Source organism: Paenibacillus sp. GP183 (genome assembly GCF_900104695.1).
In the GTDB taxonomy this organism is placed as follows: Bacteria; Bacillota; Bacilli; order Paenibacillales; family NBRC-103111; genus Paenibacillus_AI.
In genome coordinates, this window is the sequence record NZ_FNSW01000001.1 from 1,845,489 (window position 1) to 2,076,174 (window position 230,686).

Sequence of the window (230,686 nt, forward strand, 5' to 3'; positions counted from 1 at the left end):
CTTTTCATCGAATAACGAAACAAATAGCACGTCGTCTTTGACTTCAACCACAACTACTCTCGATCCTGCATCAATGGCGGCTCCCTGAAATCCGGCAGCTACTTGATTAGTAAAGCCCGGTCCAGCTTTGATTATCACTTCACCATAACCAATTCGAGGAATCGCCACGGTCACTTCGCCAATATGGCCTGCAAGCTCTCTCATCGAAAAACCGCTGGAGATTTCACTCCGACTCATCGGTTTGACATAAAAAAGCCAAATCAGCATGGAAAGCAGGATGGCTGCAAATGCCGCCAACAGCAAATCAATCGCTGCACTTAGCGGTGAATAATGCAGAAGCAAGATTCCCAATCCGCCAAAGGTGGTCAATCCTCCTACCCAGACGACAGGCTGCAAAAAGGCAATCGGATGTCCCGCTAGCGAATCTGCCCATCCACTGAGCACTTCTCCAAATAAAAGGGAAGCAAGCGTAAAAATGATGCCAGTCAGGAAACAACCCCAAAAGAGAGTCTCCATCTCATTCCTCCCATGTAAAAATTTTGCTGTTCGTTTCTGTATGTTCTATACGTCATGATGCTGAAATTAGTTTCAGGCGAAGATGAAAGGAGTATATTACAAAACAATCACGGCAAAAATGGTGAAGTTATTTCTCAAAAAAATAAGCCCGAATTCTGAAATTACCTCTTGTAAAACCTTACATAATGTGTTATATTAAAAGTGCATAAAATCAACATTTCTCCTTTATTTGCACCCTAATTAATGGATAGGTTCGATGTTTGTAAGCGGTACAAATCGATTTAAGAGGAGTGATCGAACATGAATTCATCTTTGCACTTTCCGCAAGGTGAAGAACTCATTCGTGTAGAAATGACGGTTAAAGAAGCCCTCGCCTTATCCGGTGCGAAATTTCCACTTAACCACAAGCTGGAAACCGAAGCGATCCGGAAATTGAAGCAATCGATAGAAAACAAAATCTTATCGCCAAAGCATTAACTTAAAATGTTTTTCACCCTATGGACGATCCCAATCGCTCATGGGGTTTTATTTGTTTAGACGGATTGGAAATTACGATTAACTCCATAATATCTATGTACGCCTTATATCCCAGGTATCTCACCACTATCGCTAAGGAAGTGAAAAACAATTATGTCTGACAAACAGCAAGGACATGCAAACCAGAACACAACTACGCGAACCTCTGATAAAAACAGCAAAAAGGGTAAAAAGTAATGCATTCGTGGAGGAATAAATATGTTGGAGCATCTAGAAAGTAATTATGACTGCGCCAATGCCGGCGCAGATCTTAACAGTCTGCTGGAAGAACTGAAAGCACTCAAAAGCGATGGAGAAGCTTCTAAAGAAACAGAAATGCAAATAAACCGTATTGAAAACCAGATCCGCTTTATCGAAAATAAATGCTCCATTCGTCCGCAGCATGAATTGCAAGGATAACGGCTAAGCCGTCCTAAATGATGCGAAGCAAGTATAAGTTTAGAAAAACTTATACTTTCATATCAACTGAAAAAAGCTCTACCTGCCGGGGGAAACCCGTCAGGTAGAGCTTTTAATTTGCGGATGCGGTTATTCGATGATAACCGCATATACCTTGCCGGGACCATGGATCCCGATGGTCAAGTCGTTTTCGATATCGGCACTGCGGCTCGGGCCGGTGATCATGTTGAGCGACGACGGCAAGGTCACCGGGTCGGGGTGGTCTTCTCTCACCCGCTGGAACATCTCCCCCATGCGGGTGACCAGCTGGTTCGCGCGGAATACAGCGAACAGGATATCGGGCAGGAGGCTCACCGACCTGCCCTTTCCGCCTTGCGCCAGCAGCGTCAGCGTACTGGTATTCGCGATGGCGTAGTCCGGCCAGACGATGCCGATTTGGCATCGCTCGGCCGCCCGCAGAAGGGCGCTGCGCTGCGCCCACTTCGCGGTTTGCGCCGCTTGCGGCTGCTCCGCAGCTGCGCCTGGCGCGTCCGTGCCAAGCTTGCCGCCGTCTGCGGCAAGCTCGCGCCACGGCACAAGGGCTACACCTGCTTGGGCCAAGCCCGGTTCGAGCCCGAGCGCCGCCAGCGGCTCGTGGTCCCACATCGTGGCGCGGCTCACGCCGAGCTCGCGGCACACCTCTTGCAGGTAAGCCGATATGGCGGGGCCGGCTTCCTCTCCCTTCACCACCAGAACCTTGCCGCTTAATGCGGTCCAGTTCTGGATGAACAGATCCACCTTCTCCTCCTGCGTCAGGGAGATGGCTTTGTAGTGCTCCGGAACGCCGTGTTCGCGGCGTTCCGGAGCTGTGGCCAAGGGCTGCGGGCGGCCCAGGCGGCTCGCGATGTTTTGCATGAACGCCTCGCGGCCGTGCATGGTGCCCCGTTCTCCGCGTTGCCCGCTTCCTTGCAGTGGGCTGTTTCCGCTCCCTTCTTCTCCGCGTTGCTCGCTTCCCAGCAGTCCGCTGTGCACGCTTCCTGGCTTTTCGCCTGGGTTACTCATCCGCTCCACCCCGTTCTTCCGCTGCCTTTTTATAAGCGGAACGCTCCGCACTCAGCTCCTCCCCCGAAACAGCGCTCGATCGAGCAGGATGGCTGTTCGCATTTGTTTCCATCTTGTTGTCCTGTTTAATGGTCTGCCCCACATCGATTTTCGCCTTCTGCTTCATTTCCAATTGCAAGGCCTCCCACTTGTCTCGGAAAGACTGCTTCGGCTTCATCGGCAGGAAGCGTGACTGTGTCCAGCCGGCTAACGGTCCGAAGCCCTTTTTAATTTTGCCTTCCTGAAGCAGTGGCTTTTGCATATAATAGGCCGATTTGATCGCCATTTTATACAGCGTCACATGACCGAATGCGGTCTGGAAGGTGCGGAAAGCGATTCTTTCCGCCATTGGCGTCAGCTTCATTTTCACCTTGCGGTGACGAAGCTGGACGAGCATGTCATGCAGCGGGATTTTAACCGGACATGCTTCATAGCAAGCCCCGCAAAGGCTGGAGGCATAGGAAAGCTGTCCAGCCTCCTTCATATCCTGCTGAATTAACGGCGTGAGCACTGCTCCGATCGGTCCGCTGTATACACTGCCATAAGCGTGCCCGCCAATGTGCCGGTACACTGGGCAAACATTGAGACAAGCCGCGCAGCGAATACAATTAAGAACTTCCTGAAACACGGGATCACCCAGCTGGGAAGATCGTCCGTTATCGAGGATAATGACATGGAGCTCTTCGGGTCCATCCAGATCTTCCGGTCTGCGAGGTCCCGTAATTAAAGAGGTATACGTAGTAAGCTTTTGTCCAGTTGCACTGCGTGCAAGCATGTTGAGCATGACTTCCAGATCTTCAAAGGTTGGGATCAGACGCTCCATGCCCATCACAACAACGTGGGTTTTAGGTAAGGTGGAAACCATGCGGCCATTGCCTTCGTTGGATACAAGCGTAATCGATCCCGATTCGGCTACGCCAAAATTGCAGCCTGTGAGGCCAATATCCGCCTCCAAAAAGTAATTGCGCAGCTTTTGCTTGGCATAATCGGCCAATACCTTCGTCTCCGGCATTAATTCCTTTCCGGAAGCTTCGGTAAATAAATCAGCAATTTGCTGTTTATTTTTATGAATAGCCGGGATGATCAGATGGGAAGGCGTCTCCTTGGCCAGCTGCAGAATGTACTCGCCCAGGTCAGTCTCAATAGCTTCAATACCGATTTCCTCGAGATGATGGTTGAGGTGTATTTCTTCGGACACCATCGATTTACCCTTCGCAACAAGCCTCGCTTTCTTCATTTCGGCAATTTCTATGAACTGCTTGACTGCATCATCAGCCGTTTTGCAAAAATAAACATGACCGCCGCTGTTCACCACATTATCGGAAAATTGAGTCAAATAATAATCCAGATGGCAGATGGTATGCGTGCGGATGTTGCTGGCACGATCACGCCATAATTCCCAATTTCCGATATCGGCCATCGCGTTGAGTCTTCCGTTTTTTAGCTTATCTGTTGTAAAGGCAACCGCTTTGCGTAGAAATTCATCTCCGAGCGCAAGCTCTGTACGCTTCTTCAAGCCGCTGCCAATAAGCTCCAGCTCCGGATCATGGGAACTGCTTGTTTGTACGCTGCTCACTTTCCATTACCCCTTTCTCCAAAAGCTCTGCCAAATGCATCACACGAATCGGCTTGCCTTCTTTATTCAACCGGCCGTCGATATTCATCAGGCAGCCCATATCCGTTCCAACCAAAACCGTTGCTCCGGTTTCCACAACATGCTTCGTTTTCTCGCAAACCATTGCTTCCGACATATCGGCCATTTTCACGGCAAATGTACCCCCGAATCCGCAGCAATCCTCTTTATGGGAAAGCTCAATAAATTCTGCGCCTTTTACGTTCTCAAGCAGTTGCATTGGCTCTTCTTTGACACCAAGCAGCCGCATGGCATGGCAAGATGGGTGATACGTAACTTTTTCCTCGAAAATGGCACCCATATCCGATACACCTAGAACCTTTACCAAAAACCGCGAGAACTCATACGTTTTCTCCACCAACGCTTCTGCTTTAGCTTTCCATTCCGGTTCATTTTCGAATAAATAGGGATAATAATGATGAATCATCCCGGAACATGATCCGGAAGGAGAAACCACATAGTCACTTTGCTCAAAAGCACGAATCATGCCTCTGGCTACCTCTCTGGCTTCATCCTGATAGCCGCTGTTAAAAGCAGGCTGACCGCAGCAGGTCTGCATTTGGGGGAAATCGACCTCACATCCAAAACGGCTCAAAAGCCGCACTACGCTTTCTCCAACCTGGGGATACATCACATCCGCCAAGCAAGTAACAAACAAAGATACCCGCATGAATACACCTCTTATTCCATGATCACTTCATACTTATCAGGTTATCAGATAAGTTGGATTTTGAAAAGCAGTTTTGGGAGTAATTCCCCTCAAATCCGCTGACTGCTTCCTTTTTCCGTTGCAAGGTTACTTCAAAAAAGGCATCAGCATTCGCTCTACATGGAAAAGGTGCTGCCGCATTTTATTTTGCGCTTCTTCCGGATTGCTTGTATGAATGGCCTCATATATTTCTTGATGTTCTTTATACAGCTGGATCAGCACCGATTTATTGGAATACACCTGCAGTCTGCGGGTTTCACGAATTGCCAGCTCCATCTGGCCGGATATGGTTTCAAGGAGTCTCATCATGATCGAATTATGCGTCGCTCCGGCTAAAGTAAGGTGAAAGAGGATATCTTCCTTTTCCCCCTCTGCCTCATTATCCAAACTGTTCTGCATCCGCTCCAAGATCTGCTTAAACGCTCGGAGATCCTCTTCCGTACGCTTTTCAGCCGCTAACCCAGCATTGGAAACCTCAAGTGATTTACGTGCCTCCAGAAGCTCCAGGATCGTTGTCCTGCTCATAATCAGAGCGTCCAACTGCGGCATCTCGAGGTCAGACGGATCAATTTTTCGTACATAGCTGCCTTCACCTTGATGTATTTCCACGAGACCCATGGCCTTGAGCGCACTTAATGCCTCACGAACGGTTGATCGGCCTACTTGAAAAGACTCCGACAGCTCACGGGTTGAAGGAAGTTTGTCACCTGGGAGCAGCTTGCCATTCACAATTTGATCTTTGATTTGCGAAGCGATTTGCTCATAAATTTTCCTTGAAGCAATTTTCGTAATTTCCACGCTATCACTCTTTCTCATCGGTCTGTCTCTATTTTAACATAATAAATGGATTTGACATTCTTTTGATGATGTCGTATATTATACCTTGTAATTAACTTAGTAGATAAGATATTTACTTATTAAGAAGTTTACTAATTAAGGAAGGAGGAGAATCAAGTGTCTTCCGACAACAGCAGCAATGAACCAAGAAAACAAGAAATCATTCAGGAAATACAGGGATTAATTGAGCGTATCGCTTTTAAATTCAAGCAAAGAATGAATCATCCTCAATCGGATTATCAGTTGGCGGGCGGTCAGATCTTTGTCATTATGATGCTGAACAAGATGGGAAGTTGTAATGCTTCCGATATCGCAAATAAACTCGGAGTTACGTCGGGAGCTGTAACAGGACTTACCGACAAGCTGGTAAATTTGGGACTGATGAACCGCATTCGTTCGGAAGAGGATCGCAGAGTGGTTCATTTTTCGCTTACGGAAAAAGGTATGGAGCTGTCCAAACAAATTTTTCAGGAGCGCATGAATAAAATGATGAACGTATTCTCCGAGCTTAAAGAAGAAGATTTAGAGAAGATGATGGACGTATTCACCAAATTGGATGCAGTCCTCAATTAACCCAAACAAGGAGTGGAATGAATGTCTACCATATCACAAACTGCAACAGAAACAGCTCCAACACCCAAACAAATAAAATGGATTGTCACCGGGCTTATGCTGGGACTTCTGCTTTCATCCCTGGATCAAACGATCGTATCCACAGCGATGCCAACCGTAATCTCCGACCTGCATGGATTGGCGCTTTACAGTTGGGTATTCTCCATCTACATGCTGACTTCAACCGCAGCTGTTCCGATTTTCGGAAAACTGGCTGACTTGTATGGCCGAAGATTGATTTACTTAATCGGCATGGGCTTTTTCCTGGCTGGTTCTGCGCTGTGCGGCCTCTCGCATAACATGACGGAATTGATTATTTTTCGTGCTATTCAAGGAATTGGCGCCGGCGCATTAATGCCAATTGCGATGACGATCATCGGCGATATCTTTCCTCCGGATCGACGCGGTAAAATGCAAGGCATATTCGGCGCAGTATTCGGCTTATCCAGTGTGCTCGGGCCTGCTGTCGGCGGATTTTTGGTTGATAACGTGAACTGGCAGTGGATATTTTATGTGAATCTGCCATTCGGTATTCTGGGTGCCATCGTTCTTGGAACAGTTCTCAAGGAATCCAAAGGGACTGAGAAGAAATCCATTGACTGGGGCGGTGCCATTGTCTTGACAGGCGCAGTCGTCACCCTCCTGTTGGCGCTTGTACTTGGCGGAGGCGGTGCGAACGATCCGGGTACGCATTTTCCATGGGGTTCGTTCCAGATTATTGGTTTATTTGCTGCAAGTGTTGTTTTAATCGTGCTGTTCATTTTCATTGAATCGCGCGCCAAAGAGCCAATTATTCCACTTTACCTGTTCAAAAACCGTGCCATTACCGTATCCAGCATCGTTGGATTTTTTATGGGAATCGGGATGTTCGGCGCCATCACATACATTCCATTGTTTGTGCAAGGTGTCATCGGATCATCAGCCACACAAGCCGGCTATATCTTGACTCCCTTGATGCTGTCGCTGATCGCATCGAGCATTATCGGGGGACGAATTATCAGCAAGGTCTCCTATCGGGTGATAATCGTCGTTTCCATGCTGATCATGACAATAGGCTTTCTCCTGATGTCGCAGATGACGCTAAATACTCCAAATTCAACGGTTGTAATCTATATGATCATAACCGGCCTAGGTATGGGTGCTTTGATGCCAGTATTGACCATTGCCGTTCAAAGCGCAGTGTCCCGGGAACAGCGCGGTGTCGCAACGTCTTCTTCCCAGTTTTTCCGCTCCATCGGTGCTACTTTGGGAGTAAGCGTAATGGGAGCCTTAATGACTAACAAAATGAATGCAGGCCTAAGTGATCTCGGGAAATCTTTACCCAATATTCCCGCGGAAACCCTCAGCAAGTTTGCGAATCCGCAGATGCTGTTGAATCCTCAGGCAAGAGCTTCAATGCCGCCTGCTCTTCTTGAAGGCGTGCGAGGAGTTCTAGCTCACTCCATAACTCTTGTATTCGCCAGCGGTGTTATTTTCGTCCTTATCGGGCTTCTCGCCGGTTTCTTCATGGGCAAAGAAAGACTTAAGAAATCCGAAGAAGGAACAGCCTCTAAAGCGGAAGTGCTGGAAGCTTTGTAAGCAGCGGCTAAATAGAATCGCCCAGATCACGGTTTCATCAAGACCGGGTCTGGGCGATTTTGTTTATTCATTTATCATGAGTCAAGCGACCGTGAGCTTATACGATCCGCTTTCTGGTTAAAATGCAAGGCACGCCATTGCCCACAGCACCCGGCTCTGACATTTTGGCCAAATATCTGAGGCCCCTTGCGCATTGCTGTTTGCATACTGCACATGTGTTTGACTCCACTAATTTCATCGTATATTGAGCTCTGTTTGAGGCAAATTCAGTTTTCTTTTTGATTTTTTTCGCTTTTGCATTAGCTGCCATGGCTGCTGATCCTCCTGCCGGCTTTCCACTGGGAAAGCGTGTTTTTCGCGCAAGAGTGCTTTTTACAGCGTCCATTATGAAAGACTCTTACGCTTAATCAGTATATGTGGGCGGCCCAAATCTGTTCATACACACGGTCAAGCCTTCAAGCAAAATATCGGCCACCTCTTCATAAAGCTGAGGCAGCAGATCAGGCGGCAATGGATTCGTTCCCCATCCGACCTCAACCGTAAATCCTGGCCTGCCAAATTCTTGGATGAACCAGTCCTTATAGCCGGCATCACTATCGGTGAGTTTTACAGCTTTATAACCACTGACTTGCGCGAATCTATAAGCAATGGCTTCTGAACCAGGCGGCTCCAAATCACGGTAATTCCAGTAAATTTCTCTCCCTTGCGTATGCAGAGCCATAACAAGCTGAAAATCATGCAAAGAGGTAAAGCGGGCTAATGCGACAGCTTCAGGCTCCGTCAATGGAGCTTCACCTCCATAATCTCTTTCCCCGGGCAGCTGCACAGTTCTGCGAGCACGTTCTTCTTCCCAGTGCGCCGGAAATTGATCATTGAGGTCGACTCCTCGCAGGTTCGCCTTCCAATTCTCAAAATGGCAAGGAGCTGTGTGTACCAAATCTACCCCATCCGGGTTAACCATGGGTACGGCCCAGAGGCTCGTTTCTGAAAAAATCTGCCGCATATCCTTCCCTCGATAACAGCTTCCCTGCATAAAAGCGCACGCAGCCTCCTCCAGGAAACGCATCAACAAGGGTGCAGTGATCCACTCATTCGCATGCATGGCCGCATTGTAATGAATCTCATTGGGTCCAGTACCTAAGCGTACAACAGGAATTCCCCTTCCCGCGACACTATGTCCAATTGTTTCAACATACAAGAAAGGAAATTGCTCGCATAGCCTCGCAAGATCCTCTTTCATCCTCTGATAGCTGTATCCTTCTTCCATGACCAACCCTCCCGCAGCCCATAAAATGCTAATATACATCCAGATTTATACTTCCAAATAGGCCAAAAAAGACCTCCAAGGTTAGAGGTCTTTGCCATTAGTGCCTTATCTGATAGTAGGCACCTGCCAAACGACAGGAGTGATGGAGATTTCTTCCTTCAGCCAGTTTTGGGCGATTTGTTTAAACAGCCCCGGCTCTCCGCTGCAATAAAATTGATGAAAAGGAACCATTCCCGTTGGGGACAGCATTTCATGATGGTGAAGGATCGCACTGATCTCGCGGGCTGTTTCATCCGCTGAAGAAATAAGCTTGACCTCGGAGCCCATGACTTCAGAAATCGCACGGGTTAGAAACGGATAATGGGTGCACCCCAGAATCAGGCAATCCATTGGGCTTGAACGAAGCACCGACAGAGATGCTTCCACCGCTTGAATGGTTTCATCGGAGTCAAAAAGACCTTTTTCAACCAATGGAGCGAGGTCTGGGCATGCTTGGCTGAAAACTTGTATATTCGGCGAGATGGATGTTAATGCCTGCTCGTAGGCTTTGCTGCGGATTGTTCCTTCTGTTCCGATGACGCCAACCCTTGCGTTAAACGATGACTTGATCGCGGCGCGAACGCCAGGTGAAATGACACCCAGGACTGGAATAGATACTTTGGACCGGATAAGATCCATGGCTGCTGCTGTTGCCGTATTGCAAGCGATGACAATCATTTTTGGGTTGAATTGAATTAAATAATCCACAATTTGAGCCGTGAACGCCTGAACCTCTTCAGCGGGTCTCGGACCATAGGGACTGCGGGCTGTATCCCCGAAATAAATAATCTTTTCGAGTGGAAGCTGCCGCATGACTTCCTTGACAACGGTTAATCCTCCGACTCCGGAGTCTAGTATGGCAATAGCCTGCTGCACGAATATACGCTTCCTTTGTCGCTTGATGGATGATTGCAACTCATGCATAGGATATGAATGTACAAGTCAGAAAGTACCTGGATAAATGTCCTAGTTTGGCGATAATTCGTTCACGGTCCCAAACTCGTAACCAGCTTTTTTGACGGCTTTGATGATGCGGTCGAGAGCCTGCATATTCTCTTTGGAGCCTTGGTGCATCAAAATGATATTCCCGTCATGCAGATTATTCATGATATCATTATACGGATCGTCGGCCCCATTTTTGCGTGGCTCCCAATCTTTCATCGCAGTTGACCAGAAAACTGACGTATAACCCATGCTGGAAATCAAGCTTAGATCATGCATCGAATATTTGCCATAAGGAAAGCGGAAATATTTCTCCACCTCTTTGCCTGTAATTTCTTTATACATTTTTTCGAAATCCGTTATTTCGCTCTTCACTTGGTCATCTGTCAGCAGCGTCAAATCCTTGTGTGTCATCGTGTGATTCGCGATAAAATGACCGTCATTGACCAATCGCTTCAAATAATCCGGATTCTGCTTGATGTTATAGCCCGCAATAAAAAAGTTGGCTTTCACATCGTTGTCCTTCAATGCTTTCAGCATCATATCGACTTCAATAAGCGGTCCGCCTGCATCGATGGTGAGATATACCTTCTTGCCTTTACCTATCCAAACTGCTTTTTGGCCGCTGGTGAAGCTCTTGGTCTCTTTCGGGAAATCGGGGACTTGTCCCGTTTTCTTCTTCAAGTAGTACCATGATAAAGCTGCTTTCTCGCTTGTTCCAGATTTAGCTGCAGCCACGGGTTTGACAGCGGTTGACTGAACCGGAGCCGCTGAGGGAGAAGCCGATGGGATATCATTTGGAGTTTGTGTTGGAGTGATTGATTGTGATGGTGTAACAACCGGTTTTATCGTGCTTGTTGGTGATGGAGCGGCGGTTTCCTTCACATTAACTGAGACTTTTTGAGTAGAAGCAGATGCAGTATCCTGTGTGGAATTGGAGCATCCTGCCAAGGCAGTGCTCAGTAAAGTGACTAGCAGCAGATTCCAAGTTGACTTTTTCAATCGTGCACCTCTTTATTAGTATCGATCTGGATTCCAACATTATATTTCGACATCTCGTGCCAAATGTATTCATTTAATTAGACTCATGATGCTGCATAAAAGTTGCAAAAAAAAGCATCCGGATCGTGATCCGAATGCTTCATTTTTTATCTAGTATAGGAAGGCAGCCAATCTCCGTGCGCTTCAATTAAATCATCGCAAAGCGATACGATATCATCCAGCGAAAGTTCAGCCGCTGTATGCGGATCCAACATCGCCGCGTGATATATATGTTCTCTTTTGCGTGTGATGGCCGCTTCTATAGTCAGCAGCTGGGTATTGATGTTGGTTCGGTTTAAAGCAGCCAATTGCGGGGGCAGATCTCCAACATAAGTCGGTGTAACGCCGCTGGCATCCACGAGGCAGGGGACCTCCACGCAGGCTTCCTTCGGAAGATTCGTGATGAGACCTGTATTCATGACATTTCCGCCAATTTTATATGGAATGTTAGTCTCCATTGCTTCAAAGATGTAGGATGCATACTCATGCGACCGATGATGCTCAAGATTCTGGTTGTTTACCAGCTCCTCCCGCATCTTCTTCCAACGCTCGATTTGATTTACACACCGGCGCGGGTATTCATCCAGCGGGATATTGAAGCGTTCGATCAGCTCCGGGTAATTTTGTTTGATAAAATATGGATGATACTCGGCTGTATGCTCGGAGGACTCTGTATTATAATACCCAAACCGGAACATCATCTCATAACGCACCATGTCACCATGCTTTTCCTTCTGCTTTTCAGCGGCCCTGCGCTTAATTTCCGGATATATATCAACACCGTCTTTCGTAACCTCAAGCAGCCAGGCCATATGGTTGATACCGGCAATTTTAGTTTGAACCCCTGCGCTGTCAAGTCCCAAGCTTTTAAACAATTCAGGCATGCAGGCCTGCACGCTATGGCAAAGTCCGACAGTTTGCACTCCACCGTAAGTATTCATTACATTCGTCAAAACAGCCATTGGATTTGAATAGTTCAGGAACAAGGCCTCAGGACACATCTCTTGAATATCTGATGCAAAGTCAAGCATCACCGGAATCGTTCTCAGGTTACGGAAAATGCCGCCTATCCCAATCGTATCGGCAATCGTTTGACGGAGGCCGTATTTCTTGGGTACCTCAAAATCCGTGATCGTACAAGGATCATATCCGCCTACCTGAATCGCATTAACGATAAATTTTGCACCGCTCAGCGCTTCTTTCCTATTGGTATATGCCTTTACTACACAGCTGCTTTTCGCTGCCCTTTTGAGATTGTTCAGCATATTTTCCGAATCTTTCAACCGCTGATGATCAATATCAAATAAAGCCAATTCAAAACCTTGAAGTGCAGGCGTTAACATGCAATCTCCGAGTACGTTCTTGGCAAAAACCGTACTGCCCGCTCCTAAAAAAGTGATCTTGGACATGGATGATTTCCTCCTGTATGATAAAAAGTGAGATGCTCTTATATCGAATATACGCCTTCTATCAGCGAATTCATATGGAGACATCCCACTTCTATATGGAGATATGTAGTTATCTGTAAACTGAATGGCGTGCAGCCTTCCAAGTCATGAACTGCATCACCGCGATCAGCAGAAAAGCGGTCCCGGCAAGCATGGGAATCGTTATAAATCCCAGCCAGCGGATGTAATCCACATTGCAAGGTACTGGGCCGCATGAGGTTGCGGCTTCCTGAAACCATGAAGTCTCCTGCATCAAGATATGATAGATAGAGATGCATGCTCCCCAGAACGCCATGGGTATAACATAGACGGTTAACTGGTAATCCTTACGTACAGAGGCTATGCCCAGTATGAGCACTAAAGGATACATCAATATCCGTTGGTACCAACAAAGTTTGCAAGGTAAATAATGCAGAATTTCCGAAAAATATAAGCTTCCCAGCGTGGCAATTAACGCAACCATCCAAGAGAGATGCATACCGTTTTCCTTCATAAAACGTTTCCTGCCTATCGTGATCTCCCCCTTTGCCCTATATTATGGAAAATACGGCTGGACAAGTCAATGAAAGAAAGGAGAAGTTTTCGTGAAGATGCCCACCTATTCGTTTGCAATGAATCCTTTCCCAGGAAAAGGAGAGCTTACCGTGTTATTCGCAGGCAGCTCCCAGACAGAGCCGCAGCATCAAGCAGGACCGCAGGTGCTAGACTATTATCTCGTCCATATGGTCATTTCCGGCAAAGGCAGCTTTCGCTCGATGGGCAAAGATTATGAGCTCGGTAAAGGCGATCACTTCTTCATCTTCCCCGGCGAGCTTGTAAGCTATATATCCGATCGGGACGATCCTTGGTGCTATCGCTGGATCGCTTGTAAAGGAACTCATATTGTTCAGCTGCTCAGTCAGCTCGGCATCTCGCCTTATAAACCGATTGTGCATACAAAGCAGAGCCGTAAAACCACAGCCTTATTTTATCAGGTTGAACAAATATTGCGTGAAGGACATGCCTCCTGCGATATTCAGGCAGAGGGTTATTTGCGGCTCTTGCTGGGCGAATATGCGAAGCAGGCACTTGTTCCTGTGCCGCGGCAAACATCCATCTCTCCCCAGCAGCAGCAAATGGAACAGGCCATACTGTGGCTTACGCTGCAGTACAATAAACCGATATCCATCGAGCAGATGGCTTATGATCTAGGATATCATCGTACTTATCTCTCCAAAATTTTCAAAGCGTACACCGGACTCGCACCCATGCATTATTTGCTCAAGCTGCGTATGGAGCGTGCAAAGCTGCTTTTACAGGAGCAGCTTACTATTGAACAGGTAGCTTCCTCAGTCGGCTTTACCGATGCGCTGTACTTCTCGAAGCAGTTTAAAAAATGGTCAGGCTTCTCGCCAAGCGAATACCGGCTCGGCAAACCTATATCCGCTTACGATTGCTCCCGGTAATATTTGCAACTACACCCAAGAAAGGAATACAATTATGTCATCTAAATATCAGTTGCAGCCGCAATATCCAGGGAACCGAATTTATTTACGGCAGTGGCAGCCTCAGGATGCAGCCGCGCTTTTGGAGTATCGCCTGGAAAACCGCAGTTTTCTGCAGCCATTTGAACCCGCTCAGCCGAGCGACCATTTTACCTCCCAGTTTGCGGAGCAAAAAATCGAACAGTGGATCGACGAATCTGTAAGTGATATCGGCTATGCTTTTGGCATTTTCCTGATAGAGTCGGATTTACTCGTGGGTACCCTCCACCTCAATAGAGTGATTCGCGGGCCTCTCTTCAATTGCTTGGTCGGGTATTCGATGGCCCAGCGCTTTAATGGCCAAGGTCTGATGACCGAAGCTGTCGGTATCAGTCTTTCCATCGCGTTTGGATCTCTGGCGCTGCATCGGGTGGAAGCTGGTGTGATGCCGCGTAACATTGGTTCCAAGCGCACTTTGGAGAAAAACGGGTTCAGGCAGGAAGGCCTTTTTCGAAAATATTTAAGAATTAACGGTGAATGGGAAGATCATGCGGTGTTTGCTATATTGGCGGATGAGTGGGTTTAACTATTTCAATTTCTCACATGTTCAATTTAGAGCGTTTACAATAGATAGCACAAGGAGGGATGCCTTATGAAACAGTCTGATGGATTTGGTAAATTCCTGGAGCAATTAAGAGGCAAAATGTCTTTGCGTGACGCAGCCTATAAAAGCGGGTTGTCTCATGCTTATATCCGTGATCTCGAATTAGAGCGAAACCGCTCAACTAATGATAAGATAAAGCCTTCACCCGATACGCTCAAAAAACTTTCTGATGCTTACAACATTTCTTACACGGAGCTCATGATTAAGGCTGGTTATCTGGATAATCAAGAAACACAGGCAGCCCTTCCGGAAATTGATTTGAAAGAGGTCATGTTCATCGAACTCGGGGCCAAAGAAATTACCTACCACCAGCAAGATTCCAAAATGGTTAGAAATATGAACTCTCTCGTTGATTTCAGCGGTTTTTTGGACAAACTGGATGAACACATGTTCAAAAAAGTAGATAATGATTTATTCGTGAATCTGCACCATCTGCGAAAGTATATGGAAAAGGAAGGCAAGCTTTTCTTCGATGATCAAGGTCAAGGCAAGTATGTCACCATGTCAGCGCTGCGCCAGAAGAAGTATCATGACCTTATCTTAAGATCCGTTGCAGCCAATACCGGTAACAGCCTGGAGTACAATTTTGGACGTAAAACCGGGAAATCAGCTTCCATTATCTCCATAAAGTGAGACTAAAGAACGTGATTAACTATCAAGATTCAAGTACGATTTGTACTTGATTCTTTTTTTTTGTGATGAAAGCACTAATGAACGTGTCTATATTTGTAGAAAAATTATTTCCTCTCTGGAGTTGAGCCCATGACACCTAAGCTACCTGTTCCTCGCAACAGAAAAAAAGGGGCAGAAATTCTGCTTATCGACTCCCAAGAGTCAGTGACGATTTGGGAAAATCGTGTGATGAAACCTATTTCCAGTACGGTTAAAGAACTGCCGGGAAGACCCTGGTTTGAGGAGCAGCTAAAACAATCGCTTCTTGAAGCAGACGCTTCCGGGACAAAGGCAGCAGTCTTCTTTATCGACCTGGATCGATTTAAGCTGATCAATAATACATTTGGACATAGAACCGGAGACAAGCTGTTGTCTTACATAGGACATAAGCTGCTCCATACATACATAAAAGGTAAAAAAACTGCGGCCCGCTTCGGTGGCGACGAATTCATGCTGCTCTTGACAGATATTACTCACCAGGATGAAGTTAACGCTTTTGCGAAATACCTGCTGGCTTATACAAGCGAACCTATTCTGTTTGAGGATTTTGAGCTGCAGCTGACTGCAAGTATCGGTATCAGCCTGTACCCCGACAATGGGAATGATGCCCAATCCCTGATTCAACGTGCGGATATTGCCATGTATAAAGCCAAGGAGATTGGCGGGAATACCTTTACCCTTTTTGATCCGGACATGAATCGGCAATCCTTGCAGAGATTGCATCTGGAAATGGATCTTCGAAAAGCAATGGCACTGAGTGAACTCATGGTGTATTATCAGCCTCTGGTTGATCTGCAAAGCGGGCATATTTTTGGAATGGAAGCACTGATTCGCTGGAAGCATCCGAAATGGGGTATGGTCCCTCCCTCCGATTTCATCCCCTTGGCGGAAGCAACAGGACTTATTATTCCTTTGGGAAGCTGGGTGCTGGAGCAAGCTTGCAGGCAAAATCAATTATGGAGCAGTTTGGGACAGACGCCGCTAACTGTGGCAGTGAACATTTCAGTGCATCAAATCATGCAGCCCGGATTTGTTTCTTTCGTAGAAAACATCCTGTGCAAATCAGGTCTTTCTGCCAATCGGTTATGTCTGGAAATCACCGAAACTATCTCACTGAAAAACACTGCATTTATATTGGAATCGCTCAAAAAGCTGAGCCAGCTTGGAGCCCAGATTTCTATTGATGATTTTGGGACAGGCTACTCTTCTCTCTCATATCTCAAAAGTTATCGCGTAAATACACTAAAGATCGATCAGTCTTTCATTCGTGACATCACTTCCGATATTGATAGTGCTGCTATTGTGACCGCGCTGATTAACTTATCCAAACAGTTGAAAATCAAATGCCTGGCCGAAGGTGTAGAAACGCAGGAACAGTTGGATTTTCTCATCGAAAATGAGTGCGATGAAATTCAAGGCTACCTATTTAGCCAGCCTCTTCCCTCCGATCAATTTGAACAGCTGTTGAAATCAAAAAATAATTTATTTAATTAGGACAAAAGAGTGTAGAAAAGTCTGGGAAACATGAAACTTTTCACTCTTTTTTTTCGTTTAATAAACATATGCATTTTTATTGAGAGGAATGAAGAGCAAGCTATGGCAATCAAGCCAGTACCTGATCTGCCAACTGTAATTACGACTCCGAGCGGACAGAAGCCGGGGAAACGCAACAATTCATTATGGCTGCAGCTCATCAGCTATACTCTATTGATTGGTGTGCTGCTTATGATTTTGTTTACTTGTTGGTTTTATCTCACAGCATCCGGATCCAAAATCCGCTATGTGTTGGCGGACACCTTGATTACTACGCAGCATCGTGATTGGGCGAAGTATTTGATAGGCTCGGACCAACTAAATGAGCGTGTGAAAAATTATTGGGCGAGTTTCGAGCAGATGGGCGAGGTTAGAGACAAAGGTTTGGTCAAGTTGGAACCACAACCCGTAACTGAAACTGCAGTGGTAAAACCACCACCCGTAGAGTTGGTAAAGGTTGAAGCCATTTCGGGACCCAATTTCAAAGGATTTCTAATGACGATCTCTGATCCGAAAAAACTGAAAATTGTTGTTCCTAACAAAGTCGGCATGGGTGAGAAGGTTTCCTCCATGGTAAAACGAACTGGTGCCATTGCCGGGGTAAACGGCGGAGGCTTCATCGACCCTGAATGGAAGGGTAATGGGTTTCAACCCGAAGGCATTGTCATTTCAGGAGGCCAAATTTATTACAATGATGGAACCCTCGAATCCACCCAGCAGGTAGTCGGGATCGACAAGGACGGCCGCATGGTGGCAGGCAAATACAAAGTTTCCGAGCTTCTGAAAATGGGCGTGCAGGAAGCTGTGTCCTTCAGCCCTCGCTTCATCGTAAATGGTGAAGGCTTGGTCAAAAGCCAGGCAGACGGCTGGGGCATAGCGCCTCGCACGGCAATGGCGCAAACCAAAGACGGTTCCATCCTGTTCGCGATTGTTGACGGCAGGCAAAAACACAGTATTGGCGCCACTTTGTACGATATTCAGGAGATCTTCCTGTCTCATGGTGCAATCACTGCAGCTAATTTGGACGGCGGCGCATCGAGTGTGCTTGTTCACAACAATGAAATCGTCAACAAGCCTTCAAGCCAATATGGGGAACGTTATTTACCCACAGCATGGCTCGCTTTCGACAATCCGCAGGATGTACATGTGGCTAACATCTGGGCAGGCCTCGACATTAACAAAATTGATCCTTCCAAGTGGATGAAATGAACAAGAAGCATCCTATGCCGCATGATGAAGCGGTGTAGGATGCTTCTTTTTTTGATGGCGCCGGATACGTTTACTTCAAGCTCATTTGGAGTTCCTTTGGAGCTGGAAGATCATCTAGTAATTCAAAATCGGCTGTATGCCCTTCATCTGTAGGTTCATCACTGTTTTCCCGCCATGAACGGACATTCTCGATCACATCTTTAGCCGCTACTTGAACCTTCTCTACCCACTCGGAGGTTTTATCGCTGACTGCGTTAACCGCTTGCTGTGTCTTTTCACTTACTGTGTTTACTTGCTCCTTGATATCGCTTCTAAGCTCTCTGCCGGATTTGGGCGCTGCTAATAATGCGGTTAACGCACCAATGACGCCTCCAACGATCACTCCAAGCAAAAGATCCTTGCTTCTTTGCCCATTAGCCATGACCAAACACTCCTTTTTATATAGACGAATGCCTATGAAATATTACATTATAAGTAGGCGCATGGCTTTTTGACACAGATTTTTCTGAAGGATTATGTTAAAATTTATTCCAAGGCATTTTTTTGGAGGCATTTATGAACCAGCAGCAGGGTTTAAAAGAAATCAATGCAACTCGAATCATCGCTATTCTTAGAGGTGTGGAGGATAAGCATATCACAGCCGTTGCCAAAGCGCTGTACCAAGGCGGGATCACCGTCATGGAGGTCACGCTGAATACGCCGGGAGCCCTGGCCATGATCAAAAAGCTGCAACAGCAATTTGGAGAAACTATGTATATAGGCGCAGGAACCGTGCTTGATCTGGAAGACGCCCGTAAGGCGGTGGAAGCCGGAGCAGCCTTCTTGGTAACACCCAATTTGGATATTGAAGTCATCCACTATGCCTCAGAGACGGGAGTCCCCATCTTCCCTGGTGCAATGACACCGACGGAAATCGTAAAGGCTTGGAAAGCCGGGGCTACAGCGATAAAAATATTTCCAAGCGCCAGCATGGGCATCGCCTATTTCAAGGAGCTTATGGGACCGCTGAATCACATTCCGCTCATCGCTGTAGGCGGTGTGAACGAAGCCAATATTAGAGAATTCCTGAGCATTGGATGCTATGGGCTGGGTATAGGCGGATCTTTGATCAATCTGAAAGAAATCGAAGCCGGCAATTACGGGTGGATTACGGAAAAAGCTGCAGACTTGCTGAAAGCGTCCCGAGCATCATAAATAAGTAAGCAAAAGGAGCTGATCTTCAGCCATTTCATGGCTAAAAGCAGCTCCTTTTTCATTAACCTCATAGGTTGGTTGCATTGCGCTCGATCATGTAAGTGCATTTGGCTCCGCCCTTGGCGAGACATTCGGTGCGTTCCACTTTTACACCCAACAATCTTTGAAACAAGGAAAGCTCGCATTGGCATGCCTGCTGATACCGGTTAGCAACTTGCGTAATTGGGCAATTGTGCTCGCTTAACTCAAATTCCCCATCGCCGTGCTGATTCCATTTGGCCATATATCCGTTCTCATTCTGGATTCTCGCCAGCTCCGAGACACGTTCTCCAAGGCTCTTCGCCTGCATTCTCGACTGATATTTCGCCACCAACTTATCTTCTCTTTTTTTAAAGAGGTTGTCGATTTTTTCCTCGCCCTCATCCTCCAGCAGCTCTTCCAGCAAATCCAGAGTCAGGTGATGATAATTCTTTGGAAATAAATCATCGGCTTGCTTGGTCAACAAGTACAGATGAGTCGGTCTGCCCATGGCTTGGCGCACAAGCTTGGTTTCCAATAGTCCGTCGCGTTCCAATGTATTTAAATGACGTCTTACTGCCATTTCTGTGATACGGAGCTGATTTGACATCTCTCCGACACTTAGTTGGCCCTGCGTCTTTAGCATAGTAAGAATCACTTTGCGTGTAGAAGTTTCGTTTTCCTGGTTCATTAGATCACCTGCCCTTGGAAACTTGAATAGCCTTATTTTACAGCATCCGCGGGTATAAGTAAATTAAGAAACTAAAAAGTATAGTAACTTAGGCAAGCTCTTTTTCCATAAAAACACGTACATTCACCGCAAATTCCGTCAAAGCTTTTGGTAATCGGTTCAAAAGCGGGTGCAAGGCTCCACGATCCCATTGAACAAAATCCTGGGTTAGCGCTTTTCTTAGCTTCACAAGCTCAAGGAGAAAGGCGGCAAGGTCCTCACTAAAAGCACCTTCTCCAGATAAAATGTCCACGATATCCTCGTAGCTGCTGGCATCGCGCAAAATAAAAGCATCAATAAGCAGACTGCCCACATCGGTTACCGATTCAATCGCAAGATGAAGGACCCTTTCCTGGGAAAACTGCAACTGGAGTGAAGCCTCGCCCTTTCCCCACTGACCTAATACCTGTTCACACGCCTCCGCAATGACCTGGAGGAAACGGAGCCTTTGCTCGATTTGATCGTGGTTGACAAAATACATTGCGGCTATCTCCGTCCTCTTTTTCTCCATTTGGTCCAAGCCAGCATGCCTATGAATGTACATATGACCAAAAACAGCAGCAGGATCGCCTGCATGACATACTCCAATTTCACTTCTCATCATCCTCATAATATTTATTGCTTGTTCCTAGGCTAAGTTCAGTTTATCGTGACAGCTTATTTATTTCAACCTAGCAAGCCATGCCCATCGGCGCTGTTGTCTGCGGCTGTAACGCGGTAATCCCCTGTAAATTACCAGCGTTTCCCGGAACGCCTGTTTCGCATCCTCAGTGCGTCCAAGCTGCTGATACAATTGTCCAAGCCGGTAGTATGCCTCACAGGAGGAAGTATGCAGCTCGCGAAATTGCTCCAGATTAGCTACGGCCTTTGCCGGGTTAACACCAGCCAACGCCTCGCCTAATCGCAAATAGGGCTCGCCATATTTGACTCTTGGATTGAGCTCGATCGCTCTCAGCATCAAGCTTTCTCCCTTGGCCAGATCGCCAAGCTTCAGATAGCACAGGCCAAGCTCGTAATGAACATCGGCGGAATCCTCCATAACCGACATCGTTTGCTCCAGAACCGGCAGAGCCTCCTGATATTTCTTCCGTTCGATCAAATTTCTGGCCAGATCCAGCTTCACTGAAGTATTGTGCGGATTGGCCCCAAGATCCTGCTTTAATCGTTTCGCTCTGCTGCCAAGCTGAAGCGGCCGGAATATATTCGGCATGATACCCACGTACCGGCGGTCCAGCACATAAAAGACAATAAGCAAAATAAGTATGGCCAAGAATGGGTTTCCGGTAAGGTACCAGAGAAAGGAAAAAGCCAATATTTTCGTCAACGAGTTAGGACCTCCCTTGGAAATCTGCATTCCCATTCTACCATATATTCTCATACAGCGGGAATCGACTGCTTTGTACGATTTTCGCCCATGGACATTGGTTATTTATATCCTGGATTGTGCTATAATTTGAGAAAATCCAAACCTGCTGGAAGTTAGGTAAAAGGAGTTGCTTGGTAATGAAGGAAACAGAGCAAAGAAAATGGCACAAAACTCGCCAAATGGGAAAGTCCAAGTACTTATTGATTTATGGGGTGCTGCTGTGGAGCTTATCCCTTACTGTGCTCTTTGGAGCCATCGAATATCTCTCACAAGGTGAAGTTTACAAAAGTTGGATCCCGATTCGGCTCGTCCTGTTTGCTACTCTTGGTTTTTTTATATCCAACTCCAGATGGCAGTCCAAGGAGAAGCGTTATGAAGCAGCCTCGGTACAAGGATCACAAGAACAAAGCAAGGGATAAGTACCTGTACCTGCTGCTTAAATACTCGCCACCTCTACAGTCGGTGCAAACCAGATTTTGCTGAAATCGACCCAGCCGAGCTCGTTCAAGGTCACCCCTTTGACCGACGAATGGTAAGACGTTTGATAGGAACGATGAATCAGAAAGAGGAATGCAAATTCTTGACCCAGCAGATCGATTAACTCGGAAACTCGTTTCTGCCGTCCAGCTTCATTTTTGTCAGCCAAAATTTCCGAGATTTTAACATCCGCAACAGCTGCCATATCGTCGCTTAAATGAACACCTAGATAGCTGTTGGTTTGTTTGATCATTTGGATGATGTGCAAATCGTAATCGTTTTCCATGACAACCCCGTAAATAATCATGTCTGCTTCGAGAATCTTCTCCACCCGCATCATATCGCTGTCTGTCTTGACCTTGATCACAAGGGGAATTCCTACTATGGCGCATTGGGTTTGAAGCCATTTAGAATCTTCCAGGTGAATTTCATAAATATAGAGCAGGACAGGCTCGCCTTCATAATTCATCTCTTTTAAGAGCTTCCGCGCAAGAATCAAGTCCAATGGTGCAATCTGATCCGCTTGAAATCTATCAGGCAAAAAGCTGGAGGACGGAGAAAACCGATTTCCACCCATTTCACGAATAAGCTGCTCACGGCCAAATATCAAATCCACTGCACGTCGAAAGTTAATGTGCTGCTGCGGACCCTGCTTCTTTAAATTAAAGGTAAGCAAGCTGGAGCCCGAGCTGACTTTCTCAATCTGCAGCCATTCCTCCTCCTTGGTGGATAAGCCTGGCAGACTCATTTTACCGTAATGATCCGAGATCACCTGTCCCCAATCCTCTTGCTGATTGGATTCCTTCAATTCCTCCGGCAAAAACCAAATCTCCACTTGGTCCAAATGCGGCCGCACACGAAAATAATCGTCAAAAGCCTTCAGTCTGCAAATAAATTCATCGTTTCGCTCGACACGAAATGGACCGGTCCCAATCGGAATACGGCTAAACAGCTGCTTGTTTTCCTTATAAATATCTTCAGGAATTATGCCGGCGACGCAAATTGAGGTGTACTTGAGAAACAGCACGTTGGATCTTTTTAATTTGATATGAACTGTAGTTCGATTGCTGACCATAATGTCCTCAATATCTTCAACCAACCAAGTGTTGCTCGAATTGACCTCAGGATCCTGCAATCGTAAAAAGGTGAATTTAACATCTTGAGCAGTGACTTCTCTTCCGTGATGAAACCGGATCCCTTTTCGCAAATAAAAGGTCCAAAGCGTATGGTCTTCATTTACCTCCCAAAAATGAGCGAGGTGCGGCTCTATCGCACCATTTTGATGATTGAAGCGAACCAAAGTGTCAAACACTTGGGTAATGATGTTGAAATCCGCACAATAAAGGGCTTGTGCCGGGTCGAGTGTATAAATGTTTTTGAAAAGTGGAAAGCGAAGCGTATCTGTGCATCGTTCCTCTTTGACAATGGAATTATGTCCAAAATAACTGAACAACCAGTCGGAAAATGACTCCTGCAAGCCCTCTCCTTCCTTTAATTGATGAATGAGGCCGATTGCCCCCTGAAAGTCTCCCTTTTGGGCAAGCTGCATGGCTTCTTTGGAAATGATCTCTTCCGTGGAAATGAGAAAAGTGAGCTCGGACGCATTGCCGCGCCCGCGCCCCGGGGTCCATTTAATCCAGTTTTGCTCTGCCATTCTTTTGAGCAAAAGCTTTACATTTCGGGTTGTGCAGTACAGCATGGAGCCCAATTCTTCCAGGGTGACTTTAACTGGTTTATTCTCGATATTCGAATCAAAGCTGCATCTCAAATCCATGTAATAATTCATAAGCTGCATAGCCGTAATCCTCCGATCCGGATAAAAGGGGAAATTAATAAATATAATTATACTCTTTTTATTCCCCTATTATAAAGGTAAGCTGTGTCTATAAGCAACAGGAAAAGAGGTGAGTGGAATGCAGCCCAGTATTTATTCAATAGAACGTTTAGTGGAGTTTCAACAAGTGGAGTCAGAAAGAGAAGCCCGAGAGCTGTGGATGTGGCGAACAAAAGTAAAATGCCGATCGTCCTTGTTAATGATGTTGATCAAATTGATCGTTTAAAAGTAAGGAGGAACCAACCGACTGCAAGCAGGATACCAATAGTGTCAACCGCTACATCGATTGCATGTCCGGTTCTTCCGGGAACAAATGTCTGATGCCATTCATCGGAGGCCGCATAAAGGATGGAAAACATGGTTGTGTATACGAGGACTTTTGATCTTTTCAGGGGTTTAGCCAGCAGTGAATACCCTAATAGCAAGGCTAAGATTGTGTATTCACTGACATGTCCTGCTTTGCGGATAAAAAATTCAAGCATCCCATAGGGATCGTGCCAAGTCACCACGGTACCATCATACAAAAAAGTAATATGTGGCAGCCACTTGGATAAAGAAGATGCGGAGAATTCACTGGAAAACAGCGGTATTAAGTTTTGCTGCTGATAAGTCTGCGAGGACTTATAAAAAATAAAAGCCATCCATAGGAAAGCGGCGGTAAGCAGCAGCCTGTAACGACGAGGAGATGAAGCAGCCATGTTTAGGTTACCTTTCTATGAATTGGAGTTTTGACGAATACTGATGAGTGCGAAAAACTCAAGCACCGCCACATTCACGCATGCAATCGCATCAAAAACCACTCCAAAAATAATCCGGAATGAATCCACATTCGCGTAATACCACCACAACACTCCTGCACCCGTCAGAATGATATTCACAACCGTCGAAACCCAAAAGGAATATTGCAGCCTGTTTGTTCTTCTCATCAGCCAAACACCGAGAACGAAAGGCACTGTACAAGCGATACCTAAGTATATCCAATAGATCAAATTATTCGACACGTAAAAGGTCACTCCTACAACATTTAGTCATGTATTAGGTTAGCATGAAAATGTCGATTAAACAACGTTACCCCGGCCTTGAGCCCTTATGCGAATGAGAGGGCTTTTAAGCTTGCCTACAATTAAATTATCGTGTATAATTCGAAAAGTCGACGTTATTTCTTGGGGCCTTAGCTCAGCTGGGAGAGCGCATCGCTGGCAGCGATGAGGTCAGGGGTTCGATCCCCCTAGGCTCCATATAGTACAGAACTGAAAAAGCCTTGTATATCAAGGCTTTTTTCTATGCAACAGCTGGCGATTTACTACTATAACAGCTTACACTATCGGGCGTTGATGTAAAATTGATGTAAAAACAAAAAAATAAAAAAAGTGACGCTGTTGAGGTAACCGCAGCGTCACTTTTTTTATTTATGCTTATGCATTCATATTAAATATAGTTTCAAACTTATCGGCAGCGGCTTGGTCTGCAGATTGCAGAGCATGACCATATATGTTCATTTTGTTCTGATGTCGGCATGGCCAAGCCTTGCCGCTATCGTTTTTGCATGTACACCCTGGTTAATGAGCAATGTCGCTGAAGTATGTCTGAGATCATGGAACCGGATTGAAGGCAGGCTTTTCCGCTTAATGAATCGTCTAAACCAGGTACCTGGTACAGTGTGATATAGCGGCTTCCCTTTCGTTGCTGAAAAAACAAAGAAGTGATCACCGCCTTCCCAAGCGTCAAGTAACTTGCGTTTCTCCTCTTCACATTGGAGCAAATATAGCTTTAATTCGGAAACAACGGAGGATGGAAGAGATACACGCCGGAAAGAAGATTTCGTTTTGGGTTCCTTTATTATAGGCTTTCCGTTCGCATAGCTTAGTGATTGCCTCACATCCAGTGTACCGTTTTCCAGATCAACATGCTTCCACTCTAAGGCCAAAAGCTCTCCTCGACGCAAACCAGCCGTGAGTGCAAGAGTAATCATGATACGCCACATATCAGGCTCCCGCTGTAAAGCTATAAATACTTGCGCAGCCTGTTGCTCATCCAAAACACTTGTTTCCTTCTTAGCTACTTTGGGCCGTTTCACAGGATCAATCGCTTTCGATATCTGGTCATACAAAAAGCTGTCGACTGACTCTTGATTTCGTTTGAACAAACCCAGTGTGTTTTCCTTCACTTCGAAATCAACCAATGCTTTTTCAGCGTTAATTTCCAAAAAGGTCGGTTTGTACTTGTCCAATAAGTTTTGGCGAATCTCTTCAATCTTTTCGTACTTGCTCTTTGTGAACAACGCGTGTTTAGCTACTTCAGCAAATCTACTTTCATCAAACCTTTCCGCAGCAGGAGTGATAGATTTATTCAGCAGCGATATATACACCAGTAAACGTTTCAGTTCTTCCAGATTTTCAAGTTGAAAAAGCCCCAATTGAAATTTCATTTAAGTTCATTAATTTGGTCGCCACATGTTTAGAGATCTGTGCTACTTCTAAGCTGTGTGTTAACCTTGTTCTAAAATAGTCACCTGTTCCTGCTCCAAATATTTGGGACTTACCTTGTAAACGTCTAAAAGCAGGCGAATGTATCAATCTTGCATAATCGCGTTCAAACTCGGTTCTTACATCCCCCTCTCTAGCGTGATTCTCCGTAATTCTAATATTTCTCATTGTAAGTGCATCGGAACGACTTATACTTTCACCTCTAATGTTTTTTCAACCCTACCATTTACCAAGAATACCCTTTTTTCGATCCCTATTCTCGTTTATTCTTGAAATTTCAAAAATAATTGTATCCGTTGTTTTCCTCTTCTTAACGAACAAAAATTAAGGATTGGAAAAAAATAGGTTGTTTGTGTTACTTCGACAAGAAATGAGATTCTCCTTCATATTAATTTCTTTATGTCATTACGAATGATTGATTCTAGGCTGAGAATTGCCACCGAAAAAGTTTATTTCCCATACTCAGCTCTCGATTACTTATATAGCGTCATCCAACGTTTGCCGCGTTATAATCTCGTGTGGATCTGCTAGCACATTATGGATGGATATATGTGGGTATATGGCATCCTCAAATTAGGGTCAAAATAAACTGTCGTTTCAAAAACGATGTATATGGAACAATATTTTCCTTTGGTTTTTGGCAGCTAAATACCGCTCATTCATACTATGCATCATTATCCGTTTCAAAATCATAGTTACGTAAACGTACGTCTTTATGATACAATAATATCAATAACACCAAATGGAGGCGTTAAATATGAGAATCGGTTATGGAGAAGGCAAGTGGAGCTAAGGATGATCGGGTCCAGTTGCAGCAAGCAATTGATGCTTTACGACCTGGTGATGACTTCATCGTTTATAAGCTTGATCGACTGGCGCGGTCTACGATAAAGCTGATATCGACGTTAGATGAGATTAAAAAGCGCGGATCTGAGTTCGTCAGCCTTAACGATAGCATCGATACTTCTACAGCTGCTGGTAAAGCATTCTTCGGTATGCTGGCTGTATTCGCGGAGTTTGAGCGGAATGTAATCGTTGAACGCACTAATGCCGGCCTAGCAGCATCTAGGGCAAGGGGAAGAAATGGAGGACGACCGAAGACGGATCGGCGTAAGGTGGAGAAGGCGCTGAAGCTATATGACAGCCGGACACATTCTGTAGCAGAAATAACGGAGGCGACCAGTGTAACGAAGGCAACATTATATCGGGCGATAAAAGATCGGGAGACGAGTCCATTCCAAAGGATTAACGACGACAATGGCTCTTAGCAAGCTTTTGGAACAATTGATTTTGTTTAAATTAAAATAATAAACCCCCATATACTGGAAAACAACTCCGAATCCTATAGCAATACATATAGTTGAGGAGATGAAAATGAACATGAAGAAAACAATTACCTTACTAGCAGCCGCAGGCATTCTAATAACGTCCGGACTCATAACTAATACCGTAGAAGCGAAGTCTCACCAGGGAGAGAAGGAAGGTCTCCAAAATGCCCTGGAGCATGTGGAGAATGAGCACGCTCATGATGCACTACACCGAACCATGGAATGGAAAGCAGATCGAGAAGTTGACAACGAGGATTCGGACGAGGATTTCAACGAGCATCAAATGACAAGCCAGCAGCTCGTGGAGAAGGATAAAGCTGCATTGGCTATTGATTATGGCGGCAGCGACACGGCGGGTAGCGTTACCGTCTCCTTCGATTCACTGCCAAGTCGTGGAGCTAATGGCTCTTCCATAACCTGGAAGTCTAGCAATACCGCCATCATTTCCGATGACGGCAAAGTAGTGCAGCAGCCAACAACAGGCTCGACGGATTATTATGTTACTATGACGGCGACTTTGAAGTATGGTGATGCAGTTGCAACTAAGGCTTTTGAGCTCACGGTGAAAAGCGCCATGACAGCTGCTCAGAAAGTAGCTGCCGATAAGACCGCTTTGGCCGTCGGCTTCAGCCAAGGGGATTCTGCAGAAAGTGTAACCCTGCCTCTGGTGCTTGATATTACCGGCAAGTATGGCTCTTCTATCTCATGGATTAGTGGATCACCCACTATTATTTCCAATGACGGCAAAACCGTCAACCGCCCCTCGATAGGCTCCGGCGATGCAGTTGTCGTATTGACTGCCATTATTTCCAACAGCGGTATATCTGTGGTCAAGACATTCCAAGTCACCGTTAAATCGCAATTGGCGGATCTTCAAAAGGTCGCGGCAGACAAAGCAGCTCTAGCGATCGGGTTTCAAACTGGCGACAGCGCAAGCAGCGTTACCCATGCGTTGACTTTGCCTACGATAGGCGCCAACGGCTCTAGCATTACTTGGATGTCAAGCAATCCAACCTTGATCTCTATAGATGGAAAGACAGTCAACCGTCCAGTGAACGGCACTGGTGACGGTACCGTCGTATTAACAGCCATTATTAACAGCAATGGCGTTAGCGATGCCAAAACCTTCACAGTTATCGTGAAGCAGCAGCTGACAGACTCCCAGAAAGTAGCAGCCGATAAAGAAGCACTAGCCATTGGTTTCAGCGAAAGCGACACGCAATACAGCGTCACAAACGCACTATCCTTGCCAACCATCGGTTGGAATGGCTCCTCCATCGTGTGGATCTCCGGAAACAAACCCATCATTTCTGACGATGGCAAAACCGTGGTAAGGCCAACTGGCACCACTGACATTCAAGTAACTATAACGGCTATCATCATGAGCAACGGCTCTGTGGATACCAAGGGTTTTACTGTTACTGTCAAGCACCAATAAGAATCGCAGAAAGCGCCCCTTAAGCCGGGGCGTTTTTTTGCGTTTGAGGTTGATATTAAGTGGCCTTAAACAATTTAATGAGTGACAACCTTTATGAGAAGAGTCATAATCATTCTTGGGATCACAACGAAATGATGCATAACCCCATTTAAATGGAACACGGTGCTAACTTAAATTTCATTTAGCCATATTTCGATTTCAGAAATCATTTCTGCGTAACGTCTGATGGCGGTTATAATTCCTAATACTTGTACAGTCCCAGTTTGCTGTTCTTTTTCATCCGTACAAATACATAATGACCGTTTTAAACTATATTCCAGCCAGTCTAACTTCCCCAAAAATCCAAATGTTAATATCATTCTCCAATCTGCTTGTAGTGTTCCGTGTGACTTTTTATAGCCCCCTATAAAAGCAAAGAATTTGTCTTTATCAATTTTTCCCAGCTCATTTTCAGACCAATAAATAGCTGTTTCAATTAAGTCTTGCATAGGATTTCTATAGCCAGCTGATTCCCAATCAATAAGGATGGGATTATCTTGATTCCACATAACATTTTTAGGGTCTAAATCGCCATGACTAATGACCATGTCCGAAGTAAGCAGTTTTGCCGATTTGATTGCATTAGTATTCCAAACATGTAGATTTTCGATGTTTTCAAACAGTATGTTAGCCCATTCCGAGTTACTTTCTTGTCCTTTTTTTAAATAGTAGTTCCAGTCAGTTGACAGTCTATTATCTGACCAATTATTCACTATACCTAACTCTGAAAAATCGGTCATATGTATACCCGAAAGAATACCGCCTATTCTTTCGCAGTGGACCGTATTTATCTCATTTAGTTTCAGAATTTTGCCATCTATCCAATCAAAAAGGAGAAATAATTGGTCCCCTTCTTTTTGAATAGCACTCCCATTAAACTTTATTGCCGGAATTGCAGGCACATAGTTCGCTGCAAAATTGGCAATTCGTTCTGATGTGATAAAGTTTTGCATGGCCGTTGGTCTGGACATGATTTCTGGGTTTAATGCTTTGACTATATATCTCCCTGAAGTTGTTTTCAACGCATACATACGGTGCAATAACCCCCCTGATAACGCTACAGGTACATCTACTACCTCTCCAAGCATTAAGTCGTTGCATAACTTTTCAAATCGTAGTAGGTCCCTTTTTTCAGTCACCTTTACCGGCTCCTCTTATCTTTTGTAGGCACTTTAACCCCATTATCTTCCATTGTATACACTCCTTAAATTTTTCTAAATTTCAATTACGTTATCCTGCTAGATAGCTTAACGAGACTGCCCATCGTTGCGGTAGCCTCGTCGTGTAGTTTAGCTCTATTATCCGATAGGGAAAGCGAAAATCGTATGGCACATAAACGGTTTTAATCCTATTTAAAATGGCATCTTCAGACAGAGATGTGTCGTAAATTTCCTTTCCAAATGTGGATTTATGATAAACTAACGACGTGGTATATTCATCTTCATGATTCTTAAAGCTTATATCCCTATTGACATCAATCACGTATCGGCTGAAATTAGCCGATACGCATACTGCCGTTACTTTAACAAACAAAAAAGGAGTCTTGACGAATCAATCCAATATACCTTCTGGATACAACTGCTTTTGTTTTACTACAAAATAGAGGTTGTCTGCTCTCGCCTTCTAAACAATTATTACGCGCATCCAGAGCATATTAACAATGATAATGCTTTGTCAAAAGGTACTCCTTTCTTAATAAAGCATTCAATTTGCTCATAACTGAATACCGTCAGCGTAAGGAAGGTCGCTCAGCAAGACGCGGGGTTGCGATATCTACTGCATGCTATGGAACACGGTGTATCGTTCATCGTTCGCAAGATCAGTCTTTTTACGTTTCTTTTGTTTTACTAATGAAATAATAACCGCTAGTATAGCTAAAAATGACAAGATGATCGACAAGTATACCAGCAGTAGTATGGATTTTTCATGCACCCCACTAGTCGGCAGCGGCAATTCCCCACCAGCCGTAAGGCTGTTTTTTGCCGTTCCAGCAGCTTTTGGGGTTACACTGGTTACCGATGCCGGTTTGTCTGATCCGGGTGCACCAGTCCACTCAACAACGGTTCCATCTTTGTAGGTCTGATACGCCTTCCATGCAATTGTCGTTGTGGAGTCCGCAACCTTACCTTGCATGTTAAATTCGCCAAATTCGGTTGGACCCAGTCCCGCATCCATGGCCGTCCAGACGACGCTTGTGATTTTACCCGATGCATCTTTCACGATATCGTATTTCCAACCTGCTTTTGGCTCGAACTTTGTAATATCGACATCGATAGGAATTTTAATCTCTACCTTCACCGTTGGGACTTCCTTTTCCGTAGGTACGCGAACAGTAAACTTTTCATAACTGCCTTGTACAGCTTCTTTTGGATAAACGGTAACATGCGCGTTTGCAATAGAGCCGAAACTTAGTGTAAAGATCATGGCCAACAGTAAACCAATCCATTTTTTCATGACAAACTTCCCTGCCTTCTAATGTATTGTAAAATCCTTTATGAAGACTGTTTCATTATCGTCCACATCCATAACGCGAATTTCCGAGGCCCAAACCCCGGCGAATGGAAGAAAGGGGCCGTCGCACGCATATAATAATTGTTCGCCAGTTAGACGATCTGTAGACAAAGGCACCTGGATGGGGCCGATTTCATTGGTCTTCGATTTTATTTTCAACTCGACGTTTTTGATCTTTATTGATTGGTTCGTTTTCGCTTCCACAATAAAATGGTTCATTCCGGGCATGTTGGGCGTAATCGTTAGCTTTACGGCAATGTTATCCCGAGACTCCGACCAAATGACAGGCTGATTTTGGGGAACCGGATTCAAGACGGTCAAAACACCGACAATCCCTACAATCGAAGCCATTAAACTAAAATCCGCTTTAAGCCAAAATGCGAAGCGGCGCGCCATTTTCTTTTTCATAAAAAAACGAAGGAGACCTGCGGAGGCAACAACTAAAAAAATGATGAAGATTTTCGCTAACAGCAATAAGCCCCAATCTGTGAAAAGAATATCTTGCAAGTTGGGCAGGAAAATTAACGTTGAAATGGTTCCTGTGACCGTTAGCGTGATAATGCTGATCAATGCCGCCTTAGAAAAAACCGGCAGAAAGTGAATAACTCCCATGCGCTGTTTACGCCAGTAAAGGAGTATGTAGAGCAGGCCTCCCGCCCAAACGGAAGCCGCGAACAAATGGGTCACATCCATCAGGACGGTAAACAACGGATGTTTGGAACCCATGGCGTGGCCGTTTATGCTTTTTGCGGCCAGCATCGACACGACCCACAAACCGTCAACGAGCTTGTGCTTAAGGAGTATAAAGTAACCGGGCACAATTAGCAGAAAAGTGAGCAGCCAGGAAATCCCGGCACTGGTTTTCAAAATAACGGTAAACTGGTCGATACCAAAACCAGTTAAAAGGCGTGAAAATTGAAGCAGCATGCTGTCGATAGAAGCGATTAGATACAGCATCAGCAAAAGTTTCGCAGCATGATGATAACCCCGTCTCCATTCAACTGTTTCGAAATGCAAGAAGTGGTACCACATGATCCATCCGGTTAACGAAAGAAGCAGAAAGTAGTAGCAGATTCGGGTTATCCAATACAGCCAATCGTTTTGACTGATTCCGACTTTGGAAACATAAACGTTCGCCGCATTTTTGATGGTCAAGTCACCTGCTTGTCCAACAGTGAAGATGTACGAGTTTTCAATGGGATGGCCGTCCGCAGATATAATCCGGTAGGAGACCGTATAAATGCCATCGGGCAACTTCGGCAGGAGCTGGTGCAGTTCCTTTTGGTCTTTAGATATCTCTGCCGGTTGGGTGTTTAACGCTTTGCCCCCTCCATCGTAAGTTTTAATATAAAACAGCCCATTCTCCATCCTTTCGTTAAAAGCGAGAACAATTTCCGACGGCGATGACGGATAATTAACGTTAGGCTCGGGATAGGCTTTCTCCAAAATGGAATGGGCAATAACCTGAGTGGGAAACAGGAAAACAAAAAACAATAAAAGCGCGACAGTCAAAAACCATTTGGTGTTTCCATTCATTTTCTCAGCAACCTTTGGCATGCTGTTCCGAATAAGTTAATATTGACCTCCGCAGCGGCAGTCGGCCGCTGCGGGGTCATTACATTACAATTCATTACATGGACATTCCGGGGTTATGCGGGTCATTGACGTCGACTGCTTTTATTTCCAAGGCCTTGCTCAACCGATCCGCCATCCCTTCGAGCAACGCATCCGCATGTTTTTGCGGGATTTGCCCGGATTCGACTGCCTCGTTAATGTTGCGGGTCTCCAATTCTGTAAGCTGTTCAAGGAATTCATTTTGGTTTAATCCTTCTTCCTCAGCGATTTTGACCAAAGTTAGCCCCTTCTTCATCTCGTCCAATATCCAGATCGGTTTTACTCCAAGAATGGCCGCTGCTTCGCCCACCACGTTGCTTTGGAAACGGCCATGCCGGGTTGTGGCGTGGCCATTCATTCCCATATTTACTTGAGTAGCCTTGACGAGAGTCGCAGATCCGTTGGCTGCTGGAGACGGGATGCTTGCTAAAGTGTCATTATTTAGCATTGACACCACAACTCCTCCAGTGATTACTAGCATGACGGCAAAAGCCGAAGCTTTGAGAAGTTTGCTCTTCATTGGCTCAATCGGCTCCTTTCAATTTAATATATTATCATTTATTTCCTTTAAACCTTTTTGATTCGTTTTAAAGAGAGCTGCTGCTGTTCCAAAAACTTTGCGCTGAGGAACAGCAGCGCTGGTCTACTTTTATTCTTTTGAGACAGCGGCCGTTTAAGGCGTTTTTACAGTCAATGCCGCCGACCATGCGGAAGAGCCGCCCAAGTTGACCGCTTGTATTCGGTAATAGTACGTTGTGTTCTTGGGCAAATTCGTTTGCAACAACAAAGTAGCAGAGGTAGTTACAGTATTTAGACCTTGCGTGAATCCCGCATCAAGAGCCCGCTGTATGACATATTGGGTCGCTCCGGTCGAGGCATTCCATCTTAACGCGACCGAATCCGTAGTGGTTCCTGCCGAAACTCTTGAGGTGAAGTTCGTCGGCGTGGCAGGAGCCACAGGCCCTCCCGGTACGTCAATGGAGGCTACGTTGGAATAAGCGGACGACAAGGCCCCGTTCACAGCATTCACACGGTAAGAGTAGGAACTGCCTGCAGCAACCGATGTATCGCTGAAAGTAACAATTCCCACGCCGTTATGCGGTCCCGGATTCGCGATCGAGGTAAAATTGGTTGTTCCATACACGGCACGTTCGACTGTGAAGCCCGTCTCATTGATGGCGTTATCCGTCCAAGTGAGATTTACTTGTGCTCCGTATACCGCAGCCGTCAGATTTGTCGGGGCAGAAGGAATGTTAGACGCGGCTGCGGTTACCACATTCGATTCCGTATTGCCAGCCGCATTATAGGCAACCACTTTATAGCTGTAAGAAGTAGCCGGGTCAACCGTCGTGTCAGTATAACCGGTTGCGTTGGCCAAAGCTGTACCGATCTCCGTGTAGGTCCCGATTTGACCCGTAGTGTCAAAGGCAGCCCGCTGAATCTTGTATCCTACTTCGTTGGAGGGGTTTCCTAGCGTTTTCGGGTCACTTGCCGGCGTGGGGTCCGTCCAACTCAAACTGACGGGACCTCCTGAGTTATTACGGCTAAAACTGAGTGTTGAAGCCGCAGGTACCGCACGTGCAACATTTAGGATCATAGGACGCATCATGTCGTTTTCTTCGTGACCCAACAGGTGGCAGTGCCATACATATTCCCAGCCGAAGTTCACCAGTTGGTTAACTACCGTTATGGCGTTGCCGGTTTTCGGATCGATCCCTGAAAATTGAGTAGTCGTGCCCAAAGGCATTGTCGGGTCGAGAGGACGGATGCTGTCGGGAAGACCAAACGGCAGCTTCGGCGCAATCGGCCTCAATGCGACAATCGCATCCTCCAGAGGATTCATGCGGACGGTGTCCTTCCATCCTCGTTCATTGTCATCGGGGAACCGGATGGAGCCGTCCCAGCCAACCCGGTTAATCAGTTGCACATCAAACAGGTGGAAATGAATGGAGTGGGTATCGACACCATTGTGCGTTACTTTCCAAATTTGAGTGCCATCCCCTTGAACGGGTGTCATCGGCGTGATCACGTCCTTCAGGATCTCTGTTGCCGGGTCGATGTACGCCTGTAGTATAGTGGTTTGGATTTTGAAATTGGTATTTGGTATTTCCATACCCAATACGGCGTTCATGCGACCGTAATCCTGCGTGAATTCCTCGGCAATAGCTTTCGGCTCCAGAGGAAGCGTCAGGGAGTTTGAAGACTTGGGGGGTGTAAAAGTAATGGAAGTATCCATAATGTTTACATACTTGGTATCCGGTACCAGCAACGGATTCTGGCCTGCCTCGAATGCGGCAGGTATAGCTGCCTGTAACTGCTGCAAGATATCCGTCGTATTGGCCGTCGCCGCAGCGCCCGAACCTCCGCCGCCTGTTATGGTTACCGTCGGATTCACATAACCGCTGCCCGGGCTCGTCACTGCGATTGCGCCGACTTTCAATGCCGCTTGAGCTGAGCCAGGCGTTGCCGGATTGCCGCCCGTAAGAGTAACCGTCGGCAAGGAAGTGTAACCAGCACCCGCGCTTGTGATGGTAATGTTATAAACACTGCCGGTTACGGTTACACTGGCAGGCGCCGTCGCGCCTCCACCGGATAGGGTAACGACCGGGGCCGTATACCCCGTACCAGGATGGGTCAATGTCACGCTATAAACCGAACCTGTCACTGTTGCTGCTGCCGGTGTCGTGGCACCCCCGCCGGAAAGAGTAACAATAGGAGCGATATATCCGTTTCCTGGGTTCGTCACGGTTATCCCGGTTACAATCCCTTGTACCGAATCTATGGCTGCTACGGCAGTCGCCCCAGAGCCTGATCCGGGCCCATAAATGGAATCCGTTACAGTGACGGCTGGAGCTGATGAATAGCCTGCCCCCGGATTGGTAACCTGGATACCCGTTACCGATAAGGCGGCTTTTCCTGTTGCCCCTGAACCGGTGCCGCCTCCGGAATCCGAAATACTGACGCTTGGCGCCGTTGTATAACCAGAGCCGAACGATCCCACCTTCAAGCCATCCACCGAAATCGTTGCTTTTGCAGCGGCATCTGTTGTCGCGCCGCCGCCGGTAATGCTAACCGCAGGCGATGCCGTGTAGCCGTTGCCCGGCGAAGTCACGTTGATCTTGTCAACAGCCAATGATGCCTTGGCGGCAGCCCCGGTTCCGTACGAATCGGAGATACTTACGTTGGGAACAGAGGTATACCCAGTTCCGCCGTTGGTGACGCTGACGCTCGACAGCGGTCTTCCTGAAGCAGACGGATTATCCGCCACCTTAATCTGCATGACCGTCCTCGTATTCGGACCGTAGCCCGGCAGTGTCGTAGGTGCGCCTCCAGTATAGTTGTTGATGATGGGAGCAGTTATAGATTGGTCGGGATCCCCGGTATAGTAATCGTAGCGGGGATCGAAAAAAGGACCCGGTGCAGGCGCGTCATTGTAAAGGATGAGCGTTTGTCCGGCATATTTGCTGAAGTCGACCACAACATCCGCACGTTCTGCAGGACCCAGCAAGAGTGTTTTGCTGGTTATATTCAATGTCGAAATGATTCTACGGCTGTATTCATAATCGATCGGTTGATTTATGAGTTCCACCGGTTTCGGCAGAAAGCCGCTGTCCGTACCGATCTGAATCATGTTTGGTCCAGCTGAGGACGGATCGGGAACCCCGCCGGGCCTATTGTCGTTCGGCCAAGTGCTAGGGAAGCCCGGCTGTTGCACGGCTGGAACTATGGGAACTTCACCGGCATTTCCATCTTTCAGAGTGCCGTCGGCATTCCACATCTGTCCGTTGGATTTAGCCTTGTACAATTGCAGATTCCACATCCGGTCATTTGACGCATTCAGGATCCGGAACCGGTATGCCTTCGGCTGGATGTTCAGATACGGATAGGCTGTACCATTCACCAAGGGGGTGTCCATGAAGGCTTCGGGTACTTGGGACACATTAGGCACCCCAGGATTCATGTCCCCTTGGCCGGGCTGGCCTTTTAACGGATTGGGAACAGGACCGTGCAACAAGCCGGTGTTCGGCGGCCAAAACCACGGGCCATAATCCCACCGTCCCAAGTTATTCGCCCCTGTCGTAACATAAGGGTTCTGATTGGGCATGTACACATGAGGGAACCACAGTTGGCCCATTCCGCCCCATTTCGCCTTGTCCCACGTGGGATCCGTAGCCGCCAGCTGGGCGTCTTTCGGGACAAAGGTCTTATCCTGGATGATCAGGGGAATTTCGTCTGCCGGAATGATTCCTTTTGCAATAAGATCCTTTTCCACCTGGTCCCGGAGCATGTACGGGGCAGCTTCCCCCGCATATACGTTCAAGCGGGTAATCCCGTAGGAATGATCGTGGTACCACATCATTCTGGCGCTTTGCTGGTTCGTATAGAAGTACGTCATGGAACCCGGTCCGGGATCAGGCATGTCCGGCACGTTCTGCACACTCACGCCTTTCGGATACGGCGTATTCTCGCCGGCGGGAGTTACCCATTGATGCGGTGTCCCGTCGCTGATCCATGGCGTGATGCCTCCATGCAGATGGAGAAGTCCACGGTTTTGGGTGTACATATTCTTCCCGTCCGGTCCCATCCCCGCACCCATGATCGTCGTATCTACCGGAAGGAACAGATCGCCGCCGCTGCCGGTTGGCAGGTTGTTCGTAAATTTCACGCGTACCGGCCGATCTTTTTGGGCATTAATTACAGGCCCGAAATAGCTGGGCTTGCTGACCGTGGCATCCGTCGTATTGGTCTGCTTATAACCCCGCAGCTTTGTAGCCGGAAGGTCTTTATGCAGCTTTTCGGTGTACTCTACCAACGAGATTTCGTAGTAGTCGGAACCGGGATAAGTCGTCGTGTCCGGAATGGCGACCGGAAGATACTGTCCGAGGTCGTTAGCATTCGCCGCTCCCAAGCCCGGCAAGGAATCGACAAATTTTCGGATCCCTGTCCCTGGAATTACATTGCCTTTTGCGTCCAATTCCGGAAGCGGGCTGTTGGCGTAATTGGGAGTACCGTAATAGTCCGGAGTGGTTCCGGGAGCCATAACACCCATGCCGGCCATCGCAGACACATTCACGATGCTAGAGAAAGGAAACGATACAGCCATTAGAGCGATAAGTACGGATTTTGTTAGCTTGTGTCCAAGGTTCATTTTTAATTGTTTGGGCTTCACCAAAAATCACCAGCGTCTCTCTAAATTTTTTAATAGTTCCTGCCGATCTGAACGATTCTAGTTGTTTTTTGATTGCTCCCAATACGTATTAAAGTTGAAATAACCCGAAGCGCCCTGCATGTCGTTGCCGGTATCCAGGTTGAAAGAAACGGTGAATGCAAGCATTTCTGCCCCAAAAGGCGGTGTAATCACTTTGAAGCTTGACACGTCAAGCACTTGGTTTACGGTACCCTTCATAGGAGTTTCATACATTTTGGTAACTTGCACTGTAGCCGTTTGATAAACCGGGCCTTTTACTGAAGCGGCACTCCTGATGGTATTGATGTTATCGAGCAGGTATTTGTTGACTGCGATGACCGCCTGGTCACTAGCGTTGGGATTTTTCAGCGGATCGGCATTCGGGTTTCCTGCAGCCCATAGATTGTATCCGTCATTAACCATATACATAATCAAGTCCATGTCACCGCCGGTAATTGGCCCGGTAGGAAATGTGGCATTTTTGGCGTCAAACCAATTCAACTGCCAGACGATAAGATTAGCGTGATTGGCAAAAGCGATATCAGCATCATAAACGAGACCGCTTGTTACTTCATTTCCGCTTCTGTCGGCCGTTTTTGCCGTTATGCTTTTTAATTTGGCATCCAAGCTTCCCGTGTTTTCAAGGAAGAGGCCGCGGGTATTGCTGTCTCCAGGAGCCCATACTCCTGTCGGCAAGGTCCCGGGAGCGCCAGTGGTATTGGTATAAAACATCGGTCCTACGTTCGGCACATCTCCGCGTACGGTGGAGATTTGAAGGGAACCGGCAGTAAATGCATTGTTCGCATTCGAAACGTTATTCTGAAACAATGCGTACGTTATGCCTCCGGCCAACAATCCGACGGCCGTCAAACCTGCGACGGAGATAAGGACTAACTTGTTTTTAAGTTTCAAAAGGATTCATCCCCTTATCAATTTTATCGGGGCCTTTTGTACAAGGCCCCCTAAATTACGCCACCGGAAAAATCCTAACGAATCGCAGTCGGATTATTGTGTGCAGCCTGCTGGGAATTGAACTGGATGTCCCCTCTAATGCCAAGACCTTGATAAGTATTTCCTGCGCCCAGAGCCAATTGGACGGAAGTATTGATCGCTTCCGAATCGGCAGCGGTGGTCCCATTAGCTGCTTTCAGCAAATGCCAAGCGGCAAGACGGTTAATACCGTTTGCACCATCATTAGCGGCAACGCTGTCCGCGCCCGTCAAATCAAACAGCACAGTATTACCCGACTTGATTTGGAAAATCAGGCTTTTGCCGTTATCCACAGTATTTTGTCCGTTTTTGAAGCTTGCGAATGCCGACCAACCATCCTTGGTGGGATCAAACAGACCAGATGTGTGAGTGGTTCCAGCTGCATTGTTCACAGCATTATATACCGAGCCATCTTCGTTGGTCAGGTAGTAGGTTGCTGGAGCGATACCGTTGTTTGAGGTGTATTGCAGGTTAAGCAGCATCATTTGATAGTACTCATCGAGGCTGCCGCTGTTGGTAACCGTAAAGCTGTCGGTTGCAGCAGCATCGCCCGGTGCAGCGTTAGAAACGTTGAAGGCTTTGGTTAGTACTCCCCCGACGCCCAACTTCACAGTCCCAGCTGAAAAAGTGTTCCCGGTGTTACTTGCCGTAGCGCTAAAAAATGCAAACGATCCGCTGACGATCATGATTGCACCTGCTATTGATGTCATTAACGCCATACTCAGCTTTGTTTTAAGTCCCATTTCAAAATTCCTCCCAACAATTTTTTCCCGTTTAGGGATTATATTTGAAACTTCCCATGATTTCGATTTTGGCCGGCCGATCATAGGAAGCACTCAAATCTGAGATCATTGCAAAACTTGAAAGCCTTACAATCCTTCTGTCTTCGTTGCCGAGTTCATTTTTTTTTGCAGCTTGCTGATTTCCCGAATGAGACTGACCATGGCACTTACGATAAGCAATGCGCCGGGCAGAATGAGCAGCAATGCAATGCCAAGCTTTGTTTTCATAAAATTCAGGTAGTATCCCAAGTAGGGAATCATTATGTTGTTATATTGGCCAATGATATTGGCGGGCTGTACAAGTTGGGCGTCCGGTCCGTCATTGGAGTCACCCTTGGTTTGAAACGCAAGCTTTCCATTTAGAGACTTGATTGCCTGTATTCTGTGGGTGATCAAGATCGCGGAACCATCGTTGTTTTGTCCGCCAAATTCATCCTGGGATGCCTTAAAAGTAATGACGTCGCCTACTTTCAAGCTGTTGGCGTTCACATTCGGCTTTTCCAAAATAATTGAACCAACTTGGATACTGGGCTCCATCGAACCGGAAAGTACTGCGTAAACGTTAAGACCCAATATCTTCGGAGTCCCACCGCTCATTCTTGATGATGCTGCGCAGAACACGGTAATGAGCAAGAATACTGCCAGGATAACTGTGATGGTGCGACTTCCCCATTTAACTGCCTGTTTCATCGGATGTTACCCCTCCCATTCCTTTGTTGATTAAGTTTATCCGGTTTGTCCGGTTTGTTTTTAGGCTCGAGACAATAGCTGCCTTCTTCACGGCTTGATTCCTTGGAAGCACTGTACACATCCCTTGTTACTGTACTTCTCACAGTCACTATACCGCCAGGCGGGTCGCCCGATTGATCAGAACCGCCATAAACGTTCGAACTTATCGTACTTCTTACAGGACTTGTTGTTTGGCTGTAATTCCGATATACGTCGTTCGTTACCGTGCCGCTTGATGCTTTACCGCAAAAACTGGTTGAAACCGAGATAGAAACAGTCGCTTCGTGGGAAAGGAGGGAGTAGGTAGGTATAGCCCGTACTTCGGCGGCCATGATTAAACACAAGGATCCGGCAATCCCAATTGTTCGGATATAGGAATTCTTCTTTTTGTGCCGGCGTAATCTTTTCATGCGCATTCGACTTGATCACTCCTTTCCCAAAACTTTTATTCTTAATAGCGCGAATGACGGTAAATCGCAACATGAATTTTTTTTTAAAAAATATCCTCCCTTTCTTCTTCCGCTTTGGAGGTGCATAGTAATCACTTCACTGGAGTTCCTTTTGGTACTCAAGTAGGAGCTCCTTATTGGAAAGGTAGTAAGCCCTCATGTAAACTTTCCGCTGTTCCTTCTGCTCGTCCGTCATGGGGTTGAGCTTCTGGTAGAGTTTGCTACACTTTTACGTAGTGAGTGAGGTAGTCCCTATATCGCTACTTGATCGTACTTGTTAAATTTGAATTCCTCGACCATCTTTAGATTGTGGCATGTATTACAAGTCCTGATTTCATCCATGTGCTAATAGTCCTTATTTTGTACCGTATCAATGCACCGCATAGATATATTCCATAAAATGTAATTTATGTAATATGTATTCGACACAGACCTATTATTGGACGCTGTCTCGGTGAAGGCCCGCCCATAGCTTGGGAAGCTCCTGCTTCAACTAAACCTTCCTTAAATAACGTTTACCAGTGATTCAAATCATATGATACAGTTTGTATCACGTCAACATTTTTTTTATGGGCTAATTCTAAATAAAAAAATAAGGATTTTATGTCATTTACTGTAAATATTCAAGTTACAAAATGTATCTGTCTTTATCAGACTCGGTCCTCTCTGAACTTAAAGGAATACTACTTAACTTCAAGAAGGGAATGGGATATTCTCGGGGAAACCGGGGACAGAATACAAAATGAGCATTTCTTTGCGTTTTTTAACAAAGTAGGGAACTCATTCTATCCTGAAAGTCCTTATCTATGGTTTCGTGGATTTCTGAAAAACATAGCTTCTGTTTGCTCTTGTTGAAAAAATTAAGCTTAACTTGGACTTAGTATCATCTACTTTTAGAGTTTGTGTTAATATTTGAAACCAAATAATAGATGATGGACAAGGGGTTTGCATTTAATAAACTGGAGTCCCGCGTGATGTAAGCTTAGTTGATTTAGATGTGGGTGTTAGACAGAACTTCGCCTTCCATCGACTATTCGCTCCTTTTTGCATTCTTTTTTCTTACTTCGCTCTTTACGTTTTCGTCCCACCTCCTTTCACGAATTTTCCTCAGCAATCGATGATTTTCCTCCGAAACAGAAAATTGCATATTAACCACGTACACCTCTTTCTCTTTCTTATTGGGATTTTTAAGCTGGTGGTTCCTTCTCAGTGTCATTGAAAGTCACCCCGATGGAAAATTTGGAGAACCTTACCCTGAAATCCGATGTTAAAACATAGACAATAGGCAATAGGCAATAAAAAAACCACTGGCTATTAAACCAGTGGGTTGATTGGAGATTCATTTGTATGATCGTACTCTCTATTTGTTGCCGCATTCCAATCGCCCGCCCAATAGAGCATATATGTGCTTTATTCTACCACGATCGACAAAATCCTTTCTCACCTGCCGACATCCAGCAAGTGCATTTTCTTAGTCCCAAGGCCAGCGACACGATGGAAAAGATGCTTCCCCCTACCTCACGTTTTTCGGCCCCGAATACGATTTTATAATCCGTCTGCCCGTATATAGGGGATAGCTACGGGCTTGGCCGTATTCGAGCGCACCTCCAGACAACCAGCGAACCGGTGAATGGGTTGCATCTGCTGGTAATGAACCTTGAAAAGTGACTATGAGTTCTCTTTTTGCCTGTTTTACCACGGCTGACGTTCAAGCTCGCCTCTCGCTTTGCCTTGTTCGTCGTAAAGGCGATCCGTTCAGCAAACCCTATTAAATTTCAAAATACTTATCATTATAGAAAGTTGCTCGTTAGTGCAAGAAAGCCGCCACCATGGCGGTTCCCTTTTTAATTGAATTTCTATTCTACTATATTAATTGTCCAAGCATTTTATTATGAATCTCATATTCTATTAACGTAAGAAAAAAAGAAAAGAAAGGAGGACACACTCATGAATGATTTTAATATAAACAATCGGGGGCTGGGGCCTGTTGTGTATCAAAGTTTGGTAACTCTTATGCGCTTAATGTTCGGCATGGGATGGTTTATGGCAGGTCTGACAAAAATCACGGGAAAAGCAGGAGAAATATCATGGTTTCGTTATCCCGGCCAGTTCCTTGTCAACTACTTTGAGAATGCACTTATCAAGCCTACTGTTCCAGACTGGTACAAACTATTTATACATGGTTTTGCCTTGCATCACATTTTGATTTTCAATTACATCATTCCCCTAGCTGAGATTGTCGTTGGTCTGTTTATGATCATGGGGTTTATAATGATTCCAACAATAATTGCCTGCCTTTTCATGCATATTAATTTTATTTTATCAGGTAATATGAACCTCATCAGTTTAACATTGTACACGAGTTCTTTTGGAATTTTATTGCATATTGATCAATCCTTTGTATTCAGCATTGATAGATACCTAAAATGGGATCTTCGATTTCTTCCCACTTACAATAAAAGGAAAAAGGGCAACATAAAACATTTTCCAACAGAAAATACGAGTTGAAAAACCGCCTGCCCTAATAGGGATATATAGGGAAAAATAAACCACATCGTTATCAACCGAATCAAATATGTAAGGCATGTTTGCCAATTTAGGGTCCGATAAGGATCCTTTTTCTTTTTGCCAGCGCAGGTTCATATTTGCTATATTCCATATATTCCATAACCTTGAAGTTACTGTTTTACTGGCTTGTGTGGTGTTCGCTGCCCATTCTTTTTCCAGATGGTAAGATTGGTCAAGATCTCCTTCAGCTCGCTTGAATTCATATAATCTAAACCTCCAGTGTTTTCCATGTTGCGACAATGCTGATCTGCAAAGATATATAAGACATTTGTTCTTTTTTGAAGCACACGTTTTATTGAACGATCCTGCCTCAATCAGAAAATCAACATCAAAGTTCAACAGAGTAATAAAAAAAACGCTAACCAAATAGGCTAGGGTTGGAATATGGGTATCGTTACCCGTCATGTGATTTATAGTGTTTAGAGATCGCTTGACTCACACTCCAAAGCATAATGTGCGATTGGCTTAGCAACCGAATATAGGTGTTCCTGTGCATTCCCTTCGGCTTTACCGGCACTGGTTCTATTATATTTATGGATCCACCTAACCGCTTACCAATGGATTTTAATCTGTTTAGCTGACGGCATGAGGTATTCTCCCGTTGCGATTGATAATCCAAGTTATAGCAATGGCGGCGGAGAAAGTGTTTACCGTTTAAATGAACCTTCCCTACGCGCCAATCACATTTTGGACATTGCAGCCATGGGCGGTTTCCTCCATAATGGCATGGTGTGTGAACGATCGACACCTGATCACATACACTTCCTTCATTTACCTTATAGGATAAGATCTAAAAGCGACAACCCCTTAAGGCTAGCGTTTGTCTCTATAGGTTCCGGTCTTCTAGGATTTCTCTTGTGGGTTAGAATGATCACCAAAGATATAATAATGATTTTCAGGATGATCATCGATAAACTTCTCACCATCATCAATAGTAGAACCAGAAAATCCATCTATACAAAGTATCATCGTATTTTCTTTATAATTGATTGATCCTAACACGATGTTTAACGATTTTTCTTGCTGCAACGATTCCTCCAAACGGGCGATACGTGTATTTTTCATTACTATCCCCCCTTAACCATACGTTTTTCCTTAAGTTGAGATTCCAGGGTAGTGATTCGTTCCTCCAAGTCGCCATCCTTTAGGCTGGTAAGTGTGATGTTGGCTAAGTAGCCTAATACACGGGCCCGTTTTTCTTTGTCCATTGCGGTATCATGACGCAGCTCATTGATGAATTCGTTTAAAAGCCTGCGTACATGTTGAGGCTTTTGCAAACGTATATCCCGTTGAGTATCGGCCATAACGCCCCTCCTTAAAAATCCTTATATATATCGCGTATTTAGACGTATTTACTTTAACAAAATAATGAGAAAAACCGCCTTATATTATATAACTATTATACCATAATACTCTATAGGTATAAACTATTTCCTGTTTGCTTATTCTGTTTAACCGCAATGACAACTAACCATCCAAGGGAGCAAAATAGCCTGGCATTAAAACATGCCCATTTCCCTTCGTGATGTAAAATTGATGTAAAACATCAACATCAATGGTCATAAATCAACTATAAACATCAGGAATGACAGGAATAATACCTTTAATATCAAGGTTTTAAGGGACTATAACAGAATGTATCTCTATCACTGGCAGCGATGAGGTCAGGGGTTCGATCCCCCTATGCTCCATAATGAAAAGTCATGATCCACGAGATCATGACTTTTCTTTACCTAGGGGCAGAGCGAACCCCTTCTAGGGGTTCAGTCCGCGCGCACGCAGCGTTAGTGGAGGAGCACGGCGTCTGAATCTACCGCTAAAAATCCTCCTCGACATTGCTTCGTCAGCCATTTAATCAAGATTCGGACATCCCCCTAGGCTCCATACAGTACATAACAGCTATATTAAACGGACATTGATGTAAAATTGATGTAAAAACAAGAAGAGAAGCTGCAGGTTATTCCTACAGCATCTTTTTTTATTTATTCTTATGTATTCTTTTTAAATATAGATTCAAACTAGGGTTTTTTAGTGAAAAGTTGCTCGTCACACTTACTTCAACGATAGTTGGTAAGCCCAAGCTCCATAATCCGTGCCCGTTCCACCGCCTTGACCATTTACTACTGACTGCACGAATGTACCAGTTACGTAAACGTCGCTAGCAGATTGTTTATATGCCATTTCCAACTGAAAGACGGCAAACCCTAAAATTTTCCCCGTGGGGCTATTATCACCCATTGAATCGACTATGGGGAGAGCAACGAGCCTCTGTCCATTGGCTATACGAGTCATTATGCCATTTACAGTGTCATCGGCCAGCGCTGTAGTTGCAGTTGTATATTTACTAATCGTCTGCCCCTTTGTCAAGGTGCCGCCATACCCGTTTTTTAACATGCTTAGATAGGTATCATTCGGATTGATCTTCGTCAGATTCAGGAAACCTCCGTTAATGTTGTTACCGCTCCCGCCGGATTGGTAGAATTGAAATTGAACTTTTTTCCCCAGCATCTGCAGCACATCCGTACTAGCTCCCCAGGGAATAACACCATACACAGCCGACGCTTGAGTCGACCGAGCCACTGCAGTTGCCGACACAGTCCCCTCATTTATACCAAATATCCTAAAGAAAGAGAACAGCACCTTCCTGTTGATGGTTACAGGCAAGGTATGATTATCCGTCGGAACCGCTGTGATCGTATCACTATCCTTCAATCCATTCAATTTGGCATATTGAAACGCAGTGGCTTGTGACGAAGCTCGCGCATCTGCAGATGTGCCTGGCAGTTCATAGATGCCGGCGATAGCCGCCGCGTCCACCAACTTGGTGACTCGGGTTTTCTCCAAATACATTATTCCCATATCCACTGCAAGGCCACAAAAACCTAGCAATACCGGTAATGTCAATGCAAACAATACTATAGCTGTCCCTTTTTGGTTCTTTAAAAAATGTTTTATCATAATCCAACCTCTTCTCTAAATCAATTGATTGGGCTGTAATTTTCTTCGCGCATGCTAGCTGAAGCTGAAACGGTGAACTGATTAGCTGGGAAAAAAGAGCTTAACAGTGGAGTGATAAGGGCGACATTATAAGTAACGGTTACAGTAATGGGTTGTCTAAATACCAATCGCGAAGGTGTTACGGTTGGGGCAGGAAAAGTCCCAAAATTAACTATTGCAGGTGCAGCCTGCGTCCTGTCTCCAGTTAAGGCCACAACTCTTGCCGCCTCGCGGGCCGCCTCGTTAACAATCGTTTGCCAATACAGTATCCGCCCAAATTCCAGCATCCCCACAAGCAATAACAAAAATATCGGCAGTATCAAGGCAAACTCCACGACGCTTTGTCCACGATTTTGGCGAACCATGGTTCTGATTTTCCGTAACATGTTTATTTCACCTCCTTGCGGCAAAGCTTTCGTAAACATGAGTCCCTTCAATCTGCGAATTACGTTCGGCATTCCATCACCCGCTCCGCTAGGTTCATTCAAACCTCATCCATCCCAATAAAAAATCCCCGCCTTTGCCGAAAGGTGGGGTTGTAAAGAAACATTCATACTCCCGTCCCCTTACGGTAGCTGGCTGGCATAGTGCGCATTTGCACCTAAGCCCCTGTTAGCTTTGCGTCACTGGCTTTCGCCAGTTTTGCCTTTATCGAGATTCCGTGAAGCATGTCGGAAATACGATTAAATTAATCATAGCTTACTTTCGATTATGCGCGTAATCGTCCCAACTTCTTATTTTATATAGGCATTTAGAATCAAATTTTAGCGGGTTGGAATCGGCCTTTAGCTGACGACCAAGGTAGCGGACATATTGCCATGACCAGGGCCGCACAGAAGGCTGCAGAAAATTTTGTATGTTCCAGCTTTTAGGTTAAGCTTCACCGTGCCGTTTTCCTTGAGATTTACGTTCGTTCCTTCTATCTTGATCCCGTGCAGGCCTTCCGAGCTGTTCAACTCAATCGTGATTTCTTTGTCCGCCGGCACTTCATATGTTTGCTGGTCGAACTTCCACAAGGTAGCTGTGATTTTGAGCGTAGCGCCGCCTGATGTTATACTGCCACCGGAGCTCGCAGTTGGGGTAGGAGTTGCAGTCGGAGTTGCAGTCGGAGTTGCAGTCGGAGTTGTAGTCGGAGTCGCCTCTGGTTTCGCGCTCGGTGTTGGGCTCGCCGATGCGGAGGCTATGGGAGTCGGCACGGGACTGTCGCCTGCAACTGGACTCGCTTTTGTGCTTGCTCCGGCGGAAATACCTGCTGATGCCGTGGACTTGTCAATTACGCTGGCAGCGGCGGCCGTAACGGTGGCCGTTGGGTTTGCGCTTGGCTGCGCCGAAGGGCTTGGCTTCGTGGATACGCTCGCTGACGGAGTGGTCGCAGCGACGGTCGTTTGGCTCGCGGTCGGGGTGTTTGCCACAGGGCTGAAAGGAGTAGATGTGGGTGCCGCGCTTTCTTTTTTGCCTCCACATGCTGTGAATATGAGTAACATGGCTGTTGTAACGGCGCAAACGGCTATGGTCTTTTTCAACATTGTTAATCTCTCCTTAATTGGTATATTCCGCATTGAGCAGCATCCGCTCTTCTTCGAGTTGGACCAAACATTTTCGGTGTTTTATCTGGAATAAGATGTGTATATAGGTATTTTAAGCACAATCACTCAGATGTTACATTTGACTCTAAGCTCAAATTGATATAATGAACACTTTCAGTGTATTTTTTACCTAGTAGGGTAAGACGAGGGATTACTCCCTCGGACTCCCCGTCAAACCGTGCATGCGGATTTCCCGCACACGGCTTTCCTTCGTCAGTTCCCCATCTTCAGGAATGAGTTCTCTTCATCCGTCACCGGATTGCAAATTTCACTCCTGAATTAGGAACGTGTGATGAGTAAGCTTGTTAGAAATACCATTCCTGCCGATTCCAGTACTTTGTTAGGTATCAGCGAATTAGAAACCGTAGATTTCTTTTGACGCATGAAGGCTCGAACCCTCATACGCGTCCATTCATCCAATCGTTGAAACTTCTTCTTTACATTCCCTATGCCGAAATAGTTACCAAAACCCCGTGCAATTTCATTTAGTTTCTTGAGCATTTCGCCAAAGTTATTCGCTTGTTGTCTGCGGGTGACTTCCCGGATTTTATCCTTGTACTTCTTCACTTTCGTGTCGGGTACCATCAGATAATCTTTCCAGAAGTCGAATCCTAGGAAACGAAAGCCTTCATCGAAATGCACCACTTTTGTTTTCTCAGGGTGCATTCGAAGCTGTAATTCCTTTTCCAGAATGGTCTTTGCCGCTAGATACGCTTCTTCTGCTTGCTCCTTTGTTTTGCAAAGAATAACGGCATCGTCTGCATACCTTACCACAGCAAAACCTTTCTTCTTCATCCCCCAGTCGAAATGGTTCAAGTACAAATTCGCAAGCAATGGCGACAAATTCCCGCCCTGCGGAGACCCGATTTCCGTTTCATGGAACTGGCCACCTTCCATGAATCCCGCCGATAGCCATCCGCGAATGAGCGTCAGCACTTTTCCGTCAGTGATTCTCTCATGCACTTTCTCCATCAGTGATTCGTGTGGAATTTCATCGAAGAAAGACATGATGTCCAGGTCAACCGCATATTCGTATCCGCCACGTTTCGCGCGTCGAATCGTATTCACTGCTTGGTGCGCCGAGTATCCTGCACGAAAGCCAAAGCTATAGTAGTAAAAGTCCTGTTCGAAGATCGGTTCAATGATTTGGCGTACCGCTTGCTGACATATGCGATCTCGGATTGTGGGTATCCCTAACGGTCTTAACTTCCCATTTTCCTTCTCGATGAAATGTCGTTTCACAGGGTCGGGTTTATACCGCCCTTGTTGCAATAACCTTTGGAGTTCCCTTAGGTTCATGCACACGTTTTTCTCAAACATGGCGATACTTACGCCATCGATGCCGCCGCTTCCCTGATTCTTCTTTACAGATAGCCATGCTTCGTACAGATTATCCATTTGGTACACTTTATCGATCAGGGAGTAGTATCGTCGTTTCGGTTTCATTGGTGTTTCACCACCTTTACCCCTACTCACCAAGCTGATCTTGTTTCCGCTACCGATGATCGATTCCTTGCTTGTTCCACGGCACGACAAATGCGTCTTAGACTCATTGCCAATCGCTCCTGTTTGCTCGCCGTGTACTCAGGTCGCCAGTAGCCCTCGATCCGTTGGCGTTCTTTCGCCATTGGCGGGACGTACCCACTTGGAGCTACCCTCATTGGTTTAAGGCGTTTACGATCCCCCACTCACGCAAACTCACAGACTTTGACGAAGCACGTCCCCTTTGCCTCTGTCTTCCCTCTTTTGGAGTGGAAGCAGGTTATGCGACTGAGTTTTTTTTTTCCTCTCGTGCGCATACTCATCCAAGTTTTACCCTCCAGACTGTTACCAGCTTTCATCGGCTCGGACTTACTCGCTACTACGGGACGATCCGCCATCTCGCAGCCCATCGATTCGGCTTTCCCTTTAAGGTTATACCTCCCCTACCTTGTCCGCGTTTACGTCAAGGAGACTACGAGACTTCCCTCAGTTATCTGCACATTCTATTCCATCCATCCTGACCCTAATCACGTCGATGAGCCTTGCAGGTCATGTCCCTTTGATTGTTTTCCTGCAAGATATGCTTAATCGCATAGGTTTCCCCGTTTTCATGGCGGGTCACCCTACATCGCCGCCACCTCTGGTTCACCGCATTCCGGGCTGGACTTTGCCTGCAGGCCCTTCGGATTCCCCCTCACGAGAGACACCCTGCCAATCCTTCTCCTATTGGATTAGGACCATATCTTCGGCTACGGCACTTTAAAGGGTAAAGTTACCGAGTGGATTTGAACCACTTAGATTGTGCGACTGTGAGGCGCACACAAAAAGGGCGACCGCAGTCGCCCGTTTGCTTATATATCAATTTTTTAAATTAGTGTTTCATACCATCCATGCCACCAGCAGGCATGATTTTGTTCTGCTCATCGCGAGTAATAAAATAAAGGTGCATATCATAATGAGGAACCTCATAACCATCGTGTCCTTGCGGATTCCAATCAATATCGAAATGATCGATTTTTGAAGGGATCGGCACCAGATTTCCAGGAACATCATGCACTGTTTTATCTAGGGCTTTTGCCGGCATGTACTCAAAGAATACGAGTTTGCCGTTGTAAACACCATAGATAGGTCCCATAGGCATATCTTTTGGATTAGCCCAGTGCTCGCCCATTTGAGGTACGACAGGTGACAGTTGAATCGTTCCGGCTGGCAGAATTGCCACATTGATGGTGCTGCTGTTGGCATCCCAGCCAATTGCGGAATGATTGCCTCCGAGTGCGTTAGTCATAGCACGGATAGAAGCTGTCCCTGACTTTGCATCCGCGTTCCCGTAAGTATCTGAAACCACGGTATCGTTTAATTTTAATACATTCGATTTAGCATCCCAATCCACTTTAGCACCGTAATATTTCGCAAAAGTATCAACAGTTGCAAATGCGCTACCGTTATCCGCAATATACGCTGCCGAATCATTTACAGTGCTTCCATTTAAATTTAATTGTACTGAAGTGGCGGCAAAGGCTGAAGTTCCGCTTAGTAACATACCAATAATGGCTAAGAAAACGATTTTCTTCTTCAATTTTATGGCTCCCTTATATTGGAATAATAACATTACTAGATTAAACAAGATAATAATATATAGCAAGAAAAATTTAACAATTTTTGCTGTCCGAAAAGAACTGAGTATTATCTTCGGTAGACGTTGCGACACATAGTGAATCAATGATTGCTACAATATTTGCAAAGCCGCCTATTAGTTGCACTAGTCTTACGGACCTAATTGCCATTATTATCGGCTAACCGTCCTTTTCTCCAGATGTAAAGGACCTCAGTGCCGTTATTTGGCAATTAAACAGTCCAAATACGGTTTGTTACAGTGAATCCAATAATTTAGCAATCCATAAGAAATCACGACGTATTTTTTAAGGTAAAATGAGCTTGTCAATAAATCACAAAAGGAGACAAACAATGACTAATCAAATTTCAAAAAGCCGGCTTTGGACTGCACGAATTTTAAGCGGACTAGTAATACTGTTTATGTTATTCGACAGCATACTGAAATTTTTTAAACCTGCCCCTGTTTTGGAAGGAACACAACAACTCGGATTTTCCGAACATCATATTATTGTGATAGCAACACTAGGACTTCTTTCTACAATTCTTTACGCCATTCCTCGTACATCGGTCTTAGGTGCATTGATATTGACCGGATATTTTGGTGGAGTTATTGCTACACATGTTCGGATGGATAACCCACTTTTTACCCATATCCTGTTTCCGGTCTATTTAGCTGTTTTGGCTTGGGGCGGAATTTGGTTGAGGAATGAACAAGTGCGTAAACTCATTCCAATTCAAAAAATTGAGGATTGACAAATGTGAGAAAAATAATCTGTAAGAACCACACAAGTCACCGCATCACGCGGTGACTTGTTTTTGTAGATCAATCACACATACTTCATTATCCGCATGAATAAATTTAGATTAATTAAAATCTTTCAAACAGATTATACGATGGAGGCAGAATCATGGAATACCCTTATCCTGTGTATCCTTTTATCGGTTATCAAACCAAGATAGTACAGGAGCCTATAGCCTTTCCACCACAGCACCAAGATCAAGTCCCTGGCCTGGAATACCTCATGACACCGCGTCCTATTTTTGATTACCCGGGGTATGTCGGCAGCGCCAAGCTGAAAGGAAAAGTCGCGATCATTACCGGAGGCGACAGCGGATTTGGACGTGCTATTGCAGCAGCTTATGCCAAAGAAGGGGCCGATCTGGCTATCGTATATCTGAATGAGCATATCGATGCGGCAGAAACCAAAAACTATGTTGAGCAATTCGGCACTCGATGCCTGCTCATGGCCCGAGACCTCCGCGATCCCGCCAGTTCGCCGGATATTGTAGCTGATACGCTCCGTCATTTTAATAGACTGGACATCTTAATCAATAATGCTGCCGTTCAACCTTTCACAGGCAGTATTATGGACATTTCCAATGAACAGCTCGAGAATACGTTTCGAACCAATATTTTTCCTTTGTTTTATTTGACAAAAGCGGCATTGCCTTATTTGGATAAAGGCAGCGCCATCATCAACACAACCTCGCGGGTTGCCTACGAGGGAGACAAGAATGTCATTGATTACTCCGCAACAAAAGGAGCTATTGTAAGCTTTACACGCAGCATGGCGTTGTCTTTGGCTGAGAAATCGATCCGGGTTAATGCCGTCGCTCCTGGTCCGTCATGGACGCCTCTCAATGTTAGTACCTACTCCAAGGAGCATGTGGCTACTCTGGGCACCGACATCCCGTTCGGACGTGCTGCACAACCGTTCGAGGTTGCGCCAGCCTTTGTATACCTCGCAGCTAAAGAATCCATGTATGTCACAGGCCAAGTGATCCATGTAAACGGAGGAAAAATTCGTTATTCATAATCTATAAGCAAAATGGGACCGCCCAATCGCAGGCGGAACCGATTCATGAAAATTCACGCATATATTGTGGAACGAGCACCGTTTGTTTCTCCATTGACTTTCCTGCCTCTCAAAAAAGATTCTCAAAATGTATTTCTTTAAAGTGAATTATTTGTTCTTTATTACGAACATAATAAATGTGCAAGGATTTCAACAAATGTTTGATAATCTCTTCCTTCCCATGAATAATCCTTCCTCCATCCCACCAAACTAGATGTAACAATAATGGAGGTATCTGGATGATCGGAATGAAAGTACGCTACCAAATCAGCGACATAAATCTAAGAATAAATAACGTCACTCTTCCCAAAGCCGAGGATAGTTATGTCCTTATCACAGCAGCTGATGAAAACAATGAAATCATTTTTGCGCTCTCACACGAGCAAGCAGAATTCCTTGAATACCGATTATATGAAGCGAACCGCCGACGAAGAGCTCATTTCAAATCTGCAACCACCCATTCCAAACCTGTAGCGCCTATTCAGCAAGTTCTTGACCTTGATGATGAGCACTTTACCCATTAATAAACAAAAAAGCCCTCAGTCCTATTAGGAAGAGGGCCATCTAATTCTCATTAACAATGGGAAGTAACTTCTTATGAATTAGCAATTGAATGGAAACCATGACTTGAAGTTCGGTTAATTTACTTTCTTTTGCAATTTGATATATATCATAATATTCGGAGCAGCTTCGCTGCAGAGCATCGTAAACCATTCTTTCAACGGCAGACAATTGTTCGATCTCAGTTCCAAAATGCTCACTCAATCTTGTAGGATCCATCTGTATCAACCCCCAGAAAGTATTCCTATTTATTACCCTTATCCATTTTAGCTGAATCAGCCGCGGGAATGGTAATGATTTCCTATGCCTGCTAATGCATTAAATGAAGATGAAACCATTGCCATATTGGCTCTAAATTTCTTATTGGTGTAAAATGATCTCATAGAAATTATGGGAGGTGTATGGCTTGAAAATCATGATTTCTGCTGCAGAAGCTATGGAAAAAGGGGTTTGGAAGGAACTGCTTCTGCTCTTTGGAAGAGATGACAAGGAAGAGTTCTGGCCTGCCGAGCAGTTTATCTTAACGGAAGAGCAAGCGTTTAAACTGAAACTTATCAAGAAATAAATCCGGTGTCTACACAAAATATTTACATGTCGATAATATTCTGATTACATTTGCACACTATAATAAGGTCAAAATCATAACAGCGGAGGCAGTGAATGTGATAAGAAAAATGAATCTTACCATTGTCTGTTTGTTATGTTTATCTTCCTTAGGAAGCCATACAGTGAAAAGTGATCCCTATACCCCGAATTCATCGAATCAATTTGAACACGAGTTTGAATGGTTAAGTGGAAAAGTGGAAGTCAACCCATACGGTCTGAAATAAGAAGGAGCACAAGAGACACAACCTCTTAGGCTCCTTTTGTTTTGCTCCAACACTATTAAATTGCTAGGATCTATGGTAACTTGTTTTCATACCGTTCTGGGAGGACTATATATGGCTAAACAACAGCATAGATGGAATTTGAAGCTTAAAAAAAGCAACTCGTATTTAGGGACCGTTTATCTGGGTGAACCCTTGCCGCAAATTGAGGACATCATCATGATCGGGGATAAAAAATATACGATTGTCGAGATTAAAGTGGATGCTCCGCGAGATTCAAGTGAGGTTTTTGTAGAGGAAGCTAAGAAAAATTAATTGTAATAATGCCCATGCCCTACACAGAAGACTTAATTTATTGTATAACTGATATATACATACTATTAAAAATTGAAAGAGTGACTTCATTGCTTGCAGGACTCGTAAGGAAACATAGATTAGTAGTGATTGTATCCATTTTAGCTATCCTTATATTAGTTCTGTCTCTTTATTACTTAAGAGGAAAAACAACGTATTACAGCGATGGAGTTTCTATCCTTATGTACCACCACATCGACGACCAGGGCCAGGGCGGGGATACCATTTCCTCGTCTCTTTTCAAACAAGACCTGGAGTATCTAAAAAATGAAGGTTTCTCATTCATCTCCTACCAACAATTTAAAAAGTTCCTTGCTGGCAGTCCTATTCCAGACAATGCGGTTCTGGTTACTTTTGATGATGGCTATGAAAGCTATTATAAACAGGCATATCCCATTCTCAAATCAATGTCTGTCCCATCTATCCAGTTTGTGATCACGAATGAATTAAACAATCCCAAAGGTGGAATAACGCCTTACCTATCTCGCGAAGAAATTCTCAGCATGACTCAAGATGGAGAATTAGTCGAGATGCAGTCTCACACAGACAAGCTTCACCGCAAACAAAACGATAATGCTTATCTTACCAATCGGCTGCTCATCAATGGGAAGGAAGAAACAAATAAGGAATTCAAGCAGCGTGTAATTTCCGATCTTCAAAACTCTGTTTCCATGCTTAAACCCCTACAATCGTACCCAGTAGATTCCTTGGCTTATCCATATGGGATATACAGTGAATCGGCGATTGATTTTGTGAAACAAGCAGGCAACATTCGATATGCTTATACCGTCCAGCCCGGCATTGCCGATCGCAGTAGTGATCCTTATCTAATCCCGAGAATCAATGCGGGGAGCCCTTGGATTACTCCAAGCAATCTGGTTCATAGAATCAAAATCCAGAAAAAACGATTTAATGAACCGCTGGATTCGCTTCCTGTCCGCAGTGTTATGGAGCAAGTAGGAGGATCTGTTGAGGCGCGTGATCATGGAAAACAGCTTATCTTATATTTTGCTCATCAAAAATGGAATCTATCCTCCAATGTCGCCATTAACCAGGACGACGGCCAAACCATAAATCTCTCCCATGGCATTATAAACAAATCCGGTGTTTCCCATATTTCATATTCAGATCTGCAGATGATATTCGGTACTAAGATCCTTTATGATAAAAAGAAGAAACGATTTTACCCTGATCCCACCATGTCCCAGGAATAACACTAAAAAGTCATGATCACTATCGATCATGACTTTTCTATGTAGGCACACTGCTGCTGACAGGCCTGCATTTCATTCCTGTTCCAAACGTATTATAATAACTTAGAGTACGAACTTATTTAACTATTCCCAAAAAATATGATATAGAGAGGGGCTCGCAAATGACCCAAGCCGAAAAAGTGAAATTAACGGCCTATTCGACAAAAGGAGGCTGCGGCTGCAAGATTGGTCCGGCTGACTTGAGACAAGTGATTGCAAACCTGCCGCTTGCAGAGCCTAATCCTAACTTGCTCGTTGGGCTGGATACCAGCGACGATGCCGGTGTCTACAAGCTTAATGATGATCTAGCCATTGTGCAAACGGTCGATTTTTTCACTCCTATTGTGGATGACCCCTACTCGTTTGGGCAAATCGCTGCGGCGAATGCGCTCAGTGATATTTATGCAATGGGCGGTAAGCCTCTCACTGTGCTGAATATTGTTGCCTTTCCTATTCAAAAATTGGACAAGCAGGTTCTCTCCGATATTTTGCGCGGGGCTGGAGACAAAGTGAAGGAAGCCGGAGCCACCTTGGTTGGCGGGCATTCCATTGATGATAACGAGCCCAAATTCGGGCTTGCCGTAACGGGATTGATTCATCCGGAAAAGGTGCGTACGAACGCTGGGGCCAAACCGGGAGACAAGCTGATTCTGACTAAACCGATTGGCGTCGGCATTCTCACCACTTCGATTAAGAAGGATCAATTGAATGAGGAGGAAGTGGCTCGAGTCACTCAGGTCATGTCCACGTTGAACAAGACAGCGGCTGAAATTATGGAGCCCTATGAGGTCCATGCCTGCACGGATATCACGGGTTTTGGACTCATGGGACATGCATCTGAAATGGCAAAAGGCAGCGGCGCCGGAATAAACATCGTGAAGGACATGGTTCCTGTATTGCCCCGTGTTCGTAAGCTTGCGGAAGAAGGCTTCGTCCCAGGCGGCACGAAAAATAACTTTGCTTATTTACAGGATTCCATTATATTCCCCGAAACGATGGATCAAATTGATCAGTGGATTCTGTGCGATGCCGTAACCTCCGGAGGACTGCTGATCTCAGTATCGCCCGAGCAAGCTGAAGACTTACACAATAAGCTGATTCAAGCCGGGGTTGAAGCCAGCTTGATCGGTGAAGTTACATCCGATCATGCGGGACAAATTGTCGTCATTTAAACCACCAGCGAGGCTTACACGAAGGAGCGAGATACATTGTTTCAAGATATTACCTTAGAGGAATTAATGGATCTGAAGCAAAAAAAAGAGCTGATCACCATCGATGTGCGCTCTCCATCCGAGTTTAAGGATGCTTCCATTCCGGGAAGCGTGAATATTCCTCTTTTCGATGATAACGAACGTGCCGAAATTGGGACTTTATATAAACAGGTGAATGTTCAAGCAGCGATGGATCGAGGGCTTGAGATCGTTTCAGCCAAACTGCCTGCATTTATCAGTACTTTCAGGGAGATCAAAGAGCAAAAAGCCGTATTTTGTTGGCGAGGCGGAATGCGAAGTAAAACCACGGCTACCGTTCTATCCCTAATGGGGATTCGTGTGTACAGATTAATTGGCGGAGTTAGAGTCTATCGAAAATGGGTTGTAGACGCGATTGACCAAATGGAACTCCCGGACAAAGCTTACGTGCTCAATGGAAATACGGGCTCCGGAAAGACGGATATTATTCGCCGCCTTAAGAAGCTGGGTTACCCTGTTCTGGATCTGGAGGGCATGGCCAATCACAGAGGTTCCATATTTGGACAGATTGGACTGGAAGCGAATAATCAAAAAACGTTTGAATCTCTGCTGGTGCAGGATGTGCGGAAGTATAAGGATTCACCCTTTCTGTTGTTGGAAGCGGAAAGCAAACGAGTAGGTAAAGTGGTTTTGCCTGAGGTTATCAATCATTACAAAGAAAAAGGCACACAGCTCGTTATCGATCTGCCTATGCCCGAAAGAATTAAATGCATCATGGAAGATTACCGTCCTCACGAAAATAAAGAGGAATGTATTCATGCGTTTACAGGAATAAAAAAACGTATTCATACACCCATTGCTCAGGAGATTGAGACCCATTTGATGTCAGACCGTTTTGAGGAAGCTGTTCAGCTGTTGCTGGAGCATTACTATGATCCACGCTATGAGCATGCGACTCATCAATATAATCCTGATCAAATACGGGTTAAGGCTCAAACCATCGATGAAGCAGTCGATGAGATTGCGAATTTTTTAAAGAATCATGATCAATAATAAAAATAAGCGGGAGGCTAGACAGTTGAAGCGATTTAAGGATGTTCCTATTTCAATATTGGATCTGGCGCCTGTCGTTAAAGGCGGCACTCCTGCAGATTCTTTTCATAACTCCCTCGATCTTGCCCGCCATGCGGAAAAATGGGGGTATCATCGCTACTGGCTTGCCGAGCATCACAATATGCCCGGCATCGCCAGTTCGGCCACATCACTCGTCATCGGCTATGTAGCAGCTGGAACTGAAAAAATCCGCGTAGGCTCCGGCGGGATTATGCTTCCCAATCATGCACCCTTGATGATTGCTGAGCAATTCGGGACACTCGAATCCATGTATCCGGGCCGGATAGATCTGGGGCTGGGAAGAGCCCCGGGCTCTGATCAACCCGCCATGCGGGCGATACGGCGCGGTCTAGGAAGCGACGGAAGTGATTTCCCGGAGCAGCTAAGTGAGCTGCGCTCCTATCTGGACCCTGCTTCCTTCGATTCGCGTCCACCAGGAGTCCGAGCTATCCCGGGTGAGGGTCTAACCATCCCGATCTGGCTTCTGGGCTCCAGCGGCTTCAGCGCTCAATTGGCTGGCCAGCTTGGCCTGCCTTTTGCCTTTGCCAGTCATTTCGCACCGGATTATATTCTGCCTGCACTCCATTTGTACCGCAGCAACTTCCGCCCTTCGGAAGTTCTGGACAAGCCTTACGCCATGATCGGCCTTAACATCGTTGCCGCCGACACCGAGGATGATGCCAAGAGGCTTGCAACCTCTCAGCAGATGCAATTTCTGAACATTATCCGCGGACGTACCGGCCAGCTCGGACCGCCTGTTGATAGCATGGATACACTATGGGAGCCGCATGAAAAGGCCCATCTCCAGAGGATGATGACCTACTCCATTGTGGGTAATAAATCCATTCTTCGTGACAAGCTGGAATTTTTCCTGAAAGAAACAGAAGCCGATGAATTCATCGTCGCTGCCCAGATTTATGATCACCAAGCTAGACTAAGGTCTTATGAGCTTTTGGCCGAGGTTAAAAAAGAGCTGGCCTAAAATTTAGACGTCATAAAAGAAGCTGTCCCCAATGTGCATGCATTGTGCATCAACATTGGGGACAGCCTTTTCTTTTTCACTAAAGCTAATGCAGCCCTGCTTCTTTCATTGATTAAAATTGTAGGTCCAAAAGCGTTCAGTTCCAAATCGCTCTTGGACTTCCGGGTCCTCCCAAGCATTGCCGCCCAATATCTCTGGCGCATAGAATTGAGTGCGATGAGATTCTATAGATTGCTTTTTGATATGCAAAAAGTCTTTGACGTTATTTAGCAAATCAGGTTTCCCGATAAATTGCTCGCAATTCTTGGAAAATGCCAAGCAGTGAACCTTAGGTCTTTGTTCGGCAGGCATTTTCCTTATTGTGCTGATAACAGCGGCCCCTGTAGCATCATGATCGGGATGAACGGCGTATCCTGGGTAAAAGGTAATCACAAGAGACGGGTTAATCTCTTTGATAATTTCAAGAATACTGCCTTCCAGTTTATACTGATCCTCGAATTCGAGCGTTTTATCATGGAAGCCAAGAGTGCGTAAGTCCTGAATGCCAATAACCCGGCAAGATGCTTCCAATTCCTTCTTGCGAATTTGGGGAAGTGTAACCCGATTGGCAAATGGAGCGGTTCCCATGTTTCTTCCCATTTCCCCTAAGGTCAAACAGGCATATGTAACCTTGGTACCATTTTGTATATGTTTGGATAGTGTCCCCGACAAGCCGAACGCTTCGTCATCCGGATGCGGCAGTACAACTAGAATGTGACGTTCCATGAATTTCTCATCTCCTCATGTTTTAGAAGGGTGCCTTGCTTAACTGTAAGGAAACAACCAGCTTGCCTGAAGTATCATGGCCGGCCAGGATCAATCTCTCCTTTTCGGTTTCTTCACAATGTGTAAGACCTTCTGTGTATATCCAGCCCCGCTCCATTTTTAAACCGACACGATAAGGTCCTGTTCCTGCAATAACACCATTAGAATAGCGAACCACCACATTCGATATAAAATTAGCTGCAGGGTGCTTGGTGCTGTCCCTGTGCGAAGCGTAGGCGCCGGTTGTCATTTCCAGATGAAGATACAGATCTTGATTCTTCAAAGAATTGATCATCTGTTGAACCTCTGCTTGATTGATGAGCTGCATCTTAGGCCTCCATGTATAAGAACATTGTTATATTGCTTAGTTTCATGAATACACTCATTTTACCATACTTGAACATAAAGCAAAAATGGCATTTTTAAAGCCTGAATCTTTGTCCTTTAGATAATTCTTCAAATTACTTTTTTGGGTACAAGGAATCGTTTATTTGGGTACAAAGAATCGTTTTTTTGGATTTTATGTAATGTACACCACAGAATAAATCAAATGAATATGGTAAGGTTATAAAGATGTTTAGAGAAAAGAGGGTTGAAGTAAAAATGACTACAAACGATATTATCAAAGAGATCAATACGATCCAGGATAGTTCAAGCTATATTGAGAGAACGATAGATTTATTATACGAGGTACAATTATCCCGCGGTCCCTTGATCGAAGTGGTGACGATCTTCAAATACGAAAAGCCTTGCCTCTACTCCACATTAAAAAAAAGATTCCACTATGATGTCAGTTTTGAATACGATCTTGCCAAAAAGAGCCTGGGGTTATAAACCATCAGCATAGGAAACACTTCTTCGTGCACATTCTCTTTAAATGGAATGTGCATTTTGTTGTTTCTAAATACTATAATAGAGGTAGTAGTGGATAGGACTTCATTTTGAACATCGGAGGTATCAGATGAAAAAGATCATGATAGGGCTGACGATTCTCAGTTTGCTAATCTGGAATACTTCTGCCGTTTTCGCTAATTCCACTCCTGCTGATCCCGTAAGTCAATTGATAGAATTGCCTGCTTCCAGCTATAATAAGCAGGACGCCAACAGTATGATTAACAGAATCAAACAATTCCAGCCGGATATTCTCGCCCGATTGGTGCAAAACGGCGTGAAAATAAGGCTCATCACGGGAAAGCTGACGGATGAGCCGGAATACAAGGCGCTCAAAGGTGTCACACCTCGAGGATGGGAAGGAACAGGTAAAACCTGGGATGATATTCCAGGAGTCGGGGGCAATCCCGTCATTTTGAGAATCGGATATAGCGACACCGGGAACGGACACGGTTCTTTAAACCTTGAATTGCATGAGACGTCACATGCCATTGATATTCATGTTTTTAACAATATTAGCCAAGGCACAGAGTTTATCCAGCTTTTCAAAAAGGAGGCTAAACTATTATTTCCGGCTAATGCTTACATGGATTCTTATTCCGAAGAATATTTTGCCGAATCCTCCTGCATGTTTGTCTACAGCTTGGTGACGAGGAATAAAATAAAGCGGGTTGCACCGCTGACCAATGCATTCTTTGCCAGACTTTACGGGCTCCCGGCATCACCACCGGTACATTTTACGGATCTGATCGATACCTACTGGGCATACGATACAATTTATAAAGCGGTTAATGAGGGCTATTTGAGTGGATATGAGGACGGTTCTTTTAAACCGGACAAGGAGATTACTCGAGCTGAATTTTTGAAAATGGTAACCTTAGCCCTTGGCTTCAAGCCGAGACAACCGATGAACAATGAGGTTTGGTATGCACCTTATTTGGAGTTTGGTGCAAAAGAGTTCATTCTAAGAGATCAGAACTTAAGCAATACCAAGTGGAATGATCCGATCACGCGTAAGGAAATGGCCGAGTTTTGCGTGCAGGCATTAAAGCTGAACGAGGGCACGGATGCCATGCAAACTGCTATAAATAAAGGCATCCTGCAAGGAACAGATAAGGGCTTCGAGCCAAATCTCACCTCCACGCGCGCACAATCCGTGACCATCATCGAAAGAACATTAGCTCTTCAACCAACAGGAACAGTAACGAAGTAGGAATTGATAAGCTGATTCCCGCTTTCCGTGTTCATTTTTTCCTCATGACATCCAAGGCTTCACTCTTACCCAGAATTTGAGTAAGTTCCTTGAGGAACATATTGATATCCTTGAATTGTCGATAAACGGAAGCAAAACGGATATAAGCCACCTCATCGACTGGATAAAGCTGTTCCATCACGATTTCCCCGATATCGCGGCTGTCAACCTCGGCATGAGCCGTATTTCTGAGTTGCATTTCCACCTCAGAGACAATCATCTCCAGCCTCTCCATCGAAACAGGACGCTTCTCGCAGGCTCGAATAAGTCCGCGAAGCACTTTGTCCCTGCTGAATTCCTCACGGCTTCCATCTTTTTTGATCACAATCAAAGGGGTTTCTTCGACCATTTCAAAGGTGGTGAAGCGCCTAGCGCATTTCTCGCATTCCCTGCGGCGGCGAATGGATTTGTTTTCGTTGGCGGGACGGGAATCCAGTACTTTTGTGCCGGCATTATCACAAAAAGGGCATTTCATTTCGATTCACTCCTTTGTATGGAAAGCGTATTGCCATTAGTTACATCTCATGAACCCCTCGAAAGTGTACATAATAGAAGTACCAACGAAAAGGAGGTGAACAGACATGGGACAAGGTCAATCAAATAAGAATAATATCCTTGTAGTTCCTCAAGCAAACCAAGCCTTGGAGCAGCTGAAATATGAAGTCGCTCAAGAGCTGGGTATTGCCATTCCTCAAGATGGATACTACGGCTATATGGCTACTCGTGATACTGGTGCCATTGGTGGTCACATTACACGCAAACTAGTTCAAATCGCAGAACAGCAATTAGCTGGACAAATGAAATAAATGTTTGGAAGCAAAACAACGCAATGATCTACAAGAGTATTGGACTTGGTTCGAAAGGGCCTGTCCAATGCTTTTTTCTTTGTTTACTCTAGGGCAGCTTGCCAATCCTTGCTGTATAAGTTTTGATACTTATGGTAGTAATAAAGCACACGATGCACATAATGTCGGGTCTCTCCAAAAGGAATATGGTCCAAATCCGTTTCCCGGCCATCCCAAATCCCGCTCTGTTTCCAATGGTTCACATTGCCTTGCCCTGCATTGTAGGCAGCAATGGCATAAACGACATTACCATTGTATAGCTTGGTTAGCCAGTTCATATACCATGTACCCAAAGAGATATTCACTTCCGGCCTAAGCAAGTCGGCTGATTTAAAAGGTCGAACACTAGCTGCTTCGGCAATCCAATTCGCAGTATCTGGCATGATCTGCATAAGGCCCATTGCCCCCTTGCTCGACTCCAGCTGATATTTGTAATTGGTTTCCACACGAATTAAGGCGGCAATCAAAAAAGGATCTATGTTATGTTTCTCTGCGCTCGACTTGATTTCCTTCTTATAATAAATTGGATATATTTTTTTCCCTATAAAAGTGCTGTTCATAAAAAGAATAACGATAAAGCCGATGAGTAGAAGCGCAAACACTCTTTTTTTACGAAAAAATTTCATGTAAGCCCCTTCCCTACCCAAAACTCGCGGACGAGCTGCTGCGTTTCCTCCAGTGTCCCTTGATTATCGATCACGTAATCGGCTTGCTCTTTCTTAAGCTCAATAGACATTTGCGCTTCCAGACGATTCTCGGCTTGCTCCGGAGTAAGACCGCTTCTCTTAACCAGCCTGTCCAACTGGACCTCTCTCGGAACGTACACCACCATTATTTGTGAGAACATCGTTTGAAGTCCGGATTCATATAATAAAGGAACATCCACCACGACCAGCTTGTCGGGATAGAGCTTTTCGAAGGTCTCCATTCGCTCCCGCATCAGAGCCCGGATAGAAGGATGCAGCAACCCCTCCAAATCCTTGCGGGCTGCTGAATCGGCGAATATCAGCTCACCGAGTCTTTTGCGGTCTAATGTCCCGTCCGCTTGAATAACAGCTTGTCCAAATCGCTCCGCAATTTTTGTAAGAGCAGGACTCCCCGGCTCTACAACCTCTCGGGCTATTCGGTCCGCATCTATCAAGATGGCACCGCGGCTGACAAGCATGGCGCTAACCGTGCTTTTGCCGCTGGCGATCCCTCCTGTCAACCCGATGTTCATGACTTCAGCTCCCGCCTGAGTTTTGATTGTTGATGAGAAACGCACTCGTCATTTAGGTCGGCGCAGCCGTTTATCCTTGGTTCACATCCATTTTAGGATTCCCATTAGGATCAATACGCAACCTGGCAAAATGGACAGCTTGCGCATCCACATAGTCCCTGCAAAGCGAAGCCCCATGCGCAGCCCAATCGCAATAAAGAGACCGCTGGATAAGGTGATGACCAATGCGGTCAAAACCGGAGCTAATCCGATTAATGCCGCCCCTATTCCGGCGCCAAAAGCATCCAAAGATAGCGCAATCCCAAGGAGAGTCGCCTCGGAGGCTGAAATGTTGCCAGATCGATCCACATCTGCAGCTGCAGGTGTTTTGAGGATTTGAATGACCAAACCGAATCTTTTCAGTTCGATGTACAAGATATTTGTAGGGCTTTTAGGTGCACTCAAGAGGGAGTCAGCTTCTGAAGCAATAGCTTCCGCAGCACTCGATTCAGAGTCCACATGCTTGTTGGAATGCAACAATTGAAACAATGCCCAAAGGCCAATGCCAATCAGGATAGTAGCTCCCACTTTGGAGGCGGCTGCAGGATGAATCCATGAAGAAAGCAGCAAACCAATCTGCATCGAGCCAAAGATGATGACACCGGAGCAAAGAGAAATGATACCGACGGAAAGCAGCGGAATTCTAATTTGGCGCAAACCATACATGACGCCGACACCAAATCCGTCCAAGCTGACTGCAAAGGCAAGAAGGATCAATGAAACCATGGGAAGCATGTTACCCCTCCTTAGAGCTTTTCGAACAAAAGCTTTCCTCGTAAGCATATGCTGAGCTTTTCGAAGAAAAGCTTTCCTCGTAAGCATATACTGAGCATAACTCATATTGCCCATCATATGGGAGGAGGCAGGGGATTGTGCCTACTTCTTGGGTTTCAACGGCTTGCTTGGGTGTTTCAGCGGCTGGCAGGTCAAGCAAATATGAGTTCCCCGGCCGCCTACAACGGTTTTGTAAATCTCGCTGCCGCATTGGTAGCAGGACTCGGACTTACGTCCGTAAATTTTCAACTGGTGCTGGAATAAACCGATTTCTCCTTGTCCGTTCACGTAAGACTTTACCGAAGAGCCGCCAACCTCCACGGAATCATGAAGAGTGCGAATGATCGCCTGATGAAGCAGCAGAAGCTCCTGCCTGGTGAGTGAGGAAGCCTCACGTTCAGGATGAATCCCTGCAAGAAATAAGGACTCATCTACATAAATATTGCCGATTCCAACGATATATTCCTGATTGAGCAACAGCGGCTTGATCTTCGTCGTCCTCTTCGCAATCCGTTTGCTAAACGCATCGAAGGTGAAGGAATCGTCCAGAGGCTCCAGGCCTAACTTGTGAAGCGGCGGCTGCACCATTTCTTCCCCCTTGGGAAAAAGGTGCATGGTGCCGAATTGCCTTACATCTTTATAGCGCAGATCCGTTTGATCCGTAAAATGAAAGATGACGTGCGTATGACGTTCCATCGGCTCTTCAGCAGGGTAAACGCCATAACGCCCTTCCATCCGCAGGTGTGAGACCAGCACATAATCACTTAAGACGAAGCGCAAAAACTTGCCTCGCCTTTCAATGGCTTCTATCGTTTGACCCTGCAGCAGGGTCTCGAATATTTGAGTGTCGGATGGCTTTTGAATAATTCTTGGTAATAATACTTGTACCGATTCTATCGTTTTTCCGGTTATGAGCATGTTCAAGGTTCTTTTGACTGTCTCAACCTCAGGCAGTTCCGGCATGTGCGGTCCACCCTCCTTTACTTGGCTTCGTACCAGGTCAAGCCGTAATCGACATCAGCCCTAAGTGGAACAACCAGCTCCAAAGCGGATGCCATGACCTCGGGAACCATTTGCTTCATGATTTCCATTTCCTCTGCCGGCACTTCAAATACAAGCTCATCATGCACCTGAAGCAGCATCCGGCTCTTCAGCTTTTCATTTTCAAGCCGCTTGGCCATTTGCACCATAGCTAGCTTGATAATATCCGCGGCAGTACCTTGGATAGGAGTATTCATGGCCGTTCTCTCGGCAAAGGATCTTAAATTGAAATTAGATGCCGTAATTTCCGGCAGGTAGCGGCGTCTTTGCAGCAATGTGGTTACATATCCATTCTTTCTTGCATCCTGCACAATGTCATCCATATATTTACGAACCCCTTGGAACACGTCAAAATATTGTTCGATAAAGGCATTCGCATCTTTACGCGTGATAGCTAAATTCTGGGATAATCCATAGTCGCTGATCCCGTAAACAATACCGAAATTGACGGCTTTCGCCTGACGGCGCATATTGGAATCGACCTGATCTTCACTCACGCCGAATACATCCATGGCCGTCTTGGTGTGAATATCCATATTGTTCACGAAAGCTTCGATCAGATTCTCATCCTTGGAGATGTGAGCAAGCACACGCAGCTCGATCTGCGAGTAATCCGCTGCTAGGATATACCAGTCAGGCTCCGCTGGCACAAAAACCTTGCGAATTTTGCGGCCTTCCTCGAGGCGGATCGGGATATTCTGCAGGTTGGGATACTGGCTGCTTAAACGACCTGTAGCCGATATGGTTTGCCGATAGTACGTATGCACTTTACCGGTTTCCTTGCGGACCTCCTTCAGCAAGCCTTCCACATAAGTGGACTGCAGCTTGGCGAGCTGCCTGTAGTTGAGAATCTGCCCTACAGCATCGTGGTAAGGGGCAAGTCTCTCCAACACCTCGGCGTCCGTTGAATAGCCGGTTTTGGTTTTTTTATAAGCGGGAAGCCCCAGCTTCTCGAACAAAATCTCACCGAGCTGCTTGGGCGAGTTGATGTTGAATTCGGTGCCGGCGAGCTCGTAGATGCGCCGCATGATGCTTTCGAGCTGCTTCGCCAGCTCGTCGCCGAACTGCCTTAGCGCAGCCGCATCGACCTTGATGCCCTGCATCTCCATGTCACTCAGCACGCTCGCCAGCGGCAGCTCCAGCTCATAGAAGAGCCGATTCAACTCGCTCTTCTCCAGCTCCCGCTGCAGCACGGGCACGGCACGGCGAACGGTGTTCGCCTTGCGGCCCAGGTGCTCGCTGAGCGCGGAAAGCTCCGGCAAGCGGAACTTCGCTCCTTTGCCGAACACCTCTTCGTCTGCCCGAATGCCAGGCAGACCGTACCCCAGCGCCAGGCCGTTCACGGTCAGCGTCGATTCCGTTGGATCGAGCAGATAAGCGGCCAGAATGCAGTCAAAGTCGACTCCATTCAGGGGAGCGCCTTTCCAGGCCAGGGCGAGGCTCGCCCGGTGGGAGTCGAAGATTTGCTTCTTCTTCGACGCGTCGGCGAGCCAAAGCTTGAGCGGAGCTGCCGCTTCACTCAGCAGCAGCTCGAACGGCAGGTACCAGCAGCCTGCCTCCGTGGCGAAAGAGAAGCCGACAATATCCGCTTGATGCGGATTGTCGCCCAGCACTTCAACGTGCATCGCTGCAGATTCGCCCAGCGCCATCACGGTTTCGCCAATGGTGGCTTCCGTCACGATGGCAATGTCCAGTTCATCCTCGGCTTGTCCACCCGCATCCATGCCGCTGAGATCGAGCTTCTCCAGCAAGGATTTGAACTCCAGTTTGCGGTAGAAGGCAGACAACGCCGCAAGGTCGACGCCTGAATACTGAAAGGAGTCCCAGTCCGAGGACATGGGAACTTCCCTGAAGATCGTCGCGAGCTCCTTACTCATGATCGCGCTCGCGGCATGCTCCTCCACTTTTTCTTTCATTTTACCCTTAAGGTCTGATGAATGAGACAGTACCTCTTCCATGGAACCGTAATCGTGAAGCAGCTTCAACGCTGTTTTCTCTCCGACTCCCGGAATCCCCGGAATGTTGTCCGAGCTGTCGCCCATTAAACCTTTTAGATCTATAATTTGCTTGGGCACAAGGCCATATTTTTCTTTAATTTCTTCCGGATTGAAGCGATCCACCTCACTGATGCCTTTTCGGGTAATGGCGATGGTGACATGCTCGGAAGCGAGCTGCAGCATATCCTTGTCTCCTGATACAACGAGCACCTTTTCCCCTTTATCATCCGCAAGCTTGGTTAAAGTGCCAATGATATCGTCGGCTTCATAGCCAGCCAGCTCAAATTGCTGGATTTGAAAAGCCTTAAGCAATTCCTTGATCAGCGGAAATTGCTCGGATAATTCAGGAGGCGTTTTGGATCGCCCGCCCTTATATTCGGTAAACCCTTTGTGACGAAATGTAATTTTGCCTGCATCAAAAGCAACAAGAAAATGGGTGGGTTGTTCCTCTTCAATGAGCTTAAGCAGCATGGTCGTAAAACCATAAACGGCATTCGTGTGAAGGCCGCTTGAATTACTTAGCAGCGGCAGCGCGTAAAAGGCTCGATTCGCTATACTGTTACCATCAATAATCACTAGTTTATCCATAAGTGCGCACCCCAATTTTAGACATACTCTCTTTATCATAGCATACGAAACTTAAATAAAAAAACGAATTTGCACATAAACATGTAAGGAATGAATGGTTAGATCAGGGCAAGGGAGGAGCGCCATGAAGAGTTTATTTTCCCCTTCGCAAAAAAAAGTCATATTTATGGATATGAACAACACCCTTGTGGATCGCAGACGGTGTTTTGATTTGGCTTTTATTGAGACGATTGACGATTTTACCGCAAGATGGGAGCCGGATGATTTCACTTGGTCCTCACAAGATGCCCTGCAAAGCTATAAGCTGGAATGGAGCAGGCAGCGAAAAATAACCTCCCGAAATGCCATGTCTCAGGAGGAAATGCGGAAAAGCTGTTTAAGTAAGGCGCTCAGTCCGTTTCCGGTAAGTGTCAATACGGGGTTTTCGCGGACATTTTTTGACCAGGTGGAGAAGCTGGAGGATCATCATGTTTCCTTATTTGCCGGAGTTAAGGAAACTCTCGATCAGCTGGCGGAGCGTTATAAGCTGGCCATTATCAGCAATGGGGTGAGGAGCCGAATGGAGTTTAGTTTAACGAAGCTTGGGCTGGATCAATGGATCAGCAGAGATCGGTTATTCAGCTCAAGTAAAGAAGGCATTCGTAAGCCCCAGAGGGGAATGTATGAGATGGCTTTGCAAGTGATGCAGGTCACTCCGGCGGAATGTGTGATGGTAGGCAACTCGTGGAAAAACGATGTGGTCGGTTCCACGAAATGCGGTCTCGATGCGGTGTGGATTTACCCGGCTCATTTTAAAAAGCTTTCCGAGCGAAGGATTGGCAAACAAAAGGTGATCATCATCCGCACCTTTCCCCAGCTGGCTCAAATTTTTTAGCTTAGATTTCATTTCCCAGATGATGAATATAATAGATGCTGCCCTGATGCGCTTTTGCTTTCTTTTTGAGATTAGCCGCAGCAAACGATATTTGCTCCAAAGAACTGGGGGAGTCAGAAAGGCAGACAACCAGCGATAAAGAGAGGGTCACACCATCACTTTGAATGTGATTTCCGCTGCGATCCTCTACGTAATCCCATTCCTCCCCCCCATAAAAGAGGCGGACGCCCTGTTCAAAGCGTCGAATCATTTCCTGACAGAGCAATTCCGGATCCTGTGCAGTCGAAATGACAATGAAATCATCACCGCCAACATGTCCTACAAAATCGTAAGGCGTTCCGCAAACCGCTATCGAATGCTGTAGAATATCAGCCGTATATTGAATGAGCTGGTCCCCTTTTTGAAAGCCGAAACGATCATTAAACCATTTGAAATAATCCAGATCGGCGTAAATAACGCTGAAAGGCTTTTGCTCCATTAACCTTTTGTTTAATTCGCGATTGATTTGCAGGTTGCCAGGTAAACCGGTGAGAGGGCTCGCTACCCGCGCGGTCTCCATTCGCACATTGGTGATGCTTTCAAGGATGGTGCGGATCGAAGCCACTCCCGCCAGCTTCCCGGAGCTGGTAATCACGACAAGGTCATACAAATTATGAATAGAACGGGACGTTGCCATCTGAGAAACCATTTCTACAGCCATACCCTCGTCCACAATAAGCGGCTCAGCATCCATTACTTGATCAATCGAACGATTTGAGAACAGGGAGAAACCATACTGTCCTGAAAGCTGCTGGAACAGTGTTTCCCTCATAATCAATCCTACGGGGACATCCTCCTTGACGATCACAGCCCCAATCGCATCGGGATTTTGTTTGAAATAGCTGGAAACATGTGAAATAAGTACCTTCCTGTCAAAAGTTTGCGCAGGTGTTACCAGGTCGCCAATGGACCAAGATGGACCATTGCTGACGATTTTGCGATGCTGCAAAATCAAATTAAGATGGTCAGGATGAATATTAGCCGGCTCTTGCTCTGGCCTTCCCAGCAAAAATCCTTGGGCATAATGAACTCCCATTCGAGTGAGCTTGGCGAGCTCGTCCAGATCCTCAATCCCCTCGGCAATCAAGTGAATATTCATTTTCTGAGCGAAGGTAACGAAGGTCTCGAGTATGTACTCTTTAATTTTATTTTTGTGTATATTTTCTATCAGGGATCGGTCGATCTTAATAAAATCCGGCTGGAGCTCCGCAATCGCTTGCAAAGAAGAATACCCGGCTCCGGCATCATCGATAGCTATTCGATATCCTTGTTTGCGATAGTGCTCGAGTATTTTTTGGGCCGATTGAAAATCTTCAATGGAACTTCTTTCCGTAATTTCAAAGACCACATTACTTGGACTCAGGCCGTAAGATTGCAGAATCTCCAAAGTCTTCCCAGGAATAAATTGAGGATCATAAATGACCTGTGATGAAATATTAATAAAGAGCAGCTGCTGCTTGTTCTCAAGGAATGAGCCCTGTATCGCTTTCTCGCGCGCGAGCTTATCAAGGACATACAGCGCTCCTTCTTTTTCTGCAAACTCAAAAAGCTCCAGCGGTGAATGCAGCAAACTATGAACAGGACCGCGCGTAAGAGCCTCATAGCCGAATACTGCTCCATCCTGTAATGAAACAATAGGCTGATATAAACTATAGATAGAGTGCTCTTCCAAAATATTTAGAAGCTCTGCCTTTTTCAACTTTTCTTTTCCCGCCCATTCAGGTGAAGTTTGATTATAATTTCCCATCGCCTTGTGCTGTCATCCTCATCATCTTGCATTCGTTAAAGTAAGTGTAGCAAAGGAAATGATTACTAAGATTAACCAACTGTAAAATCCATGTAAAGATACAAAAAGGAGCAATGTGGAATACTTTGTTGAAGGGGAACCGACTAAGTGGAAAATCGAAAATCCCTGGAAGAATGTTTTTCACACTAAGCTTGCATCAAACTTCACATTAACCACTTAACTTGCTTGTTTTTGATTAAAAAATACTTAATAGTAATAATTTTACAGTAACTCAATTTCCGTAACAGCTAAAAAAGGAAAGTGGAGTTAAGACAGCGCGTATTCCCATAAAATGGAATATTCATTTATCTTGGCCTAAAGTAAGATCATTCGTTGCGACTCTTGCTTGGCTCTTCCCGCCGTGTCCACTTTTTGTCTTCCTTTTGACTGGCGCGTGGGTGGTCGATTCAGCTCCTGCTTAAACACCTTCCACGGGTGGTACATGTACGTTCGCAGCAGTTGTAAAAGGTTCCACTGACTTTTTCCTGTTTGCAAAGCTAGCTTTACAAGCATACTCACAGCAAAAGCAATCAGGGACAAAAAGAGTTGGTTCCACACTGAATCAGGTTGGCAGCCATGCAGGTTCACTAGCTTCAAATGCTGTTTCATCCATTTAAAGAAAAGCTCAATTTTCCAGCGATTCTTGTAAATGTAGGCAATCTCATTTGCAGTTAAATCCCATCGACTTGTTATTAACCGGTAGCGGCGGCCCTTGTCATCCTCAAATTCAACCAGACGTAATGGAGTTGTGGTCTTGTTTGTAAGTACATCCACATCCTGAAGCAGCCGGAGTGGCCCAACGCTTGCCACACTCTTACGTTCACTACCGCTAATGGGATATAGATGTGTTCGATCCCGCACACGCACCACGAAAAGCTTATTGTCCGTTATCCAGGTTTGGAAATTAGGGAGGCTTTCATAACCCCGATCCATGACATAGGTGACATCATCTTCCACAACCATATCTAGCACGACCTTATTTTCCCGTACATTGACCGTAGAAGCAATGACCTTATCCGGGAATACGGTGTCAGGATCTGCAACAACCACACGAACATGAAGACGAACCCCTGTTTTTCGCGACCCACAGCGAGCCCAACTGCCTAATAAAGCGGGAAGGGAAATGTCCGTAGCATCGATGATATGCAGACGCCCAATGTTCGGCGTAATTCCAGCCCCCGACTTCGTTTTCTGGTCGATTTGGCTGATGAGTTGAAAGAAGATCTGCTGTAGGGTTTGGGTGCATAAGCTATTCGTTTTGCGAGAAAGCTGTGCGCTGCTGATGGACTCCAGGCCGATCGCTTGTTGCAATTGCGGATGCGCACGCAATTGTTCGGTAATGACATCATACGTAGGGAGTTGCAGCAATTGAGCGATCACATGAAGCTCGATAGCCGTACCTGAAAACAACTTTTGGGTTCGATGATCGTCGAGTACAGAACGATAACCTGAAACATTGAGAGTACGTAGGCATTGACAAATGACGCGAATATCTTTAACGTTATCCATGGTTAAGCTCCTTATTGGAGAAATGATGGATAACACGCCGTCAATTCAACAATAAGGGCTTTTTTGTTTTTTATCCACGAAATAACATCAATTTATTCCATAAATAGGAATTAATGAGAACAATATTTTCATGTCAGGTTTGATGCAAGCTTAGTGTGTTTTTCAATCTTCCAAGGAGTTAAATCCAGGATCCAGCGAACTGAAACGATGTCCTTCATCTTTAAGTAGCATATCAGGAAAGGTATCTTATCTGCAAGAAAGTTTTTCATGTTTAAAGTTAGGGGAATGCTAGATTGACTAGCTGCATTACCTCTTATCCAAAATCTTTTTCAAAAAAATAGAGGTAAGCTCAGCTTACCCCAAATGCCTTTATCCCTATTAGATATTCAAGTCCTTGCGTTTGCCGGTCACCATGTAGATGACGCTTTCGCCAATGTTGGTCGTGTGGTCAGCCACACGCTCCAGGTAATGGGCGACCAAGATCAAATGCGTAAGCTGTCTATTGCGGTTGAAATCACTGCTCATCATGCTGATAAGCTCTTGCACCACTTTGCTGTACAGTTTATCGACACTGTCATCCTTCTCTGCCAATGAAGCTGCGCGATGAACATTGCGCTCCGTGTAGGCAACCAAGCTCTCGCGCAGCATTTCAATGGCGATATCCGCCATCTCCGGGATGGTTTCGAGCGGCTTCACGAGTGTTTCTCCGGAGAAACGAAGCGTCATCTTGGAAATATCAACGGCGTGATCGGCAATGCGCTCCAGATCAGTGGCGATCTTGAGGGCCGTGCCGATAATTCTCAGATCGCTGGCCATGGGCTGCTGCAGCGCGATAAGCCGGAGGCTGAGCTCATCGATTCTCGTCAAGGATGCGTCGATCTTGTCATCATTATCAATCGTCTCTTTTGCGAGATTTTCATCAAGCAGGCTTAAAGACTCGACCGCCTGGAGGATCAAATTTTCCACGCTGCTTCCCATCGCCAATAACTCTTTTTGCAATAAATCCAAAGACGTATGAAAACCTGATCTTGTATCCATTAGCAGCACTCCTTCATGATTATCCGAAACGTCCGGTAATGTAATCTTCCGTACGCTGATCGTGCGGATTGGTAAAAATCTTGTCGGTTTGATCGGTTTCAACCAGGTACCCATTCAGGAAAAAGGAGGTCATATCGGAAATCCGCGCGGCTTGCTGCATATTATGGGTCACGATAATTATAGTATAACGTTCCTTTAAGATTTGCGTAAGCTCCTCCACTTTTAAAGTTGAGATGGGATCCAATGCGGAGGTAGGCTCATCCATTAATAGCACATCAGGCTCGACGGCCAAAAGGCGTGCGATACATAAACGCTGTTGCTGTCCACCGGACAACCCCAGCGCGGATTTATGCAAACGATCTTTGACCTCATCCCACAGGGCGGCTTGAACCAGACTGTGTTCAACGATTTCATCCAGTACGGGCTTCTTCTTGGTGCCATGGATACGCGGACCGTAAGCTATGTTATCATAAATGCTCATCGGGAATGGATTAGGGCGCTGGAATACCATGCCTACCCTTTTTCTCAGTGCAACCACATCGGAATCCGACGAGTAAATATTTTGCCCATCCACAAGAACTTCACCATTAATCCGTACACCGTCAATCAGATCATTCATCCGATTCAAGGTCCTCAAAAAAGTCGACTTCCCGCATCCTGAAGGCCCGATCAAAGCCGCAATTGTATTAGCCCCAATATTAAGATCTATATCATGCAGGGCATGGTTATCCCCATAAAAAAGGTTTAGTTTCTCCGCTTTAATCTTATGCATCGTCGCCACGATTATTTACCCCCGGATAATCTTTTTTGTAAAATTCGGCTGGGAATAGCCACTAAAAAGTTAAAGATCAGCACCACGATTAACAACAGGGCCGCACTGCCCTGAGCAATGTGCTTGGCATCGGGTACAAGCGATTCTGCTTGCACATACCAGAGGTGCGTAGACAGCGTTTCCCCCATTTTGAGCGGGTTGAAGTCGGGGAAGAAACGGGAGACGGATAATCCCGCCGTATAAATAAGAATCGCAGATTCTCCTAATGCGCGACCGGCAACCAAGGTAACCCCTGTGATCAGGCTGGGCAGAGAAGCCGGAATTAACACTTTGCGGATGGCTTGCCATCTGGTTGAACCTAGCGCGAGGCTTGCTTCCCAGTAAGATTCGGGGACTGCGCGAATGGATTCTTCCGTGACCCTTACAAGAACAGGAAGGTTTAGCAGCGACAGCGTCGCGGCACCGCCAATAATCGAAAACTTCAATCCGAGAAAGTTCACAAAGAGTAAAAAACCGAACAATCCGAACACAATTGAAGGTACGGAGGCAAGAGCTTCAACCGAAATCCTCACGATATCGGTAAATTTGTTCTTTTTCGCATAAATCGCTAAATATATACCTGCTCCAAAACCAATGGGGACCGATATGAGCAAGGACAAAAACAATATATAAAAAGAGTTGAACAGCTGAGGCCCTACACCCCCGCCTGCCATAATTTCCTGAGGTTTACCGAAGATAAATTTCCAGGACAGCTGTGGAAGGCCGTCACCTAAAATTTTGATCAAAAACCAGGCCAAGAGAAATACAATAAAGCATCCTGCCGCCCAGAAATAAATTGTAGCCAGACGATCGGTCGTTTTACTGTTCATTTCAGCTCACTCCTTTTGGCAACCATACGTATAACTATAATGGAACCCATCGATATCAACAAGAGCACTAATGCCATAAGAAAGAGCGCATTGTTCCATGTCGAGCCGTAATTGGTGTTCCCCATATCTTTGACAATAGCTGTAGTTAAAACTGTGGTGGATACCAGCAAGGATTTAGGCATTTGCGGTGAGTTCCCAATGACCATAAAAATAGCCATCGTTTCTCCGACGGCGCGTCCCATCCCAAGTATAATTCCTGTTAAAATGCCGGGTCTGGCTGCCGGTAGCAAAACACGCCATAAAGTCTGCCACCTTGTAGCTCCAAGCGCAAGTGAAGCTTCCTCTAATCGCTCCGGAAGAGATCGAATGGCATCCTCCGATATGGAAAGAATTGTAGGTAAAATCATGATAGCCAGAATGATCGCGGCGGGTAAAATGCCATATCCGATGCCGCCCGTCATCTTACCTAGCCATGGGACGATAACCGTAAGTCCGATCAATCCATAGACGACAGAGGGAATACCGACAAAAAGATCCGTTGCCGGACGAAGAATTTCTCTCATCCATTTCGGTGCGATTTTGGCCATAAACATAGCTCCGGATAGAGCAAGCGGCACAGAAAGCAAGGCCGAAATGATGGTTAATAAAAAGGTGCTGTACAAAAATGGCAATGCACCGAATTTATTGGTCGAAGGGGTCCAATCTGTAGAAAAGAAAAACTCCAATGGACTTACGGTCTGAAAGGTCTTAAGCCCTTGCAAGCCGACAAATGCAATAATGGAAAAAATGATCACAGATACAAGAATAGCGCTTCCGATAAATATCCATTTAAGCAAATGATCCTGTCGGTGCTGAGCTTTGGTCCATTTCGCAGACTTGGGCCGATTGGATTCTGATGTTTTTTTAAGCTTGTCTGCCACTGGCGCCAATGGTAGATCCCCCTTTATCAAATTACACACTATTCTTATGATAGGCTACGAATGTAAATGGATTGTCAATGAATTGTAAAGGGAATGTAAACTTTCTATTCTTTGATGCAAAAAAAAGACGATGCATATGCACCGCCTTTTTAAAAAAATCAGTTTCTTATTTTTTCAACAGGTCTGCTGGTAAGAATTTCAGATCCCTTACTTGCTTGCCTTGGAATTCTTTGCTTGAGATGAAATCGATGAATGCTTTGGCTGCGCCTTTTGCTTCACCTTTTGTATACATGTGCTCTACTCCAAACAATTTGTAAGATCCGTTCTTGATGTTATCTTCAGAGTAAGCTACTCCATCAATTTTCAAAGCTTTCAAAGTGTCATCAAGATAAGGAGTATCAATGTAACCGATTGAGCTTGTTGTACTGGCAACTGTAGTTTTTACTGCACCGGTAGTTTCTTGAGTAAGTCCTTCTTTAGTAAAGTCTTTTCCGTCGAGAATAATGGTTTGAACCAATTTACGGGAACCGGAGCTGTCTGGACGGTGAACAACTGTAATTTTGGCATCCTTACCGCCAACTTCCTTCCAGTTCGTCACTTTGCCCATAAAGATATCAGCAGCTTGCGCTTTGGTAATGTTATCGACGTTTACGTCTTTGTTTACAACTAAAGCAAAAGGAGCGATTGCAACTTGGTGGTCAACAAGACCTTTGTCTTTGTATTCAGCTGCTGGCTCAACATCGGAGTTACCGATATCGGAAGTGCCGTCTGCTACGTTTTTCACGCCTACACCGGAACCGCCGGCAGTTACGTTGATGGTTACTTTTGGATTTAAGGCCATGAAATCTGTTGCTGCTTGTTTAACCAAAGGAAGAAGCGCACTGGAACCGGAAGCTGTTACCGTACCTTCGATTGGTGTTGCAGAAGCAGTTGGAGCAGCTGTTGCGGAAGTAGTAGCTGCAGGTGCAGAAGCTTTTGGTGAAGCAGAAGCTGCGTTCTTATTATCTGTATTAGCGCAACCTGCTACAACCCCCATTAATAGAATTGCTGAAATCGCAAAAATGATTCCTTTTTTCGACATGAACTTTGACATTGTCAGCATGTCCTCCTTTGTTTTTATCATCCTCAGTTATCTTAACAAGCCATTGTAAAATTCATGCATGTGAAACGTTAAGGGAATGTAAAACTTTTGTTTAACATCATTTGGTTGCCTAGAATCTGAATCACGGATTTTCGGATAACGGATTCAATTAGGCTCATAATATCCCAATAGGACTTAAATTCCGCTAATGACGTTCGCTTCCGGATTAAGGATGATGGTACAATGACATTGTTCATCATACTTATTTTTGATTCGGAATAAACAAAGGAGATGTTTCACATGGATGTTATGGATGCCATAATGGCTCGCCGTAATATTAAAAAATTCAAAACTGACCCTGTAGCTCGGGAGCAAGTTTTATCGTGGCTGGAAGCCGCAAGCTATGCGCCGAATCATCGCATGACAGAGCCCTGGGAGATCGTTTTTATCGGACCAGAAACGAGGATTAAGCTAAACCATAAAGCTAATTTTGGGGATGCTCCTGTTCTTCTGGCTTTATTATCACAGCCAGCGTCTTCTCAGCTAGCCAGGGATGAGAATGTAATCGCAGCAGCCTCCTTCGCGCAAAATTTCCAGCTGGCTGCAACTGCAGCTGGTCTTGGAGTGACCTGGAGTTCGTTAGGCGCCGCCGCTCACAATCGTGAACTCATGGAGGTTCCGGGTGACTACGATGTGATCGGAATCTTAGGTATCGGCTATCCTGCCGAAATTCCCCCCGTCAAGCCAAGGACGCCGATCACGGAAAAAATGAGAGAGCTGCCTTAGCGCGATCCGTTCGTTTTAAGTAATTGAAAGAGGCTGTACTAGTCGTAATACCCTGAAATCGACAGTGGTATTATGTCTAGTGCAGCCTCTTGTCGTACCGACATGCTTCTGGAATCACTCTACGCTCAATGCGCTATCGTCCTTAAGAGATCCCCAAAAATAATATTGTCCGAATAGTTCAATGCTTCTGCAGCTTTCTCCTTCCAATGTTCACATGCTGCTGCATTTGTCTTCTCTCCGGTTGCTTTGTCATAGCATTTATTCCGAGTGAACACCAGCTTATCCGTAATAAAACTGCCATTTCGCAGCACCGTAAATTCAGGCCTATTCAATCCAAACAAATCATTCCCAACGCGCACCTCGCGCTCTGCCTCGAGCCCTAACAGGTGAAGAATCGTCGGCTTCAAATCTACCTGGCCTCCAAGGGTGTGGATGGTTTGTCCCGAAACGCCGGGAATGTGAATGAACAGCGGCACTTTTTGGAGCTGAATATGATCAAATGGCGTGATTTTCTTTTTGCCCAGAAAGGCGGCCATGGCCTTGTTGTGTTTTTGAGAGATCCCATTGTGATCTCCATACAAAATGAACATGGAGTTGTTGTACAGCCCCGCAGCTTTGACCTGCTCAAAAAACTGCTTCAACGCCTCATCCATGTATCGAACGGACGGTATATACCGATTGAGTGTTCCAGAGTTTGAATCGTATTCCGCGATCAGCCTATCCTTGGCTTCCAGTGTGAAGGGATAGTGATTGGTTAAGGTTATGAGCTTGCAGTAAAAAGGCTTGGGAAGCGACTTGATCAAACCTATTGATTGCTCAAAGAAGGGAATATCCTTTAGTCCCCATCCCACGGAATTTGCCGCGTAAATTTGATAGTCAGCAGAAGAAAAGAATCGTTCATACCCAAGTGCCGGGTACATTAAATTACGGTTCCAGAAGGTTTTGTGATTTGCATGAAAAACCGCGGGATAATAACCATGCTCCTTGAGTGTCTTCGGCAAGGCTTGATAAGCATTGTTCGGGTGGGTAAAAAAAACGGCGCCACTCGGGAGCGCATATAACGAGGTGTCGATCATAAATTCAGCGTCTGACGTTTTGCCCTGTCCCGTTTGATGATAAAAATTATCGAAATAAAAGCTCTCTTTTAACAAATGATTGAGAAAGGGAGTAATCTCCTGGTTGCTGCTGGACTGCCCGATAACAAAGCTTTGCAACGATTCCATGGAAATCAGAAATACATTCCGTCCTTTGGCGATGCCAAACATGCTCGGATTCATTTGATCCCGCGGCATTTGCTGCTTGTAGCTCTCTGCCATAGCCAGATGACGCTTACCGGTCAACGCTTTTTGGGATTCGAGCCTCAAATTCACCACTGCATCATACACAAAATAATTAAAAGCACCGATGCTTTTTACGACAATTTGGCGGTCAAATGTACGGCTTAGAAGTTCTGGACGCACAGATTCGGCCATGCATAGGTTCACTGCAAAGAGGACAACACTGGTTTGACAAAGCGCTAATAGTTGGAGTCGGTTTAATGGTTTGACGGGGGATTGTTTCTTCTTATATAACCAAACGGCCAAGAGCAGCGTATCCGTGAAAAGAAATAAATCCGTGATCCTGACCAAGGCGAGAATACTGCTCCATAAATCCCCCAAATTCGAGGACTCCATGAGTACAGGAAATGTGATGAAGTCGTTAAAGCAGCGATAGTAAATGAGATTGATCGATAAGATTAATGAGGAAAAAAAGCTGACCAGGAGGATTGCAAATCGTGGATAGCGTCTGAAAATGAGCATTCCCATTACAAGCATGCAGAGCGTGGAGCTTATCGGATTCATCCATAAAATAAATTCCTGATACGCCCCCTCCACAGGGAGCTCGAAAGCGAACCGCTGGATGTAATAGGTTTTGACCCAAATCAGCAGTGATGCCCACACAACCATTTTCCCCAAACCAATTCACGCCTCCCTGCACACAGGAAATTCTTTCAATTAGCGTTCACAGGCCGGAAGCAGAATATGCATCTGGATTGGAAATACCTGAACATCAGCCTAGTCCGAGTCTATGGTTCCGACATAAGATATCACTAAACGTGTATGGAAGAAGGATAACTAATGAGCTCCTCGCAACAGAATAGCCTTTCCAAAACTATAAAAAAGGTCATGATCGTGGTGCAGGATCATGGTGCGACCGGGACGGTATATACAAAAATAGACGGTCAGCTTCCTTCCAAAGACATTCTGATCGAAGCGATGAAAGAAGTCGAGGATGGTTTGATTTATGCGGATGAGAAATGTACGGAATTGATCGATGATGAATATATTGAAATTTTTCACCGCCGCACAACCAAAAAATACGAGGGATTTGTGTTTCTCATCCCTCGTTCCTTTGCGTATGAATATATCGTGTCCTTGAAAATTATCAAATGAGCTTGCTTTATTCCTGAATGTCTTTCGATTGATCCACCAGCTCATCATATCGCTTATAGCGCGCATCCACTTCTTCTGCCATTTGCCGATATCGCCTGGTTTCTTCCACCACAGGATCGATCAGTGCCTGAATCCGGATTTCTGTCTTGACAGGGAGCCTTTTACGGGCATCCTCTGCGGCATCCTCGAACTCGATTTCACTTTCTGCGAGCTGTCCGGCGAGTTTTTCTTCAAGACTCTTGGAATCCATTGAAGACATCCTCCTTTCCCACTTTTACTTCAGCCATTAGGATAACCGTAATGGGTTTCTTTAAATCTCGAGCCTATTCACTCCTCAGCTTCCATGAAATGCACTTTGCAGAATTGTTCCACAAATGCGGCTTCGTCCTCTTCCATATCGAACTCCAGATAACGGTCTGTTTGCTTCTCGAGGAATTGATATTTCACGATCCCGGCCTGTTCCCCTTCTACCCAGTAGATGACTCTGATGTACAGCCCATTTTCAGAAAAAAGCTCGTCATCCTTAGGCACCTCGAGATCCAGCAAAAACTCATATCGCTTTCCTGTTAAAATACCAAATGGGTCTTTAATCATCTCTACACTATATGAGGTAATCGTTAACATTTTTTCCTCGTCCGCCCCTGTCCATTTTTCAGTTCATTCGAAACCGGATTTATATTTATTGGCGCTTGAAGAACGATGCTTGGATTCTTCCTTTGGCTTCTCTTCCTTTTTCTCCATGCTCAAGTCTTCCATCGGGATAGGGTCTACGTTTTGCTCGCTTTCAAACATATCAAACAGGCTTTCCTTTTCCGTCGGATATTGCTCCGGATGGTCCCTGTTTCCTTTTTGCTCGATCCGCTTATCACTCTCTTTAAACTCGTCCATGTGTGCTCACCTCAATTAAAAGTTTGTCACACCTAAACATTACCCTTTATAAATGAAGCATTAAACATCTGATTCTCCGTTGTTCGATTACTCGGCCAGACTCTTCCCTTCAAAGGAACGAATTATGTCCCGGGCGGCTTCAGGCAATCGACTGCTTTTTCCGCTCTTTGTGTCTACACGAACTATCGCCCCGCGGCCGACAGCTTTCAACTGACCATTGGTCTCTTCAACCAAGGCATATTCCAAATCCAAAGAAGTTCGCCCCAAACTGGCTGTTCTTATATACAGCTTTAATGGCTCTTTCAGATATACCTGTGCCAGATACTGGCACTCCAGATCCGCGACAACGGTAATCGCTTCTTCATTAAATAAATAATCCGACAAGCCAAGATGCTCGAAATAATCGACCCTGCCTTGTTCGAAATAAATAAAATAGCTGACGTTATTGAGATGCCCCAGCATGTCGGTCTCGCTGTATCTGACCTTGAGTGGAATTGAAAAATGAAAATTTCCGAGCCATTCTTCGGCATTTGGTTGAATAAGGGAAGCTCTTCTCATGGTTATCTCCTTGATTCCTAGTCTTCTTGCTGCACTCTATTATACAATAACGATCAACCTGTACATATAGCACATCCAACCTTTCTACTTCCACCAAGCTGCATGAGGGTAATCAGCAGAGCCGACGATCACCGGTTCTCCAATTTTCGGAGAGGATAGAGCTGTATTTCGTCTTTTGGCCTCTTTGGCTGCCCGTTCAATCGAATCCGTCCAATCATGAAAGGCCAGTGTAAAACCACCCCAATGAATCGGGATTAGCAATTTACCTTTGACATCGAGATGGGCTTGAACAGTCTCTTCAGGTATCATATGAGTGGAAGGCCAACGTGAGTCATATTGACCGCATTCGATCGTGGTTAGGTCAAAAGGTCCATACTTCTCTCCAATTTTGGCAAAATGAGGTCCATAGCCGCCGTCTCCGCTAAAAAATAGGCTGCTGTGCTCACTCTCAATCACCCATGAACACCATAAGCTCGTGTCACGATCCCCAAGACTTCTTCCCGAGAAATGTCTGGCAGGCGTACATGCCAAGTGAATCTTGCCGAATGAACCTTCATCCCACCAGTTGAACTCTTGAATCTTCCCTGGCTCAATGCCCCATCTACGTAAATGGCGCCCTACTCCGAGTGGTACAAAGAATTGTCCGATTTTCTCTTTAAGCTTATTGATAGAGCCATAATCCAGATGATCGTAATGATCATGGGAGAGAATCACAGCATCAATCGGCGGAAGATCTTCAATTTCAAAAGGAAGCTTGCCGCTGTATCTTTTACTCCCTATACCTGGAAATGGCGAAGGGGAGCTGCCAAACATAGGGTCAATCAAGATCGTTTTACCGTTCATTTGAAGCAACAAAGCGGAGTGACCCAGCCAGGTCATTCTTGTTTCATGGTCTGGAACTGGACCAAAGTCTATTGGAACCATGGGAAGCGGCTCTCTCGGTCTTCTATTCGTATGCCTTGTTAATGAGTCTTTTACCATAGACATGTATCCTCTGAAGCTTATGTCCATGGGCGAAGGCAGATCATAAACGAACTTTCCCTTGGAGAAGTTATGCAGACTGTTGTATGTATGGACTTGTTCCGGAGTCAATTTACCGCCGAATGCCGGGAAGTATCGCATAAATAGAATCCCGATTAAAACAATTAAAATAAGGATCATTGCAATGCTGGCAACTGTGGACATGTAATTTTTCTAGACCTCCAAATTCAAATGTGATATGCTGCTCCGGCTGTGACGTTGCTGCCTTATTATTTTACCCATGTCTGGGTTTCATGTACAGTTTGCAGTCCAGAAATGAAAAAACGGAGCACATCAGGCCTGGCTGGCCCATGCACTCCGTTTTCTATTTAACAGCAGCCTCTGATTTTACCGCTCTCATAGCGATCTTTGAGACAATCCATATAGTACTCTTTTTCCGTCCGAGGGGTTTGATCGGGATGATGGTCTTGCTGATGCTTCAAATACTTGTCGTAATCTGGAATATTAAAAATAACCTTAATGGTTGTTCGGGCTTGTTTGGCAAACTTCATAATGGCTGTCATTGGCATCAGGCCCCCAAATTGGATTGCACGAATGGTGCTTCTTTCAGTTGAAGCTGCTTCTTTTGCACAACGATATTGTACCAAACCCGTAAGGATTCAATAATCATGAGAATGACCACAATTCCGAATGCAATGGTCAGGAAAGCATCAACATAATTGTTGGTTACGATTTGATGCATGACATTCATATTTTTGGCAGGTGCGATCACAGTTCCGGCGTCAATTCCGGCTTGATATTTCCTGGCCGCCGACAGGAATCCGATGCTGGTATTACCGGAGAAAGCTTTCTGGAATCCGGCAGTCAGCGTAGTCACAGCAAGGAAAACAAATGGAAGGATACCTACCCAGGCATAGCGGGCTTTGCCCATCTTGATTATAATCGTGGTTCCAACTGCGAGCGCAATCGCAGCCAACATTTGATTGGCGATTCCGAATAGGGACCATAGGGAATTAATGCCGCCGAATGGGTCGATCGCCCCTTGGTACAAGAAGTAACCCCATAAAGCGCAAACGATCAGCGAAGCAATGAAATTATATCTGAACACTTTGGTTTGGGCAAATGGTTTATAGAAGTTTCCTACCAGATCCTGCAGCATAAAACGGCCTACACGAGTCCCGGCATCAACCGCCGTCAAGATAAAAACAGCTTCAAACAAAATCGCGAAATGGTACCAGAACGCTTTGGCTCCTGCCAGGAAGGAAGTGAAGATTTCAGCCATCCCTACCGCAAGAGTCGGCGCACCGCCCGTTCTGGACAAGATCGATTTTTCACCGATTTCCTTGGCGGTTGCCGTAATTTGATCAGCTGTGAGGGTAAAGCCCCAGGTCGAGATTTTGGATGCTGCTGAGGCAGCATCTGTTCCAATGACAGCCGGGGAAGCATTCATGGCAAAGTAAATGCCTGGTTCGAGGGAACATGCCGCAATCAGCGCCATCACGGCAACGAAGGACTCGGCAGCCATCCCGGCAAATCCAATGAAAGGCGCATGGCTTTCTTTTTCAATAAGCTTTGGCGTTGTACCGGAGGAAATCAAAGAATGGAATCCGGAAACAGCGCCGCAGGCGATGGTAATGAACAGGAATGGGAACATATTGCCCGAGAAGACAGGCCCTGTACCGTCGATAAACTTGGTCACAGCCGGCATTTTTAGTTCAGGCAGGATTACCATAATGCCGCCAGCGAGTAAGATGATCACTCCGATTTTGAGGAAGGAGCTTAAATAATCGCGTGGCGCCAAGAGTACCCACACAGGCAATATGGAAGCAATTAATCCATAAATAACCATCATCAGGGCAATCTGTGGCGCGCTAAAGGTAAACATTTTGGCCAGCACTGCATTTTCCGCTACAAATTGACCTGCCCATAAGGTGATCATCAGAAGCACAAAGCCGATAATGGAACCCTCAATAACCTTGCCGGGACGGATGTATCGCATATAGAAGCCCATGAAAATGGCGATTGGCATGGTCATTGCGATCGTAAACAAGCCCCAAGGGGATTCTGCCAGCGCTTTCACAACGACCAGTCCGAGAACCGCAACAATGATGATCAGAATGGCAAGGGTTGCAAGCGATGCTAAGGTGCCACCGAAACGGCCTACCTCGTCCTTGGCCATTTGACCCAGCGACTTACCGTCTCTTCTCATGGAACCAACGAGTGTTATGAAATCTTGGATACACCCTGCCAATACAGCACCAATAATGATCCACAAGATACTTGGCATGTAGCCCATTTGTGCGGCCAGGATGGGTCCAACGAGCGGTCCTGCTCCCGCGATCGCGGCAAAGTGGTGGCCGAAGAGTACAAATTTGTTAGTCGGCACAAAATCCTTGCCATCATTATGTACATGTGCCGGAGTAGCCCGGTTGTCATCCAGCTGATAGATTTTTCTGGCGATAAAACGGCTGTAAAACCGATAAGCAAACGCATACGTGCAAATCGCTGCAATAATCAGCCACGCTGCCGAAATGGTTTCACCGCTTGAGAGCGCAATCATTGCAAAACCTGCTGCACCCAACGCTGCTACTGCACCCCAGATCAAATATGAGACAAACTTGTTTTTCATGATTTCTCTCCTCCAGGCATTTTATGTTCGCGCAAATGACTTTAATTACACAATGACAGCGCTTGCATCTAAGTATAAAGCGTTTGCAAAAAACCTGAAATGCTTTGGACGCATCATGCATGATTCGGCTATTATGATGTCAGATTTCCAGCCTCAAACGCAGCTCTTTTACATAATTTCGGCTGACCGGAACCGTGCTTTTGCAAGAATCATCCATCACAAGATTGTAAGCGCCATTAACCCAATTCCGTAGCTCCACAATCGAAGCAAGGTTTACGATGTAGCTTTTGTGGCAGCGGAAAAAGCCGAACGGCTCCAGCTTTTGCTCCAGCTCGAAGAGAGGATAAGCAACATCATACGCCTTGTTTGCGGTATGAACCTGCACATATTTGCCTTCTTTGCTTATGAAAACAATGTCCTTAGGTGATACATACTTAATGCCCTCTTCCATTTCAAGCGCCAGCTTCACACTGGACGTTCCTGCGGCTGCAGATGAGGCTGCAGTCGGACTTGTTTCCTGCCTTTTTTTGCCCAATTCCCGAAAAATAATATTCAAATCCTCTTCATCGTAAGGCTTGAGCATGTAATGAAAGGCCCTGAGCTTGAACGCTTCAATCGCATATTGATCATACGCGGTGGAGAAAACAATTTTCATCTGCGGATTCGATTCTCCAACGATTTCTGCTACCTGAAGACCACTGATATCCGGCATTTCCATATCGAGAAAAATCAGATCCGGCCCATGTTCCTTCACTTTGCGGATCGCATCCATCCCGCAGACCGCTTGTGTAATCTGATCCACATCCGGAATTTGCTCGAGCAAATAGGCCAGCTCTTCTCTTGCCGGCGCTTCATCGTCCGCAATCACGACATTCCACCCCATTTGCACCTTCACCTCACCCAAAAGCTGATTTTTGTTCCTTCTCCCCGCTTACTTTCGATTTCTAGCGGGTGTTCTTTACCATAATGGTAGCTCAGACGCTGCTCGATATTGTTTAAAGCCAAACCGGCATGATCCTCCTGGCCATCGAGCTGCCCTCTCTTCAGGCCCACTCCGTTATCCTCGACCGTGACTCGAGCATGAAGTGCGCTGCCATCCAGCTCTTGCTTGATCCGTACTTGAATGATGCCGATTCTGTTGATATTTTTGAGCCCGTGAACAATCGCGTTTTCCACCAGCGGCTGTATGGTAAAAGGCGGTATGGAATGATTCAATACACGTTCATCAATGTCTGTTGTAAATTCCAGTTGATCGCCTAGCCGCCCCTTGATCAGGTTCAGATAGGCCATGACCAATTCAATTTCATCCCGAATAGAGACCATAGTCTGGTTGCTGTTACCCATGTTTTTACGTAAGAATTTGGACAAGTGATTGACCATCTGCCGCGCTTCTTCAGGTTTGGTCCGAACATAGGATCTTACTGTATTCAGCACGTTAAAAAGAAAATGAGGATTCATTTGCGCCTGCAGCGAGCGAATTTCCGCATCAGCCAGCAGCTGTGACTGCCTCTCGGATTCCACAAAGGCATATTGCTGAGAAAGCAATCCCGCAAGTGAGACCAGCATACGCCGCCTGGATGGATTAACATCTTGCTCCCTTAAATAATATAACCGAAATTGGCCGAAGGGCTTCTTGTTGGGTATTTCAATAAAGAGATCGATGTAGTACTTGGTTTTCCTGCCCTCGATGACCCATTTCGAGCCGTTCTTGCTGAAAAATACACCTACCGCATTCATTTCCTGATTCAGCACTTTGGAAATTTCACGAACTGCCCTTTCAAACTCCAAGCGCCATAAGGGCATGGTCCTGTCTGCGATCTGCAATGCTTTTTGCGCGTGCTCCATCCCGATTCGGTCTTCTTCCCGCTCTATCGTATTGTACAGCACGAAGTAGAGGGCAACGCCGATGCTGTTGGCGAGAATTTGCGGCAAGCCGATCAGCGATACTAAGCCGATGGCTTGCTCCCAAGGCTTGGCCAGCAGGAGAATCAAAGCCATTTGCAGCGATTCAGCGGCAAAGCCGATCACAAACGCGAGCTGCATCGACGATACCTTGCGAAAACGCCGTTTCAGCGCATTGCGATAGAGGCCGGACAGAAGCCCCTGCAGAATCGGGGCGATCATACAGGCTACGGCTACGAAGCCGCCCAAGCTGTATCGATGCAATCCAGCAGCGGCGCCGACGATCAATCCGCTCTTCCAGCCGCCGAGCAGCCCGGCAATGACCACCCCTACGGTACGCGAATTGGCGATCGCTGCCGAAGGTGAGACTTCGCCAATCCAGGGTGCCGGCTGATAGGTATATTCGGAAACAGTTACACCGGAATAGGTGCCAATGATCGCATACGCACTGAAAAATAGAATAAACTTCCATTGGTACGCCTTGTCACCCTGATAGCTCATATAATTACGCATCCAGCGGCTGCGAGAAAAGACAAACGCGATTGCGATCAAAAATCCGACTCTCTCCAGCATATCGACAGATAAATGCAGCATCGGTCCATTCACACACCTTCTGGAATCTTCATCAGATTTATCCTATCAGATGTATGCTGTTTTTGCATCAAAGGAAAAAGGCCGGCCTAAAATATTGAGGACATCGACCTTTGGTTTAAGGAAAAACTCGATTCTCCGCTTTACCACTATTTGTGATACGGTTCACCGTATTATCGCTAAAATACATATCCTCCCGCTCTTTCAAACAATCTACTCTGGCTCATATTTTCGCGAAATCCCACTTGAAGGATTCTGGACACATTGTCGAAATATATAGCCATATTAATCCACTCTAATGCACTCGAGGGGTAGCTATCCGCCCCAAGGGCTAATGAAGTGGTTCAAATGAAGCATGATTTTGAGTTCAAATATTTAGGGAGGCGTGATCTTATGTATTGTGTTATGTGGACGTACCAAGTACCCGCCGAATTGACAAAGCCAGCCATACAGAAGCAATTTACAGAGGTTGCGGATCGTTATCCGGGCATTCCTGGGTTGATTAGAAAGTACTTCGGGTTCACCGAGGACGGTACCTCCGTCATCGGTATTTATCTGTGGACTTCAAAGGCGGCTGCTGACGAGTTTTACTCCCCGGAATGGATAGCGGGGGTTACACACCGCTGGGGCGCTGCGCCGGTCAAAAACGAGTGGGAAGTTACTGTGGTCGCGGAGAGTGCCGAAGGAAAACTGGTAATTAACTGACCTGCCAGGTTGGTCAATCAAAATGGATTTGTTATCAACGTAAGTGCTTGTTTTGATTGTATCAGCATATTGGGGGAATATTGATTGGCACTACAAGCATGCCCGTCCGCTCTCTTTTCCTATCGTTCAACTCGTTAATTTAGCATACACAACAAAGAACAACATAATTTCTCCAATGATCATGTAATTGGGTACAAGGACAAACAAATCTAATATAAAAAAGCCTCCAAGTAACCCTAAAAATAAGGCTAAATGGTATATCCCCAGTCTTTGATCTACGTGTCTAAATTTATGAAAAACCAATGAAGTTGACAAAAAGTAGAGCAGTACAGATCCAAAAATAAAAAATAACATAAATGAATGTTTTAATTGTTCCAAAAATAACAACTGGATTGAAGCTGCAATCATACACATGGATAAATAAATGACTAAATGTCCATAAATAATGGTTTGGCCGACCGTTTGTATGTTTTTGTTCACTTTCTTTTCAAGATTCTCAAAATATTGCCACCACATAGCAATAATTAATAAAAAAGTCATGGAGGCAAATACAATAGATTGCCAATTCCAGTAGCTAGACTGTAATACTGCAAGTATACTGATTACGGATTCACCAAGTAGAATGAGGGTAAACAACGAGAAGCGTTCTAATAAATGATAAGTATTTATGGGGGTTTTCACCAAGTATTTCCGCCCAATTAATGGGATCAAAATGTCTACAGCAATGCCCGCATACAAAACGGCATAACGAATCCATGAGTCAAAGAACAGTGAGAAGGAAGATATCAACAAACCAATCCAAAAGCGACTCCCCAAATAATGAGCAGTTATCTTTCTATGAGCTGCTTCTTTTTTATGTACCGAAAGATATTGAATGGCTGTCATGGCTCTTAAACCAACATAGCCTATAAAGAATGGAATATAGGTTTGATCAAAATTAACGGATAGGCTGGCCGTCATGATTAATACAAAAAACAATTGAATAATCAAAAATATACGGTGTGATGAGATGTCTTGTCCAAAGCGGTTTACAAATAGAGTTTGCCCCACCCAAGCCCACCAGATCGGAACAAAAATGAGGACGAATTTAGTTAAGTATTCAGCGGGAATTGAACCATTCTCGACATGTAACAAGACATGGCTTGCTTTTGAAACTGCAGCTACGAAAAGCAGATCATAAAAAAGTTCCAGCCAGGTAACTTTTTTCTCAGCAAATGCAGTGATATGTTGAATTCCCATAATGTATCCTTTAGCTCCCTTGGTTTGGATGTGCCGGATCCCCATACTATTGCTGGATGGTCACTTTGTACCCTTCCTTAGCGGTACGCTTGTACATAAACAGCACAGCCATTGAGCCAACACTCATCAAAAATAACACGCCATAAACATGCTTGTAGGCATCAACCGGAGGCAAATTTTTCTGAAGAGTGAGCAGCAGTCCGCAAGCCGCTACAGAAACCGATCCGCCGAAAAATTGAATCAGCTGCATCAGCCCCATGCCGGAGCCAATCCATTCTTTGGGCAGAATGCGCGAGGTTTCGTTGTTTAACGAGGCCATCGTGGCGGATAAGGCAGGCGAGAAAAAGAGATAGCCGCCTAAAATAATAAGCGGGGAGACAGCCAGCTCGACCATGCATACAGCCATAACGACTGCAAGTATGCCATGTCCGAGCAGCAGAAACCGCATATTCCCGTAGCGATCAATCCACCGACCGACAAAACGTGTGAGAAAGGCAGACAAAATCGCACCCGGGGCGATGAAGAAGCCGATCGCCAGTGCCGATTTGTCAAACAAATGAGCGAGGACAAGCGGCATCATAAACAAATTGCCGAGGTTCACCACCAGCACGCTGAAGCCGATCATAACAAGCTTCCTGTAAGCCGGCATCTTGAGCAGCTTGTGGTTGATGAATGGTTCCTTGGCTATTTTCAAGTGCCAGGCATGCACCATGAATGAACCGATGCTCCCTGCCAGCCAGATCAGGGAGCTGTGAGTGACGGCCATCAAGAGAGTGGCCGCATTGACCACGGTCAAGACGGCGCCGATGCCGTCGAAGCGAAAAGCCTTCGGCTGCTCCTTGGGCAGCAGCCGAAACAGTACAGGCAGCACAGCGAGGACAAGGCAGGTAACGGCAAACAAGCCGTTCCAGCCGAAGTACTCGCTGATGAAGCCCCCGGCAATCGGCCCGAGGCCGAATGCCATGGCGCTGCCAGCCGAAATCATGGCGATGGCTCGGCCGCGCCTTTCGTACGGGATATAGCGGCTGGCCAGTACGAGACCGAGCCCGGCCATGGCGCCCGCGCCGGCCGATTGAAGAATGCGCGCGGTCAGGAGCGCATTGAAATCATGGGCAAAGAGGCCGAACACGGAGGACAGCCCGAGGATGGTGAGGCCCACAAACAGCAGCCTGCGAATCGGCACAGTATCCGAGAGCCTGCTGTATATGACCGTAGATAACGCATAGCCGATGGAGTAGCTCGAAATGATCCACGAAGCCAAATCCGCCGAGATTCGCAGCTCGCTGATAATACTTGGAATGGAAACATTAAACATGGTTGTATTCATGACTACAATGAAAAGACCGAACGTCCAGACGGGCATTACAATTTTGTCGTTCACAGCTGTGTATCATCCCTATCCTTGCTTTTGCTTTTAGAATCCCATAGTTTATTATTATCCTTTTGTGCTCTTTTGACAATTACTCATTAAAATCAGCGGCATTTCTGAACTTGTTTAAATGGTCCGTTAAACTCCGATACTACATCATAAGAGCGCTTCACTAGCCCGTTTATTTCCAATATTGCAGCAATAAAAGCTGTCTATGGAATTTAAATAAGGTTCGCCTTAATGCCCATTGGGTAACGACTATTAAAGATACAAGCCTAAACGGCAAATATAAGAGGGGGATTAATCAGCGTGGAACGCAATCATACCATCATGCAGTTTTTTGAGTGGCACGTTGCTGCGGACGGCTCTCATTGGAAAAGGCTGCAGGAAGCAGCTCCTGAATTGAAGGAACGCGGGATTAATTCAGTGTGGGTTCCGCCTGTGACAAAATGCAGTCCATCTGATGATACGGGTTACAGTGCTTACGATCTTTACGATCTGGGAGAGTTTGATCAAAAGGGAACAGTTCGCACCAAATACGGAACCAAAGATGAGCTGTTAGAAGCGATTGGCGCCTGTCACGAACAAGGTATCGCGGTCTACGTGGATATCGTGATGAATCATAAAGCAGGTGCCGACGAGAAAGAGGTATTTCGGGTCATTCAAGTCGATGCGCATAATCGAAATGAAGATATTTCTGAGCCCTTCGAGATTGAAGGCTGGACCAAGTTCACATTTCCCGGACGGGGAGATCAATATTCGGCATTTAAATGGGATTTTGGGCATTTTAATGGAACTGATTTTGATGCGAGGGAAAATAGGACAGGCATATTTCGGATTCTGGGTGAAAATAAAAGCTGGAATGATCATGTGGATCTTGAGTTTGGCAATTACGACTATTTAATGTTTGCCAACATCGATTACAATCACCCGGATGTGCGACAAGAAATGATTAAATGGGGGAAATGGCTGGCTGAAACCTTACAATGCGATGGATATCGTCTGGATGCCATTAAACATATCAACCATAACTTTATCAAGGATTTTGCAACGGAAATGACCCAGACTCGTGGTGAAAACTTCTATATCGTGGGGGAGTTTTGGAAACCGGATCTTGCGGCTTGCCAGAATTATTTGGACACGGTGGATTACAAAATTGATCTGTTCGATGTTTCGCTCCATTATAAATTATATGCTGCCTCACAGGGCGGAAAATCGTTTGACCTCAGGACCTTGTTTGATGATACTTTGGTTAAATCTCACCCGCTTAGTGCCGTAACTTTCGTGGACAACCATGATTCGCAGCCCCATGAAGCCTTGGAGTCCTGGGTGAGCGATTGGTTCAAGCAAAGCGCCTATGCCCTTATCCTGCTCCGTCAGGATGGGTATCCCGTAGTCTTTTATGGGGATTACTACGGGATTGGCGGACCCGAACCGATTGATGGGAAAAAGCTGGCCATCGACCCCCTTCTTTATGCCCGTTACCATAAAACATATGGAAAACAAGAGGACTATTTCGATCATCCGAATACCATAGGATGGGTACGCTTCGGTGTTGAAGAGATTGAGCGTTCCGGCTGTGCCGTTGTCATTTCCAACGGAGATCAAGGGGAAAAACGCATGTTTGTCGGAGAAACCCGAGCCGGAGAACAATGGCTGGATTTGACCAACACCCGCAAGGAGCGGGTGACCATCGATGATGACGGCTATGCCGCCTTCCCGGTCAATGGCGGAAGTGTATCCGTTTGGGCGCTGCCCGACTAAGCAGGTGTGTCCGTTTAGACGCTGACTGACTAAGCAGGTGTCCCAAAAAGGGGATTTAGACAAGAACAATGTAAAATGTGCAATGTTATTTTTTGCTCGTCTCAGAGAATTAGATAACAGTGTATACCGTACATTAAAATTGCCACCGTCCCTCTTAAATGGAGCTGTTCCAAGAAAACCAATGTACAGAATACATTGTTTCTTAAAATACGAGAATCCCGACCTCGTCCTAGTGTACGAAATGCAATGTTCGGGAACATTACAGAGCCGCTCGCCGCTCGTTCAGACGAGCCATATTTTACGGACGGGATCCGCAATAACTCTGGCTTAATTGCTGTGAACAACAAAAAACTGAAAACCTCCCAATCGATACACAATTGGGAGGTTTACTAATGCCAGTGTACGTAAGCGGAACGAGATAGGATATTCCCGCTGTGCAATTAAAGTCCGAGCATGAATTGTACAGTCTTGTCCGGGAAGCCCGGTAATCCTTCATGTCCGAAGTCAGGGTATATCTCCACCGTCTTCGGGGAGGTGATTTTATTGTAGGCCGCAAATTGAGTCGATGGAGGACATACTTGATCCATCAGTCCGACTCCCATCATGACCTCTCCACGGATGCGGGAGACAAGGTACTGCAGGTCTATGTATCCCAGTTTCGTGAAAATCTCTTCTTCCCGCTTATGCTGCGGATCGAAATGGCGGAAAAACGTCTTCAGCTCGGCATAGGCGTTGTTCGCCAAATCCATCTCCCATACGCGTCTATAATCGCATAGGAACGGGTATACCGGCGCCAGCCGTTTGATTCTCGGTTCAAGCGCTGCGCAAGCAATCGAAAGCGCACCTCCCTGCGAGCCGCCGAAAGCTCCTACGCGCTCCGGGTCAACCTCCGGCATCCCCATGACGATCGAAGCAAGCTGCGCCGTATCAAGGAATATATGGCGGAACAACAGATTATCCGGATGATCGTCAAGTCCGCGGATAATGTGACCGTGTTGAGTGGTTCCTTTGACGCCTCCCGTATCTTCCGACTTGCCACCCTGCCCCCGGCAGTCCATGGACGCGATCGAGAAGCCCAACGCTGCATAAACGAGCTTATCGTGCCAATCGCCTGCATTCCCGGAGTACCCGTGGAACTGAACGACGGCCGGATGTTTCCCTGGAGCGTTCTTGGGTCGAACATATTTGGCGTGAATCCTTGCGCCCCTGACGCCGGTAAAATATAGGTCGAAGCATTCTGCAAATGGAACCTGGAATTCACTAGGAATGAGCTCCATTTGCGGATCTACGGCTTTCATCTCCGCCAAAGCCCTGTCCCAGTAAGGGTCGAAGTCGGCTGGACGCGGGTTTCTTCCCTCATATTTAACGAGCCGTTCCAAGGGCATGTCTACTAAAGGCATATGTATATTCTCCTCTCATTTTCATTTATTATATACATGGAAAAGCGAATACAGCAACCGTTTTCAAACTAAAATGTGTCATGTATTTATGCTCACGTCATCGCCCGAAAAACCCTCTAAACGTACAATTTGATATAATCAATTATAGGCTTCGGATCTTCGAGGCTGTGTGGATGATGACCCATACCAGGTTTCACAATCATCTTTATTTTTCCGTTTAATTGACGATAACGTTTCTCTAATAGTGCAGCATTTTCAGATAAAATAACATCTTCGTCTACATCTCCGGCGACAATAATAATAGGAATATCGGAGCCTGATAAACTATCGATGCAATCAAGCGGGGAATTTGTAAAACCAATTGAATTCTCATCGGTGAGTCCATAGACGGCTAAACATTTTTCCCATTCGATTGAAGATCCGCTCCCCTTCCCTTTTCCTCCCGGCCACATACGAATATCTAAAACCGGTGCATCTAGATATAATGCTGCTACACATTCCGGATAGGTCACGGCATAATTAACAGCATACAGACCTCCGCGGCTAAAGCCGAAGATAACTGCCTTCTGAGATAACTCATACGTTTGTATGAGATGGCTCTGGAATTGATGCATCAATTCATAAGGACACCCGTACATATTGCTAAGTCTATAGTAAGCAATAGGCCATCCTTGCTCCAATAAGGCCATATCCACCGTTGCAAAAGCATCGAAAAATTCAGCCCGCCAAACCCAAGGTCTGCCTTCCGCAAAAAACTTTGGCAAAATGACGATTCCTTCCCGCCCCTCCAAATAAAAATCGATTCGTTCGTAACCCTTCCAAACAGATGCTTTCATCGAATGACGGTCTTCTTGAGCGGCCCGCTCTCGAATTTGAGCTGCTATTTCTTCGCCTCGAATCAAGGCCTGATCTAATAACAGGGCTTCCGCCTTATTGGGATTTGAATGACCTACGTGTTCCTTCCATGCTGAGCTTAACAACAAATGCCGTTCCAAGACCAAAGCGAATATTTCCGATTGTTCAGGATGTTCCACATACTCCGGTATCTGTTCCAATGAAATATTAAATAAATGGTCCAAAAGTGATTTCGCAATCAACCAGTGGCCTGAAGCATTTGGATGGATGCCGTCACCGGAAAGATAAGCAGGATTGGATTTTCGTTTTTGTTCCCTGTCTTGAAGAAGCGGGTCGTAAATATTAACAATCCCATCTGCAATGGAATTCAAGGTGAGCAGCCAATCCGAATAGCGTCTCAACACTTCGTTATAATGGACATAAGGCTTCAAGTAGCTATAAGCTTCTCTTCCTTCCGGCTGAAGAACGTCTTCGTTTATTGATCCAGGATCAAAAGGGGGAGGTGTCATGACAATGGCTTTGGCTCCATTATTTTGAATAATCTGTATAGCCCTCAAAATGCCTTCTTGGTAAGCTTGAAACCGTTCATCGGAATATGGATAATATATGCCGTCATTCATTCCATAGCATATCACGACCCACTCCGGTTTGCTTTCCTGCAAGGCCCTTAAAAGTCGATTATGGATGCAAGGACGCGGAAAGGGGTGATCGGATTCAGTTAATCCAGAAGCTGTTTCACTGCTAACTCCCAGATTAATCAGCTTCATTTTTTTATCAGGCATTTGCTGTTGAAAATAGGCATCCAAAAATGCAATAAAAGTACCTTGATCTGTAATGCTGTCCCCTAGAAATACGATTCTTTTTTCAGCGGGTATACGAGAATCTTTTTCAATTACTTGTGACATTGTTTCTTCTCCTCCGTCGCATGAATCCCTATTCAAGCCAATAATAAGCCAGATGATTATTAATGTAAATTCAAAATTATAGAATAGTATATAAATTTTCATACCCCGTACGCGAGAAAGCACAAATGCCCAAAATCAGGTACAATGGTAATGGAACAGCTGGCTGAGAAAGGTGATTATACGATGAAAAAAAACCTATTACTGATTGCTACAGGAGGAACGATTGCTTCTTCACCAGGAGAACACGGACTGAAGCCCGCCATATTGGCACATGAGCTGCTCGAGGCTGTCCCTGACATTCATCTGGATGGCAACCTGGATGGAATCCTCTTGATGAACATAGACAGCTCAAATATGCAGCCGGAAGCTTGGAGTGAAATGGCCCGCGCCGTATATGAACATTATGACAGCTATGACGGTTTTATCATCACCCATGGTACGGATACGATGGCTTATACCTCTGCAGCCCTTACCTACATCCTTCAAGATCTGGACAAGCCAGTTATTGTAACGGGCTCTATGGTCCCGCTGAATGTCGAGAACAGTGATGCTCCACGCAATTTGGCTGACTCCGTTACCTTTATCAAGGAAGGGATTGGCGGTGTATATATTGTTTTTGACGGGAAAGTGATCATGGGCACTAGGGCGGTCAAGATTCGATCGAAGAGCGCTCATGCCTTTGAAAGCATCAATTCTCCTGTTTTTGCAACCATTGAACAGGAAACAGTTCGGTACAACAATGCTGAGGATGCGAAACCTCGCGTCCGCGAATCCACCGCTAAATCGGTGCGGTTGCTCGATTCGTTATGCCCCGATGTGCTGCTCTTAAAGCTCTATCCGGGCATGAAGCCCGAGCTGTTTGATCTGATCAAGCCGCATTACAGGGGCGTCATTATCGAAAGCTTCGGCAGCGGCGGCATCCCCATGGAAGAGCGCAGCCTGCTGCCCAAGCTTCAAGAACTGATCGAGGCTGGAATTGCCGTAGTCATTTCAACGCAGTGCCTTGAAGAAGGAACGGATCTGAGTATTTACGAAGTTGGTAAAAAAATGGCCAACCTGCCTATTATTTATTCAGGCGATATGAATACCGATGCTATTGTGCCCAAGCTGATGTGGGCGCTTGGCCAAACGGATCAGCTTGCAGAGGTCAAGGTTTATATGGAGACGCCGATCGCCCGGGATATTCAGCTTTAACCTTTTACAGCTCCAACCATAACGCCTTTCACGAAATATTTTTGCAAAAAAGGGTACACGATCAGGATAGGCAATGTAGCAACGATGATGGTTGCATACTTAATGGTCTCCCCAAGCTGATATTGGTCGGCTGCGGCGGCGTTGGTGGCCATGCTCTCTGTTGAGTTGGAGATGAGAATCTCACGAAGGATCAGCTGAAGCGGGTATAATCCGTGATCCTTCAGGAAGATGGAGGCATAGAACCAGCCATTCCATTTTTCAACCGCATAGTAAAGAATCATTACAGCAATAACCGGCATGGAGAGCGGAATGATGATCCGCAGCAGGATGACGAAATGATTGGCACCGTCTATCTTCGCGGACTCCTCCAGACTATCTGGAACGGCTTGAAACGCTGTTCGCATGATGATGAGATTGAATGTATTGACAGCAAATGGAATGATCGTGGCCCAGAGTGAATCAATCAGCCCGACACCTTTAACTACCAGATACAAAGGGATCAAGCCTCCGCTAAAAAACATCGTGAGCACGATAAAGAAAATAAAAAAGTGATTCCACATGACATTTTTACGGGAGAGTACATAGGCCGCCAAGGTAGTCATGATCAGGTTTAAGGCAACGCCGAAGACAACAATGAATAACGTGTTCCGGTAACCGGTCAGGATGCCTGGATTTTTAAAAACACTCCTGTAAGCCTCCAAACTGAAGCCTATCGGTTTAATCAGGAAGCCTTTATGTCCGACCAATTGGCTTGAATCGCTGATCGAAGCAAAAGTCACATAAATAAGCGGGTATAACGTCATGATCATTAGCACAATTAACAGTGTGTAAATAATCCCGTTAAAGATTCTGTCTGATAATCCGAAATCTGTTTTCATAGGTATCTCCTCCTTACCATAGACCGCTGTTATTCAGCTTGCGGGTTAATTGATTGGCTAACACTAACAGGATCAGGTTAATGACAGAGTTGAACAAGCCGACTGCAGAGCTGTAGCTCCAGCTAAATTCCAATAACCCTTTTCGATATACAAAGGACGAGATGACATCGGCAGTGTCGTAGGTAACAGGATTGTAGAGTAAAATGATTTTTTCGAAACCAACATTTAGCAAATTCCCCATCCGTAAAATAAACATGATGGCAATTGTCGGCATAATACCCGGAAGCGTAATGTAGAACATCATCTTCAGGCGGCTGGCACCATCCATGCGTGCAGCTTCATACTGTTCCGGATCAATGGCCGATAATGCAGCTATATAAATGATTGATTCCCAACCAATTCTTTGCCAAATTTCAGATAGAATGTAGATCCCTCTAAACAGCTCGGGTTTTTGCAGCATCGCTTGCCCATCATAACCAAAGTAAGTCAGCAGGGTATTGATGACACCTCCGTTGTTGGTAAATTGCACAATGATCCCGCATATGACTACCAAAGAAATGAAATACGGCATATAGCTTACGGATTGAGCCACATTTTTAAAAACACGGTTTCGTACTTCATTGATAATGAGCGCCAGGATGATCGGAGTTGGAAACTCAAGGGTGAGCGATAACAAGCTGATGGTCAATGTATTTTTCAAGATCCGCCAGAAGTAAAAGGAGCTGAAAAAATCTTTAAAATGCGCAAACGCCACCCAGTCGCTTCCGAGAATTCCTTTGATAGGCGAGTAATCCTTGAAGGCAATAAGGGCTCCATACATGGGAGCGTAATGAAAAACGACGTAATAACCGATTACAGGCAGCATCATGAGATATAAATATTTGTTGAGTATAAAATCCCGAACGAACCTGCTTCCGAATGAATCCTTCCGGAGCTTTACGCCGATTGGCGATATGGAAACGGGTTTGGCCATTTCTTTTCTCCCTTCCATGGAGTTTTTTCTGTAGTGAAGGGGAGGATCTGGGCCCTCCCCTGATCAAAGACATCAGCGCTTGTTATATCGGTCTAAAGCTGCTTTCTGGATTTCGATGGCTCTGTCAATTTTCAGTGACTTGATCCTTTCCATGTATTTGTCGAAGCTGCCGATAGGCTCTGCCCCGAGAATGATCTTAAGGGTCATTTCATCCACGAGTGTGTTGACATCATTCATAATTTTCGCAAACTCGGAGCTTTCTTCCGGAGTCGGCGTAATCGGCGGTATCTGGTATTTATCGCTTTCTGTCTTACCCCAGGTCGCAACAGCATCTCGCTGCGTCTGAAGTGCCAAATACTGCTCAATGTATCTTTTGTCTTGAACAAACGGGCCATTGTAATTACCGCGGATATAGAGCGACATTGCTTGCGACGGTGCCAGTTTATCCGGATTTTTCATCAACAGATCGGTATAACGCGGATAGCCGTTGTCCATCTTGTGCGCGACACCTTCCGTACCAAAGTTAAAGAACATATGGCCTTCATCACTGTAGCCATAATCCAAAAGTCTGGTGGCAAGCTCGGCTTCTTTGGATTTAGCTGAAATCGCAACCCCGCCGCCATAGGAGAATGCGAAATCCCTCTGGCCGAATTTCGATATATCTCCTTTTTTCATTACCGGATAAGGTGCTGAGGCAAGGACTGCTTTCGGATCCTTCGCTTGTACAATCGGCTGCCAACGACCGATGCCGCCTCCCGCGTTGCCGATTGTAGCTCCAGTCGCTCCATTCGAGAAGTTAGCATCCATCGCTTTCACATCAACAGTGGCCAGATTTTTATCAATCAAGCCTTCTGCGTACCATTTTTGGAAGGTGGCCAGGAATTCCTTGTAACCAGGCTCCATTGGACCGAATTTCACTTGACCCTTATCCAAATAGAAATCCTTGGTGATACCGAATGCACCTACGAAACCACCAGCAGTGAAATCATTTAATGGACGCGGCATACTTACGAATGATGCTGATGCGGTTGCGCCTTTCTTTTCTTTAAAAGCTTTCAGTGTTGTATACCACTCGTCAATCGTCGTCGGTATAGGCAGTCCCAGCTCATCTAGCCAGTCCTTGCGAACAATCGGACCTTGGAATACTTTTAAATACTCGTCCCCACGGATAAAAGGGAACAAATAGTAGCTTCCATTATCCGTTTTAACCATCTTGTCAACCTCAGGATGGTCCTTTAAATACTTCTTTAGGTTCGGCGCATACTTGTCGATCAGATCGTTCAGCTTAAGAATATAGCCGTCTTTAATCGCTTTTTCAGGTCCGCCGGGAAATGATTTCGTAAAATCATATTCAATCATGTCCGGAAGATCGCCTGAAGCAATAAGTACATTGAGCGCTTCCTTTCCCTTGGTCGCTGGAACTGTAGTGAATTTGAGAGGCACGCCCGTTTTCTTTTGCCAGTCCTGGAAGAATGGGATCTCGCCGTGGCTAGATTTGACGCCTGTCACATTACCGGGCAATTCGCTCCAGTAAGTCAGGGTTTTGTCTGTTGTGATGGGATATTTGGTGGCTTGAGATTTGTCGGCGGCCGTTGCGGCGGGATTCTTGCTGGTAGAGGCGTCCGATGCAGGCTTGCTTGTTGAGCACGCAGTAACCAAGCTGCTCATTAAAACGGTCGCTGCCAGCGCAGGGAGAAGATTTCTTTTTCTCATTTGAGACCTCCTGATTTTCCGGAAGAACCGGATTGAATGTGCGAGTTCGAGGGATGACTCTGCTTCGAACTCTTCATTCTATTTTATGATTGCGCTTACATAAGAAACAATCTTGAAAACCGCCAAATGAATCTCCAAATCTGACCCTGCAATCATCAAAACATCCAACTGCATCTGCAAAATCTCCAATTTTTCAGCTAGGCCGAAATTTCCTTGAATTTACCCGGAGTAATCCCCTCGTATTTTTTAAACGTACGAATAAAGGCGTTGACATCATTGAAACCGACACAGCCAGCTACTTCGTTAATGTTTTTGTTTTTCACCGTGATAAGATGCTTGGCCTGTTCAATTCGCATCTTGTTAATCGTATCCAGTAAGCCTTCTCCTGTTTGATCCTTGAATAGCTTGGATAAGTAAGTGGGTTTCATGTCAAAATGATTGCCGATCATGGAGATATTCAAGTTTGCATCTTTATAGTGCTCTTGAATATAAGCTTTTACCATGCCGATTAAATCGTTCAAGGATTGCTGCCGGGTCAACTGGATATTTTGCTGCCGCTTGGATGATGTATATTCACAGACCGTTTTGAAGAAAGCGATCATCTGCTCGTGCATATCCTGGATCGATTCACAAGCGGCCAACTGCTCAATCCATTTCGGATTTTGCACCAGAAAGCTTTCCTGCACACTCCCGATTTCGCTGACCGCCTTGATCATCGTACTGACCAAATTGAGCATAAGGCAGCGAACAAAGGCAATCGATACACCGGGACTTTGGAAATTCCCTTCAATGATCTCATCCAGCGTTTGCCGGGCAAGGTCAAAATTGCCGATTTTCAAGTAATTGATCAGCTGCTGCTCCACCTGCAGCGGGTAATAATAGCCAAATTCACTCTTTTCCGCATTTTGCAGCCGTATTTTTTCATACGATAAAATTTCCTTACTGCCCATAACCAATTTGTATTCCATAGCGTCCAAGGCTTCCAAATAACACTGGAATATATTCTCGATCTGATTGTGTACAGTACTTACGGAAAAGGTCAAGTGAATATGATAATGCTCGGCTAAATACTGCTGAGCCTCCCTTGAAATCCGCAGCAGATCTTCCTTACTCTCTTCCTCGTTCAATGGGCTGAAATTGATCAGACATGCCAACGACTCGTCGATTTCCATGACATATCCCAGGTTGCTCTTTCCGGCAAATTCCTCCAGAATGTTGGTGACAATAAATTGCAGAAGCTTACGCTTCTCCTCTTCATGGAAACCTTCGACTCTTTGAAAAAAGGGGGAATCGTTCTCCAAATACATCAAAATCACGGCAAATTGATCCGATTTAAATTGAATATCGAATGCAGCCAGTGATTCATCAACAGGAATCTGGCTATCCAGCCTTCCTTTCAGCAAACGGGACAGAAAGTTATTTCGGAGGATGTGTCTTTGCTGTCCCATTTTCGTCATCAACGAATCCATCTTGGTGAGCGTGCTGTCAAAAGTCTGTTGAATGAATTGGAACTCATTGTTTCCTCGGCCGTAACCGACTTCCGACTTGCCAGAAAAGGCCTCCACCAGCCTTTGTAAAGGATGGTAGTTGCGGCGCAGAAAGAAGGTAGCGAGCAGCACGCCGCCACAGAGACTGAGCAAACTGCTGGCAATGGTGAGATTTCGAACAGCCTCCGCTTTTTTCCAGTATAAGCTGCTTGGAATCATGGAAATGTACTTCAACCCCGAGCGTGCGGACGTCATGTACAGAACCTCAAACTTTTCTCCATGGATGGTTGAATAGATTAGGCCTGTAGAAGCATTCATCTGACTTAAAGGTATACTGGAGGTGAGCATATCATCCGAGTTGGATACCAACAGGTCGTTTTGTTCATTCAGGATAAATACATGCCCTTGGTTAAACAATTCCACATTTTCAATAGCGCCCAAAATACGGCTTTGGTCAATCATGATCACATTGGCTGCCGGGGAATCATTCGGATTAAGCGAGTAATTGCTGAAGTAAGCAACGGTCTTACGCACTTCGCCGTCTAGATTGCGAACCATGGGAAGAAAACCCCGAAAGTTTTTTTGGTTGACGATAGATTTCCACTTGTCATAGGAAAAGGTGCTGCTGGCGTGTAGAAGATCATAAGCGGAATGTCCATCACGAACCCTGCCAGGCAGAATCGCCATGTCTGTGGATTTCACATAGAGATAAAAGAGGTCAATTTGAGAGTAAGCGGTTTCATAAGGCTTCATGTCTTGGGATATTTGATACAGATCGTAGTTGTATTCTTCGGGATGAGCGCTGTATTTGTTCGAGTATAGAAGCTCCTGCACACGCAAGTTCCAGGTCAGTTCAAAATTCAACCGCTGCATCGAAAGGAAATGATTATCCATCACTTCGCGAACCTGGTTCAGCAATGCATCATTGGCTTGGTGGATTTCGCTTTTGAGTGTTTGGCTGGAGATGGCATACACAAATATGCTGATGATCAAGGGGAGCAGCAGAATCGTCAAGTAGGAAATGAGCCAGGTCAGCACTACGCTTCTGCGTCGTTTAAGAATTCCCTTGAACATGTGACATCCCTCCCGGAAAAATATAGGACTTATTTTATATTTTAACCAATGATTTTCTTTTCGTATATACGCCAATAAATTTCAAAAGCAATTCAAGCAGGATGGTAACAGAACGATAGGACTTGAATAGGTTGGAGTAAAGCGCCCAGAAAAAGCGCAAATGAAAAAAAACCTTTGCCGCTAATATGGCTTGATTAACAAATTTATTGGGAGGTATATGAATGGCGAACGAATTTGTTATGCGATCCTTGGATGAAGTTCGTTTTTGGTCACGGATTATGAAGGAGCATTCCCTGTTCTTAAAGTTAGGTTTTCGGTGCGAGGATACACATTTGATCAACGAAGCCAATCATTTTTATCGAATTTTTGAAGCGATCGAGCAAAGATCTCATGCTTTCCAACAAGATGCGGATCCCTCAACTATTCAGCGGTTTAACATTGAAGCTCATAGTGCCGTTTCCCATATCTGGGCATTCAAAAGAAAGGTATTGGGGTTAATCCTGACAGGCCAGCTGCCTGGTTCGAATAATTTCCCTCTTCTGGTGGATCACGTCAGTCGGGAGGCTTTTTATTTTAGAAACCGATTGGAGGAGCTGAATCAAGGTAAGCTGGAACCTCTGCAGGATGCCATTATTGATGAAAACGTATTTTTCTTAAAAATCATGGCTGATCATGCCAAGTTCATCGGCCACCTGCTTGATCCATCCGAACGCAAGCTTGTGGAGCAAGCCCGCGAATTCAGCCATGATTTTGATCAACTGTTGTTCCAGGCCCAGGATTTGAGTTCCATGCGTCCGCAATCTCAAACACAGCCTTTACTCGGTCAATTTCTTGACCAGAACAGAGTTTCCGTCAAATCATTGCGCGATTTCAAACAGACTGCAAGAGACTTGATCGAACAGTGTAAAATCAAAAGCATCATCCATCCACTTTTAGCTGATCATGTTTTCCGTGAAGCTAATCGATTTTTGGAAATTATCGACATGTTTGAACATACTTTGACGGGTTCAGGCCAACATATAGTACTGTCTCATTAATGGATTAACAAACAAAGATAAACGGCTAAGCCGTCCTAAAAGACGAGCCCGTTTGTTAAGGTTGATGCGAAGCAAGATAAGTTTAGAAAAACTTATACTTTCATTCAAATCAAGAAAGGCCCTAAACCCCATTCATTTGGAGTTTAAGGCCTTTGATGTATGTTTCTCATTTTACAAAACGGACATTCCAGCAATACCGCTCAAAATTCCAAGAAGCACCACGGAACCTGTTACAAACAGCAGCACTCGCTTAGGAAAAAATTTATAAACAATTAAAAGTGAAGGAAGGCTCACGACCGGCAGAGTAAGCAGCAATACCGCAGCTGGGCCGGTTCCCAGGCCAAAGGACATCATCGTTTGAATGATCGGTATCTCCGCTGCAGTCGGGATCACAAAAAGCATGCCCACGACGGCAAATAAAAGGATGAGAAGAATACTGTTCGATAAAGACTCTCCTACAGCCGGGAACATCCAAGCGCGGAAAGCGCCTAATAAGAGCACGGAAAGGATATACGCAGGAACTACATAGAGAGTCAGCTGCCATAAGCTTTTTAACCATCTGGTCATTAAAGGCTGTGTAGCTTGAATCTCCAATTGTTCTTGTGCCTTATCGAGCATTTTCGTATCTTTAATCTTTCCAGCGAAACGATTCGCATAGTAGCTGACGCCAAAAGTGAGAATCAGACCGAAAACCAATCTAAGGACCGTGAACTTCCAGGACAGAACAAAAGTCATAAACACCAGCGTCGCTGGATTCAGAGCCGGATTACCCAGCCAAAAAGCCAAGGCGGCGCCAATGGACACATTCTTTTTGCGCATGCCTACAGCGATCGGAGCGGCACAACACGTGCACATCATCCCAGGAAGAGATGCAATACCGCCTAGTGCGGTGCTGCCCAAGGAGGCTTTCCCCAGCATTCTAAGCAGCCATTGTGCAGGAATCAAGACTTGAATCAATGACCCTAAGAGAATACCAAGAACTGCTGCTTTCCAAACCGATTTGTAATAGGCTGCTGCATAATCCCAGGCCGCTTGCCATGAAGGTGCGGGTGCAGTTGCACTTTTACCGGAGACAATGGAAGCTCCGATCGTGTGTTTGATGGAGGCATCTATTGCTTTATTGTAATAAGGCCACCATTTTACATAAGTTAGTCCCGCTATGGCAATGAGCAGGAAGATAACCACGGATACAACTACTTTTTTGCTTGCGATCTGGGTGTTATTGGACAACCCGCTTGCCTGATACATGGTCAAACCTCCACACAAAATGAAATAGATTAGCAATCCGCTAAATATTATACCACAATATACGGACATTCGAGTTGATTTATTACTGACAAAAAACCCGCTAGATTTCTTGTTTCTCTAAAACAATATTTTTTAGCCGCTGCAATTCTTCACGTCTCGTTTTTGCATTTAGCCTTCCGCTGATATTGTTTTTAGTCCGGTACTCCTCCTCCATGATTTTCAGCTCATGAATTCTTTTATCAATTTCCTCAAAAATATGTATAGACTCTTTCATGTAAAAAAACCCCTTTTTCTATGTACTCCATCCCATCATACATTTTATCAATTTCAGATACAATCAAATCCTCTTCAGGCATTACGATCGGCTGTAGGCTTGTTTGTGAAACCCTGTGATGAAGTGAAAAAGCGCCTCCCCCTCCTCGGGCAGTGGATTCTCCGGATAGAAGCTCAGGTACATGGCACGGTAGGGCTCGGGCACCCAGATGTATTGATGAACATATTCCGTGAGATGAAAGCCGCATTGTTCCCAAAACCGGATACGCCGCATATTCTCCTCCGTTTGTTCAGATTCAACCTCGACCACAATCCCTCTACAGCCTTCATTTTTCGCCCATTTCTTTATTTGATCCATAAATAATCTGCCATATCCTTTACTGCGCTGATCTTCTCTAATAGCAATATAATCGATGATCAGTACGTTAGCTTTCCTATCTATACCGGAAAGAGCCATTGCGATAACATCGTTTTCATCGGTAAGCGTATGCAGCTGGCTCATCTGCTTGTCGAACATACCCTGGATAATGGCCCGAGTCTTCTTGCCGTCTTTGGGAAAAGCCTGTTGGTAAATCGGCTCCACTTTCCTCCAAAGCTCATCATTCCACTCTTCGGTTATATGATGCTCCATCAGTAACATCTCCTATAATATTCTTATCCACAGCATTTCCAATAAAAGTTCATGATCAACATACTTCTATAATAATGATAAAATAAAGAAATGAAAAACGTCAAAGGAGAGCACCATGAACAACAACGGACGTATGAGCCGAAGAGCATTTCTAAAACAATCAGGGCTTGCAATTGGCGGACTCATCCTCGCAGGAATCGGAACCTCAGTTCATTCTTTTTTCATTGAAAGATTCTGGTACGATATCCGCCAGGTCAAGCTTGAATTCCCCAACCTCCCCGCTGCTTTTTCCGGAATGCGTATCGTTCAATTCAGCGATATTCATCTCGACCATTATTTCGACAATGACAGGCTGGCTGCGGTTATCGAACGGCTCAAGCCGCTAGGCGCCGATCTCATTTGCTTCACAGGCGACTTGTTCGATGTCAATATCGGCAGCGATTCGGAACGAACTGCCTCGCTGCTTGCGACGCTGGAGGCTCCACTCGGGAAATGGGCTTGCCTCGGCAATCATGATTATTGGGCAGGACCTTCGCCTGTTACCCGTATACTCGAGAAGGCGGCTTTTCGAGTACTGAACAACACCAGCCAAGCGATTCGCCGCGGAGGGGAAACGATCCGGATTGCGGGCATCGATGATTGGCTGAAAGGAACGCCCAATCTGGACCTGGCAATCGGCGGGCAGCCAAGCAGCGAGTTCACGCTTCTTCTCGCGCATGAACCCGACATTGCGGATTTAACACAGCGATATCCGGTCGATCTTCAGTTTTCCGGACACAGTCACGGCGGACAAATTTCGCTTCCCGTTATCGCTTCATTAGCCGCACCTCCGAAAGGAAAAAAGTACGTTGCCGGGCTTTATGAGTTTCCTGGTTCTTCGTTAAAGCTGTATACGAATCGCGGAATTGGCACCACGATTATCCCTATTCGGCTCTTCTGCAGGCCGGAGATCACGGTTTTCACCCTTATCCGCACAGCCTGAGTCCCGCCAGAAAAATACCTGTGGGGGTAGTCAGCTATTCAGAACGTGCTATAATACCTATGTCCCCTTCCACATTATTCCTGGGATCTAATCAAACACTAGGAGAACTCAAATGGACATTACCGAAATTCCGATCCATAAGATAGATGAAGATACCGATCAACCGAGAAATATATTTGATGAAGAGTCTCTGCAAGAATTGATGAAAAGCATTGCAGAGCTTGGCTTGCTGTCTCCGATCAAAGTAAGAACGACTCCAGGCGGCAGATATAAAATCATATACGGGAACCGCAGGTATAAAGCGTGTAAAACACTTGGCCTTCAAGCAATTCCCTGTATCGTATCTACAGCGACCGATGAATTGGAAATATATTTGGAGCAAATCGCAGAGAATCTTACCAGAGAAGGCTTTTCTCCGATTGAAGAAGCCGAAGCATTTCACAAGCTGATGAACGATCCCAAATTTTCAAGCTCGATCAAATATCTTTCAAGTAAACTGGGTAAGCCAGAAGCCTATATTAAAAACAAGTGTGATCTGCTCAATTTCGGGGATAAAATAAAAAAGCTGGTCGTAAGCGGCACGGAAATCAAGAAAGATAGACTGACGGAAGAGCAATTAATGCCCATTAAAGATTTACCGATTGAGCACCGTGATCCACTCGCATTGATCATTGCTAGAGACGAGCTGCCCGTGAGTGATGTGAAGAAGATTGCCCGCTTGTTTAAGGATAAGGATATGTCATCCGGCACCAAAGACAAGCTCTTATATAAATCAGGCCATGAATTGCTCCAAACTTGGTCCGTCTTTGAACAAAATAAAGCGGAAAGAGCAAAATCGACGGCACCGAAAGCTGCGACAGCAAAAGAAAAACCCGAGAAAAAGGCTCAAGAGCAAACAACGGTTGCCCCTATTGAAGTTCAGCTGCAGCGATGGTTAGCATCATTATCCGAACCTGGCCTGCTGCCGCCGGATGCTCTGGAAATCAATGGTATGATACCAGCGAACTTTCTTAACAATATAGATCTGCTGATTGAAAATCTGGAGAAGCATCTGAATGCATGGAAAAAGGTTAAGGAACAAGCTGAAAACCCTATTTCAAACAAGGAGATGAACCGATTATGATTATTTCAACAACAGAAGGAATTGCGGGACATGAGGTTACAGAAGTTCTGGGTACTACGTTTGGAGTCGTGGTTCGGGCCAGAGGCATCGGCGGAGACATTTTGGCTTCGTTAAAGGGTCTCGTCGGCGGTGAGGTCACGCAATACACACAAATGGTTGAAGACGGCAGAAAGCAAGCGATGGATCGTATGGTTAAAAATGCAGCGGCAATGGGTGCTGACGCCGTTGTCATGATGCGTTTTGACAGTGGTGATATCGGGCAGAACATGAGCGAAATCGTCGCTTACGGAACCGCGGTTCGCCTGCAAAAACGCTGATGACTGCCGTTTTTCTTATCTACGGCTCTTGGTTTGCCGGCTTTCTGATTCTATTGCTGCTGAGCTGGTTAATCTTCGACAAGAGATACAAAATAAGAGAAGATGATGCAGCCTCGATGGGAAAGCCGTCCAATGGATATCTTCCCACATCTGAAGCCTTCATCGATCCCAAGGACGGGTTAAAGTATCGCGTATACTACAATCCCAGGACTGGAGAACGGGAGTATGTTCGCGAGGATTAATTTGTTGTGAAGCTTCAAATCCCCTTTTTCTGTGTAAAAGAAAGTCCCAAAGCCATAAATAGTGGCCTTGGGACTTTCTTCATGAGTTTTGATTTTTATTTTATTCGACAAACAATCCTAAATCTCCCTCCCTATCGTTCGACAACCTTTTTATTCATTCTCATATACTATTTTTCTTGATCATAATAATACAAAAAAATAGTGAAAAGGTGTGGGAGCATGCTAATCAAAAAGAAAGTCGACATTGAAGAGATTTTGGATAACTTTTCCGCTGTTGCTAATTGGGATGCTTTAGGTGAAAAATATTACATCGTGTTTGCGGATAATAAACGGACGGGCCAATGGACCTTAATGAATTACGTCAACAATCATTTCAGTGTGCACGGACTGGGTGAAAACTATGTAGATGACAACGAAACGTTCTTTGAGGCTCGGGACAAGGTGGTTTCATTTTTATGGGAGAATCGGTCCGGATTTAACGCTGCCGTCAAACAAATGGAGTCCATTTAATGAACTTGGGAGACCGCATGTTGAGAATCATATATGAAAACTACAGAGGATTTAAAATAACCAAGCAAGGGAGTACCTATTTTGCAATCCATAAAGAGGCTCGTTTCAGTCATTTGCGCTTGAGCGAACTATTAAACACGATCGACAGCTACATTGAAAAAAACCTTACCCCTGAGGAATGAGTTGAACATCAACAAAGGGTTGATCTTATAAATATTTGGGGACCAGCCCATTGCAAATGCCGCTGCTTTTAGATAGCACATCATGCAGTTGTATTAACTCTATCATCTTTAGGCAAGAAGACAGCTAGAATTCCCAATAGTGGCAGGTAAGCACAGAGATTCATGATAAAGGCAATACTGGTTGCGTCGGCAATCCAGCCTAGTACAGCAGAACCGAGCCCTCCAATTCCGAAAGCCAAGCCGAAGAACATTCCCGAAATCAGCCCAACCCTGCCCGGAAGCAGCTCCTGTGCAAACACGACAATGATCGAAAAGGCAGACGACAGCACGAATCCAGCAAGGACACACATTACACCTGACCAAATCAAATTCATATGCGGCAACAGAATCGAGAATGGGGCTGTACCCAGAATTGAAAACCAGATAATGTTTCTACGACCGAACCGATCCGCCAGCGGACCGCCCAAAAATGTTCCTGCAGCAGATGCCGCCAGGAAAGCAAATAGAAACCATTGGGCATCGCGGACAGTGACCCCAAAGCCATCAATTAAATAGAATGTATAATAGCTCGAAATGCTGGACATATAAATATGTTTAGTGAAGACTAGAAATACCAAGATCATCAGGGCCCAAACGACTTGCCGTGACGATAAACCTAATTTCGAGCTGCCTTCCGAGACATTATGCTTTGGCGAAGTTTGTGGCGTTATAATATGCCTGCTGTACCAACGCGCTACATAAGTTTGAATAAGGATGGCTGCAATCGCGGCGAATGAGAACCAGATCACGCCAAATTGCCCGATTTTCACGAATACAACAGCAGTCATAATTGGACCTAAGGAGCTTCCGATGTTACCGCCTACCTGGAAGATCGATTGAGCCAGTCCTCTTCGTCCCCCCGCTGACATGTAAGCTACCCGAGACGATTCCGGATGAAATATTGCAGATCCAACACCCATTGCCACTACGGCAATCAGTATGAGTGCATACTGCTGCGCCAAAGCCAATGTCACTATACCTACTAACGTAAAGCAAACCCCGATAGGTAAAATATATGGCTTCGGACGCATGTCTGCGTAATACCCGACGACTGGCTGAATAAGCGAGGCTGTGATGTTCATTGCGAATGCGATCAGTCCGACCTGCGTGTAACTCAGATGCAGCGAGTCCCGGAGAATTGGGAAAAGCGCAGTGACAGTAGACTGCATCGTATCATTCAGGAGATGAACAACACTTATAGCGAATAGAATAGGGAAAACCGTTGCAGATAAATGGATAGCAGTTGATGCATTTTTAGACACTGTGAATCCTTCTTTCGGTGGATGATATATAGATGGATGCTAATGCATATGCAGCCGTTCTACATATATTCGACATACCGGCTCTATTGCCTGCTCAAATTCACCCTGCAGATTGCTTGATTTGTTTACTTCTTAACTGTCCGCAGGCGGCATCAATATCCGTCCCGTGTTCAAGTCGAACACTGCAGCTTATTCCTTGCTTTTTCAGCGTGTCATAAAATGCTCGTATCGATTCTTGTTCGCTTCTTTGATATTGACTGTGCTCGTTCACTGGATTATACGGAATTAAGTTAACATTTGCGAGATGCCTTCTATCGCCAATCCGTTCAGCAAGCTCAAGAGCATGTTCCCGATGGTCATTGATATCCTTTAGCAGAATATATTCCAATGTAACCCTTCGGTTCGATTTTTCCCAATAATAATCAAGGGCCTGCATGATTTTCTCTATTGGAAAGGCACGGTTTATCTTCATAATCTTGGTTCGAAGTTCATTATTGGGGGCATGTAAAGAGATGGCCAGGTTGACCTGTAAATCGGTATCGGCGAATTCAACAATTTTGTCGGCAAGCCCGCTGGTTGAAACGGTGATATGCCGTGAACCAATCGCTAACCCTTTGTGATCGATAACAACCCTCAAGAAATCTATCAGATTTTTGAAGTTATCAAATGGCTCGCCAATTCCCATCACCACAACATGGCTCACTCGTTCATCTTGTTTCTTTTTATCCAAATGATGTTGAACCCTCATAATCTGTTCGACAATTTCACCGCTGGACAGATCACGACTTTTGGGCAGCAGCCCGCTCGCGCAAAAGCTGCATCCAATGTTACAGCCTACTTGCGTTGTGACACAAACGGACAAACCGAATTTATGTCTCATCAATACCGTTTCAATCAGATTGTCATCGTTTAATTTAAACAAAAACTTAATCGTTCCATCCGCTGATTCCTGCTTCAAGTGTTCATTTAAGGTTTGAATATCAAAATGATCGGCTAGTAATTGAATGCACTCTTTATTGACGTCGCTCATTTCTGTGAAGTCGGTTATCCGCTTCCTGTAAAGCCACTCCCAGACTTGTGAGGCTCGAGACTTTTTGTGTCCATGCTCCATCAACCATGCTGCCAGCTGATCATATGTCAATCCATAAATGGATGCTTTATTCATGAGTTACCCTCTTTTCAAAACTAATATTCTGTTACTTATTGTCCCAGAATGTTTTTGTTAAAGCAAGGGATACACTGTTATGATTATTGGTGCGAATACACCTACCTTTAAACTCCATAATCATTGGTACGTCTGAACTGCTGCACAATAAAAAAAGCAATCCCTGTTAGGACCGCTCGGATGAGATAATAGCGAATTAATATGGGATAACTCGAATGAGAAAACAATGGCCTCTTATTGGTATTGCTCTAATAAGGTAACAGCTACCCATCTCGGGGCTAAAATAATGCTCGAGGCAGGTCAGATGGAGAGAACATTGCAAAACGTACATTAGAAAATGAGATCCATCTCCAAACTCCAACAACAGTGTATTATGTGTACAATCAAAGTGTATGAAATGCATTGTACCGAATGTGTCAGGGGTTCCAAGTTAAAAACTTCTTTAATTCGTCAATTTGTTGTTGCTGTATCATCATTTGTTCATATAAAATGGTATATTGACTGTTTAAGGAATCTACAGTGTCAGCAATTTCACTTTTGACATCTTGTTCCAGGACTTCATTGGTTTTTTCCGTGAGTATCCGGATTGCGTTTCGGAGTTCAGAAATTTCTATTTCCGTATGTGCCTGCATATTTTTACGCAGATCCAGCACTTCTTCAAATACGCTGTCATACCGTCTGTTCAACGATTCCGCAGTGTCTGCAATTTCATTTTTGACATCTTGTTCCAGGACTTCATTGGTTTTTTCCGTGAGTATCCGGATTGCGTTTCGGAGTTCCGAAATTTCTATTTCCGTATGTGTCTGCATATTTTTACGCAGATCCAGTACTTCTTCAAATACGCTGTCATACCGTCTGTTCAACGATTCCGCAGTGTCAGTCATTTCGCTTTTGACATCTTGCTCCAGGACTTCATTGGTTTTTTCCGTGAGTAGCTGGATCACGTTTCGCAATTCCGTTACTTCTTCGGATATTCCGGCATACCGTATGTTCAAGGATTCCGCTGTGTCAGTAATTTCGTTATTGACATGCTCCAGAACTTCATTGGTTTTTTCCGTGAGTATCTGGATTAGGTTCCGCAGCTCCAGAACTTCTTCGGATATTCCGGCATATTGCCTGTTCATGGATTCTGCAGTGACTACAATTTCACTTTTGACATCTTGCTCCAGAACCTCATTGGTTTTTTCCGTGAGTAACTGGATCACGTTTCGCAGTTCCGTCATTTCTTTTTCCGTATGAGTCTGAATATTTTTACTTAAATCCAGTACTTCTACAATTACGCTGTCATACCGTCTGTTCAATGATTCTGCAGTATCAGCAATTATATTTTTAACATCTTGTTCCATAACTTCATTTATCTTTTCCTTCTGTATCTGAAAAAAATTACGCAGTTCCTTCACTTCTTCGGATACGTCATCATATCGTCTGTTCAGGATTTCTGCAGTTTCAGTAATTTCACTTCTGATATCTTGTTCCAAAACTTCATTTATCTTTTCGGCGAGTATCTGTATTAAATTACGCAGTTCCATCACTTCTTCAAACACACCGTCATATCGTCTGTTCAGGATTTCTGCAGTTTCAGTAATTTCACTTCTGACATCTTGTTCCAAAACTTCATTTATCTTTTCGGTGAGAATATTAATAAAGTTACGCAGTTCCAACACTTCTTTATTTAAATGAATGCTCGAGGTTTCCACATCGGGCGTTAAAGTATTTCCATCATGTTTCATAGCTATAACAACCTTTTGATTCATGTCATTCAAATGAGGATCTTTTAAATAATTAGGTAGTTTATTCGCTTCTATTTTTTGCGTGAGCTTCTGGATAATGTTACGCAGTTCCATCGTTTCTTTACTTAACTGAACATTTGAGGATTCAAATTCAGGCTGTAAAGGCTTTTCATCATTATCATCATCAGTCGTCGCTATTAAAAGCTTCTGACCCAAGTTTGTTAAATGATCCTTTATATACTTAGGCGATTTATTGGCATCCCTCATCTTGGAAATTATCTCAAAAATATTAATGGCTTCTTCTGTATACCTCAGGGATCGGCCAGAACCAACAGTCGGTAGATATTCGCGAAATTGATTAGCCCAATCAGCTACTGTTGTTCGCATCTTACCAAGTTTGCTGGCGATGTCAGAAAGCTTATAGGTCCTATTCTTTGTCATCCATCGTCGTCCCTTCGTCTTTAATTAATTTATTGCCAGTTCACGGGCTATAGCTGTATCATTTTATTCAGAAGGTTTAACAAATGACAATGAAAGGGATAAATATCTATTAGATTTTCTGAATAGCAACTCAAACTACAAAAAACCGGTAACCCTTTAGGGTACCGGTCCATTACTTATGACATACATCCAATCCAATCTGAATGGTCTTCTCAGGATTCTTCTTTTTGTATTTTACCGGGATTATTGATTTTGTAAGGTACGGGATGCTTGGTGAGCTTCTTCGCTACAATTTTACCTTCAAACGTGATGGTATCCCCGATGGCCAGCTCCAATTTTTTAAGCGTATTACTGTGACTGGACCAGGCTGTGCCGAGTTCGGTCTCTGGTTCTACAATGGAAACCGCTTCGTAGATAACGACTTCATCATCATTGTCGGAGAAATTATTAGGCACAGTTGTAAATTCCTTTACGGTAGCGACCATTTTGATTTTTTCTTCTGGAAGCTGAACTTTTTGTGCCTTTTCTTTTTTTGCTTTCACCTTGGGCGCTTCTTCGACCTTAGGCTCTTCAATCATGGCTTCCTCTGTAAGCTGAGCTGCTTCTTGCACAATCTCAAGCTCTACTCCATCTGCCTCAACCGAATCCACCGATTCTTCCACAGCTGCCGCTATCCTCTGGCTGTAATTCGAAGCCTGCATCTCCTTCAGATAGGAAGGGTGAATGCAGTGCTTTTGATTGTTCTCGAATTCAATAACCGCAGTCATATTATCAACATAACCGATAATACTGCAGGACAAATTCTTGCCGCTTCCTTTGTAGAAAAAAGCTTTTGATCTGGATGCTTTGTCAGAAAGCAAACCCCATTCTTTGCATTTATCAATCTGCTCCGCTTCACTCTCGAAAGCGTTATACGTCTCGGGTTGGATGATGAATGTATGTACCATATCTTCGCCGCCTTTCTTTTTGTACAGGTACATTTTATCATTTTTTGGCGGAAAACAATCATTTGTCTGCAAAAAAATAAGCCATCCTTTTGGGATAGCTTATTGATTGATGTTCCAATACTGATTTAACCCTGCGTTTGACCGGAAGTATTTGTAGACGAATTGGCCTGCGCTGCTTGTGATTGGGCTTGAGTAAGCTGCTGTTGAGCGGCTTGAATCGCTTGCGGATTTCCACTCGCTTGAGCTTGTTTAACTGCATTCTGTGCCTGTGTTACCGCATTTTGAGCCGTGCTATTTGCTTGACTGCCTGCTTGCTGTGTCTGCGAAGCTGCATTTTGAGCTGCATTATTCGCTTGATTGCTTGCTTGCTGCGCCTGCGAAGCTGCATTTTGAGCTGCGTTATTCGCTTGATTGCTTGCTTGTTGAGCCTGCGAAGCTGCATTTTGAGCTGCGTTGCTTGCTTGTTGAGATTGTTTGTTTGGCATTTGAAGGGCTCCCTTATGATTAAATTTTGTACCGGAACTAGTACTCCAATACTATTTGCAGTAAGCTGCACTTTTATCCTTCATTTGGGTTTGAAACATTATCGGTTGAAATTAAATCCTCAAGCAATTGAAAGGTTTCTTCTTGTAGAGCGAACCTGAATTCGTCATTAGTAAGATCAGCGAACCGGTTGTTATCCATATTTTCGACCAAATCGCGAATAAAATATTCTGAGAATTCGGCATCTTTCCAATCTTCTATACCTTCAGCTAGCTTTGAATATCGATCTCCCCATTCTTGGGCTGATGCTTCTCTCATCCCTCCGGCTTGTTTCCATTCCAATATGATTCTCTGTACCTCCAACAAATGAATATACACTTGCTGCAATCTATGAAGCAATTGTTGATACTTGATTAATTGCTTTCTTCTTTTCCGAATCAGCGGACTAAAGTGCAAAGCATGTAAAGCCTTTGTGATTCTTTCCGTTGCTTGATCTAGATCATTATAAAGCTTAGTTGTCTTGCTTTTCAGATCGCTTTTTGCATGGTCGTCACGACCCTCATACACAAATTTGGAAATATCTCTTACATGTTCTGCCAAATCCGATGCAGCTTGGTGTAAGGACTGACTAGCTTCTTTCGTATAATCCGGTGGTAAAATAAACATATTGATGATTATGGCAGTTATCGCCCCAATTATAGTTTCGATAATTCGATCAAATCCATAATTGTTATTGCCAGTTCCGACGGTCATGACCATCAAAGCACTTACACCCACTTGAGAAAAAATGTTTTCATCGAATTTAAAGAGCTTGGCTATGGTTAAAGAGATAAAAATGAGCAGCCCAATACTCCAACTATTAACAGACATAAAGCGGGATGCTGCTTCGGCGAGTAAAACCCCGGCTATTATTCCTAAAATACGTTGATAGCTCTTTTGAATGGACTCTTCCACGGTCACCTGTAAGCATAAAATGGCAGCCAGAGGCGCAAAAAAGGGATGCTTCGAACCGATTTGACGTGCTATTTCCCAGGAAATCGTGGATGCAAGAGAAATTTTTACGATTCTATGTAAATAAAGAAAAGATTTCGAGAAAAGATTCGGATTTATCATTCAAATCACCCTTTTTTTTAGATCCATTTCTTCTTTTTGAAAAATAGAATCATGCCAATAATAAGAAAAATCATAACACCCCAAACATAGGTATAGCCAAAATCCCAGGTATATTCCGGTATATTCTTTATGTTCATACCGTAAAGTCCGACGACAAAAGAAAGAGGCAGAAATATCGTACTGAATATAGTCAAGGTTTTCATTATTTCGTTCATTCTGTCAGCTTTCATGGAAATCTGCATATCCAGGAGTCCCGTCAAGGAATCACGAAAACTGTCAATGGAATCCACTACTCGTGATATATGATCAAAGATATCTGCAAAATAGACATCGGCATCAGGTGAAGAATAAGGGAAATTTTGATGGCTGACAGATCCCAATATGGATCGTTCTTCTATAAAAATCCTGCGAAGTCCGTGCGTAAGTCTTTTTAACTTGAATACCTCACTGGAAATTTTGGCATAAGGATCGATGTGCACCTCTTCTTCCCACTGCTCAACCGTGTCTTCGATATGATCAATGATTTGAACGTAATCATCTACACAACGATCCATAATGTGATAAAGAATTTGGGCTGGATATTTCATTTTCCCTTCTGCTCTTTGGAGCTCATCATACAAGCTTTCCAGAACTGGAATATCATCTTTATAAATGGTCACGACATAATTGGTTCCGACAACTATCGCAATTTCAAGCGGATTGTATTGTTCATCAATTGTAAAGAAAGAGATAAAAATATTATTTGAGTAGCGATCCATTTTGGGTCGTTGATTTAATTTAATTGCGTCTTCAACCAAAAGTTGATGGCTTTCCAGTAAATCGTGCAGCACATAAGTGGTTTCTGTTGGCTCCGGGTAGCGGAGGCGAATCCATGCAACCTCATTCTCCTCAGGCTTTCTTACCTTTTCAGTATGGGTTTCCATTGTATCTTTGTTATAAATGAGCATAATTACCTCCGTGCCTAAGATTTTTGAATTGAAAAAATGAGAACCTGAATATGGATAGTATTGCTCTATTCTGTTAGGAACTTCCATTCCTTTATATAAATTTATTCGGGTATCACGGCGGATTCTTGTTCCAAATAAAGATATTTGGCTTTCTCATCATAGGCAATCAGTTCCGCATATCTCCCCCAGTCTATAAGAATGTCCAATTGATGCATAGCCTCTTCCGAGCCAAAATGCTTCTCGAAAATCTCGACAAAAAATTCCCGCTCCATTTTGTTGTTGGACTTCGATTGTAAAATCCAAATGATTTTCTCCATTGTGGGAACATGCTGCAGCACCTGATCTTTGAAGATCTCTTTTCGCTCCAGTACACTTGCGTCTGCAAATTGACGACCGATTGCCGTTAATTCGATATCTCCCTGATGGATAGAAGCAAATTGCAGCATCTGCGCGGCCTCTACAAGAGGTAAGAAATCTTCCAGATCCAGACTAAACTGATCCGCTAATTTATATAAGTCCACCTTTTCACCCAAATCATCAATCAATTCAATGAAACCTGTTAATGCGCCTGCAGGTACTTTCTGAATTTTTTCAATCTTTTTCTTGTGTTCTTCGGGTTGGTCCGTGTGTTTTAACTCCCTATGCGTCAAAATGGAATAAATTTTATCGACCAGCCCAGTAAAATGTACCTCTTGTTTATCACGCCAATGAGGCATGAGGATAGGAATATCCGCGATAATCCGGGCTGGATCTCTAGAAAGCACGATGGCCCGGTCAGACATGTACACCGCTTCCTCAATACTGTGCGTCACCATAATGATGGATTTTGTCGGAATTTTTTTCTCAGTCCACAGCTCCAATAAATCCCGCTTCAAATTTTCTGCCGTCAGGACATCAAGTGCTGAGAATGGTTCATCCATGAGTAAAATGTCGGGTTCCATGACCAAAGCACGGCCAATGCCTACTCGCTGCCGCATACCTCCAGATAATTCTTTCGGATAAGCACCCTCAAAACCATCAAGTCCAACCATATCTATAATAGAAAGAGCTTTGTGCATTTTCTCTTTATCTCTTAAACGTTTATTCTCAAGACCAAGCTTTACATTTTCCAGCACAGTTAACCAAGGAAACAAGGCAAAGGATTGAAATACCATGCCAACGCCTGAATTTGTTCCTTGGATGGATTGGCCATTGTAGATGACTGAGCCTTGCGAAGGAGATACCAAACCTGCAATAATTCGCAGCAATGTTGATTTCCCAGAACCAGATGGGCCTAGTATAGAAACAAACTCTCCCTCTGAAATTTTCAATTGAATATCTTCCAATATGCTGACATTTGCTTGATTAGGCAAATCATATCGTTTGCAGATTTGCTGCAGTTCAATAAGCGTTTTTTTCATGGTTCACCTCATTCCAAATGGTATTTCTTCTCTGCTATAGTGTACAGCTTTCGCCATATCAAGCGATTAACGAACACAACCAACAGACACATCACAATAATCCCCCAAATAATTTCCGGCCAATTTCCCTTAGTCGTTGCTTGAGCGATAAACGATCCCAATCCCGATGCTTCCAACGTATGGTTCCTCCATGAAACGATCTCGGAGACAATGCTTGCATTCCAAGCGCCTCCACTTGCTGTAATACAGCCAGTGACCATAAAAGGAAAAACTCCTGGAAGGATTAGCCTTTTCCAAGTTTGCCACCTCGTCAATTTCAAGACTGCAGCTGCTTCTTTGAGATCAGAAGGTATAGACATAGCTCCAGCTATTACATTGAAAAGAATGTACCATTGTGTTCCTAGCATCATGAGAGGGATTGCCCCCCATTCCATGTTAATACCGAGTTGTAAATATATAATGGTAAAGAACGGAAATGTCATGTTCGCTGGAAAAGAAGCCAAAATTTGAACAACAGGCTGGGCAATTTTTGAAAAACGTGGGTTCATTCCTATGAATACTCCAATGGGAAGCGTCCATAGAGCGGCCAACAGCGTAGACAAAAACACTCGTAATGCCGTGAGTAGACCTAGTATAACCACATGAAAAACTTCATACCAGCTTAATTTAGCGATCTCTAAAATACCTTCGTAAACGAGTTTCGAGACGAATATACTTCCAATGATCCCTACTGTCCATTTCATCATTCTCTTGAGGAGTAATGGTGTTGGCGGTAATTGAACACTTGTGCCTGTTTCAATCAGCCTGATCATGGAATCATGAACAATAGTCGTTACTTTGCGATTCACCCATTGAACAAAACGAGCTCGTTTGAGAATGTCAAACACCCAAGAAGTTGGCATTTCAATGGCTTCCGTCTGTTCGTTTTTGAATTTTTGTGTCCAAGCGACAACGGACTTCCAGAATAACTGATCGACGGCAATGATCATGATGACCATAGTAATGATAGAATATGCGATTGCGCTGCTGTTTCCTTGGTCTGCTGCCATTGCCATGTATGATCCTATACCGGGTAAATGGATATCCTGATTCAATACGCTAATGGATTCGCTTGCCGCGAGAAAAAACCATCCCCCGCCGAATGACATCATGCTGTTCCATACCAATCCGATCATGGAAAATGGAACCTCCAACTTGGTAAAACGAGTCCAAACACCCAACCGATGAATCTTGGAAGCTTCATTCAAATCGCGGGGAATTGTCGAAAGCGAATGATAAAAACTAAACGTCATATTCCAGACCTGACCGGTGAATATTGCAAAAATCGATGCACATTCAACTCCGAGCAGATTCCCCGGAAACAAAGCCATAAAAGCTATGACTGTTGCTGTGAGGAAGCCCAGCACAGGTACGGACTGTAAAATATCAATAGCCGGGATCATGAATTTTTCTGCCGTACGATTGTACGCCGCGATATGTCCGTAAACAAATGTAAAAATGAGTGATGCGCCAAAAGCAATAAACATTCGAAGCAGAGAACGTCCTGCATAATAAGGCAGCCATATGGGATCCAGGCTCAAGGTTGGCTGATGTTCTTGAGAGAGCGGTACTCGCATGCCTGAACCCAGTTTGGCAGCAGCATACAGAACGGACAGCAGCAGGAAAATCACAACGATATCCGCCCAACCAAATTTATTTTTGTGATTCATTGCAATGAACAAACCTTTCATGGTATTCCGCTCCTGTCAATTAAATAAACTCTCCTCTGCTTGAAGCAGGGAGAGTTTCTGAAGATCATTCCATCAATGTTGGAGTCAGTTACATTACTCAGCCTAGACCCATTGGGGGCAAACTGAAAATGGACAGACTTCCTCTATCATTGAGGAAGAAAAGTCAGTGTTCCTGCTTATAGAAACTACAACAATGTTCAACAATTTACACATTCGACTGCTTCCGTCCATTTTTCAGTTCCCCCCTTCCTAAATACAATTAAAAAAGCCCAAAGTTCAGATGTATAGTACTCCCGCAATCCCAGGTTGTCAAGCAAAAAACTTCCTTTGTTTAGTAAAATAAGTTTTTAATCTTATTTTAATGTTTCTTCTAATTTTCCTGTATAAGATTAGAGAGATAGTAAACCTATAAAAGTGGTGAAACAGTTGCTTGTTAAATTGAAAAATCTGGATATCCCTATTTTATTCATATTAGCCTGCTTCTTGGTCATCAGTACATTTGTCATATACAGTGCGACCTATGGAACCAAATATCAGGGTTTGCACATCAACAATGCTGTAATGTTTCTAGTTTTACTCATACCTATGCTTCTTATAGCATGTATGGATTATAGAATAGTTGTCCGTCACTTATCTTGGATTTTATACGGAATATCCATCCTTCTCCTCGTGTATGTCATGTTTAAAGGGATGACCATCAATGGCTCCCGACGATGGATCAATCTGGGTATCATGCAATTTCAACCGTCAGAGTTGGCCAAAGTTTCTGTGATCCTCTTGGCAGCAAAACTGCTTGAAAAAAGAAACGGAGATACTTTGCATTTATTTAAAGATTTGAATATCAAGTTGTTTCAGCAAGGTCTTTAAATACGAACATTTGTTTGATATAATAAATACAAACGAATGTTCGGGAGTGATTGGCGTGGCTCAACAAGAAACGATGACGCTTAAGAGGTTTCAAGAGAAGTTTAATACGGAACAAGCATGTCACGATCATCTGTTCCAGATTCGTTGGCCCGAAGGGTTTTGCTGTCCGAAATGCCAAAGCCAATCGTTCTATTTCCTAGAGACGCGGAAGCTTTACCAGTGTGTGGCTTGTAAGCATCAAACTTCCGTGACGGCCGGTACCATTATGCATAAAACGCACACGCCTTTGTTGACATGGTTTTGGGTGATCTTTTTAATCGCCCATGATAAACGCGGCATCTCTGCAACCTATATCGCTCGAGAACTTGAATTGACCTATCCGACAGCCTGGTTGCTCCTTCAGAAAGTCAGGAAAGCTATGGGTGATCGCGATGCCAACTATCGACTGGCCGGCTTGGTTGAACTCGATGATGCCTTCTTTGGCGCACCAACAGAAGGCGGCAAACGCGGTCGTGGCACCGAACAAACGCCCGTGCTCGTAGGTGTTTCACTCAACAAACAGGGAGCACCGCAATACGTCAAAATGCAAGTGATTCCGGATGTAAAAGGGAAAACGCTGATCGATTTTGCACAGCGTCATATCGAACCCGGCGCAACGATCAGCAGCGACGCTTACCATTCTTACAACGCGCTTGCGAAAGAATACAACCATCAGCCGCTCAAATTCAACGTCAAAGAAAACCCGGATCATTTGAAGTGGCTTCATACGATGATCTCAAACGCCAAGCTTTTATTGGCGGTACGTTTCACGGCTTGGCACCTAAGCATCTGCAAGCCTACTTGAATGAATTTTGCTTCCGTACCAACCGCAGACAGTTTGAAGGACAACTGTTCAATCGGCTTTTATCTGCTTGTATTTCTACCGATACCATTACTTACCAGGAACTTACCATATGACGATGCGGAGCTAACTTGATATTCAAATTTAAAGATATCCTTCCCATTGGGCTGCTTATAACAGTGCCCTTTTTTATTGTGCTTACCCAACCCGATCTCGGAACCTCCATTGTGTTTGTTTGTATTTTTTTAGGGATGCTATGGATTGGGAATGTACGAGTAACCCATTCGATCATAGGACTTGTTGGATTAGCTAGTATGATCGCAGGGATCACAGCTTTATATTTTTATGATTTCAGTCTGTTTTCCAAAATTGTAAAGCCTCATCAGCTGCACCGTATCCAAACCTTCTTGAATCCAGCGAGTGATCCCAATCAAAGCTGGCACGTATTGAATTCAATCAAAGCTGTGGGCACAGGACAGTTTTTAGGCGAGGGATTCAAACACGGGAAGTTCGTACAAGCTGGTTACATTCCATACGACTATGCAGACTCTATATTTGTCGTCATTGGAGAGGAGTTTGGATTTGCGGGCTCGACTGTCCTTATTCTCTTATACTTTATTCTCATCTATCAATTAATCAAAATCGCGATGGATTGTAACGATTTGTCTGGGACTTATGTTGTGATTGGGGTAATATCCATGTTCACACTGCAAATATTCGAAAACATAGCCATGCATACCGGGCTGATGCCGCTAACGGGAATTGCTTTGCCTTTTATCAGTTACGGCGGAAGCTCACTCATGACGAACATGATTTCCATTGGTTTAGTCCTAAGTATTAAGATTCATGGAAAGAAACCTTTTTAGTTCGGAGATTAACCAAAAATAAGAAGAAGGGGGAAACGAAATGACTGCCGTAAAGAGAGGAAAACCTGACTTTCTCTTTCTTTTTCTGACCTTTTTGCTGGTATCTTTTGGTTTAGTCATGGTTTTTAGTGCAAGTGCAGCAACATCCATCATGAGGTACCATAGTGCTTGGTACTTTGAAAAAAAACAATCCGTTTGGGCCATAATCGGAGTGATTTCAATGTTCATTTTTATGAATATTCATTATAAAAAATTTGAAAAATGGGTCAAGATCTTATTTTTGGGTAGTCTTATTCTTTTAATACTCGTCGTAATTGTAGGTACGAATATTAACGGTCATAAAAGCTGGTTCGGTATAGGACCCTTTGGGGTTCAACCAACTGAATTGGCTAAAATTGCTTTAGTGCTTTATATAGCTGCCTTAATCCATAAAAAAGGTGAAAAATTTCAGCAATTTAAAAAGGGACTCTTACCCGTTATTCTTCTTATGGGTTTAGTAGCTGGGCTCATCATGCTTCAACCTGATATTGGCTCTGTTATTGTCATTCTTCTGGGTACCTCGATAGTTATTATTGTTGGCGGGGCTAATTCCAAGCATTTGCTAGCCATATTATTATGTGTTTCCCCAATAGCCTTGATAATCGTTTTGGCCAAAAGCTATCGAATACAAAGATTTACTTCTTTTTTGCATCCGTGGACCGATCCACAAGGAACCTCCTATCAGCTTGTACAATCCTTGTATGCTTTTGGACATGGTGGAATTACTGGAACAGGATTTGGACTAGGCATAGAAAAGAATTTTTATCTGCCCGAAGCGCATACTGATTTTATTTTTTCAGTAATTGGAGAAGAATTTGGATTTATAGGAGACGCTATTTTTTTACTCATTTATGTATTGTTTTTATGGAGGGGCCTTCTAATTGCTGTTCGATGTGAGGATTTGTTTGGATGTTTGGCCGGAATAGGGATTATTTCTCTAATAGGGTTCCAGGCCCTGGTCAATTTAGGGGGAGTCACCGGCAGTATTCCTATAACGGGAATACCACTTCCATTTATAAGCTACGGCGGTTCCTCCTTGCTGATAAGCTTAACAAGCATTGGGATTTTACTAAGCATCTCGCGAGAAAAAGAATCCAAACCTGATTTACATAATCTTATTATTGAAAAACAATGAGATAGTTTAATATACATTAGCTTCAAAAACCAAACGTACTAGGAGGAGAAAAAATCTTATGCATTTAAAACAAAAAATTCTTGGCTCTGCATTGAGCAGCCTGGTGATGACATCATCTGTTGCCATGGCTCCGGTAAGTGCTGATCGCTCTGTTACGAATTCACCCGTCAAGCACACTGTCGTCATCTTTCAGGAAAATCGGACTTTTGATAACTACTGGGGGACTTATCCTTATGCTCCGGGATTTCACGCAATAAGCGGGACTCCGCAAGATGTAGTTAATTTCAAGCATGTATCGGACAATGTTGTAAAGGATGTATCGGGCAATGTCTACAATCCTGATGATAACGGGAACCCGGTGTATCCGTGGCATGATACGGGAAAAGCCAAAATTCAACAACCTGACGTCAACCATGGCTACGCTGACATGATCGCCATGGTGGATGGCGGAAAAATGGACAAGTTCTATACCATGAATTCCAAAGGGACCAATCCTACCCGCGGAAAACTATCCATGTCCTATTTTGATTACAATGAAATCCCGGCCTATTGGCAATACGCTCAACACTATGCTTTGGCCGACAACTATTTCCAACCTGTTTCCGGTCCTTCTACTCCAGGTGCCTTTTATTTAATAGCCGCTCAATCCGGCAATGGATCTGACCCGGCTAACAATAATGTTCCTTCCTCGCAAATTACCAGTGATCCCAGTCCCAAAAACGGTCCGTTCGGCGGAGATAATCCAAAAGGACTTACGTACAATCTCACATATAAAAACATCGGTGATGAACTCACAGCCAACAATCAATCTTGGGCATGGTATGCGGGTGGATGGGATGCTGCCAAAGCTAATCCCGGCTCTCCGGAAGCCTTAAAATATTCGCCGCATCATAATCCGTTTCAATATTTCCAGAATTATGAAGATGGTAAATATATTCAAAATTTAAAGGACTATACTCATTTTTCTCAGGACGTTGCGAACGGGACTCTGCCGACAGTTAGTTTTATAAAAGGCGGTTACGGTGACGATGAACATCCGGGATTAGGAAATCAAAGTACACCATCCGCAGAAGATTTTACCGTCAAAACGATCAATCAAATCATGAATAGCCCTTACTGGAAAGACACGGCTATAATTGTCACTTACGACGAAGGCGGCGGGTTTTACGACCATGTTGCTCCACCTGAAGCTGTTAAAACTGCAGACGGTCTCATAGGAAACAGCACACGAGTTCCGGCATTAGTGATTTCGCCTTACTCAAAGCAAAACTATGTAAGCCATGTGCAGTATGATCATACGTCTATCTTGAAATTCCTTGAATGGAATTATAATTTGCCTGCATTAAACAATCGCGATAAAAATGCCAACAATCTGCTGGATATGTTCGATTTTAAACATCCAAACGCTAAGCCGTATGTGTATCAACTAGGAGCCGCAGTGGATCCGAAAAGTGATTATTACCATAACATCAACGGTGAAATTGACCTGAATGGCGCAAAAAAAGAGGACACAACCATTACCCTGATAAATAATGCCGACCGTACCGTACAAACGGCAAAATATGGACAAACTCTTGCCTCCCAGTATGGGGACTTCGGTCTGACTGCGTTGGAAACCGCTAACGGTAAACTTCAGTATCATTTTCAAGTTCCAAGCGGTACTTTTATCGTTAAGGTACGCAGTGGAAATAACACATCAAGCGCAACTATAACAACAAACAGCGTTAACACGATGACTTACAATGGCGTAACCTTTTATAATGATAAATCTGATCATAAGCTAGTACGCGGCAGCAACGGCAATAATGACAATAATGAAGACAGCAATGAAAATGTGAATGATGTTGACGATGGATCTAAATAATCTAAAGCCTGGGAAGAGCCAACTATTTCCCAGGCTTTTCCCTTTTTTTTGCAGTAATAAAGATAAAGGTTCAATCCGCGTTAGCTTTATTGTCTTCAGCTTTTCTGAAATACCATACAACTAGTGCACCTACAATTAATAAGATTAGTATAACCAACAGGTAACTGTGGATCTTTTCGGTAACGACATGCCAATGAACTCCCAAAAAGGTACCTAATGTAATAAAAGAAATGGACCAGAGAAAGGACCCGGGTGCCGCATATACGATGAAATTGGGGTAAGACCATTTGCTGATACCTGCAAAATAAGCCGTTAAATGGCGAACTCCAGGAATAAAGTATCCTATAAGCACTGCGAATTTTCCAAATCTTTGGAACCAGTTGTGAGCTCGATCCAACTTCGCTTTGGTAATAAGGAATTTACTACCGTGCTTCTCCAATAGCGGGTAACCAAATTTATACCCGATAAAATAGCTCACAGACATGCCGGTAAAGCTGCCTGCCGTTGAAACTATAACGGTAATCAAATAGTTAAGCTTTCCTTGTGAGATCAAGTATCCTGCAAACGTCATAATGAACTCATCAGGTATAGGCAAGCCTATAATTCCAAGCACTAAAGCAGCAAAAATGCCAATATAGCCAAAATGGGCAATAAACAATAAAAGGTTATGCTTCATCCAATTGGTACCTCCATTAATGACCCACACCTATTTTGGAAACAAGAATACTCCATAGTTAAAGTATTACCCCAAAACGCATAAACTCCTCGGTAACAAGGATAAACGGCTAAGCCGTCCTAAAAGACGAGCGCGTTTGTCAAGGTTGATGCGAAGCAAGATAAGTTTATAAAACTTATACTTTCTGATCAAAAGAAAAAAGACCGCCGCAGCGATCCTTTAATTACATCAAGAATCATGTTTTTTTTAAACAAACAAAAAGCTTAAGCTACCGTTCTACGACGATCTCCGCACTAAATTTCTTCGTCGTTTCGTCCCATGCTAAATCGATCAATAAACGATCCGCTTCGAACGAGTAATAGGACGACAAATACGTGGCTACTGCATCGATGACATCTTGCTGACTCAAGTAATGATTGAATCCGTGGATTCTTCCACTTGCTGATATTCCGGAATCAAAAATAAGCTCGACCTCTTTGACTTGATGAGGCTCGCTTCCTTCAACGAAGCCTCTATTCTCTTTGGCAGCAATAAATACATGAACTGAATCCACTACATCCTGTTCATCAAAAAGAATTTTCATAATGCGTTATCTCCTTCTAACAATCAGTCTGAAAACAAAAACCAATAGCCAAATGATAAATAATATGATAATTACATCCAGAAACAAAGTAAGGAATGAGAACGGTTGATGCACATAACCTCCCCCGTTTTGTGGATAATATCCTCCCCAGGGATGAATCATAGATCCAAGCATAGTACCCGCTGCAAACGCACCAACAACAGGCCAGAAATGACTTGTGCGATAACTGGGCGGAGGAGAATTAGAATAAGTGCTACCCCCATAATAAGTTTTTCCAGAATACGGACTTACTCTGCTTCCATCCACGGCATTAGACGGACGTTGAGCACCCGTGCTATAGGTTGAGCCGTTTTTAGTTACATCATTACTAGAACTGGATGTACTAGGTACTGTCGATTTATTGGACGCTCCTCCACTAAAACCTGACGATGGACTTGGATTTACGGATGAAGAAGGTGAACTTGATCCTTGGCTGGTACTGCCGCTTGTTGTTGATTTACTGCTCGACCCGCTGCCTGGGGACGTACTTGTGGAAGGGCTGGTTTTTGAACTTGATCCAGGGGAAGTTGAAAACGTCCCCGACCTTACCGAAGTGCTCGGAGCGCTTCCTGTACTTTTTCCCGAGGATTTTGTTGTTGCGTATGCCATTGAGCTGTTTGCGACTAAAAGTAAGGCCACCATTATCGTTAAAATCTTCTTTTTCACTTTATAGTTCCTCCCTCCTGATTACCATAAAAATATAATTGACTGAGGCTAGTTTTTTGCAACTTTTGTTTTAGCTGTTTTGACCGCTTTCTTAAGTGCTTTTTTGGCATTGACATTTGTGTGACTCACCGTTTGCTTCTTGGTATGGGTTGAATTTTTCACAGTTTTTTTCTTTACAGCAGCAGCATGAACCGTTTTTTCACTGGATTTAGTATTCGTAGGTGAAGCAGCAAAAGCAGAGCCGGTAAAACTAAACAATAGACAAGCGGAAAGTCCAAGTACAAGCAATTTCTTCATGTAGATTATGCCACCTTTTCTTTTTTGGTTTAAGTTAGATTTGTATTTTAAGTCATCATACATAAAGGATGGGGAACTAAGCTTAATATATTTACAATGTCAGCGACATTATACTACAGTTTTGTGAGAAATACATGAGAAAAAAGCATGAGAAGAAAATTGGATCAAGCCCTTGACACTCGGGAGTCTCATCAAGTATATTAAAAGAACTTGCAAAAGGAAGCACCTGTAAGATTTGGCGTATCCCGTCAATCATACAGGTGCTTTTTGCGTTTTCTATGTTCTCAATTAATGGGGGATTATTCATGCTAACAGTCCAAAGAATCTCTGTGTTCATTCTCATTTTCATCCTGACGTTTTCAGCCCCATACTTGGCGTCCGCCGCATCCATTGAGATAACACCTGCCGTCAAGGCCTCCCTGGATAAGACTATTGCAGCCGCAGATCGAAATAAAGCAGCTCAAATAACAAGACTGTACAACGATTTTATAGCTCTAAACGATCAAAATGTGATCAATGAAGGTCAAATCAAATACTTGCACGATGCCAATGAGCAATCCCTGCTTCACTTGAACAAACAAATGAAAAAGATCGATGCCGATAAAATCAATCGATTGGATGCCCAAGTCAAGCAGGCGCGGGACCGTTACAAGCCATTGCTCGCAAGCTATACTTCTGTCAATAAACAAATCAGTTTAGCACGAATGACAGGAAATAAAACATTGATTTCATTTCTAACACCAAGGCCGATGTATTGAGACCCGCCACTCAACTGGCACGGGACGATATCAATATGAAAGAAGCGAATCTTGCCGACGCCAAGAAGAGTTCAGCCAAAACCGTAAGCATCATAAGATCAACATTGGACGAAATTGATCCCATCAAAGTAAAGATCAAATCAGAAAACAGCTCCAGCTCAGCTTCAAAAAAAGCATTATCCTCTGTATGGAAAACCTTCACCAAGTCCGTGAATAAAGCAAACCCCTCCGGCACAGCGGATGCATTATCCGGGACGATATCCCTGTATCGTGAAATCGTGGAGCGAAAGCAAAAAATCATCAACCTTGAAAACAAGGTCAATGATCTTATCGCAAAGGCCAGAGAACAGATTCCTGTTGAATAATTTAAGCGTTTTAATTCAATTTCCAGAAACCTTGATCTGTTTAGATCAGGGTTTTTTGTCGATTTACAGTTTTATAGTAGATAAACATTTGATAAAATTAAATTAATAAAACTGATTTTTTGTGGAAAGCCGGAGGAATAAGTCAATGCAAAAATTGGGAAGAAATGATCCATGCCATTGCGGAAGCGGGAAAAAGTATAAGAAATGCTGTCTGTCCAAGGATGAAGCCGCCAATATTACACGAATTACCGTGAACAGTTCCCCATTAACCGAAGCGGAGATTTACGAATCCGTTATCGATCGTGAGCTCAAATGGGACAACCCTCTTTATTTAATCACGGCTCACATGCTGGTTAAGAATATGGCCGCCGAGTATCCGCAACATGAAGTAATCACAGCCATCCGGTTGTGGAACGATTTTGCCAACCATGAACAGCCTGTTATCAAAAAAGCTGGTGTTTTTCCAGCCGCTGTTGAATATTGTTTCTCTCTGATTTACGGGTATGAAACAACCCAATTATCCTTGTCGGAAAAATATAACGTATCTGTCGCGGCCATCTCTCAGCGCAGCAATCAAATCATGGATTACTTGGATGATCAAATGCCACCCGTTCCTGATCAAAAGTTTGCACCACAGGTTTCATTGGGTGGACAGGGAATGGAGAAGGATCTGCAGCAGATAACAGCATTGCTTGAAGAGCAAAATTTCACTTCCATGGATGAGGCGAATGATTATCTCAAGCAGCTTAATCTAAATCAGAACCAAACAGGAAGCAAGAAAAATCCTTCCAAAAAAGATCAAGCTCAAGATCTCATCTATGATGCGTGGGACGAGCCTAATGTGAAGAAACGTATTCAAATGGCCAAAGATGCTCTGATCCTTTTTCCTGATACCGCCGATGCATACAATATTCTTGCCGAAAACGCGGCGGCCACGGTCAAAGAATCGGCCTATTATTACAAACAGGGGATATTGGCTGGCGAACGTGCATTGGGCGAAGCTTTTTTCAAAAAGAACAAGGGATATTTTTGGGGACAGCTTGAAACACGCCCTTATATGAGGGCCAAAATGGGCTATGCTGAGGCATGCACAAGTATGGAAAATACATCGGAAGCGATAAAGCATTATAAAGAACTGTTGGAGTTAAACCCCAATGATAATCAAGGAGTACGCGATTTGTTGCTGCTTGCTTACTTGGAAACCGGAGATTGGAAAAATGGCGCAGCTCTCATCAACAAATATAAGAATGATAACACGGCAAGTTTTAATTATAACCGTATGCTTATTGAATATGGACTTCATGGATTATCGGTCAAGCTCAAATCTCTATTAAAAGATGCCAGGAAACAGAATCCATACGTTCACGGCTACCTTCTGGCCAAGAAGCGTATTCCTCGACAGACACCGGAATATATAGGTTTTGGGGATGATCGGGAAGCTGTAATTTATGCGCAAATACATCATCATTTGTGGCATAGAAAACCTGAATTACTGCACTGGTTGGGGCAAAATATCTAAGCCGAAGCTATGACAAAGGACACCCGAAAGGTGTCCTTTGTTATTTGCTTGAGGAAGTCCAGTTGACGAGAAATATGCCGATAATAATGAAGAAGCCTCCCAAATACACAAACCATTGGACTACTTCACCAAGTATCACCCAACCTGACAAAACGCCAAAAAACGGGGCCAAAAACAAAAAAGCACTTGTTTTTCCAGGTTCCCCTTGGCTCAACAGATAGTACCAAGTGGCAAATTGTACAATGGAGCTCATAATGGCAAGGTACAAAACGATCGATACGGACGCTGTATTGATGATGATTTTCGGAGATTCCAAGGTAACTCCCATCACTAACAAGAGCAAACCGCCGAATAGCATCTGGTAAGACGTTAACACCCAGATCTCGAACCGAGCTCCCCATTTTTTCACCAGGATGGTGGCGATTGCCCAGGAAAGTGCTGAACCCAGCCCCAGTAAAGTCCCGGTTTTCAATTGCAGATGGAATCCAAGAGTTACAACCACACCCAAAAATCCAATCACAACCCCGATCCATTGATAGAATCGATATCTCATTCCAAGAAACCATGTTCCGAGCAGGACAACCAGGAGAGGATTGACAAAGGTTAGAATGGAAGACTCCCCGGCGGAAATCGTACGTAAGCTTAAAAAAATACATCCCATCACCGCCGCTGTCTGAAAAAAGCCCACAAGAAAAACTTTTATCCAATCATCAGTTGATACGGGAAGTCTTTTCCTCACCCATAGAGCCATGAGAAGGCCAGCAATCGTAAAGCGGAGCCCGACTAGCAGAAGCGGAGAGAAATAGGATAACCCCAATTTCCCCACAGCAAAGGAAGATCCCATTAGTGAAGTGGCAAGTACAACAAGCATTCCATAAAAAACCGGTTTCATAGTTTCCCCCTCAGGCGTATTACATTCATTTGTGATTGTAGCATGATAATAATTCGGTTATGATCGAAGTATGAATGTAAATTAACCAGCTTGCTGTAGCAAGCTGCTTGGAGGCTTGGAAAAATGAGCTCGATCCCTAATATTATAGAGGTTGCTTCTCTAATAGGTGATCCCTCCCGCATTGCAATGCTAGTAAGCTTACTTGGAGGAAAAGCATTGCCTGCCAGCGAATTGGCCAGCACCGCTCGAATTTCACCGCAGACAGCCAGCTCGCACCTTGCGAAGCTTGTGGAAGGCGGTCTGCTTCGCCATGAGTCCTATGGACGGCATAAATATTTTCGTTTAGCCAGCAGCGAGGTTGCAAACGCTTTGGAGGCCCTGCAAGCCATTGCTCCTCAAAAGCCTGTTCGATCACTCCGAGAATCAGATCAGTTAAAAGCATTGCAATATGCTCGTACCTGCTATGACCATCTGGCAGGCAAAATCGGTGTTGCCCTGACCGACAAGCTTCTTGAATTGAAGCTGATTGAGGAATCCGGGAAAGATTTTATTTTGAATGAAGCAGGAAAAAAGAGATTGAAACAATTCGGAGTGGAAGTCGAAGGAAGTATCAAGAGCCGCAGGCATTTTGCTCGCCAATGTTTGGATTGGAGCGAACGCCGGTATCATTTGGCGGGAAGCTTAGGAGCCGCACTTACCACTCGGCTGTTCGAACTTGAGTGGATCGAAAAGTTGCCAGATGGCAGGGCAGTACGTGTAACCGAGGCCGGAATTAATGGGCTGTCTGAAGAGTTTGGACTGATCAAGATACTTTAAGACATACGACGGCGGAGCAGGAAAAATTTAGTTGACGACAGGGGTGCCTTAGTCGCTCCTACTTGCGCCGACCGAACCTTGTCTTACCCCACGGTTTGTACACGGAGATGACCGTGGCAGCCCCCAGCATGAGCAAATGGGCCACGGTCAAAGAGATCAGAAGGCTCGGCGGCGACAATGCGATTCCGAGGATCGTGCCGTTATTCATCGACTGTCTGGAAAGTGCAGAGATGGACAGACGGATAAAACGTTCATCGAGCTGTACCGCGGTCACGATTACCCCTACTGTCAGCACGAGCTTGGTCACGATCCAGTAATGCTGAAGCAAGCCCCATTTCGTGCCCAAAGAAAGGAGGACGCCGCTAACGAATGTAGTTATGGCCATAATAGGAAATGCAATGTTCAGCTTTTCCATGGCTAGGTATAATGCCACAGAGAGATCCGGGGCGCTGGTCGTAATGGCTGCTAGCTCGAGGATGAGCTTGGCGAAAGCAGTGCCCAGCCATCCGACGGATACGATGATGTGCGAGGCGAGCAAGAACTTGTACATGGATGGCGAGACCCTTCGTTCACCATTTTTGTTACGAGAAAACAAGGTTTTCATCCCCCTTTCAATCAAGTAAGATTCCTAATTCAATGATAAAAGGTGTGTCTAAATGGACTCTAAAAAAAATCTAAAAAATGTATAAATAATGAAAGCTGATTCTTTTAACTCCAAAAAAAATAAGCGACCCATTTCACGGACGTGTGAATGGATCGCTATACCGAAATCCCGGTAATCGGCGTGACTATGCCTTAATATTTTTAATGAAATCTAAAATGCATGATGCCGCTTCCTCGTAACTAACCAACTGCTTTTCCTTATTTCTCCGTTCAATAAATTCAACTTTTCCTTGGACGGCATCCTTACCAATGACTATTCGAAAAGGAATACCAATAAGATCTGAATCCTTGAATTTGACTCCCGGCCGCTCATCTCTATCATCAATCAGAACTTCTATACCTTGAGCAATCAGATGTGTACGGAGCTCTTCTGCTGCTTTCATTTGGTATTCGTCTACAACCGAGATTGGTATGATATGAACATGAAACGGTGCTAGTGAATAGGGCCAGATTATACCTTGTTCATCGTGATTTTGTTCGATAACAGCTGAAAGAATTCGCGATAAACCAATTCCATAACAACCCATTATCATAACTTGTTCTTTGCCTGAAGAATCTAAAAAAGTCGCAGAGAGTTTCTTGCTGTATTTTGTACCGAGTTTAAATACATGCCCAATTTCTATCCCTCGGTAAAACTTAAGGATTCCCTCATGACAACGAGGACAAGTCTCACCTTCCGTAACATTACGGAAATCACCCGCATGATCCATTTTAAAATCTCTTTCTGGCCGAACATGACGAAAATGATAATCTTGTTTGTTAGCGCCTGCAATCCCATCATTCATATTCGCTACAGTCTTGTCGACTAAGATTTGCAAGTTTAGACCAATTGGACCTATAAATCCAATAGGCATCCCCATTAAAGATTTCACCATTTGCGAATCCGCAAGCTCAATGTTATCTGCTCCAAGATAATTCTTAACTTTAGTCTCATTTACTTCATGATCCCCTCTTACTAATACCGCGACAGCCTTACCGTCAACGAGATAAACCAGGGTATTTATGATATCGGCGGATTCGATTTCCAAAGATTTTACTAGTTGATCAATCGTACGGAGATCAGGTGTATGAAACATTTCAATCTCTGCTGACATTGATGCGGCAGGCTCCATAGTTCTAAAGCTAGATTCAGCTTTTTCCAGATTAGCCGCGTATTTGCATCGCATGCAAGTGACAACAGTATCCTCTCCAATACCCGCTAGCGCCATAAACTCATGGGTTCCGCCTTCACTGCCAATTGATCCAGCATCAGCCTCTACAGCACGATAATCTAATGTGCATCTGCCGAATATTCGATTGTAAGCATCAAACATCTTCCAATACGAATGATCAAGTCCTTCCCAATCCTTGTCAAACGAATAAGCATCTTTCATAAGAAATTCTCTGCCGCGCAGCAGCCCAAATCGAGGACGTCGTTCATCTCGAAATTTTGTTTGGATTTGGTATAGCGTCAATGGTAATTTACGATATGAGTTTACCTCATTCCGCACCAGTGCAGTTACTACCTCTTCATGTGTGGGACCTAGGGCGAATTCCCGTTCATTTCGGTCACGCAATCGAATTAATTCCGGACCATATACGGAATATCTCCCGGATTCATTCCATAGTTCAGCAGGCTGCATGGCAGGCATAAGCACCTCTTGAGCATCTGCCCTATCCATTTCCTCACGAACGATTTGTTCCACCTTACGGAGGACTCGCCTGCCCAGCGGCAAATAAGTATAAATGCCCGCCGCTAATTTCCGGATATATCCAGCTCGCAGCATCAATTGATGGCTGATCGCCTCGGCTTCTGACGGCGATTCACGTAAGGTCGTTAATAGTAAAGTACTTTGGCGCACGATTGCAGCCTCCTTTTTATAAACAAATAAAAAACAAAAAAACACATCCGTCAGGGACGAATGTGTCGTGATACCACCCTATTTCAATCACCACATCGATTAATAATGGCGATCCTCGATCAGATAACGGTCGACACCGGCAACGGTTCATTTATTCTCCGCTGCAGCTCACCAGGTGGGAAGAAATTCAATCGGATGAGAAACCTTTCAACCTATGGGTTTCTTTTCTGTACCTCGATTGTTGAACTTCTATTCCTAGATCAAAGCTCTTTCTATTCATTACAATTTTAATTAATATTCACACAATAAGTAAGCTGTAGTCAAGTGCAAAGTTGCTTAGGGCCTTGCAGAAGTACCATCTGGCAGACGGGCTAAAGTCCATGCAGGGTTCTCGTTTTTGCATGGGTATTTGGCAGCCAGCTCTTCGTTAATGTCTACACCTAGTCCGGGAAGATCATTAGGGTACATAAAGCCATTTCTTACTTCCGGAGTACCGGGAAATACTTCCCGCAGTCGATCTGTCGGTCCGTACCATTCCTGGATACCAAAGTTACTCATGCCGATGCTCAAATGTAAATTTGCCGCATGACCCACAGGGGAAACATCTCCCGGACCATGCCACGCCGTACGTATGCTGTATGCTTCGCAAAGATGAGCCAGCTTCTTCGCGGGCGTAATGCCGCCGATTGCACTGATATGGCAGCGGATAAAGTCAATTAAGCCTTCGGAAATAAGGGGCATCCACTCCCGCGGATTGACGAACAATTCCCCAATGCCGATCGGCGTGGCACATTGGCTGCGAATCATTCGAAACCAATCCAGCTGCTCAGGGGCAAGCGGGTCCTCGAGGAAAAACAACCGGTATGGCTCGAGCTGCTTGGCAAGTCGAACTGCTTCAATCGGCGACAATCGTTCATGGACGTCATGTATAAACTCCGGTTCAAAGCCGACTTTGTTCCTCAGATGCTCAAGCATCCGCGGCACGCTTCTTGCATAAACGTCCGGGTCGAAGTAGGCCCCGGGCAAGGCGTTCTCCGGGGATTGAACCTTGGCGTGCCGCCCGCCGTATCCGCCCATTTGACAACGAATGTACTTGTAACCTTGTTCCATGTAGGCTCGGACATTCTCTTCCACTTCGTGCTCGTCTCTTCCGTCCGCATGCCGGTATACGGCAGCGCCTTCTCGGCATTTGCCTCCCCATAGCTGATAAAGGGGCATGCCCGCCAGCTTGCCCTTTATATCCCAAAGCGCCATATCAACACCGGAAAGGGCATTATTGAGCACTGGCCCATTCCGCCAATAAGAATGAACCATCCCTGTCTGCCAGATATCCTCGATACGCTGCGGATCCTTGCCGATCAGAAACGGCTTCAAATATTCCTCAATAGCTGTATGTACCACTGCATGCCGTTGTGTAAACGTAGCGCAACCCAAACCAAAAAGCCCTGGCTCGTTGGTTTCGATTTTAACCACGACCAGATTGGACCTCTCCGGAGCAGTCAAAATCGTTTTTACGTCGCGAATTTGTAATTGTTTCATGTTTATCGTCTCCCTTATTGATGAATGTATCCCCAGCCGTATCCGGCTTCCGGACTTATGTCTTCGGGCATTCCCGGCAAAATAAGGCCGCCGTCCACCCGTAATGTTATACCAGTGATGTAAGCAGCTTCTTCGGAACATAGCCATGCTACGGCATTGCCTATATCAGTTGGGGTTCCCATTCGGCCTAACGGAATTTTCATCCCTAATTTATTGCCTCTCTCCGTATTGGCTTCTCTGGCAATGGCTCCTGGGGCCACACAATTAACCCGAATGCCTAATGAGGCAAACTCCAGCGCCATAGTTTCCGCAGCCCGCGTCAGGGCCGCCTTCATACTCCCATATATACTGTCAAAAGGATAGGCCCGAGCAGCGCGAGTTGATGTAATATGCACGATACTCCCACCCGTCGACATATGAGCAGCAGCCTGCTGAGACATTAGTATAGCACCCAGATAATTAACCTGGATTATACGCATAGTGTCCTCCAGTCTCATCTCGGTTAGCTTCTTGTAGGAATGGGTCGCCGCATTGTTTACCAAGACATCAATCTGGCCAAACTCCTCTACAGCCTTCTTCCAAAAGAGAGCAGGAGTCTGCGAATCGGATAGATCTCCCTTCACGACGACACACCTTTGTTTAAATTGGTTTTGGATCGAATCTGAAACTTGACTGGCTTGCTCCTCTTCATTCAAATGAGTAATCAACAGATCATATCCCCGGCTGGCTAATGAATAGGCGATCCCTTTTCCAATCCCGTAGCTTGCTCCTGTGACAATCGCCGCTTTTGATCTCATGCTCATTTCTCCTCCAAATCCATAAAATGTATTCTAACCTACGGTCCGATAACGCATAAATGAACCCCTCGCGAAAGCTCAGGGTTCCATTCATTAACCTTTATTATATTGGTGGTCAGTCGCAACTACAATGTCAATTATTACGAACATTATGACAATTCTCATCAACTTTTTCCGGATTGATCACATGGGAACTGAAAGTATCAACATCTCCATTAATCGATGACCTATTCATCCATTTATTTGCTTTTTTCTAGGAAAGAGCAGCTCTACTTTGGTTCCCATATTTAGCTTAGAATCTATTCGGATGGTGCCGCCGTGTGCTTCTACAATCCATTGAGCTATGGACAAGCCAAGCCCTGTCCCCCCTTCGGAACGGGATCTGACTTTGTCACCGCGATAAAATCGTTCAAAAACATGGGGCAGTTCATTCTCTGCAATTCCGCAGCCGTTGTCTGACACACTGATATAAACGAAATGGGATTGATATCGACCAACAATCTCAATTTGTCCTTCTGGTGATGTATACTTCAATGCATTATCCAGCAGGATAATAAGAAGCTGTCTTATTCTGCCCTCATCTCCCCATAGGGACAGAGGTTCCTGAAGCTCCGTTATGATGTCGATCTCCTTAGTACTCGCTAATAACTGGAATTGCTTCGTAATATCTCGCAATAAGGAATCCAGCGCAATGGCGGATGATTGGATCTCCAACTGATTGGAATCGGTTCGAGCCAGCGTCAACAGATCGTCCAACAGCTTACTCATCCGCTTACTCTCTTTTAAGATAACAGCAATATTGGGACTCTCCTGTTCGATGGAATGTGCGGGATACCGGAAAAGCATCTCTGTTTGCGCGTGGATAACCGCCGTTGGCGTCCGCAGTTCATGAGAAGCGTCCGCGACAAAACGCTGCTGCTTTTCCCAGGAATTTCGTATGGGTACAAGCGCACGTCCAGCCAGAAATAATCCCGCGAAGATGGAAATGACTACGCCGGCGACAATCCCTGCGGCGATATCCCACATTAAGGAATGGAGCGTGCCGTATACATCTTCCATGCTCCTCACAATCCCGACGGAGGTAATCATACCCGAGTTCTGATTGTTATACGGAGATTGCAGCACCCGATAATTATGATTATTAGCAATTACTGTCCGAAGCGACATTGCATCCTGAGGGTCCTTAAATTGATTCACTATATCCGGGTTGAAGGATTGTTTGGGCAGCTGCGCGATCAGCTGGCCCTGGCTATTCCAGAATAGATACGTTGTCCTCTCATCCTGCTGGGGATCCGGATGATCGGATCGCAGCAATTCCGATAGATTGTGAAAGGATTGAATCCGGCTTTCTGCCTTTCTCAAAATTTCGTCTGCGTCATGGAATAATCGAAATTGCATATGAACTAACAACAAAGAGCTCAGTAGAGTGAGAACCAGAAAAAAAACAACGGCATTAAGAATGACAAGCCGTCTGCGAATTTTATTGAACATCTGACTCTCCTTTCAATAAATAACCGATCCCTCGCACTGTCCGAAGAAAGGTGCCGGCACCATTGGCAGCGAGCTTTTTGCGCAAATGATGGATATATACGTCGACTGCCGTCGTGGCAGACCCGGATTCAAAACCCCAAACTCGGTCAAAGATCTGTTCGCGGGTTAAAATCCGATTTTTATTGCATAAAAAAAATTCCAGTAATTCATATTCGGTTGCCGTCAAATTGAGCGGTGTCTCTCCGCTATAAGCTTCCCTTTCCGCAGGAGCAAGCCGGATCGGACCACAGATCAGATCACCTTCCTGACCGATGGTGCCTCGCCTCCTTAGTACGGCTCTTGATCTTGCCAATAATTCCGATACTGCGAAAGGTTTTGTTACGTAATCGTCCGCTCCCGCGTCCAAACCAGCTACGCGATCTTCCACGCTGTCTCTAGCCGTTAATAGAATAATGGGAACCGACTTGAACTGGGACTTTAGTTTTTTTACGATTTCTATCCCGCTCATCCCGGGCAGCATGACATCGAGAACAATCAAATCGTGAATCCCCTGCTCAGCCAAATAATATCCTTCGTCGCCTGTCTCGGCCACATCCGTCAGGAAGGACTCGCTTTCGAAAATCTCGCGGATCACCTTGAGTAAAGAAGTATCATCTTCTATGATAAGCACGCGCATGCCGCTACCACCAATCGCCGGAATTTTAAATCAATTTTAACAGAAAGCCTGATTTTAAGAAAATTTAAAGGTTGCTCCATTATACTGGAGTTATTGAAAGAGATAGAGAATAGTCAGATTGGAGGGGATTTACATGGCTAAAATGAACAAAAAGTGGGTGGTCCTGTGTTCAACGGCCATTGCAGCGGTTTATACTGCCGGATATTTGTCTACAGAAACCCATGCATCCATTCCGCAATCACCACAAAGCATTGCTCAAGGCCAAACTAATAGCGTTCAATCAAAAAAAACATATAGCCTATATAAAGACGGTACCTACACGGGTATGGGAAGCAATCGGCGCGGATCGATTCAAGTGGCTGTAACTGTTAAGAACGATAAAATAACGGATGTTCAAGTCACCAATTTTGCCATGCATTATTCAGATAGTGACATAGTCGGGATGCCTGAAGAAGTAGTACAAAAACAAAGCGCGAAAGTGACGAATGTTTCTGGCGCAACGTACAGTACCCAAGCTTTTCAAAATGCCGTACAAGATGCACTCTCCCAGGCAAAATAATGGAGAATATGAGAAAGACGAAATTATATATGGATACGGTTGTAGATATTCAGGTAGTAACCGGAAAACGGAAATCAAATGAAGAAGCGGAAGCAAAAATGAATCAGGCTTTTGAGGCATTTCGAAAAGTAGAGCAAGCCTGCAGCCGTTTTAGTCCTGACAGCGAATTGATGGAAGCGTGTCATCGTATTGAAATCCCGGTTCCAATCAGCCCGTTTTTATTTGAACCCCTGAGGTTTGCTTGGGAAATGGCTGAATGGACGGATGGTGTATTTGACCCTACCGTGGGAAAAGTGATGGAAGAGCATGGATTCAATCGCCATTATTTAACTCGGCAATTGATCGAAAGTCCCGCTGCAGATTCCGTTACGTATCGGGATATTGTATTAAATGAACAAGATCACACCTTATATTTGCGTAAGCCGTTGGTAATTGATCTAGGAGCCGTGGCCAAAGGATTTGCCATCGATTTAGCGGCAAATGAGCTGAAAGAATTTGCAGGGTTTGTGGTCAATGCCGGCGGTGATCTGTTTGCAGGAGGGGTGGATGAACAGGGGAATCCCTGGGAAATAGGCATTCAGCATCCCGGGCGAAGTGAGGAAATCATTGACACCATTGAACTTTCCAATGAGGCTATTTGCACCTCTGGAAGCTACGAGCGTAAGAGCGCAAAAGTACCCGGAGCACATCACTTGATCCACCCCAAAACAAGACAATCGCCCGCTGAGTGGATCAGCTGCAGCGTCATCGCCCCTTTCGCCATGATGGCGGACGCTTTTTCGACTGCATCGTTTTTACTGGGTGCAGAAAGCGGAAAAACGTTGATTGAGCAATCAGAACTAAGAGGAATATTGATCACATCCGATTTACAAATCGTTAGAATAGGAGGGATATAAATGACAGTAAACCAATGGATCAAATCACCGAAGGGCTATGTCGTAATTGCCATGGTTGCTTACCTTCTTATGGCCTCCATCGGGTCACAAGACATGAAAGGCATAATAAACGCTGGCGTTGCCGTCAGTTTTTCTTTGGTCTTGGATATTCTCATTGGCCTTATTGAAAAAAGAAAAAGAATCATGCCGGATGGTGCTATTATAACAGGTTTAATCATTTCCTTGATCCTGAGCACAACAACCGACTGGTCTGTAGTTGCGGCAACTGCAGTTATCTCCATTTTATCCAAGCATCTTTTCGTCTATAAGAAAAAACCGATCTTCAATCCAGCGGTTTTTGGATTGCTTCTGTCCATTCGGATTTTTCACACTGGACAAAGCTGGTGGGGTTCATTCGGAGATCTTCCTGCCTGGACCATTGTGTTTCTTTTGATTGGGGGATACCTGGTAACTAACCGGATAAATAAATATCCCCAGGTTTTTTCATTTCTTGGAGTGTCGTTCGTTTTATTATATTTAATGAGCTATTTTAATGCAGGAGGTGTCTCTGACGCACTCCGACCGCCATTTATAAACGCTACCCTGTTCTTTGGCTTTTTTATGCTGACGGATCCACCTACTTCGCCAGCCAAAGTTAAGGATCAAATCATTTTCGGCGTCCTCGCCGCGGTAGCGGGAACCATTATATATGGTTTATTCGGAGGATTGATGTACATGTTTATCGGACTGCTGATTGGGAACCTTTATCACTTTCTTAAAACACGTTCATCTTTAAATGTAACGAGGGATGTTCGGCCTAAAAACCAGACCGTTACTTAGTCTGGCCTTTCACCGAACATCAATTAGCATGGCTTCGGCGATTATTAGAAAGTCTTCGGATCTGATCTCAAAATGGCCCGTGCGGAAAGTATACCCCCAATTTCGATTCCCGCGCGTGAAACTAAGCTGTTCCAATAGTTGGGCAATCTTCACTTCTTTACATGGTGAATACCGAACATTCCGACGGAATGGCACAAAGGAATCGGACATCCGATATTCATAAGTCCTGTCATCAGCAACCTGACCGATTGCGGTAAAGGCTTGCAACGGCTCCCCTTTCGATAAATCAGTACGAGGAGAATAGTAGATCAGCCAGTCTCCAGAATGCATCCTCTTCAAAGGTGCAGACTTGCCATGACAGAGTTGAGCAAACCCTCCTTGTACGCCCATCTTTACATGGGACGCGGAAACAACGCCGACCCAGTAGCGCCTGTGCTCGGGTATCCATTCAATCTGCATGATTCCACTCCTATACGTATTCCAGTATTTATACCTTAATTTCTAATTCCTTTTTCAAACGTTCCTTCTGTAACAAATGGTGACGGTAGTGCATCTCAATGAGCATAAACCATTCTTTAGCATTTAACGCACCTAATCGAGGATGAGAGACTGTATTTTGCAAAGGTGCATTCTCAATGGTTGGTTCGATCTCTTTCATTTTTTGCATTACAACGTTCAGTCCTTGGACCAGCTGATCTTTACTTTCAGGCTGCCCAGGTGTGTATTGCGGTGAAGGCGGGACATGAACACGCACAGACGGAAAGCTTCCTTGATCAAATATGGCTTGTCCCGCCTCTGTTTTTTCACCTTGGGAAACAATGGAATCCTTACTTCGTGTCATACAAAGATCAATGTTACGAAGATGCATGTAAAGAGTAGCGTTAATCAAATGCAGATACATTTGTCCAATCGACCATTCGTTTTCACTCGGCTGACGCTTCAACTGCTCCATACTAAAACCATTTAATTCTTCAATATAATGATTCTTGACTTCTTCAAATCGCTGCAATGCTTCGGTTGTATTCATAGGCTTTAACCAGCTCCTTTTCATCATCTGGTCTTACTATACAAAAACGCTACTGACAACAGTATGTCAGTAGCGTTTAAACATTTTTTCGGCTTCTTCACGAACCCGATTTCGCAGCGATTCCGGCTCTAACACCACAACATCCGCTCCCCAGCCGAGCACCCAGCGCAGTAATTCCTCAGGCTGACGGACTCGAAATGTCATATACAAGCCATCCTCATGATCCTCGAAAGCTTCCATGTAAAAACTGTTCGATTCCTTAACTTTATACGCAATATCCGGGTCTGCTTGAATACGCACAAGTACATGTCGGTCTTCAGCAGGCCTGTGATCCTGCAAATTAAAATCAGGCGGAAACATGAATCGGTCTTCCTGTACCGTCAGGTCACTCATTCGAGACAATCGGAAATGGCGAAGTTCCTGCCGCAATTCACAATGCGCAATCAATATCCATGAACCATGAACAAGTACAAGTCCATAAGGGGCAGCAGTACGAACGCTATGACGATTCCCATTGGCTTCAGGCCTGTTTTTCGAGTAATGAAACCTTACCTTCCGCTCCTCCAATGTGGCTTGACGCAAGGTTTCTATGTTTTCTTTCTCTAGTCCACCAATTTGTCCATCAGCATCGATCAGTCTGATGGTCGAGCGCACACGAGATGTCTCTCTGCGAACACTCTCTGGTAAGATGGCTTCGATTTTTCTTTTTGAGCTTTGCGCCTTTGCGCCATATTCCCTATCAAATTTTTGTTCTACAAAGTCCGTGCCAATCAATAACGCCACAGCTTCCTCCACAGTGAAGCTAACCGGCGGCAAGAAGTACCCCTCCATCAAGGAATATCCTAATCCCGGAGCACCTGCAATCGGAACTCCCGCCTCGCTAAGAGCTTGAATATCCCGATAAATAGTCCTCGTACTCGTTTCAAATTTAGCCGCCAGATCCTCAGCTCTTAAAACCCCTTTGCGCTGCAGTTCAAGCACGATGGCTAACAAACGGTCTGTTTTGTTCATTCCTGCTGCATACCTTTCTGATTAGATTTTATCTTAATGTACCATTAAAAAAATCGATAGGCTAACTTAGAACGGTTTCAAGACCATAAGTATGATAATTAGAAATGTAAGTACATGAACGGTCCCTTCTAGTGGGGTTATTCTTTTCATGGAATCCGCAAAACCAGAAGGGATCTGATCACCTTCATTTGACATGACTAGTTGTGTAACCTTCTTCATTTGAGGTTCTACAAAACCAATAATAATGACTTCAATGATAACAAAGAGAAGTAAAGAGAGATTAAGCCACATCAATGAAAATCCTGTTTTGCTTACAATCATCAATAAAATGCCTGTTATAAGTAAAGTAATGCCGCCGATTTTAGGGAAATTATTGACCTTTTTAATTAAACCGAAAACAAACCGCAGTTGACTTCCTGTCTTGGCAGATTTTCCGAGTACAGGCAATATAAATGCCGGACCGATACCAACAATTGCAGCTAACACATGCAAGACCACCAAAATACCTAAGAAAATAGACATACCAAAAACCTCCTTGGAAATAATTACTTGTAAAGTATATACTACAAATGAACGATGCAATAGAAAATAATTTCCATTTTAAAATTTCACGGAATTGTTTCGATCATGTCGGTATTGCCGGGCTACACAACATTCCCTGATTGACATGAACAAAATTGCAGAGTCATAATGGAGGCATACATTGAAAATTGGATATTAAACACCATAATTGTCTAACTAACTTTTGTAAGGAGGTGTATTTCGATGGCCGAGCAATCCAGCAAGAACAGCAGCTGTGAAGAAACAGCCGACTCCAGCATCTGCGAAGTGCTGCAAATTCTAGGTGCCAAGTGGGCTTTCCTCGTTCTTGAAGAACTGCTTAAGGGACCACAGCGTTTCAATCGGCTTCAGCGGAATATATCCATCGTCAAGACCCAGTCCCTCACAGATACACTCCGCCACCTGGAGAAGAATGGTCTCGTGCTCCGCAAGGTTTTTCCAACTGTCCCCGTAACGGTTGAATACTCACTGACGGAGAAGGGCAGTGATTTTCAAGCGGCTTTAATGGAAATGGATAAATGGGTGCAAAAGTGGGGCAATCCTAGGCTGGCCGTCGAATCTGTCGGCAAATCATCATAATCCTAAAATGCAGCAGCTTTTCAACCGCTAAGAGAATCATCACTTAGTGGTTTTTTTGTCATGAAATATTACTTACTTAAAGTTAGTTAATCCAAATGAATTGATTATATCCATATATTTTGCGTTCTTACTTTATGAAAGGAACTCAAATATAATCCAATTAGCACCTGCAGGACGCGGCTAAGTGCCTGAAAAATCCCAAAGGCTTCACGGACATCAAGCTATGAGGGTGGAATACAAGTAAGAAAGGATTTGTTTCGTATGAATCGTATAGCGATCTATATTCTAATGATAGCCGTCTTCTTCACCGCTACATCCGAATTGGTTGTGGCCGGCATACTGAATGTGTTGGCCGAACAGATTCATGTCTCCGTTGCTCTAGCCGGGCAGCTCATAACCGTCTATTCGCTCGCATTCGCGATTGGAACTCCGATAGTCGTATCGTCGACGGCGCGAATGGGTCGAAAGAAGCTGCTGCTCCTCGCCATGCTTGGCTTCATCATCGGCAATCTCATCTCTTTCTTCAGCTCCAGCTTCACCCTGCTGATTGCATCCTGAATGATACTGGGTTTAAGCTCCGGCGTTTTGCTGGAAGCCGCTTTCAGCGCCGCTGCCAAGATGGTCCCTCTTGAGAAAATCGGCAGCGCCATCGGCACGATCATTCTCGGCTTCAGCAGCGCCCTGATTCTTGGGGTACCTATCGGAATTGCGCTGACCCATATGTTCGGCTGGCAGATGATCTTCCTCTTCCTGGCTGCCGGCAGCCTCATCATCCTGATCGACATGGCACTTATGCTGCCGGAGATCGAAGGAGACACTCCCGTTCCGTTCAGTCGACAATTCATCGTGCTTGCGAATCCGGTCATTCTGTCCGCTTTGCTGCTTGTCCTGTTCAGAGAAGCCGGCAACTCCGTCATGTTCACCTATTTAACTTCTTTTCTGGACATTGCACTCTTATTCCTTATGGGTTATGTCCATGTTCATTATGGGTCCGTCTACTCAGACCTACTTCATCGAGAAGGCTCCACACTCAGCCAATCTCATCATCAGCCTGAACACTTCAGTCACTCAGGTGGGTCTAGCGGTTGGCGCTGGCTTGGGCGGCATGACAGTTACATTGAACGCGACTGTCTTGTTCAATCCATGGGTCGCGAGCGCAGCACATTTTCTAGCTTTCATTGCAGCAATTGTATCTTTCCAGATGAGCAGAAGGATGCAGACCGTTACAGCGTAAACGAGAATACAATCATTAGCCGCGGAACCTTTTCATCAGTCTATCGATCAGAGTCCTCTTTTTCTTCAAAATTTCAAAAGGCCGCATCATCTCGTAATCTTCATGCTCGAGCATGTGACAATGCCAAACAAAACGGCCGGTAAAAGGCTCGAATTTCGCGATAAAAGAGGTAACATTACTAGCGGGAGCACGAATCGTATCTTTAAATCCTCTTTCATTAGGATCAGGAGGAGTTGCCTGTCCTGTAAATTTAAGTTGACCTGTGGCTGTGAAATGAGCAACGTCAAAAGGCTGACGTTCAAGAATTTGCATGTCAACGATATGTAGATGAATAGGGTGGTCATCCGTTGACAGATTGATTAACCGCCATATCTCAACCGCTCCTAACTCCATATTCTCGGATATACGATCAATCCACATTTTACTGTCCAGTAAATTTAACGATCTTCCATACTCATCCTCCACCCTGACGAGCGTGAGATCTCTTGTCCTTCTTGCCATATCTCTTGAAAGAAAATCAATTTTCCTTAAATGTTCGGGTAGGGAACTGGTATCTTTGCCCTTTAAAGGTACGGTTACTCTGAATTGCATCACATTTGTGGTTTCCGGAGAAGCGCCCTTGAAGGTATTTTTAAGAACAATCGACTTGCCGAATGATCCGGAAAAATCGACGATCACATCTGCACGTTCGGTGGTTAACAGGAGGATCTCATTCATTTTAACTGGTTTTTCCAGTAATCCGCGATCGGTTCCAATTTGATAAAACGGCTGTCCGGAGTCCAGTTTGAATGTAATGGCTCGACTATTGGAGGCGTTTAAAATGCGAAACCTGTATTTCCTAGGTTCCACTTCCATATATGGCCATACTTTCCCGTTGACCAAAATCGTGTCTGCGTCAAAAGGTGTGACAATCGAGGGGTAAGGAAGACGAGTGTTTTTTCTATCCGGCGTACTAGGGTAATAGAGAGATCCGTCCGGGTTAAACGAGCGATCCTGAACTAAAAGCGGGATTTCATAGTTTCCCATCGGCAAATTCAGGGACTGTTCTTGCTTGTCACGAATGATAAAAAATCCTGCCAGTCCCGCATACATGTTCAATCTCGTTATTCCCATAGTGTGATCATGATACCATAAAGGAGCGGCTTCAAGGTTCGGGTACTCATATACTTCATTTTCAAATAAAGGCCCTGTTTGTTCGAAATTTCTCGTAAACCAAGCTTCAGGGTAACCATCACTTTGGGGTGGCTGTTTACCTCCGTGCAAATGAACTACAGTCCTAACCTCCGGAAGATTTTTTTCCGCACCATGAATGGTCGTATCGATGGGGAGAAAATGCTTGGCGGGCAGATCATTCATCCATTTGACATATGCCGTTTCATCCTTCATCACATCGAAAGTAGGGCCGGGGTACATTCCGTTGTAACCCCATAAGCGGGTTGGTCCGAGATCACGATGCAGCTGCCCAGTAAATTCCCTCATGGTCACTTCATAATACGAGCCTTGCCTGTCACGCTTGATCGGCGAAATTGTTTTGGGAATCGGCAGTTTATCAACGAATTTTTGCAATCTTACTTTTGCTGGCATCTGAGTCAGGACCTCCTCACGGTTAGTACCCTAAGAAAGCATATGATCGATAATTGTCCCATTATGTTTAATTGTGGATTTTTCCAAACCATCACTTAGTCAGAACCATTCATCATCTGGGTGAATAACCTACTGTTGTGAAACGAACGGAGGATGAGTATGTACCCGAAATATCCTTATTACGGCTATGAAACAAAATGCGAAAATAAACCCGTTACCTTTCCGCCGCAGCATCAGGAAAAACAACCGGGTCTGGAGTACTTAATGGTTCCAGCGCCTATATCAGACAATCCGCAATATGTTGGAAGCGGGAAATTAGAGGGCAAGGTCGCCATCATTAATGGGGGAGACAGCGGAATCGGGAGAGCCGTGGCGATCGGCTTTGCCAAAGAGGGAGCGGATGTAGTCATCCCCTACCTTTACGAGCATGAAGACGCCAATGCGACAGCGGAAATGGTATCGCGCTATGGCCGCCGCTGCCTTCCGATTTCCGGGGACTTAAGAGACGAGGCATTCTCCTATGAAGTCGTGCAAAAAACGTTGGAATGCTTCGGAAAAATCGATGTTCTGGTGTTGAATCAAGGTGTTCAATTTCCCCAAGAGAGCATCTTGAATATCAGTACCCAGCAGCTCTTGGATACTTTCCGCACGAATATTTTCCCGCTTTTCTTTATGACCAAAGCCGCGCTCCCCCATTTGCAGCCAGGAAGCTCGATCATCAGCACGGCATCTGTTACGGCATACGCGGGGGCACCACTACTTATAGATTACTCATCCACCAAAGGTGCAATCGTATCATTTACCCGTTCACTGTCGCTTCAGCTGGTGAAACAAGGGATCCGGGTGAATGCTGTTGCTCCGGGTCCGATCTGGACCCCGCTCATCGTTTCCAGCTATACCGCCGAATACGTTAAAACATTCGGTTTAGAGTCGCCGATGCGGCGTGCAGGTCAGCCGTTCGAGCTTGCTCCGACATACATCTACCTGGCATCGGATGATTCTTCTTATGTTACAGGACAGGTGCTGCACGTAAACGGCGGCATTATGACCGAAACCTGATAATGGCCGATCATGCAATTAGATTGGAAGCATAATTTGAACTATGGTTCAAATCATGCACTTAGATAGGCAGCATAATTTGAACTATGGTACCTTCACCTAAGACACTGTTCACTTTAATCTGTCCTCCATGGGCCTTCACAATCCATCCCGCTATAGATAGTCCAAGACCCACACCTCCCTGAGCACGGGACCTTCCAGAATTGACGCGGTAAAACCTTTCAAAAATATACGGGATTTTTTCCTGCGGTATCCCGATGCCTGTATCGAAAATCTGCAGGACAGCGTTTTTTTCATTTTTTAGTAGACTGACTTTGATCTCACCCGTGGATTTATTATATTTGATAGCGTTATCGATTAAAATATAAAGCAGCTGTTTAATCCGTTCTTTGTCCCCATAATATAAAAGTTCATCAGTCGATGATGTATAAGATATAGGGATTTCAATTTTGGCTGACAAGAGTTTGAATTTCTCTACTGAAGAAGCCACCAATTCCCTTAAATCAAAGTACTCCTGCATGATCTCGAGCCGCCCCGAATCGCTTCTGGCCAAGGTTAACAATCCTGTGAGCATTTGGGTCGTTCGTGTTAATTCCTCCTTCATGTCGGCCAATACTTTTTGATGAAAAGGGGAAAGATGGTTTTGCTCTTCTTCTATAATCTCAATAGACGCTTGCATGATACTCAGCGGAGTGCGCAATTCATGGGAGGCATCCGAGACAAAATCCTGCTGTCGTTGATAGGCCCTTTGAATGGGAATCATTGCCCTCTTGGAAAACCAATATCCCACACCGATAGATACAATAAGCAGTAAAACGGCAAACAAGGTGAGCAGCCATTTCATCTGGCTCAGTAAAGTTACGTTTTCCGTTACTTCCATACCCATATAAAGTACGGTGTTATTGGGACTTTCAATGCTAAATAATTTAAACGCTCTGCCCCCTTGTAATGTGAATGTTGTATACTGTGGAGAGTTACTTGCAATTTGCTGTTCCTTGAATGTCGATTTAAAAAAAGCTAATAAGGTCTCGTCCCGCAAAGAATGAAACATTACATCCCCATTATCTGAGGTCAATACGAAAAATTGATTGAGCGGCATGAAATTATAGTTAATATAAGTCGCGTTAACTGTTTTTTCATCCGTCCCGTTGGAGGGCATTTTGCTCTTCCATTCATTCAGAATACGTTGTGAGGTAAGGTTGAGCTGCTTTTCCTCAGATTTCGCAATGGTGCTGGACAGAAGGAAATAAAATAATAAAAGCATAATTAAAAGAATGCACACGATCAAGCTGCTGTACATGACAATAAGCTTCAACCTTGTTTTCTCAAACATTGGGCATCTCCTTCATGCCGATGCTGTACCCGATACCTCGATAACTGTGAATATATTTTTCTGGATAAGGGGCATCGACCTTTTTACGCAGCAATTTGATGGTCGCATCCACTGTGTTTGGCGTTACATCTGCGGTTCCCCATACGCCATTCATAATCTGTTCTCTGGAAAAAATTTGTCCGGGACGATTCAACAAATATTCGAGAAGCTGAAATTCTCTCCGGGTCAATTGTATCGCATCATCTCCCCTGGTTACTTTATGGGTATTCATGATGAGGGTCAATTCACCGAATTGCAGCGTATCGTCATTCCAATTCGTATCTTTGCGTCTGTTTAAAGCCTCGATGCGGGCAGTCAATTCTTCAAAAGCAAACGGTTTGATCAAATAATCATCTGCGCCATGCTTCAGGCCGTTCACACGATCCGTAACGGCATCTTTGGCCGTAAGCATCAAAATGGGAGTGTTATCATTTTGCTTGCGAAGAAGTTCGCACAGCTCCAAGCCGGTTCGATCCGGCAGCATCCAGTCCAGTACATAAATATCATATTGGCCATGAGAGATATAAGACTCAGCCGTTTCAACGTCGGTTACCCAGTCTGTCGTGTGAAATTGTTGTCTAAGCATATATTCAATAAGAGGTCCAAGTCTCTCATCATCTTCAACGAGTAAAATTTTCATCAAGTAATCCTCCGATATACATAAGGTTTGGATAGAAGATTTTTTATTATAGCAATACAAGATGAAAAGAAAATAAGAAAGATTTAAACCGCATTTAACTTCATAAAAATAGCCCCCTTGTCAAAGGGGGCTCCATGTAAAAGCGGGCCGAATGTTTAAATTGTCAGTTAATTAATTTTCACTGCCGCCATCATTATTATCAGCCTGCAATACAGCTCCGGTTTTAGCGTCGACTTTTACGTCTGAACCTTTACCGTTCGCATCTACGATTTGAACTCCATACACAACAGTGCCGTTGTTGTCTTCCAATTCCACTGATTTCACAGTGCCGCTAACTTGTTTCAATGCGATGTCGGTAGCCTGCTGTTGTGTCAATGTTGCCGCTTGCTGCAATTTGGCTTGCTCATTAGGATCTACGGCTTCCGGAGCTCCTTTAGCCTCGGCAGCTCCTTTAACTTCAGGAGCCCCTTTAACTTCAGGCGCTTCTGTAGCATCAGGTGTAGTTGTGTCCTCAAAATTAGTTGTATCTTGATCTTGAACCGCAGCTGGTGCAGTAACTGAAGCCGTTGGAGCTGCTGGAGTTATTGATGCCGCATATGCGCTGATCGGAATGATCGCAGCAAATATAGCAGTTGCACCTAAAAGTTTAATTGATTTTTTCATTGTTATTTCCTCCTGATACTTATGGATTTTACCTGTCGATTTTTTCCGTGGGCCCTCGGATACAATCTTCAAGTAATTCATATTCTACAGATACACTATGAAATTAGCATGAAAAATGTGGGACAAATATTGTCAGCTATGTGAATTGGCAAAATGCTTCTTCTCGCTTCACCAACTCTCTTAATAATTCAGTCGATCCTCAGTTTGTTTTCAGTAATTATTCAGCTACTCGGATTATAATGGATATCATCTGGAAGTTTCGATTAGGGGGCACTCAAATGAAAGCTGGAAAAGGTATCAAAATCATGCTGGTCGATGACGAGCCGCATATCCTGCAATTTTTGGAGCTGGGGCTGGTTAATGAAGGCTTTGATGTGAAAACAGCTCCAGATGGAATGAGAGCCATAAATCTTGCGAATGAGTTCCAGCCGCATATTGTCGTATTGGATGTCATGATGCCGGGAATGAGCGGGTTTGAAGTTTGTCGGATGCTGAAAAAAGATCCATTGCAGTTATCTATCATCATGCTCACGGCAAGAGATGATGTCGAGGATCGCGTGAAAGGTTTGACCTTGGGTGCTGATGATTACTTGGTAAAACCATTCAGCTTTGAAGAACTGCTGGCACGGATTGGGGCTAGGCTGCGCAATCAGTTTCCGAGTTTAACCGGTGAAGCTATGGGACCTTTTCGAATTGATGACCTCAGAAAAGAGATTAATTATTTGGATCAGGTGTTGGAGCTGTCTCCAACCGAATACGAACTGCTCAAATTCCTGGTGATCAATCACGGTATTGTCATGAGCAAGTCAAGGATCCTGGAAAAGGTATGGGGTTATGATTTTGGCGGGGAAGAAAATATTGTGGAAGTATACATCCGATCCTTGAGGGAAAAATTAGAGGACAAGGAACACCGCTTGATTCGAACGGTTCGAGGCGCAGGATACAGGGTTGATTTCTCATGAAAAATCGTGCAGGCCATTGGATTCACTTTATCGCGCCACGCTCGCTCCGTTTCCAGCTCCTATCCCGCTCGTTGTTCATATTGGCAGCTCTTCTATTGCTTGTTGGCGCGCTTCAATATGTCTTAATGAAAGATTTTTTATATAAAAATCAAGCTGAAGGGATGCAATTGCAAGTGGGGAGGCTGCCTAGGGAACTATTGGATCGATCCGGCCTAACGCCTGCACCGCAGATTGATAATAACGCAAATACCGGTCATCTTAAGGGACCGCTTGTATTCTTTCCTGATACATCGCTTGGCTACATTAGTCCGGACGGAAGCTTCAACGATCTGTCGCAGGGAAATGGAATGACGTCTCCGGAGCTGACAAAGGAAGAGTATGCTTCTATTCAAAAACTAATAGAAAACCGCCAGATGGTCGGCTATCGACTGGTTCGCGACAAGACAGGGACTGAGCAATTAATCGTATTTCGGCATGCTGACGCACCAGGCAAAGGCGGAATCATTCAGATGGGCAGATCCACGGTTCCATTACAAGATGTTATGATGCGGCAATTACTGATTTATGGCGTTCTGTTTATTCTTGCATTGTCGGGGGGTATAGCGCTATATATACCTGTTCTTCGCCGGACGCTAAATCCGCTCGATAAGATGGTCAAGGCCGTCGAGCGAACGAATGTAGGCAATTTGGATGAACAATTTCCAGATGTACAAGGGCAGCTCGAGATTGACCGACTGGCCAACTCGTTTAACGGCATGCTTGAGCGGATCCACATTTCTTTCGAAGCCGAACGTGAGGCGAAGGAACAAATGCGGCGGTTCATAGCCGATGCTTCCCATGAGCTGCGAACACCTCTAACCTCAATTCACGGCTTCCTGGAGGTTCTGCTGCGCGGAGCTGCCGAAAAGCCTCAACAGCTCCACGCTTCCTTAAACAGCATGCTGGGCGAATCCACCCGTATCAAGAAATTGGTTGAAGACCTGCTGATGCTGGCCAAGCTTGACCGGGCTCCCCAGTTGAATCTGAAAGAAACCCGACTGGATATGCTGATCCTGGAGATGGAACCCCAACTTCGCATGCTGGCCGGAACTCGAAAAGTGGATTTCGATCTTACCGCTGATGTTAAGGGATTATACGACCCGGACAAAATCAAACAAATCATTCTGAATCTGTTTCAGAATGCTGTGCAGCATACGGATCCGGAAAATAGTTTGATCAAGGTGATTTTGACCCAAGACCGAAAGCGAGCGGTACTTCAAGTAAAGGATAACGGACCAGGCATTCCAGAAGAGCACCTTCCTCATGTATTTGAGCGCTTTTATCGGAGCGAGTCCTCGAGAACGCGTAAACATGGCGGTGCAGGTTTGGGGCTTGCCATTACCCAATCTCTTGTAGAAGCTCATGACGGCAGCATCAGCGTCCAAAGCAAACCAGGCGAAGGCTGTACGTTCCAGGTGCTGCTGCCAGCCGTTTAAATTCATCATTAACCGATGCAGCCAAAGGCTGGATCGGTTTTTTTTGCTTTCAGCAATTGTTCAGTTAACTTTAATGTGCCTATCAGCTAAACCTAAGGTGTATTTCAGTTATGAAACTTATACTTTTACATAGAAGCACAAAGTCCTTAATAACAAAATTAGAAAGAAAGGTGGCAATTCCTTATGACAGAAGAATTCAAAGAAATAGTCAATCATGATGCGAGTCAGGTCATAGAAATTTCACAGAATCCCCAAAGAACATCAATTAGTAAAATCTTTACATCCTTCATGGCTGGAGCTGTGATCGTTGGAAGCTTGATGTTTACTTCCGATAAACTCAATTTATTTAGCGGTGGAACCAGCGGTCTGCTTTCATCCAACGCTTCCAATGTCACATCCGCTGCAAATGGAAGCGTACAGACTGCCTCGCTTAACAATTCGGGGACAAACAGCATAACCCAAATTGCCAAACAGGCCAGCCCGGCCGTAGTCAAGATTGAGACAAAAGCGAAAACAACAAATAGACAAAGCAGCAGTCTGCAGACTAGCGGGATTGGATCCGGATTTATATTCGACGCCTCAGGATATATTCTGACTAATGAGCACGTCATTAATGGAGCCGATGAGATCGACGTTTATGTACAAGGCTATGACCAACCATTTAAGGCTACATTGCTTGGCAGCAGCTATAGTCTTGACTTGGCAGTGCTTAAAATTGTGAATGACAAACCATTCCCGGCCCTGCCAATCGGTAATTCAGACAATGCTCAGGTCGGAGATTGGGTCGTTGCCATTGGAAATCCTTATGACTTCGACTATTCGGTAACGGCCGGGGTCCTGAGCGCCAAAGAGCGTACGATTAGTATTGATGACAAGCAAGGTGTTAAAAATTATCAACATTTGATCCAGACGGATACCGCAATCAATCCCGGTAATTCCGGAGGTCCCCTGTTAAACTTAAATGGTGAGGTGATTGGCATCAACACAGCCATAAATGCAAATGCACAAGGCATGGGCTTCGCCGTTCCCACCACAACCATTAATTCAGTTTTGGATAAATTGAAAAATAACCAAACAATCGCTTAATGGATGACCAATTTAAGTTTTCTTTCAGCCAGCATTTACCGCCCATTCATCTTATGCTCAGGTGCTTTTAAGAGAAAGCTCTTATACTTTAATTTGTAAGGCACTTTCGATGGAAGGGGGGTGAGCGTATGATTAGTATCTAATGAACACTTCCGGTTGGATGCCAGCCTGTTTAATTGGACAAGTCTAAAGGAGTGATAGAGAGATATGGAAAAGCGCAGAATATGGAATGTCTTCCTTACTTTGCTCGGAATGGGGATTCTCGGCTCCCTAATGTTAAAGTTTATCGGTTCACATGAAAATGAAAGAAACACATTTATTAACGGGGACGAGCGCATGGGCTCCTTCCACGGCAGAATGATGGAAGTTCATGGCCATTCCAATTATCATCACAGCTTTGAGCTTCTGCCTATTATGTTCATGTTGGCCATTTTGTTCATAGTCGTCTGGTTGATTTACCGCAGATTTAAAAGGCATCAAACCGATTTTATTGACAAAAGCTCCTACATCGGAGAAATTCCAAAGACTGCCTCGTTCAGCAGCAAGGCGGATTATTTAGATGAGTGGGAGAAAAACATAAAAACGGAGGATAAAGAAAATGGGAATTTTAAAAAGAATTAAACATATAGCCGTAGCGGACGTTCACAATTTTTTGGATACCTTTGAGGATCCAGTCAGTATGGTCAAACAATATTTACGTGATTTGGAAGAACAGTTTGGTAAAGCCCAGCAAGCATTGTCCAATCAACTGATCATTGAAAAAAGATACGAATCGCTCATTTCTCATGAGGAGGAGGCTGTCGCAAAAAGAACCCGTCAGGCTAATCTTGCTGTAGACCATGGTGAGGAAGCTATCGCACTCTTGGCGCTTCAGGAAAAGATCAACCACGAAGACAGGCTTCTTATTTATCGAGAGCAACAACAGGCGGTAAAACAGCAAACGGAACAATTAACAGAAGATTTAAAACGTTTAGCTGAACTCTACAATGATCTTGAACATAGAAAGCAGTATTTACTATCCAGAGCAAATGCGGCTAAAGCCATTCAACATATAAATACAGCTCTTCATCCATTTCATATAAACCCCATTGAAAGAGGTTTTGCAAGGATGGAGGAAAAGATCTGGCACATGGATACAGGAGCACAAGTTGGCCGGCAGGCAAACCGGATTTTGCACGAAGCTTCAATGGTCAAAGCTCAGGAACGGATCAGCGAAAGTGCAAAAAGAGAACTAGAAAAGCTAAAATCTGAAAGAAACCAAGCATGATTCTTTTATACCAAATGGCTGTCCCAAACCATGAAAATGGCTGTGGGACAGCCTCTTTTGTTTATAATAGAATAAAGGTGTAATTGGCGGTGGCGTCCAGGCGAAGATTGGATTGCTTTAGTTTTAAGACGCATAATGAGACTGTCGATTAAAGAGCCCGTTTTGATGTCGCTCATCCATTTTTTGCAACTTTCAAGGGTTTTCGGGTCACATTGAGCATGAATTGTCTGGTACTAGAATCCATTATTACTTTCAACTTCCGTCAACTTTGTGAAATCCTCAAACGTGGGCCTTGGGGGGATGGAATTTTCTTACGAACGAATCCCAAGTTAAGGGATCCATATTGTTTCACTATTTGCTTTATGTTAACGACGATGCTAACGATTTTTACATCCACTCGCCGCTTCTCCCGTGTCCGAAAACGAGTATGGCCGAGTCCGTTGTGGTTTTTCATCTCATGGTTTTTGCGTTCCACCGCAGATCTTGCGGCAAGTAACTGTTTGCCTTGTTCTGTCTCGTTGAATGCTTTGGCTTGCTGGAATTCTTCATAGTAGTCAGTAATAAAAGTGGTTCGGCCACTACGAACGCTGGTTGTGCATTTCGCTCGCAGAGGGCAGTCTGCGCAGGTCGCTTTGGCAAATTTGAATTGCCATCCTTCACCTTGGTCGATGCGGGCTGCACGCTGCGTCACTTGCCCTACAGGACAGGTTACGGATTTTGTTTGGAAATCGTAGTGGAACTGGTCATTTGTAAACAAACCGGTTTGGTTTTTCGCGACGTTTTTGAGTGGGGCTACAAGTAGCATCTTATCAGTTGCAAACGCCCGCCGGTTACGCCCGTATCCATAAGCAGAATCGGCTACAACGGCTTCTGGAGTTACCTGCTGGCGCTGACGAACCCTGTTCACAAGCTCCTGCAGACGTTCACCATCTGCCTCGTTTCCTGCAATAGGCTCTGCGTTCAACACGAGGCCGGTACTAGCGGAAGTGACGACTTGGACTTTATCGCCTAAGAATTTAAGGGTATTGGATTTTGCTCCCGTCCGTACTTCCGGATCCACCGCGCTAATAATGCGATCTTGAGGACGTTCTTTGCGATCCCGTTTTTTGTAAGGAGTTTGCGGATCGTTTGGGTCTTGAGGACAAACGTTTTCCGTCAAAATACGATACAGAAGCGCCTGAAGATCAAGTGAAGTCAATTGGCGCTCGCGATCGGACCACGACCAGAAGAGCGGACGAACCGTTTCACTTTCGAACCAATAAAGTAAGTTGTAGGCTTGAACCACAAGTCTGCTGAATCCGATCTCTAAATCATTGGGTGAAGGATTTGACGGAAGTTTGGCAGACAAGGCCTGCAAATCGGAGTCGGCTTGAAGCTGCCGAAAGAGAAAGGGATGCGCGCGCTTTAAGTGATTGAGTAACCGAAGGATGGCTTGTTTAATGAGTCGGTACGCGGACAATCTCACAACATGCCCATCTGTGTGGAACGAATCGACCAGCCAAATGTCTTTGTTGTCGCTCCATAAGTCTTTTTTCTTAGCTTGAGCCAGGATATGGTGATGGCATGCATCAAAGAGATCCGAGCCCATCCGTTCCCTATCGAGCCCGATGGTACTATGGTCAAAGCCAATAAAACGGACTGGCAGACCTAGGAATCGTTTAATGAACAGATCGCCAATAACCCGTTCCTCGAGTTGGCGATCAGACAAATTATAGTATCTCTGTACGATATGAAGTTTGAGTTTGAGGGAAGGTGCATAAGGTCTAGCTCCACGTGAAGCATACAACGGTGCACAGATCTGATCCGCAAAACTGAAGTCTAGAAGTTCCTCGGCACGGCTCCAAATGGGATGCTCCGGTAAAACGGAATAGACTTCAATATCAGCAAATGAGAGTTGATCAAACTGTTTATACTTCACATGTACCATGCTTTGCACCTCCAATATCCATGATTCTATTATATCATGAATAATGGAGCATCAATTAGAAAATAAAAGAAATAGATCGATTATATTGGTTTTTTAGAGAAATTATGAGTATCTACTGATCCGTAAGTTAAGGAATTAATCGACGGTCTCATAATACGTCTTAATCACTTGAAATTGAATTTTTTAATCCCAGTTAATTGCGTTCCCCAAAGAAAAGCCGACTCACTCGTTTAGAGAACTCCTCAATGCCAAAGCTTGCCGTATCCATCCGATTATACCAGTTCGTAATGGTTTCCAGCATCCATAAAGGTACCTGTACGCCGCAAATCAGAGGATAAAAATGTTTATACGACCAGACTAGGTGCTCCCATCGATTATCATTTCCCTCTATGATATATTCCGATACATCAAGAACTTTACCTCTTCCCTCTTGTAAGAGAATGTTTTTTAGATGAATATCCCTTGGGTTCAGCCCCTGTCTTCGGACAAACTCACGGGAATCCTCGACGTCTTGGATAGCTTGTTCTGGAACACGAACACCTTGCAGAAACAGTCATACAAGATAACTCCTTGTTCAAAACTTAAAACCAAATAGTTAGGTCCGGCTCCATAACATTGAGGGAAATACCGCGATCCTTTTAATCGTTCGTATATACCTGCCTCCAATTCCTTTTTCTTTAATGATTTATCGGAATACACTTTATAGGCGTAATTGGGGGTGTTCGGATAATAAAAGACCGCGGCATCCGTTCCAATACCGATACAGCGCAAATCATCTGCAAACCCGATGACGGAAACAGGTTTATTGTTTTCATGACCAACTACCTCAACGTCCTTCAATGCTCCCTCCGCTTGTTTCCAATCCGAAATCATGACCATCCTCTCCTAATTGTCAGTTCTATGTGAATAAGCATATGTTCGTCATACTCCAAAAAGAGTATTCCTAATCGATCCATTATGCAGCCTAAACCTGAAACAGACTTGAAAGCTGGCTGAGTGTTTACTGAACGTTAATCCAAAACGCAGCCCAATAAGTTCCATGCGAAAATCAACTCCGCTTTATAGGAGCCGAAATATCAATATAAACGTTGCCGCCTGCAATGATAGGTCGATAAATGTCCAAGGGACGCAGATGCAATCGGATCTCGTTTCCCTTTGTATCGAATTGAGCACCATGACACGGGCAGGAAAAAAGCAAATCGGACCGCGTTTTCTTTTCCGTCTCGGATGACGGGTTTATTGTACAGCCCAGGTGAGTGCACTCTGGTGAAAACACGATTAATTCACCAGCTTCGTCTTTGGTCACATACACAAAGCCTTTCGTAGGCTTCGTTACCCATGCATCCCGAATGACAGCTTCATAATCTATTTTTTCTACACCTTTAATAGTCTGGAACCAGTCGAGCTCTCCGAGCTTCACGACACTTTCCGGTATTTCCGCCGGATTCGCCATTACTCTTTTATGCTGTTGGAGGGAGCCGTAATAGAATAAACCCGTACTTCCTGCCAATATCCCTACAGCTCCCAGTGCCACCCTCCCTGATGTGCTCAGAAACTTCCTTCTGCTGATTTTTTGAGGCTGCCGATCTTTATCCATCACAATCACCTCTAAGGGAATTTAATAAATGATTTTTCCTGCAACTCAATTATCCTACATATTCCCATGTTAAAATTGCTTTTATTTTACAATTTCATGAACTGCTCAGACCTACCGCATGGTTTATAAACTTTCCCAAAATAAAAACGGCTGCCGAAGCAGCCGTTAGTCTACTATTTTCTCCATTAAGTTCCCGGTTATCCCATTAAGAAATGTAGAGCAACAATCGCGATCGAGGCATGGAATAAGATATCTAACCAAGCTTTATGCGATGCGTTGATTCTTTGAACCACAACATAAACAGATCGTACAATGATAATGATTAGAGCAATTTGGATAACAATAGTTGGAATCATACGTTTCCTCCTATAATTTCATATTGATATAATGTATTAGCCAGCAAGCTAAATCATTCCCAGGCCCAATGGCTGGACAGCCGGACTTTTGCTTGTTATGTTTGCTTATTATGTTGTCTACAACATGATCATATTGCGTAAACAGAAAAACATGCCTCAGTAAGGCATAATACATTATTTACGTTCAAAGGCTCAGAGGACATTAGTATATTTAACGACGGGCCACTTCTCCTTGCGCAGCGCGTCCAGTAATTCAGGCCCGACATGCAAATTGTCCCGTATCAGCTCGCGAGTGTTAAGCGCCATCCATTGGTTTAATGACACATCAACAAATCGGTCGCTCTTGAACATTTCCAAAAACCACAGCGTTTGGTTGCCGGTATTCTGAATATAGTGCCCAAAAGCAAAGGGTACATATCCGACATCACCGGCTCTATAATCAAAGGTGCGAGCTGCACCGTTTCCGGCAAAAACCGTCATACGTCCCTGACCGGTAAGGTAATATTGCCACTCGTCATTATTAGGATGCCAATGAAGCTCTCTCATTGCACCGGGTTCGATCTCAACCAACGCGGCAGCGATAGTTTTTGAAATAGGAAAGTTAGAGGAATCCACAATTCGCACGCTGCCGCCAGGTGTTTTAATTGGTTCTTGCGCGAGCAGCTGATGCTTGAAGCTTTGTGGAATTGTTCCGTAAGGGGATTGGACTTTCTGACTTTCCAGCGAACCTGGGACTTCGGCCTGAAAGATATAGAGCTGCTTGGATGGCACGTTGGCAAAGGCACTCTCGGGTACACCGAAATTGGCAGACAGCACATCTTTTGGTGTATGCGCAAACCAATCGGAAATGGATAAGGTACTCAGGTCCGAAAATTTACCGTCGTCGAAGACGAGCAGAAATTCGCAGCCTTCTTCCAGCCCCTGAATGGAATGTGGAAGTCCTGCGGGAAAGTACCAGAGATCACCCGGGCCGATATCGGCGATGAAATTTCTTCCTTCCGGGTCAATCGAGGTTATGCGTGCCCGCCCATACAGCATATATGCCCATTCTGATTGATGATGCCAGTGGAGCTCACGCACACCACCCGGTGTTAAGCGCATATTAACGCCCGCAAGCGTGGTCGCGATAGGAAGCTCCCTCACGGTGATCTCCCGGGACCATCCCCCATGATTTAATTGCATATGAGTATCCGAGAATGAAAATTTCAAGTTAGGAAGCAAGCCGGCATCAGTAACAGGCGGAACCAGCATGTCGGGGTTCTCAAGATCCCGCATGACATCCCGAGGACCGAAATCCGTCGCTCCGGCGCCATCATTCCTTATGGGCTGCGGTATATTTTCGTTCGAGGCTTGAGTCTTAGGCCGGCTTTCCATGAGTCATACTCCTCTCTCTTGGATTGATTACAAGGAGAATTCTGTTCCCTCATTCAAGTAATAATTTATGAGATAGGTTCCGTTCGTATGACTGTAAACAATTTAAATGGAAGTACACCCCATTAATTGATCTTGGGAAAACTTCTTTGTTCGTCGGTAGAGGATAGATACTCTGCGAGGGGGTTCGAAAAGCGTGTATCTAATCGATCCAGTCCCAAAAAATGAAAAAAAACCTCCAATACCACTATAAAAGTGGCGTTGGAGGCTTGTTTCGGGATCAGGACGGAATGATATCCCCAATGTTCAATATCGGCGGGTTCACTTGAACTGTATCCGGATACTTGATACCTGCCCCGGTATTGAGTACGACGACCTTCTCGCCGCTTTTCATCCAGCCTGACTGAGTCAGCTTGCGGGCAGCTGCAAAAGCGGCAGCTCCTTCAGGACATATAAAAGCACCTTCCAGCCGCGCAATCTTCGACTGCTCCTGCAGCAGCTCTTCATCCGATACGGCGACCGCTGCGCCATTCGTTTCATACAGCGCTCTTAACACGAGAAAGTCGCCGAGCGCCTTAGGTACGTTAATTCCGAAAGCTATCGTCTTGGAATCGTTCCAGAAATCGGAACGCTCTTTCTTTTCTTCCCATGCTTTCACTATTGGCGCACAGCCTTCAGCCTGAACGGCTACAAGGCGGGGCAGCTTACCGCTCACCCAACCTAGCTCTATTAATTCCAATAGAGCCTTATGAATACCGATCAATCCTACGCCCCCGCCTGTCGGATACAGAATGACATCCGGCATCTGCCAGTCGAGCTGCTCGACAATTTCGATTCCCATCGTCTTCTTTCCTTCAATACGGTAAGGCTCTTTCAAGGTAGAAGCATCGTACAAGCCATCTCTTGCAACGGCTTGAGCCACAATCTTGCCTGCGTCGCTGATAAGGCCGTTCACTAAAAATAAGTTTGCTCCGGCTAAAGCCACCTCGCCACGTGGAATAGACGGCGCATCCTTTGGCATCACAATGGTGGATTTGATGCCGGCACGAGCAGCGTAAAGCGCCCAAGCCGCCCCCGCATTTCCGTTAGTCGGCATGGCAAGCTCCTGCACACCTAACTCCTTTGCTTTGGAGACACCGACTGCAGCTCCCCTCGCTTTGAAACTGCCGCTTGGAATTAATCCTTCATCCTTCATATAAAGCTGCGATAACCCATAATCGTTTCCGAGATTGTGAAAATGAAGAAGCGGGGTCATTCCTTCGCCCAGCGTCACTACATGGCTCGGATCTGTTACTGGAAGCAATTCATGATAACGCCAGAGATCCGGCTTCCGAGCTTTAATTTGTTCTCGATCCAAATCGTTCTTAAGCTCTCCCAAACGATATCTGACCAACAGGGGCGAACCGCAGGAACAAAGCTGATGCACGCTATTCGTATCGTAGGTATTGCTGCAGACAGGACAATCCAAGTGGGATACATAACTGAAATTCATAGAACTCTTACCTGCTTCCATCTAAATTATTATTTATGCTCTTTCAAACCTTATCCATATATTTATAGTTTACTAAGTATTGATGAAATAGTCTAACAATCTAACGCAAAAAAATCTCTGCTCGCGTTTGTTTAAGACGCTGCAGAGAAATTTAAGCTCATGCTTCTCGGACCCTGGTTTGCGAAATGGGAGCATACTGGCTCTCCGGTCGCGGAAGGCCATAATGCTCCCTGAGTGTGGAGCCGGTATATTCTGTACGGAACAAGCCGCGGCGCTGCAGTTCGGGAACTACATGGTCAAGAAAATCCTCAAGTCCCTCTCCCATCAGCTGCGGCATGACATTGAATCCGTCCGCGGCGCCTTGCTGAAACCATGCTTCCATGCGATCGGCAATTTGCTGCGGCGTACCCGCGATGGTTTGGTGTCCGCGCCCTCCCGCAAGGCGCAGCAGAAGCTGTCTGATCGTCAGGTTATCTCTTCGAGCCAGTTCGACAATCAATTGCGAACGGCTTTGGTGTCCTTTGCTCACTACCTCTTCCGGAATGCTCGGAAGCATCCCGTCCAGGGGATAAGAGGATAAATCGTAACCTATCCGGTTGGATAGCTGTATGAGACTATATTCCGGCGACGTAAGTTCATGAAGCTTCGCCTCCTTCTCCTTCGCTTCCGCCTCCGTTTCCCCGATGATTGGACATATGCCAGGTAAGATCTTCACGTCATCGGGTGAACGGTGATAAGCAGCCAGCCTCGATTTGGAATCGGCGTAGAAAGCTTTAGCTTCTTCGAATGTCTGCTGTGCCGTAAAAATAGCTTCCGCATAACGAGCCGCAAACTCTTTGCCGTCGTCCGAAGAGCCGGCTTGGACAAGAATCGGTCTCCCTTGGGGAGATCGGGAAATATTTAAAGGACCTCGCACTGAGTAATATTTTCCGCGGTGGTTCAGTTCGTGTACTTTGGTATTGTCTGCGAAAATCCCGGCTTCCTTGTCTTTGATAAGGGCATCGTCTTCCCAGCTATCCCAAAGCTTCGTTGCCAATTCTACAAATTCGGAAGCCCTTGCATAACGTTCGCCATGCTCTTCTATCTGGTCGAAGCTGAAATTTTGCGCTTCTACATCCGTCCCCGAGGTAACGATATTCCATCCGACCCGTCCCCGGCTAATATGATCAAGCGAAGCCAACCGGCGAGCCGTGTTAAATGGATCGTTAAAACTGGTTGAGATCGTGCCGATCAAACCGATTCGCTCCGTGAGGACTGCCAGCGCCGATAGAAGCGTAATTGGTTCCAACCCTGAGACAGCGCCATATTTCACAGCTGTTTTGGAGGTCGACAAACGATCCGCAACAAAAATCGAATTCAGCTTCGCTTGCTCTGCCTTGAGTGCAAGTCGCTGTAATTGTCCGATATCCGAAACCCGGGAAATATCCGTTTTCGGATGTCGCCACGATGCTTCGTGATGGCCGTAAGGGTTAAGAAAAAGGTTCAGATGAAGCTGTCGATTTTTTTTGCTCATTGCTTTCACCCCAAAGCTTTTAGAATCGTTATTTCCCCAATGCTTTGTTAATAAATTGGTTGTCTACAACTTTAGAAACGTCTACTTTCTTCTTTATCGCACCCAACTCATACATTGAATCCGCGACGTCTTGTTGAGCTTTGATAATTTCATCGCTGATTGGCAGGTTCAGAGGCTGCGTATTTTCGATTACTTTGCGGATAATCTCGCGATCCACCTTTTTAAGCTGAGCGTAAACATCGATAGCTTCTTCCAAGTGCTGATTCTGCCATTGCTGAGTTTTTTCCTCGACTTTCAAATAAATCGTCACGAGATCGGGATGCTCGTCGGCAAACTTCGTGCGGACAATTTGAAATCCTGCACCTTTCAATCCGATCGACTCACCATTGGCCAACACCCTTGCCCCATTCTTAACGATCTGCGTGGACATAAATGGCTCCCAAATTCCCCATGCGTCTATAGAGCCTGATTCAAAGGCGGCTTGCGCTTCATCCGGCTGAAGAGAAATAATCTGTACGTCGGACGGCTTTAGTCCTCCCTTTTCAAGAATTTTATAAACCATAGATTGAGCCGAGCTTGCTTTGGCAAAGGCAAGCTTTTTGCCTTTTAAATCTTGGACGGTCTTAAGCGGGCTATCCTTCTTCACTAAAATCGCTTGTCCTTTGGAGCCGAAGCTTCCTGCGGATATTTCCTTAAATGGGACATCCGCAGCCTGGCCGGACACGACCGGCAAATCTCCGACGCGCCCCAAGTCCAAACGGTTTGACGCTATGGCTTCAAAATACGAAGGTCCGCTCTGGAATTCAATCCAATTCACCTCGGCTCCGACCTTGGCATACTCTTCTTCAAACCAGCCCTTCTGTTTGGCAAGTAAGATTGGCCAAATGCTTTGCTGAATTCCTATGTTAACGACTACTTTTTCCTTTAGTTTTTGAGTTCCTCCAGTGCCTGCTGCGTTGACTGCTGCTTTGCCGCTTTCGGTTGAAGGCTTGGCGGAACTTTCCGCGTTTTTACTGGCACAACCCGTAACCAAGATCAAAATCGCCGCTGCAGTTAAGAAAAATAAAGTCCATTTCTGTTTTTTCATGTTCATGTTCCTGTTCTCCCCTTTATTGTTTTACACATAAAAAGGCCTTACTGTTAGTCCTGCTAACAATAAGGCCTTCGGCTGTCCGATCGGCATGATATAAACGTTCTTATAATTTCCTATAATAAACTCAGTAAACCCACCTGTCAACTAGGAAATTAATAATGCGATAACCGCGCCGACCATTTAACTTGACGAATGTCTATTAATTACCTTGAATAGCGCCTGCGTGCCGCTGTCTTCTTCTCCCATTTCGACCAAACGCTCGTAAAGGGAACGGGCCAGAGACAGACTCGGCAGATCGAGATTCATTTCCTTAGCGGATTGCAGAGCAATATTCATATCTTTAATAAAATGCTTTACATAAAAACCGGGGGCATAGTCACCGTTAATAATACGAGGAGCCAAGCCGCTCAATGACCTGCTCCCGGCCGCTCCGGATTCGATGCTTTTCAGTACGGTGTTTGGATCCAAACCCGCCTTTTGAGCATATGCCAGAGCCTCGCAGACACCCATCATATTAGAGGCAATGGCGATTTGGTTGCACATTTTTGTGTACTGGCCGGCTCCCGCACTTCCCTGATATACAACGTTCGATCCCATAATATTTAAAATGGGCAGCATCGCGTCGAATGTTTCCAGCAGCCCGCCGACCATTATAGACAACTTCGCTTCACGTGCACCCACATCCCCTCCGGATACCGGGGCATCCAACGAAAATAATCCCTTCTCGGCTGCAGCTTTTTCAATGCGCTGCGCCAAGGACGGACTTGAGGTTGTCATATCAATCAAATAACTGTGAGGCTTAGCATGATTAATGATTCCACTGTCTCCCAAATAGATCTCCTCGACGTCACTGGGAAAACCGACCATCGTGATAATTACATTAGACTGTTCGGCCAGTGAGGCCGGAGATTCGTGCCAAACGGCACCCCTCGAAAGCAATTCCTCCGCTTTGGATTTTGTACGGCTGTACACATGAAGCGGAAAGCCCGCTCCGAGCAAGTGTCCGGCCATACTGTTCCCCATTATTCCTGTACCAATAAAGCCGATAACCGTATTTTTTGCAGTATGCTCCAACAATATAACCGCCTTTCTACAAGAGTAATCCGGACAAAAATCCCGTTACTCCATTTGTTTTTTTAAAACGTAACACCATTGCAAGGTGCTGTCAAATGTTTAGATCTTAATTGGCCTTATGTTTGCATTGACATTTTTTTTGGGTGTTGTTATGATTACATGCAACAATCAATATAATTCCTATGAGAATAGTATGCATTAAAACATGATAACTTGGTCCTACATGGACAAAAACGTTGACCGTACAAACGGAGACATATTCCTTTATAGGAAATGACTCTGTTTTTTTTCATTTACTGACCTATTTTTATGAAGAAGGAGTAATTCTCAATGACAGCGTCTCATCTGGAAATTTCACATTTGGATAAAAGTTTCGATACACAATCAGGCTCCGTACACGCTTTGCATAACATCAACCTGCGTATCAAGGAAGGCGAGTTTGTCACCCTCATCGGTCCAAGCGGCTGCGGCAAAAGCACATTGCTGAAAATCATCGCAGGCCTCGACATCAACCATAATGGCGTTGTCAATCTTGGTGACCAACCTGTAACCCGGCCTGGAATCGATAAAGGCTTTATCTTTCAAGAACCCCGGCTCTTCCCCTGGTTGACGGTGGAGAAAAACATTGCCGCAGACTTATCGCTCAAAAACCCGATTATTCGTGAAAGAGTGAATGAATTGATCCAATTAGTGCGGCTGGATGGGTTTGCAAAGTCTTACCCCAGGGAGCTTTCAGGAGGGATGTCTCAGCGTGTCGCCATAGCCCGGGCGCTGTTAAGAAATCCGAAGATACTTCTTCTGGATGAACCTTTCGGAGCTCTGGATGCTTTTACTAGGTCCCACATGCAAGAAGTTCTGCTGGACATTTGGCAAAAAAATAAAACGACGATGATTTTTGTTACCCATGATGTCGACGAAGCCATTTTTCTGGCGAATCGAGTTGTCATTTTAAAGCCTCGTCCAGGTTCAATCCGATCCGTCATCGTGAATGACCTGCCTTTTCCCAGAAAAAAATCAAGCCTTGCATTTCAGGAAATAAGACTCAAGGTTATGCGGGAATTTGAGAACATAGATGAATTGGAACTCATCGATAGTTCGGGAATATAAACGAAGGGAAGATCGAAATATGGACCGCAATCAGGCAGAACTGTTACCTTTGCAAATAAGCAGCAGCGATAAAGTCGTTCAGAATAAGGAAAAAACATGGAGGCTAGGCAAAAGAACCTACACATTCTTGCTGGGAGCATTGCTTCCGGTCAGTTTGTTAGTGATCTGGCAAATTGCCGGGAGCCTCGAGCTTGTTTCGAAAAACCTCCTCCCCACCCCCTTTGAAATTTTAAAGGCTTTTGGCGAGTTAATCGCTTCGGGAGAAATATTTACTCATCTGAAGTTCAGTATTACTCGAGTGGCTATCGGATTTGGATTAGGTGGATTTTTGGGATTGTTTTTCGGCATTGCCGTGGGTTTGTTTCGAAAAATGGAGAATACCTTAGATCCTTCTTTTCAGATGCTTAGAATGATTCCGCATTTAGCGGTCACTCCGCTGTTTATTCTTTGGTTTGGATTTGGGGAGCTGTCCAAAATATTGCTTATTGCCAAAGGGGCTTTCTTTCCGCTGTACATCAATACTTTTTTGGGTATTCGCAATGTAGACAATAAATTATTCGATGTCTCCAGAGTTTTGGAATTTAGTCGTATGAAGCAGATTGTATGGCTCATCTTTCCTGCAGCACTTCCCAACATCCTGTTGGGGGTCAGGCTGTCTCTAGGCGTCGCATGGTTGGGATTAGTGGTTGCCGAGCTCATGGGATCAAGCAATGGGATCGGGTATTTGATTCTTGATGCAAGGCAATTCTCGAATACGTCCGTTGTGTTCGTCGGCATCATGATCTTTGCGATTGTCGGCAAGCTTACCGATTCGCTTGTCCGGTTATTGGAGCGCAAGCTGCTGAGCTGGCAGGACAATTATCGGGGATAAGAAAATAAATTGAGGTTTAAACCTATTTAGGACCAGGTACTATGACAAAATAGTACTTTTCATAAGCGGAAAATGTTGTAAAATAAAATTATTAAGAACAACATTTGCTCAATAGGAGAGGGTCCTCATGGAAAACTCACAAAATCGTAGAATGAACAATTTTTATCGCAGACGCAACACACCTACTTACACCTTTATGGCATGGGCGGCATTCGTCATTGCAGCCAGTTTTGAATTTATCGGCATTTACACCTTAAAGCAGCCATTATCAGTTCAAGGCTACTACGCTGTTACTGGAGTTCTTCTCATGATTACCTCCTTTCTCCTGCAAAAGGTATCTAGAGACAACGACGAGGACAAATTCTTGCAAGAGCAAAATCCGAACTACCGTAAACGCAATACATCAGCATTCACTTTTATGGCTTGGGGCGGCTTCATCATTGCCATTTTCGCTGAATATATAGGGATATCCACGCTGGAAGAACCATTTTCTGTAAAAGGCTATTATGCGATTGGCGGTGCATTTCTCATTGTTTCTTGTTTGGTTCTGCAAAAGACAATTCGTGATAATGAGGAAGACAATATGAATTTGAACATCCATACATTGGAAGAGTAAAATAAAACTTCCAAACTGAAACCTGAGTGGCATTTACAGCAGCTTCCTTATTGGAAAGCTGCTTTTTGTTTTAACAATTTCTTTATGTTTCAATCGTTTCGCTTGAAGTCCCCAGTGGATAAACATTTCAATAACTACTTTGGTCGCTTGTCAGCATCACAATGGCCAAAAATTTAGCCAATAAAATTAAAGGAGTTATGAAATGAACAAAAACCGGTTATTAAAACTCGCAAACATTCTATTGTTAGTCTTAGTCTTGGCATTGCCCGCAACCGCTCAAGCCGTCGACAGTCCTAAAAGCACCGCGGGCGACAAGGACGGCGGGATCGGGATCAGCACGAATTATCTCATCGGGGCGCCGAACGTCTCACTCAGTCCGAAAGTGAACCAAATTATTTACCCTCTTTTTTCAACACCCGCCATTCAAAAGAAAGGCCAATCTTTAACAGTCAAGGTGGACAGCAAAGGGAAAGTGGCCGGAGCCTGGAGCATCAAATTAAAGCAAACGAACAATTCTTCGTTTACAAGTGAATACGATCTTCCAGTACAGTCCGTATCAATGGGACAATCCTATTGGAACAAAAGTTCAACTATCTACGATGTCACTGTGCAAATCCCTAGTCAGATCCCGGAAAAGTTGTACGATCTTGAGGTCGCCTATACAGGCAATGGTATGCGCCTGACCGATAAGCAGCCCCATACGGTCAAAGTGGTGGATCAATTCAAAAAAGATTTCACGTTCCTGCATATGACGGATATTCATGTCGGTTCCCCCAGAAATTTAGGGGATCCTTCCGATCCTACCGCTGCGGACCCTGCACTAGCAACTGAAGCGGGCATTTGGAATCCTGATCCGAGCAAACGCTGGCTATATCTCCAAAAAACGATCAAGGAAGTCAACCTGAAAAATCCCGACTTCGTTGTTCTGACCGGCGATTTGATGTTCGGCCAATTGAATCCCCAAGAATATATATATGAGTATGAAGAAGTTTATAAAGTGCTGCAGCAGCTGAATGTTCCGGTCTATCTCATCCCGGGCAATCATGACGGTTATGCACAGGATGGTACGCTGTCGGATGGATTGGATTACTGGACAAAATACTTCGGACCGCAGTATTTTTCATTCGATTACGGCCAGTACGCTCACTTTACCGCACTGAATTCATTCGATTGGGACAAAATCGATAGAAGCGGCACCGGCACTGTATTAGTGCCTACCTGGGGCGGACAAGTTCGGAATGAGCAGCTGCAGTGGGTCAAGCAGGATCTTGCGAAGAACGCTGCGACAGCGCAGCCGGGACAACTGAGAGGGCTGCTAGCCCATAACAATCCGATTTATCGAGACCGTGATTTATGGCCGCAAAGTGATCCTGAAGTGCAGCAGTATTGGAAGGAATATGATCGCCAGCACAACCCGCAGACGCCCGTAAACCTGGCTCTGGGGGAAAAGCTCGGGCTGAAATATGATCAGCTGTGGCATGGAGAAGGCGCCCAGCAAATCATCGATTTAATGAAGCAGTATCAAGTTCAGATTAGCCTGCATGGACATACGCATATCGATAATGTGACCCAAAAAGAAAACATCCTCTATATCACGACGACAGCTATCGAGCTCACGGGCAAACCGTGGATAGGATTCCGGAATTTTGTCATGAACAATGGGCAGCCCACCGGGTACATCTACGAGGAGCCAGGATATTCTATCCCGGTTTACCAAAACGGCGTAACGAAATCCGGGATCATGTCGTTCCAAGCCGATTACGCTGCGGCCAACGATGGACATGCTTCCTCGCAAACCGCAACCGTAACGAACCGCCTGAACAAACCGATCACTGTCACGGTTCCGTTCTACATGACTGCCGGAAGTTACAAGGTTTCAACCGGCACGATCAAACAGAACTACGCCGTAGACGGACAAGAATATCTCGAAGTATTAGTTACGATACCCGCGAACGCGACGCAAAATATCACAATTCATTAATGAGATAATCCCTCAGGTCTAATGCCTGTGGGATTATTCTTTTTATTTCAAGTGACGCAGCCCTTCAATTAAACACAGCATCGTCAAGGCTTGACCATAGGTCATAGGTGAAATGGGGATATCTTTATAAAATTGCTTGTCCTTGTCAACAGGAGTCCCATAGGATACTTCGCGTACTATTCCCTTTTCGTCAATGCGTACAATCACAGCATTAATTGATTCTATTATCACTAAAGTTGGCATCTATTTAACATATCTTGCTTAAAATAATTATAATGTGAGGTGCTATCATGGCTAAAATGATTATTATGTATGAAGAGCCAAAGGACAAAGAGGGATTTGAAAGACATTATTTCAATGTTCATGTTCCGCTGGGTAAAAAGATTCCCAATATTAAAAACGAAACTATACAGCGTGTCATTCATTCACAAAATACCGACTTAAAACTTTATTTAATTGTTGAACTCGAGTTTGAAAATATGGATGCACTAAATCAGGCCTTTACCAGTCCTGAAGCGCGAGCTGCAGAAGAGGACGGACCCCAATTATTTAAATATTTGCACAAGCCGCCCATAATCACGATCGTAAAATAACCGGCTGCCAGTTTTAATTGAAATCCTTCCAGGTATAATCTTCGCTCAATATACCGATTGGGATTTCTTTTGCATGCCAATTTCCCATTGAAGCTGCTTCAGGCTTGCGAAAACAAATCAAATTCTGATGGAATCCAAACGCTCGGCATATTGACGGTCTAACCGAATGAATACCGCACCCGTCATTAACTTGATCGTAAAAAATGCATGTACCAAAAAACCTTTCCTGATTTTCCAACTCCAACTTGCTTTTTTGAGGCATCGATTTAATTTTCTTTTTTATGCTCTTCAGCTCCTGTTCAGTGATTGGAACAGGACCGCAGCATAGACCCTTGCATCCTTTGCATGGAAGACTTTCCAAAAAGAACCCTCCTAATCGGACTAGTTAAAAGATAAATATATTACCTATATATCATTTATTGCACAAACGATCAAATAAAAAATATTTTATTATATCACAAAAATAATTTTTTGTCAATATAAATTTCGGGTTAAATGATTGGATTCTGGGATGAACTCTGCTTGATTTATAGGTGTGATTGTTTCATAATACGTTCATAACTTATTTTAAATATTATATCGGAGATAGAGGTGAGATAAATATGGAAAAGTCGAACTCTTTAAATAACCTAGCCTGAAATATTCATGGAGCCCTAAGCTACTTAGTTGAATTGGGGAAATAAAGAAAAAAATTCTCGCGATATCATTCCTATCCGTGTTTAAGAGATAGCAGAGAGTGGATCTTTTAAGCGGTTATCGAGAAAATGAGCAACATTCCTTCTTAGTGGTGTGGAAATGGACGCACTTGCCCGTTACGCCGGAGTACTACTTTTGGATTTTGTCAGTCAAATCCAGCCATCAACCGAACCGAGGCAAGCATTGGATATTGTTCAAGGTTTCAAGGAATGGCTCACGATAAATACAGGAACTGCACAATTTCCATGTCCAGTAGCGGCCGGAATAGATCAATTTCCCCGCAATTTTAATCAGTTTGGTTCGCAGCGTTTCCATACGACTTGGCTTGAGTCTCTCGGGTAAACACAACCTGCGAAACCAATTGTTGAAGTTATATGCCAACATCGCCAATTGTAATTTAACGGCATTGGTTTCGAATGCAGTGCTACTCATCTTATGGCAAGCAAAGCCGTTCTTCGCTTCCTTGATGAAATTCTCCATGTGACCTCGTTGAAAGTAAAAGCGAATGACGTTACGTGCTTGCAAAGTCATGTTCGTAGCAATAAAGGTGAATTGAAAAATCAACTCTCCTGCTGGCCGTTCCATCTTAACGATTACACGACGCGCACAATTCCAAGATTTCGCCTTGTATTGGAATTCACGGTAGTGTACTTGTCTCTCATGTAGCTTTTGGGGATTAAGCACTTGGTCTGCCATCTCTTGTGCAGCAGATTGCAGACGGGCATTGGCTTTCAGACGGATCGCGTATTTATGCCCCTTCGTTTCGGCAAGGTCAAACAATCCCGGAACGGCAAAGCCGCTGTCCCCGCGAAAGACAAGTAAGGCCTTCGGTGCCCAAAATTGATAACGTTCCAGGATAGGCCCCATAAATCGTACAACCTGGCGGGAAGTGTACACGTTGCCGGCACGAAGTTCCGCCCGTAAACAGTCACCAGTCAATCCATCAAAGCAAAACAGCGGATGGAATCCGGTTTGTGCGTAGTGATGATTATAGTTCGCTCCATGTTGCTTACCTGAGGTAGCAAAGCCGGAGGAATCCAAATCTAACACAAACTGATCACGTGTCTCGATTGCATATGCCCGGCCCTGTAGCATTTCATTGATGTTCTCCAACGATTTGGCGGTCGCGATATTCGCCTTTTCATTAAAGCGAGAGATTGTCGGCTGAGAAGCCAGCCGTTCTTTTGCTAACAAGGCGGTCAACAACGGTTCGTGAGACAAGTCATCTGCATGATCATCGGTATGGTAGCCACACAGATGCTGATAGATCTTCTGGAGCACAACATCTGAATTGGAATGATCCCGATGATGAACGGGATCGTGTACAACGAGTAATTGCTTAACGGTCTGAGTAAGACCAAGTTTGTGGTCGAATTCTTTATATAGAAGTAGGCCAGCGTCCGAAGTCAGATCGCCGCCTTCAAAATTCACTTTCATTCGGGGGTTGAAGTTCATGCCGTACTCTTGTAAACTTGACATAGAAGAGTCTCCTTTGTAGTTTTGGTGTGTTTGGTCACCATCAACACTACCAAAGAATGGACTCTTTTTCCATGTTTTCGTTTCACTTTTTAAGTGACCCATTAAATCGCTTAGATCCCTTGTCACTACTGCTTTTTATAGCATTGTTAATGAAGTGCTATGAATATTTCAGGCCTAGTATTCTTCGAAGTCGATCAAAATCGTTGGTCCGATTTTGAGAAGCTTTTTGAAAGCAGAGGCGGTCCAAAGAATTGCTGGTGTATGGTCTGGCGTGGAGAGCCCGAGGATCGAAAAAATAAGGAAAACAAAAAAACTGCCATCAAAAAAATGGTGCATGATCAAATGCCTATAGGTATTTTGGGATATGTAGACGATGAACCGGTTGCATGGTGCTCTATCGCTCCTCGTTCAACTTATCGTGATCTTGGAGGATTACATAAACCTGATGAGAATCCGCAAAATGTTTGGTCTATCGTCTGTTTCTATATTCCTCGAAAATATCGGGGGCAAGGTGTTATGAATCAGTTGATTCTAGCAGCAATCGATCATTCACGTCAAAATGGCGCAACGGTCATTGAAGCGTATCCTGTTGACCCTGATTCTCCAAGCTATCGGTTCATGGGATTTGTTCCATTATTTAGAGATTTTGGGTTCGTCGAGGTCGGCATCGCTGGAAGTCGACGACATGTAATGCGTTTAACGCTGCATTAATTATTGGACAAGCGTTGAAATCTCTCAGGCCATTCCATTTTCGGATGGAAGTTGTAGAGAAGCCCCTGAGTGAAAAGAGTCGCATTCACCCAAAGTGATTTGAACAGCAATGGTTTACGCTCCAGATAGTACAGCGGGTCCACCGGAACGGAAAAATTGCAATAGTCTTCAAACGTCCCCTCAAAACCTTTAGGCCAGTGTCTTTTCAAAGGATGCTCCGGAACACGCCCTCCTGCTTTCACATGCTCATACGTGTCCTTTAACCAGTCCGTCACGGGGACTTCCTTGAGTGGAATAATCAAGCTCTCCCAATCCTTAAGTAACGAGCCATGCTTTCCCCACTCGATTCGTATGACAGGACGCTGACCATGATCTCTTGCCTCTTGAGCCGCAGCTTTGGATTCAATCACGCTGCTGTGGAAAAACGTCAGTACGTTTGTGACCACCTCTGTTTGCGGATCATATTCAATCCAAATCTCTTCGTGGTCGCACGGTTCATAATCATCGGGAAAATCATAATCGTCCTCCCAAAACAAATGATACCCAATTAACGGGCGAGTCGGGTGATGGACAGCCGCAACGTCTTTTAAAGGAAAACATTCCAGCGGTGTCGTGAGTAACATCGGACAAAATTTGCGGATCAAGCTGATTTCCCGTTCATTCGGCTCTTGGGCTGGAACCAATTCCAATACCCGCTTATAGAGCTCACCTGCTCGGCGCAAATTACCATCCAGGTGCAGAATTTCGGCCTGCCAAGCGGCAAATTCGACTCGATCCGGGCATACCTTGCGAAGAAGTTCAAGCATGGGCAGGGCGGCTTGGTAATAGTCGCTGCCAGCGGTCACTTCGCCGCTTAGCATCTTGGAAATGAGAGTTTGACTTGCCTGTTTAAATTCATCGGCGTAGATTTCGATCATGACCTCTCACCAAGCATCCTCATTACGAATCTCTCCTTACATGTTCAAAATAAATAGCATTTGTAAAAGCAATTAACGCCCGAACTCCCCTGACATTACCCCATAGCTCTGCTCTGATCCACATGAGCCCGTCTCCTTCAATAGAGATCACGCTGTCCAGCTGTTCTAAAGAAACGGAATATTCGCTCAGAACGCCGGTATTTCCCATAATTTTCAACGTGTAATGGGGCTCAGGAAAATTCCAAATCCCTTGCCGCGCGGATATATCTATACTTACGTTGATCTTATATCTATTGCTTAGCTCTTGTTGGAGTACGGTACTGCCGACCCCGTAAGAAGCAGTATCGGTTAAGAGGCCTATGTTAAGATGGGGTCCAATGGTCACGGTTGCTTTGCCAGAGGCGAGAGCATACACCGCTTTGACTGTCATCGGTTCATCCCCATCGTCGACTTCAAGATACGTGACCGAAACCGGCTCATCCGTTTGCTCCTGAGCATGCCAGTCTCGTCCTGACGTTGCCGTAATTCGATAGCCCTCGTTCAGCTTGTCAGTCCACAAACGGAAGGCGCGGGTGTTATCAGTCTTGATCGATGGAAATGTTCCGGACCAGACTTCTATATAGTCGAGATCGTTCCAATCCTGGATCTCAAATTCCCAAAAGCAGCCCGTACATATCGGACTGCCAATGCGAAAAGGATGGGCCATTCCAGCTATTCCCCCATGAGCATGAACTCCCGCAATTCCTCTATGGATATCATCAGGTCCTTCAGCTCGCCAGTCGACAAATTCCGTTAATCCGATTGTAACCATGTGCCCGTGAAACGTAGTCCACTCCATACCGGAAATGATGGAGATGCCAGTTTCTTGCTCCACAGCTTCTTTATCGAGCAGACCTGTCATCGTATTGTGGTCAGTCAGCGCAAAACAATCGAAGCCCAGCGCCTTTGCTCCGTTAGCCAGCTCAAGCAGTGTCTGTCTTCCATCGCTGTGAAAAGTATGGCTGTGTAATTCACAAGCAATCCAGGGCATGGTGCTTATTCCTCCTCATGGTGTAATTGCAGCTTATACCGGCAGCTATTTGTGATGACGGCATGAATACTCAGAGTGACTCCCCACATTCCTGGAAGGATCCTTCCCCTGACAAGTCCCGGAGATGCCGCATCTTCGGAAAGGAATAATAGCTGCTCGGGGTCATGCCTGTGCCCTGCACCGCGGTGTCCCTCGGGATCATCGACTGAAACTGTAATTAAGTTTTTCAGGGGCAAGAAAGATTCCCATTTCGCTTGGATTCTCTCTCGCTGATCTGCTTCGGTATATTTATCTATGCTGTCCATAATCATCTTTTTCGCCAGATCCCGGTCCTCTAAAAGCTTCGGCTCGTAGACAAAACTGATCCACAGCTTGCCCCCCGGTTGACCCAGGTAAAACTTATATGAAATATGTGATTTCGAACTAACCGGCGTTACTCGCCCTTCTGCTTCAAGAATAACCTGCTTCATGATTTCGCAACCTCATCAATAATCATACTGCGGATATAAAAGTATCCCATGACCGAGCAAAGCATAAATGTAAAAAAGGCGATTGCCGCAGCCAATTGTTTGTCTTGAAACACACCGAATACTTGTTCCATCGACACACCCAGCATTTGCGGTGCATTGGCCCCGACGAGAAATGGAGCTGTGAACGAGCCAATCACGCCCATAAATACAAAGGTGATTGCAACAAGAAGAGTCTTGTAAGTAAGCGGCAAAACGAACTGAAAAAAGATTCGCAATGCACTGGCTCCGACGTCCTTCGCGCTTTCAATAACGGAGTTAGGGACTGCAGATAAAGCGGAACCGAGCAGCATGGTCGTAAATGGAATGTTAAACCATAAATTGGCGATGATAATTCCCTTCATATCGAAAATGATGCGAGGCAAAGTTCCCATATGCGCTGCAGTTAATATTCGGGCGACCCAACCATGATTACCCAGCAATTGGATTAAGCCATACGTAGCAATTACAGATGGAATAAAGATCGGGATCATGTACATTTTGCGGATCCATTGAACAGCCGTTCCGTTATTGAATCTCATATATGCCGCAAGCGCATAACTGATAACCAGCACGAGAATGACAGAAATGATCGTAACTTCAAGGGTGAATATAATATTGGAACGCATCAGCTTGTCGGTGAACAAATATTGGTAATTGGACAAATCATACCCGCCGGACTTGTTCGTCAGGCTTTCTTTGAAAGAAATGAATATCGGGATGACAACAATGACGAATAGCACCAAAAAAGAGGGGATTACCAGAAGTAACCCCAGTAACCCCATTTTCATTTGTTTACTCATTGAGCAGCAACATCACTTTGCCAGCGTTTGGTCATATCTTTGTCCAGATCGCCGATATTGAATGAGCGGAATCCTGCGGAAGATGTCTTCAAAGCGTCTTGAATATCCTGCGGCATATTCGAAAGTTGAATACCCGGGAAGCCGCTCATTTTAGTTACGACGGTCGTTTGCGCTTCAGAAGATAGAACGTAGTTCAGGAACTTGTAAACTGCTTCTTTCTTCGTAGATAGCTGAGGCACCATCAGGTAAGTAGGACCGCCGTTAAAGCCGGGCTTTAACTGAGTCATTTTCGTCGATTTCGGAAGCTGCCCTTTACTTGTTTGATCGAGCACCATATCCGACCAAGCAGGAATCATGTCAACTTCGCCAGAAGCCAGCAAATCGAGCGTTCCTTGGTTTTTCTTCGGATAAATACCTTTGCCGTACACATATTTTCCAAGATCCTTGAGCAGCGTAAAGCCTTGATCCCATTGCTTCTCAATAGCAGGGTCGGAATTGTGGATGGCTTCTTCAGGAAGCGATTTATACAGAGTTGTCATTACAAAAGAGTTGCCGGATCCCCCTGTAGAAGGGTCATTATAAGCAAATCTTTGCGGGTTTTTCTTGATCCAATCGTACAATTCATCCAATGTAGTTGGAGGTGTTTTTACTTTATCGCTGTTATAAGCCAAAACTACAGCGGACGAACGATAAGGAACAGCCAAATTGGAAATGTCTTTCAATATAGAAGGGTCTACTTTACTCAAATTTGAAATTTTGTCGGCAGCCAGGGTATCCCAGAGGCCATCCTTTTGGCCGCGGGTCACATAAGACAGACCGTCTTCATATAAATCGATATCTCCCGAGCCTTTACCAGCTTGTTTCGCAGCAATTAGGCGGTCATAGGTAGGTTGGGCGCCCGTACCGGAAGGAATATAAACCTCCTTCACCTTCACGCCAGGCGTCTGTTTCTCGAACATCGGAATGATCGTATCCCATAGATCCTTCACGTTTTGAGAGCCAGTGAAATAGAAATTAAACTCGACAGGCTGGGTGGAGGCTGCAGCCGCTGTGGCACTCGGACTGGCAGAGCTAGCTGGACTTGCAGAGCTGCCGGAACCTGAGCTTGTATTCGTGTTGCCGCAGGCTGATAAAAAAGTGGATGTAAGGGCGAATGCTGACAAGAGTAAAATGGTGGATTTCTTACGTAACATGAATAATTCCTCCCAAATGAATGTTATATTTGCGGATATGCTAATGCTTTTGCAAAGCTCACTTTAACGCTCTGGCCCATATGAAGATCTTTGACGAAATCTCGCGGTTTAAATGTTCGAATCATTCCAAACTCCAGTAAATCGATGGATACTTCTGCGTAATGTCCCAGTACCATAATTTGCTTGATCGACCCCGAAAGTCCATGCTCCACTTCCCCATGAAGATTCACATCTTCCGGTCGAATTGCGACGATTACGTTACCGGAAAAATTTTTCGAATTCGGCAAAGCCAGTTGACCTACCACCACCTGATCGGCTGCCACCACCCCCTTTAGGAAATTCATTTTGCCTATAAATTGAGCGACGAAAAGCGAGTTTGGGTCATCATAGATTTCCTGCGGTGACGCGATTTGCTCGATATGTCCCTGGTTCATGACGACAATGCGATCGGAGATCGATAATGCCTCTTCCTGATCATGCGTGACAAACACCATGGTAAGCCCGGTTTTGGATTGAATCTCCCGCAGTTCTTCCCTCATCTCGTGACGCAGCTTGGCGTCCAGTGCAGAAAAAGGTTCATCCAGCAGCAGAACGGCTGGTTTTAACAAGAGCGATCGGGCAACTGCCACCCGCTGCTGCTGTCCTCCTGAGAGCTGCCCCGGGTATTTGCGCTCAGCTCCCGGCAAACGGACAAGATTCAGGACATCGGATACGGCTTGTTCAATCTCGTTCTTTTTGATTTTGCGTATTTTCAAGCCGAACGCCAGATTTTCGTAAACCGTCATGTGCGGCCATAAATTATAGCCTTGGAATACCATGGATGTGGGGCGTTTTTCCGGAGGAGCCTTAAGAACACTTTTGCCCTCAATGAGTATATCTCCTGAATCTGCATCCAGAAATCCCCCGACACTGCGCAGTACAGTAGTTTTACCGCAGCCAGAAGGGCCGAGTAAAGTGATCAATTCACCCTTTCGGACTTCGAAGGATATGTCCGTTACGCCCTCTCCGGTTTTGTAGCGTTTCGTCAACCGCTGAATCGATAGTTGAATGTCCATCCTGACCTCCTATAATTAGTACATCTATGTTCCATGGTCATTTAATTTGGAATCCGCTTGACAGGACATCCGCACTTACAAATCGCTGAGCTGCAAGCAGCAGGATCACCGTCGGAGCCGTCAAGATGATCGAAAAAACAGCTCCCGCATAGGCCGGATAATCACTGATAATCGAGTACATCACAATGGGCATGGTTTTATAATTGGGAATACCCACCAGAAACGATCCCTGCGCTTCATCGAGCGAATTAAGAAAGGTAAATATCGAGGCGACAAGGATGCCCGGCATCGCGATCGGCAGCGTGATGCTGCGAAACACACGGAAAGGACTTGCTCCCACATCTCGTGCGGACTCTTCTTGAGCTGTATGGACGTTTCGAAATGCGGCCGTCGGGATCCATGTCATGAACATGAGAACGTTAATGATATGAATCAACACTACCCCGAGCAAAGTATTCATTAATCCAAGCTTGTAAAACAGCACGGCGATCGACACGTAGAGCCCCATTTTGGGAAAAGCATGTGTCAGAAGAAAGGAGAACAGGAAGAAACGGCTTAGCGGGAATCGAATACGGGCAAACGCGTAAGCTGCAGGGATGCAGAGCACTATAGACAGAGCAGTCACAATCGTGGCAATAAGAAAAGACAGGCCGATCGATTTAGCGATATCCTCCTGGTGTAGTACAAAGCTCCACCATTTCAAAGACCATTCATGAGGAATCACATCCGGATAGTTCCATTTGCCGGTGAATGCCAAAATGGCCAAATTCAGCAATGGCCCCAAGAAGAAAATGATAAACACGACAAGAACAATAAATTCAATGATTTTACGGGAACCTATCCCTCTTAAATACCAACTCATACGTGCTGCACCCCTCTCAAGAGAAATTTCTTGCTTCAGTCGATTGCCGGATGATCAGTTTGGGTTCAAGCTCAATGGTATTGGCTGCGATAGCTTCCTTTCGGATGAGTCTGTCCAACATCATAAAGGCTTGGACACCCATCTCTTCCATATTGACCCGGATTGTCGTTAAGGACGGCGAAAACATGGCAGCAAAATCAACATCGTCAAAACCCATAACGGCCACTTGCTCGGGGATGCGAACATTGTGCTCCAATAGAAATTTCATCGCACCAAGCGCTAACATGTCATTGGTTGCAAATATGGCGGTATACTCAGACTTGCGAATATTTTCCCAATGCTGACCCATCAGATTGTATCCTTCTTCAAACATGGAGGTTTCAGCATATAGGATGGACGTTGAGGGAACAGGAATATCATTTGCTTCCATGTAATGCCTGAATCCCTTCAGTCTCAGATGATGGCTTCGATGGGTCTGCGGTCCCGCGAGAACTAAAATATGGCGATGCCCTAAACCGGTTAGATAAGCGGCGGCTTTCTGTCCTCCGACATCGTCCTGATTGACGATATGAATGACCCCATCGACATGAGTTGAACCATTGACCATTAGGTAGGGAACACCAAAGTTGTTAATATGATCAATCACATTTTGTTGGAGACGGCTGATCAGAATGAGACCATCCACCCTTTTCTCCAGCATATAATCGGCGGAACGCAGCGACATTTCGTGATCGGCTGTCACAAATATGGAGTAATTCAAGCTTGCTGCTGAAGTTAGAATCGCATCCAGAATTTTGCCGTAAAAGGGATGAGCGGCAATCGGATAATGCCGACGGTATATCAATACCCCGATATTGTACGTCCGCTGTGAAACCATGGCTCTTGCCACCGCATTCGGCTTATATTGCAATTCTTGAATGATTTGAAGAACTCTATTACGTACATCCATACTGATATAGCCTTTGCCAGAGATTACCCTGGACACCGTTGATTTCGATACTCCTGCTCGGTGGGCGATTTCTTTTATCGTATAATTCATGATGCAACCCTCATTTCAATGTGAGACCGTTCCCACATATCTAAAATAACCTAGAACTGTTTTTGGTGTGTTAACCGGATAATAAAAAAATGTAAATGTAATTTGATAAATAAAAAAGCAGATGCCGCAGCACCTGCCTATCCAAATATTTGATTTAGCCGAAGTTTACCAAATGCTTACGGTTCCATCTGTTCTCGGTTCCGTTCCCCCGACCAAAACGCCGTCCGGAGTTCTCCAAATGATCTGTCCACGGCCGAAGCCGGAGGCTGGGGAAACCTGCACCTGATGGCCCATTCTCCCTAAGGCTTCTGCAATATGCTCCGGAAAAGAATGCTCCAGCCACACCGACTTTCCATCCCTCCACTGCCACCGGGGAGCATCCAATGCCGCCTGCGGGTTCAATTGAAAATCGATCGTGTTCATCACTACTTGCACATGACCCTGCGGCTGCATAAAGGCTCCCATAACGCCAAACGGCCCCACAGGCTGATTGCCTTTGGTCATAAAACCGGGGATTATCGTATGATAGGTTTTCTTTCCGGGCTCCAAACAGTTTTCATGGGTCGGGTCTAATGTAAAATTATTGCCACGATTTTGTAAACCGATCCCGGTACCCGGTATTACAATACCAGAACCGAATCCCAAATAATTGCTTTGAATAAAGGAAACCATGTTTCCTTCCCCATCTGCTGTGGACAGATAAACCGTCCCGCCTTTCGGAGGAGTTCCCGGCTCAGGGAGCAAGGCTTGCTGCCCAATCAATTTTCTTCTCTCATCCGCATAAGCCTCCGATAGCAAAGCTTCTACCGACATATTCATTTTGGCAGGGTCAGTAATATATTTCTTCCCATCGGCAAAAGCAAGCTTGATCGCTTCGATCTGCTTATGATAGGTATCCGGGCTATCCTTGGACGTAAATTCGAAGCCCTTTAAGATATTAAGTGCCATGAGCGCAACGATTCCTTGACCATTGGGCGGAAGCTCCCACACATCGTATCCTCGGTAATTGACTTTGATCGGCTGCACCCATTCCGGTTTGTAAGCCGCCAAATCTTCTTTCGTCAGATAACCGCCATACTGCTTCAGAAAGGCATCGATCTTCTCGGCCAATACTCCGCGGTAAAAAGCGTCCGCTTTCGATTCAGCAATGAGTTCCATCGTTGCCGCCATATCTTCCGATTTCCAGACTTCACCGATTCTTGGCGCTCTGCCCTCTGGCGCGAACGTCTGAAACCAGTTTGCAAACTCTTCTCCATTTAAGTTCTTCTTGTAATTATTGTAGGCTTTTTGCCAGGTCGTTCCCAAACTAGGTGTAATGGGGTAGCCGTTGCGGGCATATTCAATCGCCGGCTTCAGCAGTTCGGAGAACGGAAGCCTGCCGAACCGTTCGGACAATTCCGCCCAAGCGCCAGGAGCCCCGGGAACGGTTATCGGCACCACTCCGTATAGAGGCATTTCCGAATAACCGGCTTTTTGCAGAGCTTCAATCGAAATGCTTTTAGGGGCAGACCCGCTCCCATTTAATCCATGCAATTCGCCCTTCGTCCAAACTAAGGCAAAAGCATCCGAACCGATTCCGTTCGTTGTAGGCTCTACCACCGTCAAGCAAGCTGCGGTTGCAATGGCCGCATCGATGGCATTTCCTCCTTTTTTTATCATTTCGAGACCCGCTTGTGCTGCTAGCGGCTGCGAAGTCGCGACCATTCCTTTATTAGCGAACAATGCATTTCTTTTGGAGGGGTATGGATAATAAGCTGAGTCAAACTCCATTTCTGACAACTCCTTCTTCACCTATTTGGGGCCGATTACAGAGAAAAAGCGACCTGCAGCTTTCCTATAATCTCTTCACGCGCATTTTGAATCGACGGTACCCGATGTGCTTCAAGAGCCTTCAAATCGGCTTCGCCTAAATAACCCAACTGTTCTAAGATCGCTACAACCGTAGGATAAGCGGCCCTTGCGTTTCCGTCATCCACTTTGACCGCAATGCCGATTCCTTCGCCCATGAGGCCGGCTGCGTAAACGCCCTCCGCACCCGCTTTTCCGATAATCCGACCTGGCAAAGCGGACATCAGGTCTGTGCAAAACCGATCCTTTCCGCCTACCATTTCCGGATGGGCCATCATCGCCGCAGTAATCCGCTCCAGCGCCTGACGGCGCGGTTCCGGCTGACCCGACGGGTCGGACAATTTCGCAAAGGCCAGGGCCAAACGGTCCAGCGGCACGCCGAACACAGGCACACCGCAGCCGTCTATCCCGATCACGATATCTTCCGCAGGCATGTCGGTCATATCGGCCACCGCAGACCGCATCAGGACTTGAACCGGGTGGTCAATGTCGCGATAGCTCGACAGGTCAGCACCCAGATGGCTGGCCAGTGTGAGCATTCCCGTATGCTTGCCTGAGCAGTTGTTGTAGATCGGCGTCAATTCTCCGCCCGATCGTATTAATTTCTTATAATTGTCCTGGTCACGCGGGGCATGCGTACCGCACTGCAGCGCCTCATGCGGAACCCCGATCCGCGCCAGCATATCCATCACGCGGTCCGTGTGCCTCTGCTCTCCGTTGTGCGAAGCACAGCAAAGCGCAAGATCCGCTTGCGAAAATTGATAGCGGTCGGCGGCTCCCGACTCCACAACGGGTATGGCTTGCAAGGGCTTGGAGGATGAACGGACAAATGTCACATGCCGGGGATCTCCCAATCCGTGCAGCACATTCCCACTCAAATCCACAACGGCGATATGACCGTAATGTTTGCTTTCAATTAAAGGACCTCTATACACATGTACGAGTTGAGCAGCAGGCATCTTCAAGTCTCCTTCAACTAGAAAATATTGGTATTTATAGCTTTCCTGTCATATGTTGTCTGAGCGCTTAATTCTTACTCAATTCTGCAGCACGAACCATACCGTCGGATACGTATTTGAATCCTGTTACTGATTTAGCATAACCTAAAGTATTATTGGGGTGGTAGAGAAATATATAAGGCAGATCCACATTGATGATTTGCATTGCACTATCGTAAATTGCCTTGCGTTTTCCCTCATCCACCTGCAAACGCGCATCGTCCAGAAGCTTATCCACTTGCGGATTATTGTAAGTGGAACGGTTTAAAATGCCTCCAGTTCTATTGTAATCATAAATATTTTGGTCCGGATCCGGCCGTCCGCTCCATGTGGATACGATCGCCTCAAAATTTCTTTTATTGAGATTATCCGTATTGGCGGCGGAATCAGTCGCTTCCAGATTAACCGTGATCCCTGCAGGTTTTAGCATATTCTGAATCATCTGCACAAGCTGCTGATTCGAGGAGTTTTGGACATATTTCAAGGTGAACGAGAATCCATCCGGCACGCCTGCCGCTTTCATTAACGATTTGGCCTTTTCCACATCCGGTTTCGGTGCTTTATCACTGTCTCCATAGGCAAAATGGGAAGGAACAAAAGGCGAGTGAGCAGGAATACCCGTGCCATTGAGGATCACGTTGACAATGGCATTCCGATCGACCAATATATCGAAGGCTTGCCGCAATTCCACTTTGTTAAAGGGAGGTTTCGTCATATTCACATGCATGCCGACGAATCCTTGACCCGCTTCGTTAATGACCCCGATTTTTGGATCGTTTTTCATATTCGTGATTTCTTTCGTAGGAAAAGTAGTCGTTATGTCGACTGCGCCGCTTTTTAAATTGACCAGCGCAACATTGTCATCAGGAAAAATCTTATAGACAACCTTGTCCAGCCTCGGAAAGCCTGTTTTCCAATAATTCGGGTTTTTATCCAACGTAAGGGAAGAACCTCGGACAGATTCCTTAAAAACAAACGGTCCGGTACCTACCGGGTGAGTGGCAAAATCTTTACCATACTTCTTAACCGCATCTGGAGATACAATCATCCCGGAACGGTCCGTTAAACTGGAGAGGAACGGAGCAAAAGGCTGTTTGAGCTCTACTTGTACCGTATTAGGATCTACAACCGTTACTTTGCTTACAACATTCATCTCGCTTTTCCTGCCGGATGCACTATCCATATTGCGTTCAAAGGTAAACTTGACTGCCTCGGCATTGAAGTCGGTTCCATCGTGGAATTTGACACCTTTACGCAGGTTGAATGTATATGTTTTTTTATCATCCGAGATACTCCATTTTTCGGCAAGCATCGGAACAATTTTCCCAGAAGGATCTGAATCTACCAACTTGTCATAAATATTTTGATAGGGCTGCCGATCAAAAAAAGCGGTGGAAAAACTGGGATCAAACGTCGTAGGGTCGGCGGGTATAGCGATGTTCAATGTGCCTCCCATTTTTGGCGCAGCAGTGCTTTCAACCTTTGCCGTCTGTTGATTGCTGGGTTGATTGGCGCTTGGCTTTGAACATCCTGCCGTTGCTATTAAAATCGAAGTAAGCACAATTAAACTAATCGACCATTTTTTTGATATTTTCCCCATTGCATGCCTCCATGAATAAGAATTTGATTGTCATATCCATTAACGTTTTAATTTCGGGTCGAGCACTTCACGCATGCCGTCACCCAAGAGGTTAAACCCGAGCACTACCAGAAAAATTGCCAAACCAGGCCATAAAGCAAGCAGTGGCGCCGTGTTCAGGTACCCCTGCGCGACTTTCAGCATCGATCCCCAGCTGGGCTCCTCTGGCCTTGCGCCAAGGCCCAAGTAGGAAAGTCCCGCTTCGGCAATGATGGCTGCGGCCATCGTCAGCGTCGTCTGCACAAGCAGCGGACCCATCACATTGCGGAGCACGTGCAAAAACATAATCCGCAGATGGCCCGCTCCGATGGCCTCCGCTGCCTGAACATATTCCAGGCTGCGAACCGTGAGCACCTGAGCGCGCGTGATTCGAATAAACGACGGAAAAAAACCGATGCCGATGGCAATGACCGCGTTCAGAAACCCTCCTCCCAGCACGGCCGCCATGGCCATCGCCAGAATGATGGACGGAAACGCCTGCATCGCATCAACCAGCCGCATGATGATCAGCTCATCCCAGAAACCGCGGAAATACCCGCTGATGAGGCCTAAAGGCACACCGATGGCTATCGCAATGCCAACGGAAATGACGGAAGCCTGCAGAGAGAGCCTGGCCCCGTAAAGCAACCGGGCCAAAGTATCTCGCCCCAAATCGTCCGTTCCTAAAATATGTCCGTTTCCGGGCTTTTGCAGTATCATGGAATAATCCTGATGAAAAGGATCATAAGAGCTAATCCACGGCGCAAAAACGGAAACCAGCACCAACCCCCCAAAAATGACAGCACCTATAATGGCCAGCCTGTTGCGCGCAAAACGTTTCAAAAGCAGCAGCCATTGACGTCTGGGAGGTTCCTGCACAGGGCCAAGCCCGATTTGCCTCTCTATGACCGGCTCAACCGACTCACTCATTTGTTCCCGCCCCTTTCCGTCATTCGCGGATCGATGATCGTGTACAAAATGTCAATCAAGATATTCACAACGACCACGAGCAGCGCCGACACCAATATCGCTCCTTGCACTGTGATAAAATCCCGGTTGAAGATGGAATCGACAATCAATTTGCCAAACCCGGGTATGGAGTAAATGGTTTCCGTAATGACAAGGCCGCCGAGAAGTCCCGCGACGATGTTGCCGCTGCTTGTGATGACTGGAATCAGCGAATTTTTCAAGGCATGGCCCCATATAACCATTCGCTCCTTCAAGCCTTTGGAATTAGCGGTCCTGATATAATCCGCACTAAGCACCTCAAGCAGACTGCTCCGCTGCATTCTCATCAAAATGGCGGATTCGCGCAAGCCCGTGGCAACGATCGGCATGATCATCGCCGCGAGATTGGCCAGCGGATTGGTAAAGAAGGGAACATACCCCGAGGCAGGCAGCCAACCCAGATTCACGGAAAACAAGACGATCAGCATCATCCCCAGCCAAAAGTGAGGGACTGACATCCCTCCGAGCGCGAACATCGTACTCATATAATCGACCCATTTGCCGGAACGTGTAGCTGACACAATGCCCGCTGGGATCGCAATGAGCACGGCAACAATAAAGGTGCCGATGGTCAGTTCCAGCGTCACTGGCAGCCGCTGCATGATCAATTCCGATACGGGTGAATTATCGATGAGCGATTTGCCCAAATTACCCTGAAGCGCGCCGCCCAGCCAGTTCAGATATTGAACGACAAGCGGTTTGTCCAGGCCGAGCCGCAGCTGCATCGCCTTAATCATTTCGGGTGTGGCTTCTTGTCCGAGAATGGCGGTAGCCGGGTCTCCTGGCAGCACGTGCATCAACACAAACACCATGATCGTAACAATTAGTAGAACAGGAACCGCCAATAGTAGTCGCCTGAAAATAAATATCATTGCCATCCTCCTTTTTTTCGTTACTGTTTCAATTCAGGTGGCAGGCCGCCCAGTGGTCGGGCAATATCTGTTTCAACACGGGCCTTTCGGATTTGCACTTCTCCATGGTAAAGCGGCAGCGTGTATGAAAAGCGCAGCCGGAAGGCGGATTGGCTGGACTCGGCACGTCTCCTGACAATATAATGCGCTCGCGGCTTTCCCGCGGATTCGGATGCGGTACAGCAGATAACAGAGCTTGCGTATACGGATGCAGCGGGTTGTCGTAAAGCATATGTTTAGGAGCCAGTTCCACCAGTGCGCCCAAATACATGACGCCTACCCGGTCGCTGATATGGCGTACAACAGATAAATCATGAGAAATGAACATATACGTGAGTTTGAACTGCTCTTGCAAATCCTTCATGAGGTTGAGAATTTGCGACTGAATCGAGACATCCAGAGCAGAGACTGGTTCGTCAGCTACAATCAGCTTAGGTTTGGTAATCAAGGCCCGGGCGATCCCGATGCGCTGCCGCTGACCGCCGGAAAACTCATGCGGATAACGGTTATAGTGCTGTTCGGATAAGCCCACGATGTCAAGCAGCTCCTTGACCCGCCGCTTGATCTCGGTACCGGCGGCCAGTCCGTGAATTTTGAGCGGCTCTTCCAGGATGGAGCCGACGGTCATGCGCGGATTTAAGGAAGCATACGGGTCCTGGAAGACGATTTGCATATCCCGGCGGATTTTCCGAAGCCCTTTTCCTCTTAGAGAGGATAGATTCTGCCCCTGAAAAATGACATCGCCTTCAGTCGGCTTGGTTAAATGGAGGATCGCACGGCCCGTGGTCGATTTGCCGCAGCCGGATTCTCCCACAATGCCCAGCGTTTCTCCTTCGTTGACGGAAAAGGAGACATCGTCGACCGCTTTGACATAGCCGATCGTTTTATTTAATAGACCCGAGGAAATCGGATAATATACTTTTAGGCCTTTGACTTCGATCAATGTGCTCATACTTGTGCCGCCTCCTTCATCACAGCGTCTTGATGCAGCCAGCAGCGGCTCTGCTGCCCGCCTTCGAGCTCAAACAGCGGAGGCGCATCGGTCAGGCATATGGCTTCCGTATGCGGACAACGGGAAGCAAACCGGCAGCCTTGCTTAACCGATCCGGGCAACGGAACGTTACCGGGAATGGAATCCAGGCGATGCTGGTCCGCATTGACTTTGGGGATGGATTTCATGAGGCCTTGCGTATACGGATGAGAGGGACGTTCAAATAAAGTGTACACATCGGCCTGTTCGACCACCTGACCGGCATACATAACCACCACGCGATCGCACATTTCGGCCACAATGCCAAGATCGTGCGTAATCAACAGGATGGATGTGCCCTGCTTGTCGCGCATTTCCCGCATCAAGTCCAGGATCTGGGCTTGAATGGTGACGTCGAGAGCCGTAGTCGGTTCGTCGGCAATCAAGAGCTCAGGATCGCAGGACATCGCCATCGCGATCATGACCCGCTGCCGCATGCCGCCGGAGAGCCGGTGCGGATACTCGTCAATCATCGCTTCAGCGCGCGGAATATGAACTTTTTTCAGCATCTCGATCGCTGCTTCGCGCGCCTGCTTTTTCGAGAAGCCGCGATGCAGCACCAGCATTTCGCTAAGCTGACGGCCAATCGTATACACCGGGTTGAGCGAGGTCATCGGCTCCTGGAAGATCATAGCGATTTCGTTCCCCCGCACGTGGCGCATTTCCTCATCAGACAGCTGCAGCAGGTTTTTTCCCTTATACCGAATTTCGCCTTGCAGGCTCACCCCCGTTTTGGGGAGCAGCCGCATGACAGACAGCGAGGTTACGCTTTTCCCGCAGCCGGATTCCCCGACAATACCGAGTGTTTCCCCTTTTTTCACGGTAATATCCACCCCGTCAACCGCCGGAATCCATCGTTCCTCGCTCCGAAAATGAGTTTTCAGCCCGTCAATTTCCAAGAGGTGGTCCATGTGTATTCCCCCTTAATATTGCTTCGCAATTTACTTTTCACCGAAAGTCCACATCACTTCAATATCTCGAACGATTAAAGGCAGAAGGGCCTGATAGATTTGCTCGCCCTTTTCAGCTGTGGCCGAGCCTGCATCGCCGGAATAAGCCTGGGGGTATGAGACCTTACCCATATTTTGAAATTTAAGATTGCGGGGCACAGGAATAGTATGCTGACTGACATTTTCAAGTTGGACATAAGATGGATCACTAGCCATAATGACTGAAGTTTCATCCTCTCCGGCATGTCCTGTGTCCGGGGCAAACTTCTGAATCGTCTCTTTATAATCCAACCACCAATTGATCGTCAACACCGTCGCCCCCGCATCTGCCAAATGTTCAGAAACCAAGTTTAAGCTTGCGGCATTTCCGCCATGTCCGTTAAATAAGATGATATTTCGAAATCCGTTGTGGATAAATCCTTTGCCAATCTCCAAAACATATTGAGCGAACGCTTCTCCCGAAACATCAATAGTTCCGGGAAACGGCGCCAGACCGAAGGAATGACCATATGGAATTTCTGGAGCCATCAAGACTTTTTCTCCAATCAGAGGATCCAGTCTCTTCACAAACTCCCTCGGGATTAAAATGTCCGTACCGAGGCTGCAATGGGGTCCATGCGCTTCAATCATGCCGATAGGCAGGAGAACGGTTCTCAGTTTGCTTTGAACTTCCTGAAACGTGGTCATGTTCAAATCCATCATATACACCGATTGTTTCCTCCTCTTTTTCCATGGATCATCTCAATTCTTACTTATGGCAGCCGTTCGAACCATTCCGTCCGGAATATAAGTGAAGCCTTGAACCCCTTTGGAAATACCATAAACATTATTGGAATGATTAATATAAACGTAATTGATGTCGACGTTCAGTATTTTCATCAAATCGTCGTAGATAGCTTTGCGCTTTGCTTCGCTCCCCTCGCTGCGGCCAGCATTCAGAAGTTTATCAACTTCAGGATTGCTGTATTGCGCGTAGTTGTTGGAACCGCCCGTGACAGCAAAATCATAAATGTTCAGATCAGGGTCCAGTCTTCCGCTCCAGTTGATCAGCACTGCGTCATGGTTGCCTTTCTTGGCATGATCGAGCAGCGTACCGAAATCTACTTTCTCCAGATTAACAGTAATGCCTGCAGGCTTCAGCATACTTTGAATCATCTGACCCTCCTGTTGAGCGGCTGGGCTTGTGGCAATCTTCAAAGTAAAGGTGAAGCCGTCCGGTTTACCTGCCTTTTTCAGCAGCTCTTTTGCCTTATCCAAGTTTGGTTTTTCGTATTTATCCGAATCTCCGTATGCGAATTGAGAAGGAGCGAAGGGTGAGTGTGCCGGCGTACCTGCACCGTTCAGAACAACCTTTATTATAGCCTCGCGATCAACCAAGAGATCCACCGCTTGACGCAGTTCTTTTTTATCAAAAGGCGCCTTGGACGTATTAAGGTGAAAGCCGTCGTAACCTTGACCCGCTTGGTTTAACACTTTAATATTCGGGTCGTTACTCATGTTATTTATCTCTGTGGGAGGAAAATTCGTCGAGATGTCGACTTGTCCGCTCTTTTGGTTGACCAACGAGACGTTGGAATCCGTAAATACTTTGTAGATGACCTTATCCAGATAAGGCATTCCTTTTTGCCAGTAGTTGGGGTTTTTCTCAACTGTAATCGTGTTGCCCTTGGATCGTTCCTTATAAACAAAAGGTCCGGTTCCAACCGGATGGTTGAAGAAGTCCTCCCCAGATTTCTTCACGGCTTCCGGAGATACCATCATCCCTGAGCGATCCGTCAACGTCGATAAAAACGGTGCGAACGGTGTCTTAAGCTGTACGACAACGGTATTAGGATCGCTAACGGTCACTTTGTCCACGCTCGCAAGCTCGTTACGGCGAGTGGAGTTCTTATCCATGTTGCGTTCAAAATTGAATTTGACCGCTTCTGCGTTAAAGTCGGTTCCATCGTGAAATTTCACGCCTTGACGCAATTTGAAAGTGTATGTTTTTTGGTCGGCGGACACATCCCATTTCTCGGCAAGCATCGGAATTATTTTTCCTTTTGAGTCAATATCCAATAATTTGTCAAATATACTTTGGAAAACTTGTCGGTCCACTAGAGCACTGGAAAAGGATGGATCCAGTTTCGGCGGATCCGCATTAATTGCAACGCTCAGTGTGCCCCCGGACTTAGGTGTCGAAGTTGCGGCTGCCGATGGAGTGCTCGAATTCATGGCAGGTTTGCTGCCGTTGCCGCTGCACGCGGTTGCAATCATGGAAAGAAGAAGAATGGCAACTAATCCTGACAAAAACGGTTTTTTCATAAACATCCTGCCTCCCAATAAATAATGTTTTTTATTTTTCTGGTTAATCTTGGATGATTGACTCATATACCGTCTTGTCAGTGCCGAGAACGAGACGAACAAGCAGTTCCTTCGCAGCCGCATAATCGTCGACGTGAATGATGGACGCCGCCGAATGAATATAACGGCCGGAAATACCAATGACCGCCGACGGAACACCGATCCCGTGCAAATGTATGCGACCTGCATCCGTGCCTCCCGGAGAGAGGAAATACTGGTAAGGGATGCGGTGCGTCTCCGCTGTATCCCGAATATAATCAGCCATCCTCGGATTAGTCACCATCGATCTGTCGATGATCCGCAGCAGTGTGCCTTTGCCGAGCTGACCGAACGCATTTTTGTCTCCGCTCATGTCGTTGGCCGGCGATACGTCTAGTACGAACGCCAAATCCGGACGAACCAGATTGGCTGCCACTTCCGCCCCCCGAAGCCCGACTTCCTCCTGCACCGTCGCTCCGGACACCAACGTATTCGGCAGCGGCTTGCCTTGGACCTCCTGCAGCAGCTCGATGGCAAGCCCAACGCCATAGCGATTGTCCCAAGCTTTGGCCATAATCTTCTTGCCGTCGGCCAGCGGCGTGAAAGGGCAGATCGGTACAATCTGCAGCCCAGGATGCACGCCCAGACTCTCGGCATGCTGCCGATCGTCTGCTCCGATATCGATGTACATCGACGCAATATCGATAGGCTTGCTTCGGGCCGCTTCATCCAGAAGATGCGGCGGAAGCGATCCGATGACACCGACAATAGGCCCGTTCTTCGTTATGATCTGCATCCGCTGCGCGAGCAGCACTTGATTGAACCAGCCTCCAAGGGCCTGAAATTTGATCATGCCGTTATCGGTAATAGCCGTCGTAATGAAACCCACCTCGTCCAGATGGCCAGCGACCATAATCCGCGGTCCGCCTTCCGCCCCTTTCCTGACGCCGAAGATGCCGCCTAGTCGATCCTGGATCACTTCGTCACTGACGGGCTCAAGCTGAGTGCGTACGAACTTGCGCAGCTCGGATTCGAAGCCGGAAGCTCCTGGCATTTCAGTCAACGTGCGAAACAATTCAAGAGTTTGTTCATTCATGGAAAAATCCTCCCCGGGTTTAACTGATTTATACTAATGGATAATGGCATGCGACCATTCGACCAGACTGCACTTCACTCAGCTTCGGCGGCTCCGATTTGCATCTCTCCTTGGCATAAGGGCAGCGGGGATGGAATTTGCATCCCTCGGGAACGTGAATGGGGCTAGGCGGTTCGCCTTCTATGGCATATTCTCTAGTTCGGATTCTTGGGTCCAGCACCGGCGCCGCTTTTATCAACACCTTGGTGTAGGGGTGATAAGGATTCCTGAATAATTCCTCTGTTTCGCCAAGTTCTATGATTTTTCCCAAATACATCACGGCTACCCGGTTTGTAATATAACGGACTACTCGCAAGTCATGAGATATGAACAGCATGGTCAATTGCAGCGACTGCTGTATGTCCCTTAACAGATTGATGACTTGGGCTTGTATTGAAACATCCAGAGCCGATACCGGTTCATCAGCGATGATAAAGGTGGGATTGAGCGCAAGCGCCCTGGCAATGCCAAGACGCTGTCTCTGTCCTCCTGAAAACTCTCCCGGAAACCTTTCCGCCATCTGTATGCTCATACCTACGGTTTCCAGCAATTGGCCGATCCTGTCGTCGATCTCGCTTTTCGGACATATTTTATGAACGGTCAATATTTCGGTCAACATGTCCCTGACCGACATTCTAGGATTCAAGGATGAATACGGATCTTGAAAAATCATTTGAAACTTTTTTCTGGCATCGCGCAGGCTCTGCCCCTTTAATGATGCTAAATCCTCCCCTTCAAACATCATTTTTCCCCCATCGGGGTTATACAGTCTCATCATGGTTTTGGCCAGAGTGCTTTTACCACAGCCGCTCTCTCCTACAAGACCCAATGTCTCCCCTTTCATGATGGAAAGGTTCACATGATCTACCGCCTGCAATATCTGTTTAGGCTTCCTGGCGATGACATCAAGTATCGGCTGTTTCAAGGGGAATACTTTTGTCAAGTCCTCGATTCTTACTAGTTCATTCCCTGCAGCGATCATTAAGGATACCCCCTAAATAGCTTCTATCAGCCCATGAATGCCGTCCATTTTCTCTATATAATGACATCTGGACAAATGCCCGGGGGCGATTTCTTTTAAATCCGGCATCTTTTCCATGCACTTCACATCTGCAAAATGACATCTAGGAGCAAAAGGGCAACCCGGAGGAAGATTGCTTAAATCGGGAGGCGCTCCTTGGATCGGTTCCAACCGGCCTCCCTTCTCGTTCCCTGTAGGCAGCGAGCTCAGAAGTCCATAGGTATAAGGATGTCTAGGCGTAGAGAACAGCGTGACTGTATCGGTAATTTCCATAATATATCCTGCATACATGACGGCCAGCCTGTCGCACATTTGGGCTACTACCCCCAGGTCATGGGTTACCAGGATAACGCTCATACCCAATTTTTCTTTCAATTGGTTCATTAGTTTGATGATCTGGTCCTGTATCGTAACATCCAGAGCTGTTGTTGGTTCGTCCGCAAGTAGCACTGTGGGCTCTGCAGCGAGTACGATGGCAATCATGACCCTCTGCCTCATACCCCCGCTAAATTGATGGGCATATTCCTCGATCCTGACTTCAGGAGCGGGAATCCCGACAAGCTTCAATAGTTCAATTGCTTTATTATATTTTTCGTCCTTTGTCATTTTCTTTCCTTCAAAGGCTTCAAAGATCTGCTCTTTTATTTTTAATACGGGATTTAGGGCTGTCATGGGCTCCTGGAAGATCATTCCGATTTCCTTGCCCCTTAATTTCCTCATTTCCTCTTCCGGAAGCTTTACGATATCCTTGCCTTTATATTGGATCTCCCCGCTTACGATACGTCCTGGCTGGCGTACCAATCTTATGATGGATCTGCAGGTTGCGCTTTTACCGCATCCGCTTTCTCCAACAAGCCCGAACGTCTCTCCCTTTCGGAGATTGAAGCTGACTCCGTCAACGGCTTTCACGGTGCTGTCTTTGGCGAAAAAGTAAGTTTTAAGGTCGGTAATTTCCAAAATGTTTTCCATATACCGCATCCCCGCCTTCTTATGAAATGCTTATCTGCCTTTGGTCCTGAGCAGGTCGGACAGCCCGTCTCCAAATAGACTGAACCCGCTCCCCGCTATGATCAGTGCCAAGCCGGGAAACGTGCATAACCACCATGCTTGCGATATAAACTGCCTTCCATCCGCAATAATTGTGCCCCATTCAGGCGCCGGCGGTTGAACGCCCAAACCAAGAAATCCCAAAGAAGCTCCCTGCAGCATGCACAGCACAATATCGGAAGCTCCATAAACAATAGCCGAGCTGACCACATTAGGGAGAATATGAATAAAAAATATTCTGCTGTCCTTGAAGCCCACAACCTTGGCGGCCTGCACATATTCAGCATTTTTGGCTACCATCACCTCGCCTCGAATCAGGCGCGCGTATTCCTTCCAGCTGACGAGCCAAATGGCCATGTACATGTTGTTAATGCCGGGGCCGAGTATGGCAACAATCGCTATAACTAACACCAAAAAAGGAATTGCCATAAAAATGTCCAGAATTCTCATCAAAACGCTGTCAATCCACCCGCCGTAGAAGCCGGCCAGAAGCCCGATCAAAGTGCCTACAGCGAATGGAACGATCGTCGCAATGACGCCGATTTGAAGGTTAATCCGCGTTCCCCATACGACACGTGAAAATACGTCGCGCCCAAAGTTATCGGTACCAAACCAATGCGCCTGAGATGGCGGAAGCAAAACTTGATTCAAATCCTGGGCGATAGGGTCATAATGTGCAATCCAACCAGGGAAAAAGGCAAATATAAGAACAAAAGCGATGATGATGAGCCCTATTTGCAGGGCAAAGCTCTTCCTGAAAAAAGAAATTTTCTTTTTTTGTCCAACAGGTGCAGCCATACGGTTCGTTTCCACAGCTTCCATGAACAGCACCCCCTTTATTCCAGTTTCACTCTGGGATCGAGCAACGAATAAGAAATGTCGGTGATCAGGTTGGCAATCAGAACCAATGCCGCAAATACAAACACAACCGCCTGTACTACAGCATAATCCCTGCTTAAAACGGCTTGAATCAACAGCGAGCCAACCCCGGGAAGAGCAAAAACGGTTTCGATAATAATGGCTCCTCCAAGCATACCCGCTACGCGCAAGGAGAGAAGCGTAATGGTTGAAATCAAAGCATTTCTAACGATATGTCTGGACCTGACTTTGCCTTCGCTGAGTCCCTTGCTCCTTGCAAAATCCACATAGTCACTATTCACTACATCTACAACGCTGTTACGAAGATTTTTAATCAGCAAGGAGCTTGTTGCCAAAGCTGTTGTGAATGCCGGCAAAATCAGAGATTTGAGATGCGCCGGCCACGTGTCACCCCATCCGGCTACAGGGAACCAATGCAATTTCAATCCGAAAAACATAAGAAGCAGTAATCCGATCCAGAACTGCGGAACCGCAATAGCGATGAGGGTTCCCGTTCTGATGATCTGATCCATGGTCTTATCCTTTTTTACGCCAGCAAGATAACCTAACGGAAAACTTAAGGCTATGACTATGATTGCAGCCATAGCAGTTAAAGATAAAGTCACTACGATACGCTTCGCTAATAGCTGGCTGACAGGAATAAGATAAACAATGGAATTGCCAAGGTTAAAGGATATTAATTTTTTTAGAAAAACAAGATATTGTACATACAAAGGCTTATCCAGCCCCATCTTTACATGGAGCTCGGCAACCAATTCAGGGGTTGCTTTTTCTCCCAGCATGACATAGGCAGGATCACCGGGGATCAAACGCATCAGAAGAAAAATAACTACCGTCACGAGCAAAAGGACGGGGATAATCTGAAGAAAGCGTTTAAGGATATAATGGATATGCTGCAATCAAAATCACCCGCCTTGTCTGAAAAAGGCAATATAATTTGAAATTTTATTTCGATTTCTTCTCAAGATTCTCAAATCGATAGTTGCCAAGAGGAGTCTGCGAGAATCCTGTAATATTTTTTTTCATGATCACAGGATATCCCGAGTTATACAGAGTAATCAGCGGCGTTGCGCTTGCATGAATTCCTTGAATCTTCGAATACATTTCTTGTCTCTTGACAGCATCCTGCTGCTTTTTGGCATCTAATGCCATTTGTATTGCCGTATCATCTTTCCATCCGGTATAGAAAGCTCTCGTCGCATCATTATAAACGACCATACGGTCAACAACTTGTGCCGGATCAACCATATCACTGCTCCAGCCATTCAGGCACAAATCGTAGTTGAATGATCTTTGCATGGACGACACGGTAGCACTTTCCAATTGTTTGATGGTCAGGTCGACTCCTATTTTGCTGAAGGAATCTTTCAAAATAACGGATACCTGATTGTTAATGGCATCACCGGAGCGAGTAAGCAATTCAAGCTTAATGCCTCCATTTGCGAATCCTGCTTCTGCCAAAAGCGATTTGGCTTTTTCAAGATCTTGTTTGTAAGGGGTAAGATTTTTATCATAGTACATCAAACCGGATGGGAAGAATGTCGTGCCCAATGTTCCGTAGCCATTAAGAACCGCATTGACCAAACCTTGCTTATCGATTGCGTAATTTAATGCTTGCCTTACTTTCACATTGTCCAATGGTTTTTTTGCAGTGTTAAGTGTAAGGTAATTCACCTGAGCCGCCTGGAAGTTTTGTACGGTATAATCCGGGTTGCTGCTGAGCTCTTTCATCTTATTATAAGGAACGAATGTAGCTACATCGATATCGCCCGATTGGAGCTGAAGCATACGGGTATTATCATCAGGAACTACAGTTAATTTTATTTCATCGGTCTTGGGCAGGCCCTGAACCCTATAATTCGGGTTCTTTTTCAACGAAATGTATTCGCCCTTTACCCACTTGTCAAGCATATAAGGTCCTGTTCCTGCAGGCTTCTGGCTGAAGCCTTCAACTCCCACTTTTTCAAAATAGGCTTTTGGAAGTACTGCAGCATTGAACATCGCGAGTGCCGCCAACAAGGGAACAAATGGCTGATCAAGTGTAAGCACTACCGTCTTATCGTCAGGGGCTGCTATTTTGGTGATCGCTTTAAGATTGGAAGTCCAGATGCTTCCCTTTTCATCACGGGCACGAGTAAGCGAGAAAATCCAATCTTCGCCTTTAACTGCTGTTCCGTCTGAAAATTTAAGGCCATCGAGCAGATGAAAAGTATAAGTCAGTCCGTCTGGGCTTATATCCCAGCTTTTGGCAAGGTCCGGTTCGATCTTGGTTCCATCATCACTGCTTTTGACAAGTCCGTTCATCAGGAGATTAAGTACCCAAATGTTTGCGTTTTGTGATTGAGTAACAGGGTCAAGGTTATCCGAATCTACTGGTCGGGCAATTGTTACTTTGGATGGAGCCACGGCACCTCCAGCTGTTTTTGCGGTCCCTCCGCCATTGTTGCTGCATGCGGCCGTGTAGAAAATCATCGAAAACAAAATTAACATGGCCGTCAATTTCTTGAATCCTGGATTTTTATACATTTCTATTCCCCCTATGAAATGATGCGGTACAAATTCTTACTCGAACATGAATCGCTAGCAATCTCATAACATACAATGTTATCATGGTCCGACCAATATATTGGATGATTAAGACTCCAAATATTCGGACAAATTCATTTACAATTAATATACATCATACCTATTTTCTCGTCAATAATAGATATCCCTGATTGTAAAATACATTGTCATTTTATGTAACAATACATCACATCCTAAACATTGAGTTCATTACTCCAAATTTTGACTTCATTTTTCTGAAGATGCTCCAGCATGGCAAGTCGCGCTTCGACCGCATCTCTATTTTTCAAAGCTTTGACGATTCGTTCATGTTCTTCTTGCGCCTCTAGAATATATCGTTCCGATATTTTTTTGGATTGGTTTTTACCTATTTTCATAGCTTCGAGGAACTTGGGCGATATCAAATCAAATATCGTTTCGTAAATGGAATTACCGGATGAAATGATAATTAAATAATGGAATCGATAATCTACCTCAATTCCGATACCTCCTTTTCGATTCACTTCAATTAATTCCAAATGAGCATTCTCGATCGCTTCCAGCTGTTCTTCATTGGCGCGTTCTGCCGCAAGGGCGACAGACTCAATCTCAATCCCTCGACGAAATTCCAATATTTCCCGCAGTGTCTGTTCCTCTACGATAAGCTTGCTTGTAATCGGTTCGATAAACGTACTGCCCGTTAATTCTTTCAAAATACTGCCAACCCCGGGACGCTTCTCTAAAATCCCTTTCGCGGCAAGGACACTGAGCGCTTCTCTAACGGCTGTTTTACTAACTTTAAATATTTCAACCAGTTCATTTTCCGAAGGCAATTTATCACCGGGTTTTATATTCTTTTCCTGAATATATCGTATAATCTGGGACACTATTTCTTCATACAAATTTTTTTTCCTAATAACTTCAAATGCCAATTTGGTAACCTCCCGCTATCATTTATGGCCGTTAGTATTGTCAGACCTTTTTGTATGATATTATCATACTATCTTTTTGTAAATGCGTGTAGTTTCTGAGTAAATGATTCAGGAGGATCCCAATATGGAGGGAAATGAAAATTACCAAATCAAACAAGTACCCAGAATGTTTGAACAAGTGATCAAACAAATTATGAATTATATGATTTCGGAACACATATCTACCGGATCGAAGATTCCTACAGAGAGGAGTCTTAGCGATTTATTGGAGGTCAGCCGATCCTCAATCCGGGAAGGAATTCGAATTTTGGAATTATTGGGGTACCTGGAATCAAGACAAGGCGAAGGGACCTTTGCATCCTATCCGCCTCCTTTTCTCATTCCTTGCCAGGTTTTAAATCAACAAATAGATTCCCAAAGTCTTCAGCGCTACTACGATATATTTCTCATGTGTTCGGAACAGATCGTCATGACCCTGGTTGATGAGGAACCATTAAGAAGTCATTTAGACTTCACTTTTCCCGAGAAGAGCTCAAACTTTGGCGCGGATTTTGCAAGGTGGATCGCATATCTTGGAAATCAATTGCCAAACCCGCTTTTTCTTGCTTTATGGCGCAATATTTATGAGCTCCTAGAGGAAAACCAATTCTTTTTAAACTTTCATTCAGATCTGCAAATCAATACTTTTAAGGAGCATTTTTCGGAAAAGAATAAAACGAAGCTGCTGGAGTTGTTTCAAGCTTTAAAGGTGAAGTGACACAGTCACGAGGAAGCAGAAAAAAAGGAAGGACCTCCGAGATATAGCTTTAGAGGTCCATGCTGTCCGGTCGGCAGAAGATTCAAGCTTTAAACAAATTCAGCAGCTGGCGCTCCTCGGAAAACCGCTGCAGGTTCTCGCAGAATAGATCGGTCAGGCGTTGATTCTCCTGAGTCACCGTGCTTGCGGAATGAGGCGTGATCAGCACATTCTCCATCGACCATAGCGGGCTGTCTGCAGGCAGCGGTTCAGTCCGGGCAACGTCCAGGGCAGCACCGGCGAGGTGACCGCTTTGAAGAGAAGCGATCAACGCGTCTTCATCCACCACCGCCCCACGGGCGATGTTGATCAATACGGCACCCTTAGGCAGGAGTGCCAATTCGCGTTCGCCGATCATCCCTTCTGTCTCGGGAGTATGCGGGCAGATGAGCACCAGGAAGTCGCAGCGAGGCAACACCATGGACAGGCTGCTCTGCGGGTAAAGCTCATCGACATTAAGGGAAGCGGGGTCCATATCGACGTTCCGCTTGACGCCGAGCACCTTTAATCCGTTGGCCTTCGCCAGCCGGGCAACCTCACGCCCAACAGCCCCAAGTCCCACAACCCCCAACGTACTGCCGCGCAACTCTTTACTGCAGTACCGCTCCCAATGGTGGGCCGCCTGCTCTTTGCGGATAAAAGGGACGTTTTTTGTAAAATAAAGCATCGACAGCAGGCTGTGCTCCGCCAGCGGAATGGCATGAATACCGGCAGCATTGGTAATCGTGATCGAGCTTTGATCGAGCCCGAATTTTTTGACGATGTCGCCAATCCCGGAAGAGGTCGCCTGAATCCACTTGAGCCGGGGAGCCAACTCGGTCAGCCGGGGAGTGAGTCGGCGGTCAAAATCCCACATAATATCCGCCTCAGCCAGCCAGCTCAGAAATTTCTTCTCCTGCTCCGGCGTTCTACTCCAGTCGGACGGACCTATATGATCCGCCTGATAGCGGGGCTTATAGAGCAGCTCCGGATCATAAAGGACCCGTAGTCCGGGCAGTGTCTGCCGAATCCGTTCCACCTGTTCAGGCTCAAGGTATGAAGCAATCAATACGGTAAATGACATGGTACGCCCTCCTATGGTTAAATTATTCAGAATAAATGATTTCTTGCCCGAACTAGGTCAATTGAACATAGTCCAGGACTCTGCTGATCTCATCATGAGCCAAGCGGTCCAGCTTCAGGCCCGGCGAACGAATATCCGAGCAACGGATTGCTCCCCGCCGCCGGAGAATCTCCTTGCGGACGGCCAAGCCGACCCCGATCTGCCCTTCGTAGCTGATCAAAGGCAGGTACTTGTAAAATGTCGCAGCCGCTTTCTCTCTGCGTCCCTCCGAGAAGTCCTTATAGATCGAGACCAGAATCTCGGTATAAGCGAACCCGGTCATCGTGCCCACGGCACCCCGTTCCAGCTCCTGGAGAAAGAAAACGCCCCCCAGCCCTCCGTAAATCCGGGCATCCGGGTTCTTCTCCAGAATCCGGCTGATCTTGATAGGAACAGGAGCTTCCTCAAGCTTGATCAGATTCAGGCCAAGGCCAGCCAGCAGCGATGCCGGCATGATGACTCCTGTAGTAACGGGCTCGTCCTGTACCACAATCGGTATCGAGACGGCCTCAGAAATCGTGCGGTAAAAATCCCCTACTGCATCGAGGTTTCGCAGATTGGTCGGCGGCGCTACCATGATGCCAGACGCACCCAGCTCCGCAGCGCGATGTGCGGTGTTGATCACCACACGGGTCCCTGTATGTGTGACATTGACAATTACAGGAATGCGACCATTTACCTGCTCGATCACCACGCGGGTGATCAGATCGCGCTCGGCATCGGTCAACTTGGAAACCTCTCCCATAATACCGAGAATAGTCAGGCCCACAGCTCCCGCCTTCAGTTGAAATTCGACGAGAGACTGCAAGCTATCCTCGTCCACAAGCCCCTGCTCCGTAAATGGCGTGGCCAAAATGTTAAAAACACCATTAATCAATGTCATCTACCTCCCGTAGTTTAAGTAATCGAAGCCGAATTGCGGCCTTATGAAACATGGTTCACTACAAAATCCCTGAATTGGATCATTCCTTTTTCAATTGTGTTGATATCTGTAGCGTAGGATAAACGTATATAGTTTTTCACTTCAAAGCTGCTGCCCGGTACGACAAGAATATTCGCATGCTCTAACAGAAGGCGGCTCAGGTCATCGTCGTTACCGATCGTTTCCCCCATAGCCTGCTTGCCGATCAAGCCTTGAATGCTGGGAAACGCATAAAACGCACCTTTCGGCATGGGGCACTCCAAACCAGGAATTTCCCTTAGCATTTGCACCATCCGTATGCGGCGCCGATCGTATTCTTCCACCATATCCCGGATGGGCTCTTGGCTTCCTGTTAGAGCATCTATGGAGGCAACCTGGACGAAAGCTGTAGGATTGCTCGTCATATGACTCTGCAAATCTTCCATCGCTTTGGCAATTTCCTTAGGAGCAGCAGCATATCCCATGCGCCATCCAGTCATCGCATATGCTTTGGAAAAACCGTTGACGGTAATCGTTCTTTCGAAAATATCCTGGCCAAGACTGCCTATGCTTACATGCTTTTCTCCATCGTAGATCAGTTTTTCGTAGATTTCATCGGAAATCACAACGAGATCGTGCTTCACACAGACCTCAGCAAGCTTTTGCAATTCTTCGCGAGTATAAATGGAACCGGTTGGATTGCTCGGAGAGTTAATCACTACACATTTGGACTTCGGTGTAATCACAGCTTCCAATTGTTCCGAGGTAAGCTTAAATTCATTTTCCCCTTTGGTTGGGACTAGTACGGGAACACCGCCTGCCAATTTTACCTGTTCCCAATAACTGAGCCAAGCCGGCACCGGAATGATCACCTCATCACCGAGATTAAGCAGAGCGAAAAAGATATTGATCAATGAATGCTTTGCGCCACCGGATACGACAACCTGGTCCGGCTGATAATGAAGGCCATTGTCTACCCTGAGCTTCTCGCAGATCGCTTGGCGCAGCTCCATAATTCCTGCAGTAGGCGTATATTTGGTATGCCCTTCCTTGATAGCCTTGTAAGCTGCTTCATTAATGTGAGCGGGCGTAGGAAAATCCGGCTCGCCCTGTCCGAAAATCAGAACATCAATGCCCTGCTTGCGCAATTCCTTTGCTTTCATCGTTAGCTGTATGGTTGCGGAGCCTTCCAACTGCTGAGCCCTCAATGACAATTTTGACTTCATGGAGTTCAACTCCCTCATTAAAATATAGTTTTTAAATGGATTTAACCATACCCCCGTCAACCAATAAGGAGCTTCCGGTCATATAGGTGTTAGCATCCGATAATAGGAATGTCACAACGTTGGCAAATTCCTCCGGTGTGCCGTAACGTTTAAGCGGTATAGACTTTTGCGATTCGTCCATGACTTGCTCGCGTGTAACGCCTAATTTGTCGGCTTTAAGCTGATCCAGATATGCAATTCGATCGGTAGCAATTCTTCCCGGAGCAACCGTATTAATCAAAATATGATACGGAGCCAATTCCTCGGCTAACGTTTTTGTTAACCCGACGATGCCGAGTCGAAATGTGTTGGATAAAAGGAGACCGGGTATCGGTTGTTTAATGGAGGAAGAAGCGATATTAACGATTCGTCCCCCTGCTTTTTTTAATTCCGGAAGCACTTCGCGGATCACGCGAATATAGCTCAGCAAATTCAGTTCAAACGCTTTTTGCCACATTTCATCGGAGAGCTGTTCGAACGTACCGCCTGGAGGTCCTCCTGCGTTATTGACCAAAATATCGATTCTACCATATGTATCTGTTGTCAATTGAACTAAAGCTCGGATATCTTCTGCCTTTGTAATATCCGCCACACCATAAGCCACTTTTCCTTTGCCCAGAGCTTGCAGCTCTTTCTGTAAGGCTGCCAGCTTCTCTCCATCGCGGCTCGTCAGCATCACGTGCGTTCCTTCTTTGACCAGCTGCGTCGCAATAGCCTTTCCGAGTCCCTGACTGGATGCAACAACAAGAGCAACCTTATTTGCCAGATTCAATTCCATCTCATATTCACCTATCTCTCATTAAAAATAGAAAAAACGAGGAAGCATCATTATTACAATATAATATGTTATTATGGTCCGACCTATTTTTACAAATCAATCCTGTAAAAATGATGTCGCGTTATCCCCATGTAAACTTATTTTACATTTCCTCAATTTAGTCGTCAATCATTATTCGAATTCCGTTTACATTACTTCTCACACATCCTGCAGCTTTTTTAGAAGCTTGCTGAAAAGTGCCGCCCTGCCAGCGAGTTGATCGATCAAAACGTGCTCGTACTCCGCATGAGGTCCATCGCCAATGGGTCCTAATCCGTCCAAAGTTGGTATACCGAGCGCCGCAGTAAAATTCCCGTCGCTTCCGCCTCCAACCGATACTTCCGTCAAAGTGATCCCGAGCTCGGAGGCGCACTCTAATGCCAGGTTGAACAGCTTGGCCGTCCGCTCCGTACGTTCCATCGGAGGTCGATTCATTCCTCCTTCGACATGCAGCGATATTCCGTTCAAATGCGGTTTGGCACCGCTGATCAGCGAGGTGATACGTTCCGCTTCTTCCAGACTGGTAACACGTACGTCAATCACGATGTCCGCCTGCTCCGCAACCACATTGGCACGATTGCCGCCATGGGCTATACCGACATTGACCGTAGTCCCTTTGGCGTAATCGGTCAAACTATGCAGGAACTGGATTTGGCGGGCCATCTCTTCTACGGCACTGATGCCCTCTTCATGGTGATTGCCGGAGTGAGCGGCTTTGCCTTTAATCGACATCGTAAAACGTGCGGTGCCTTTACGTGCCGTCTTTACCGCACCGTGATGAGCGGGCTCGGGTACAAGCACGGCTTCACTTTTTAGCGCTTCCGCTTCAATGAGCCCACGGGAAGATTGGCTGCCCACTTCTTCATCGCTGGTGCACAGGAAGACGATCTTTTTGCTTAGCGGGATACCCAAATCGCAGCAAGCTTTGATCGCCCAGAGACTTTGGACGATGCCTCCCTTCATATCGAAGATGCCAGGCCCGTATGCCTTATTTCCCTCCACTCGATAAGAGAGGCGTCCGACGTCCCAAACCGTGTCGTAATGACTGGTAATCAAGATTTGATCCACCCCTTTGCCCATTGTAAAGCGCAGGTGGTTGCCCGCTTTTTCTTGAATGATGACTTCAGCTTCCAAACCGAGTCGCTCTTTAAACAGCACCTGCAGTTCTTGACTGCAGCGTTCCAGCATCACTTTGTCATGTGTTGGCGATTCCGCTTTGACGATCCGCTCCAAGTCGGCCAATATTTGCTGTTCGTTTTCCTTTAAATAAGCATACATTTTATCCATAACCGTATCTCCCTGCTTCTTTATATTTGTGGGGTCATCCTTGTTTCAATCCCATAAATTTCAAATCCGGCCGTCTATTTAATCCTAATGCACGTTCAAATACATGGGCAATACCAAGCAGCCTGGCTTCACAGAAATGGCGGCCGACAAACTGAATACCGACAGGAAGCAATGAGGAGGTAAACCCGCCGTTGACGGTAATGGCCGGATGACCCGATACATTGAAGGGGCCGCTGTATGTCATCTCGTCCACTTCATGGTCTCCAATCAACGGATCTTCTTTTGGAGCCGGAAACGCAACGCTGGGGGTTATCAAAGCATCCATTACCTCAAGCGACCTCTGGAGCTCACGGCGAAACGATTCCTGCTCCCGCAGCGCTTCCAAATACCGGACTGCGGTATGTCTGGTTCCTTCCTCAATCTGTCGGTAGGTATGCGGGGCATATTCGTCTCCCCGATCCATCCATTTGTGATGAATCACAGAAGCTTCCGGCAGCAAGACGTTCATCAGGATATCTTCAAACCGTTCATAGCCTGGAATCGTGACCTCCATCAGTTCCATGCCTAACTCCTGCAGCAGATGCAAAGCTTGTTGATAAATGTCAAGGACTTCTTTCTCCACGCCATGCAAAAGGCTGATCGGCAAATATCCGATCCGATTTCCTTTGCAATCTTCATTCAAATGGCTGCAAAATGACCCGTGCGATCCGGCATCGGAGTGAGAATAACGGTCACGTGAATCGTATCCTGCGATCGCATCCAGCACGATGGCCGCATCTTCAACGGAACGCGTAATCGGTCCTGCGTGATCAAGTGACCAGGAAAGTGGAAATACCCCGTATGTGCTGATAAGTCCATACGTTGGTTTCACGCCAACTGCGCCGCAGTACGATGCGGGGATTCGAATGGATCCGCCGGTATCGGTGCCAATGGAAGCAAAGCCCAATCCGGCAGCGACAGCAGCCGACGAACCGCTGCTTGAACCGCCAGCCGTGCGGCCCACATCCCACGGGTTGTTGCATTGGCCGTAATCGGGATGGACTACGCCATAGGCAAATTCCAGCAAATTGGTTTTACCGAACATAACGGCGCCATTCTGCTCCAATTTTTCAACAATCGTTGCTGAATGATCCGGTACAAAATCATGTAAAATTCTCGAACCGCAGGTCGTTTTGATTCCTTTCGTATAGATCAAATCTTTGACGGAAATTGGAATCCCTGTCAGCAACGGGACCGTCTCTCCCCGCAAAAAAGAGTCTTCCGCCCGTTTTGCCGCTTGCGTCGCAGGTTCACGCAAAAAAGAGATAAAGGCATTCAAGTACGGCTCCAGCTCTTCCGCTGTTTGAAACAAGGTTTGCAGCAGTTCAACGGGGGATATTTGTTTTGCCCGGTAAAGTGACGCGACTTCAGAAATGGATGAAAATAAGATCTCTCTCAACCATTTAACCTCCTTTACTTAAAACATGTGATTCCCGCCATCGGCTGAAATGATTTGCCCGCTTATGTAGCTTGCATAGTCAGATGCGAAGAAAAGAACGGGATAAGCGATTTCTTCCGGTTCGCCCAAACGATGCAGCGAGATGGCATCCAGCAGCCGATTCTGCTTGTCTTCCTGCATCGTTTCCCACTGCTTCACAGTAGATGGATTCGACAGCACAAAACCGGGCGCCACGTTGTTCACCGTAATCCCATATGCCCCAAGCTCTCGGGCCATCTGTCGGGTCAATCCGATTTGACCTGCCTTGCCGCTGGCATAAGCCTGGATGCCGGTTAAGCTGAAGCTTCGGCCGGCGCCGCTGGAAATATTGACAATGCGGCCGTACCTCTGATCCTTCATAATCGGAGCAACAGCACGAATCATATAGAATACCGCTTTTAAATTGATGTCCACTACCCGATCCCACTGTTCATCCGTTACCTGTTCAACGGGTTGATGCGCTTGTCCGACAACGCCGCCCGCGTTGTTCACCAGAATATGCAGACCCTGAAATGTCTGTACCGTCTTGTCTACGAGCCGCTTTACTTCGTTCGAATCGGTCAAATCGCAAGCGCTCACCTCGATGTTCCCGCCTGTTCGATGCTCCTGGATGAGCTCTTCGATGTCCCTTTTCGTCTGGGTCAATTCTTCTTCACTCAGATCGGTTCCGAATACGGAAGCACCATTTCTCGCAAATTCCTTGCAGATCGCTTTGCCAAAGCCATGGCCAGCCCCGGTTACAATGACGACCTTGTCCTTAAAGCCTATCCATGGTCTTCCATTAGCACTCTCGAACATAGCAAACCTCCCAAACTTGATAAAAGGCCGTTGTCTCCGTTAGAAAACCCACAATCTATCAAATTACGATGTTGCCGAAATTCTGGCAAAAAACTGCTGCATGCAGTCGACCACGATGGGGATATCATTCGAATCAATATCTTTATGGGTTACAAGCCGGAATGTTTTGGAGTCGATGACATGGATGCGAATATACTGTTTTTCGAGTGAATCGGCTAACTGCCTTGCAGTCAGATCAGGCTCGACGATGACCCCGTACACCATATTTGTCTGAACGGAATCCATATCGATAAATAAGCCCGGCAGCTTTGATAACCCTAGAGCCAAGCTGCGTGCATTCGTATGGTCATCTTGAAGCCGATCCGCCATCTTGGTCAACGCGACGATTCCGGCCGCCGCAATGACGCCGGCTTGTCTCATACCTCCGCCTAACATTTTTCTGTATTTTCTCGCGGATTTGATAAATCGTTGATTCCCGGCCAGGATCGAGCCTACAGGCGCCGAAAGTCCCTTGCTCAAGCAAATTTGAACCGAATCAAACGGTGAAGCGAGTTCGGATACGGGAATTCCCAGAGCGACGCTTGCATTAAAGAGCCGAGCTCCATCCAAATGGGTCTTGATTTCGTGAGCTTTCGCGAGTTCGCAAACCTTCTTTGTGTAGTCTAAAGAAATGACGGTCCCTCCACCGCGATTATGCGTATTTTCCAAACATATCAAGCCGGTTCGCGGATAATGAATATTTTCCACCCGGATTGTCTTTTCGATCTCATCGATGTCCATCATTCCTTTGATCCCGGCAATGGGAGCCGGTTGAACCCCGGATAAAGCGGACATACCCCCTACCTCAAAGTAGTATATATGGGAGGAGCGTTCAACGATGACCTCATCCCCCCGCTGGGTATGGCTTAAAACCGCTAGTTGATTGCCCTGTGTACCGGAAGTGACAAATAGAGCACTTTCTTTTCCCAACATCCGGGCCGCCAAGGTCTCAAGTTGATTAACGGTCGGATCTTCACCGTAAACATCGTCCCCTACCTCCGCGTGGATCATTTCTTCCAGCATCTCTTGGGTAGGCTTTGTAACCGTATCGCTTCGCAAATCAATTATTTTCATGACTGAATTCCTCCGATATCTTCTTATTTACTTGAGTGTTGCGAAAATATTGCCGTCGATGACCGCAGATTTAGGGTAGAAATTTAGAAGCTTCGTCGAATCCATAAACAGAAGAAGGACATCGCCTTTGGATAGAGAAATTGTCGTTTACCACAACTACAATTTCCAAGAAAAGGAGATGTCCCAATCTCATGGTATCCCTCTACTTGCCTATCGTCAAGTTCATTTTAGCCTTGAAGCTGGAATTTTCTAAACCACAGCTTGGTCATCTGTTTACCCTCATTCACGGCATCATTCTTTGTGCCGGCCGTAAAAATATGACACAAATTCAGCAAGCTGCCCGAGGAGATCGTCACCTCAGTAATGTCACGAATTTTTTGAATCATTCGCCATGGTGCGTTAATCGCATGCAGCGCCGACGCATGCAATTCATAATGGATAAGATTCGCGATAAACGAGCAAAGAGCGGTGACACTCGACAACTTGTATTCTTCATCGTGGATGATACTTGCTGTAAGAAGGAAACCTCGACGAAGAAAATGGAAGCCCTCAGCTTTCAATACTCACACGAAGCCGGAAAATCAGTCTGGTGCCACTGCGTTGTCACTGCTCACATTGTAAGCGAAGGCAGTTCCTATGCTTGGGATTTTCGTCCCTATTACCGTGAAGAATATTGCGAGGAGCACCGCTTATCATTCAAAAGCAAGAACGATCTCGCTCTTGAAATGATTGAAGCATTCCCGGCTTCGAAAGACGAACAAGTTTACGTTCTGATGGATAGCTGGTACACCAGTGAGAAGGTCATTAATGCCTGTAACCTCAAGGGTTTTCATGTCATCGCCGCTGTAAAGACGAATCGACTGATCTGCGTCAGCGGTATAACGATCTCCATGGTTGATTTCGCTGTCCAGTATCTTCGCAAGTCTGACCTCCGCTCCGTTACGGTGGAAAGTCAGGGAACGTACTGGGTTTATGAATATGAAGGACCATTAAGCGAAATGGAAAACGTCAAAGCTCTGCTGTCTTGGAAAGATGAATATGCCGATTCGAGCAAACCTCAGGTTTGTCTCCTGTGTACGGATTTAAGCTTGGATCTCGTCACGATCCAACGCTATTATCACGTACGATGGAACATCGAAACCGGCTATCGCTATTTCAAAGAACTGCTGGGCTTTGACCACTATCAGTTGCTCTCATTTGCAGGCATTCAACGGTTTTGGACCATTCAGTATCTGACGCAGAACTTTCTGGAATCTCAGCGTCAGGACTGGATGAAGAGCGACAAGCATCTTACGCTTGGAGATGTGGTGTACAGAATCCGGCAAGAGTATTTCGGGCAGATCATCGTATACGTGTATCAACAAGCCCTAGAGAAAAAGCCCCTATTCGACATCCTTAAGCATCTCAAGATACCTGCCTGAGCAAGCGAGTTTCCCGTCATGCTACAAGTCTGCCCATTTTCGAAAGTTTCGTTGGAAATCGCAAGACTCAAGTTATTTAATTAAAGCAAATCAAGTTCATCTCGATAATTATTGTAACATACGGACGAACTTCATCCCTTTTTTCGTCACTTCTTTTGCAATAGAGGCTCCATCATGTTTTCTACCCCTACGAGCCCAATCATGGTCAGAAATATTTTTTGCACTCCGTAATATGCATCTGTCGGATCAAACCATTCATCTATCGTATGACTTCCTCCGTTTGAGCCGCCTCCACCCAAGGTGACCGCTGGAACTCCTAAACTAATGGGCACATTGGAATCCGTACTGCTTGGTTCGCCGAGCAGCGGTTTAAAACCAAGGGCTTCAGTTGATGCCAAAGCAGCTTGAACAATAATAGCTTCTGCCGATTGGAACCCTGCAGGGCGATCTCCTACGAGTTTAATATCCACTTGAATCGCATCGTTTTTCCAATGCTCATTCTCTTCTTTTGCTGCTTCTTTTAAAAAGGTTATTACTTTCTCCTCCAGCTTCAGTAATTCTTCCGGCGAAGTAGAACGCATATCGAGCAGCATTGCAGCCTCGGCGGCAATGGTATTAACGGAAGTGCCGCCGCTTATCGTTCCAACGGTAAACGTTATTTTTGGCTCCTCTGGCACGTTCAGTTCAGATATTTTAGCAATCGCCCTTCCCAGAGCATGAATCGCGCTTGGAAGTCCGAAGGCTCCGTAGCTGTGGCCCCCTGGCCCCTTATAAGTAATACTGTACCTGCGGGAACCTGTTCCCAAATAAGTCGTGCGGGAAGGGTTCCCTGGCTCAACGGATATAAATCCATCTAAGTCGAGCTGCTCTCTGAAAATCGCCTTTGTTCCCCGTAAATCTCCCAATCCTTCCTCTCCTACAACACCGCCGAATACAATGTCGCCCTTGGTTTGAATATTGGCTTTATTTAATGCTCTGGCAAGCGCAAGAACAGTCGTCAGGCCTCTGCAGTCATCAGCGATCCCCGGTCCAATGTACTTCCCGTCTTCCTTTCTAACCGTCGTATCCGTACCTTCAGGAAAGACAGTATCCAGATGGGCGCAAACAAATAGTTTAGGTCCGTTCCCTGTCCCCGGACGGACTCCGAAAACATTCCCTTCCTGATCTGTCCGGATATCCTTTAAGCCTAAATCTTCCAAACGTTTTTTGTAATATTGCGCACGAACGTGTTCTTTAAAAGGAGGAGCCGGAATTTCTGTAATGGCAATCTGATCTGCCATTGTAGCATCGTTGTCCGATTTTATAAATTCCAATCCTGCTATTACATGTGTATCGGTTAGGAGATTCTCATATACTTTCTTCACATCGTTGGAGATGAAATAAGCTGTTTCATTCTTCACACGCTCATTGTCGATACTCATTCTTAATGCCTCCTTAAAATGATGTTTCACCTCAACCAATAGCCTTATCCAGCGAAAAGCTTTTCCAATTCGTCAACCAAGGAACCGACATAAGCGACAGCGCTCCGAATTGGCTGCTGCTGCGACATATCGACACCAACTAACTTCATAAGATCAAGCGGCCGCATACTGCCTCCTGCCTTAAGCGCTTCAAGCCAACGATCGACCGCCGGCTGCCCTTCCTTGCGGATGATAGATGCTGCTGCTGTAGAGGCTGTTAAACCAGCAGCGTATGTGTACGGATAAAGTCCTTTATAATAGTGCGGCTGACGCATCCACGTCAAGCTGGCCCCCGGATCTAATTCCACGGCATCTCCCCAAAACTCCGAAAGCACTTGACCTTTCAACAAGGAAAGCTTTTGGGCGGTAAGCGGTTCATCCGCCTCAGCTGCCGCATATACCCTGCTCTGCATATCTCCTTCGAGCAAATGGGTTACGAAGTTGTGATAATAAGTATTCATGAGTTGAAGGATGACCCAACGCTTCAGACGAAGATCGTCGGATTGTTCCGTCAGATATTGTGCCAGAAGGAGCTCGTTCATGGTCGAAGGCGCTTCGATGAAAAACATGGTAGGTCTAAAATTCGTATACCGCTGATTACGCGAGGCAAGCATAAGATGTCCGGCGTGTCCTACCTCATGCGCCAATGTAAATGCACTGCGCATATTGCCCGACCAGGTGATCAGAATGTAAGAGTGTGATCCATACGGAGTGGCACAAAACGCACCTGTTGATTTCCCGATGTTGTCCGCATAGTCAACCCATCTTTCTGCCAGTGCTTGTTCCACGATTGCCGAATACTCCGGACCCAGCACCTTCAAGGCGTCCATAATGATGCTACCCGCCTTCTCAAAGGAAATCGGCGGGCTGAACTCGGGATCAAGAGGAGTGTGCAAATCGCAAAACAGCATTTGCTTAAGGCCTAGCTCCCGCTGCTTGAGCTTCGCAAACCGGCGCATATGAGGGGCCAGCTCCGTACGTATAATATCCAGAACATTGCGATGCATCTCTATGGTAACCTGTTGAGGCTGAAGCAGCATATGGGTAACCGATTCATAACCCCGCAGTCGCGACATCACAATTTGCTTCTTCACTTCTGTAGCATAAACAGCTGCAAATGTATTCTTGTACGCCTCTAACGTCCGTGCAAACGATTGATAGGCGGCACGACGAAGGATTGTGTCCGATGACAGCGCATAGTCCGCTTCGTATAATGCGAACGAAACAGGCCATTTCGTGCCTTTTCCATCCTCCGCAGGAGAAAAAGACATGTCCGCCAGCTTGCTTCGCAGGTAAATCGTTTGCGGCGCTTCCAACACTTCACCGAGTGATGCCAGGACAGCTTCCGTGTCCGGATTCAGCCGGTGCGGTTTTGTTTCAAGCAAATCCGTTAAACTCTTCCGAAATGCCGCCAAGCCAGGCTTTTCCACCAAATAGCTTTCAATCGTTCCGTCCGGTAAAGCCAGCAGCTCCGATCGAATAAACGAAAGCGCCGCACTTACTTCCGAGACGACATCACCCACTCGCGCCGAATTGGCTTGGTGAATCGGATTCGTTCCATCTTCGGAAAGCCGTAAGCGCGCATAAGTCGCTGTCTGCTGGATACGAATGTGAATGGCTTCTTCCGCTTCCAAACAGGCAAGCACTTTGTCCGCTCCTTCATGTAGTTTATCCTTATAGTTTAGCACGGAAGGAACCAGCTCTTGAATACTCTGCAATTCCGCTTCCCATGCCTCGATATTCGGAAACAAATCATCAAGGTTCCATTGTTGCTCCGTCATGACCTGGTCTCGCGAACTTCTCTCTCTCATCGTTTCTTTACCTCCAATAGGTTTACGCAATTAACGTGAATCGAAAGCGCTTCGCAGCCCGTCGCCGATAAAGTTGAAGCACATGATCGTCAAGAAAATCATGAAGCCCGGAATGAATGGACACCAAGGCGCTTTGGTCATGATCGTCAAGCTCTGCGCGGATTGGAGCAGATTTCCCCAGCTCGCCGTAGGGGGTTGAATCCCGAGTCCAAGAAAGCTTAAAGTCGATTCCGTCAATATCAAGCCGCCCATCTGCAGGGTGGCTGAGACGATGACCGGAGCCAAAGCGTTCGGCAGTATATGCCGAAAAATAATTCGAAAATCGGACATCCCGATAGTTCGAGCCGCATCCACGTACTCACGGTTTTTCACGGTAAGGATTTGGCCTCGCAATAGCCTCGCTTTGGCCATCCACCCGAAGACGATTAACACCATGATAATATTGAAGAGACTTGGCTTTAATATGGTGACAACGGCGATCAGGACAAATTGCTGCGGAAATGACAGCATAACGTCCGTAAACCGCATCAATAATCCGTCAATTTTACCGCCATAAAAGCCGGCTATAGAACCAACCGTTATCCCGATTATAACATTGAACAGAACAGCGAAGATCCCGACGGACAAGGATATCCGTGCGCCATATAGAACACGGCTGAGTAAATCCCGCCCCAAATCGTCGGTTCCGAACCAATGCCCCTTACTCGGCGGCTTCAGCTTATTTAGCAGATTCTGCTCCGTCGGATCGAATGGAGCGATCCAGGGCGCTAGCAGTGCAAGCACGATAAGCCCCACTATGATGAACAAGCTGATCAGCGCCGTCTTGTTCTGCTTGAACCGTTCCCACGCCCGGTTTTTGGGCAAGGCCGTCTGCAGCACTTTGTTGGAAACAACTACATCCATCGCCCTCACACCTTTACTTCCTTTTTATTAAAGCTAACTCGAGGATCCAGAACGGCGTACAACAAGTCAGCTAATAGATTGCCGAACACATGCAAGAAGGCACCGATCGTCGTGATTCCGAAAATAACCGGATAATCCCGTTGGAATGCCGCCTCGATAAACAGCCGACCCATCCCGGGAATACTGAAAATCGATTCCGTGATCAAGGCTCCTGCGAAAAACGTCGGCAGAGACAGACCTAACAAGGTGGCCAGCGGGATCAAGGCATTTCTCAAGCCATGCAGCATAAGCACCCTTCCATTCATTAATCCTTTTGCCTTCGCCGTCCGCACGTAATCCTGGTTGATGACCTCCAGCATGCTGGAGCGGACATATCTCAGCCAAAACGCGACTTCGTGCGACGCCATCACGCACACCGGCATAATGAGATGAATGATTCGATCCGGCAAGCTGAACGGAGCGTTAATCGTCAACAATCCTCCGGACGGCAGCCACCCAAATTTTACGGAGAAGAGCAAAATGAGCAGCAAGCCAAGCCAAAAGGCGGGTGTGGAAATCCCTACAAACGTGATGGCCGATACGATCTGATCCAATCGGGAGTTGACTTTCACCGCGCAAAGTACTCCGAGTGGAACCGCAATGATTATAGCTGAAAGGAAAGCAGACACCGTGAGGAGCAGCGTAAACGGAAGCCGGTTCACAATCATTTGGTTAACCGGTTCATGCTTGATAAATGAAGTTCCGAAATCCCCTCGCACCATGCCGCTGACCCAATTCCAGTACTGAATAAGGAGCGGTTGATCCAACCCGTAGGCTTTCATCATATTTTCCTTGTCGGCGGCCGTGATGGTCGGATCATCCAGAAGATGGGAGAGCGGGCTTCCCGGAGCCAAGTGGATAATGAAAAACGAGATGATCGTGATGCCAAACAAAATCGGGATGGCGTTCAGAAAACGCCGCAGCGCGTAGTTAGCCATCGTTGGTCACAACCTTCATTATTTTGTAAAATACCAATTTTCGATATCTTTCAGGTTGGATTTTTTCGGATTCATACCTTCCAGTTTGACCGGATAGGCCATTGTATCCGTAGGTGAGTACAGGAACGAATACCCTTGATCCTCGGCGATCAACGAATCGATTTTAGCAAGCGTTTCTTTCCGTTTGTTGATGTCTAATAATCTTAAGTCTTCGTCGATCAGCTTATCAACTTCCGGATTGCTATAGTTAGCATGATTGTTACAGCCTGCGCAATTTGAGGAGGTATGCCATGTACCTTTAGGGTTCGGGTCGCCGTTTCGATTCCAACCATAAACAGTTGCTTCATATTTGCTGCTGCGGACGTTTTGTGAGTAAGCGGTATTCTCCATCACACGTGGTGTAACGGTAATTCCGACTTTTTTCAGATTTTGCTGAATCACCGTTGCGATTTTCTGGCGCTCAACGCTTGCTTGGCTGACCAACAGTTCGAATGCTAAGGGCTTCCCGTCTTTCACCAAAACTCCATCGCTTCCAGGCTTCCAACCGGCATCGGCAAGCATTTGCTTCGCCTTCGCCTCGTTATAATCGAACTTCGGCACTTTGTCTGTATAATTCCAAAATGGCGGAGGAGTCTGGCTGTTAACAATCACTCCCTGCCCCTCGATGACGTTGCTGATGATGCCTTGACGATCAATAGCCGTAGTGATCGCTTGGCGAACTAATTTGTCCTTGAAAATCGGGTGATTGTTATTCCAGGCAATAGCCGTGTAGGAGGTGGTGGGAATGCTTTCCTTCAGCTTGATTTTCCCCGATTTTTGTGCGAATTCCTTGATCGCTGCAATGTTTTCGCCGGTAACGAGATTGACGTTAATTTCTCCGGTTTGCAGCTGCGCCATCGCAACGTTAGAGCTTGGAATCACTTTAATGGTGACTTTTTCAATCGAAGGCTTGCCTTTGAAGTACGTTTCGTTGCGGACGAAAGTCAAGTATTGCCCATCCTTCCACTCCACTAGCTTATAGGGTCCGGAGCCAACAGGCGACTGCTTGTAGAACGGCGACTTTTCTATCTCTTTGATCGGCACGTCTTTCAGCACATGCTGTGGCACTACCGCATAGGCCAACATACCGTAATATCCAGCGAATGGCTCTTTAAACGTAAACTTGACAGTTGTATCATCCACTTTCTCGATTTTTTGCAGCTGCTCGAAGACACTTTTGCGCAAGCCGACATAATCCTTGCTAATGGGAATGTTGTAACTGAATACGACGTCGTCAGCTGTTAGCGGATGGCCGTCGGAGAAAGTGATGCCTTTGCGGATTTTAACTGTTAATTCCTTAGAATCGGAAGAAACCTGAGGCATGCCATCCGCCAGATCCGGCTCTATGTCTTGAAGATCAGTTAATTTGTACAAGCCGTTGAATACGAGCTCCTGTATCTCAGTCGATACTTGCGACGTAGTCCAGAGCTTCATCCAACCCTGATGTTCGGTCGTGTTGGAGACGATGATTTCGCCGCCGTCGACCTTATCCTTTTTAGAAGAGGTTGTCCCGGCGGATGGTGCGGACGACTCTTTTTGAGCGGTGTTGCCCCCCGCCCCTGTGCAGCCGGCTAAAATGACGATGGCACCCATCATGGACGCAATCACGATGGAAGCAAATTTTCGATACGGTTTGTACGGCATTTTTTTTCTGTTCCCCTCTCATTTTTCCTGAATTTTTAAACGAAATGGCACGAGGCATAATGCCCAGCTTCTGTTTCCTTAAAAGCAGGCCTTTCGATTGAGCAGCGATCAACGGCATGCGGACAGCGCGGATGAAATGGGCAACCCGCAGGCGGATTGGCTGCACTCGGCACTTCGCCTCGCAGCACCATCCGTTCCCGCTTGAGGTCAACGTCAGGCTCTGGCACGGAGGACAGAAGCGCCTGGGTATACGGATGTTTCGGATTTTCGAACAGCTGGTCCCTGCTCGCAGTCTCTACGATACGTCCTAAATACATCACCGCTACGCGGTCTGAAATGTTTCGCACAACGCTTAGGTTGTGGGAGATGAACATGTAGGAAACTTTCGATTCCTTCTGCAAATCGCCGAGCAGATTGACGATTTGGGCCTGAATGGATACATCCAAAGCGGATACGGCTTCATCCGCCACAATGAGCTTCGGCTTTAAGGAGATCGCCCTGGCGATGGCAATACGCTGTCTTTGACCTCCGGAAAACTCGTGAGGATACAATCGGACGACATTTCTGCTGAGGCCTACTTTTTCCAGCAATTCTTCCGCTTGCCGCATGGCCTCTGAACGGTTCATTCCTTCTTGAACAATCATCGGTTCGGCGATAGCGTTCCCAACTGAAATCCTCGGGTTAAGCGAGGCGAATGGATCCTGAAAAACACACTGCAGGTTTTTCCGAAAAGGCCGAAGCTCGCGCTGGCTCATCGAACCTATGGAGACTCCGTTAAAGAGGATTTCGCCTGCGGTTGGATCCAAGAGCCGTAAAATCAATCGACCCAGCGTCGATTTCCCGCAGCCCGATTCGCCTACGATTCCCAGCGTTTCTCCTTCGCGTACGATGAAGTTCACTTCGTCGACGGCCTTGATGGAGCCCTTCTTGAAGCTTTGGTCGATCGGAAAATACTTTTTGAGTCCTTTTACTTCCAGAAGTGGAGTGGTCAAGCCGATTATCCCCCTTTACTAGCTATACAAGAATGCAGCGGACTTTATGGCCGGGGCGATATTCCCTAAGCTCTGGCACTTTCTCGCGGCATTCCGCCGTTGCCATCGGACAGCGATCCATGAATCGGCAGCCTTCCGGATAGTGTCCGGCAGGAGGTACCGTACCTGAGATCGGGCTTAGCTTCTCAATCTTTCCATGCATACGCGGGGTAGAGTTCAGCAAGCCCTTCGTATACGGATGAATCGGCGATGTGAACAATGTCCGAACGTCGGTAGTTTCCACAATCTGTCCGGCATACATGACGATCACACGGGTCGCCATCTCGGCCACCACTCCGAGGTCATGCGTAATAAAGAGAACGGACATATCGGATTCTCTCAGCAATTGCCGAATCAGATCGAGTACCTGGGCTTGAATCGTCACATCAAGCGCGGTCGTCGGCTCGTCGGCGATGAGCAAATCCGGCTTGCATGACATGGCCATGGCCAGCATGATCCGCTGCCGCATGCCGCCGGACAATCGATGCGGGAATTCCTTCCGAATTCGCTTCGGCTCGGGGAATCCGACCCGGCGAAGCCATTCGTCCGCAATGGTGACTGCCTCAGTTTTCGAAACTTTCAAATGACGGACGATCGATTCGGTCAACTGCAAGCCGATCGTCAGCACCGGGTTCAGCGAGGTCATTGGCTCCTGAAAGATCATCGCGATTTGCCGTCCGCGGATCTGCGACATTTCCCGGTAATTGAGTCCGACCAGATTACGCCCCCGAAACCGGATTTCACCTTTGGAGATTTCCCCCGTTTTAGGCAATAGCTGCATGATGGACAGCGACGTCATACTCTTGCCGCAGCCCGATTCGCCAACCAGCGCCACTACTTCTTTTGGCCCAATCTCGAAGTTGATGACGTCTACTATGGTTGTTACCTTCTGTTTGTCTCTAATTACCGTTTTGAGATCTTTTACTTCCAAGATCGCTTCAGCCATGTGCTCACCTTCACTTTATGGAGATTCGCCGAGTCCTAATATTAAAGCTTAAAGCTCCAAATGCTGCCGAAAAAATTGCGCGACTTTCTCGTTCATCAGGATGTGATTCTCGAGCTTTTCTGTCTTATGCCCCTCGTCGTCGAAGACAATCAACTCAGCTTGCTGCCCTCTTGCTATCATATCTGCATACATCTGTTCGGATTCGCTAACCGGCACGCGAGTATCGTTTCTACCATGAAAGATTAGCAAGGGAGCTTTAATGTTATGAGACAGATTCAATGGAGCGATCTCTTCAAAGAAGTCCGAATCGTCCGCCAAAGTGCCGTACTCCATCTCCCTTAGCTTCCTGCGCCAAAGTCCGGTATTTTCCAGAAACGTGCGGAAATGCGAAATGCCGACAATGTCTACGCCTGCCGCCCACAAATCGGGATATTGGGTCAACGCAGCGAGCACCATGAATCCGCCATAGCTTCTGCCGATAATACCGATTTTCTCGCTATCCACAGCATCGATTCCGGCTATGTCTTTGACCAGCCAGGCCAGATCTGCAACGGAGTCCAGTCTTTTTCTTCCGTTATCCAAGTTCATATATTCATTGCCGTACCCTGAGCTTCCCCGAACGTTGGGTACGAATACGGCAAAACCTTGTCCGGCCAAGTACTGAACGACCGCATTGAATTCATATTTGGCTTGCGATTCGGGACCGCCATGCACATAGACAACAGCAGGCGATTTCTTCGCTTCCTGCTTATAATAAAAATAAGGAACCTTGAGCCCGTCAAACGAAGAAAAGGTGCGCAATTCCGGCTCTCGCCAAGACGGATCATCTCCTTCTGTCCGGCCGAAATGAGTAAGCCTTTCCAGGGAATGGGTTTCCACGCCGTAGCGGAATATATCCCCCGGTAAAACTGGACTCTTCAGAGTGAAAATCAGCTGCCTTTCATTAAACCATGCGATCGAGTCGATCACGCCTTGCGGAATTTCTGCGATTACATCGGATTGTCCGGTTGTCACGTCGTATATGTGAAGGATTGAAATACCGCCTTCGTTAACCGTATAAGCGATCGTGGTTTCGTCGGGAGACAGCTTGGCTTCCTCGATATCCCATTTGGGGAAATGCGCCAGTTTGGTCAGCTCACACCTCAAAGTAAAACGATATAAAGCCATTGTGTTCTCCGCAGCGTCGGACAATAAATACCCCAAGCTTCCATCCTTCACTATCTGCACGGACTCATAACGGCTCAGAGCTTCAAACCCGATCCTTGTCGTACCGCCGGAATTCAAATCCAGAACATATAACCTTTGCAAATGACTGCCTTCCCGACATTTGATCAGCAGGCTGTTGCCGTCCGGCAGCCAGCGTTCGGGATCGCATCTGCCTTCGAACCGGTAGACGACTTCGGTTTGTTTTGTCTCTACATCTTGCACGAACACATCGAAATATGCGGGATTCCTGCGATTGCTGGACCAGGCAATTTTCTTCCCGCAGGGGGACCAACCTCCCAAGTAATGAAAATACTCCGGGGCTATCATCAATTCTTCAACCGCTCGAGTTTCATTATCGATCAGATAAAGCTGCTGCTTTTCGTTTCCCTTGTAGTCCATGCCGATGACGATTTTATCTCCGTTTGGAGAATGACTGACATCCATCACCGAGTCGGGCATAACGTTGAATTGTTCACTGCGAGATTCGGCTGCATCCCAGTACCAAAGCTGAGGAATTCCGGTTTTTTTCGATAAGAATGTTACCTGTTCCTTGTGCGGAACAACCTTCGGAGAATAGGCGGAGCCAATGTCAAGATAAGCTTTAAAAGAATGAATTATTTCTGTCACGTCTCTAATTGTCATCTGTTTTCCCTCCTTTTGAAAAGAATTATATAAAGATCAAGCAATTTTCATGCCAATACTCAGGAAATCCTGTTTTATAGGCTTTGGAGAAGATCAACTTTATTTTTGCATCGACTCATAGTTTAATGAATATTCTGACTTTAATTCGGATGACATAGCCCAAGTGAAGGCGCGGGAGTATGAATTCTTCATTGCTTCAGTTCCAACTCCATCATAAATGGACATTCAATGGCAATTTTGTTTACATAAAAATTTGATAATTAATTCGAGCAATATTCGTGCCAATTATTATATTTTCGTTGTTCTTACACGTTTTGAGTACAATAATATTAGTGGAAATGTGTTAATTGGTTTTCAGGGTAACCTATTCTTGAATTTATAACTCTATGTACAACAGTAAAATGTCACATTTTATTCCATATTACATGCATAATTTTTACATGTCTAGATACTTTTTCACACAATCCAATCAATCGGAGAGAAAAAAGCCATGGAACTTATCGTCCATGGCATAGTTGTTGGTCTAATTTCCTTCTTCTTTTATAACATGGATAATACGGCTTTTGGAACTTTACACACGACGCTGTATGCGGGATTGAATACATTAGCTACCTCGTACTCAACAGCCTGGCCCATAAGGAGGCTTGCTTCCGAATCCGTTAAGCCGTAATCTTCCTTAAGCAAAGACAGCATTTCCGTCGTTGCATGCTGCAGCGCTTGGTCCAGCGGCCTGGCGTTGCCGATGCAAAACAAATGTGTTTCGGATTCGCCTCTCGGCCACCCGATTGTTTTTCCTTTCAGCACCCGAACCGTGAAACGGACATCCAAGGAAATTTCCACACCGGTACCCACAATTTCCCCGCAGCCTTGAACGGCATGCCCATCCCCAAGATGAAAAAGCGCTCCTTCCGATAAAACCGGAAAATAGACAGTAACACCGGATACAAGTCCTTTATAGTCCATATTTCCGCCGTATACACCGCTCGTAGCCGTTGAAATGGCCTGTCCCCTGGAAGGCGCCACCCCAAAGCATCCCAGAAATGGACTTGCCTTCAGCTTCAAATTGACCAGACCGGAAGTGGGCTTCTCCAGAAAAACCAAATCTTCCTGAACAGACCACCGAGTTATTTCGGATGGCGGTAAAGCAGCGGCAGCCGTGGGATCGACGACGTTCGGCGCTAATACGCTGGACGTCCAACCCCAGCCCCGGTTGGGGGTCATCGACTCTAGCTGAATAGCAAGCGTATCTCCAGGCTGTGCGCCTTCCACATAGAATGGCCCTGTCATCGGATTGCCTCGTCCGGCCACGCTTTCCCCACTGTGATCCCAGCCTCTTGCATCAACTGTGTTTGTCACGACGGTATCCCCATCGGCAATTTTAAGCACGGGTTGATGTCCACCTATTGTGTTGTAGTAAATTTCGGGTTGAAAATGGTGTACTGTCATTATTCATCCTCCTCCTAAAATCTTTTTATTCCAGTATAAACGAAGTTCCTATGAATTAGCACTTAAAAAATCATGCTTATTTAAAATAGTCTTCTGAAATCCATTACTATCATCCAAATAAAAAAACATTCCAAAAATTTGGAAGGTTCAGATTGTCGAGTAACCCAACTCTTCAAGAGAGAGAGTCGCTGGAAGGATGAAAAACATCTTTCCAGCACGGGATTTCTTTTTTCAGAATGCTGGAAGACTGAAAAACAATCTTCCAGAGCCAATAAAAGGCTTGCTGGACCATATTCGGTCGCTGGAACGATGGAAAACATCTTTCCAGCGTCGATTTTCGTTTTCCAGAATGCTGGAAGGCTGAAAAACATCCTTCCAGAAAAATAGAAAGACCGTTGAGACTTTCTCGACGATCTGACCTTCCAAAAATTTGGAAAGTTCATCTTTGTTTTAACAACCTGAAATGTATGCTGTCCCGTTAACGTTAATCACAGTTAAGCCTTGTGAGTCTTTAGGACCGTTGTCCACTCTAATTTTCGAAACTTCCGAAACTTCATGCTCCTTAAGATCCTCTGTCAGCTCCGGCCGGAATGCTTCGGCAAGCACTCTGCCGTCGAAGCCTGATTCCGTACGAAGACCGATCAAATGGCACACCGTCGGTGCGATATCGACGATGCCGCAGGGTATGTCAGAAACGTGGCCTTGCTTGAAGCTGCCGCCGACGCCCAAACAAAAGCAATGTATATCGTAAGGACTCATTGTGCCGTGCGTGGAACGAATCGGTGAAGAAGTGAGCGCCTGAATCATACCGGGTACGCCGAATTCATTCAATTCGCTATCCCATTTCGGTTGGATCGCAAGAAGCGGAGCGCGGCTGTGCTTGATTGGTCCGAGCAGATGCTCAAGCGGCAGCACGCCCGGCAAATCCTGATATTTCGAAGGTCCTGCAAACACTAGACTGCACCATTCTTGAGCCTGCAGCCATTCGACAATGGCGGCGACATCCTGATCCGACGGCTCTTTCCCTTCGGGAGCATGCAAGTAATTGCCAGTTGTGATAAAGCCGGACTGCAGTCCCAATGCCTCGATGGCTGTTTGCAGATGTCCTTGAAGAGAGCCCTGCGCTTGCACCGTGGAATGCCCATGATCGCTTATCAGCAAGATGTTCAGCTGTTCGCCCAGGCCTTGTTCTTCGATGGCTTTGAGCACCTCAGACACACAATAGTCGACCAATTGCAGTGCTTCTTTGTTTTCCGGGGACCCGATTCCATAGTCATGCTGGCTCATGTCAGGCTCGGACAACCATAACACCATGACTTGATTATTCGGGTTTTTCAAATGAATATCGGTCAGCGCCCGTGTAGCCCAAAGTGCGCGCTCCTTCTTCACTTTGCTTTGTTCTTCGGGAACGCCGCCCAATTGGGTATGCAGCTGTTCAAGCTCACCAACTCCATACCAGGAGGACGGATTCACGACCAGTTCAGGGTGATTCAAGTTCCACAAGAGCGATGCACCTGGCGAGCTAGAAGCAGCAACAGCGAGACATGTTCCATGCTCGTGCAGACGATCGCCCAAGGTCGGACGCAGAATGAACGGCTCTGACTTCATCTGGCTGTAAGACAACAGGTGCTTGTCGTTTCCGGTTTGAACAAATCCGTCTTCACCGAAGCCAGGCACGTATTTCAAATTGCTGACAACGCCATGACGTCCGGGATAAACCCCAGTCGTCAAGGTTGTCATACTGACCCTTGTTTCCGACGGATATGCGGCATGAAAAGAGGTGAACAACGTACCGCTTTCCATCAGCTTCGCATAAGTCGGCATAAGCTCAAGGTCGACACTGTCCGGTCGCAAGCCGTCCGTCCCGATAATCAGCACACGACGGTTCGCTGAATGGCTCTCAGCTTTAGACACCATGTGGTTGCCCTCCTTGCGATAATACCTCTACTTTATGAAGCTTAACCAGAGAATCTCCGAACGGCTCCGCTTTTAATACGAATGGGAAGCGGTCCAAGCTTAAACACAATTCAAAGTCTTCAGGCGGAGCGGAAGCTCCGTCGCGAACGTCGAGAAATTTACCGGTCTTGCTTTCATGGCGCATAAAATGGAGGATGGCTTCGTAATCGTTAGGTTTCCCTTCCAAGGCGTTCTTCACATAGATGGCGAATAATGTATCTTCATCCGCCTCTTCCACAGCATCCCAGCCCATACACACCAGGGACACGTGATCCGGATTTTTCGCACGGATGTAATCGATGATGGCCTGTGCGTTGACAAAACTTCCCGTTATAATTTCATCGGCGTGAACGGCATTGACAATTCCTTGTGTACCCGCACTTGTCGTATGCACTACGGTTTTTCCGGCAAAATCGACGGATTTCACGGTGGAGGGGGAGTTGCCGTAATCGAAGCCGGGTTGAATGAGGCCTCCCCTTTCTCCCATCAAAATATAATCGGGGTTTTCCCGTTTCAGCTCGTAAGCCGTCTCCATGCTTCCCACCGGAAACAGATCTTTAACGCCGTTGTCCGTTACATAGCATGCGACCGAGAAGGCTCGAAACACGTCGATGATGACCGTTAAGCCTTTCGCCTGCTGCGCCCCTTCGACGAAATGGTAGATATTGATTTCCATAAACTTATGATATCCTTCCCTGTGGATCCGTGCCACCCGTTGTTATTTGATGTACCCTCTAATCTTGTCCGCCGCTTCCTTCATCGCTTGCTCGGCAGGGATATTGGTCGTAACCGCTTTTTCCATGGCTTTATCGATTTCCGTCTCAATCCGCTTCGTTTGTTCCAGCGAAGGCACTTCTTTGGCGTAATCCAGCTGTTTCAATGCAACTGTAAAGAGCGGAAATTTTTTATAATAGTCTTGCATTTCCGTCGATTTCTCCGCGGATTCGCGAATCGTCAAATATCCGGATTTTTGCGAGAAGTAAATGGTCTGCTCCTTGGACGTCATAAACTTGATAAACTTCCAAGCCGCATCCTGCTTTTCCTTGGACGTTTTGGCCAAAATCGCCAGGTTGGCTCCGCCCGTAGGAGTCGCGTATTCATTGAATTTGGGCAGGAACGTAGCGCCTAGCGAGAACTTCGCGTTGTTCATTACTGTCGAAAGGCTGGCTGTACTCCCGATGAAGAAGGCGACCTTGCCGCTATAGAAGCTTTGATCCAAGCTTTGACCTGCTCCAGTGCCGCTTGTGCTCGTTCCGCCGACTGGAGGCATCATGGTCTTATCTTTATTAACCATATCAACCCATAGCTGCAATCCACGCGCCGCTTCGGGCTTGTCAAGCAATACAGTCTTCATGTCAGTCCCGAGCACATTGCCGCCTGCGGACCAAATCATCGAATAATCGTACCATCCCGACATACTGGCGGCAAAGCCGAAGCGCTCTGTTTTGCCATTATTGACAACTGTCGCTTTTTTCGCTGCGGCAACCAGTTCGTCCCAGGTATGCACCGGATCTTCCGGATTGAGTCCAATTTCCTTCATAATATCTTTATTGTAATACAAAATCGGTGTGCTGCGGTTATAAGGCAGCGTATATTGCTTGCCGTTCAACGCTGTGTTAACCATCAAGCCTTTTTTCAAATCTGCGGCGTTAAAATCCTTATCGGTTTTCACATAGTTGTCCAAAGCCAGCAGGGCGCCATTTTGGGCAAATGCCGGCCATACGCGCGTATTGAGCTGAACAATATCCGGAACGTTTCCGGCCACTACGGCAGCCTGCAATTTTTCCCCGGTTACGTCATAGCTTTGCTGGAATACCGGTTTAACCACAACCTCGGTTTGTGATTGATTGAACGTATCGATTTGCTGCTTCAGAACGTTTCCTAAATCGCCGCCCATAGCGTGCCAAAATTCGATTTCGACGGGTGCCTTCTTAACAGCAGCAGCTGTGCTAGCCGGATTTGCAGACGTGCTCGCGTTACTGGTGGTGGCAGCAGGCTTAGAGCTCGCGCATGCCGAAGCGACCAGGGCAAGAGAGGTTAACAATACAATACTTTTCTTATTCATGTGCAGTTGCTCCTTCTCAATTAAAAATGGTTGGTAGTTGCAAGAATGGCGGTCTATTTTATGCCTGTTGTGGCGATTCCCCTGACGATGTGCTTTTGAACCATCAAGAATAAGATAATCAACGGAAAAATAATGAGCGATGATGCCGCCATCACCAAATTCCACTGTGTTCCCTTGCCTCCGCCCTCCTCCGAGATCATGCTTGCCAGACCCACCTGCAGCGTTCTCAGCTCTTCGCTGTTCGTTATGACAAGCGGCCAAAAGAAGTCGTTATAGTGCCAAATGATGCTGAGCAAACCAAACGTAAGGATCGGTGACATCGATAACGGGAGCATGACATGCCAAATGATTTGCATATGATTGCACCCATCGAGCGTGGCCGCCTCCTCCAATTCTTTCGGAACCTGCAGAAAGGCTTGTCTCATCATAAAAATGCCGAAGGCGCTGGCGCAGAATGGAACGATCAATGCCCAATACGTATTGAAGATACCGATTTGTTTAATGATCAAAAAATTAGGAATAAACGTGACATAAATCGGGACCATCATCGTGGAAAGTACGATCAGAAACATCGTTTGCCGGCCCTTGAAGCTCATGCGTGCAAAAGCATAGGCGGCAAGCACGGAGCTGAGCAATTGAAGGATTGTAATCAGGATCGTCATCGAAACGCTGTTCCCGAAATATCTCGCAAAAGGCGCAGCCTTCATCACGTCGGCATAGTTCGACCAATGAAACATGGCCGGAATAAACTGCGGCGGGAAAACGAAAACCTCGTCATAGGCTTTGAACGATGTGACGAACATCCAAATAAATGGAAGCGCCATGAACAGTGAAAGTACGGATAAAAATGCGATAAGCAGCGTATTTTGCACCTTCTGCAAGCTTCTCATGAGTAATGCACCCACTTTTTCGAGACATACATTTGCAGCCAAGTGATCAGAAACAATACGATAAACAGGAACACCGATACGGAAGACGCATAGCCTACCTCAAAAAACTGGAATCCGAATTGATATAAGTAATAAATCAGCATGTTCGTGCTGTCAGCCGGCCCGCCATGGGTCATGGTGAACACCATATCGAAATCCTGGAACGAAGCGAGAATAGCTACAATCATGATGAACAAAATGTAGGGTGAAAGCAGGGGCAGCGTAATTTTGAGAAAGATCTGCTTTTCCCCGGCTCCATCGATCCTGGCGGCTTCATTCAAGTCTTCGGGAATGTTTTGCATAC

General features: G+C 45.6%; 222 protein-coding genes, 1 tRNA gene, 5 pseudogenes and 1 riboswitch (2 of these 229 only partly in view). Of the genes and pseudogenes, 70 read left to right on the forward strand and 158 right to left on the reverse strand.

All coding sequences use genetic code 11. From position 1 onward, the window contains the following. Window positions 1-516, reverse strand: the 5' portion of a protein-coding gene (locus BLV33_RS09195; protein WP_090790327.1) for an NfeD family membrane protein. 30 nt of this gene lie to the left of the window's left edge; only the first 516 of its 546 coding nucleotides appear in the window; the start codon lies at window positions 514-516; its stop codon lies off the left edge, out of view. Window positions 517-816: 300 nt separating this feature from the next. Here BLV33_RS09195 and BLV33_RS29265 point away from each other — a divergent pair, with 300 nt between their 5' ends. Both BLV33_RS29265 and BLV33_RS09200 read left to right on the forward strand, forming a co-directional pair. After that, on the forward strand, window positions 817-993 hold the full coding sequence (locus tag BLV33_RS29265) for a hypothetical protein (protein WP_171909075.1): 177 nt from the start codon (window positions 817-819) through the stop codon (window positions 991-993). A 258-nt stretch (window positions 994-1,251) separates the two neighbouring features. Next, on the forward strand, window positions 1,252-1,452 hold the full coding sequence (locus BLV33_RS09200; protein ID WP_090790329.1) for a DUF2524 domain-containing protein: 201 nt from the start codon (window positions 1,252-1,254) through the stop codon (window positions 1,450-1,452). A 129-nt stretch (window positions 1,453-1,581) separates the two neighbouring features. Here the strand turns inward: BLV33_RS09200 and BLV33_RS09205 are convergent, their stop codons facing one another. From BLV33_RS09205 to BLV33_RS09220, 4 genes are all read right to left on the reverse strand, one after another. Next, window positions 1,582-2,367, reverse strand: a complete 786-nt coding sequence (locus tag BLV33_RS09205) for a LutC/YkgG family protein (protein ID WP_090798799.1) — start codon at window positions 2,365-2,367, stop codon at window positions 1,582-1,584. Window positions 2,368-2,485: 118 nt separating this feature from the next. Next, window positions 2,486-4,108 carry a LutB/LldF family L-lactate oxidation iron-sulfur protein gene (locus BLV33_RS09210; RefSeq protein ID WP_171909076.1) on the reverse strand — a complete coding sequence of 541 codons (1,623 nt, stop codon included), beginning with the start codon at window positions 4,106-4,108 and terminating at the stop codon, window positions 2,486-2,488. Next, on the reverse strand, window positions 4,077-4,835 hold the full coding sequence (locus tag BLV33_RS09215; RefSeq protein WP_090790331.1) for a (Fe-S)-binding protein: 759 nt from the start codon (window positions 4,833-4,835) through the stop codon (window positions 4,077-4,079). The genes BLV33_RS09210 and BLV33_RS09215 overlap by 32 nt, the downstream gene beginning before the upstream one ends. Before the next feature lie 126 nt (window positions 4,836-4,961). Further along, window positions 4,962-5,690, reverse strand: a complete 729-nt coding sequence (locus BLV33_RS09220; protein ID WP_253187014.1) for a FadR/GntR family transcriptional regulator — start codon at window positions 5,688-5,690, stop codon at window positions 4,962-4,964. 138 nt (window positions 5,691-5,828) lie between these two features. Here BLV33_RS09220 and BLV33_RS09225 point away from each other — a divergent pair, with 138 nt between their 5' ends. Then, complete coding sequence (locus tag BLV33_RS09225; protein ID WP_216234733.1) at window positions 5,829-6,284, forward strand: MarR family winged helix-turn-helix transcriptional regulator; 456 nt, start codon at window positions 5,829-5,831, stop codon at window positions 6,282-6,284. A gap of 21 nt (window positions 6,285-6,305) precedes the next feature. Then, window positions 6,306-7,901 (forward strand): MDR family MFS transporter, encoded by a 1,596-nt coding sequence (locus BLV33_RS09230; protein WP_090790333.1) that lies wholly within the window; start codon window positions 6,306-6,308, stop codon window positions 7,899-7,901. Between the two features lie 97 nt (window positions 7,902-7,998). Here BLV33_RS09230 and BLV33_RS09235 read toward each other — a convergent pair whose 3' ends face one another. From BLV33_RS09235 to BLV33_RS09260, 6 genes are all read right to left on the reverse strand, one after another. After that, window positions 7,999-8,211: a hypothetical protein gene (locus tag BLV33_RS09235; RefSeq protein ID WP_090798808.1), complete on the reverse strand. Its 213-nt coding sequence runs from the start codon at window positions 8,209-8,211 to the stop codon at window positions 7,999-8,001. Between the two features lie 93 nt (window positions 8,212-8,304). Further along, a complete protein-coding gene (locus BLV33_RS09240) occupies window positions 8,305-9,168 on the reverse strand; it encodes a M14 family metallopeptidase (protein ID WP_253187015.1) in 864 nt (287 codons plus the stop codon). A gap of 105 nt (window positions 9,169-9,273) precedes the next feature. Next, a complete protein-coding gene (racE, locus tag BLV33_RS09245; protein WP_090790337.1) occupies window positions 9,274-10,083 on the reverse strand; it encodes a glutamate racemase in 810 nt (269 codons plus the stop codon). A 90-nt stretch (window positions 10,084-10,173) separates the two neighbouring features. After that, window positions 10,174-11,151, reverse strand: coding sequence for a polysaccharide deacetylase family protein (locus BLV33_RS09250; RefSeq protein ID WP_090790339.1), 978 nt, complete (start codon window positions 11,149-11,151; stop codon window positions 10,174-10,176). A gap of 146 nt (window positions 11,152-11,297) precedes the next feature. Further along, complete coding sequence (locus tag BLV33_RS09255) at window positions 11,298-12,599, reverse strand: alpha-glucosidase/alpha-galactosidase (RefSeq protein WP_090790340.1); 1,302 nt, start codon at window positions 12,597-12,599, stop codon at window positions 11,298-11,300. Between the two features lie 109 nt (window positions 12,600-12,708). Beyond that, window positions 12,709-13,131, reverse strand: a complete 423-nt coding sequence (locus tag BLV33_RS09260) for a disulfide oxidoreductase (RefSeq protein WP_090790342.1) — start codon at window positions 13,129-13,131, stop codon at window positions 12,709-12,711. A gap of 97 nt (window positions 13,132-13,228) precedes the next feature. Between BLV33_RS09260 and BLV33_RS09265 the strand changes: the two genes are divergently transcribed. The 5 genes from BLV33_RS09265 (at window position 13,229) to BLV33_RS09285 (ending at window position 18,179) form a co-directional block, all read left to right on the forward strand. Beyond that, the gene (locus BLV33_RS09265; protein ID WP_090798810.1) at window positions 13,229-14,083 is read left to right on the forward strand and encodes an AraC family transcriptional regulator; all 855 of its coding nucleotides are present in this window, start codon (window positions 13,229-13,231) and stop codon (window positions 14,081-14,083) included. A gap of 34 nt (window positions 14,084-14,117) precedes the next feature. Next, window positions 14,118-14,687, forward strand: coding sequence for a GNAT family N-acetyltransferase (locus BLV33_RS09270; RefSeq protein WP_171909077.1), 570 nt, complete (start codon window positions 14,118-14,120; stop codon window positions 14,685-14,687). A gap of 66 nt (window positions 14,688-14,753) precedes the next feature. Then, window positions 14,754-15,398 (forward strand): helix-turn-helix domain-containing protein, encoded by a 645-nt coding sequence (locus BLV33_RS09275; RefSeq protein ID WP_090790345.1) that lies wholly within the window; start codon window positions 14,754-14,756, stop codon window positions 15,396-15,398. Between the two features lie 129 nt (window positions 15,399-15,527). Beyond that, window positions 15,528-16,931 (forward strand): putative bifunctional diguanylate cyclase/phosphodiesterase, encoded by a 1,404-nt coding sequence (locus BLV33_RS09280; protein ID WP_090790347.1) that lies wholly within the window; start codon window positions 15,528-15,530, stop codon window positions 16,929-16,931. 231 nt (window positions 16,932-17,162) lie between these two features. After that, window positions 17,163-18,179 carry a phosphodiester glycosidase family protein gene (locus tag BLV33_RS09285; protein ID WP_253187222.1) on the forward strand — a complete coding sequence of 339 codons (1,017 nt, stop codon included), beginning with the start codon at window positions 17,163-17,165 and terminating at the stop codon, window positions 18,177-18,179. 70 nt (window positions 18,180-18,249) lie between these two features. On the opposite strand, the gene BLV33_RS09290 is transcribed toward BLV33_RS09285, so the two are convergent. Continuing rightward, complete coding sequence (locus BLV33_RS09290; RefSeq protein ID WP_090790351.1) at window positions 18,250-18,600, reverse strand: YtxH domain-containing protein; 351 nt, start codon at window positions 18,598-18,600, stop codon at window positions 18,250-18,252. 134 nt (window positions 18,601-18,734) lie between these two features. Here BLV33_RS09290 and BLV33_RS09295 point away from each other — a divergent pair, with 134 nt between their 5' ends. Then, window positions 18,735-19,373 carry a bifunctional 4-hydroxy-2-oxoglutarate aldolase/2-dehydro-3-deoxy-phosphogluconate aldolase gene (locus BLV33_RS09295; RefSeq protein ID WP_090790353.1) on the forward strand — a complete coding sequence of 213 codons (639 nt, stop codon included), beginning with the start codon at window positions 18,735-18,737 and terminating at the stop codon, window positions 19,371-19,373. Window positions 19,374-19,440: 67 nt separating this feature from the next. Here BLV33_RS09295 and BLV33_RS09300 read toward each other — a convergent pair whose 3' ends face one another. From BLV33_RS09300 to BLV33_RS09310, 3 genes are all read right to left on the reverse strand, one after another. After that, window positions 19,441-20,082, reverse strand: a complete 642-nt coding sequence (locus BLV33_RS09300) for a helix-turn-helix transcriptional regulator (protein WP_090790355.1) — start codon at window positions 20,080-20,082, stop codon at window positions 19,441-19,443. Between the two features lie 88 nt (window positions 20,083-20,170). Further along, window positions 20,171-20,602 carry a DUF86 domain-containing protein gene (locus tag BLV33_RS09305; RefSeq protein WP_090798812.1) on the reverse strand — a complete coding sequence of 144 codons (432 nt, stop codon included), beginning with the start codon at window positions 20,600-20,602 and terminating at the stop codon, window positions 20,171-20,173. A 180-nt stretch (window positions 20,603-20,782) separates the two neighbouring features. Then, window positions 20,783-21,445, reverse strand: coding sequence for a tetratricopeptide repeat protein (locus BLV33_RS09310; protein ID WP_090790357.1), 663 nt, complete (start codon window positions 21,443-21,445; stop codon window positions 20,783-20,785). Between the two features lie 179 nt (window positions 21,446-21,624). On the opposite strand from BLV33_RS09310, the gene BLV33_RS09315 reads away from it, so the two are divergent. Next, window positions 21,625-21,906 carry a hypothetical protein gene (locus tag BLV33_RS09315; protein WP_090790359.1) on the forward strand — a complete coding sequence of 94 codons (282 nt, stop codon included), beginning with the start codon at window positions 21,625-21,627 and terminating at the stop codon, window positions 21,904-21,906. Between the two features lie 17 nt (window positions 21,907-21,923). Here the strand turns inward: BLV33_RS09315 and BLV33_RS09320 are convergent, their stop codons facing one another. The 3 genes from BLV33_RS09320 to BLV33_RS09330 form a co-directional block, all read right to left on the reverse strand. Next, complete coding sequence (locus BLV33_RS09320) at window positions 21,924-23,759, reverse strand: ABC transporter substrate-binding protein (RefSeq protein WP_090790360.1); 1,836 nt, start codon at window positions 23,757-23,759, stop codon at window positions 21,924-21,926. Window positions 23,760-24,007: 248 nt separating this feature from the next. Continuing rightward, window positions 24,008-24,496 carry a VanZ family protein gene (locus tag BLV33_RS09325; RefSeq protein WP_090790362.1) on the reverse strand — a complete coding sequence of 163 codons (489 nt, stop codon included), beginning with the start codon at window positions 24,494-24,496 and terminating at the stop codon, window positions 24,008-24,010. A gap of 15 nt (window positions 24,497-24,511) precedes the next feature. Further along, on the reverse strand, window positions 24,512-24,799 hold the full coding sequence (locus BLV33_RS09330; RefSeq protein WP_090790363.1) for a hypothetical protein: 288 nt from the start codon (window positions 24,797-24,799) through the stop codon (window positions 24,512-24,514). Window positions 24,800-24,963: 164 nt separating this feature from the next. Here BLV33_RS09330 and BLV33_RS09335 point away from each other — a divergent pair. After that, window positions 24,964-25,036: transfer RNA gene (locus BLV33_RS09335), tRNA-Ala, on the forward strand. 257 nt (window positions 25,037-25,293) lie between these two features. Here BLV33_RS09335 and BLV33_RS09340 read toward each other — a convergent pair. Both BLV33_RS09340 and BLV33_RS29925 read right to left on the reverse strand, forming a co-directional pair. Continuing rightward, complete coding sequence (locus tag BLV33_RS09340; protein WP_090790365.1) at window positions 25,294-26,226, reverse strand: site-specific integrase; 933 nt, start codon at window positions 26,224-26,226, stop codon at window positions 25,294-25,296. A 28-nt stretch (window positions 26,227-26,254) separates the two neighbouring features. After that, window positions 26,255-26,452: pseudogene (locus tag BLV33_RS29925) on the reverse strand (dGTP triphosphohydrolase); the annotation flags it as partial. A 602-nt stretch (window positions 26,453-27,054) separates the two neighbouring features. On the opposite strand from BLV33_RS29925, the gene BLV33_RS09350 reads away from it, so the two are divergent. Both BLV33_RS09350 and BLV33_RS09355 read left to right on the forward strand, forming a co-directional pair. Beyond that, complete coding sequence (locus BLV33_RS09350) at window positions 27,055-27,552, forward strand: recombinase family protein (protein WP_090790367.1); 498 nt, start codon at window positions 27,055-27,057, stop codon at window positions 27,550-27,552. Window positions 27,553-27,664: 112 nt separating this feature from the next. Then, a complete protein-coding gene (locus BLV33_RS09355) occupies window positions 27,665-29,050 on the forward strand; it encodes an immunoglobulin-like domain-containing protein (RefSeq protein ID WP_139305715.1) in 1,386 nt (461 codons plus the stop codon). Window positions 29,051-29,220: 170 nt separating this feature from the next. On the opposite strand, the gene BLV33_RS09360 is transcribed toward BLV33_RS09355, so the two are convergent. The 10 genes from BLV33_RS09360 to BLV33_RS09405 all read right to left on the reverse strand — a co-directional run bounded on the left by BLV33_RS09360 (window position 29,221) and on the right by BLV33_RS09405 (window position 41,319). Further along, a complete protein-coding gene (locus BLV33_RS09360; RefSeq protein ID WP_253187016.1) occupies window positions 29,221-30,228 on the reverse strand; it encodes an aminoglycoside phosphotransferase family protein in 1,008 nt (335 codons plus the stop codon). 91 nt (window positions 30,229-30,319) lie between these two features. After that, the gene (locus BLV33_RS30650; RefSeq protein WP_090790371.1) at window positions 30,320-30,622 is read right to left on the reverse strand and encodes an N-formylglutamate amidohydrolase; all 303 of its coding nucleotides are present in this window, start codon (window positions 30,620-30,622) and stop codon (window positions 30,320-30,322) included. Window positions 30,623-30,862: 240 nt separating this feature from the next. Beyond that, window positions 30,863-31,543, reverse strand: coding sequence for a YcnI family copper-binding membrane protein (locus tag BLV33_RS09370; RefSeq protein WP_090790373.1), 681 nt, complete (start codon window positions 31,541-31,543; stop codon window positions 30,863-30,865). Window positions 31,544-31,561: 18 nt separating this feature from the next. After that, window positions 31,562-33,136, reverse strand: coding sequence for a copper resistance CopC/CopD family protein (locus BLV33_RS09375; RefSeq protein ID WP_171909078.1), 1,575 nt, complete (start codon window positions 33,134-33,136; stop codon window positions 31,562-31,564). A gap of 94 nt (window positions 33,137-33,230) precedes the next feature. Beyond that, entirely contained in the window at window positions 33,231-33,734 is a 504-nt protein-coding gene (locus tag BLV33_RS09380; protein ID WP_090790376.1) for a hypothetical protein, read from the reverse strand. 153 nt (window positions 33,735-33,887) lie between these two features. After that, complete coding sequence (locus BLV33_RS09385; protein ID WP_090790377.1) at window positions 33,888-38,384, reverse strand: fibronectin type III domain-containing protein; 4,497 nt, start codon at window positions 38,382-38,384, stop codon at window positions 33,888-33,890. A gap of 57 nt (window positions 38,385-38,441) precedes the next feature. Beyond that, entirely contained in the window at window positions 38,442-39,314 is an 873-nt protein-coding gene (locus BLV33_RS09390) for a M73 family metallopeptidase (protein WP_090790379.1), read from the reverse strand. 74 nt (window positions 39,315-39,388) lie between these two features. Further along, window positions 39,389-40,135 (reverse strand): TasA family protein, encoded by a 747-nt coding sequence (locus tag BLV33_RS09395; protein WP_171909079.1) that lies wholly within the window; start codon window positions 40,133-40,135, stop codon window positions 39,389-39,391. Between the two features lie 126 nt (window positions 40,136-40,261). Next, window positions 40,262-40,864: a signal peptidase I gene (locus BLV33_RS09400; RefSeq protein ID WP_090790384.1), complete on the reverse strand. Its 603-nt coding sequence runs from the start codon at window positions 40,862-40,864 to the stop codon at window positions 40,262-40,264. Then, complete coding sequence (locus BLV33_RS09405) at window positions 40,861-41,319, reverse strand: hypothetical protein (protein ID WP_090790386.1); 459 nt, start codon at window positions 41,317-41,319, stop codon at window positions 40,861-40,863. The genes BLV33_RS09400 and BLV33_RS09405 overlap by 4 nt, the downstream gene beginning before the upstream one ends. 1,980 nt (window positions 41,320-43,299) lie before the next feature. Here BLV33_RS09405 and BLV33_RS09415 point away from each other — a divergent pair. After that, complete coding sequence (locus tag BLV33_RS09415) at window positions 43,300-43,860, forward strand: hypothetical protein (RefSeq protein WP_216234736.1); 561 nt, start codon at window positions 43,300-43,302, stop codon at window positions 43,858-43,860. A gap of 903 nt (window positions 43,861-44,763) precedes the next feature. Here the strand turns inward: BLV33_RS09415 and BLV33_RS09420 are convergent. The 5 genes from BLV33_RS09420 to BLV33_RS28735 form a co-directional block, all read right to left on the reverse strand. Beyond that, window positions 44,764-44,985 carry a hypothetical protein gene (locus tag BLV33_RS09420; protein ID WP_090790390.1) on the reverse strand — a complete coding sequence of 74 codons (222 nt, stop codon included), beginning with the start codon at window positions 44,983-44,985 and terminating at the stop codon, window positions 44,764-44,766. A gap of 2 nt (window positions 44,986-44,987) precedes the next feature. Beyond that, on the reverse strand, window positions 44,988-45,224 hold the full coding sequence (locus tag BLV33_RS09425) for a hypothetical protein (protein WP_090790392.1): 237 nt from the start codon (window positions 45,222-45,224) through the stop codon (window positions 44,988-44,990). Between the two features lie 748 nt (window positions 45,225-45,972). Continuing rightward, window positions 45,973-46,878 carry a pilus assembly protein TadG-related protein gene (locus tag BLV33_RS09430; protein WP_090790395.1) on the reverse strand — a complete coding sequence of 302 codons (906 nt, stop codon included), beginning with the start codon at window positions 46,876-46,878 and terminating at the stop codon, window positions 45,973-45,975. Between the two features lie 20 nt (window positions 46,879-46,898). Continuing rightward, window positions 46,899-47,303 carry a TadE/TadG family type IV pilus assembly protein gene (locus BLV33_RS09435; protein WP_171909080.1) on the reverse strand — a complete coding sequence of 135 codons (405 nt, stop codon included), beginning with the start codon at window positions 47,301-47,303 and terminating at the stop codon, window positions 46,899-46,901. A 181-nt stretch (window positions 47,304-47,484) separates the two neighbouring features. Further along, window positions 47,485-47,574: riboswitch (cyclic di-GMP riboswitch) on the reverse strand. Between the two features lie 128 nt (window positions 47,575-47,702). Continuing rightward, on the reverse strand, window positions 47,703-48,113 hold the full coding sequence (locus BLV33_RS28735; protein ID WP_139305716.1) for a cupredoxin domain-containing protein: 411 nt from the start codon (window positions 48,111-48,113) through the stop codon (window positions 47,703-47,705). Here BLV33_RS28735 and BLV33_RS09445 point away from each other — a divergent pair. Further along, window positions 48,100-48,537, forward strand: a complete 438-nt coding sequence (locus BLV33_RS09445; protein ID WP_139305717.1) for a hypothetical protein — start codon at window positions 48,100-48,102, stop codon at window positions 48,535-48,537. The genes BLV33_RS28735 and BLV33_RS09445 overlap by 14 nt on opposite strands. Window positions 48,538-48,782: 245 nt before the next feature. Here the strand turns inward: BLV33_RS09445 and ltrA are convergent, their stop codons facing one another. Together ltrA and BLV33_RS29665 are read right to left on the reverse strand one after the other, a co-directional pair. After that, window positions 48,783-49,949: a group II intron reverse transcriptase/maturase gene (gene ltrA, locus BLV33_RS09450; RefSeq protein WP_090789969.1), complete on the reverse strand. Its 1,167-nt coding sequence runs from the start codon at window positions 49,947-49,949 to the stop codon at window positions 48,783-48,785. Window positions 49,950-50,856: 907 nt separating this feature from the next. Beyond that, window positions 50,857-51,564, reverse strand: a complete 708-nt coding sequence (locus tag BLV33_RS29665; RefSeq protein ID WP_216234737.1) for a hypothetical protein — start codon at window positions 51,562-51,564, stop codon at window positions 50,857-50,859. 389 nt (window positions 51,565-51,953) lie between these two features. Here BLV33_RS29665 and BLV33_RS09465 point away from each other — a divergent pair, with 389 nt between their 5' ends. The 3 genes from BLV33_RS09465 (at window position 51,954) to BLV33_RS09475 (ending at window position 53,982) form a co-directional block, all read left to right on the forward strand. Further along, a complete protein-coding gene (locus BLV33_RS09465; RefSeq protein WP_090790405.1) occupies window positions 51,954-52,355 on the forward strand; it encodes a DoxX family protein in 402 nt (133 codons plus the stop codon). 155 nt (window positions 52,356-52,510) lie between these two features. Next, a complete protein-coding gene (locus tag BLV33_RS09470; protein WP_090790407.1) occupies window positions 52,511-53,419 on the forward strand; it encodes an SDR family oxidoreductase in 909 nt (302 codons plus the stop codon). Between the two features lie 278 nt (window positions 53,420-53,697). Next, on the forward strand, window positions 53,698-53,982 hold the full coding sequence (locus BLV33_RS09475; protein WP_090790408.1) for a hypothetical protein: 285 nt from the start codon (window positions 53,698-53,700) through the stop codon (window positions 53,980-53,982). Window positions 53,983-54,022: 40 nt separating this feature from the next. On the opposite strand, the gene BLV33_RS09480 is transcribed toward BLV33_RS09475, so the two are convergent. Beyond that, window positions 54,023-54,238 (reverse strand): hypothetical protein, encoded by a 216-nt coding sequence (locus BLV33_RS09480; protein WP_090790410.1) that lies wholly within the window; start codon window positions 54,236-54,238, stop codon window positions 54,023-54,025. Window positions 54,239-54,425: 187 nt separating this feature from the next. Between BLV33_RS09480 and BLV33_RS29270 the strand changes: the two genes are divergently transcribed. The 6 genes from BLV33_RS29270 to BLV33_RS09505 all read left to right on the forward strand — a co-directional run bounded on the left by BLV33_RS29270 (window position 54,426) and on the right by BLV33_RS09505 (window position 59,738). Continuing rightward, on the forward strand, window positions 54,426-54,584 hold the full coding sequence (locus tag BLV33_RS29270) for a hypothetical protein (protein ID WP_171909081.1): 159 nt from the start codon (window positions 54,426-54,428) through the stop codon (window positions 54,582-54,584). A gap of 376 nt (window positions 54,585-54,960) precedes the next feature. Further along, window positions 54,961-55,161 (forward strand): hypothetical protein, encoded by a 201-nt coding sequence (locus tag BLV33_RS09485; protein ID WP_090790412.1) that lies wholly within the window; start codon window positions 54,961-54,963, stop codon window positions 55,159-55,161. A gap of 221 nt (window positions 55,162-55,382) precedes the next feature. After that, the gene (locus BLV33_RS09490; protein WP_171909082.1) at window positions 55,383-56,414 is read left to right on the forward strand and encodes a polysaccharide deacetylase family protein; all 1,032 of its coding nucleotides are present in this window, start codon (window positions 55,383-55,385) and stop codon (window positions 56,412-56,414) included. A 161-nt stretch (window positions 56,415-56,575) separates the two neighbouring features. Continuing rightward, window positions 56,576-57,625: a selenide, water dikinase SelD gene (gene selD, locus BLV33_RS09495; protein WP_090790415.1), complete on the forward strand. Its 1,050-nt coding sequence runs from the start codon at window positions 56,576-56,578 to the stop codon at window positions 57,623-57,625. A gap of 36 nt (window positions 57,626-57,661) precedes the next feature. Next, window positions 57,662-58,696, forward strand: a complete 1,035-nt coding sequence (gene mnmH / locus BLV33_RS09500; RefSeq protein ID WP_090790417.1) for a tRNA 2-selenouridine(34) synthase MnmH — start codon at window positions 57,662-57,664, stop codon at window positions 58,694-58,696. A gap of 25 nt (window positions 58,697-58,721) precedes the next feature. Beyond that, window positions 58,722-59,738: an LLM class flavin-dependent oxidoreductase gene (locus BLV33_RS09505; RefSeq protein WP_253187017.1), complete on the forward strand. Its 1,017-nt coding sequence runs from the start codon at window positions 58,722-58,724 to the stop codon at window positions 59,736-59,738. Window positions 59,739-59,843: 105 nt separating this feature from the next. On the opposite strand, the gene bshB2 is transcribed toward BLV33_RS09505, so the two are convergent. Both bshB2 and BLV33_RS09515 read right to left on the reverse strand, forming a co-directional pair. After that, window positions 59,844-60,503, reverse strand: coding sequence for a bacillithiol biosynthesis deacetylase BshB2 (bshB2, locus tag BLV33_RS09510; protein WP_090790420.1), 660 nt, complete (start codon window positions 60,501-60,503; stop codon window positions 59,844-59,846). Between the two features lie 22 nt (window positions 60,504-60,525). Continuing rightward, window positions 60,526-60,870 (reverse strand): YojF family protein, encoded by a 345-nt coding sequence (locus BLV33_RS09515; protein ID WP_090790422.1) that lies wholly within the window; start codon window positions 60,868-60,870, stop codon window positions 60,526-60,528. A 275-nt stretch (window positions 60,871-61,145) separates the two neighbouring features. On the opposite strand from BLV33_RS09515, the gene BLV33_RS09520 reads away from it, so the two are divergent. Continuing rightward, on the forward strand, window positions 61,146-61,376 hold the full coding sequence (locus tag BLV33_RS09520; RefSeq protein WP_090790424.1) for a hypothetical protein: 231 nt from the start codon (window positions 61,146-61,148) through the stop codon (window positions 61,374-61,376). Between the two features lie 127 nt (window positions 61,377-61,503). Then, the gene (locus tag BLV33_RS09525) at window positions 61,504-62,646 is read left to right on the forward strand and encodes an anthrax toxin lethal factor-related metalloendopeptidase (RefSeq protein WP_090790426.1); all 1,143 of its coding nucleotides are present in this window, start codon (window positions 61,504-61,506) and stop codon (window positions 62,644-62,646) included. 31 nt (window positions 62,647-62,677) lie between these two features. Here the strand turns inward: BLV33_RS09525 and nrdR are convergent, their stop codons facing one another. After that, window positions 62,678-63,160: a transcriptional regulator NrdR gene (gene nrdR / locus BLV33_RS09530; RefSeq protein WP_090790428.1), complete on the reverse strand. Its 483-nt coding sequence runs from the start codon at window positions 63,158-63,160 to the stop codon at window positions 62,678-62,680. Window positions 63,161-63,266: 106 nt separating this feature from the next. Here nrdR and BLV33_RS09535 point away from each other — a divergent pair, with 106 nt between their 5' ends. Beyond that, window positions 63,267-63,491, forward strand: a complete 225-nt coding sequence (locus tag BLV33_RS09535; RefSeq protein WP_090790430.1) for an alpha/beta-type small acid-soluble spore protein — start codon at window positions 63,267-63,269, stop codon at window positions 63,489-63,491. A gap of 83 nt (window positions 63,492-63,574) precedes the next feature. On the opposite strand, the gene BLV33_RS09540 is transcribed toward BLV33_RS09535, so the two are convergent. The 5 genes from BLV33_RS09540 to polA all read right to left on the reverse strand — a co-directional run bounded on the left by BLV33_RS09540 (window position 63,575) and on the right by polA (window position 69,188). Next, window positions 63,575-64,156, reverse strand: coding sequence for a lytic transglycosylase domain-containing protein (locus tag BLV33_RS09540; RefSeq protein WP_090790432.1), 582 nt, complete (start codon window positions 64,154-64,156; stop codon window positions 63,575-63,577). Next, a complete protein-coding gene (gene coaE / locus BLV33_RS09545) occupies window positions 64,153-64,749 on the reverse strand; it encodes a dephospho-CoA kinase (RefSeq protein ID WP_090790433.1) in 597 nt (198 codons plus the stop codon). Before coaE ends, BLV33_RS09540 begins: the two co-directional genes overlap by 4 nt. 81 nt (window positions 64,750-64,830) lie before the next feature. Beyond that, a complete protein-coding gene (gene ytaF / locus BLV33_RS09550; protein WP_090790435.1) occupies window positions 64,831-65,523 on the reverse strand; it encodes a sporulation membrane protein YtaF in 693 nt (230 codons plus the stop codon). Between the two features lie 141 nt (window positions 65,524-65,664). Further along, window positions 65,665-66,525 carry a DNA-formamidopyrimidine glycosylase gene (gene mutM / locus BLV33_RS09555; protein WP_090790437.1) on the reverse strand — a complete coding sequence of 287 codons (861 nt, stop codon included), beginning with the start codon at window positions 66,523-66,525 and terminating at the stop codon, window positions 65,665-65,667. 17 nt (window positions 66,526-66,542) lie between these two features. Further along, window positions 66,543-69,188: a DNA polymerase I gene (gene polA, locus BLV33_RS09560; protein ID WP_090790439.1), complete on the reverse strand. Its 2,646-nt coding sequence runs from the start codon at window positions 69,186-69,188 to the stop codon at window positions 66,543-66,545. 124 nt (window positions 69,189-69,312) lie between these two features. Here polA and BLV33_RS09565 point away from each other — a divergent pair, with 124 nt between their 5' ends. Next, a complete protein-coding gene (locus BLV33_RS09565) occupies window positions 69,313-70,062 on the forward strand; it encodes an HAD family hydrolase (protein WP_090790441.1) in 750 nt (249 codons plus the stop codon). Window position 70,063: 1 nt separating this feature from the next. Here BLV33_RS09565 and BLV33_RS09570 read toward each other — a convergent pair whose 3' ends face one another. The 7 genes from BLV33_RS09570 to BLV33_RS09600 all read right to left on the reverse strand — a co-directional run bounded on the left by BLV33_RS09570 (window position 70,064) and on the right by BLV33_RS09600 (window position 78,088). Next, a complete protein-coding gene (locus BLV33_RS09570; RefSeq protein ID WP_090790443.1) occupies window positions 70,064-71,848 on the reverse strand; it encodes a GGDEF domain-containing protein in 1,785 nt (594 codons plus the stop codon). A gap of 354 nt (window positions 71,849-72,202) precedes the next feature. Beyond that, window positions 72,203-73,396, reverse strand: a complete 1,194-nt coding sequence (locus BLV33_RS09575) for an IS4 family transposase (protein ID WP_090787168.1) — start codon at window positions 73,394-73,396, stop codon at window positions 72,203-72,205. Window positions 73,397-73,774: 378 nt separating this feature from the next. Further along, window positions 73,775-74,434, reverse strand: coding sequence for a phosphate signaling complex protein PhoU (phoU, locus tag BLV33_RS09580; RefSeq protein WP_090790445.1), 660 nt, complete (start codon window positions 74,432-74,434; stop codon window positions 73,775-73,777). A gap of 19 nt (window positions 74,435-74,453) precedes the next feature. Next, a complete protein-coding gene (pstB, locus tag BLV33_RS09585) occupies window positions 74,454-75,206 on the reverse strand; it encodes a phosphate ABC transporter ATP-binding protein PstB (RefSeq protein ID WP_090798818.1) in 753 nt (250 codons plus the stop codon). A gap of 11 nt (window positions 75,207-75,217) precedes the next feature. Continuing rightward, on the reverse strand, window positions 75,218-76,075 hold the full coding sequence (pstA, locus tag BLV33_RS09590) for a phosphate ABC transporter permease PstA (protein WP_090790447.1): 858 nt from the start codon (window positions 76,073-76,075) through the stop codon (window positions 75,218-75,220). Beyond that, window positions 76,072-77,004, reverse strand: a complete 933-nt coding sequence (gene pstC, locus BLV33_RS09595) for a phosphate ABC transporter permease subunit PstC (protein ID WP_090790449.1) — start codon at window positions 77,002-77,004, stop codon at window positions 76,072-76,074. Before pstC ends, pstA begins: the two co-directional genes overlap by 4 nt. Before the next feature lie 157 nt (window positions 77,005-77,161). Next, entirely contained in the window at window positions 77,162-78,088 is a 927-nt protein-coding gene (locus BLV33_RS09600) for a phosphate ABC transporter substrate-binding protein (RefSeq protein WP_090790451.1), read from the reverse strand. Between the two features lie 288 nt (window positions 78,089-78,376). Between BLV33_RS09600 and BLV33_RS09605 the strand changes: the two genes are divergently transcribed. Continuing rightward, window positions 78,377-78,862: a nitroreductase family protein gene (locus tag BLV33_RS09605; RefSeq protein WP_090790453.1), complete on the forward strand. Its 486-nt coding sequence runs from the start codon at window positions 78,377-78,379 to the stop codon at window positions 78,860-78,862. 125 nt (window positions 78,863-78,987) lie between these two features. Here the strand turns inward: BLV33_RS09605 and BLV33_RS09610 are convergent, their stop codons facing one another. Beyond that, on the reverse strand, window positions 78,988-80,808 hold the full coding sequence (locus BLV33_RS09610; protein WP_090798820.1) for an LTA synthase family protein: 1,821 nt from the start codon (window positions 80,806-80,808) through the stop codon (window positions 78,988-78,990). Between the two features lie 171 nt (window positions 80,809-80,979). Here BLV33_RS09610 and BLV33_RS09615 point away from each other — a divergent pair, with 171 nt between their 5' ends. Continuing rightward, complete coding sequence (locus BLV33_RS09615) at window positions 80,980-81,294, forward strand: hypothetical protein (protein ID WP_090790455.1); 315 nt, start codon at window positions 80,980-80,982, stop codon at window positions 81,292-81,294. A gap of 7 nt (window positions 81,295-81,301) precedes the next feature. On the opposite strand, the gene BLV33_RS09620 is transcribed toward BLV33_RS09615, so the two are convergent. The 9 genes from BLV33_RS09620 to BLV33_RS09660 all read right to left on the reverse strand — a co-directional run bounded on the left by BLV33_RS09620 (window position 81,302) and on the right by BLV33_RS09660 (window position 88,846). Further along, window positions 81,302-81,544, reverse strand: a complete 243-nt coding sequence (locus BLV33_RS09620; RefSeq protein ID WP_090790457.1) for a hypothetical protein — start codon at window positions 81,542-81,544, stop codon at window positions 81,302-81,304. 77 nt (window positions 81,545-81,621) lie between these two features. Beyond that, the gene (locus BLV33_RS09625) at window positions 81,622-81,918 is read right to left on the reverse strand and encodes a DUF6509 family protein (protein WP_090790459.1); all 297 of its coding nucleotides are present in this window, start codon (window positions 81,916-81,918) and stop codon (window positions 81,622-81,624) included. A gap of 33 nt (window positions 81,919-81,951) precedes the next feature. Next, window positions 81,952-82,182 (reverse strand): hypothetical protein, encoded by a 231-nt coding sequence (locus BLV33_RS09630; protein ID WP_090790461.1) that lies wholly within the window; start codon window positions 82,180-82,182, stop codon window positions 81,952-81,954. 87 nt (window positions 82,183-82,269) lie between these two features. After that, window positions 82,270-82,740: an acyl-CoA thioesterase gene (locus tag BLV33_RS09635; protein WP_090790463.1), complete on the reverse strand. Its 471-nt coding sequence runs from the start codon at window positions 82,738-82,740 to the stop codon at window positions 82,270-82,272. An 84-nt stretch (window positions 82,741-82,824) separates the two neighbouring features. After that, the gene (locus BLV33_RS09640) at window positions 82,825-83,925 is read right to left on the reverse strand and encodes an MBL fold metallo-hydrolase (protein ID WP_253187018.1); all 1,101 of its coding nucleotides are present in this window, start codon (window positions 83,923-83,925) and stop codon (window positions 82,825-82,827) included. A gap of 164 nt (window positions 83,926-84,089) precedes the next feature. Beyond that, on the reverse strand, window positions 84,090-84,284 hold the full coding sequence (locus tag BLV33_RS09645; RefSeq protein WP_171909083.1) for a YbdD/YjiX family protein: 195 nt from the start codon (window positions 84,282-84,284) through the stop codon (window positions 84,090-84,092). A gap of 5 nt (window positions 84,285-84,289) precedes the next feature. Next, window positions 84,290-86,350 carry a carbon starvation CstA family protein gene (locus tag BLV33_RS09650; protein ID WP_090790467.1) on the reverse strand — a complete coding sequence of 687 codons (2,061 nt, stop codon included), beginning with the start codon at window positions 86,348-86,350 and terminating at the stop codon, window positions 84,290-84,292. Window positions 86,351-86,489: 139 nt separating this feature from the next. Then, window positions 86,490-87,233: a LytR/AlgR family response regulator transcription factor gene (locus tag BLV33_RS09655; RefSeq protein WP_090790469.1), complete on the reverse strand. Its 744-nt coding sequence runs from the start codon at window positions 87,231-87,233 to the stop codon at window positions 86,490-86,492. A gap of 8 nt (window positions 87,234-87,241) precedes the next feature. Continuing rightward, on the reverse strand, window positions 87,242-88,846 hold the full coding sequence (locus BLV33_RS09660) for a LytS/YhcK type 5TM receptor domain-containing protein (RefSeq protein WP_090790471.1): 1,605 nt from the start codon (window positions 88,844-88,846) through the stop codon (window positions 87,242-87,244). A gap of 390 nt (window positions 88,847-89,236) precedes the next feature. Here BLV33_RS09660 and BLV33_RS09665 point away from each other — a divergent pair, with 390 nt between their 5' ends. Continuing rightward, window positions 89,237-89,548: a hypothetical protein gene (locus BLV33_RS09665; protein ID WP_090790473.1), complete on the forward strand. Its 312-nt coding sequence runs from the start codon at window positions 89,237-89,239 to the stop codon at window positions 89,546-89,548. Window positions 89,549-89,674: 126 nt separating this feature from the next. Here the strand turns inward: BLV33_RS09665 and BLV33_RS09670 are convergent, their stop codons facing one another. Together BLV33_RS09670 and BLV33_RS09675 are read right to left on the reverse strand one after the other, a co-directional pair. After that, on the reverse strand, window positions 89,675-90,787 hold the full coding sequence (locus BLV33_RS09670; protein WP_090798824.1) for a low temperature requirement protein A: 1,113 nt from the start codon (window positions 90,785-90,787) through the stop codon (window positions 89,675-89,677). Between the two features lie 46 nt (window positions 90,788-90,833). Then, window positions 90,834-92,168, reverse strand: coding sequence for an MFS transporter (locus BLV33_RS09675; RefSeq protein WP_090790476.1), 1,335 nt, complete (start codon window positions 92,166-92,168; stop codon window positions 90,834-90,836). 297 nt (window positions 92,169-92,465) lie between these two features. On the opposite strand from BLV33_RS09675, the gene BLV33_RS09680 reads away from it, so the two are divergent. Then, window positions 92,466-93,920, forward strand: a complete 1,455-nt coding sequence (locus tag BLV33_RS09680; RefSeq protein ID WP_090790478.1) for an alpha-amylase — start codon at window positions 92,466-92,468, stop codon at window positions 93,918-93,920. Window positions 93,921-94,360: 440 nt separating this feature from the next. Here BLV33_RS09680 and BLV33_RS09685 read toward each other — a convergent pair whose 3' ends face one another. Further along, complete coding sequence (locus BLV33_RS09685; RefSeq protein ID WP_090790480.1) at window positions 94,361-95,320, reverse strand: acetylxylan esterase; 960 nt, start codon at window positions 95,318-95,320, stop codon at window positions 94,361-94,363. A gap of 116 nt (window positions 95,321-95,436) precedes the next feature. Next, a complete protein-coding gene (locus BLV33_RS09690) occupies window positions 95,437-97,080 on the reverse strand; it encodes an SGNH/GDSL hydrolase family protein (RefSeq protein ID WP_171909084.1) in 1,644 nt (547 codons plus the stop codon). A gap of 183 nt (window positions 97,081-97,263) precedes the next feature. Between BLV33_RS09690 and BLV33_RS09695 the strand changes: the two genes are divergently transcribed. Then, on the forward strand, window positions 97,264-98,274 hold the full coding sequence (locus BLV33_RS09695; protein WP_090798825.1) for an asparaginase: 1,011 nt from the start codon (window positions 97,264-97,266) through the stop codon (window positions 98,272-98,274). Here the strand turns inward: BLV33_RS09695 and BLV33_RS09700 are convergent. From BLV33_RS09700 to BLV33_RS09715, 4 genes are all read right to left on the reverse strand, one after another. Next, complete coding sequence (locus tag BLV33_RS09700; protein WP_090790484.1) at window positions 98,271-99,152, reverse strand: carbohydrate ABC transporter permease; 882 nt, start codon at window positions 99,150-99,152, stop codon at window positions 98,271-98,273. The genes BLV33_RS09695 and BLV33_RS09700 overlap by 4 nt on opposite strands. Before the next feature lie 13 nt (window positions 99,153-99,165). Then, window positions 99,166-100,020 (reverse strand): ABC transporter permease, encoded by an 855-nt coding sequence (locus tag BLV33_RS09705; protein WP_253187223.1) that lies wholly within the window; start codon window positions 100,018-100,020, stop codon window positions 99,166-99,168. A gap of 177 nt (window positions 100,021-100,197) precedes the next feature. Continuing rightward, the gene (locus BLV33_RS09710; RefSeq protein WP_090790488.1) at window positions 100,198-101,838 is read right to left on the reverse strand and encodes a type 2 periplasmic-binding domain-containing protein; all 1,641 of its coding nucleotides are present in this window, start codon (window positions 101,836-101,838) and stop codon (window positions 100,198-100,200) included. 197 nt (window positions 101,839-102,035) lie between these two features. Continuing rightward, window positions 102,036-104,399, reverse strand: a complete 2,364-nt coding sequence (locus tag BLV33_RS09715) for a helix-turn-helix domain-containing protein (protein WP_090790490.1) — start codon at window positions 104,397-104,399, stop codon at window positions 102,036-102,038. A gap of 221 nt (window positions 104,400-104,620) precedes the next feature. On the opposite strand from BLV33_RS09715, the gene BLV33_RS09720 reads away from it, so the two are divergent. Beyond that, on the forward strand, window positions 104,621-105,436 hold the full coding sequence (locus tag BLV33_RS09720) for a DUF2935 domain-containing protein (protein ID WP_090790492.1): 816 nt from the start codon (window positions 104,621-104,623) through the stop codon (window positions 105,434-105,436). A 171-nt stretch (window positions 105,437-105,607) separates the two neighbouring features. Here BLV33_RS09720 and BLV33_RS09725 read toward each other — a convergent pair whose 3' ends face one another. The 3 genes from BLV33_RS09725 to BLV33_RS09730 all read right to left on the reverse strand — a co-directional run bounded on the left by BLV33_RS09725 (window position 105,608) and on the right by BLV33_RS09730 (window position 107,588). Then, window positions 105,608-106,684: a permease gene (locus BLV33_RS09725; RefSeq protein WP_090790494.1), complete on the reverse strand. Its 1,077-nt coding sequence runs from the start codon at window positions 106,682-106,684 to the stop codon at window positions 105,608-105,610. Between the two features lie 100 nt (window positions 106,685-106,784). Then, the gene (locus tag BLV33_RS29275) at window positions 106,785-106,958 is read right to left on the reverse strand and encodes a hypothetical protein (RefSeq protein ID WP_171909086.1); all 174 of its coding nucleotides are present in this window, start codon (window positions 106,956-106,958) and stop codon (window positions 106,785-106,787) included. Window positions 106,959-107,039: 81 nt separating this feature from the next. Beyond that, window positions 107,040-107,588, reverse strand: a complete 549-nt coding sequence (locus tag BLV33_RS09730; RefSeq protein ID WP_171909087.1) for a GNAT family N-acetyltransferase — start codon at window positions 107,586-107,588, stop codon at window positions 107,040-107,042. Between the two features lie 115 nt (window positions 107,589-107,703). On the opposite strand from BLV33_RS09730, the gene BLV33_RS09735 reads away from it, so the two are divergent. The 5 genes from BLV33_RS09735 to BLV33_RS09755 all read left to right on the forward strand — a co-directional run bounded on the left by BLV33_RS09735 (window position 107,704) and on the right by BLV33_RS09755 (window position 110,762). Continuing rightward, window positions 107,704-108,570, forward strand: coding sequence for a metallophosphoesterase (locus BLV33_RS09735; RefSeq protein ID WP_090790498.1), 867 nt, complete (start codon window positions 107,704-107,706; stop codon window positions 108,568-108,570). A gap of 112 nt (window positions 108,571-108,682) precedes the next feature. Further along, window positions 108,683-109,693, forward strand: a complete 1,011-nt coding sequence (locus tag BLV33_RS09740) for a ParB/RepB/Spo0J family partition protein (protein ID WP_090790500.1) — start codon at window positions 108,683-108,685, stop codon at window positions 109,691-109,693. Further along, a complete protein-coding gene (locus BLV33_RS09745; RefSeq protein ID WP_090790502.1) occupies window positions 109,690-110,010 on the forward strand; it encodes a YbjQ family protein in 321 nt (106 codons plus the stop codon). The genes BLV33_RS09740 and BLV33_RS09745 overlap by 4 nt, the downstream gene beginning before the upstream one ends. Further along, window positions 110,010-110,252 (forward strand): hypothetical protein, encoded by a 243-nt coding sequence (locus BLV33_RS09750; RefSeq protein WP_090790504.1) that lies wholly within the window; start codon window positions 110,010-110,012, stop codon window positions 110,250-110,252. The genes BLV33_RS09745 and BLV33_RS09750 overlap by 1 nt, the downstream gene beginning before the upstream one ends. 219 nt (window positions 110,253-110,471) lie before the next feature. Continuing rightward, a complete protein-coding gene (locus tag BLV33_RS09755; protein ID WP_090790506.1) occupies window positions 110,472-110,762 on the forward strand; it encodes a hypothetical protein in 291 nt (96 codons plus the stop codon). 262 nt (window positions 110,763-111,024) lie between these two features. On the opposite strand, the gene BLV33_RS09765 is transcribed toward BLV33_RS09755, so the two are convergent. The 9 genes from BLV33_RS09765 to BLV33_RS09805 all read right to left on the reverse strand — a co-directional run bounded on the left by BLV33_RS09765 (window position 111,025) and on the right by BLV33_RS09805 (window position 122,201). Beyond that, window positions 111,025-112,245 carry an MFS transporter gene (locus BLV33_RS09765; RefSeq protein WP_090790510.1) on the reverse strand — a complete coding sequence of 407 codons (1,221 nt, stop codon included), beginning with the start codon at window positions 112,243-112,245 and terminating at the stop codon, window positions 111,025-111,027. A 100-nt stretch (window positions 112,246-112,345) separates the two neighbouring features. Next, entirely contained in the window at window positions 112,346-113,410 is a 1,065-nt protein-coding gene (gene rlmN, locus BLV33_RS09770) for a dual-specificity RNA methyltransferase RlmN (protein WP_090790512.1), read from the reverse strand. 416 nt (window positions 113,411-113,826) lie between these two features. Beyond that, a complete protein-coding gene (locus BLV33_RS09775; protein WP_090790514.1) occupies window positions 113,827-115,581 on the reverse strand; it encodes a MerR family transcriptional regulator in 1,755 nt (584 codons plus the stop codon). 212 nt (window positions 115,582-115,793) lie between these two features. Beyond that, window positions 115,794-116,528, reverse strand: a complete 735-nt coding sequence (locus BLV33_RS09780; protein WP_090798827.1) for a hypothetical protein — start codon at window positions 116,526-116,528, stop codon at window positions 115,794-115,796. Window positions 116,529-116,653: 125 nt separating this feature from the next. Then, a complete protein-coding gene (locus BLV33_RS09785; RefSeq protein WP_090790516.1) occupies window positions 116,654-117,013 on the reverse strand; it encodes a hypothetical protein in 360 nt (119 codons plus the stop codon). 73 nt (window positions 117,014-117,086) lie between these two features. Then, complete coding sequence (locus BLV33_RS09790) at window positions 117,087-118,124, reverse strand: FUSC family protein (protein WP_090790518.1); 1,038 nt, start codon at window positions 118,122-118,124, stop codon at window positions 117,087-117,089. 17 nt (window positions 118,125-118,141) lie between these two features. Then, a complete protein-coding gene (gene corA / locus BLV33_RS09795) occupies window positions 118,142-119,071 on the reverse strand; it encodes a magnesium/cobalt transporter CorA (protein ID WP_090790519.1) in 930 nt (309 codons plus the stop codon). 101 nt (window positions 119,072-119,172) lie between these two features. After that, window positions 119,173-120,471, reverse strand: coding sequence for an ABC transporter ATP-binding protein (locus tag BLV33_RS09800; RefSeq protein WP_090790521.1), 1,299 nt, complete (start codon window positions 120,469-120,471; stop codon window positions 119,173-119,175). A gap of 8 nt (window positions 120,472-120,479) precedes the next feature. Then, complete coding sequence (locus BLV33_RS09805; RefSeq protein ID WP_171909088.1) at window positions 120,480-122,201, reverse strand: ABC transporter permease; 1,722 nt, start codon at window positions 122,199-122,201, stop codon at window positions 120,480-120,482. Window positions 122,202-122,627: 426 nt separating this feature from the next. Here BLV33_RS09805 and BLV33_RS09810 point away from each other — a divergent pair, with 426 nt between their 5' ends. The 5 genes and pseudogenes from BLV33_RS09810 (at window position 122,628) to BLV33_RS09830 (ending at window position 127,813) form a co-directional block, all read left to right on the forward strand. Continuing rightward, window positions 122,628-123,068, forward strand: coding sequence for an FtsW/RodA/SpoVE family cell cycle protein (locus BLV33_RS09810; protein WP_253187019.1), 441 nt, complete (start codon window positions 122,628-122,630; stop codon window positions 123,066-123,068). Between the two features lie 55 nt (window positions 123,069-123,123). Beyond that, window positions 123,124-124,025: pseudogene (locus tag BLV33_RS09815) on the forward strand (IS1595-like element ISPaen7 family transposase). Between the two features lie 15 nt (window positions 124,026-124,040). Beyond that, window positions 124,041-124,775, forward strand: coding sequence for an FtsW/RodA/SpoVE family cell cycle protein (locus tag BLV33_RS09820; protein ID WP_090790527.1), 735 nt, complete (start codon window positions 124,041-124,043; stop codon window positions 124,773-124,775). Between the two features lie 40 nt (window positions 124,776-124,815). Beyond that, a complete protein-coding gene (gene ftsW / locus BLV33_RS09825; RefSeq protein WP_090790529.1) occupies window positions 124,816-125,949 on the forward strand; it encodes a putative lipid II flippase FtsW in 1,134 nt (377 codons plus the stop codon). 58 nt (window positions 125,950-126,007) lie between these two features. Then, window positions 126,008-127,813 carry a phospholipase C gene (locus BLV33_RS09830; RefSeq protein ID WP_090790532.1) on the forward strand — a complete coding sequence of 602 codons (1,806 nt, stop codon included), beginning with the start codon at window positions 126,008-126,010 and terminating at the stop codon, window positions 127,811-127,813. A 70-nt stretch (window positions 127,814-127,883) separates the two neighbouring features. Here the strand turns inward: BLV33_RS09830 and BLV33_RS09835 are convergent, their stop codons facing one another. After that, window positions 127,884-128,489 carry a DedA family protein gene (locus BLV33_RS09835; RefSeq protein ID WP_090790535.1) on the reverse strand — a complete coding sequence of 202 codons (606 nt, stop codon included), beginning with the start codon at window positions 128,487-128,489 and terminating at the stop codon, window positions 127,884-127,886. Between the two features lie 268 nt (window positions 128,490-128,757). After that, window positions 128,758-129,072 carry a DUF2653 family protein gene (locus BLV33_RS09840; RefSeq protein ID WP_090790536.1) on the reverse strand — a complete coding sequence of 105 codons (315 nt, stop codon included), beginning with the start codon at window positions 129,070-129,072 and terminating at the stop codon, window positions 128,758-128,760. A 400-nt stretch (window positions 129,073-129,472) separates the two neighbouring features. Between BLV33_RS09840 and BLV33_RS09845 the strand changes: the two genes are divergently transcribed. Then, window positions 129,473-129,784 carry a hypothetical protein gene (locus BLV33_RS09845; protein WP_090790538.1) on the forward strand — a complete coding sequence of 104 codons (312 nt, stop codon included), beginning with the start codon at window positions 129,473-129,475 and terminating at the stop codon, window positions 129,782-129,784. A gap of 41 nt (window positions 129,785-129,825) precedes the next feature. Here BLV33_RS09845 and BLV33_RS09850 read toward each other — a convergent pair whose 3' ends face one another. Further along, window positions 129,826-130,074 carry a hypothetical protein gene (locus tag BLV33_RS09850; protein WP_090790540.1) on the reverse strand — a complete coding sequence of 83 codons (249 nt, stop codon included), beginning with the start codon at window positions 130,072-130,074 and terminating at the stop codon, window positions 129,826-129,828. Between the two features lie 305 nt (window positions 130,075-130,379). Between BLV33_RS09850 and BLV33_RS09855 the strand changes: the two genes are divergently transcribed. The 3 genes from BLV33_RS09855 to BLV33_RS09865 all read left to right on the forward strand — a co-directional run bounded on the left by BLV33_RS09855 (window position 130,380) and on the right by BLV33_RS09865 (window position 132,716). Then, window positions 130,380-130,832: a hypothetical protein gene (locus BLV33_RS09855; RefSeq protein ID WP_090790542.1), complete on the forward strand. Its 453-nt coding sequence runs from the start codon at window positions 130,380-130,382 to the stop codon at window positions 130,830-130,832. Window positions 130,833-130,867: 35 nt separating this feature from the next. Next, window positions 130,868-131,197 (forward strand): hypothetical protein, encoded by a 330-nt coding sequence (locus BLV33_RS09860; protein WP_090790544.1) that lies wholly within the window; start codon window positions 130,868-130,870, stop codon window positions 131,195-131,197. A gap of 145 nt (window positions 131,198-131,342) precedes the next feature. Next, on the forward strand, window positions 131,343-132,716 hold the full coding sequence (locus BLV33_RS09865; RefSeq protein WP_090790546.1) for an SEC-C metal-binding domain-containing protein: 1,374 nt from the start codon (window positions 131,343-131,345) through the stop codon (window positions 132,714-132,716). A 40-nt stretch (window positions 132,717-132,756) separates the two neighbouring features. Here BLV33_RS09865 and BLV33_RS09870 read toward each other — a convergent pair whose 3' ends face one another. Beyond that, the gene (locus tag BLV33_RS09870) at window positions 132,757-133,608 is read right to left on the reverse strand and encodes a DMT family transporter (protein ID WP_090790547.1); all 852 of its coding nucleotides are present in this window, start codon (window positions 133,606-133,608) and stop codon (window positions 132,757-132,759) included. A 123-nt stretch (window positions 133,609-133,731) separates the two neighbouring features. Here BLV33_RS09870 and BLV33_RS09875 point away from each other — a divergent pair, with 123 nt between their 5' ends. Further along, window positions 133,732-134,424 (forward strand): ArsR/SmtB family transcription factor, encoded by a 693-nt coding sequence (locus tag BLV33_RS09875; RefSeq protein WP_090790549.1) that lies wholly within the window; start codon window positions 133,732-133,734, stop codon window positions 134,422-134,424. Between the two features lie 58 nt (window positions 134,425-134,482). On the opposite strand, the gene BLV33_RS09880 is transcribed toward BLV33_RS09875, so the two are convergent. The 6 genes from BLV33_RS09880 to BLV33_RS09905 form a co-directional block, all read right to left on the reverse strand. Beyond that, window positions 134,483-135,019: a hypothetical protein gene (locus tag BLV33_RS09880; RefSeq protein ID WP_090790550.1), complete on the reverse strand. Its 537-nt coding sequence runs from the start codon at window positions 135,017-135,019 to the stop codon at window positions 134,483-134,485. 193 nt (window positions 135,020-135,212) lie between these two features. Beyond that, window positions 135,213-136,928, reverse strand: coding sequence for a proline--tRNA ligase (locus BLV33_RS09885; protein WP_090790552.1), 1,716 nt, complete (start codon window positions 136,926-136,928; stop codon window positions 135,213-135,215). A 336-nt stretch (window positions 136,929-137,264) separates the two neighbouring features. Beyond that, the gene (locus BLV33_RS09890) at window positions 137,265-138,467 is read right to left on the reverse strand and encodes an enolase C-terminal domain-like protein (RefSeq protein ID WP_090790554.1); all 1,203 of its coding nucleotides are present in this window, start codon (window positions 138,465-138,467) and stop codon (window positions 137,265-137,267) included. Between the two features lie 14 nt (window positions 138,468-138,481). Continuing rightward, a complete protein-coding gene (locus BLV33_RS09895; RefSeq protein WP_253187020.1) occupies window positions 138,482-139,264 on the reverse strand; it encodes an SDR family NAD(P)-dependent oxidoreductase in 783 nt (260 codons plus the stop codon). 231 nt (window positions 139,265-139,495) lie between these two features. Next, a complete protein-coding gene (locus BLV33_RS09900) occupies window positions 139,496-140,755 on the reverse strand; it encodes a sensor histidine kinase (protein ID WP_090790557.1) in 1,260 nt (419 codons plus the stop codon). Further along, on the reverse strand, window positions 140,745-141,431 hold the full coding sequence (locus BLV33_RS09905; RefSeq protein ID WP_090790559.1) for a response regulator transcription factor: 687 nt from the start codon (window positions 141,429-141,431) through the stop codon (window positions 140,745-140,747). The genes BLV33_RS09900 and BLV33_RS09905 overlap by 11 nt, the downstream gene beginning before the upstream one ends. A 133-nt stretch (window positions 141,432-141,564) precedes the next feature. On the opposite strand from BLV33_RS09905, the gene BLV33_RS09910 reads away from it, so the two are divergent. Genes BLV33_RS09910 through BLV33_RS09920 form a run of 3 tightly spaced genes read left to right on the forward strand, consistent with a single transcriptional unit; the run spans window position 141,565 to window position 143,705 of the window. Continuing rightward, window positions 141,565-141,990 (forward strand): FMN-binding protein, encoded by a 426-nt coding sequence (locus tag BLV33_RS09910; protein ID WP_090790560.1) that lies wholly within the window; start codon window positions 141,565-141,567, stop codon window positions 141,988-141,990. An 8-nt stretch (window positions 141,991-141,998) separates the two neighbouring features. Beyond that, on the forward strand, window positions 141,999-142,886 hold the full coding sequence (locus BLV33_RS09915; protein ID WP_090790562.1) for an FAD:protein FMN transferase: 888 nt from the start codon (window positions 141,999-142,001) through the stop codon (window positions 142,884-142,886). Continuing rightward, on the forward strand, window positions 142,887-143,705 hold the full coding sequence (locus tag BLV33_RS09920) for an RnfABCDGE type electron transport complex subunit D (RefSeq protein WP_090790564.1): 819 nt from the start codon (window positions 142,887-142,889) through the stop codon (window positions 143,703-143,705). Window positions 143,706-143,714: 9 nt separating this feature from the next. Here the strand turns inward: BLV33_RS09920 and BLV33_RS09925 are convergent, their stop codons facing one another. From BLV33_RS09925 to BLV33_RS09940, 4 genes are all read right to left on the reverse strand, one after another. Continuing rightward, a complete protein-coding gene (locus tag BLV33_RS09925) occupies window positions 143,715-144,164 on the reverse strand; it encodes an EVE domain-containing protein (RefSeq protein ID WP_090790567.1) in 450 nt (149 codons plus the stop codon). A gap of 28 nt (window positions 144,165-144,192) precedes the next feature. Next, complete coding sequence (locus BLV33_RS09930) at window positions 144,193-144,732, reverse strand: DinB family protein (protein WP_090790569.1); 540 nt, start codon at window positions 144,730-144,732, stop codon at window positions 144,193-144,195. A 66-nt stretch (window positions 144,733-144,798) separates the two neighbouring features. Further along, on the reverse strand, window positions 144,799-145,743 hold the full coding sequence (locus BLV33_RS09935; RefSeq protein WP_090790571.1) for a helix-turn-helix transcriptional regulator: 945 nt from the start codon (window positions 145,741-145,743) through the stop codon (window positions 144,799-144,801). A gap of 66 nt (window positions 145,744-145,809) precedes the next feature. After that, window positions 145,810-146,265 carry a DUF2269 family protein gene (locus BLV33_RS09940; RefSeq protein WP_090790573.1) on the reverse strand — a complete coding sequence of 152 codons (456 nt, stop codon included), beginning with the start codon at window positions 146,263-146,265 and terminating at the stop codon, window positions 145,810-145,812. 243 nt (window positions 146,266-146,508) lie between these two features. On the opposite strand from BLV33_RS09940, the gene BLV33_RS09945 reads away from it, so the two are divergent. Both BLV33_RS09945 and BLV33_RS29930 read left to right on the forward strand, forming a co-directional pair. Then, window positions 146,509-146,883, forward strand: a complete 375-nt coding sequence (locus BLV33_RS09945; RefSeq protein ID WP_090790575.1) for a winged helix-turn-helix transcriptional regulator — start codon at window positions 146,509-146,511, stop codon at window positions 146,881-146,883. A gap of 288 nt (window positions 146,884-147,171) precedes the next feature. After that, window positions 147,172-147,765 (forward strand): annotated as a pseudogene (locus BLV33_RS29930) (MFS transporter); the annotation flags it as partial. A 367-nt stretch (window positions 147,766-148,132) separates the two neighbouring features. Here the strand turns inward: BLV33_RS29930 and BLV33_RS09955 are convergent. Beyond that, entirely contained in the window at window positions 148,133-149,701 is a 1,569-nt protein-coding gene (locus BLV33_RS09955) for a multicopper oxidase family protein (protein WP_090790576.1), read from the reverse strand. Window positions 149,702-149,860: 159 nt separating this feature from the next. Here BLV33_RS09955 and BLV33_RS09960 point away from each other — a divergent pair, with 159 nt between their 5' ends. Next, window positions 149,861-150,760: an SDR family oxidoreductase gene (locus BLV33_RS09960; protein ID WP_090790578.1), complete on the forward strand. Its 900-nt coding sequence runs from the start codon at window positions 149,861-149,863 to the stop codon at window positions 150,758-150,760. Between the two features lie 61 nt (window positions 150,761-150,821). On the opposite strand, the gene BLV33_RS09965 is transcribed toward BLV33_RS09960, so the two are convergent. The 3 genes from BLV33_RS09965 to BLV33_RS09975 all read right to left on the reverse strand — a co-directional run bounded on the left by BLV33_RS09965 (window position 150,822) and on the right by BLV33_RS09975 (window position 153,435). Next, the gene (locus tag BLV33_RS09965) at window positions 150,822-152,093 is read right to left on the reverse strand and encodes a sensor histidine kinase (RefSeq protein WP_090790580.1); all 1,272 of its coding nucleotides are present in this window, start codon (window positions 152,091-152,093) and stop codon (window positions 150,822-150,824) included. Then, window positions 152,086-152,772, reverse strand: a complete 687-nt coding sequence (locus BLV33_RS09970) for a response regulator transcription factor (RefSeq protein WP_090790582.1) — start codon at window positions 152,770-152,772, stop codon at window positions 152,086-152,088. The genes BLV33_RS09965 and BLV33_RS09970 overlap by 8 nt, the downstream gene beginning before the upstream one ends. Before the next feature lie 171 nt (window positions 152,773-152,943). Beyond that, complete coding sequence (locus tag BLV33_RS09975) at window positions 152,944-153,435, reverse strand: PepSY domain-containing protein (protein ID WP_171909089.1); 492 nt, start codon at window positions 153,433-153,435, stop codon at window positions 152,944-152,946. A 278-nt stretch (window positions 153,436-153,713) separates the two neighbouring features. Here BLV33_RS09975 and BLV33_RS09980 point away from each other — a divergent pair, with 278 nt between their 5' ends. From BLV33_RS09980 to BLV33_RS10000, 5 genes are all read left to right on the forward strand, one after another. Beyond that, the gene (locus BLV33_RS09980) at window positions 153,714-154,397 is read left to right on the forward strand and encodes a response regulator transcription factor (RefSeq protein WP_090790585.1); all 684 of its coding nucleotides are present in this window, start codon (window positions 153,714-153,716) and stop codon (window positions 154,395-154,397) included. Next, window positions 154,394-155,872 (forward strand): sensor histidine kinase, encoded by a 1,479-nt coding sequence (locus BLV33_RS09985; RefSeq protein WP_090790587.1) that lies wholly within the window; start codon window positions 154,394-154,396, stop codon window positions 155,870-155,872. Before BLV33_RS09980 ends, BLV33_RS09985 begins: the two co-directional genes overlap by 4 nt. Before the next feature lie 183 nt (window positions 155,873-156,055). Further along, window positions 156,056-156,958, forward strand: a complete 903-nt coding sequence (locus BLV33_RS09990; protein WP_090790589.1) for a S1C family serine protease — start codon at window positions 156,056-156,058, stop codon at window positions 156,956-156,958. A gap of 207 nt (window positions 156,959-157,165) precedes the next feature. Next, a complete protein-coding gene (locus tag BLV33_RS09995; protein WP_090790591.1) occupies window positions 157,166-157,579 on the forward strand; it encodes a hypothetical protein in 414 nt (137 codons plus the stop codon). Beyond that, window positions 157,557-158,225, forward strand: a complete 669-nt coding sequence (locus BLV33_RS10000) for a PspA/IM30 family protein (RefSeq protein WP_090790593.1) — start codon at window positions 157,557-157,559, stop codon at window positions 158,223-158,225. Before BLV33_RS09995 ends, BLV33_RS10000 begins: the two co-directional genes overlap by 23 nt. A gap of 262 nt (window positions 158,226-158,487) precedes the next feature. Here BLV33_RS10000 and BLV33_RS10005 read toward each other — a convergent pair whose 3' ends face one another. The 8 genes and pseudogenes from BLV33_RS10005 to BLV33_RS10040 form a co-directional block, all read right to left on the reverse strand. Beyond that, window positions 158,488-160,152: a transposase gene (locus BLV33_RS10005; protein ID WP_090790595.1), complete on the reverse strand. Its 1,665-nt coding sequence runs from the start codon at window positions 160,150-160,152 to the stop codon at window positions 158,488-158,490. Window positions 160,153-160,345: 193 nt separating this feature from the next. Further along, window positions 160,346-161,025: pseudogene (locus BLV33_RS10010) on the reverse strand (serine/threonine protein kinase). A 175-nt stretch (window positions 161,026-161,200) separates the two neighbouring features. Continuing rightward, the gene (locus BLV33_RS10015) at window positions 161,201-161,749 is read right to left on the reverse strand and encodes a Rieske (2Fe-2S) protein (RefSeq protein WP_090790597.1); all 549 of its coding nucleotides are present in this window, start codon (window positions 161,747-161,749) and stop codon (window positions 161,201-161,203) included. Between the two features lie 548 nt (window positions 161,750-162,297). After that, a complete protein-coding gene (locus BLV33_RS10020; protein ID WP_090790599.1) occupies window positions 162,298-163,479 on the reverse strand; it encodes an oxalate decarboxylase family bicupin in 1,182 nt (393 codons plus the stop codon). A gap of 277 nt (window positions 163,480-163,756) precedes the next feature. Continuing rightward, entirely contained in the window at window positions 163,757-164,968 is a 1,212-nt protein-coding gene (locus tag BLV33_RS10025) for a threonine synthase (protein WP_090790601.1), read from the reverse strand. A 157-nt stretch (window positions 164,969-165,125) separates the two neighbouring features. After that, the gene (locus BLV33_RS10030; protein ID WP_090790603.1) at window positions 165,126-166,481 is read right to left on the reverse strand and encodes an LLM class flavin-dependent oxidoreductase; all 1,356 of its coding nucleotides are present in this window, start codon (window positions 166,479-166,481) and stop codon (window positions 165,126-165,128) included. A 28-nt stretch (window positions 166,482-166,509) separates the two neighbouring features. Next, entirely contained in the window at window positions 166,510-167,574 is a 1,065-nt protein-coding gene (locus tag BLV33_RS10035; RefSeq protein ID WP_253187021.1) for an aliphatic sulfonate ABC transporter substrate-binding protein, read from the reverse strand. Window positions 167,575-167,754: 180 nt separating this feature from the next. Beyond that, entirely contained in the window at window positions 167,755-168,648 is an 894-nt protein-coding gene (locus BLV33_RS10040) for an NAD(P)-dependent oxidoreductase (RefSeq protein ID WP_090790605.1), read from the reverse strand. A gap of 330 nt (window positions 168,649-168,978) precedes the next feature. Between BLV33_RS10040 and BLV33_RS10045 the strand changes: the two genes are divergently transcribed. The 5 genes and pseudogenes from BLV33_RS10045 (at window position 168,979) to BLV33_RS10060 (ending at window position 173,223) form a co-directional block, all read left to right on the forward strand. Next, the gene (locus tag BLV33_RS10045) at window positions 168,979-169,755 is read left to right on the forward strand and encodes an ABC transporter ATP-binding protein (protein WP_090790607.1); all 777 of its coding nucleotides are present in this window, start codon (window positions 168,979-168,981) and stop codon (window positions 169,753-169,755) included. 19 nt (window positions 169,756-169,774) lie between these two features. Then, complete coding sequence (locus BLV33_RS10050; protein ID WP_090790609.1) at window positions 169,775-170,626, forward strand: ABC transporter permease; 852 nt, start codon at window positions 169,775-169,777, stop codon at window positions 170,624-170,626. Window positions 170,627-170,777: 151 nt separating this feature from the next. Next, window positions 170,778-170,984 (forward strand): annotated as a pseudogene (locus BLV33_RS29935) (YiaA/YiaB family inner membrane protein); the annotation flags it as partial. Window positions 170,985-171,044: 60 nt separating this feature from the next. Beyond that, a complete protein-coding gene (locus BLV33_RS29940) occupies window positions 171,045-171,242 on the forward strand; it encodes a YiaA/YiaB family inner membrane protein (protein WP_253187225.1) in 198 nt (65 codons plus the stop codon). A 202-nt stretch (window positions 171,243-171,444) separates the two neighbouring features. After that, window positions 171,445-173,223 carry a metallophosphoesterase family protein gene (locus BLV33_RS10060; RefSeq protein WP_090790611.1) on the forward strand — a complete coding sequence of 593 codons (1,779 nt, stop codon included), beginning with the start codon at window positions 171,445-171,447 and terminating at the stop codon, window positions 173,221-173,223. A gap of 42 nt (window positions 173,224-173,265) precedes the next feature. Here the strand turns inward: BLV33_RS10060 and BLV33_RS10065 are convergent, their stop codons facing one another. Beyond that, the gene (locus BLV33_RS10065; RefSeq protein WP_216234738.1) at window positions 173,266-173,454 is read right to left on the reverse strand and encodes a glycoside hydrolase family 88 protein; all 189 of its coding nucleotides are present in this window, start codon (window positions 173,452-173,454) and stop codon (window positions 173,266-173,268) included. A gap of 59 nt (window positions 173,455-173,513) precedes the next feature. Here BLV33_RS10065 and BLV33_RS10070 point away from each other — a divergent pair, with 59 nt between their 5' ends. Next, the gene (locus BLV33_RS10070) at window positions 173,514-173,816 is read left to right on the forward strand and encodes an EthD family reductase (RefSeq protein ID WP_090790613.1); all 303 of its coding nucleotides are present in this window, start codon (window positions 173,514-173,516) and stop codon (window positions 173,814-173,816) included. A 13-nt stretch (window positions 173,817-173,829) separates the two neighbouring features. Here BLV33_RS10070 and BLV33_RS10075 read toward each other — a convergent pair whose 3' ends face one another. Together BLV33_RS10075 and BLV33_RS10080 are read right to left on the reverse strand one after the other, a co-directional pair. Next, a complete protein-coding gene (locus tag BLV33_RS10075) occupies window positions 173,830-174,177 on the reverse strand; it encodes a YkgJ family cysteine cluster protein (RefSeq protein ID WP_090790615.1) in 348 nt (115 codons plus the stop codon). Between the two features lie 497 nt (window positions 174,178-174,674). Beyond that, the gene (locus BLV33_RS10080; protein ID WP_171909090.1) at window positions 174,675-175,991 is read right to left on the reverse strand and encodes an IS1380 family transposase; all 1,317 of its coding nucleotides are present in this window, start codon (window positions 175,989-175,991) and stop codon (window positions 174,675-174,677) included. A gap of 159 nt (window positions 175,992-176,150) precedes the next feature. On the opposite strand from BLV33_RS10080, the gene BLV33_RS10085 reads away from it, so the two are divergent. Next, a complete protein-coding gene (locus BLV33_RS10085; protein ID WP_090790620.1) occupies window positions 176,151-176,702 on the forward strand; it encodes a GNAT family N-acetyltransferase in 552 nt (183 codons plus the stop codon). Here BLV33_RS10085 and BLV33_RS10090 read toward each other — a convergent pair. The 24 genes from BLV33_RS10090 to BLV33_RS10205 all read right to left on the reverse strand — a co-directional run bounded on the left by BLV33_RS10090 (window position 176,699) and on the right by BLV33_RS10205 (window position 202,350). Further along, window positions 176,699-177,619 (reverse strand): tetratricopeptide repeat protein, encoded by a 921-nt coding sequence (locus BLV33_RS10090; protein ID WP_090790622.1) that lies wholly within the window; start codon window positions 177,617-177,619, stop codon window positions 176,699-176,701. The two genes, BLV33_RS10085 and BLV33_RS10090, sit on opposite strands and share 4 nt — an antisense overlap. Before the next feature lie 22 nt (window positions 177,620-177,641). After that, window positions 177,642-178,649 carry a CehA/McbA family metallohydrolase gene (locus BLV33_RS10095; RefSeq protein WP_090790624.1) on the reverse strand — a complete coding sequence of 336 codons (1,008 nt, stop codon included), beginning with the start codon at window positions 178,647-178,649 and terminating at the stop codon, window positions 177,642-177,644. A gap of 5 nt (window positions 178,650-178,654) precedes the next feature. Next, window positions 178,655-179,119 (reverse strand): hypothetical protein, encoded by a 465-nt coding sequence (locus tag BLV33_RS10100; protein WP_090790626.1) that lies wholly within the window; start codon window positions 179,117-179,119, stop codon window positions 178,655-178,657. After that, a complete protein-coding gene (locus tag BLV33_RS10105) occupies window positions 179,116-179,958 on the reverse strand; it encodes an ABC transporter permease (RefSeq protein WP_090790628.1) in 843 nt (280 codons plus the stop codon). The genes BLV33_RS10100 and BLV33_RS10105 overlap by 4 nt, the downstream gene beginning before the upstream one ends. Further along, entirely contained in the window at window positions 179,955-181,151 is a 1,197-nt protein-coding gene (locus BLV33_RS10110; RefSeq protein ID WP_090790630.1) for an extracellular solute-binding protein, read from the reverse strand. The genes BLV33_RS10105 and BLV33_RS10110 overlap by 4 nt, the downstream gene beginning before the upstream one ends. A 23-nt stretch (window positions 181,152-181,174) precedes the next feature. Then, a complete protein-coding gene (locus tag BLV33_RS10115) occupies window positions 181,175-182,206 on the reverse strand; it encodes an ABC transporter ATP-binding protein (RefSeq protein WP_090790632.1) in 1,032 nt (343 codons plus the stop codon). A 37-nt stretch (window positions 182,207-182,243) separates the two neighbouring features. Continuing rightward, window positions 182,244-183,068 (reverse strand): ABC transporter permease, encoded by an 825-nt coding sequence (locus BLV33_RS10120; protein ID WP_090790634.1) that lies wholly within the window; start codon window positions 183,066-183,068, stop codon window positions 182,244-182,246. A 16-nt stretch (window positions 183,069-183,084) separates the two neighbouring features. Further along, window positions 183,085-184,107, reverse strand: a complete 1,023-nt coding sequence (locus BLV33_RS10125) for a LacI family DNA-binding transcriptional regulator (protein WP_090790637.1) — start codon at window positions 184,105-184,107, stop codon at window positions 183,085-183,087. A 165-nt stretch (window positions 184,108-184,272) separates the two neighbouring features. Further along, window positions 184,273-185,877, reverse strand: a complete 1,605-nt coding sequence (ggt, locus tag BLV33_RS10130) for a gamma-glutamyltransferase (protein ID WP_090790639.1) — start codon at window positions 185,875-185,877, stop codon at window positions 184,273-184,275. Between the two features lie 35 nt (window positions 185,878-185,912). Further along, complete coding sequence (locus BLV33_RS10135) at window positions 185,913-186,914, reverse strand: asparaginase (protein WP_090790641.1); 1,002 nt, start codon at window positions 186,912-186,914, stop codon at window positions 185,913-185,915. 67 nt (window positions 186,915-186,981) lie between these two features. Beyond that, entirely contained in the window at window positions 186,982-188,553 is a 1,572-nt protein-coding gene (locus BLV33_RS10140) for an ABC transporter substrate-binding protein (protein WP_090790643.1), read from the reverse strand. A gap of 39 nt (window positions 188,554-188,592) precedes the next feature. Then, window positions 188,593-189,501 (reverse strand): ABC transporter permease, encoded by a 909-nt coding sequence (locus BLV33_RS10145; RefSeq protein ID WP_090790645.1) that lies wholly within the window; start codon window positions 189,499-189,501, stop codon window positions 188,593-188,595. Continuing rightward, window positions 189,498-190,451: an ABC transporter permease gene (locus BLV33_RS10150; protein WP_090790647.1), complete on the reverse strand. Its 954-nt coding sequence runs from the start codon at window positions 190,449-190,451 to the stop codon at window positions 189,498-189,500. Before BLV33_RS10150 ends, BLV33_RS10145 begins: the two co-directional genes overlap by 4 nt. 28 nt (window positions 190,452-190,479) lie before the next feature. Beyond that, window positions 190,480-191,442: an ABC transporter ATP-binding protein gene (locus BLV33_RS10155; RefSeq protein ID WP_090790649.1), complete on the reverse strand. Its 963-nt coding sequence runs from the start codon at window positions 191,440-191,442 to the stop codon at window positions 190,480-190,482. Beyond that, window positions 191,439-192,431, reverse strand: a complete 993-nt coding sequence (locus BLV33_RS10160; RefSeq protein ID WP_090790651.1) for an ABC transporter ATP-binding protein — start codon at window positions 192,429-192,431, stop codon at window positions 191,439-191,441. Before BLV33_RS10160 ends, BLV33_RS10155 begins: the two co-directional genes overlap by 4 nt. A gap of 30 nt (window positions 192,432-192,461) precedes the next feature. Beyond that, a complete protein-coding gene (locus BLV33_RS10165; RefSeq protein ID WP_253187226.1) occupies window positions 192,462-193,172 on the reverse strand; it encodes a creatininase family protein in 711 nt (236 codons plus the stop codon). A 39-nt stretch (window positions 193,173-193,211) separates the two neighbouring features. Further along, window positions 193,212-194,774 (reverse strand): ABC transporter substrate-binding protein, encoded by a 1,563-nt coding sequence (locus BLV33_RS10170; RefSeq protein WP_253187022.1) that lies wholly within the window; start codon window positions 194,772-194,774, stop codon window positions 193,212-193,214. Window positions 194,775-194,817: 43 nt separating this feature from the next. Beyond that, window positions 194,818-195,888: a M42 family metallopeptidase gene (locus BLV33_RS10175; RefSeq protein WP_090790655.1), complete on the reverse strand. Its 1,071-nt coding sequence runs from the start codon at window positions 195,886-195,888 to the stop codon at window positions 194,818-194,820. Between the two features lie 28 nt (window positions 195,889-195,916). Continuing rightward, window positions 195,917-196,909, reverse strand: coding sequence for an ABC transporter ATP-binding protein (locus BLV33_RS10180; protein WP_090790657.1), 993 nt, complete (start codon window positions 196,907-196,909; stop codon window positions 195,917-195,919). A 12-nt stretch (window positions 196,910-196,921) separates the two neighbouring features. Continuing rightward, entirely contained in the window at window positions 196,922-197,917 is a 996-nt protein-coding gene (locus tag BLV33_RS10185) for an ABC transporter ATP-binding protein (RefSeq protein ID WP_090798838.1), read from the reverse strand. Window positions 197,918-197,947: 30 nt separating this feature from the next. Continuing rightward, entirely contained in the window at window positions 197,948-198,817 is an 870-nt protein-coding gene (locus BLV33_RS10190) for an ABC transporter permease (RefSeq protein WP_216234741.1), read from the reverse strand. Between the two features lie 14 nt (window positions 198,818-198,831). After that, complete coding sequence (locus BLV33_RS10195) at window positions 198,832-199,773, reverse strand: ABC transporter permease (RefSeq protein ID WP_090790660.1); 942 nt, start codon at window positions 199,771-199,773, stop codon at window positions 198,832-198,834. Window positions 199,774-199,819: 46 nt separating this feature from the next. Next, entirely contained in the window at window positions 199,820-201,400 is a 1,581-nt protein-coding gene (locus BLV33_RS10200; protein ID WP_090790662.1) for an ABC transporter substrate-binding protein, read from the reverse strand. Between the two features lie 233 nt (window positions 201,401-201,633). After that, complete coding sequence (locus BLV33_RS10205) at window positions 201,634-202,350, reverse strand: FadR/GntR family transcriptional regulator (RefSeq protein WP_090790665.1); 717 nt, start codon at window positions 202,348-202,350, stop codon at window positions 201,634-201,636. Between the two features lie 124 nt (window positions 202,351-202,474). Here BLV33_RS10205 and BLV33_RS10210 point away from each other — a divergent pair, with 124 nt between their 5' ends. Next, the gene (locus BLV33_RS10210) at window positions 202,475-203,107 is read left to right on the forward strand and encodes a FadR/GntR family transcriptional regulator (RefSeq protein ID WP_171909091.1); all 633 of its coding nucleotides are present in this window, start codon (window positions 202,475-202,477) and stop codon (window positions 203,105-203,107) included. Between the two features lie 82 nt (window positions 203,108-203,189). Here BLV33_RS10210 and BLV33_RS10215 read toward each other — a convergent pair whose 3' ends face one another. The 8 genes from BLV33_RS10215 to ltaE form a co-directional block, all read right to left on the reverse strand. Beyond that, window positions 203,190-204,209: a D-2-hydroxyacid dehydrogenase gene (locus BLV33_RS10215; RefSeq protein WP_090790669.1), complete on the reverse strand. Its 1,020-nt coding sequence runs from the start codon at window positions 204,207-204,209 to the stop codon at window positions 203,190-203,192. A 52-nt stretch (window positions 204,210-204,261) separates the two neighbouring features. Next, entirely contained in the window at window positions 204,262-205,131 is an 870-nt protein-coding gene (locus BLV33_RS10220; protein ID WP_090790672.1) for a dihydrodipicolinate synthase family protein, read from the reverse strand. Between the two features lie 41 nt (window positions 205,132-205,172). After that, window positions 205,173-206,375, reverse strand: a complete 1,203-nt coding sequence (locus tag BLV33_RS10225) for a pyridoxal phosphate-dependent aminotransferase (RefSeq protein WP_090790673.1) — start codon at window positions 206,373-206,375, stop codon at window positions 205,173-205,175. Window positions 206,376-206,406: 31 nt separating this feature from the next. Further along, window positions 206,407-207,192 carry an SDR family oxidoreductase gene (locus BLV33_RS10230; RefSeq protein WP_090790676.1) on the reverse strand — a complete coding sequence of 262 codons (786 nt, stop codon included), beginning with the start codon at window positions 207,190-207,192 and terminating at the stop codon, window positions 206,407-206,409. 198 nt (window positions 207,193-207,390) lie between these two features. Next, window positions 207,391-208,518, reverse strand: coding sequence for a M20 family metallopeptidase (locus tag BLV33_RS10235; RefSeq protein ID WP_090790677.1), 1,128 nt, complete (start codon window positions 208,516-208,518; stop codon window positions 207,391-207,393). Window positions 208,519-208,552: 34 nt separating this feature from the next. Beyond that, window positions 208,553-209,956 carry an amidase gene (locus tag BLV33_RS10240; protein ID WP_090790679.1) on the reverse strand — a complete coding sequence of 468 codons (1,404 nt, stop codon included), beginning with the start codon at window positions 209,954-209,956 and terminating at the stop codon, window positions 208,553-208,555. Window positions 209,957-209,974: 18 nt separating this feature from the next. Continuing rightward, on the reverse strand, window positions 209,975-210,793 hold the full coding sequence (locus tag BLV33_RS10245) for an SDR family NAD(P)-dependent oxidoreductase (RefSeq protein ID WP_090790682.1): 819 nt from the start codon (window positions 210,791-210,793) through the stop codon (window positions 209,975-209,977). Between the two features lie 63 nt (window positions 210,794-210,856). Beyond that, on the reverse strand, window positions 210,857-211,906 hold the full coding sequence (ltaE, locus tag BLV33_RS10250) for a low-specificity L-threonine aldolase (RefSeq protein ID WP_090790684.1): 1,050 nt from the start codon (window positions 211,904-211,906) through the stop codon (window positions 210,857-210,859). Between the two features lie 191 nt (window positions 211,907-212,097). Between ltaE and BLV33_RS10255 the strand changes: the two genes are divergently transcribed. Beyond that, window positions 212,098-213,327 carry an IS701 family transposase gene (locus BLV33_RS10255; RefSeq protein WP_090788734.1) on the forward strand — a complete coding sequence of 410 codons (1,230 nt, stop codon included), beginning with the start codon at window positions 212,098-212,100 and terminating at the stop codon, window positions 213,325-213,327. Window positions 213,328-213,473: 146 nt separating this feature from the next. Here BLV33_RS10255 and BLV33_RS10260 read toward each other — a convergent pair whose 3' ends face one another. From BLV33_RS10260 to BLV33_RS10325, 14 genes are all read right to left on the reverse strand, one after another. Further along, a complete protein-coding gene (locus BLV33_RS10260) occupies window positions 213,474-214,748 on the reverse strand; it encodes a M20/M25/M40 family metallo-hydrolase (RefSeq protein ID WP_090790686.1) in 1,275 nt (424 codons plus the stop codon). Window positions 214,749-214,792: 44 nt separating this feature from the next. Beyond that, window positions 214,793-216,598, reverse strand: a complete 1,806-nt coding sequence (gene pepF / locus BLV33_RS10265; protein WP_090790689.1) for an oligoendopeptidase F — start codon at window positions 216,596-216,598, stop codon at window positions 214,793-214,795. A gap of 30 nt (window positions 216,599-216,628) precedes the next feature. After that, on the reverse strand, window positions 216,629-217,501 hold the full coding sequence (opp4C, locus tag BLV33_RS10270; RefSeq protein WP_090798841.1) for an oligopeptide ABC transporter permease: 873 nt from the start codon (window positions 217,499-217,501) through the stop codon (window positions 216,629-216,631). A 5-nt stretch (window positions 217,502-217,506) separates the two neighbouring features. Next, the gene (locus tag BLV33_RS10275; RefSeq protein WP_090790691.1) at window positions 217,507-218,478 is read right to left on the reverse strand and encodes an ABC transporter permease; all 972 of its coding nucleotides are present in this window, start codon (window positions 218,476-218,478) and stop codon (window positions 217,507-217,509) included. An 18-nt stretch (window positions 218,479-218,496) separates the two neighbouring features. Continuing rightward, window positions 218,497-220,161, reverse strand: a complete 1,665-nt coding sequence (locus tag BLV33_RS10280) for a peptide-binding protein (protein ID WP_090790694.1) — start codon at window positions 220,159-220,161, stop codon at window positions 218,497-218,499. A gap of 35 nt (window positions 220,162-220,196) precedes the next feature. After that, a complete protein-coding gene (locus tag BLV33_RS10285) occupies window positions 220,197-221,153 on the reverse strand; it encodes an ABC transporter ATP-binding protein (protein WP_090790696.1) in 957 nt (318 codons plus the stop codon). Window positions 221,154-221,175: 22 nt separating this feature from the next. Then, window positions 221,176-222,138: an ABC transporter ATP-binding protein gene (locus BLV33_RS10290; protein WP_090790698.1), complete on the reverse strand. Its 963-nt coding sequence runs from the start codon at window positions 222,136-222,138 to the stop codon at window positions 221,176-221,178. A 48-nt stretch (window positions 222,139-222,186) separates the two neighbouring features. Further along, window positions 222,187-223,986 carry a S9 family peptidase gene (locus BLV33_RS10295; protein ID WP_090790701.1) on the reverse strand — a complete coding sequence of 600 codons (1,800 nt, stop codon included), beginning with the start codon at window positions 223,984-223,986 and terminating at the stop codon, window positions 222,187-222,189. A 540-nt stretch (window positions 223,987-224,526) separates the two neighbouring features. Beyond that, window positions 224,527-225,432 carry an acetamidase/formamidase family protein gene (locus BLV33_RS10300; RefSeq protein WP_090790703.1) on the reverse strand — a complete coding sequence of 302 codons (906 nt, stop codon included), beginning with the start codon at window positions 225,430-225,432 and terminating at the stop codon, window positions 224,527-224,529. 450 nt (window positions 225,433-225,882) lie between these two features. Beyond that, a complete protein-coding gene (locus BLV33_RS10305; RefSeq protein WP_090790705.1) occupies window positions 225,883-227,349 on the reverse strand; it encodes an alkaline phosphatase family protein in 1,467 nt (488 codons plus the stop codon). Further along, on the reverse strand, window positions 227,339-228,064 hold the full coding sequence (locus BLV33_RS10310) for a 2-phosphosulfolactate phosphatase (protein WP_090790707.1): 726 nt from the start codon (window positions 228,062-228,064) through the stop codon (window positions 227,339-227,341). Before BLV33_RS10310 ends, BLV33_RS10305 begins: the two co-directional genes overlap by 11 nt. Window positions 228,065-228,106: 42 nt before the next feature. Beyond that, complete coding sequence (locus BLV33_RS10315) at window positions 228,107-229,453, reverse strand: ABC transporter substrate-binding protein (RefSeq protein ID WP_090790709.1); 1,347 nt, start codon at window positions 229,451-229,453, stop codon at window positions 228,107-228,109. Between the two features lie 53 nt (window positions 229,454-229,506). Beyond that, window positions 229,507-230,343, reverse strand: a complete 837-nt coding sequence (locus tag BLV33_RS10320; RefSeq protein ID WP_090790711.1) for a carbohydrate ABC transporter permease — start codon at window positions 230,341-230,343, stop codon at window positions 229,507-229,509. Further along, window positions 230,340-230,686 carry the 3' portion of a carbohydrate ABC transporter permease gene (locus BLV33_RS10325; RefSeq protein WP_253187023.1) on the reverse strand. It continues 601 nt past the right edge of the window, so 347 of the gene's 948 nt are visible here — the last part of the coding sequence; the start codon falls outside the window, past its right edge; it ends in the stop codon at window positions 230,340-230,342. Before BLV33_RS10325 ends, BLV33_RS10320 begins: the two co-directional genes overlap by 4 nt.

Excerpts from the sequence above, each read along its gene's own strand:
- BLV33_RS10085 (WP_090790620.1), top strand. The coding sequence starts at position 176,151 with ATGAATATTTCAGGCCTAGTATTCTTCGAAGTCGATCAAAATCGTTGG.
- BLV33_RS09270 (WP_171909077.1), top strand. The coding sequence starts at position 14,118 with ATGTCATCTAAATATCAGTTGCAGCCGCAATATCCAGGGAACCGAATT.
- BLV33_RS29940 (WP_253187225.1), top strand. The coding sequence starts at position 171,045 with ATGGCTTGGGGCGGCTTCATCATTGCCATTTTCGCTGAATATATAGGG.
- BLV33_RS10275 (WP_090790691.1), bottom strand. The coding sequence starts at position 218,478 with ATGGCTAACTACGCGCTGCGGCGTTTTCTGAACGCCATCCCGATTTTG.
- ytaF (WP_090790435.1), bottom strand. The coding sequence starts at position 65,523 with ATGCTTCCCATGGTTTCATTGATCCTTCTTGCCTTTGCAGTCAGCTTG.
- BLV33_RS09920 (WP_090790564.1), top strand. The coding sequence starts at position 142,887 with ATGACAGTAAACCAATGGATCAAATCACCGAAGGGCTATGTCGTAATT.
- BLV33_RS09230 (WP_090790333.1), top strand. The coding sequence starts at position 6,306 with ATGTCTACCATATCACAAACTGCAACAGAAACAGCTCCAACACCCAAA.
- pstA (WP_090790447.1), bottom strand. The coding sequence starts at position 76,075 with ATGAACAGTAAAACGACCGATCGTCTGGCTACAATTTATTTCTGGGCG.
- BLV33_RS09295 (WP_090790353.1), top strand. The coding sequence starts at position 18,735 with ATGAACCAGCAGCAGGGTTTAAAAGAAATCAATGCAACTCGAATCATC.
- BLV33_RS10100 (WP_090790626.1), bottom strand. The coding sequence starts at position 179,119 with ATGAAGCAGGTTATTCTTGAAGCAGAAGGGCGAGTAACGCCGGTTAGT.
- BLV33_RS09605 (WP_090790453.1), top strand. The coding sequence starts at position 78,377 with ATGGATGTTATGGATGCCATAATGGCTCGCCGTAATATTAAAAAATTC.
- BLV33_RS09910 (WP_090790560.1), top strand. The coding sequence starts at position 141,565 with ATGGCTAAAATGAACAAAAAGTGGGTGGTCCTGTGTTCAACGGCCATT.
- BLV33_RS29265 (WP_171909075.1), top strand. The coding sequence starts at position 817 with ATGAATTCATCTTTGCACTTTCCGCAAGGTGAAGAACTCATTCGTGTA.
- BLV33_RS09575 (WP_090787168.1), bottom strand. The coding sequence starts at position 73,396 with ATGGATAACGTTAAAGATATTCGCGTCATTTGTCAATGCCTACGTACT.
- BLV33_RS09370 (WP_090790373.1), bottom strand. The coding sequence starts at position 31,543 with ATGAAAAAATGGATTGGTTTACTGTTGGCCATGATCTTTACACTAAGT.
- BLV33_RS10220 (WP_090790672.1), bottom strand. The coding sequence starts at position 205,131 with ATGACATTGATTAATGGTGTTTTTAACATTTTGGCCACGCCATTTACG.
- BLV33_RS09965 (WP_090790580.1), bottom strand. The coding sequence starts at position 152,093 with ATGTTTGAGAAAACAAGGTTGAAGCTTATTGTCATGTACAGCAGCTTG.
- BLV33_RS09850 (WP_090790540.1), bottom strand. The coding sequence starts at position 130,074 with ATGAAGAAATTGCTTGTACTTGGACTTTCCGCTTGTCTATTGTTTAGT.
- BLV33_RS10045 (WP_090790607.1), top strand. The coding sequence starts at position 168,979 with ATGACAGCGTCTCATCTGGAAATTTCACATTTGGATAAAAGTTTCGAT.
- BLV33_RS10120 (WP_090790634.1), bottom strand. The coding sequence starts at position 183,068 with ATGAGTTGGTATTTAAGAGGGATAGGTTCCCGTAAAATCATTGAATTT.
- BLV33_RS10080 (WP_171909090.1), bottom strand. The coding sequence starts at position 175,991 with ATGTCAAGTTTACAAGAGTACGGCATGAACTTCAACCCCCGAATGAAA.
- BLV33_RS10090 (WP_090790622.1), bottom strand. The coding sequence starts at position 177,619 with ATGATCGAAATCTACGCCGATGAATTTAAACAGGCAAGTCAAACTCTC.
- BLV33_RS09975 (WP_171909089.1), bottom strand. The coding sequence starts at position 153,435 with ATGAAAAAATCAATTAAACTTTTAGGTGCAACTGCTATATTTGCTGCG.
- BLV33_RS09405 (WP_090790386.1), bottom strand. The coding sequence starts at position 41,319 with ATGCGCATGAAAAGATTACGCCGGCACAAAAAGAAGAATTCCTATATC.
- BLV33_RS09265 (WP_090798810.1), top strand. The coding sequence starts at position 13,229 with ATGCCCACCTATTCGTTTGCAATGAATCCTTTCCCAGGAAAAGGAGAG.
- BLV33_RS10020 (WP_090790599.1), bottom strand. The coding sequence starts at position 163,479 with ATGGAAAGCCGGCCTAAGACTCAAGCCTCGAACGAAAATATACCGCAG.
- BLV33_RS09955 (WP_090790576.1), bottom strand. The coding sequence starts at position 149,701 with ATGCCAGCAAAAGTAAGATTGCAAAAATTCGTTGATAAACTGCCGATT.
- BLV33_RS09215 (WP_090790331.1), bottom strand. The coding sequence starts at position 4,835 with ATGCGGGTATCTTTGTTTGTTACTTGCTTGGCGGATGTGATGTATCCC.
- ggt (WP_090790639.1), bottom strand. The coding sequence starts at position 185,877 with ATGGAGTTTGACTCAGCTTATTATCCATACCCCTCCAAAAGAAATGCA.
- bshB2 (WP_090790420.1), bottom strand. The coding sequence starts at position 60,503 with ATGGAACGTCACATTCTAGTTGTACTGCCGCATCCGGATGACGAAGCG.
- BLV33_RS09465 (WP_090790405.1), top strand. The coding sequence starts at position 51,954 with ATGACTAATCAAATTTCAAAAAGCCGGCTTTGGACTGCACGAATTTTA.
- BLV33_RS09570 (WP_090790443.1), bottom strand. The coding sequence starts at position 71,848 with ATGGGAAATTATAATCAAACTTCACCTGAATGGGCGGGAAAAGAAAAG.
- BLV33_RS10170 (WP_253187022.1), bottom strand. The coding sequence starts at position 194,774 with ATGAAAAAACCGTTTTTGTCAGGATTAGTTGCCATTCTTCTTCTTTCC.
- BLV33_RS09415 (WP_216234736.1), top strand. The coding sequence starts at position 43,300 with ATGAATGATTTTAATATAAACAATCGGGGGCTGGGGCCTGTTGTGTAT.
- BLV33_RS09925 (WP_090790567.1), bottom strand. The coding sequence starts at position 144,164 with ATGCAGATTGAATGGATACCCGAGCACAGGCGCTACTGGGTCGGCGTT.
- BLV33_RS09685 (WP_090790480.1), bottom strand. The coding sequence starts at position 95,320 with ATGCCTTTAGTAGACATGCCCTTGGAACGGCTCGTTAAATATGAGGGA.
- BLV33_RS09430 (WP_090790395.1), bottom strand. The coding sequence starts at position 46,878 with ATGATAAAACATTTTTTAAAGAACCAAAAAGGGACAGCTATAGTATTG.
- BLV33_RS09930 (WP_090790569.1), bottom strand. The coding sequence starts at position 144,732 with ATGAATACAACCGAAGCATTGCAGCGATTTGAAGAAGTCAAGAATCAT.
- BLV33_RS09520 (WP_090790424.1), top strand. The coding sequence starts at position 61,146 with ATGACTACAAACGATATTATCAAAGAGATCAATACGATCCAGGATAGT.
- BLV33_RS10225 (WP_090790673.1), bottom strand. The coding sequence starts at position 206,375 with ATGAAGTCAAAATTGTCATTGAGGGCTCAGCAGTTGGAAGGCTCCGCA.
- BLV33_RS09935 (WP_090790571.1), bottom strand. The coding sequence starts at position 145,743 with ATGAACAAAACAGACCGTTTGTTAGCCATCGTGCTTGAACTGCAGCGC.
- BLV33_RS09420 (WP_090790390.1), bottom strand. The coding sequence starts at position 44,985 with ATGAAAAATACACGTATCGCCCGTTTGGAGGAATCGTTGCAGCAAGAA.
- BLV33_RS10095 (WP_090790624.1), bottom strand. The coding sequence starts at position 178,649 with ATGCCCTGGATTGCTTGTGAATTACACAGCCATACTTTTCACAGCGAT.
- BLV33_RS09645 (WP_171909083.1), bottom strand. The coding sequence starts at position 84,284 with ATGACAGCCATTATGAAGTTTGCCAAACAAGCCCGAACAACCATTAAG.
- BLV33_RS10245 (WP_090790682.1), bottom strand. The coding sequence starts at position 210,793 with ATGTTCGAGAGTGCTAATGGAAGACCATGGATAGGCTTTAAGGACAAG.
- BLV33_RS09305 (WP_090798812.1), bottom strand. The coding sequence starts at position 20,602 with ATGTATTTTGTCAACCACGATCAAATCGAGCAAAGGCTCCGTTTCCTC.
- BLV33_RS09690 (WP_171909084.1), bottom strand. The coding sequence starts at position 97,080 with ATGTCACAAGTAATTGAAAAAGATTCTCGTATACCCGCTGAAAAAAGA.
- BLV33_RS09355 (WP_139305715.1), top strand. The coding sequence starts at position 27,665 with ATGAAGAAAACAATTACCTTACTAGCAGCCGCAGGCATTCTAATAACG.
- BLV33_RS09870 (WP_090790547.1), bottom strand. The coding sequence starts at position 133,608 with ATGAAACCGGTTTTTTATGGAATGCTTGTTGTACTTGCCACTTCACTA.
- BLV33_RS09475 (WP_090790408.1), top strand. The coding sequence starts at position 53,698 with ATGATCGGAATGAAAGTACGCTACCAAATCAGCGACATAAATCTAAGA.
- BLV33_RS09755 (WP_090790506.1), top strand. The coding sequence starts at position 110,472 with ATGCTAATCAAAAAGAAAGTCGACATTGAAGAGATTTTGGATAACTTT.
- BLV33_RS10135 (WP_090790641.1), bottom strand. The coding sequence starts at position 186,914 with ATGCCTGCTGCTCAACTCGTACATGTGTATAGAGGTCCTTTAATTGAA.
- BLV33_RS09860 (WP_090790544.1), top strand. The coding sequence starts at position 130,868 with ATGAAAGAAGCGAATCTTGCCGACGCCAAGAAGAGTTCAGCCAAAACC.
- BLV33_RS09535 (WP_090790430.1), top strand. The coding sequence starts at position 63,267 with ATGGGACAAGGTCAATCAAATAAGAATAATATCCTTGTAGTTCCTCAA.
- BLV33_RS09655 (WP_090790469.1), bottom strand. The coding sequence starts at position 87,233 with ATGGGGTGGAATGTCGTGATTGCGGACGATGAAGCGCCGGCAAGAGAA.
- BLV33_RS10260 (WP_090790686.1), bottom strand. The coding sequence starts at position 214,748 with ATGAGTATCGACAATGAGCGTGTGAAGAATGAAACAGCTTATTTCATC.
- BLV33_RS09665 (WP_090790473.1), top strand. The coding sequence starts at position 89,237 with ATGTATTGTGTTATGTGGACGTACCAAGTACCCGCCGAATTGACAAAG.
- BLV33_RS09900 (WP_090790557.1), bottom strand. The coding sequence starts at position 140,755 with ATGTTCAATAAAATTCGCAGACGGCTTGTCATTCTTAATGCCGTTGTT.
- rlmN (WP_090790512.1), bottom strand. The coding sequence starts at position 113,410 with ATGAATAAAGCATCCATTTATGGATTGACATATGATCAGCTGGCAGCA.
- BLV33_RS09320 (WP_090790360.1), bottom strand. The coding sequence starts at position 23,759 with ATGCAGCTTATGAATTATTACATGGATTTGAGATGCAGCTTTGATTCG.
- nrdR (WP_090790428.1), bottom strand. The coding sequence starts at position 63,160 with ATGAAATGCCCTTTTTGTGATAATGCCGGCACAAAAGTACTGGATTCC.
- BLV33_RS10000 (WP_090790593.1), top strand. The coding sequence starts at position 157,557 with ATGGGAATTTTAAAAAGAATTAAACATATAGCCGTAGCGGACGTTCAC.
- BLV33_RS09610 (WP_090798820.1), bottom strand. The coding sequence starts at position 80,808 with ATGGTTGTGTGGGCATCACTGCTGATTTGGGTCAAAACCTATTACATC.
- BLV33_RS09720 (WP_090790492.1), top strand. The coding sequence starts at position 104,621 with ATGGCGAACGAATTTGTTATGCGATCCTTGGATGAAGTTCGTTTTTGG.
- BLV33_RS09380 (WP_090790376.1), bottom strand. The coding sequence starts at position 33,734 with ATGAAGAGCAAACTTCTCAAAGCTTCGGCTTTTGCCGTCATGCTAGTA.
- BLV33_RS10125 (WP_090790637.1), bottom strand. The coding sequence starts at position 184,107 with ATGAATTATACGATAAAAGAAATCGCCCACCGAGCAGGAGTATCGAAA.
- coaE (WP_090790433.1), bottom strand. The coding sequence starts at position 64,749 with ATGAACATCGGGTTGACAGGAGGGATCGCCAGCGGCAAAAGCACGGTT.
- BLV33_RS09490 (WP_171909082.1), top strand. The coding sequence starts at position 55,383 with ATGTACCACCACATCGACGACCAGGGCCAGGGCGGGGATACCATTTCC.
- BLV33_RS09710 (WP_090790488.1), bottom strand. The coding sequence starts at position 101,838 with ATGAGAAAAAGAAATCTTCTCCCTGCGCTGGCAGCGACCGTTTTAATG.
- BLV33_RS09235 (WP_090798808.1), bottom strand. The coding sequence starts at position 8,211 with ATGGCAGCTAATGCAAAAGCGAAAAAAATCAAAAAGAAAACTGAATTT.
- BLV33_RS09890 (WP_090790554.1), bottom strand. The coding sequence starts at position 138,467 with ATGAAACAATTACAAATTCGCGACGTAAAAACGATTTTGACTGCTCCG.
- BLV33_RS10050 (WP_090790609.1), top strand. The coding sequence starts at position 169,775 with ATGGACCGCAATCAGGCAGAACTGTTACCTTTGCAAATAAGCAGCAGC.
- BLV33_RS09565 (WP_090790441.1), top strand. The coding sequence starts at position 69,313 with ATGAAGAGTTTATTTTCCCCTTCGCAAAAAAAAGTCATATTTATGGAT.
- BLV33_RS10015 (WP_090790597.1), bottom strand. The coding sequence starts at position 161,749 with ATGGATAAAGATCGGCAGCCTCAAAAAATCAGCAGAAGGAAGTTTCTG.
- BLV33_RS09205 (WP_090798799.1), bottom strand. The coding sequence starts at position 2,367 with ATGCACGGCCGCGAGGCGTTCATGCAAAACATCGCGAGCCGCCTGGGC.
- BLV33_RS09865 (WP_090790546.1), top strand. The coding sequence starts at position 131,343 with ATGCAAAAATTGGGAAGAAATGATCCATGCCATTGCGGAAGCGGGAAA.
- BLV33_RS09800 (WP_090790521.1), bottom strand. The coding sequence starts at position 120,471 with ATGAAAAAAACGCTTATTGAACTGCAGCAAATCTGCAAACGATATGAT.
- BLV33_RS10155 (WP_090790649.1), bottom strand. The coding sequence starts at position 191,442 with ATGAGCACATTGATCGAAGTCAAAGGCCTAAAAGTATATTATCCGATT.
- BLV33_RS10210 (WP_171909091.1), top strand. The coding sequence starts at position 202,475 with ATGGAGGGAAATGAAAATTACCAAATCAAACAAGTACCCAGAATGTTT.
- BLV33_RS10105 (WP_090790628.1), bottom strand. The coding sequence starts at position 179,958 with ATGAGTAAACAAATGAAAATGGGGTTACTGGGGTTACTTCTGGTAATC.
- BLV33_RS10215 (WP_090790669.1), bottom strand. The coding sequence starts at position 204,209 with ATGTCATTTACCGTATTGATTGCTTCATACCTTGAGCCTGAACAGGTG.
- BLV33_RS09835 (WP_090790535.1), bottom strand. The coding sequence starts at position 128,489 with ATGAAGCATAACCTTTTATTGTTTATTGCCCATTTTGGCTATATTGGC.
- BLV33_RS09725 (WP_090790494.1), bottom strand. The coding sequence starts at position 106,684 with ATGTATCAGGCAAGCGGGTTGTCCAATAACACCCAGATCGCAAGCAAA.
- BLV33_RS10310 (WP_090790707.1), bottom strand. The coding sequence starts at position 228,064 with ATGGAAATCAATATCTACCATTTCGTCGAAGGGGCGCAGCAGGCGAAA.
- BLV33_RS09940 (WP_090790573.1), bottom strand. The coding sequence starts at position 146,265 with ATGTCTATTTTCTTAGGTATTTTGGTGGTCTTGCATGTGTTAGCTGCA.
- pepF (WP_090790689.1), bottom strand. The coding sequence starts at position 216,598 with ATGAGAGAGAGAAGTTCGCGAGACCAGGTCATGACGGAGCAACAATGG.
- BLV33_RS10060 (WP_090790611.1), top strand. The coding sequence starts at position 171,445 with ATGAACAAAAACCGGTTATTAAAACTCGCAAACATTCTATTGTTAGTC.
- BLV33_RS09670 (WP_090798824.1), bottom strand. The coding sequence starts at position 90,787 with ATGGGAATTCAACATATCACTGCATTTGCTGAGAAAAAAGTTACCTGG.
- selD (WP_090790415.1), top strand. The coding sequence starts at position 56,576 with ATGACCCAAGCCGAAAAAGTGAAATTAACGGCCTATTCGACAAAAGGA.
- BLV33_RS09540 (WP_090790432.1), bottom strand. The coding sequence starts at position 64,156 with ATGAAATTTTTTCGTAAAAAAAGAGTGTTTGCGCTTCTACTCATCGGC.
- BLV33_RS09220 (WP_253187014.1), bottom strand. The coding sequence starts at position 5,690 with ATGAGAAAGAGTGATAGCGTGGAAATTACGAAAATTGCTTCAAGGAAA.
- BLV33_RS10295 (WP_090790701.1), bottom strand. The coding sequence starts at position 223,986 with ATGACAATTAGAGACGTGACAGAAATAATTCATTCTTTTAAAGCTTAT.
- BLV33_RS10320 (WP_090790711.1), bottom strand. The coding sequence starts at position 230,343 with ATGAGAAGCTTGCAGAAGGTGCAAAATACGCTGCTTATCGCATTTTTA.
- BLV33_RS09970 (WP_090790582.1), bottom strand. The coding sequence starts at position 152,772 with ATGAAAATTTTACTCGTTGAAGATGATGAGAGACTTGGACCTCTTATT.
- BLV33_RS09485 (WP_090790412.1), top strand. The coding sequence starts at position 54,961 with ATGGCTAAACAACAGCATAGATGGAATTTGAAGCTTAAAAAAAGCAAC.
- BLV33_RS09600 (WP_090790451.1), bottom strand. The coding sequence starts at position 78,088 with ATGTCAAAGTTCATGTCGAAAAAAGGAATCATTTTTGCGATTTCAGCA.
- BLV33_RS09470 (WP_090790407.1), top strand. The coding sequence starts at position 52,511 with ATGGAATACCCTTATCCTGTGTATCCTTTTATCGGTTATCAAACCAAG.
- BLV33_RS09620 (WP_090790457.1), bottom strand. The coding sequence starts at position 81,544 with ATGGATTCCAAGAGTCTTGAAGAAAAACTCGCCGGACAGCTCGCAGAA.
- BLV33_RS09735 (WP_090790498.1), top strand. The coding sequence starts at position 107,704 with ATGAACAACAACGGACGTATGAGCCGAAGAGCATTTCTAAAACAATCA.
- BLV33_RS10175 (WP_090790655.1), bottom strand. The coding sequence starts at position 195,888 with ATGAATGAACAAACTCTTGAATTGTTTCGCACGTTGACTGAAATGCCA.
- BLV33_RS09730 (WP_171909087.1), bottom strand. The coding sequence starts at position 107,588 with ATGGAGCATCATATAACCGAAGAGTGGAATGATGAGCTTTGGAGGAAA.
- BLV33_RS09200 (WP_090790329.1), top strand. The coding sequence starts at position 1,252 with ATGTTGGAGCATCTAGAAAGTAATTATGACTGCGCCAATGCCGGCGCA.
- BLV33_RS09660 (WP_090790471.1), bottom strand. The coding sequence starts at position 88,846 with ATGCTGCATTTATCTGTCGATATGCTGGAGAGAGTCGGATTTTTGATC.
- mutM (WP_090790437.1), bottom strand. The coding sequence starts at position 66,525 with ATGCCGGAACTGCCTGAGGTTGAGACAGTCAAAAGAACCTTGAACATG.
- phoU (WP_090790445.1), bottom strand. The coding sequence starts at position 74,434 with ATGGATACAAGATCAGGTTTTCATACGTCTTTGGATTTATTGCAAAAA.
- BLV33_RS09630 (WP_090790461.1), bottom strand. The coding sequence starts at position 82,182 with ATGGACGAGTTTAAAGAGAGTGATAAGCGGATCGAGCAAAAAGGAAAC.
- BLV33_RS10030 (WP_090790603.1), bottom strand. The coding sequence starts at position 166,481 with ATGAGCAAAAAAAATCGACAGCTTCATCTGAACCTTTTTCTTAACCCT.
- BLV33_RS09895 (WP_253187020.1), bottom strand. The coding sequence starts at position 139,264 with ATGAGATCAAAAGCGGCGATTGTCACAGGAGCAAGCTACGGGATTGGA.
- BLV33_RS10025 (WP_090790601.1), bottom strand. The coding sequence starts at position 164,968 with ATGAATTTCAGTTATGTATCCCACTTGGATTGTCCTGTCTGCAGCAAT.
- BLV33_RS10315 (WP_090790709.1), bottom strand. The coding sequence starts at position 229,453 with ATGAATAAGAAAAGTATTGTATTGTTAACCTCTCTTGCCCTGGTCGCT.
- BLV33_RS09315 (WP_090790359.1), top strand. The coding sequence starts at position 21,625 with ATGAAGGAAACAGAGCAAAGAAAATGGCACAAAACTCGCCAAATGGGA.
- BLV33_RS09790 (WP_090790518.1), bottom strand. The coding sequence starts at position 118,124 with ATGATAAATCCGAATCTTTTCTCGAAATCTTTTCTTTATTTACATAGA.
- BLV33_RS10140 (WP_090790643.1), bottom strand. The coding sequence starts at position 188,553 with ATGGGGAAAATATCAAAAAAATGGTCGATTAGTTTAATTGTGCTTACT.
- BLV33_RS09395 (WP_171909079.1), bottom strand. The coding sequence starts at position 40,135 with ATGGGACTTAAAACAAAGCTGAGTATGGCGTTAATGACATCAATAGCA.
- BLV33_RS09980 (WP_090790585.1), top strand. The coding sequence starts at position 153,714 with ATGAAAGCTGGAAAAGGTATCAAAATCATGCTGGTCGATGACGAGCCG.
- BLV33_RS10305 (WP_090790705.1), bottom strand. The coding sequence starts at position 227,349 with ATGGTGTCTAAAGCTGAGAGCCATTCAGCGAACCGTCGTGTGCTGATT.
- BLV33_RS09875 (WP_090790549.1), top strand. The coding sequence starts at position 133,732 with ATGAGCTCGATCCCTAATATTATAGAGGTTGCTTCTCTAATAGGTGAT.
- BLV33_RS09750 (WP_090790504.1), top strand. The coding sequence starts at position 110,010 with ATGACTGCCGTTTTTCTTATCTACGGCTCTTGGTTTGCCGGCTTTCTG.
- BLV33_RS10160 (WP_090790651.1), bottom strand. The coding sequence starts at position 192,431 with ATGGACCACCTCTTGGAAATTGACGGGCTGAAAACTCATTTTCGGAGC.
- BLV33_RS10200 (WP_090790662.1), bottom strand. The coding sequence starts at position 201,400 with ATGTATAAAAATCCAGGATTCAAGAAATTGACGGCCATGTTAATTTTG.
- BLV33_RS09695 (WP_090798825.1), top strand. The coding sequence starts at position 97,264 with ATGAAAAAAAACCTATTACTGATTGCTACAGGAGGAACGATTGCTTCT.
- BLV33_RS09640 (WP_253187018.1), bottom strand. The coding sequence starts at position 83,925 with ATGTCCACAGTTGCCAGCATTGCAATGATCCTTATTTTAATTGTTTTA.
- BLV33_RS09700 (WP_090790484.1), bottom strand. The coding sequence starts at position 99,152 with ATGAAAACAGATTTCGGATTATCAGACAGAATCTTTAACGGGATTATT.
- BLV33_RS09960 (WP_090790578.1), top strand. The coding sequence starts at position 149,861 with ATGTACCCGAAATATCCTTATTACGGCTATGAAACAAAATGCGAAAAT.
- BLV33_RS10290 (WP_090790698.1), bottom strand. The coding sequence starts at position 222,138 with ATGGCTGAAGCGATCTTGGAAGTAAAAGATCTCAAAACGGTAATTAGA.
- BLV33_RS09340 (WP_090790365.1), bottom strand. The coding sequence starts at position 26,226 with ATGAAATTTCAATTGGGGCTTTTTCAACTTGAAAATCTGGAAGAACTG.
- BLV33_RS09615 (WP_090790455.1), top strand. The coding sequence starts at position 80,980 with ATGAGCTCCTCGCAACAGAATAGCCTTTCCAAAACTATAAAAAAGGTC.
- BLV33_RS09525 (WP_090790426.1), top strand. The coding sequence starts at position 61,504 with ATGAAAAAGATCATGATAGGGCTGACGATTCTCAGTTTGCTAATCTGG.
- BLV33_RS10300 (WP_090790703.1), bottom strand. The coding sequence starts at position 225,432 with ATGACAGTACACCATTTTCAACCCGAAATTTACTACAACACAATAGGT.
- BLV33_RS09705 (WP_253187223.1), bottom strand. The coding sequence starts at position 100,020 with ATGATGCTGCCTGTAATCGGTTATTACGTCGTTTTTCATTACGCTCCC.
- BLV33_RS09325 (WP_090790362.1), bottom strand. The coding sequence starts at position 24,496 with ATGGCTGCTTCATCTCCTCGTCGTTACAGGCTGCTGCTTACCGCCGCT.
- corA (WP_090790519.1), bottom strand. The coding sequence starts at position 119,071 with ATGCTCATTTATAACAAAGATACAATGGAAACCCATACTGAAAAGGTA.
- BLV33_RS09985 (WP_090790587.1), top strand. The coding sequence starts at position 154,394 with ATGAAAAATCGTGCAGGCCATTGGATTCACTTTATCGCGCCACGCTCG.
- BLV33_RS10035 (WP_253187021.1), bottom strand. The coding sequence starts at position 167,574 with ATGAACATGAAAAAACAGAAATGGACTTTATTTTTCTTAACTGCAGCG.
- BLV33_RS09255 (WP_090790340.1), bottom strand. The coding sequence starts at position 12,599 with ATGTCCAAGATCACTTTTTTAGGAGCGGGCAGTACGGTTTTTGCCAAG.
- polA (WP_090790439.1), bottom strand. The coding sequence starts at position 69,188 with ATGGATAAACTAGTGATTATTGATGGTAACAGTATAGCGAATCGAGCC.
- BLV33_RS09805 (WP_171909088.1), bottom strand. The coding sequence starts at position 122,201 with ATGAAAGGTTTGTTCATTGCAATGAATCACAAAAATAAATTTGGTTGG.
- BLV33_RS09780 (WP_090798827.1), bottom strand. The coding sequence starts at position 116,528 with ATGGTACATACATTCATCATCCAACCCGAGACGTATAACGCTTTCGAG.
- BLV33_RS09375 (WP_171909078.1), bottom strand. The coding sequence starts at position 33,136 with ATGAATGGAAACACCAAATGGTTTTTGACTGTCGCGCTTTTATTGTTT.
- BLV33_RS10110 (WP_090790630.1), bottom strand. The coding sequence starts at position 181,151 with ATGTTACGTAAGAAATCCACCATTTTACTCTTGTCAGCATTCGCCCTT.
- BLV33_RS09425 (WP_090790392.1), bottom strand. The coding sequence starts at position 45,224 with ATGGCCGATACTCAACGGGATATACGTTTGCAAAAGCCTCAACATGTA.
- BLV33_RS09300 (WP_090790355.1), bottom strand. The coding sequence starts at position 20,082 with ATGAACCAGGAAAACGAAACTTCTACACGCAAAGTGATTCTTACTATG.
- BLV33_RS10180 (WP_090790657.1), bottom strand. The coding sequence starts at position 196,909 with ATGATCGCTGCAGGGAATGAACTAGTAAGAATCGAGGACTTGACAAAA.
- BLV33_RS09830 (WP_090790532.1), top strand. The coding sequence starts at position 126,008 with ATGCATTTAAAACAAAAAATTCTTGGCTCTGCATTGAGCAGCCTGGTG.
- BLV33_RS09995 (WP_090790591.1), top strand. The coding sequence starts at position 157,166 with ATGGAAAAGCGCAGAATATGGAATGTCTTCCTTACTTTGCTCGGAATG.
- BLV33_RS09650 (WP_090790467.1), bottom strand. The coding sequence starts at position 86,350 with ATGAAAAACAAGTTTGTCTCATATTTGATCTGGGGTGCAGTAGCAGCG.
- pstB (WP_090798818.1), bottom strand. The coding sequence starts at position 75,206 with ATGCATAAGATTAAAGCGGAGAAACTAAACCTTTTTTATGGGGATAAC.
- BLV33_RS10150 (WP_090790647.1), bottom strand. The coding sequence starts at position 190,451 with ATGATATTTATTTTCAGGCGACTACTATTGGCGGTTCCTGTTCTACTA.
- BLV33_RS10185 (WP_090798838.1), bottom strand. The coding sequence starts at position 197,917 with ATGGAAAACATTTTGGAAATTACCGACCTTAAAACTTACTTTTTCGCC.
- BLV33_RS10005 (WP_090790595.1), bottom strand. The coding sequence starts at position 160,152 with ATGGTACATGTGAAGTATAAACAGTTTGATCAACTCTCATTTGCTGAT.
- BLV33_RS09840 (WP_090790536.1), bottom strand. The coding sequence starts at position 129,072 with ATGAAAATTCTTTTTGATGAACAGGATGTAGTGGATTCAGTTCATGTA.
- BLV33_RS10280 (WP_090790694.1), bottom strand. The coding sequence starts at position 220,161 with ATGCCGTACAAACCGTATCGAAAATTTGCTTCCATCGTGATTGCGTCC.
- BLV33_RS09515 (WP_090790422.1), bottom strand. The coding sequence starts at position 60,870 with ATGCAGCTCATCAATCAAGCAGAGGTTCAACAGATGATCAATTCTTTG.
- BLV33_RS09990 (WP_090790589.1), top strand. The coding sequence starts at position 156,056 with ATGACAGAAGAATTCAAAGAAATAGTCAATCATGATGCGAGTCAGGTC.
- BLV33_RS10145 (WP_090790645.1), bottom strand. The coding sequence starts at position 189,501 with ATGAGTGAGTCGGTTGAGCCGGTCATAGAGAGGCAAATCGGGCTTGGC.
- BLV33_RS09240 (WP_253187015.1), bottom strand. The coding sequence starts at position 9,168 with ATGGAAGAAGGATACAGCTATCAGAGGATGAAAGAGGATCTTGCGAGG.
- BLV33_RS09945 (WP_090790575.1), top strand. The coding sequence starts at position 146,509 with ATGGCCGAGCAATCCAGCAAGAACAGCAGCTGTGAAGAAACAGCCGAC.
- BLV33_RS09635 (WP_090790463.1), bottom strand. The coding sequence starts at position 82,740 with ATGAGAAGAGCTTCCCTTATTCAACCAAATGCCGAAGAATGGCTCGGA.
- BLV33_RS09275 (WP_090790345.1), top strand. The coding sequence starts at position 14,754 with ATGAAACAGTCTGATGGATTTGGTAAATTCCTGGAGCAATTAAGAGGC.
- BLV33_RS09625 (WP_090790459.1), bottom strand. The coding sequence starts at position 81,918 with ATGTTAACGATTACCTCATATAGTGTAGAGATGATTAAAGACCCATTT.
- opp4C (WP_090798841.1), bottom strand. The coding sequence starts at position 217,501 with ATGGATGTAGTTGTTTCCAACAAAGTGCTGCAGACGGCCTTGCCCAAA.
- BLV33_RS09260 (WP_090790342.1), bottom strand. The coding sequence starts at position 13,131 with ATGAAGGAAAACGGTATGCATCTCTCTTGGATGGTTGCGTTAATTGCC.
- BLV33_RS10070 (WP_090790613.1), top strand. The coding sequence starts at position 173,514 with ATGGCTAAAATGATTATTATGTATGAAGAGCCAAAGGACAAAGAGGGA.
- BLV33_RS09285 (WP_253187222.1), top strand. The coding sequence starts at position 17,163 with ATGATTTTGTTTACTTGTTGGTTTTATCTCACAGCATCCGGATCCAAA.
- BLV33_RS10190 (WP_216234741.1), bottom strand. The coding sequence starts at position 198,817 with ATGGAAGCTGTGGAAACGAACCGTATGGCTGCACCTGTTGGACAAAAA.
- BLV33_RS09775 (WP_090790514.1), bottom strand. The coding sequence starts at position 115,581 with ATGACAAAGAATAGGACCTATAAGCTTTCTGACATCGCCAGCAAACTT.
- BLV33_RS10255 (WP_090788734.1), top strand. The coding sequence starts at position 212,098 with ATGGTATCCCTCTACTTGCCTATCGTCAAGTTCATTTTAGCCTTGAAG.
- BLV33_RS10115 (WP_090790632.1), bottom strand. The coding sequence starts at position 182,206 with ATGGACATTCAACTATCGATTCAGCGGTTGACGAAACGCTACAAAACC.
- ltrA (WP_090789969.1), bottom strand. The coding sequence starts at position 49,949 with ATGAAACCGAAACGACGATACTACTCCCTGATCGATAAAGTGTACCAA.
- BLV33_RS09905 (WP_090790559.1), bottom strand. The coding sequence starts at position 141,431 with ATGCGCGTGCTTATCATAGAAGATGATACTTCTTTACTCAAGGTGATC.
- BLV33_RS09480 (WP_090790410.1), bottom strand. The coding sequence starts at position 54,238 with ATGGATCCTACAAGATTGAGTGAGCATTTTGGAACTGAGATCGAACAA.
- BLV33_RS10165 (WP_253187226.1), bottom strand. The coding sequence starts at position 193,172 with ATGATGGATTTGAACATGACCACGTTTCAGGAAGTTCAAAGCAAACTG.
- BLV33_RS10235 (WP_090790677.1), bottom strand. The coding sequence starts at position 208,518 with ATGGATAAAATGTATGCTTATTTAAAGGAAAACGAACAGCAAATATTG.
- ltaE (WP_090790684.1), bottom strand. The coding sequence starts at position 211,906 with ATGAAAATAATTGATTTGCGAAGCGATACGGTTACAAAGCCTACCCAA.
- BLV33_RS10230 (WP_090790676.1), bottom strand. The coding sequence starts at position 207,192 with ATGGAATTGAATCTGGCAAATAAGGTTGCTCTTGTTGTTGCATCCAGT.
- BLV33_RS09715 (WP_090790490.1), bottom strand. The coding sequence starts at position 104,399 with ATGTTCAAGGGAATTCTTAAACGACGCAGAAGCGTAGTGCTGACCTGG.
- BLV33_RS09785 (WP_090790516.1), bottom strand. The coding sequence starts at position 117,013 with ATGCCAAACAAACAATCTCAACAAGCAAGCAACGCAGCTCAAAATGCA.
- BLV33_RS09445 (WP_139305717.1), top strand. The coding sequence starts at position 48,100 with ATGGGAGTCGGCACGGGACTGTCGCCTGCAACTGGACTCGCTTTTGTG.
- BLV33_RS09435 (WP_171909080.1), bottom strand. The coding sequence starts at position 47,303 with ATGTTACGGAAAATCAGAACCATGGTTCGCCAAAATCGTGGACAAAGC.
- BLV33_RS09855 (WP_090790542.1), top strand. The coding sequence starts at position 130,380 with ATGCTAACAGTCCAAAGAATCTCTGTGTTCATTCTCATTTTCATCCTG.
- BLV33_RS09740 (WP_090790500.1), top strand. The coding sequence starts at position 108,683 with ATGGACATTACCGAAATTCCGATCCATAAGATAGATGAAGATACCGAT.
- BLV33_RS09915 (WP_090790562.1), top strand. The coding sequence starts at position 141,999 with ATGAGAAAGACGAAATTATATATGGATACGGTTGTAGATATTCAGGTA.
- BLV33_RS09290 (WP_090790351.1), bottom strand. The coding sequence starts at position 18,600 with ATGGCTAATGGGCAAAGAAGCAAGGATCTTTTGCTTGGAGTGATCGTT.
- BLV33_RS09745 (WP_090790502.1), top strand. The coding sequence starts at position 109,690 with ATGATTATTTCAACAACAGAAGGAATTGCGGGACATGAGGTTACAGAA.
- BLV33_RS09280 (WP_090790347.1), top strand. The coding sequence starts at position 15,528 with ATGACACCTAAGCTACCTGTTCCTCGCAACAGAAAAAAAGGGGCAGAA.
- BLV33_RS29275 (WP_171909086.1), bottom strand. The coding sequence starts at position 106,958 with ATGAAAGAGTCTATACATATTTTTGAGGAAATTGATAAAAGAATTCAT.
- BLV33_RS09400 (WP_090790384.1), bottom strand. The coding sequence starts at position 40,864 with ATGAAACAGGCAGTTAAATGGGGAAGTCGCACCATCACAGTTATCCTG.
- ftsW (WP_090790529.1), top strand. The coding sequence starts at position 124,816 with ATGACTGCCGTAAAGAGAGGAAAACCTGACTTTCTCTTTCTTTTTCTG.
- BLV33_RS09350 (WP_090790367.1), top strand. The coding sequence starts at position 27,055 with ATGGAGAAGGCAAGTGGAGCTAAGGATGATCGGGTCCAGTTGCAGCAA.